A 205,000-nucleotide genomic window follows, 5' to 3' on the forward strand; every position below is an offset into this window, starting at 1 on the left:
TTCCGCTTTTAAATTCAATAGGGAAAATTTTATAAAATGAGATGAACTTAATTCCTGACAAGAAATTGTCAGGATTTTTTTATTTGAAATGTTACTAATCCTTCGATTATATCTAATCCTCGCTTTTGAATCTCAAAATAATGATATGTAAGAGCATTCTCCTTTTTAGTCCCATAACAGCCTTTTAAATTTGGATATACCATTGAAGGCGAATTGTATTTTTCCTTTTAGTATTGGTAATGCGGTTGTTCCGAAATGGAACCATGACCTAAATGATTTTTTGGTTGATTTTAAAAATTAGTCTCTTTTCCAGAAGATTGTTGCTGTAGAGGATGATTTGTGTAAAACATTTTGCATACAATGACTGCCCAGCAAAGGTTTTTACGGGTGTTGTGACGAAGTATATCGACAAACTTCTGTCTTGTTTCATTTTTTGAAATAGCACAGATCCGGATGAGGACGAATAAATTTCGACACCATTTATAAATTCAAATGGCTTAAAGGGGGTGTGATTCGATGCCTTTTATCAACGTAAAGCTGGCTAAAGGAAGAACCGCAGAACAGAAACAGCAGTTTACTGAGGCAATAACAAAAGCAGCAGCGCAAATACTAAACGTGAAAGAAGAATGGGTTACAGTAGTTTTCGATGAATATGAAAGAGATAATTGGGCTTCCGGCGGAACACTTCACTCGATAAAATTTGGGGAAGGTTTCGGGAAAATGGGAGCTGAATGAATATCCATCATCCTCTAATTCAAAGATAAAAAATGACCTCCCCAATTGGAAAAGGGGAGGTGGAGTTTTTTTATTTGCTAAAGTCGGTCAATATTTTCATCTTGGAGAAGCCCAGCTTTCATCGCATAATGTTCCATCACTTGCTGAAGCCACTCCTCTTCCTCCTGTGTAAATGGAGATGGCAATTTATTTTCAATAGTTTTAATTTCAGCTTCATCTAAATTCCCGATAGCACTAATTAATTCTTTTCCGATAAATTCTAATATTGTTTTCATATATTTTTCGACTAACGCTTCTACCTCAGGATCATCGACAGGTCTTCCTGCCAATCTTTTTGTTTCTTGGGATAATTGGATGTATTCTTTGTCAAGGGAGATCATTACCTCTTCAGGCTGATCAAAAAGCTTTTCAGCTACTTCTTTTGACGTATAATGTTCTAACCATTTGCGCTGTTCTTTTTCTGTTTGTATGCTCTGAATAAGACTCATTAAAACATTGCTATCCACTTCTTTTTCTTCTTCTAAAATCGTGAGAATTCGTTTAATGGCTTTGAGCACTTCTTCAATATGTTCCTTTCGTTCTTCAAGCGCTTCTTTTTGGAACTGTAAAGTTTCCTTTAAGTTTAAATCGAAGTTGGTTTCATTAATTAACTCTTTGATTTGTTCTAAACTGTATCCTAAAAATTTAAGACTGACTATTTTTTGAAGTGTCAATACATCATGAGCAGAGTATAATCGGTGTCCAGAACGAGGATTTTTTTTCGGTTTGAGCAGTCCAATTTGATCATAATAATGCAATGTTCGGATTGTTGTTCCCGTCTTTTTAGAAAATTCGCCAATCGTAAAGTAAGACTCTTCCTTCACTTTAACATCGCCCCCAAATTACTTATCTTTATAAACCTATTGTGATCATAATACCTAACGCGGCGTGAGGTGCAACCCCTCTGAAAAAATTTGTAATGTCATATTTCATTATGACAAGTTGGACGTTTCTTTATAAAAAGCCCAGAAATGGGAATAAGAAAGGTTTTTGCTACAAAAGGAAAAAATTTTTCTTGCAGATGAAAACATAAATTCCTAAAATTTGCTAGAATAGATTTATAAAAAAATGAAACCTTTGGGGAACGAATTCGTATCATGATGTACCCGCAACTGCGGAGGTAGAAAAATGGAAGAATTTATAAATAAAAAGATCAAACAAATTAAAAAAGGCGACCAAAATGCATTTGCAGAAGTTGTTGAATTATATAAAGATAAAATTTTTCAGCTTTGTTATCGAATGCTGGGAAACGTCCATGAAGCTGAGGACATAGCACAGGAAGCATTTATAAGAGTGTATATGAACATCCATTCATTTGATATGAACAAAAAATTTTCTACATGGATTTATCGGATTGCAACCAATTTATCGATTGATCGTATTCGGAAAAAGAAGCCGGACTATTATTTAGATGCAGAAGTTGCGGGGACTGATGGCTTAACAATGTACTCCCAAGTATCATCTGATATTGCAATGCCTGAAAAAGAAGTTGAAGCAATTGAACTGCAAGAAACGATTCAAAAAGAAATTTTAAAACTGCCGGATAAATATCGATCAGTCATCGTATTGAGATATATTGAGGAGCTATCCTTGCAAGAAATCGCAGAGATATTGGAACTTCCAGTCGGAACAGTTAAAACAAGAATACACCGGGGACGGGAGGCTTTACGCAAACAATTAAGGCATTTGTGATTGGGGTGAGTAAGATGAAATGTCCTAAGCATGTAGTGGAGATGATCCATAAGTATTTGGACGGGGATTTGCATGAGGATGAAGGCCGTGAGTTAAAAAAACACTTGCAATCTTGTGAGGATTGCAAGGCACATTATCAAGAATTGGAAAAAGCTGTAGCGTTTGTCAAGAGTATCTCACATGTTGAAGCACCGGCAGATTTTACGCAAAAGGTGTTAGAAAAACTGCCAAAAGAAAAGCGTACGGTCTCAACTAGACGCTGGTTCCGAAATCATCCTTTCTTTTCAGCCGCTGCACTATTTGTTATTCTAATGACTGGAAGTTTATTTGCTTCTTATGAAGAAAGCCAATTCAGCGTAACAAAGTATGATAATTTGGTTGTTGACAACCGTACTGTTATTGTGCCTGAAGGAGAAACGGTGAAAGGTGATATTACTGTTAAAAACGGTGATATTAAAATAGAAGGAAAAGTTGAAGGAAATGTAACGGTGATTAACGGAGACCAATATTTGGCTTCTGCCGGTCAAGTTACCGGAGAGGTTGAGGAAATAAACGAATTGTTTGAGTGGCTGTGGTATGAAGTAAAATCGACTCTGTCAGAGGTTTTTAAACAATAGGCCATCTTTAGTAGGATGGTCTATTTTTATGTTTAAGTGCATTTAGGAAAAGTTATGATATAATAAAGTGGAATTTTGATTAGAGAGATTTTCAAACCTAGAAGTTTGATTAGAATAGATCAATCGCGATTTGATGAACTATTGGAGGAAAACAATATGACCTTAGGGGATTTTTCTCTTTTGCATTACCTCATAGATGTCATTGATATTCTCCTCGTTTGGTTCGTTATCTATAAATTGATTATGGTGATTCGTGGAACGAAAGCTGTTCAGCTTTTAAAAGGAATTATCGTAATCATTATCGTTAGAGTGTTAAGCCAATATTTAGGCTTGAATACTTTGCAATGGTTAATGGACCAAGTGTTGATTTGGGGTTTTTTGGCTATCATCATTATTTTCCAGCCGGAGTTTCGCAGAGCCCTTGAGCAATTAGGAAGGGGGCGTCTATTTGCAAGGGCAGCTAGCCAGGAAGATGATGGGCAAACAAACATGACCGAAGCAATAGCAAAAGCTGTTGAGTATATGGCGAAAAGGAGAATCGGTGCTCTCATTTCGATTGAACGAAAAATAGGAATGGAGGATTATGTTGAGACCGGTATACCGCTAAATGCCCATATTTCTGCTGAACTATTAATTAATATTTTTATCCCCAATACCCCTTTACATGATGGTGCAGTTATTATACAAAAAGATCAAGTGTCCGCTGCTGCCTGTTATTTGCCGCTTTCCGAAAGCCCGTTTATATCAAAGGAGCTGGGCACACGCCATCGCGCTGCAGTGGGAATTAGTGAAGTAACCGATAGTATAACTATCATTGTTTCTGAAGAAACAGGAGGTATATCGATTGCCAAGGATGGTGAGCTGCATAGACATTTAACTCCAGAAACGTTAAAGGAGATGCTCTTTGCTGAGTTTAACCGTACGAAAGCTGCTTCCTCTAGCCGCTGGCAATGGAGGGTGAAAAAGAATGGATAAATTAATGAATAGCAACTGGTTTATGCGCATCATTGCATTGTTGCTAGCGCTCATGCTATATGCTTCAGTGAATATAGAATCGCCTGCTTCGAATAATGAAGAAAAATACAATATATTTCAGTCGCCATCCACAACCGAAACAGCTACAATTACAGATGTGCCCGTAAACGTATACTATGACGACCGTGCATTTGTTGTCACCGGTATTCCCCAAACCGTCACCGTTACGATTGAAGGGCCCAAAAGTATTGTCACTACGACAAAACAAGTCAAGGACTTTGAAATTTTTGCAGATTTAACGGATTTATCCGTTGGCACACACAGTGTCCGTTTGAAACATAAAAACTTGTCTGACCAATTGGAGGTTGACATTGATCCGGCTGTCATTACAGTAGGTATTCATGAAAAGGTATCTGAAAATTTTCCGGTTGAAGTGGATGTTATTAATAAAAACAAAATGAAGGAAGGCTACATTGCGGAGCGTCCGATTGTTAAACCGGACAGTGTAAAAATTACAGGCGCAAAAGAGCATATTGATGCTGTAGCTGTTGTGAAAGCAACAGTAAGTTTGGAAGGTGCTGATGGAACAGTTGTACAGAAGTCAAAAGTGGCAGTATACGATGCAAATGGGAACATCCTGCCTGTTACAATCGAACCGTCAGCGGTTACCGTAACAGTGCCGGTAGAAAGCCCAACGAAATCGAAATCTGTACCCTTAAAAATCAAAACAACAGGAAAGCTTTCTGATGGACTGAGCATATCATCGATTCAATCGATCCCTAGCCAAGTGACAATTTATGGTCCAAAGGATGTGCTAGAGCAAATAGAGTCTATTGATGATGTATCTGTCGACTTAAGCAAAATCAAAGAAAATGCGACAGTTGAAGCTGATGTTCCTGCTCCGGATGGAGTGACAAACGTTGTCCCGAATAAAGTTCAAATTAAAATAGATATTGAAAAACGAGAAGAAAAGACGTTTAAACAGGTGCCGATCAAAGTCATCGGTTTAGGAAACGATCAGGAAATTGAATTTATTGATCCGGACACAGGAAAGCTGGATGTTGTTGTGCGAGGAAAAGACAGTGTTTTGAAAAACGTAAAAGAATCTGATATCGAATTGTATGTGAATGTTGCGGGGTTAGATGAAGGAGAACATGAAGTAAATGTGGAGGCCAAAAACCGTTACAACCTCTCGACAGTTTTATCGAGTGAAAAAGTGAAGATTCGCTTATCCAATAAAGAAAACTCGTTGGAAGAAGCAGATAATGAAAGAAGAAATCAAATAGAAGAAAATAACGATTCAGTTGAACCATCTGAACAGAAAAAGTCTGCTGAAGAAGCTTCAAATTAAGTGATATTTTTTAAAAGGAGCGATGATTCATGGGAAAATATTTCGGTACAGACGGAGTAAGAGGAGTTGCCAACAGTGAACTCACTCCTGAATTAGCGTTTAAAATAGGACGCTTTGGCGGGTACGTGTTAACAAAAGATAAAAATAGACCAAAAGTGTTGATTGGCCGGGATACCCGCATTTCAGGTCATATGCTTGAGGGTGCTTTAGTTGCCGGGCTTCTTTCCATTGGCGCCGAGGTAATGAGGCTTGGAGTCATTAGCACACCAGGTGTTGCTTATTTGACAAAGGCATTAGGAGCCGAAGCAGGCATCATGATCTCCGCTTCGCATAATCCTGTTCAAGATAACGGAATAAAATTTTTTGGCCCTGATGGTTTTAAGCTTTCCGATGAACAAGAAGAAGAAATTGAAGCGCTGCTCGATCAAGAAGAAGATAACCTTCCTAGACCGACCGGCTCTGATCTGGGGCAAGTGAGCGATTATTTTGAAGGCGTACAAAAATACTTGCAATATTTAAAACAGACGGTTGACGAAGAGTTCACTGGTTTACATATCGCTTTGGACTGTGCGCACGGAGCCACATCATCACTAGCTACACATCTTTTTGCCGACTTGGATGCAGATGTTTCGACAATCGGTGCATCTCCAAATGGTCTGAATATTAACGATGGGGTTGGGTCTACTCATCCAGAAACGTTAGCGGAATTTGTGAAAGAAAAAGAAGCAGATATAGGTTTAGCGTTTGACGGTGATGGGGACCGTTTGATTGCCATTGATGAGAACGGAAAAATTGTTGATGGGGATCAAATTATGTTTATTTGCGCCAAATATTTAAAAGAGCAGGGAATGCTGAACGGGGACACTGTTGTATCGACAGTTATGAGCAACCTAGGCTTTTATAAAGCTTTGGAGGCAAATGGACTAAAAAGCGTTCAAACCGCTGTCGGCGATCGCTATGTTGTCGAAGCGATGAAGAAAAACAACTACAATTTAGGTGGAGAGCAATCCGGACATATTATTTTTCTTGACTACAATACGACGGGTGACGGTCTTTTAACAGCGATTCAGCTTGTCAACATAATGAAGACAAAAGGCAAAAAGCTTTCTGAACTTGCGAGTGAAATGAAAAAATTCCCGCAGCTTTTGATCAATGTAAAGGTGCAGGACAAGCAGGCTGTCATGGAAAATGAAAAAGTAAAAGCTGTTATAGAAGAAGTAGAAAAAGAAATGAACGGAAATGGAAGAATTCTCGTACGTCCTTCCGGAACAGAACCGCTCGTTCGTGTAATGGCCGAAGCGCCGACGGAAGATGAATGCCAGCGGTACGTGAAAAAAATTGTGGAAGTCATCAAAGCGGAAATGGGCGTTGAATGATGAAGAGACGGGGGCTGTCCGGTAAGTCTCTAAAATAAATAAGTGGAGAAAAACGCATTGTTTTTCTCCACTTGCTTTTATTTTTCGATTTTTATCTGAAAGTAGCTGGCGGATGCCGGCTACTTTCAGGAGGTTGTGGGGAGGCAAGCTCCCTTTCTTTATTGAATATTCATTGTATCGAGAAAACGCTTGAAATCATATAATACAATATGGAAAGACAGAAATGAATTGACGAACTGCTTTTCCATATTGTAATATATAAATTGTTTTAGCACATTCTAGAATAGAAAGGTGGGCAGTTAGAAAATTTTTTATTGTAAAGCGCCTGGACTAAGCAGGAGCGGACATCTGCTTAGTTGACGAGGAGGAGGTTTATCGAAGTTTCGGCGGATGCCTCCCGGTTGCCTTCCCGTACAGCCGTAAAGTCACGTCTTAAAACAAAGAGGCGACTCTTTGCACAAAAAGACTGTGACATAACGGGATACATTTTACAAAACATGTGTGAGGGGACAGAGAAGCTTTGATGGCTGGAAAGAGATCTGTCCCCAGTTGTTCAGGCTTCTTTTGTCCCCTTTAAATGGGGAGGAAACTAAAGACTATGTGCGGAATTGTAGGATATATCGGACAACAAGACTGCAAGGAAATTTTATTGCGCGGTTTGGAAAAATTAGAATACAGAGGCTACGACTCTGCAGGTATTGCAGTATTAAACGGAGAAGGAACATATGTATTTAAAGAAAAAGGACGCATTGCGGAGCTTCGTGAAGGTGTGGACAGAAGTGTTTCAGCTTCCATCGGAATTGGCCACACACGGTGGGCTACTCATGGAGCGCCTAGCAAAGAAAATGCGCATCCTCACCAAAGTGCATCCAAACGCTTTACACTTGTGCATAACGGTGTCATTGAAAACTATTTGCAAGTAAAGCGTGAGTATTTACAAAATGTTGAATTAAAAAGTGAAACGGATACGGAAGTTATTGTTCAAACAATTGAACAATTTGTCAACAAAGGTTTAAGTGTCGAAGAAGCATTTCGCCAAACATTATCCTTGTTGAAGGGATCTTATGCGATCGCTCTATTAGATGAAAATGACCGAGACGTGATCTATGTTGCGAAAAACAAAAGCCCTCTTCTTGTGGGACTTGGCGGAGACTTTAATGTTGTTGCTTCAGACGCCATGGCAATGCTGCAAGTAACAAATCAATTTGTCGAATTAATGGATAAAGAAATCGTTATTGTCACTCGTGATCAAGTGACAATCAAAAATTTAAACGGGGACGTAATAGAACGCGCTCCATATACTGCTGAACTTGATGCAAGCGACATTGAAAAAGGAACATACCCTCACTACATGTTGAAAGAAATTGATGAACAACCGCTTGTTATACGTAAAATTATTCAAAAATATCAAGACGAACACGATCAATTAAAAATTGATCAAGAAATTGTTCAAGCTGTTCATGAAGCGGACCGCATTTATATTATAGCGTGCGGAACGAGCTATCACGCAGGGCTTGTAGGAAAGCAATTAATCGAAAAATGGGCAAAAGTGCCGACAGAAGTGCACGTTGCCAGTGAATTTTCATACAATATGCCGCTTTTATCAAATAATCCGCTGTTTATTTTCATTTCACAAAGCGGAGAAACGGCAGACAGCCGTGCGGTGCTTGTTCAAGTGAAGGAGCTTGGACACAAAGCATTAACTATAACGAATGTTCCGGGTTCAACTCTTTCCCGTGAGGCGGACTATACGCTGCTGCTTCATGCCGGACCTGAAATTGCGGTTGCGTCTACAAAAGCATATACAGCACAAATTGCGGTTCTTGCCATTTTAGCAGCTGTTGCAGCTGAAACAAAAGGAATCAAGCTTGATTTTAACCTATTGCAAGAACTTGCCATTATTTCGAATGCAATGGAAACACTATGCGGCCAAAAGGATGAAATGGAACAAATTGCTCGAGACTATCTTTTGACAGCTCGAAACTGCTTCTTTATCGGCCGTGCCGTTGACTATTACGTCTGCTTGGAAGGCGCGCTCAAATTAAAAGAAATTTCCTACATTCAAGCGGAAGGATTTGCCGGCGGCGAGTTAAAGCATGGAACCATTGCGTTAATTGAGAACGGAACACCGGTCATTGCTTTATCAACCCAAGAGCATGTAAACTTAAGCATTCGCGGAAATGTAAAAGAAGTTGTTGCCCGCGGTGCATATCCATGCGTTATTTCCATGAAAGGACTTGAAGAAGATGATGACCGTTTCATCTTGCCAAAAGTTCATGAAGATCTAACTCCGCTTGTTGCCGTCATTCCAATGCAGCTCATTGCATACTACGCTGCCCTTCACCGCGGCTGCGACGTCGACAAACCACGCAACCTAGCCAAAAGCGTAACAGTCGAATAAAGCAATTGGGCAGTGGATATGTGGCTTTGAATAAAGTCATACCGTTTATAAAAAATTGCACAGTTTTACCCCTTTAGATTATGATTGTCTAAAGGGGTGTTTTTATGTCCAAAAGAAGAACATCTAAAGCTGATTAAAGTAGATCGTGGCTCAGGTATAGGTTTTGATATTGGCACTGGTTAAACATTCAAGAGATCGCTCTGCTCGTTTAAAGGGAATTAAAACGAATAACAGCACAGATTTAGAACGAAACCACTTTTATTTAACTGAATATTCTGATTTTCATCATTGATATTGGAGAACAGTTTCCTTTATTACCGTTGGAAGAAACAATTGTCATTTCCAATTGTAGTGCCCGGATTAAGCGATAAACCGTTTCCCATCCAGTAATTCCGTCTTCAGTCACTTCATTAAAACCAGCTCTACCGCCATAGGTTTTATTCAGTCATCTTTGAACCTCTAAAACTCTTTCATCCATTCTCCTTTTCTCCTTTCTTTTCTATTAACTTACAATTCAATCTTATTTTGTTTAGAAAAGAGAAAAATATAGTAAAAATCTTTAAAAAGTCAGGAAAAAGTAAACAATTCATTAAATCTTTTTTACGGTGATTTATAAAATTTTTGTAAAGTTATTACTAGCTCAAAAAGTTTAGTTTGTTTTCTGCAAGAAAAAAATACAGAGTGTTGCAGTATATCTTTATCAAAATTTTGAATAAATATACATATATGTATGTGATCTATCCATCAAGGGCTTGACATGGATTCTCTAACGAGAAGCGTGCTTAAATGAAATGTCAGAGAAACAACGTGAAATGTTGATTTATAGGGTGATAACTTCAAAGAAGGATTTTGAATAGTGGAACATATAAAAGATTGATCAAAGATGCAAATATCGAATATAAGTAAGCAATCCGAAGATTTTTCCGAGGCTCTTCCGTCAGACTTTCTTTTTCTTCTGCCTAAAATCTCTATAATCCCTTTATCGATGAGATCTCAGACTTTGTTGGTCTTTTTCCTGTGGTGTTTCTCACGGTATAGAATCGACATTTGAAAATAAGTATTGCAAAAGAATGTTGAGACTTAAGGATCTAAATGTAACTAACGTTTAAATCCCTCATTTCAAAAGTGGAACGAATACTTCTTCTATTAATTATTCATGTAAGGTTTCAATTCCTCATAGTTAAGATAAAAACACTAACCATACAAGCTGACCAAATTGCGACGAAGGTGTTTCAATTCCTCATAGTTAAGATAAAAACTAAATTGACCGGAGATCAAGCGCGCAAGGTTGCTCGGTTTCAATTCCTCATAGTTAAGATAAAAACGGACGCTTGCCGTTTTTCAAACAGCCTCCTCCTTTTCAAGTTTCAATTCCTCATAGTTAAGATAAAAACCGTATATGTTGCCGATGACTTCTGTTTCAACATCTGATGTTTCAATTCCTCATAGTTAAGATAAAAACCTAGGAACAGCCCTAGCGCCGGCGTGGTGAGAACTCGGTGTTTCAATTCCTCATAGTTAAGATAAAAACCCCAAAAAACGTTGTTAAATAAGCATTTCATTTTTAATGCTTGACTGGTTATTTTTATTTTAACGAAAAGGGGAATTTTTATCAAACCTTTGATTTGCTTGGGCTCAATAAAGATTTGAAAGAGTCGTCGATCCCCGGGGATTTTTGCACGATTGGGGGTCGACGACTCTTTTTTATTTCCGTTTAAAACAGATTTCAAAGTTTGCCTGCCGACAATGAAATCCATGTTGTATCAACCATTTTACCTGACCCATCTGTTTTAATAAAGTAAACATCCGGCTCATTCCCTTCTCATTCAATTGAAGGAAGAGTGAGACCATATTTAACATTTCATTCTGGGAAAATTGGTTTAGGTCTATTCGATCGGTTCCTACGATCTAAAATAAGAACATGATCTGAAAAACGAATGGTATTTTTTACTTAAAATTCCCTTTTTTTCTTTCAATTTACCAAAACTTCCATTATTCTCTTATATAATGAAACAGACAGCTATTCCACATATTGGAATCCATTTCGTTTCAATCGGAGGCATGAAGGCAGTGGATGTCAAGTATATCCCTTCTGAATGGGAAAAGACGAAGAAAGGTATTGGCGATCTGGTCGGTCTCGGTGTATGGGGCAAAGGCATGATTGATAAATTAAAAGATCTAAACGATCTTCTCGAAGACGTTCAAGCAGACATCGCCAAATATGACACAGACGGTGTCATCTCTTTCACCCACACAGACCGAAAAAAACAATATCAACTATTATATGAAGATTATCTCGTCTTGCACCGCTTTAGCAGCCGTGTCGGAGAGATTGTTGACCGCACCATCGATGATCCGTTTTATCAAGAGATCGATGCTTTTGTGGAAGCGATGCACAACTTATCCATATCAAAGATCAAAACGAAAAATCACATTGGCGCCAAAAAAACGGTCGTCACTCCCGGAGCATACGGCACACAACAAACAATCGATGTGCCGAAAGCGGAAGTTGGACTGGAAGATCTGTTCAGCGAAAGGAACTACTATGCCAGGCTGATGGAACAGGAATACGCTTCATGGAAAGAACCGAGACCTAAAGCAAATTTTTCGAAACAGGAATATATACAGAAAGCATTGAATTCCCAAGCTTTCCAGTATGAATCGATCAAAGACGGGCAGATGAACAAAGAGTTTTGGGGGCAAATAACGGCACTGGCTGTCATAGTAGGCACTTCTTTCATTTGTCCGCCAGCAGGGATGGCATTTGGGGCAGCTTATGGTACACTAGAATTAAGTTCAGCCGTTTCCGGAAAAGACTGGATTTCAGGGAGAGAGTTGAAAACAGACGAACGAGTATTTCGTGGTGTCCTTTCTCCACTGGATATCGTCCCTGGTGTAAAGGGGCTTTCTAAATTCAGCAGCGTCGCCCGGTTCGCACCTCTTCTAGAAGCAATGGATCCCAAGCTATTTACAAGCTTGAAAGCTGGCTTGCACCAGAAATCACAACGTGCCTGCGACCTGGTTGTCCATGCGGAAAACAGCATATTGGCCCGCATCAGGAGTGCCAAGGCATGGACGAAAGAAATGCCGCAGCATTTAAAAACCGGTGCGAGAAAAGGTTCGTTGCAAGTCGGTCGGTTCGTAGACAACGCCGCAACAAACTTAAGACACCTCCTGCCAAGCCGGCAAATGGGATTGGCCATAGAAGGGGTTGGGAATGTTAAGGTTCCGGTGGAGAATAAGATTCAAGCTTGGTTAAGTAAGATGGATGGGATAAATGTAGGCGGAAGTAAAGCAGGCAACGATGGCGTTGAACTTGGCACTAAGGGTACGGGTAATGTTAGACCGTATGATGTCGTACCGTATCGTCCAAGCAATGCACCACTAGAAAATCACCATGGTATATTAGATGTCTGGGCTAAGCATAATGTACCAAACTATGTAAGTAGAGGTGCTGATACCCCTACAGTTGCTTTGACAAAAGCACAACATGATGTCACAAAAGCAGTATATAGACAATGGTTATACGAAAAAACCGGTAAAAACGTTGGAGGAAAAGTAGATTGGAAAACAGTTTCGCCGAGAGAAATGCAACAATTAACAGAGAGAATGTTCGATGCTGCTGGTGTTCCCCAGTCTGCTAGAAGAGGGTATTATCGTGCATTTCATCAATATATTTATCGGGAGTAGTGAAGAAAAATGAGGATTGAGAATTTAATTAATAAAATAAAAAGTTTAGGGGATTGTGTAGTTTATCCTCCAGCTGGTATTCCAAATGTGAGTACATCGCATATTTTACCTGATGATGTGTATAAGTTTTATGAGTTATGTGGGGGGGCGCTTTTATTTGAAAAGGCTGATTATTCCATTTTAATAGTCCCTCCTCAGGATTTTCAGTTAGCTAACCCTATTATTGTAGGGGAGTTATGTGAAGAAGATATTTCATCCGATTGGTATATCTGTGCAACGGATAGAAATGGAGAGTACATTACGATTGATTTGAATCCGGGTAGGCTCGGTAGGTGCTATGACAGCTTTTATGATAGGCATGGGGTGGTAGGAGAGTGTTCTATTATAGCGACTTCTTTTACCGATTTATTAGAACGATTGATAGAAAATAGAGGTAGACATTGGTACTGGCTACAAGAAGATTTTATACCGTTAGGTGATGCTTACGATGATTTTTAAAGCCATTTTTGAGAAAGGATGCTTCTCAGGATTCCTCCCCGGATTTAAAAAATTATATAAGGTATTTAACAATAAATTGAAAACCTTGACTGGCTATATGCCTTTCAAGGTTCTTTTTATTATTAATGGTTTCACTTAACAAGCAGGAAATGGCATTGGTCGAAGGAGAACTAAGAAAATTAATGAAATTACTCGATTACCAACTGGAGACAATGCCGGGGATTGATGTAGTGACAGCATCCGCCTTGGTTGCCGAGATTGGAGATATTCAGCGTTTTCCAAATGCCAATAAACTTGCTCGTTATGCGGGAATTGCGCCTGTGCATTTTGGCTCTGGAGGAAAAGGAAAAGACCACAAAAGCAAACAAGGCAATCGAACGTTACATGCGTTATTTTATCAATTAGCGATACAACAAATACAAGTGGCAAAAGAAAGTAAAAAGCCAAGAAATCCTATATTTTATGAATACTACCAACGCAAGCGAAAGGAAGGCAAAACAAAAGGACAAGCGTTGGTTTGTATCATGAGAATGCTGGTAAATATTATTTATGGCATGATGAAGAATAAAACCGCTTATCAATTGCCGAATATAACAGAGCGAAAGGTAATTTAATAGGTGGTCTTTTTTTATAATAGCTTTTAAGATTACTACATAGGGTACGGGTAAAGTTAAGCTATTGCCTTCTTCTAAAGTACATGATGCAATAGGGAAACTTAACAGTAATCAGATAAAGCATATTATAAATGGAAGTAAAAAATCTAATCATCAATGGGAAAAACTTGTGCCTGATAAGAATTGGGGGAAAATAAAAGAAATTATCATCGATGTAATACATAATGGTGCAGATATACCTTATAAATCTGTTTCTTCTAGAGTTAAAATGGTTAATGGACAATTGGTACAGGTGACATACAAAAAACTACCTGATGGAACAATAAGAATATCTGATGCGTGGGTGAAATAACTATGAAGGAAAAGATAAAGCAATTAATAACATCGGGTGATTTTCAAAAAGCAAAAGAATATATTGAGAATGAAGATAGAAATACTTTAGAGCAAGTTGTTCTTGAATTAGGATTTGATGAAGAGAGTATAAGTGCTTATTCATTTGTCTGTTATTTGATAAATAATAATGAGACTGCATATTATCATTACTTAGCTTCAGAGTTATTAAGTACTGCATTGTGCCATTTACCAGACGCTTACGCAAGTGCATTATACCATGCTAAAAGAGCAGTTGAATTAAGCCCTGAAGATGTTAGCTTGAAAGAACATTTGTTGTTATTCCATGACATTCCAGAAAAGTTAATTAGTAAAGAAGAAGCTAAAGCAATTGCTCAAGAAATATTAAAGATAATGCCAAATAGCGAAGCTGCAAAAAAAGTGTTACACAATGCATAAATTTAAAGGGGCTGTCCAAAAAGTCAGGGTAACTGACTTTTTGGAGCCCCTCATTTTTTCACTTTTTAAAAAAAATGCACAAAAAAATCGTCCTTTCTAGTAAAATGAAGTTACCACACAACATTACAGAAAGGACGATTTTTTATGAGCAATCAAATGATTACTCGTGAAAATTATAACACACAAATGACACTTCCTCTAGATGGAAAAGAAGAAAAAACTCCTGCCAAAAGAAATTTAGCCCCTACTTTCAAACCATATGACAACCGTCAAGTTCAAATGATTTATGATATTGAATCTCTTATACCCGAACATCACGTGGCACGTGTCGTGGACGAAATGGTGGAGGCGATACCAGATAAACAATTGTTTTCTCATTATAAAGGCGGCGGCAGAAGTTCCTATCATCCCAAAATGATGCTGAAAATCATTCTGTATGCTTATTCTCAAAAGGTTTATTCCTGCCGAGGAATCGAAAAACTCGTTAAAGAAAATATTCCTGCCATGTGGCTTTCAGCGATGCAACAACCAGATTTTCGCACCATTAATGAGTTCCGAGGGGAACGGATGAAAGCTTTCATGGATGAGCTCTTTGAAGTCATGATTCTCAAATTGATAAAAGAACATTACATCACGATGGAAAACTACTTTTTGGATGGCACTAAGATCGAAGCCAATGCCAATAAGTATTCTTTTGTGTGGAAAAAATCCACTTTGAAATTCGAAGAGAAATTAAAAGAAAAAATCCAAGAAACACTAAAGCACATTCATGAATTAACCCAATTAGAAGCCGGAACAGGGCAAAAGGAAAGCGATCAACATACAGAGATCACCGAACAAAACATGGAGGAAATCGCAAAAGAAATAGAAGAAAAAGTTGAAACGCTAACGGAAGAAATCGAAAAGGAGACCGATACATCCATTCGGAAAGAGAAGCGAAAAAAACGCAGTCAATTAAAGAAATCGGTGAAACAAATTCGTGAAGATTTCCTGCCCCGAATGGCAAGATACAAGGAACAAAAGGAAATGTTCGGTGACCGTAACAGCTACTCGAAAACAGACAAAGACGCAACCTTCATGCGCATGAAAGAAGACCATATGAAAAACGGTCAGCTCAAGCCCGGATACAACGTGCAAATGGGGACAGAGAATCAGTTTATCTTGTTTTATACCATTCATCAACGACCGACCGATACACGTTGCTTTATCCCACATATGGAGAAGCTAGCCTCCAGTTCATTACCGATGCCCAAAACGGTCATTGCGGATGCAGGCTATGGTAGTGAAGAAAACTATGTATATGCAGTTGGTGATGAGAAAGAGCCCCGTTTTGAGTTTCTAATTCCTTATGGGAGCTATGTAAAAGAACAAACACGTACATACAAAAAAGACATTAAAAATGCCAAAAACTGGACCTATTGTGAAGAGGATGATTGTTTTATTTGCCCGAATGGAAGGAGAGTAACGTTTAAAAAATACCAAAACAAAAAGAATCCATCTGGCTATGAACAAAGCTTCAAAATATACGAATGTGAAGATTGTACCGATTGCCCATTGAAAGCGAAATGCACAAAAGCGAAGGGAAATCGTCAAGTTCACTGGAATCCCATCTTCGAAGAAATGAAAGCAAAGGCCAAAACAGCCCTTGAATGTGAAGAGAAAGCCGCCATCTACGCTCGACGCAAAGTCGAGGCAGAAAGTGTGTTCGGTCACATCAAGGGCAATCGGTCGTTCCGCAGATTTTCTTTGCGGGGCCTCGACAAGGTACATGTTGAGTTTGGGATTGTGGCATTAGCCCACAACATACTGAAAGTAGCCGGCATCCGCCAGCTACTTTCAGATAAAAATCGAAAAAATATAAAAGCAAGTGGAGAGAAACGAATTGTTTTTCTCCACTTGCTTCATTTTAGGGACTTATCGGACAGCCCCTTTTTTATAGGGTGTGTAGTGCCGAATAACTCCCTTTGTAGTACAACATATACAAATAACCCTTGAAACTCCTGCATGATAATTTTTAGAATTGCCTTGTACGCACAGGATGAGTTTGAAAAAGATGTCCAATTTTATAATTTTCATCAACAATAAACAGCTGAAAAATCATCAGTTACTACCGTTTTTATCTCCCAAAAGCTTACCTTCGCTTTCTCCTTGCCTTTTGAAATTTTTTTTCGCAACTTTTCCTCCCTTTATTCCGATTACTATAGCGAGAGCAGCTATGCCATGACCCAAAAGCATGACAGTTGGGATGCCCAATGTGTAGCGAATGTGTTAATCCGTCAATTCCCATATTTGCCTGATGTCATATATTTGTAAAGGCAGTAAAACTCCTCGAAATCCTGTGTTTTACGAGTATTATCAGAAAAAGCTAGCAGAAGGTAAAACCAAACAACAAGCGCTTATTTGCATTATGAGAGGACTTGTCAATATTATCTATGGTATGATGAAACACAAGACCGCTAATATCATGCCTGAACGGAAAGTCAGTTGATATAATGGGTGGTGGTTAGTGAAACTGCCACCCGTTTATAAAGTACATTTTTATAATTTCCTAAGGGTACTGTTAATCTTAATTCAGTTCCATCTGTAAAGAATGGTGAATTTAATAGATGGTTTAATTCACTAGCTCCTGATGAGTTTGATAAAGTATGGTCTGACCCTAGGTTAAGAAAAGCCATTGAAAGTAGACTTAGACATCCAGGTGGATTTCATGAGTGGCATTTAGTATCTCGAGCTCCTACTTTTAAACGGTGGGGTGTAACAGCAGAACAAATTAAGGAATTAAGAACTGCTATAGAAGATGTGAAGTTTGTTAATCCAAAAGGAGTTCATGGCGGGAAGGGTTCTACGAAAGCCCATAATGAATTGTTAGAGATTATTGATTCTTCACCAGATTATGCAACATTTAAGAGACGACTCCAAAGTTGGGCTAATTATAGACTAGAAGGTGGAGTGGAATCTTTACCGGAAGGTCTTAGACCGTAAAAAAGCTAAGGAGGAGTATGAAGTATATGGAAAAGGAAGGATTTGTATCATTATTTATTGGCAACTCTAAGTCATATAAGGATCTTCAAAACTATATTTTGAATAGTTATATAGAAGATGGAGATTTACTACCTTCCGAATTTGAAAAAGACTTTAACATTGATTACTATAATGAAGATTTTAGAGAAGTAGAATTCTATGATGAACCATCGAATGATTTACGTGTTCTACTTGAAGGTTTTTCTTATGATGAGGAGATAATTCCAAAATTTATAGAGCTTTGCGGTGAGCGTTTAAATCAAGAAGCGAACTCAGTTATTTTACTTTATAACTTTCAATATAATGGAAATGTCAATGAAAAAAATCAGTTTAGATTTTTAGGAACCGTACAATATAAGTAATTATAAACACCTTGAATGAGTGTTCGACACTCTTTCAAGGTTTCTTTTTTTATTTTATAAGAGGGGTGAGTGCCAAATAAACCACCATTGATACAGCCTATACTCATAACCTACGGAACTTTGAAAGAAGCATTGATGTTTTATTCAGTAAATTTAATCAAAATTTTTTACAAAACTAGATAATTTTGTACACGAATAATAAAACTGTTTAAAAATATATAATAATTGTTTAAAAATCAGGGCGATATAAAAGTTTTAACGCCTTACCCATTTACATGGCAACGATTATTTGTCTCTTTACAACTTTTCATAAACTGAGTAAGATAATTTCTGTAAAATTGAATATGATTAAATCGCTGAATCCTTTTAAGGAGCGGGGGAACCATTTTGTAACGTTTTGTTACTTGGGGTGAATCCTTGAAAAAGGAGGGGCTACTCTCATAGTCCTAATCCGACAGCTAACCTCGTAAGCGTTTTGGGAGGGATGTAAGTTGAATGATGTCTTTTTGGCCACTGAGTACATCCTCAGTGGTTTTTTATGTTTATGAAGATGCACATAAAAGTCCATACAGTTCATCAAGCTATAAGAGAGGAGAAAGCCTAATACTTTTAAGAAAGAAGGAGTCTTGAAAATGGCTTATTTGAAACGGTTATTCATCGGTTCGCCAATGGAAACGAAACGATTGAAACATGAAAAATTACCAAAATGGAAAGCATTGGCAGTATTTTCTTCGGATGCATTGTCTTCCGTAGCGTATGCAACAGAAGAAATATTATTAGTATTGATGATATTAGGAACCAGTGTGTTTTTTTATTCCTTACCCATAGCTTTGGCGATTGTAGGGCTTTTAGTCATTGTGACTTTATCCTATAGACAAATCATTTATGCCTTCCCATCAGGAGGCGGAGCTTATGTAGTGGCAAGAGACCACATCAATACCACCACAAGCCTAGTAGCAGGCGCAGCATTAATGATTGATTATGTTCTTACGGTTGCGGTTAGTATTAGCTCAGCCGTTGCGGCTCTTACTTCTGCTTTTCCAGCATTGCTTACTTGGAAAGTGGAAATAGCCGTCGCTCTTGTATTATTGCTCATGATTTTAAATTTGCGGGGAATTACCGAATCAGCCACTGTATTTGCCTATCCAACCTATTTATTTATTATTTCAGTACTAGTTCTCATTATTGCAGGAGGATGGAAATTATATAATGAAGGATGGCATGGTTTTAATTATGCAAATCACGCTACACCTGAACATTTCTTCGCTAGTGGATACGGAGTGTTTATTTTATTAAGGGCTTTTTCATCCGGTTGTTCAGCAATGACAGGAGTGGAAGCCATTAGCAACGGTGTGCCATCGTTTAGACCTAACAGTTCCAAAAATGCTGCAATTACAATGGGATGGATGTCTTTACTGTTAGGCATCATGTTTCTAGGTATTACAATTTTAAGTGCAGGCTTCGGAGTGACTCCAGCCGAACATAAGACTGTCATTTCTCAAATTGGAAGTCACGTCTTTGGCAATAGCATATTATTTTATATTTTTCAGATGATCACCATGTTAATTTTAGTATTAGCTGCGAATACAAGTTTTGCCGGATTTCCGCAGCTTGTTTCGATTATAGCTACTGACCGTTATTTGCCGAGAAGTTTAGCAGCGCGCGGAGATCGTTTGGTGTTTTCCAATGGAATTATTCTCTTGAGTATTTTAGCGATCATTTTAATTATCATATTCCATGGTAAAACACATTCTCTGATCCCGCTGTATGCAGTCGGAGTATTTCTTTCCTTTACGATCGGTCAATACGGTATGATTAAAAAAATATGGAAAGAAAAATCGAAAAGCAATATGGCCACATTGTCGATCATTATCACTGGAACAATTGCTACAGGATTAGTAACGATCATTACCGTTATAGCGAAATTTACACACGGTGCATGGTTAGTGATTGTAGCCATTCCATTGATCGTTGTCTTGTTTAACAAAATTCATGCTCATTATGAAACATTAGCTCAGCAATTAAAATTGGATAAAAGTGATCGGACTGAAACAAAAGAAATTGTGACTCCGAAGGTGATCATCCCGATTTCAGGCATTAGTAAAGTCGTTGATCAATCTGTACAATATGCAAAAAGTATTTCAGACGATATTACAGCCATTACAATTGTTTTTGCCGAAGAAGAAGAACAGAAAATACGCGACAAATGGTATAAGTTGTATCCAGATATCGAGCTGAAAATTATTTATTCACCTTATCGGACAATCCTTTCTCCATTATTGGATTACATTAATAAAGTAGAAAAAGAAACAAAAGGAGCAACCATAACTATTTTAATGCCGCAATTTATTGTGAAAAAATGGTGGCATACTTTACTTCATAACCAAACAGCGATCTTTTTAAGATTCTTTTTGATCCTGAAAAAAGACATCGTCATTGCAACGCTTCCGTACCATTTAAAAGAATAACATCTGGCTTTTGGCACTTGCTTAGGCGTTGTAAGTGTATATGAATCCGAGGATATATGTTCGAATTTCAAGAGCATATATCCTCTTTTTTTCATACGTACATCTATCCGAATCGATTCTGTATGCGGATATTAATAATGCGGCTCTTAATAACAGTTTTGATCATTAATTAAATGAAAACCATACGCACAGCGGTGTATGGTTTTCGGAAAGCTTTAAGCGAGGTATAAAAAAGCCCCTCCTAGTATTTTGGCTCGCCAACCAAATTTTATCTAGCTAGAAGGGAACTTTTTATGTCTTCTGACTTAAATAGTTAGTCACATACAAAATGTAATTGTAAGTAATCATATCATCTTTGCTGATGAGTTATAATAAATTGAAGAAGATAGAACAGCCAAAGCCGAAATCACAACTGAAACATGATGGAAAGCCCTTTTAAAAAGTTTAAGTTGGTGTATTTTTCGGATCCCAAAAATGCTGAACGATTAGCCCAAGAACCTTATCTTTCCATGACATGATCGTTAACCATATTTTCTTTTTCGATACAATAAAGTCTATTGATTCTCTTCGTTTCCGTAAAAGATAGGACTCTTTATTTCTTCTGCTTTTATCAAAGTCTGTAATTGTTCATCTGTAATTTTATTTTCGTCATTATTTTTTTCAATAAACCCCAATATATCCAAGTATCGGGTTCTCCAATTTACAAAGGTAATGAAGTGATGAAGCCAAAGAACATTGAAATAACCCATTAAAATTGGTTTTTAGTCCTGGGAAAGATATTTAAATTTTGAAATATCAGCTCTATCAATCCCATATGTTTCTAATACCTCTCGAATATAATCATCTGGATTCATGTTAAATAAAAAATCTAAGTTCCAACTACAATATGCTTGTGCTACATGACCTAATAAATTTTCGGTTAACGCTGCTATTTCACTATGTTCTATGTTTAATTCCTCTATATTTTTATTTGAAATAAATTGAACCTTTATATAGTTTTCTCTCGGCTCAAAAAATTGCTTATCTGTTTCACTAAGCCAAGAATAGTCCTTCAATGTACTTGGCCTCTTTTTATCTTCAATAATCAAAAAATTTGGACTTTCTATGTCGGGTATTTCAATTTTCCAAATTTCAAGTGAATTAGATTTTAGTTCTCTACTAATTATCATTTTTTTGATTCTACTCCTTTATATTATTTCATAGTAATTGTCAATCTAGTAAATTTTAAAAATATATATCCCGAAGATAAGTATAATTCATCACCACTTTTTGTGATTTTGGCAAAAAAGAAGAAAACACTTACGAAAACCTGGCAATAATGTTAGCTACCACACAAACATAAGGAGGTTTCGTAAGTGCTTTCTATATCACTAGAATTTCCAGAATTTGAAGTGATTAAACAACTTTCTTTCTCCAATCAATATTTTGTTCATGTTCAAAAAAAGTCATGAGGAATTGACAAGGGAAATTCGCTTATGGCTGCGAACTGCACCGACTCTCTCTGCTGGATAATAATCAAAATACCCGGCCATTTCAATTCCGGGGCGAGAAATATTACTCGTCGTGATCGGGCGGTTAATCACCTCTTCTCCGCTGATGAGCTCTAATTGAAACTTTTCAATTATGTCTCTCGTTCGTACCTTTGGCAACCTTTTAACCTCCTTTATCACAGCAATCCAATATATCATTTTTTATTTTAGCATTTTTCACTCTGAACCAAATTTTCATCAAAACACAGTGCCTTTTCGTTTTTACTGCTCATTGCGTTATATACAGTATCCAATTGTTAGAATGCTTTTTGCTCTAGTTTGATAGATAAATATTTTTGGAATGGTCTAGACAACTATACTAATAGCTGATAACATGAAATTGTAAACGGATTCATATTGTTTAAATGATTATCCTTACAATAAGGGGGAAAAGCTGTGCATAAAGAAGAGCGTTTGGCCAAAGAAATTATAGAACAGTTAGGTGGAACGGAAAATATTGCTGATCTTGCTTCCTGCATGACTCGTCTCCGAGTTAAACCTATTGATTACGAAAAGGTAAACCTCAATGGGTTAAAAAATGTTGATGGTGTCATGGGCGTAGTTGAAGCAGAAACATTACAAATTATTCTTGGACCCGGAATTGTCACTAAGGTTGCGAATGAGGTTTCAGACTTAACAGGTCAAAATATAAGGAACATTGACGATGAAAACAATAATCCCTTTGAAGGATTGGCAGCCAAAACAAAAGCTGAATTGAAAGAGAAAAACGCAACTCCTTTCAAGTTATTTTTACGAAGAATTGCCAGTATTTTTATTCCATTAATTCCTGCAATTGTTGCTTCTGGTCTTATTGCTGGAATAACAAATGTAATTGTCCGTTCAGGTGCAGATCCTGAATCAATCCTTATTCAGATACTAAACTTTATCGGATGGGGATTATTTAATTACCTCGGTGTCTTTGTGGGAATTAATACTGCAAAAGAATTTGGAGGATCTCCTGCTCTTGGCGGTGCGGCAGGTATTTTAATCATTAACCCTGGACTTGCCAACATTACATTATTCGGAGAAGAACTGGTGCCGGGAAGAGGCGGTTTAATTGGAGTCATGCTTGCAGCTGCATTTATCGCGTTTCTCGAAAAGCGGATCCGCAAATTTGTCCCTTCAGCTGTAGATATCATTGTCACGCCGACTCTAGCTTTACTCATTACCGGTATCGTAACACTGATCGTCCTGCAGCCTATCGGCGGCTTTATATCTGACTTGATTACAAAAGGGCTTTTAGGGCTTATTGATATGGGAGGAATAATTGCAGGGCTTATTCTCGCCGGAACATTCCTTCCTCTTGTTGTAACAGGTTTGCATCAGGGTCTAACTCCAGTTCATATGGAATTGATCAATACAATCGGAGATGACCCTCTACTCCCGATACTTGCCATGGGCGGAGCCGGCCAAGTTGGTGCCGCATTTGCAATTTACTTTAAAACGAAAAATGAACGTTTGAAAAAAGTAATTAAAGGGGGTCTTCCAGTTGGAATTCTTGGAATCGGCGAACCTTTAATTTTCGGTGTAACCCTGCCTCTCGGACGCCCATTCTTAACAGCTTGTCTCGGGGCAGCCGTCGGCGGGGCATTTCAGGCATTCTTTAAAATTGCCACCATCGCAATTGGAGTCTCGGGAATTCCGTTAGCTTTCCTTGTACACACGGATCAAATTATTCTTTATCTGTTAGGATTACTCGTTGCTTATTTCTTCGGATTTATTTTTACCTGGATATTTGGATTTAAAGAAGAAATGGCGAAAAATATCTAGCTGATAAACTTATTTTTTGAAGGAGGATACATAATTCCTCCTTCTTTCCGTATTGATTCATTTTCGTAAAATTCTGACTATAATGAGGTGATCATATGATCGGAATCTCCATTTATTTAAGTGAAGAACGGACAATACAGAACGTTCAATGGATTGAAAAAGCAGCATCTCTGGGATTGCGTTCTATTTTTACATCCCTTCATATTCCTGAGGATGATCCAAACACTTACCTATATCTTCTCAAAGATTTAGGAAGCTTGGCGAAAAAGTTTAACATGGAGCTTTTCGCAGACGTTTCCCCGAAATCTCTAGGCTATCTCGGTCTGGATTTTCAGTCGTTGGATGAATTGGTTCAATGGGGACTGACGGGAATCCGTGTTGATTATGGATTTACATCCGAGGAGATTGTTGAGCTTTCGAAAAAAATGAAAGTCGGTATTAATGCAAGCACCGTATCAGAGACGGAAATTGACATCTTGATAAACAAAGGGCTTATCGTTAAGAATGTCGAAGCGTGGCACAATTTTTACCCCCGTCCAGAAACTGGATTAGACACTAACTTTCTCATGAACAGAAACCGGTTTTTAAAATCGAAAGGTTTCACAACAGTAGCCTTTATCCCGGGAGATAAAGAGATGCGGGGACCTGTCTATGCCGGATTGCCGACCTTGGAAAAGCACAGGACCGCATCACCTGTTACTGCTGCAGCTGAATTATTCCATTCATACGATACAGACAAGGTTCTAATTGGCGATCTTTCTGTTACAAATGATACTCTAAATCGCTTATCAATTATCGGAAACGGTATGATTCCATTAAGAATGAAGCCTATTAATGACCGAATCGAGAAGCAATTATTTAACCAGATCCATACAAATCGAATGGATCCAGCCAGGGATGTAATTCGTTCAGTTGAATCCCGTTCCTATGCTCAAAAAGGTACTGTACTTATTGCACCATCAAATCAGATGGAGCGGAAGAGAGGAACGATTACCATTGATAATCAATTATATGGACGCTATGCAGGAGAACTGCAAATTACCATTCATGATTTGCCAAAAGATGATCGTGTAAATGTAATTGGACATGTTATCGAAGAGGATCTCCCCCTTCTATCATTCATAAAAGCCGGAGGAAAATTTCAATTTATGGTGAGGGATTGAATATGAATATTTCAAAATTAAACACGGAACAACGTAATCCGAAAACAATGGATATTGACTTGATGTCTACCGAAGAAATCATTTCTGTAATTAACCAGGAAGACACACTTGTTCCAAATGCCATCGCAAGAGAAATTCCAGTCATTGCGAAAGTCGTTGATCTGATTATTGATTCCTTTAAAAAAGGAGGACGGTTAATTTATGTTGGGGCCGGAACCTCAGGTAGAATTGGAATCCTTGATGCATCTGAGTGCCCTCCTACTTATGGAACGGATCCGAATATGGTCATCGCAATGATTGCCGGAGGGAAAAAAGCAATAACCGAAGCCATCGAAGGAGCGGAAGATGATTTGGAGCAAGGTAGTAATGACTTAAGGAATTTACATTTAACTCAAAAAGATGTAGTTGTTGGAATTGCTGCAAGCGGCCGCACCCCATATACAATAGGAGCATTGCAATATGCAAATGAAGTAGGAGCCTTAACTGTTTCTGTTGTTTGTACAAGGGACTCAAAAATGGAAAAAATCTCAAAATATACGATTGCCCCGATTGTTGGTCCTGAAGTCATAACAGGCTCTACAAGAATGAAAGCCGGAACAGCACAAAAACTTGTTCTTAATATGCTTTCAACAGCTTCTATGATTAAGATGGGAAAAGTATACAGTAATTTAATGGTTGATGTCCAAATGAAGAATGAAAAGTTGTTTAAAAGGGCTGAAAATATTGTTAAAATGGCTACCGGTGCGGATTCAGAGGAAGTTAAAAAGGCTCTAGCTGAACAAAACTACAATACAAAAGCAGCTATTTTACAAATTGTAACTGGCTTAAAAGGAAACGATGTCATAAACCTATTAGAAAAGCATTCCGGTTATTTGCGGAATGCAATTGAGGGATTTTATTCTTTAAAATAAATTCATTACTAACCATCTATAGATCTGCAAAAGAATGGAGATGAAGTCTATGAACCGACTTCTTTTAAAAAACGGAAAAGTGGCACTAGAAAAAGAGATCATAAATAAAGGCTTTATCTATATAGAAGGTAACAAAATTATTGATATTGGTAATTTAGACAGCCTTCCCAGTCTGAGCAAAGATATACAGGTTATTGAATTGCCAGAAGAATACATTTCAGTTCCCGGTTTTATCGATCTTCATATTCACGGAGCGGGTGGAGCAGATACGATGGACGCAACGACAGAAGCATTATCAACGATGTCGGGCATTCTTCCGGCTGAAGGAACGACAAGCTTTTTAGCAACAACCATTACACAGGAAATAAAGAGCATTGAAGATGCCTTAAAAAACGTTGCAAATTACCGGAAACATCATAATGAAGCCGGAGAAGCTGAAATTCTCGGCATTCATCTTGAAGGGCCGTTTATCAATGAAAAACGGGCCGGAGCTCAGCCTGTCGAGCATATACTCGCGCCGGATATTGACCTTTTTAAACGATGGCAAGAGTTGGCTGAAAACGGGATAAAACTTGTAACGATGGCACCTGAACAAGAAAACGGCTTGGAGTTTGTCCGTTATCTGGATCAATCCGGAGTCGTTGCCTCAATCGGCCATTCGGATGCGACATACGAAGAAACAGTAAAGGCTGTGGATGCCGGCGCGAAACATGTCACCCATTTATTTAACGGAATGAGAGGACTGCATCATCGCGAGCCCGGAATCGCAGGAGCAGCTCTTCTACTGAAACAATTGATGGTCGAAATCATTGCAGACGGAATTCATGTCTGTCCTGAAATGATTCAACTTTCTTTGCAGACAAAAGGAACAGACCGAATGATTTTAATTACAGATTCTATGAGGGCGAAGTGTTTAAAAAATGGAACATATGACCTCGGAGGCCAGGATGTGACCGTAAAAGATGGGAAAGCACTGTTAGAAAACGGAACCCTCGCCGGAAGCATTTTAAAAATGAAAGATTCGATTCAAAATATGATACAATTCACAGGGATTTCACTTTTAGAAGCTATTCAGCTGGCAAGCGTAAACCCGGCGAAACAAATGGGTGTCTATGACCGTAAAGGAAGCTTGGCACCCGGAAAAGACGCTGATATCGTCATTCTTGATGAAAACAATGAAGTGTTTACGACTTTCTGCCGCGGAAAATTAGCATATAAAAAGGGAGGAGAGAACTGAGTAAAATGAATATTATAAAAGCTGAAAATTATGATGAAATGAGCCATATGGCTGCAAGAAAAATCATTGAAAAGGTAAGGATCAATCCAAAAATAACACTTGGACTTGCGACCGGGAGCACTCCTATAGGCGTTTATAAAAAATTAATTGAAGACCACAAAACGAACGGAACAACTTATAAACAAGTCACAACCGTCAATCTTGATGAATACAGCGGAATCGACCGAAACGATCCAAACAGCTATCATTATTTCATGTGTGAACAATTGTTCAACCATATTGATATCCCGCATGAACAGACTTACATTCCGGACGGGATGGCGAAAGATCTTCAACTCGAATGTTCACGATTTGAGAGCGTCGTTCAAAAACTTGGCGGTGTGGACGTTCAGCTTTTGGGAATCGGCCATAACGGTCACATCGGCTTCAATGAACCGGGGACTTCGTTTAAAAGCCGCACTCATGTCGTAGCACTAACTGAAAGTACACGAAAAGCAAATGCTCGATTTTTTCCTTCTATAGAAGACGTGCCTGCTCATGCGATCACAATGGGAATTGCAACGATCATGGAAAGCAAGGAAATTATTTTACTAGCATCAGGCACATCAAAAGCAGAAGCAATTGCAAGACTAGTAAATGGCGAAGTAAATGAAGATTTCCCGGCATCCTTACTAAAGCTTCATAACAATGTGACAATCATTGCGGACAAAGATGCATTGCAATTGGTTTAGCTTCACAACAAGGAGAGTTTTCAATGATTGATAAATCATCACCAATTCCGATATATTATCAGCTGGAAGAATTTATAAAAAAACAGATTGAAAATGGTGAACTGCAGCCGGATCAAGCAATTCCTTCAGAACGGGAATACGCGGAGCGCTATCAAATCAGCCGGATGACAGTCCGCCAGGCCATCAACAATCTTGTAAACGAAGGGTATTTGTACAGACAAAAAGGCCGTGGAACATTCGTTAGCAAACAAAAGGTGGAACAGCGGCTCCATGGTCTGACCAGTTTTACAGAAGATATGCTCGAACGTGGAATGAAACCAAGCAGCAAGTTATTATCCTTTGAAGTGATTCCGGCCGGCTTGGAAACAGCCAGCCATTTAAAGCTAAAGAAAAACGCTCCCGTATATGAAATCAAACGGGTCCGTCTTGCGGATGACGTTCCGATGGCCTTAGAAACTACTTATGTTCCGGCCAATCTAGTAAAAGGGCTTACGGAAGAAATTATCCATCAATCCCTTTACAGTTATATCGAAGAAAAATTAAACCTGGTGATCAGCGAGGCATTCCAGCAAATTGAAGCATCAATTGCCAAGGAGTCAGAGATAAAGCATTTGCAAATCGAAAAAGGATCGCCGATATTGTTAATATTACGAACCTCTTATCTTCATGACGGGACGCCATTCGAATTTGTAAAATCAGCATACCGGGCGGATCGGTATAAATTTGTGCATACTTTAAAAAGGCAAAGGTTTTAATATCAAAATCAAAATTTTCTCAATGATTAAGGGGCTGTCCAGAATGTCAAAATCCACTGAAAGAAACATCATAAGTATTGATATATCAGCGTTTCTAAAACATTAAAGGGGCGTCTATAAGCCGGAAAATCGACTTATTAGACACCCCCTTCTTACGATTAGTCAAGAGGTTTATCAATAGTTATTTGAGATAATGAATCTTTTTTTGGTGGAAGGGGTACCCCCTCCGCCAAAAAAAGATTTTCGCATACCAAATAGACCTAGCGATTTTTGCCTTTTTTCGCTAGGCCCATTATGTTATACTTTTCCTACACAATTACGAAGATACTGAAGCGATTTCGTAATTGTACGTTAAATTGTGTGTAATAAGGTGGAAGAGGCACTTCAATAACTTATTCACACATGCGATGGACGCAACTTTATGACTTTTGTTATAGGGTTGCGTTTTTAATTTGTCGTAGTATTCTACAAAATGATTGTGTCCAAAGCGTCGTTGGCGGATCATATTTTGAATCGTAAAATAAAGGATTTTGCGCAGATGACTGTTGCCACGCTTATTGATTTTATCTTTGTAAAACAATGTGCCTGATTGAAAACGCCTTATATCAATTCCTGCATGGGCATTGAGTTGCTTATGATTTTCGAAGCGTGTCATGTCGCCTATTTCTCCAATTAAACGAACGGCTGTATTTTTCCCTATACCAGGAATACTGATTAAGATTTGATATTCATTTCGTTCTTCTGAAAGAACAACCATCTGCTGAATCAGTTCCTCACGTTTTCTCAAAATAGCTAAAGTATGTAGAAGTCTTCACTTCACCTTATCGATTCCCTTTTCTTATACACGATCTCTAGGATCCAACATACTGAAACTGATTCTTATAAGGGCAGTGAAGTAGGCCAGTTTTTCACTACGAACTCAAGGTTCTGGGGCTGTCACGCCCTATTCTCCACTTCTACTATAAAAAAATAGTAGCACAGACCACGGCCATGGTCTGTGCTACTAATCTTAGTATGTTTCGTTTTAATTTCCCGCTTACCAATTCATGCGTAAAGTAATCCCCACCTGTATTCAGATGGGGATTTCATGTATGCTTTATTTAGATTTTTTAGGAACACGGCATTCCTGCGGAAGCGTCGGTGACCATGGCAGGAATTCAGCTAATTTTGTTTTATCTGTCGTATCTATATTGGTAAGCTCTTGAAACAGGTAGCAAGGTAGTTGAATGAATCCAACTCGCTCCAATTTTCCTTGGCTGTCTCCACAACACTATATAGATGATCGTACTGGACCTTGCTCCTTTTGACGTATTACTGAAGAGCCAGTTTTTGCGACCGATCACAAAAGGTTTAATTGACCGTTCCCCGCGATTATTATCGATCTCCAAATGGCCGTCCTCTAAAAATGTCTCCAACCGCTCCCATTGGGTACGACAATACTTGATCGCTTTGCCAAGTGCGCTTTTTGGCAGTACGCGCGGCATTTGCTCTTTAAGCCATGACAAAAAAGCCTCAAGCACGAGTTTGCTGTGCTCCAGCCGTGCTTGATAGCGCTCCTCTGGACTTGCATCTTTTAAGCTTGCGCTCAATTTCAAAAAGTTTATTGCAATAGGCCAGACCTTCCTTTGCTTTGACGGTGGAAGTGCTCGCCGATTCAGGCAGTACCTGCAGGGCTTCTGTGAATTTGCGGCGGGCATGGGCCCAGCACCCGACCAATTTCACATCGGGGAGGACGTTATAACCCGCATACCCGTCCACATGCAAATATCCCCGGAAGCCGTCAAAAAAAATGCGTGGGTGCTTGCCTGAACGGGTTTGCTGGTAATCGTATAAGACGATAGGTGTATCCCCGCGACCGGTACGATAAAGCTATATGTAGGAAGTCGACGTTGCTGGCCGATCCGGTTCAGACAGGACCTGCAAGGTTGTCTCATCCTCTGGAAAGGTGGGATATTTGATTGGAGAGAGATCATTATTAGAAAAAAGTTGGACAAAATGCCAAAAACAAAGGCATTTATTGAGGAAGTCGTTGAGTCTGCCCAAGATTTCCGCTTACGTAGGGTTAAGCAAATGCTAAATGAAATAAATGAGGTGGGAGAAGTAATCAAAGAGTGGAAAGTATTAAGGGAGTCTGGGGATTAAAAAACAATTTTATGGTGAGGTAAAGGATATAATCCAAAAATATAGGATCAATTAAATTTTTAATCTTGTTTTTCGCATCTTGTTCTATTTCATTTATGGAAGATCTTATTGCTAAGTCAGCATTTTCTTTTACTTCTGTTTTGGTTTGACCAAAAATCCAGTACAGGACTATTTAATTCTTCTAAGCAATAAAAGAGAAAACTAAAGATTAGATATTTCTTTCACTATTGAGAACAATGGATCAAGAATAAAAACAACAGAAAAGAGAATAGACGCTTTCCAGGGTACCTTCAAGAATTTTGTGTAATGTAAGTCTGATCAGAAGAATAATTGTATAAAAATTTACAATTTTGTGAAGGTCAAAGTATAACGTTTGACTGTACAGTTTGATTATAATATGATCTTATTAGAAGGGTAAAAAGGGGGTATAGATGGATGGGGTCGTCTATAAAATTGGTGAACTAGCAAGTATAGCAAATGTTTCTAAAAGAACAATCGATTATTATACAAAACTAGGCTTGCTTAAAGCAGAACGGTCCAAATCGAATTATCGATATTATGATTCATCTGCTCTTGAGGATTTAAAATTAATTGACCATTACAAAAAACTGAATTATTCATTAGACATGATAAAAGAGAGGCTAGAGTTGCATAGAAAAAAAACAGCAGCAGAGGAAGAACTTATTCTTAAACAAGCCAAAACAATTGCTGAACATATGAAATTATTGGAGGATGAAATTAAAGAAATTCATGATCTTTTAGGCAAATTGGATGATGAATGTAAGAAAAAGATTTCGAATCAATTGTCTCCACAGACGATGGCATTATTACAATCATTAATCATGTTTTTAGGATGATAAAGAGAGATCTATACAAGGGAATAGTGAAAAAAGCATAATTACTGTTGACATTTCGTTATTAGGAGGTGTAAGTCGTTCCTTTTTCTAGGGGAACGGCCGTAGTTTGGAAATATTTAATTTATTTATGGTTGCTGTATTAATTGGTTTCACAGCATTTTTCGTCGCTTCTGAATTCGCCATTGTAAAAGTCCGATCTTCAAGAATTGATCAGCTTATCTCGGAAGGAAATAAAAATGCTGTTGTAGCTAAAAAAATCATTTCCAATTTGGACGAATATTTATCAGCGTGCCAGCTTGGAATCACCATAACAGCATTAGGTTTAGGCTGGCTAGGAGAACCGACTGTTGAGCATCTTCTTCACCCCGTTTTTGAAAAAATGGATTTTTCCCCATATGTGTCTAATATACTGTCATTTGGAATTGCTTTCGCTGCGATTACATTTTTACATGTCGTGATTGGAGAATTGGCTCCGAAAACGGTAGCCATTCAAAAGGCAGAAGCTATTACATTATTAACAGCAAGACCCTTAGTTTTGTTTTATAAAATCATGTATCCATTTATTTGGGCATTAAACGGTTCTGCAAGGGGCATTATCCGTTTATTTGGCTTAAAACCAGCTTCCGAACATGAGCTTGCACACTCAGAGGAAGAACTGCGGCTTATTTTATCTGAAAGCTACAAAAGCGGCGAGATTAACCAAACGGAATACAAATATGTGAATAACATCTTCACTTTTGATGACCGGATCGCAAAAGAAATCATGGTTCCCCGAACAGAAATTGTTGCACTTGATAAAAATAAAACCATTAAAGAAAACTTGGAAATCGTCAAAAAAGAAAAATTTACAAGATATCCGGTAATTGACGGAGATAAAGATCATGTTATTGGCCTTATCAACATCAAAGAGGTATTTACAGAAATCTCCTCTTACGATAGCTTAAATACCGAAAAATCCATAGATGATTTTGTCCGTCCAATTATTCAAGTCATTGAATCCATTCCAATCCATGATCTGTTGCTGAAAATGCAAAAAGAACGAATACACATGGCGATTTTATATGATGAATATGGCGGTACATCCGGTTTGGTCACAGTTGAAGATATTCTTGAAGAAATTGTCGGTGAGATTCAAGATGAATTTGATGAAGATAAAAAACCCATCATCCAACAAATAAATCATGATCGAGCCTTAGTTGATGGCCGCATCTTAATTAGCGAGATAAATGATTGGTTAGGGTTGAAAATTGAAGAAACGGATGTAGATACACTTGGCGGATGGATGTTAACTGAGCGTTATGATATTAAACAAGGGGAAAGTATTGAATTTGGACCGTACACCTTTCACGTAGTGGAAATGGCCGGGAACCATATTAAAACGATTGAGATTACTAAAATTGATAAAGGCTCGCCAGTTCTAGTAGAAGATTAATCATAATAAGAATTGGCGACAAGATCCCCCGCTAGTAGAATACAAAAAAGTCTGCCAAAAGGTTTCGATATTTCAACCCACAGGGGAATACTGTAATCCCCAAAACGTGCTTATAGTTGCGGCGAAAATAAAAATCTGTCATCCGCCAAACTCATTTAAACGAAGCTCTCTAAATTGAGTTCACTCCTTCTAATGGTCGCATATCTCAAGCGAATCAGTATCATTAAAATTTAAAATAAGTGGAATGGGATGTCGTTCCTTAGAAAGAAAAATTTTTAAATAAATGGAGGGAGAATTTCAAAAATGCTTAAAAAATTTTTAGCGAAATTCGGCAAGGGAGCAGCGACAGTAGATTTACAATTCGAAAATCGTCCTTATCAGATTGGTGAAGTAGTACAAGGAGAAGTTGTCATTAAGGGAGGCGAAGTAGATCAACAGATCAACCAGTTGGCAGTTCAATTCATGATGACTGTTAGAGCAAAGAATGGCCAGTCTGTTTCACGGGAGGTTGAGAGGATTCCTTTAAACGGATCATTTGTAATTTCAAAAAAAGAAGAAAAACGCATCCCATTTAATTATCGAATTCCGCAAGCCTTGCCTTTATCTAGAGGCCCTGTATCTTATTATTTTGATACCCATCTTGATATTGAGGGAGGCGTAGATCGGACAGATATTGATTATATCACCATTGGAGCATCGAAAGAGATCCAATCCATTTTTCATGCTCTTTCCCGTTTAGGCTTCCGAGAAAAATCTACTTCAGGAAAGCTCGATCAATATGGCCAAGAATTTGAATTTTTTCCGACACAGTTATTCGCAGACAAAGTTCATGAATTAGAAATTCGTTTTGCTTATGTAGAAGAAGGAGTCAAAGTTTGGATGGAAGTGGAATGTCGATCTGGCTATGGAAAAATCGAAGCGAAACGAGAATTTGTTTTGACTAAAGAAATAGTAGAGAACGAAGACAAGCTGGTGTCCTCGTTCGAAAAATATATTGCAGAAGCAGTCCAGCAACCGGAATTGTATAAACAACCTTTTACCTATCCTACCTATCAGCCTCATCATAAAGGCAGTATGGCAAGCGGCATTGGAAGCATGGTTGGAGGATTGGCGATGGGTGTTTTAGGTGGTATGGTATTAAATGAACTAATGGATAACCTCGGTGTAGATGAAATGTTAGAAGATGCGGCAGAGGCCATAGGTTTGGACGAAGAGAATTTTGATTTAGCTGGCATGGATTTTGGTGATTTTTTTGATGAAAACTAATAAAAAAGCGTATTAACGGTCAGAAGAATGATTATTCTTTTAAAAAAAAACAATTTTATGTTTGATGGAAGAATCCATTTGATCAAGCTTTTTTCCAAATGGATTCTTTTTTATTTACGGTTCAATATTTGTTTGATATTTATAAACAAACTTAATTTTCATTAAGAACATAAATAACAACATTAACATGAATTTTATTAGTATCTAAACTTTTGTTTAAAAAACATATGTCATGGAGTAAAATGGAAATAACTCTAAAAGACTGTGTTTTATTTTAATGAGATAATCATAGCAAAGCATGAAATGCAAATAAAAATGATAAAAATTTAGGAAAGTTTTGAATAAACGTTATCAGTAAAACATCGAATGTTATACTCCCTTATAAAAATTACGAAACGATATGCTTCTTCTTCGAGGATACAATGGATTTTTACTAAGACATAGGTGCTGACGACAATTTATAGTTGAGCTCTATTGTTCAACTAGAACAAGGGGCATTAAACATTTTGTTTTTTAATTTTTAGCATTTTATCAATTAGCTAAGGGAAAATGACTACATAAAACTAAAAAGGAATGTTCATTTTGGATAATAAGAATAAAAAACTTAAAATTATTATTGTAAGCGCAATTTCAGCAACCATTCTTTGTTCAATCATTGTATTGGCTTCACTTTCTCCAATATCTAATTCAGGACCTAATGTCAATCAATTTGGAGACATCGGTATGTGGATGTCTATAGTTCTCATTCTTATATCTTATGCAATCCCTTTAATTATTTACAGTTTAGGGGTTGATGCATTTAAGTATGTAATGGCTGCACTCTGTGGCTTAGGTCTTCTAATAGGGATGGCTGTTATATTTACTACTATTTTATTTATATTTACTTCTACAACTAGTATGATATTATATGCTTTATTATGTCTTTCCGTTTTATATATTATGTCAAGTATAATTTGGATTTTTATTACCTTTTCAACTAGTAATAAAAGCAAAAACACAATTCTTCAATAGGCCTTATTATGCAAATGAGAAGTACAGGAACGGTCCGATAAATTCTAAAATGAAGCCAGTAGAGAAAAATAGTTGTTTTTCTCCGCTGGCTTTTGTAATTTTTCGATTCTTGTCTGAGTTGAAAATGCGGACCCATATTTTCAGGATGCTGTGAACTATTGCCACAATTCCAAACTCGCCCTCCTGCAAGGATCATCTGCAGATCACCCTTGATGTGTCTGAACATTTTTTTACTTCGACTTTGAGTCGAATGTAAAAAAATCACATCTTTCTTCCTACGTTTTAGGAACTGCTATTTCTTTCATTTTTCTTTGAACCAACTGGTCAAGTAAGTTCCCGAGAAAGGTGCAATCGTGGAACGACTTGAATATTATGGACTTTTCAAGCAGGGGTCGGAATGTGCATTATACGACCAATGCGATCGAAAGAAATTCGGAAATAGTTGAAATCGATGGGCATTTGAGCAGTTTAGAAATCGTGGGGAAAAGTTGTATATTTGATGATATAAGACTTTCATGAAAAATGGGCAGAGCAAAAGTAGAGAGGAGTACCGAAGCAAAGGAAGTCTTTCAGCAAATGTTTGGTAAATGTTGCAATGAACCATTATTGCAAAAAGGCCATACAGGAGACTTAAAATTTAGCCGCATTGTGTGAAGAAAACAGCCCTCTATTCTAAATTTCCATCAGAGGTACTTTATTTATCTTGCATTATACAAAATTATTGACGTTACCGAGTCAGTATCATTACAATAAAAAGGTTAACTTTTCCATTTGTCCTGCCTGACATATTTATTTTTTAAAAACTGTTCCTTATAAACAAAAAATTATTTTCAAAATAAGTTAGGAGGCTATATAAATGGAAATATATTTGAAATACTTTTTAATGGGGTTAACGATTGCTTTACCGATAGGAACCATCACAATTGAAATGACTAAACAAGGGATTAAACATGGTTTTTTACATGGTTGGGCGGTGGGGTTAGGCGGGATGACAGTTGATTTTCTTTTAATTATTGCCATTTATTTAGGGTTGGCTCCCCTATTATCGGCCCCTTTAATACAAATTCCATTATGGCTGCTGGGCGCTGTTTTTTTATTTTATTTAGCCTATGATTCGATAAAAAATGCAAATCACGATATGACAATGATTGGCGAACCAACTTATAAATCGATTGGAAAAACATATCGAAATGGTATATTTGTTGCAATCTCGCCAAGTAATTTAATTTTTTGGATATCAATTTTTGGTGTAGTGTTGACAGATTCATTTTCTCAAGCGAATACAGCTGATTTTTTTATTACTGCATTAGGAATCTTATCAGGAATATTGGTACATGACATTATACTTCTTACTATCATTTCGGTTACACGAAAAGCAATGAATAAAAAAGCAATAATGACTGTTTCGATTATTGCCGGAATTTTGTTGTTTGGTTTCGGTTGTACTTTTCTCTATAAATTTCTCATAACATTACAAGCGAACTATCCGTTTTGGTAGGTGCAAATAAATAATGACATTAGTGTAACAGGTTCGAATTGGATCGAAATTGAAAAAACTGCATCTTCAATTTTAGTCCTTCCTTCTATCACGGAACGATATTTTTATTTGAAAAATACGCTTTCCTCGTGGTAATGAAACGGTGAATCATAAAGGAATTTCAGTTTCATTCGATAAAACATCATTAACACTTGAATCTAAAAAATCGGTGATACGGCAGTAGCTCTATTTCCCATTAGCTCAAGGAAGAGCAATAGAAACACAGGAGAATCTCCTGAAGCGATGAAAGGATCAAGTTGAACAATTGAGAAAGAGTCATAAGTGTTTAACTCTTTGAGTCTCATACATTGCTTCCGGCAAAACAAACTTTAATACGATTCGCCAAGTATTTTTGGAGAAGTGCATTTTCTCCCTTAAAAAACACGTATTGATTATTCGGCTTGTTGCGTTTTGCTTGTGCAACATTAAAAAAACACGTATTGGTTATTGACAAAACAAAAATCCAAGCTATATAATATCTAGTAATCAACTAGGAATACTATGTTTCGGTTGCGTAATTTTCGGAAATACATTCAGACGTTCCGCTCCCTTTGAAATGGAATATCTCATTCATGTCGAACAGCGAATTTACAAAGCTATCTGGATTTATTTGTTTATCAATTGGGCGATTCTTTAACCTTAGAGCATACCAGCAAAAGAAGCAAAATAATCACTGATTGGAAATCTGAGCATATCTTGCATGGATACATGATAAAGTCCAATAGCAAGCTGATGAAGTGATGACAATCATTAGTCCACCAGACCACTGGAGACTTCCTTTCATTTTTAAGGGAGTCTCCTTTTTTATTTTAAGCACCTCAAGACATATTTAATCGTCCATATTCAAGGAGGAATTATAAATGGAAATCTTTTGGTTTATTCCCACAAATGGCGACTTTCGTCAATTAAATTATCAAGAAGGTTCACGTCCTGCAACCTATAACTATTGCAGACAAATTGCACAGGCTGTCGATGATTTAGGCTATAGCGGCGTGTTAATTCCAACAGGAAAAACATGTGAAGAAGGCTTTATTGTCGCTTCAACGCTTGCACCCGTAACAAAAAATTTAAAGTATCTTGTAGCGGTGCGGCCAGGATTAATGTCACCGAGCTTTGCAGCACGCATGTCGGCGACATTGGATCGATTTTCTGACGGTCGGTTATTAATTAATGTGGTGGCTGGCGGAGATCCGGTCGAGCTTGCAGGAGAAGGTGTGTTTTTAGATCACGATGAACGATATGAGTTAACAGATGAATTTTTAACCATTTGGCGTCAATTATTTACAGAAGAAGAAGTTGATTTAGAAGGAGACTATTTACAAATTCGAGGTGGGCAATTGCCATACCCGACAGTTCAAAAACCATATCCGCCGCTATATTTTGGAGGATCTTCACCTGCTGCGATGAAGGTGGCGGCAAAGCATATCGATGTCTATTTAACATGGGGAGAACCACCGGCACAAGTGGAGAAAAAAATCAATAAAATGCGGGCATACGCTGCTGCCCAAGGAAGAACAGTAAAATTCGGCATCCGGCTGCACGTCATTGTCCGTCCAACAGAAGAGGAAGCATGGGAAGCTGCCAATAAGCTCATTGAACATGTGGATGAGGAAACTATTGCGCAGGCGTTGAAAGTATTTAAGCGGATGGATTCTGAAGGCCAGCGCTTAATGACGAGTTTGCATGAAGGTGATTGTACAAGATTAGAAGTGAGTCCAAATCTTTGGGCCGGTGTTGGATTGGTACGGACCGGTGCAGGCACGGCGCTAGTAGGAGATCCTGATACGGTTGCTGCCCGTATGAAAGAATACGCTGATTTAGGCATTGAGACCTTTATTCTTTCAGGCTATCCGCATTTAGAAGAAGCCTATAGAACAGCGGAATTATTATTCCCGAAACTTCCAATTGATAAAAAGGATACTTCTCATCAGAAGACATTCCTTAGCCCATTCGGAGGAGATATCAAATCGGCTGTTGCGAAATAACAGGTTCATTAAACAATTTGAGGTGACAACAAGAGGATTGTGAAAATGCTTGATTTTAATTGGTGATAACCATCATGTCTCTTATAGGATGATGCAGAAAGATTTTCATCTGTCACATAGAGGACAGCGGCTCTTTTTGGTTAAAACCAAAGTAAATAAATATGTTTAATTTGAAATAAGACAGTATGAAAGCGGGCAGCTCATCAGCAAGGAAAGGTTTGGCTTTACAGAAAACAGCAGCTCCAAAGTGGATCAATTAGTGAAAATTACGGGATTTAGTATGAGTTGACCAGACGACTGGAGACTTCCTTCATTTTATGGAAGTCTCTTTTCATTTTTTATGGGAATTTCAGTTTAAAAAAGTAAAAACGATTTTAAATGATGAAAAGGGGATGGATAAAATGGCATTCAATCATTCTGAAAAATTAATCAATCAAATATATGATGTAAGTTTTAAAGCAGATGTTCTTGTTATAGGCGGAGGGCCTGCCGGCGCTTGGGCTGCATTATCAGCCAAAAAGAACGGGGCAACGGTTATCTTGGTGGATAAAGGTTATTGCGGCACTAGCGGGGCGACGGCTCCTTCAGGCAATGGAGTATGGTATATACCGCCTGATAAAGAGAAAAGAGAAGAAGCGATGAGAAGCCGTGAAGCCTTAGGAGGGTTTCTTTCTGAACGGAAATGGATGAAAAGGGTACTACAACAAACATATGAAAGTGTCAATCAGCTTGCTGAGTGGGGATATCCTTTTCCAGTAGATGAAAATGGCGTAGTACATAAGAGAAGCCTTCAAGGACCTGAATATATGAGATTGATGAGAAGAAAATTGGTGAAATCGAAGGTAAAAATTTTAGATCACAGCCCTGCGCTGGAGCTTTTGTATGACAGCAATGGAGTAGCCGGAGCTGCGGGCGTCAATACACAAACTGGAGAAACCTGGTCTGTTCAAGCCAGTTCTATCGTTATCGCATCAGGCGGATGCGCCTTTTTAAGCAAGGCGTTAGGATGCAATGTATTAACTGGTGATGGGTACTTATTGGCCTCAGAAGCTGGTGCTGAGTTTTCAGGCATGGAATTTTCCAATGCATATGCCATTACTCCAAAATTTTCTTCCATTACAAAAACGGCTTTTTATCAATGGGCTTCTTTCACTTATGAAGATGGAACCATTATTGAAGGGGCGGGTTCACATAAAGGGCGTTCGATCATTGCCAAAACATTGCAGCAAGGAAAAAAAGTGTTTGCACAGCTGGATAAGGCGAAGGATAACCGTGAGCTACAAAAGTGGATGAGAATTGCCCAACCGAATTTCTTCCTTCAATTCGATCGAATGGGCATTAATCCTTTTGAGGATCGCTTTGAAGTGACATTACGGTTAGAAGGGACAGTAAGGGGCACCGGCGGCATCCGGATTATTGATGAAACTTGTGCAACATCAGTTCCCGGATTATTTGCCGCAGGTGATGCTGCGACTAGAGAGTTGATTTGCGGCGGATTTACAGGAGGGGGAAGCTACAATGCGGCATGGGCCATTTCCTCTGGCTATTGGTCCGGGGAAGCAGCAGCGAAGTATGCCCTTTCCTTTAATCGAAATAATCTGGATAGAACCTTGTCAAGAAAACATGTCATTGGAATAAACGAACAGCGCACAAGTCATAATGGCCTTGATGCAAATGAGGTGATTCGGCATGTTCAAGCGGAAGTGATGCCTTTTGATATTAATTTGTTTAGAACAGAAGAAAAGTTATCCGCCTCCTTGCAGCGGCTTCATTCAATATGGCATGAAGCAAAAACAAGTCTGAAGGAAAATAAAGGAAACATCGTAAGGGTTCGGGAAGCAGCCGCAATGTTAGCCACCTCCCGTTGGATGTACACAGCAGCACTAGAGCGAAAAGAAACTCGAGGCATGCATAAACGGCTTGATTTTCCTAAAATTGATGAAAACCAGCAGCATCGTCTGATCACGAGCGGTTTAGACGAAATAAAAGTGACTGCTGATACTCATAATTTCCAGACTGTATAAGGAGGAAGAAAATTGATACAGGTTCTGCTTGAGGAACGATGTGTAAAATGCAATCTTTGTGTCAATATTTGCCCCACTAACGTGTTTGAAAAAAGAAAGGGAGAGGTACCCGTTATATCAAGGCAGGATGATTGCCAAACGTGTTATATGTGTGAATTGTATTGCCCTGTTGATGCACTTTATGTAGCTCCAAACGCTGATGAGGCCGTAGAAATTTCTGAGCAGGAATTATTAACAACAGGTTTAGTAGGAAGTTATCGAACAAACATGGGATGGCAGAAGGGACAAAAACCGGTCGCTGCCCAAGACCCAGCTTATAAATTTTATTTGCCTAGCGGAGTGTGACTAGAATGGGAAAATCATCAAAGAAAAAATCCTTCATATTCTTTATAGCAATTTTTGCACTTTTAACAGCGTGCAGTTCCAATAATACTTCTACAAACAAAAATGCGGAAACGGAGAATCATTCTAATGCAGGGGTTGAGGAGAAAGGAAAAACATTAAGGCTCGGATATATTAACTCAACCGGAAACAAAGACAAGGACAAACCTGCCGTTTCAGGAGCTGAAGGGTGGGCGCTTAATAAAGGATTTTTGCAGGAAGAATTAAAGAAAATTGGAATTACAAATATTGAATATTTTTCTTTTCCTAACGGCCCTAACCTAAACGAAGCAATGGCTTCAGGAGAAATTGATGTAGGAATTTTAGGTGATACACCTGCTTTATTGGCGAGAAGCTCAGGACAAAAAACAAGATTAATAGGATTTGCTAATATTTTTCAAGATATTTGGTTAGTTACTAATAAGAAAAATGGAGTATCTTCCTTGGAGGAATTAAAAGGAAAAACAGTTGCAACATCAAATGGATCTTATATGTTTCGCTATTTAACAGGTCTATTGGAAGAAAATAATCTGCTTGAAGATGTAAAAATTGTTCATTTACTTCCGCCAGAAGCAGCTGCTGCTTTGGAGCGCGGCGATATTCAAGCATATGCATTTCCAACATATATGGGTCCAAAACATGTAAAACTTGGTTTTCCTTTGCTTCACCAAGCAAGTAAAACGACACCGCATTTAACCGGAACATCTGTCACCATTGCGTCAGAAAAATTTTTAGAACAGAATCCGGAGTTTTTATCAGTATGGACAGATACCCGTGAAAGGGCAGTAAAAGATTTAAAAGAACATCAAGAAGAATTTTATCAATATGTGGCTGAAGTGACCAAACAGGACTTAGATGTTGTGAAGGAAAGCCTCCCTCTTAACAATATTCGAGAAGAGAACTTCCCGAAAGAGGGGTTGGAATTATTGGAAGGAACGAAAAAGTTTTTAGTAAAACAAGGATTGATTAAAAATGATTTTGCCATAAAAGATTGGATGCTAAAAGATCAGTAGCTTTTGTAGAAGGCTTTGTCTTAAAAGCCTTCTATCCTGTTTATGCAACTGAGGTGGTTAGATATGAAAAAAACGTATGATCATTATATTTTGCCGGTTGTTTTGCCGCTCCTGCTTGTTTTTCTTTGGATTTATTTGACGGAACGTGAATTGATTGCCCCATACCTAATTCCAGCTCCGAAAACGGTTATCCACACAATCGTTCAATTTATAGAGGATGGAACCCTTTTGCAGGATTCATGGGCAAGTGTCAAAAGAATGCTGCAAGGCTTTTCCTTAGCGGTTTTCTTTGGTCTGCTATTCGGGGTATTAATGGGTTTATTTGCTAGAGTCGATCAATTTTTTGCTGGAATTCTGAATGCGATCAGAGTAATTCCGCCATTAGCCTGGATCCCGATCATTATTCTTTGGTTTGGTATCGGTGAAACTTCTAAAGTCATTATTATTTTTAAAAGCGCCTTTTTCCCCATCCTGTTAAATACAATTCAAGGAATCGAAGGAGTGCCTAAAGGATTTCTGGAAGTGTCAAAACTGATGGGAGTAAGCAAAAGAAGAACGTTATTTAACGTGATTTTTCCTGCTGCATTGCCTTCTATATTTGTTGGGCTTAGATTGGGATTAGGAGCGGCTTGGATGGCTGTGGTCGCTGCGGAATTGATTGCTTCCGATTCAGGACTCGGTTACCGAATCACACAAGGCCGGGAGCTTTCCCAGCCCGATGCCATGATCATTGGAATGATCATGATTGGGATAATTGGAGTCGCAATGGATGCTGTTGTTAAGTTTATCCAGCAGCGCATCCTGTCTTGGCAAGCAGGCATTAAATCTTAGGAGGTTGCTTACATGCCAATAAAGGAAAACGTTCAGTTTCAGGTAGCGAAACCGAAAATAAAGATTACTAATTTGTCAAAATCATTTAATCAAGGAAAGAATACGTTAAACGTATTAGATGATATCAATTTAGAGGTTCAAGAAGGCGAATTTTTGACCATTGTTGGATCCAGCGGATGCGGAAAAAGTACGTTATTGCGAATAATTGCTGGTCTTGACAGCTCTTTTGAAGGAACGATTGCCATTGATAATCAAAATATAAAAGGTATAAGAGCCGACATAGGCATGGTTTTTCAGGATCATCGGCTGTTTCCTTGGATGACTGTTAAGCAAAATATAGCCTTTGGTCTTGAAAAAGTGCCTGCATCTGAACGTGAAAAACTAGTGAATGAATATATTGAATTAGTCGGATTAAAGGGATTCGAAAAAGCAAGGCCCGGAGAGCTTTCAGGCGGTATGTCTCAGCGGGTTGCATTGGCGCGTACATTAGTAAAAAAGCCCAGCATTATTTTGCTCGATGAACCTTTTGGGGCGCTGGATGCACTGACCCGGATTCAAATGCAATATGAAATTTTAAGAATACGAGAACAGGCCAATGTTACTATGATTTTAGTGACTCATGATATTGATGAAGCTGTGTTATTAGGTGACAGGGTGATTGTCATGTCCAAAAAACCAGGCCGCATCCAAAAGACGATTCCAGTTTATTTATCAAGACCGCGAGACAGAAATAGCCGTGATTTTGTAAAAATACGTGAAAAGATTTTAAATTTATTTTTTGACACAAATGTTTCGTTGAATAAATCACAAGAAAAAATTTCATTAGAGGGATAGGTTCCTTCTGCAAAAAGCTTATTGCTTTTGCATGAAAATAGAAATCCTCTATCGTCTTATGCAGATACAACGACATATTAAACTATAAAAATATAATAATCTTGACAACAAAAAGTTGGCATGTTAATTTATTCGCATATGAATAATTAGATTTCCGACCAGAACACTGGAGGCACTTGGTTTACATACTAAGTGCCTTTTTTACATATCTTAAAAGGTGAATATACAGTGTCTTCGTTCAAGTTGGATTGAAACATTCATTCCTAATCTATCTTTATTTATTATTATTTGTACAAAGACTATAAAAAGTTGATGCTGATGAAAAATCGGATCAATAAAAGCAATTATGATAGAAATACAAGAAAAAAATTTCATAAAAGTAACTTGACAGATAGGTTTAATTGGTTTTAAAATCTCATTAAAGATTTTGAAAATTTAAATAAGCTGACTGGAAAACCGGAGGCTCTCAATTCAAGTTGAAACTTATCTTGAAATGGGGTGCCTCCTTCTTTTACATCAAATTATTCTAAAATAGAATAAACATTGAAAAATAAATGATAGTTGACTGGACAACCAGAGACTCTTTTTCAAGTTTAATTTAGCTTGGAAATGGGTCTCTGTTTTGTTTAACAGCAACTTTTTAACACCAATAAAAAATGAGAGTTTGAGGTAAGTAACATGAAGAAAAAACGAATCTATTTAAATGCGTTTGATATGAATTGTGTGGCCCATCAATCACCAGGCTTATGGGTACATCCTGAAGATCAGTCGTATCGTTATAAGAATATAGATTATTGGGTTGAATTGGCTCAAACTTTGGAAAGAGGTCGGTTTGACGGCCTGTTTATTGCTGATGTAATCGGGATCTATGATGTGTACGGGGGAGATAAAACTACAACAGTACGTGAAGCGACACAGGTGCCCGTAAATGATCCGATGATGCTTGTCTCGGCGATGGCGAACGCAACGCAACACTTAGGCTTTGGAATTACATGCTCGACAACATTTGAACATCCTTACACGTTTGCACGCAGGATGTCCACATTGGATCATTTAACAAAAGGAAGGATTGCTTGGAACATTGTGACTTCGTACTTAGAAAGCGGGACAAGAAATATTGATATTGGAGATCGATTTATCCATTCGGAAAGATACAATGTTGCGGAAGAGTATATCGAAGTTTGTTATAAATTATGGGAAGGCAGCTGGGAAGATGATGCGGTCATAAAAGATAAAGAAAAAAGAATTTTTACAGATCCGACAAAGGTTCATGAAATTCACCATCACGGTAAATATTTTCATGTGCCTGGTATACATTTATGTGAACCGTCGCCGCAAAGAACTCCTGTCTTGTATCAGGCTGGAGGTTCAACTAGAGGCCGTCAGTTTGCTGCTAAACATGCAGAATGCACCTTTATTTCTGCTCCTGGAAAGGAAGCGATCACTTTATATGTCAAGGATTTAAGAGCTCAGGCAGCTTCATTGGGAAGAAACCCTCAAAGCATTAAAGTGTTTGCATTAATGACGGTAATTGTTGGCCGGACGGAGGAAGAGGCGCGGGCTAAATATGAGGATTTATCCCAATATATCAGTTATGAAGGAGCACTTTCCTTGCTGAGCGGCTGGTCGGGAGTGGATTTCTCTAAATATGAACCTGATCAAGAAATTGAATACATTGAGACAAATGCCGTTAGATCCATGCTTGAATCACTAACAAAGGCAAGCCCAAATAAGAAATGGACCGTTCGCGAGCTGGCAAATTTCGCAGGCATTGGCGGCATGGGACCAGTGATAGTTGGAACACCTGAACAAATTGTTGATACGTTTGAAGAATGGATTGATGAAACTGATATTGATGGATTTAACTTGGCTTATGCAATTACACCAGGAACATTTAAGGATATTGTGGATCTCGTAGTGCCTGAACTTCAGAAACGAGGTTTGTTGAAAAAAGATTATGAAGAAGGAACTCTTCGAGAGAAATTATTTGGAAAAGGAAATTCTCGTTTATCAGAAAATCATATAGGTGCAAAATATCGAAACCTCGGGTGCCTGTTGCAGAAAAAATAATTACACTGAGAAGTATAGATTTTACCGAGATTTTTACTCAAAAATTCGACTAAATATATATGAATAATTATATTTCAGGAAGGAGAAATGAATAAAATGCTTCATCAAGTCAAACTTCATTCAAGTAAGCTTGGAACAACGCATCTCTGCTGCTAGAAAAGATGCTGAAATGAAAGATATGCTGGTTAAGAAGCCCAGCGATTTTATGCAATGGAGATGCAAGCTCTGAGAAGAAGCTCGGAAAACGATCTTGGATAAAATTGAAAGCCAATTTAACGGCGCTTATAGGTACACAAAAGCAAGTGTCCGATCGAATTTTACATTATTTCGACGGAAGGGGGATTCCATTTCCCTTTCGTACGGGATAAGGAAAAAATGACGCAGCCTATTGAGGCGCAAGTTTGAAACCCTATTAAAAACTACTTTTGAATAAAAACTATGAGGAGGTGGAGAAATGGAAGAAAATTTAAAAATCCAGCTGAAACCAAAGAAAAAACTAACTGCTTTTGATGCCATAAGTTCTACGCTGGCGCAAATGGCTCCAGCAGCAGCAATATATTATGGATTCCCAGTTATATTTGCGGCTTCGGGAATTGGATCTCCGTTAACACTCTTACTTGCTACAGTAGCGATCACAATGGTTGGGCTCAGCTTAACAAATTTTTCAAAAATTCATCCTAGCAGCGGATCGCTCATCAAGTATATTAGTATGACTTTTGGTGATATTGTCGGCACTACAGCTTCACTTGTTTTTTTAATCGGTACTATCTTTTTAGCCGGCTCAGCTTTTATTGAGCTTGGGGGATGGACATCTGATTCACTAGCCTTATATAACATTCACATTCATTGGATCGTCCCTACTATTATTTTAGGTTTAATCGTTTGGGCCATTACAGTGGTGGGAATTTATAGTTCGACTAAAATTGCTGCGGTGGCATTATTCATTGAGGTTGCAGTCCTTGTTTTCGTTTCAGTGTTAGTTTTATTGCATCCGCCAGCGCCGTTATCTTTAAAGCCTTTTGCATTTTCTTCAATTCAGAATGGCATAGCAGGACTTAGCTTAGCCTTTCCGCTTGCGATCTATTTGTTTATTGGCTTTGAAAACTCAGCTGCTTTGGCAGAAGAAACGGATAATCCAAAACGAAATACTGCTCGTGCAGTTCTCGTAAGCATTGCGATCATGTCGGTCTTCTATATATTTGTCAATTATAGTATTATTCAAGGATTTTCGAATCATATTGACGATTTAGTTAAAAGTACTAATCCGTTTATTGATCTTTCTAATCAGTATTTAGGCAGCTTTTCTGTATTAGCTATTATTGCAGGATTCACTAGCATACTTGGAATGACCATCGCCTGCTTGAACGGCTTCTCCCGAATTGCGTTTAACTCAGCTCGAGAAGGATTAATTTATAGAAAATTATCAAGGGTTTCAAAATGGGGGACGCCTATCGGCACACTGACACTTCTTTTTATCTTAGGAATGTTGGCTGCGATTTTAATTGGTTTGCTTAGTAAAGGATGGGTAACTGCATTCGGTTATCTCAGTACAATTGGCACGATCCCGCTCTTGCTCATTTATTCTTTATTAAATCTTGCAGTTATATTTTATAAAAAAGAAAAATGGCCTTTTCATAAAAAATATTTGTTTCCATCATTAGGCTTGCTCAGTATTCTTATCCCTATTTGGGCGATGGTGCAGCCCGGTCAGCCGGAACCGGTAAGCTATTTTCCTTGGATTGTTCTTGCTTTATGTGTGGTCAGTTTCATTTACTCATGGTTTACTGTGAAAAAGAAGTCGCCAATTTCGGCAAACTTCAGACCGTTGTTAAAAAAAGAAGAATTATAGGAAAAAGGAGGACAGGGTTGGAAACGAAATCGTGAAAATGAAGTGCGGTTTGGCGGGGCAAACTGACTGCGGAATTCAAAGGCCGAAAACGAAATTGTGAAAGTGAAGTTGTTTGTAAAATTGGTTAGTTAGCAGTTAAAGGAAGGGATCACAGAACAATCAGTAATTTTAAAATTTAAAATCAACTGAGGGAGTGGATCAAAAATGGCAATGGTTCTTAATCGTAGCGCAGAGCAAAAGGAAATCGCAGACCAAAATAAAATTGAAGTTAAATCCATTTATTTTGAGTACGACGGCTTAGAAATCCTGCAAGATATTAATTTAACGATAAAAGAAGGAGAATTTATCGTCTTTATGGGACCGAGCGGCTCGGGAAAAAGTACACTTCTACGATTGCTAATCGGATTATCCCGGCCTAATAAAGGAGAAATTTTCGTCAATAATCAATTACTTACTGACTCTATACCAGATTGCTCTGTTGTTTTTCAGGACTACTCGCTATTTCCTTGGCTGACAGCGAAAGAAAATGTCATTCTGGCATTAAGGCAAAAGCTGAAAAAATCAAAAACAAAAAAGGAATTAGAACACTTGGCCCAAAGTTATTTGGAATTAGTTCAGCTTAGTCATGCTGTTGATAAATATCCAGGGGAAATGTCCGGCGGGATGCGCCAGCGTGCGGCGATTGCGAGAGCATTATCAATAGGGTCAGATTTGATGTTCATGGATGAACCATTCGGGGCACTTGACCCGTTGACAAGAATACATTTGCAAAATTTAATCCTTCAAGTGAATAGGGAACAGCAGAGAACCATTGTGTTTGTCACACATGATGCAGAAGAAGCGATTTTCTTAGCGGACCGCATTGTCATGTTTACCCCGGGGCCGCCAGGGAGAATTGCGGAAGTGATTGACGTTCCTTTTCCTAAGCCGAGAAATCGGAAACAGCTATATCAAAGCTTAGAATTTGTAAAATTCAGAGATTATGTTTTAGGTGTCATGAACCAAGGCATTTTCGACAAATTAGAGGAAAGTAAGGAAGCTCTTGTGGATGGTTCAGGAATTTAAACAAATAATGTCTTAAAATCTGTAAAAAAAATATACCGTATTCCTTACAAAGACACATGAATTTTTAGAGTATATAGTTGGAGTGTATTAGAGGAGGAAAAAAATGAAAAAGAGAAATTGGCTAATCGGGATTGGTTTATCAGCTATTTTAGTTTTATCCGCTTGCGGCGGTAAAGAAACTGCAAATGAAGCAGCATCAAAACAAAATGCATCGTCAAGTGAAAAAGCTGAAGAGAAGGATAACGAAAAAACATATGAGTTAAAAGTTGGTTATGGTTCAATATATGGTGCACCTCTTGCGGATATTGCCATCGATCAAGGATTTTTTGAAGAAGAGAATTTAAAAGTGGAAATGGTGCCATTTCAAAGTTCAGCAGACGGATTAAATGCATTGCAGGCAGGAAAAATTGATATCGGCTTAACTTTCGGTTCAACTGCTCCGCTGAATTTTATTGCCCAAGGTTCAAATTTTGAGCTGATTGGCGGTCATATGGAAGGTGGACATCCGATTGTTGTAAAAGAAGAACATAAGGACGAATATAAAACGTTACAAGATTTTAAAGGAAAAACAATAGGTTCTATACCTTTGCATACGAATGATGTTTACTTTAAATCGGAGCTTCAGAAAGCAGGCATTGATATCCATAAGGATGTAAAATTTGTAGAATTTAAAACGTTGTCTGCCATACTTGAGGCTGTAAAAACAGGGAAAATTGATGTCGGGGTATCGGGTACAGCTCATTTAACAAAAACATTGAAATTAGGTTTAGCTCCTATTCTATGGATTAATGATCTGGATAAAAATGCTGCTTGCTGCCGTGTGACGGTAAGAGGCGAGATTTCAGATGATCAAGCAATTGCTTATAAAAAATTTATGAAGGCCCTCATTAAAGCTGAACGTGTGAAATTGGAAAGCCCTGAAAAAAATCTAGAAGCTTCATTAGACAGATTTAAAAATTTACCTAAAGAGCAGATTAATGAAATTGTTAATGAGCCGCATTTAATTAACTCAGCTGATCCGAATAAAAAAGAAACTTTAGAAGTGTGGGAAAGAATGATAAAAATTGGATATGTGAAAGAAGAGGATGCAAAGAAAATCGATGTTAATTCTCATTTGAATCTGACTTTTTATGAACAGGCATTAGACGAACTAATTAAAGAAAATCCAAATGATGAATATTACAAAAAGGTATTAGAAAGATTTAAAAAACAAAATTTATAGGGGAGGAGAGATACTGTGAAAAAGTTTTTACATGTTTATATTTATTCAACTCTGATCGCCGTAGCCCTTCTTGGGCTATGGATTTACATTACAAATTTCACTGAATTGCTTGATCCAGTTATTTTTCCATCTCCTGAAATTGTTGTCATGGCGTTTGTGAAAGCCATTAAGGAATTGTTGCAAGGGTTTGTCAGTTCAATGGGGTTATTAGTTCCTGGTTTTGTGTTATCGCTCGTATTAGGGATTGGCGGCGGTTTATACTTTGGTTTGCATCATCGATTCCGTGCCATTTTAGAGCCGTTTTTCCAGACTTTCAGCCCGCTTCCGCCGACATTGTTTGTTCCGTATGCAATTGCATTGTTTCCATCTTTTAAATCGGCTTCGATTTTTATCTTATTCATTGCAACGTTTTGGCCTATTTTTCTCGGCACGATTCAAGGGGTGCTTTTAATAGACAAACCATACTGGGACAATGCAAAAACAATCGGATTGAAGGGAAAAGACTTGTTTTTGAAAATGATTCTTCCAGCAAGCTCGCCGTTAATTTTGAATGGAGTCGGGACATCTCTCGCATTCGCGTTTATTGTCTTAATAATGGTAGAGATGTTTGGTGCTGAATCAGGAATGGGTCGCTTTATACAGTATTACACCGATTTTACTCAATATGATTTAGTTCTGGCAGGAATTATTTTTAATAGTATTGTCATTCTGATTACCATGATCGTTTTTGAAAAAATCAAAAAGCGTCTGTTGTTCTGGACAAATTTAAAAAATGAAGCCAATTAAAAAAATATAATAATTGTAAGACTCTTCTTTTTCCCGGCAATGCGCTGATGAGAAAAGGAAGAGTCTTCGTTCCATAAAGGAGTAGTATGATGCGAATAATAGTTACGGTTCTTGTTCTGTTCATGCTATTGCTGGCTGGATGTTCCAATTCAGCTAATCAACAAAAAAATAGTGAAGAGCCACAATTAAAAGTGACATTAGAAAGTGATCCAAAACAGATTCAGCTGAATGAAAAAGTGACATTTACTTCAAAAGTGACATACGGGACTGAAAATGTGAGCAAAGAAGCCAAAGTTACGTTTGAAGTGATCGAAAATGGAGTATCTTTCGGCAGATTGCCTGTTGAGCCAAACGAAGATGGAATCTATCAATTAGATGTGAAATTTGTTGAGCCAGGTGAACATCAAGTGATTGCTCATGTCGATTATCAAGGCCTTCATGAAATGCCCATTCTCTCATTTCATTTAACGGAGTGAAAGGAGTCAGACTATTTAAATGAATAATAAAAGAAAACAGGTGGTGCTATTCATACGGGGGGTCATCGCTTCCATATTAGTTTTAGGAATTGGTTACGCAATTTATAGTAATTTTATTAAGGACAAAGGAGCAACTGCTTCAACTGGAACAACCCTTGCTCCTAATTTTATTTTAATTGATTTAAAAGGGAATGAAGTCAATTTAGAAGATTATCGAGGAAAAGGGGTTCTGCTTAACTTTTGGGCAACCTATTGTCCTCCTTGTGAAAAAGAAATGCCGTATTTGGAATCGGCTTATAAAGAATATAAAGATAAAGGAATTGAAATTCTGGCCGTTGATGTAGGTGAACCAAGAATATTAGTGGATCAATTCGTATCTAAAAAAGGATTGAGTTTTCCCGTTTTGTTGGATTGGAAAGGAGATACAGCCGATCTATACAAAGTTCAAACCCTTCCGATTACTTTTCTCATTAATGAAAAGGGAGAAATCGTGGATAAAATTACCGGCGAAATGACCGAAGAGGCTGTTCGTCAACATTTAGACAGTATCGTTCCGAAATGATGGAATTAAGTGTTGCAGGTATTGAATAATTTGTTCCAAGTGTCATCGCTTCCTCGGCTTTATTATGGCTAATAGCCTGTAAACCTAATAAATGTAATTGAACTATTCAAAAATTTGCAGTCCCCCTTAAAAAGTTTTAAATGCAGCTTGAAAGATCGTTTGAAAATATAGACTCCTTTTCGAAAGATACCAGATCAAAACGAAAAGAGAACCCCTATCAGAGATGGGGGCCTCTTAACGATTGATCAGGCGGTTAGAAAATTGTAAACCGCATTTTTAAAAGTAAGACATTCGATAGCGAACCGCTGTCCAAAACGATCAAGTCTCTTTCACTTCAGCTTCGTTTTGTCTTTTATTCAAGTTGGCAGCGTAATATGCAATGACTAAAATGGCAACCCAAAGCGGACCGACTATTAAGGCGATTCTTGTGTCTGGATAGTAGCCGAGCAGAATTGCGACAAATATGAGAAACGCCCCTGCAATGAAAGTGGATAACGGGTATAGCGGGGTTTTAAATTTGATATTTTTTTGTTGTTCAGGTGTAATCGATTTTCGGAATCGCCATTGTGCTAATAAAATAATAAACCAAGTCAATAAAGCGCCAAATGTTGAGATAGATGCAATCCAAGTAAATACTTTAGCCGGTACTAAATAGTTGAGCAGAACTCCGAATAATAAAACGGCTGATGTAACCATAACCCCTCTAAAAGGAACGCCTTTTTTGTTTAATGTGCCAAATGCCTTCGGAGCTTGTCCATTATGGGAAAGGTTGTATAACATACGTCCCGAACTGAAAATTCCTGTATTACAGGAGGAAAGGGCAGCGGTTAAAACGACAAAGTTGATAATGCCTGCTGCGGCCGGGATACCGATTTTGTCAAAGGTTAAAACGAAGGGGCTTCCACTTGTCCCGATTTCATTCCACGGATAAATGGACAAAATGACAAACAACGCACCCACATAAAAAATTAATATACGAAGTAAAGTAGAATTAATGGCTCTAGGCAGCGTTTTTTCCGGATCTTTTGCTTCACCGGCTGTTACGCCGATCATTTCGATTCCTAGAAAGGCAAACATAACCATTTGAAATGACATTAAGACACCTTCAAGACCGTTAGGAAGAAAGCCGCCGTGCTCCCACAAATTGCTGATTCCTGTAGGAACTCCGTTATTGCCGAATCCGAACAAAATCATGGCTAAGCCAATAATAATCATAAAGATAATCGCAATAATTTTGATTAGGGCAAACCAGAATTCCAACTCACCGTAAGCACTGACTTGAAGAAAGTTAAAGCTCATCATGATGATTAATGCTGCCAGAATCCAAATCCATCGCGGAACCTCCGGAAACCAAAATTCCATATAGATTCCAACGGCTGTCAGCTCGGTCATACAAGTAATGACCCATACAAACCAATAATTCCACCCTGTAATATATCCTGCCAGATTACCAAGATAATCATTGGCGTATTGGCTGAATGAACCGGCAACGGGATGATGGACAGCCATTTCTCCTAACGCTCTTAAAATGAAAAATAAAATGATTCCGCAGAAAAGGTAGGATAACATTATACCGGGACCTGCCAGCTTGATTGAGCTTGAAGATCCTAAAAACAGCCCGACTCCGATTGCAGAACCTAATGCAATCAGTGTAATATGTCTTTCTTTTAAACCTCTTTGCAGCTGATTTTCCATGATCGTTCCTCCTTAAGTTTATAAATGAAATCCCTTTCAATGTTCTGTTGCGAAGGTCATCATATGTCAGATTTCATGATCGAAAAATTTAAGTTATTATTCCCCGCAACTCCTCTTGATAATCAAATTGTGACGCTTACATTTAGATTTGAATAAATTTTATCATACTATATTTCAATTTCTTTTTGTATAAAACGACAAATTTAGACGTTCAATTTGTTGAATGATACAAAGGAAAAATGTTCAAATCATTTTCCTTACTTCCGTTATTATGATCAAATAAACCTATAGATAAACTATTTAATTCAAGTTTTCCTGCCCTACTGGTTACAAACATGTAAGGCAAAATCGCGAATAAATACTCCGAGAAATCAGCCAATTTCTATTACAACCGGCTGGGAAATTGACAGATGTAATGAAGGCACGGTTTGTTTAAGAACAGAAAAAATAACAAAGTTCAAGTATTACAAGCAAGGCACAGTTGAAAAAGTGTAAAAAATATAAGTGAAACCTTGCTTCAAAAATTAATGTAACAAGTCAAACTGAATTTATTTGTGAAAATGTGCACAAAAAAAACGAGACAAGCACCTCAATTTTTGATAATACAAAAATAGCGGCAAGTCTAGACTTCAACCGCTTGCCATCCATCGAGAAAAATGCCAAAGATTCATGGACAAGGTGTTATATAGAGTACAAGCCATGTTTTTAAAATGTTTCGCTATTGGATGAGCATCACGATTTTGCTGTGACTATGAGAAAAGTGAAACAAACCTTTTATTGTCTATTTATTGCTTCTTGACTTTCGTTTACTCTATTAGAGTGGCAGTATCCTGCCTCTTATTGCGATAAATAGTGCAGTAGCTAAAATGTAAAATAAACATGCTGCAATATTCAATATATTACCATAAATTTTGTTCAGAGTGGTGATTATATTTGGAAAATAGGAAATTTGTGGCAGTTTCCTTTCAAGATTAGAAAATGAAGTGCATTTCACAAATACTGATTTAGGTAAAAATTGGTACAAAAGGAGAGGCAAAATTAAAGTTGTGTTGATCACACTGTAAAATATGAACAGCTGATCCAATTAATTAAAAATTCGAATTAAAAGATGTTAATACAATCTCTAAAAGGTTTTGCAAGGTTTGTAAATTTCATCCATCTAAAATTTTTTGCTTACTTCAATAGGCTGATAAGCTATAGATATTTAAGAGATGTTCCCTCTCCCGCATGATGTGGCCTTTTTACCGCTGTGAAGAAAAACAGAAACCCCATTGATTCTGAAACACGGTCCTCGACAGTTTTTCAAATAACAATTAGCACGAAAAAATTATTGGATCTGACAAAAAGAAAAAATACCGAAAAATTTGAAATCGAAAGAGGAAAGGAGTCACTTATCAAAAGAAAAGAAAGCTATTTTATGAATTCAATCATTCATGATTTTCTTGAAAAAACTTGTTGCTTCATTTTTATAGAGTTAAAAGTTCAACAAATTTGTTAAAAGCTAATGTTTTGGCAAGTGACTTACGAGTGATAAACACAGTATCTACGTTTACGTAGTCCTTATCAATGGGATATGTGTATAGACTTTTTGTTAATTTTGACATAGACTCGGGAATCAAAGAAATTCCAACTCCTGCACGAACACAATTTAAAATAGCTTGTGCGGCGTCTACCTCTATTACATTTTGAATCGTTATATGATAGTCGTTCATGATTCTGGTAAACACTTCTCGATAGTAACACCCTTCTTTAAATACAACTAAAGTGCATTTCTTGTTTTTAAGAGGATTGTCAGGAGTATTGGTGATAAGTACCAGTCTTTCTTTAAAAATAACGTTTTCGATAAGATCCGGATGATTAACAGGTCCAGCAACAAATGCACCCTCTATATCATGATGTAAGACCTTATCTATTAATTCTTTTGTGGTACCGGTTTGCAATTTAATTTTTACGTTAGGATAATTAGCTGAATATTGTTTTAATATGTGGGGAAGACGTACATAGGAGGTTGTTTCCATGGAGCCTATGTTTAATTCTCCATCGGGGATTGCCAGTTTATTCATTGCTTTTTCAGCTTCGCGACACAAATTTAAAATCAAATTAGCATAGTTAAGAAAGACTTTGCCGTTCGGTGTGAGAATAACCTCTTTTTTGGTTCTTATAAATAATGGAAAACCTAAACAGCTTTCTAATTTATTTAGTCTAGCCGTAACATTGGGCTGTACATATCCAAGCTCTTTTGCAGCCTTCGTAATCCCCTTATTTTTTGCTATTGCTGCAATGATTCTTAAATCTTGTAGCTCAAACATTATTTCTCCCCCATCACTCAAATTGATTCATAACAACAATTATCATTTTTTTCTATTTTACACCATCAAAATGGGGTCATAAACTATTTATAGAAGACAATTTGCGAAATATTAAAAAAATAAATTTTCATCTTTATACAAGTCAATTTCAGATGAATGTAGAAGCAGCTTGAATGAACAACATGATTTCAGTCCAATAATGTGAATTTTAGGATGGAAGGATGGGAACAAGAGAAATAAAAAAGCCGGACAACTGATGTTTCACTAAGTTTTGGGTGATCGTTTTTTCTGCTGCTGACCAAATCGTATGAATGGCATTATTAATTGAATGCCAACAGCTGTGATTATTGTATTGTTAACCTATAGATTTGACGTATATAAGGCAAGGAGGAACATGGCATGTGGAATCATACAAAAATAACAGACAAACTATCAATTAAAATTCCGATTATACAAGCGGGAATGGCGGGAGGGATCACGACTCCCGAGCTTGTTGCTGCTGTATCCAATGCAGGTGGTCTAGGGATGATAGGGGCGGGTTATATGACGCCGGAAAAATTGGAGTCGGATATTCAAAAAATAAAGGAATTGACTTCAAAACCATTTGGTGTCAATCTGTTTGTTCCTGAACATCCGGCAGTCATTCAAGAAGAAATTGAAAGAGCGAATCAACTGCTGGAACCTATCCGCCAAATGTTAGGGATCGAAAAAAAGAATGATGTTCCGCAAATCAACACTTCTGTTTTTGATGAACAAATTCAAATCGTTTTAAAATATGAAGTACCCGTTTGCAGCTTCACATTTGGCATTCCTCAGAGAGAAATTATTCATCAATTAAAGAATAATGGTATTGTCACAATTGGAACAGCCACAACAGTAAAAGAAGCCATATTGAATGAAGAGGCTGGGATGGATATGATTGTCGTTCAAGGCAGTGACGCTGGGGGGCATAGGGGCAGTTTTGCAGGATCCTTTGATGATTCAATGATCGGAACAATGGCCCTTATTCCGCAAGTAGCGGATCATGTTTCAATTCCTATTATTGCAGCTGGCGGTATCATGGACGGCAGAGGAGTTTTAGCTTCTCTTGTATTGGGAGCGCAAGCGGTTCAAATGGGAACAGCCTTTCTTACCTGTATAGAAAGCGGAGCAAATGAACTCCATAAAGAAGCAATATTAAACGGTACCGAAGAACAGGCAGTAATCACTTCAGCATTCAGCGGCAAGCCAGCAAGGGGATTAAAAAATGAATTTATCATCAAAATGAAAGAGCATGAAGATGCTTTGCCAGCTTATCCGATTCAAAATATGCTCACCCAAGATATCCGGTCAGAAGCTGCAAAACAGAAAAATAAAGAGTGGATGTCGCTTTGGTGCGGGCAAAATCCTCGACTAAGCAAAAATTTGCATGCCGCCGAACTGATCGAAACAATCATCAATCAAATAGAAGAAATTATAAGTAACTTCCCATTAATAAAAGGATGACTATGAAACCGCGGCTTACTTTATGCGGCGGTATTATTGCATTGATTATTGTAATGGGGATCAGAAGATTTGCTTATACCCCTATCCTCCCCTACTTGAATATAACTAAATCGATGGCTGGAAATTTGGCTGGAACTTTATTTGTTAGCTTTTTTAATTTGAGAAGATATGAATCAATTTATTTAAAGATATTTTTAGCTTTGAACATTTTTACGACTCTGCTCATGGGAATGGTCAGTAAATAATATATTTTGGTACCTTTTCAGGTTTTTTTCAGGCCTTAGCAGCGGTGTAGTCTTTGTCTTAGTTTCTAGTATAGTGCTTCAAGTATTGAAAAAGCATAATATGCAAATATTTAACGGTTTGTTTTATAGTGGTGTAGGGATTGGGATTTTCTTGTGTAGTATTCTAGTTCCTTTCTTCATTAGTATAAACGGGTGGAAACCATAAACAGCTGTTAAATATCCAATTAATTTGCTGCTGTTGTTCGTTGACATATATTGTACTTTTGAAACAGCTAACGTTTGAACTTCCAGGCATGCGTGTTTAAGTGTTGTTTTAAGCGCTATTCTACCCAAGAACTGGATTTCTTTTCCGAGGGCTATCATTTCGGACTATTCTGAATAATAAGATTTTTCGATGTCGCTTGTACCATATTTCTTCCAGATACAAAATAATTTTTGTTCAAAAGAGGCTGTTTGGAAAGGACCATAAAAAATTCTTTTTCAATTCAGTCTCTTTTTTCGTTGATAGGATATTGGCAGGGAGAAAAAAGATAGGGGGCTATACATCAGATCATCTTGACGTACGGCAAGTTTAATAGAATTTCATTTTTCTTATTTTTTTGTAAATTCAAAAAATTCGTTGAAAAATCTTCATAAGAGTGTTTTAATAATTGTAAACATATAACATATCAAATATGTGTAATAAGAGAAGTGTTGCAGTCGATTGAAAGAAAATGATTTAAAACGCTTGTTCTTTTGCGAATTTATAGAAACGGTGTTTCTTATTACAAAACATAGGAGGTGCTTGATTTGCTCCAAGGAGAGTTGTACACAGAATTAAAAGATGTTTTCCCCGAAAGTCAAATGGAAGTAAAGGAAAATGAAGGTCATCCACTTGGAAATGGCGGAAAAGTCGCAGTCTATCCAAAAACTGAAAACGAAATTTCACACATCTTGCAATATGCAAACAAAAATGGGAAAACCGTTTCCATTGTGGGCGGAGGAACAAAGCGGGGGTTTGGCGGTCTAATTGATTCGGCTGATATTTTGCTTTCCTTAGCAAATCTAAAAGGAATCGTGGAGCATACAGTGGGAGATATGACATTAACAGTGAAAGCAGGTACACCATTTCAAGAATTGCAGCAGTACTTAGAAGAACATAACCAAAAAATATCTCTAGATCCTGCTTGGCCGGATTATGCGACCATCGGAGGTATTATCGCCGCGAATGAAAGCGGTCCCAAACGTTTGGCATATGGATCCGCCAGAGATGCAGTCATCGGGCTTCGAGTTGTTTATCCAAATGGCAAGGTCATCCGAACAGGCGGAAAGGTCGTGAAAAATGTCGCCGGATATGATATGAACAAACTTTTTGTCGGTTCCATGGGCACTTTGGGGGTTTTGACGGAAATCACTTTAAAACTCCGTCCTTTGCCAAAATATGAAAGCAATGTTCTTTTATCATTTACAGAAGGAGATTTTGCTGAAATGCGATCATTTGCCGCGGCGTTTTTAGATTCGCAGATGGAACCTGTCTCACTGGAACTGATAAGTCCGTCTTTGGCTGAAAAGCTAACGGGTGAAAAATTTTATACATTGGCCATTAGTTTTGAAGATAATGAAAGTTCGGTTCATTACCAAGAATCTTTTCTAAAAAGCATTCAGCCTCCTAAAACGAAAATGACCATTCTTGCTCAAGAGAAAGCGCGCAAGTTTTGGCAATCTTTTTATACAATCAGCCCGAATGGCAGGGTGTCTAATCAGACAGGGGAGACTGAAGCAGTATTGAAAATCGGAGTTGTCAATTTAGATGTCCTAAAAGTTATTAGGGAAAGCCATTTATTACAGGATACGCACAATTTGCTTATCGAAGCCCACGGTGGATTAGGCCACGGATTGTGTCAAATCATTTTAAGAGGCGGCAGCGAAAACGTCATTTCAGCAATTCAGCATTTAAGGAATTTTGTCAAAGAGCTCAATGGGTATGCAGTCATTAAACATTTGCCGTTTATTTTACGCCAGAAAATAGAGGTTTGGGGGGAAAATCCGCCATATTTCTTTCTTTTCAAAGGAATCAAAACAAAGATTGATCCGAACAACATTCTCAATCCGAAGCGATTTGTGGGAGGGATTTAAATATGGGATTAAATGAAAGTGATCTTATCAAAGAACCAGCCTGTCAAACCAACAGCTTCAGCAATTACCTTTGGAGTGATCCGCCTGATGAAAACAAATGGGCGGATTGTGTCCATTGCGGTATGTGTTTAGAATCGTGCCCAACTTATGAGATCACGGGTCAGGAACAGCATTCTCCCCGCGGACGCGTCCATTTGATTAAATCAGTCGCAGAAGGAAAGCTTGAAGTGAACGAACATTTTATGGATCCTGTCTTTGCTTGTCTTGATTGCCGCGCTTGTACTACCGCTTGTCCTGCGGACGTTGATGTAGGGGGATTGATAGAAGAAGCGCGCGGTCAAATTCGCCAAGCCATGCCGTTAAAAGGCTGGAAAAAGGCGGTCAGCCATCTGTTTTTGCATAGTTTGTTTCCGCACCACAATCGCTTGTACACGTTAGGAAATGTGTTGAAATTGTATCAAAAAAGCGGCATGCAAACGTTTGTCCGTAAAACAGGGCTGATCAATATCATACCGCAACACTTAGCCGAAATGGAAGCGATCATGCCGGAAGTGAAAAAGCCTGTGCGGAAAAAGTACAAACATGAAAAAGTCATTAAAGCAAAAGGAGAAACGAAGAGTACGGTTGCGTTTTTAACTGGCTGCGTAATGGATGTCATGTTCAGCGAAATTAATGAAGCAACAATTAACGTGTTAACTCGAAATGGAAATGACGTTATGATTCCGCAAAATCAAACTTGCTGCGGGGCTCTTCATGTTCATGCAGGCGACCGGGAAATGGGGAGAAAATTAGCGAAACAAAATATTGAAGCATTCCAACATGCTGAAAAAGTAATTGTAAATTCTGCCGGTTGCGGATGTATGTTAAAAGAATATCCGGAGCTGTTCCGTGAAGACCCCGTTTGGCGCCAAAAAGCTGAAACATTTTCAAAAAAGGTGGAAGACATTTCAAAATACCTTTATGACACTGGTTATAAAAGGCCCATCGCCGAAATCAAGGCTCGTGTTGTCTATCATGATGCATGCCATTTAGCTCATGGGCAGGGCATTCGTGACGAACCTCGCAGCCTTCTTCTTGATATACCTGGGGTCGAAATGGTTGAAATGGCGAATGCTGACCGATGCTGCGGCAGTGCTGGCATTTACAATATAACAAATCCGGAGATGGCTAAAGAAGTGCTTGATAGCAAAATGAAGAATGTCCCTAAAGAAGCAGAAATGATTGTAATGGGAAACCCCGGCTGTATGCTGCAGATGGCGATGGGTGTTCAAAAAAACGGAAGAAATCAAAAAATTGTTCATACCGTACAGCTGCTGGATTGGGCGTACCAAAAAGAAGATCGGCTAAAGGAGGGGGAGGAATGTCTCTAAAAGGGATAAGAACAAATGACAAACATATAAAAAACCTTGCAAACATTGTTGAAGGAAACCGTTCCATCTTGTATAAAAAAGAAGATTTATTAGCTTATGATTGCGATGGCTTTACCATTCATCGTCGTTTGCCGAGGGCAGTCGTTTTCCCGAATAATACAGAAGAAGTCGCAAAAATTGTGAAATATTGCCACGAACATGATTTGCCGTTCCTTGCCCGCGGTGCCGGAACTGGTCTCAGCGGCGGGGCGATCCCGTTGAATGGGGAAGTAATCATTAGTCTTGTAAAAATGAAACGCCTTATAAGCGTTGATTTTGAAAACAGGCGTGCAGTAGTGGAACCTGGATTTGTCAACTTAAAACTGACGAACTCCATTTCGGACAAAGGATATTATTATGCGCCTGATCCATCAAGCCAATATTGCTGCACCATCGGCGGAAATGTCGGTGAAAATGCGGGCGGTGCACATTGTCTAAAATATGGTGTGACGACAAATCACATTTTAGGGCTTGAAGTGGTATTGCCAAATGGCGAAGTCATTGAAATAGGCAAGGATGGAATACCTGATGCACCGGGCTATGATTTATTAGGACTTTTAACAGGATCAGAAGGAACTTTAGGAATTGTGACGAAAATAACGGTTCGTATTTTAAAAAACCCGGAAGCAAAGCAAACGGTGCTCGCTTATTTTGACAACGTTGCGGATGGCAGTCAAGCCGTATCGGACATTATTTCTGCCGGAATTGTACCAGCAGCCCTTGAAATGATGGATCAAATAGCAATAGAAGCGGTTGAAGCGGCAGCGTTTCCTGTCGGCCATCCAAAAGACATTGAAGCGCTTTTGCTCATTGAAGTGGATGGAATATCCGCAGGTATAGACGAGCAAATCCATCAAATTTTAGAAGTTTGCAAGAGAAATCATGTTCGAGAAGTAAAAGTGGCACAAAGTGAAGAGGAAAGAGCTAGATGGTGGGCAAACCGCAAAACTGGATTTGGCGCAATGGGGGCGATCTCTCCTGATTATTTAGTTCAGGATGGTGTGATTCCCCGCAGCAAATTACCCGAAGTGTTAAACAGAATTCACGAAATCAGTCGAGAGTATGGTCTGCGCATCGCAAATATCTTTCATGCTGGCGATGGCAATCTGCACCCGCTTGTACTTTTTGATGCCAGAAAACCGGGCGAAACAGAAAAGGCTTTAAAAGCTGGCAGCGCCTGTTTGCAAGCATGTGCAGATGCCGGCGGATCGATTACAGGTGAACATGGAGTAGGGATCGAGAAAAGAGAAGAGATGCGCTTCATTTTTAGCGACGAAGAAATAGCGGCGCAAACGGATATTCGGGAAGTATTTAATCCGAAAAATTTATTAAATGCCGGGAAGCTCTTCCCAACTCCGGGACGTTGTTTGGAAGTGAAAAAAGAGGGGAAATCTGTTACAGCATCATAAAAAAGAATTTTAAGAAAATTATTGAAATGATTCCATCATCATGTTATCCTTTTTTAAACAATTACGAAACAGTGTTTCGTAATAACAAACAACAATTATAACATTTAAAGGAGGAATTGTGCCCATGAAAACAAACTATGTAAAAGTCGGCAATTTGCAAGTAGCTGAAAATTTGTATGATTTTATCAACAATGAAGCATTGCCGGGAAGCGGTGTGGAAAAAGATGAATTCTGGCTTCAGTTTGAGAACCTTGTTTATGAACTGACACCTATTAATAAAAATTTGCTTAAGCGTCGTGATGAAATCCAGCAAAAAATCAACGAATGGCACAAAGAACATCGCAACAAATTCAACTTTGAAGCCTATAAATCATTTTTGCAGGAAATCGGCTATTTAGAACAAGAAGTGGGAGACTTTAAGATTACAACAGAAAATGTCGATGACGAACTTGCTCTACAAGCCGGGCCGCAGTTAGTAGTGCCGATTAATAACGCACGGTACGCTCTTAACGCCGCCAATGCCCGATGGGGAAGCCTTTATGACGCTCTTTATGGAACGGATGTCATCAGCGAAGAAGATGGGGCTGAACGAAAAGGAGAGTATAATCCGATTCGCGGGGAAAAAGTCATTGCCTTTTCGAAAAACTTCCTTGATGAAGTAGTGCCGTTGCAAGAACATTTCCACCGAGACGCTGTTCAATACGCAGTTGAAGACGGGAATTTGCTTGTCACTTTAATGAATGGCAAGACAACCGCTCTTAAAGAAAGAGAAAAGTTCGTAGGCTACAGAGGAGAGTCGGATAAACCATCTGCCATTTTATTGAAGAACAACGGTCTTCATATTGAAATCCAGATCGATCGAAGCCATCCAATTGGAAAACATGACGATGCGGGAATTAAAGATATTCTATTGGAAGCGGCTGTTACAACGATTATGGATTGCGAAGATTCTGTGGCGGCAGTGGATGCGGAAGACAAAGTGCTTGTTTATCGCAATTGGCTTGGCCTCATAAAAGGAGATTTGACAGCTACTTTTACAAAAAACGATAAAACGATTACACGTACGCTTAATGCTGACAGAACATACACATCCAAATCAGGAGAAAAGTTTACTCTCCCAGGTCGTTCACTTATGCTCATTCGTAACGTTGGGCATTTGATGACAAATAGTGCAGTGCTCATTGGAGAGGGAGAAGAGATCCCAGAAGGAATATTGGATACGGTTGTAACAAGTTTGATTGCTAAACATTCCCTTTTAGGAAATGGCAAATTTGAAAACTCCAGGAAAGGTTCGATCTACATTGTAAAACCTAAAATGCACGGGTCTGAGGAAGTGGCGTTTGCCAACCTGCTATTTAACTGCGTCGAAGATTTGCTGGGATTAAAACGGAATACGCTGAAAATTGGTGTGATGGATGAGGAACGGCGCACAACTTTGAATTTGAAAGCTTGTATTTGGGAAGTAAAAGATCGTGTTGTATTTATTAACACAGGGTTTTTGGACCGAACTGGCGATGAAATCCATACATCAATGGAAGCAGGTCCGATGATTCGGAAAAATGATATGAAAACATCTCAATGGCTGCAAGCCTATGAACGCTCAAACGTCTATATCGGTTTACAAAGCGGCTTCCAAGGCCGTGCGCAAATTGGAAAAGGCATGTGGGCAATGCCGGACATGATGGCGGAAATGCTCAAGCAAAAGATTGGCCATCTAAAAGCAGGCGGCAATACTGCGTGGGTGCCATCACCAACAGCGGCTACATTGCATGCTCTCCATTATCACCAAGTAAATGTAACAGATGTCCAAAACAAATTGGCTGAAACGATTGAAGATCTCCGTGATGAAATTTTACAAATTCCGGTTGCAGAAAACCCGAATTGGACCCCTGAAGAAATACAAGAAGAGTTAGATAATAATGCACAAGGAATTTTAGGATATGTTGTTCGTTGGGTGGAGTTAGGAATCGGCTGTTCAAAAGTTCCGGATATTAATAATATTGCTTTGATGGAAGACCGGGCAACGTTGCGGATTTCAAGCCAGCATATCGCAAACTGGCTGCATCACGGCATTGTTACGAAAGAACAAGTTCTTGAAACACTTAAGCGGATGGCGAAAATAGTCGACAAGCAAAATGAAAATGAACCTGGCTACCGCCCGATGTCAAAAGATTATGACCGTTCCGTCGCATTTCAAGCTGCGTGTGACCTCGTATTTAAAGGTTATGATCAACCTAACGGCTACACAGAACCGATTTTGCATCGCCGCCGTCTTGAAGCAAAAGCAAAATATGCTGTAAAACAATAACTTCTCATCATGAAGGCATCCTACCAAAGGGTGCCTTCTATTTAAAAGCTACATCTTCCATGCACAAAAACCGATCAAAATCTTTAGTTGCGCGGCTTTGGTTATGAATGAAAAGTTTTATTATGAAGGAGTTGAATGTATGAAAAACCTTCGGGAAAAGGCGCTGGAAGTTCATAAAAATCCGTTATTTGTCCTGAAGAACAGATTGTTATTCCAGAGGGAATAGACAGGGTAAAGTTTGAATCTAAGCTGGCAATTGTAATCGGTAAACAAACGAAAATGGTGCCGGAATCAGAAGCATTGAATTATGTATTTGGGTACACGGTGGGCAACGACGTAACGGCGCCGCAGTTTTCCATGAAGATGGCCATTGGACAATCGGTAAATCGTTTGACACATTTCCCCCCCTTGGCCCTGTCATTGAAACAGAACTTGATACATTTCGCATTCATGTTGAAGCAAAGTTGAACGGTGTTAAAAAACAAGATAGTTCAACGGAATTAATGATTATTTCCATTCGGAAAATGATTTCCTATTTATCATCTGTCATGACACTTAAACCCGGTGATGTCCTTTTAACAGGAAGTCCGGTTGGAGCCGATTTTGTTTAAGCAGGAGATGTAATTGAATGTGAAATGAAAGGAATCGGCACATTAAAAAATACCGTTGTTGCTGCAAAAAAACGTGTTAACACGTTATGAAGGAAACAATCTTAGTATTCAAATGATAAAGTGAATAATGGAACAGAAAGAACTTGGCAGTTTTTGTTCTTCCTGTCATAATATAAGGGAATCAAGAAAATTTATATGGCGGAATTTGCACTCTAGCAAATTCCGCCAAGATTTTAGAAGGTGAACGGCTGTGGAAAGGGACAATATGGTCAAGTCTGTAAGCAGGGCGTTGGACATTATTCAACTTGTCAGCTTAAAAAAAGAAGGTTTAGGCGTCACAGAGATTGCCAATCAGATTGATATCAACAAAAGCTCCGTGTATCGAATCTTATCTACACTTGCCCGGTACGGCTATATTGAACAAGATTCCGAAACAGGACGATATAAACTGGGGTATAAATTTTTGGAAATCAGTTCGAAGCTATTAGAATCGATTGATCTTCGCAAAGAAGCAAAACCTTTCCTGCAAAAATTAGAAAATGAGACGAACGAAGTCATCCATCTGGTTGTTTATGACCAAGGAGAAGTCGTTTATATTGAAAAATTGGAAGGAAATGAAACGCTGCGCATGCATTCAAAAGTCGGAAAGCGTGCCCCAATGCATTGCACCTCTGTAGGAAAGGCCATTCTCGCCAATTTGCCGTCAAGTGTCGTTTTAGACATCCTTGACAGAAAAGGGTTGCCGATGCATACGAAAAATACGATTACGAATAAGGATGCATTTTTGAAAGAGCTCATTCGAGTTAAACAACAAGGATATGCACTAGATTTAGAAGAAAACGAATATGGGATTCGTTGTATTGCCGCCCCAATTTTTGATCATTTGGGGAAGGTCATTGCTGCCGTGAGCGTATCAGGACCAACCATTCGAATGACAGATGAGAGGCTCAAACAACTTCAGCCGCGGATGATTGAAATAGGAAAGCAAATTTCTGCTCGGCTTGGTTTTGTTGAATATGCTTGAGTAATACCTTCGCCTTATTTGAATTGATTTCGCTCCAACTTTTCAAATAGGGCAAGGGTTTGATTATTGCATAACAAAGGAATTAGTTAATGATAAAAAATTCAGAAAATATTGATAATTAAAAAAATAAAAGATATAATGAGTGTACTATGATTTTCCATTCATGTGGGTGAATTACATTTTGAATAAGAGAGGGGAAAATCTCTTGTGAGTACTGGATTGTTGGCTTTTTTATCGCTTCTTCCAATTTTAATCGTCGGAATTTTCTTGGTTGGGTTTCGATGGTCAGCTAGCAAAGCGATGCCGATTTCATATGTTGTGGCCGTCATACTTGCGCTCTTTGTTTGGAAAGTATCAGCAGCCAATGTAATAGCTGCCTCCATAAATGGTTTGGTTGTAGCTGCTACACTATTGTACATCATTTTTGGCGCCATTTTGCTTTTAAATACTTTGCAAGAAAGTGGGGGAATTAAAACAATCCGGCAAGGGTTCACCGATATTTCTCCAGACCGGCGCATTCAAGTAATTATTGTCGCATGGTTATTTGGTTCGTTTATTGAAGGATCCGCAGGCTTTGGTACGCCAGCTGCAGTTGCTGTTCCATTATTAGTAGGATTGGGATTCCCAGCGATGGCAGCCGTTGTGGCGGGCATGGTCATTCAAAGCACACCCGTTTCATTCGGTGCTGTCGGCACACCGATTCTTGTCGGCGTACAATCAGGATTATCCGCTGATGCAACGATTACTGATAACTTGCTGTCGTTGGTCACTTTGATTGGAGCGAAAGTTGCTATTCTTCATATGATAACGGGCACTCTTGTTCCATTATTTGTTGTAGCCCTAATGACCAAATTTTTTGGAAAAAACAAGTCGTTTTCTGAAGGAATTAAAGTTTGGAAATTTGCCTTGTTTGCGGCTTTTACAATGACGATACCATATCTCATCGTTGCCAATGTCCTTGGCCCTGAATTTCCTTCCATGGTTGGCGGCTTGGTCGGATTAGCAATCGTTATTGCCGCTGCGAAAAAAGGTTTTTTAATTCCATCTCAAGAAGAAGTATGGGATTTTGAAGAAAAGTCTAAATGGGATCCGGATTGGATAGGAAAAATTGAGATTAAAGATATCGCACACAAGAACGGCAAGATGAGCATGATTCGCGCTTGGACTCCGTATATTTTAGTTGGCCTGTTTTTAGTGGCGACCAGGTTGAAATCGCTTCCGATCGGCGGATGGCTGCAAGCGTGGACGATTGAGATTCGGAATATGTTTGGAACAAATATTACGGCTAGCTTTCAACCGCTTTATTCACCAGGAACAATTTTTATTGTTGTGTCACTGATTACCTTTTTTATTCACGGTATGAATGGAAGCGCATACAAACGTGCTTGGATGCATTCAGGGAAAACGATGATCTCAGCTTCAACCGCGCTAATTTTTACCGTTCCAATGGTTCAAGTGTTTTTAAATTCAGGCGGCGGTGCTGCAGGTTATGATCAAATGCCAATTGAATTGGCGAACGGAGTAGCAGCGCTGGCGGGCAATTATTGGCCCTTTTTCTCCACATTTATTGGTGGAGTGGGCGCTTTTATAGCTGGCAGCAACACGGTCAGTAATATGATGTTTTCTTTATTTCAATATAATGTAGGTTCCCAAATTGGTGTTGATCCCACTTGGATTGTTGCCCTTCAGGCGGTAGGTGGTGCGGCTGGGAATATGATTTGTGTACACAATGTCGTCGCTGCTTCGGCAGTAGTCGGGTTGGTAGGAAAAGAAGGAGAAGTTATTAGAAAAACATTGCTCCCATTTACGTATTATGCTTTAATGGCTGGTTCGATTGGATACTCGATTGCATGGTACTCCGAAAAGGGAATATTTAATCTCGGTTCCTTGATTGCAGTCTTGATCGCAGTTGCCGCCGTTTACATCATTGCAACAAATAAAAAACGGGCAACATGGCCCGCTCATAATAAGTCATCATTTGGCGCAAAACAATAATCCTAACAAAAAGAATGGATATAATAATTTTTTAAGAAAAAGTAAAGGCTGTCTTAAAATATATGCTCCCCTTCACTAGGGGAGTTTTTCTATGACAAAAAAACATACTAATCTTAGTATGTTTTGTGAAGAGTGATAATAGGACTTGTATACTTTACAAAGTTGCTCTCACAATATCGCCCTATATTAAAATCCAGCTTTTTCTATGCAGATATAAGATGTGCTTGGTTGCACGTAAATATCAACGAAGTTTACATCAATAAGAAACCACTTGTAGCCTAAAGGGGTTTTTGTGACTATTATGTTAACTATGATTGAACAGCATATTTATATTTTGAAAAGGTGAAAAAATTTTAAAATGACATATCCCCCCTAGGGGGATATTATTATAATAAGGAGGAATGAAATATGTGTCAAAACCACCATCATCAAAATCATGAACATAAATATCGCAAGCAGGTCATTAATCGATTAGCGCGAATTGAGGGACATGTTCGTTCCATTAAAGAAATGGCGATAGAAGGAAGAGACTGTCCTGAAATTCTTCTGCAAATTGCGGCTGTAAGGAAAGCGTTAGATAATGCAGCAAAAGTAATTTTTGTTGATCATATGGAGAATTGTCTAGTAAATGCTGTTCATCAAGGAAATGAGGAACAAGTATTAAACGATTTAAAAAAAGCATTAGAGAATTTCATTCGATAAGGGGATTAAATTTTTTGATGATTCCAGAGGGTATCAGTCAGGAGCGATCAACAAAACAAAAAATAAAGATCATCCTAGCATTAGCTGTTCCTGCCATGATCGAAAATATTTTGCAAACAGTGGTAGGATTTGTAGACACACTTTTTGTATCAAAATTAGGATTAAACGAAGTCACAGCAGTAGGCGTGGCAAATGCTGTTCTAGCCGTATATATCGCCATTTTCATGGCAGTTGGAGTAGGGGCTTCTTCTTTGATCGCACGTCATGTCGGTGCTGGTAATATTGGCCAAGCAAAAGCCGTTGCTAAGCAGTCAACCATTCTTTCTTTTTTTATAGGTTTATTTTTTGGTTTTATCACCTTATTTTTCACAGAACCTTTACTTCGTCTTATGGGAGCAGAACCAAGCGTTTTAGTAGACGCCTCTGTTTATTTTCGGATTGTAGCTGTCCCGTCTGTTTTTATTTCTTTAATGTTTATCTTTGGAAGTATTTTACGAGCTGCTGGCGATACAAAAACACCGATGAAAGTAAGCTGGTGGATTAATATCATCCATATCGTTTTGGACTACTTTTTCATTTTTGGTTTATTGGGATTTCACGGGTTGGGCTTAGCAGGAGCAGCCTGGGCGACAGTCATTGTAAGAGTGCTGGGAGCCATCGCTCTTTATTATTACATTCAAAAATCGTCTATATCATTTTCTTTATTTCAGAAATCTTCTTTGGATATAAAGAAATTCACATTGCCTATTTTGAGGCTGTCTGCTCCTGCAGCAATTGAACGCTTAATTATGCGTTTAGGGCAAGTGCTTTACTTTGGATTAATTGTTCGAATTGGAACGGAAACGTATGCAGCTCATACAATTGCCGGGAATATCGAAACATTTTCCTATATGCTAGGATATGGCTTAGCTGCGGCAGCATCAACACTTGTAGGGCAGCATATTGGGGCAAAGCTTGAAAAAGAGGCTTATACATATGGGATGCTGACGACTTATATCGCCATGTTATTTATGTCTATAATAGGTGTTCTGTTGTTTTTCCTTTCTCCTTGGCTTGCGACTTGGTTTACAACAGATAAACAGGCTATTGAGATGGTTACTACGGCATTAAGAATTGATGCTTTTGCCCAACCAGCATTAGCTATGGGATTGGTGTTGACTGGAGCTTTACAAGGAGCAGGAGATACAAAAAGCCCCATGTACAGTACAGCGGTCGGCATGTGGGTCATTCGTATTGTAGGTGTATATGTATTGGGCATCCAATTAAATTTAGGAATAGCAGGAGTATGGCTATCCATTGTAATCGATCAAGTCATTCGAGCCCTGATTTTATGGTGGAGATTTAAAAAGCAAATCAAACATTGAACATACAATTATATGTATAGAAAACTATGATTCTCAAATACTTTAGTATGCTAATGAACTAAAAATATCCATTGACATTCATTTTTATGTTGTGTTATTTTTATTTTATGTTAATTTATTACTCTAATATATTATCGAATTAAAGTACACTCGCAGATATCTTCATAGATGCGTTTTTATAGCAATTATCGTTATTGCTTTTTTGAGCTTATTTGATGCAAATGTTGTCCGAACTATTGCAGATACATTTACGGATGGTTTAATTGTGATTAGTAGCGGGGGACATTTAAATTTTTTGGACATGCAATAGGTTAAAAACAAAATGAAAATAAATTAAAGGTGGTTATCTACAGTATGAAACGATTAGCAATGTTTATTCTAACTATGGCAGCGTTATTCTCGCTCCTGATAGGATGCTCCAAATCGGAGGAAAAAGACAAAACGCTAGTAATTGGAATAGATGATAAATTTGCACCTATGGGGTTCCGGGATGAGAATAATGAAATTGTAGGGTTTGACATTGACTACGCCAAGGCAGCTGCCGAAAAAATGGGAACAAAGGTAAAATTTCAGCCGATCGATTGGAAAACAAAAGAATCTGAATTAAGCAGCGGACGGATCGATCTCATTTGGAACGGGTATACCATTACGGAGGAGCGCAAAAAGAAGGTTCTTTTTACAAAGCCTTATATGAAAAATGCACAAGTTGTGGTCACACTTGCTGATTCAAACATTTCTAAACTTGATGATCTAGAAGGCAAAGTGGTTGGTCTTCAATCTCTATCTTCTGCAGCCGATGCGTTGGATAAAAATCCGATTAAATCGAAAATCAAGACGGTTACGGAGTATGCCGACAATGTTCTGGCATTGAAGGATCTAAAGCTAAAACGTGTTGATGCAGTAGTGATTGATGAAGTTGTCATTAAATATTACATGTCGAAAGAAAAAGATACTTATAAACTGCTCGATGAATCCCTTGCACAAGAAGAATATGGAATTGGTGTTAAAAAGGGTAATGAGGAACTGCTGAATAAACTGCAAAAAGCTCTCGATGAGCTGAATGAGGACGGCACTGCCGCCGAAATCTCGCAAAAGTGGTTTGGTGAAAATAAGGTATTAAAGTAAAATAGACCAAACTTGGATTTCCTTGAGAAACCCTGTTTTGCTGTTGGAGGAATTCTTTCATGTCCGTAGATTATTTCAACTCAATCATTAAGCCGATGCTGCTAGGCGCACAGATGACGGTTCTCCTGTTTTTGATCGTCATTGTGTTGTCAATTCCGCTCGGCTTCATACTAACACTTGCTGTAAGAAGCAGGTTTAAGCCTTTATCGTGGCTTACACAGATTTATATATATGTGATGCGGGGCACCCCATTGCTGCTTCAGCTGCTTTTTATATGTTTTGGACTGCCGATGATCCCTGTGATCGGAGATTATTTGGTATTAGACCGCTTTGTCGCAGCTTGTTTGGGTTTTATATTGAACTATGCTGCATATTTTGCCGAGATTTTCCGCGGCGGTTTGCTGGCTATTGATAAAGGTCAGTATGAGGCATCACAAGTCCTAGGCTTGAATAAATGGCAGACGATGACGCGAATCATACTTCCACAAATGTTCCGCATCGCACTTCCTGCCGTCGCTAACGAATCGGTTACACTAGTTAAGGATACCGCACTGCTCTATGCTGTTGCCGTACCAGAATTATTACACTATGCACAGACTGCTGTGAACCGTGATTTTACAATCGTGCCTTTCTTCATCGCAGGTATTATTTATCTGATCATGACGCTCTTATTAACTGTTCTCTTTAAGTGGCTCGAACGACGGTTCAAATTTGATTAAAAAGGAGTAGTGAGTGTGGTTCTCATTGAAGTATCCAACCTCAAAAAATCATATGGCAAGTTGGATGTATTAAAACAGATAACATTTGATGTTAACAAGAACGACGTAATTGCTGTGATCGGACCATCTGGCTCTGGTAAAAGTACAATGCTCCGTAGCCTGGTCCATCTTGAGGAAATTGACGGAGGCAGCATTTGTATATCCGGGGATTATTTGGTGAAGGACGGGATTTACTCAAAACCGCAGGAGATTAAGCGGATCACCTCTAAGATGGGAATGGTTTTCCAACATTTTAATCTTTTTCCTCACCTCACGGTTAAAGAAAATTTGGAACTTGCTCCTAAGCTAGTAAAGAAGGAGTTAAATGCGGAAATTGAACGACGCAGCACAGAACTTCTGAAGAAAATCGGGCTCTCCGATCGGGCATCAGCTTATCCTGCAAAACTTTCGGGCGGTCAAAAACAAAGAGTCGCCATTGCTCGTGCGCTTATGATGAACCCTGAAATCCTGCTGTTTGATGAACCTACTTCCGCCTTGGACCCGGAGTTAACCGGCGAAGTACTGCAAGTAATGAAGCAGCTGGCTGAAGAGCACATGACGATGATTGTGGTGACACATGAGATGGGGTTCGCCAAGGAGGTTGCAAACCGAGTCATTTTCATGGACAACGGGGAAATCATCGAATCCGGACTTCCGACTGAGATTTTTACAAACCCGAAGTTTGAACGAACGAAAGCTTTCTTGAACCGCAGTTTGAAATAATCCGGGACGCTGTCTATTAGTAGATTACTTGACACTTGCTACTTAAAATAAATAGTAACTGATCAACAAATAAAACGTACTTTTAGCACACCCCAAATCTGTTTTAAATAAAACATATTAAGATTAGCAGCACAGACTACGGCCAAGTCTGTGCTGCTATTTTTGTACGCCCGGCAGAGTGTAATAATCTCTAGGGTGAAAGCCCCGAGCCGTGAAGGCAGAAGTAATGGTACGTACGGTGGTGTGAGAGGTCGGGGGTTAGTCACCCCCTCCTACTCGATTAGTAGAAGCGGTGAAAAGGTCATGAGCCCCGGAACCATAAGTTTGTTGTACAAATTCATTCGATGGGGTATGGAGCAGGATCATTTAGAAAGAGCCTTGCCTTTTTAGCATTCGTTCCTAAGTGCTTTTTCTCAGTTTATTGATGAATTGCTCAGACAAAATGTTGAAGGAAAGAATATGGTCCATATACACTTCACCGATTAGTTGTATCTCTTCATTTTCATGCTGTAAAGAATATGGGAGAGTTTTTTCTATTAATGGTATATGTTTTTCTGGTTCTTGAACAATGGTGTTCCATGCACGTATGATCAGCTCTAAGTCTTCACTGAACAGTGCGCTTTCCAATTCTTCCGTCGGTAACGGCTCTGATAATAGGGGCATTTCATCCACGAATTGTTTTGAATAAAGTCCTTCTAAAAATTTTTCAAAGCTTTCAGCTAGCTCCTCTGTATTTGCACCAAGATAAAATATTTTCTGAGTTTCAAGGTGAAGGACAATATTTCCATTGGTACAAACTGCAATCGGGATGACGCTGCCTTCTAATTTCAATTCCTCAAGAGATAAAAAGCGGTCGATTTCTATAGCTTCCTTTTCCGTTAAAAAATACATTTTCTCCGCTTCTCCTTCGTGTAAAGCGGTCACGAAAGACGCATACTGATCCGGCAGTTTGTAAGGAAGACTATGTCTCTCTTTTTTTGCTTTATGGCGGCTATGATTTTCCTTCTCAAATTCCTGATCGTGGTGAAAAATTTGTGTTTTATAAAAATGGGTAATGGAAAATTGTTTTGCAGCTACCTTCCATTCCGTCATCGGATTGTCAAATAAAACACTTAAGATGAAGCTTTTGTTATTAAGATCCCCTTCTTCATAAAGCCAAAACATACCTGGTGTTAAAGGTATTTCGGATTGTTCCTCCTTGATTCCAGTAATCTCAATAACGATGGCATCCCCCTTGCTGAAACTGCCTTCCCCATTTAACGTTAATCTGAGTGCATCGTAATCGCGATGGATATATTGTAATTCTGCGTCATGTAATCCATCTTCCAAAATGCTGATCAGCTCTTCCGGCAGATTTTCGCGAATATGTTCAAAATGATTATTCGCTTCATCTAACACTTTTTCGCATTCCTCAATTTTAGCCTTCAACCAAATGATGAGTTCGTCCCGCACTTCCTTTGGCAGTGTCGGCTGATTAATGGTGCCGTTCAGAATATAGGGATGAAATGTTTCCGGCAATGTTTGCAATAATTCGTCTTTAATAGATTCAAGATCTTGCCGCAAATAGTCGTAAACATCCTCGTCGTCTTCTTCAAAGCTTTTGATAAAATCCATCCATTCTTCATCAGACTCGGGAATTGTAAGCAGGTGCGCCTTCTGCATTTTGTCATACCATTCTTTTGTAAAAAATTTCATTATATCTCTCCTTATATGCTATCTGCCATTTTTTCTCATATAATGAATTCACTTCTTATAAGCGTTTCACCTGCTAAAAAGGAGAAATTTAACAAAATAGGTGATGGGGGTGTCTAATAATTCGTTTTTACGGCTTATTGACGCCCCCATTAATGTTTTAGAAACGTTGATATATCGGTGTTTATGATTTTTTGTTTTCAATGGGGATCTGACTTTCTGGACAGCCCCATGATTGTACAGAAAAATATCCGGTTTTAACGGGCAGGATATAAAAAAGAATTACTATCATGCATCTGAACTTAAAAGTAATTACTGTACAGAAATAGTTAAACTAATAGTTGAATAAATTCAAGTTCTATACTTACTAGACAACATCTTTCAAGCCTAACTGATCTGACGCGAAGAGAAATAATTCGTCTACTTGCCTCTCATGACCGAACAGTATGGGAATTGGCGGAACCTTTTTGATATGTCTTTAGCAGCTTTGCTAAGCATATCAAAACATTAGAACGGTCAGCCCTGCTTGAAAGGACTGTGCAAGGACGAACGCATATTTGTCGTCTTACCTCCAAATCGTTTTCTACTTCTACAGATGGCTTCGATTTTATGAATGTTTTTGGAACAGACAGTTTGACGTTCTTGAACATGAGCTGAATAAAGCAAAAAAGGAGAAAAAATAAAGTATTTGCAACAAATTCATTATTTTGTAAAGGGTGATGAGAATGGTTAGTACATCTACAATAACCTTAACGATGAAACGTTCTTTTGATGCCTCTGCAGATAGAGTATTTGACGCTCCACTTTGCATTACCCCTGTTAATCCGAAATAAGAACGGGCTGGTCGTTGAGATAACGGATGGCACGGCAGAATACAACGAGAAAAACTACCGTTTATCACTGTTCTACGATCTAGCCAAGATGTCTGTCATCGTATGGCAAAGTCTTTAGTCCATAAGCTTTTACCATATCAATGCACCGCCGTAGCAGACTCCGGGTTGGATGCGTTCTGAAATTATGCTTGATCACTATGGTATGACAGAAGAAAACTGGCGTGATGCCCTTGTAAAGGAACCCCAATTCATCATCTCGGAAACGCCGCGTTTTGTCGGCCGCTTTAGCCGGTGATCCGAAGGTTGCTCGCTGGAACGGTCAATCTGTGTCAAGCGGTCAGCTCGCGCAAGTGTATAGTTTTTATGATCTTGATGGCTCACAGCCAGATGCCTAGCGATATATCGGAGAAGTACAGGATGCTGGAAAGCCAGCGAATGCTTCCGAGTACCACTAACGGGAAGCGATAGCTCGATATGCATCGCAGTGCGGATCTTTATTTTCATGTTTAAAAAAGTGTCCAAGAAGTCGAACTTGATCACCAGGCGCATGTTCGGCTTCTTCTTTTGTGGAAAATTGATGATATCTTCTATTCTCTCGAAGCCTTGTAGCTGTATGGGAGTCGAAGGGTGAGGGGGGGAGAAGGTGGATAGATAAGAGGAAGAAAGAATGATGAAAACCTGTGATAAAATATGCGTAGAAGGAAATTCTTTTTCAATTAATGGGAAGCAGTATAAAGGATTTGACAAAGATGGAGAGAAAAAATGACTTATTCGTTTATTTTTAAAGATTCATTTATGGATTTAACGAAAACTCGTATCCGTGAAATACAGACTGATGAAGAAGTGTTGCTTCATCCTAAATGGAGCTTTCCAATTGGAAAGTATTCGTTTTTTTCTGGAAAAGAAGAATATAAGGCAATATCTACAAAAGAACATTTCATACATAACGCCTTTGTTGTGCTTCAACCAGACGGAAAAGAAATTGTACGAATTAAAAATTTGTCACTTCATAAGAAAAAATCTATTTTTAAAGAGCTTCGAATGATTTATAGCTAGAACAGCTTTCATATAAACTCTACTCTTGCATTTAAAACGATAACGATTAGTAATGGAAAAGAGGTCATTCTGACAGCGAACAAAATTTCTTCGATATTTAAAAATCTTTTAGAAATGTATGATTACGAAGTTCAAGTTCATCAAACGATGAACTTACCATTTATAGTGTGGGTGGCCATTTTCAAGGGGATCCATTTATTGATTAGACGTTAGATCCATTGTAAAAATCTCCTTGGACCTTTCTGGAATTCCTTTTTTTCTAACTCTTCTCCACGTAATGTTGCGGACATGATTTTTCCTAGTATTTTGTACTAGTTGCTGGTGAAAAGACGAGAGTCTGCGTGCATGACTGTGAGTAAGCGATGGATTGGATTTTATCAGGTCAGTCAAAACGTATTTTTCGAAGACTATCAAATTGTTATATCAAAGGACAAAAGTGCGAAGGACCGTTAAGTTTTAGGAGGATTCACATGAAGGAATATGTAATTTTGGCAGTAGCCATCATAAGTGAAGTATTTGCAAGTTCAATGCTGAAAGTATCAAATGGATTTAAAAAGTTGTTTCCTTCCATCGGAGTCGTAATGGGGTATGGCGCAGCTTTTTATCTCTTATCTTTATCTCTAAAAGCAATACCGCTTGGTACGGCTTATGCGATATGGTCAGGCTTCGGTACGGCTTTAACTGCATTAGTCGGTGTTATCTTTTATAAAGAAAGTATTGATCTTAAAAAATGTTTAGGCTTAGTTCTAATCATTTGTGGAGTGGTTGTTTTGAAACTCAGCAGTTCTCATTAACGATGAGAGAGGAGGCAATTGTATGAAAGGTTTTATCGCATTAGGAATTTCTATTATCAGCGAAGTATTTGGTACGACAATGCTTAAATTGTCAGATGGATTTACAAGTTTTTTCCCTTCCATTGGTGTTATAGTTGGTTATGGATTATCTTTTTATTGTTTGTCGTTATGTCTTAAGACAGTTCCGCTAAGCTTGGCCTACGCGATTTGGTCGGGGCTGGGGACAGCTTTTACAGCGTTAATTGGTGTTCTAGTATGGCGGGACCCATTTAATATTATTACATTAGTTGGTCTAGTATTGATCATTGGCGGGGTGATTTTATTAAATGCTCCAAAAAGTCCAGATAAAGTTTTATAAAAACTGACCCCCTGTCTGAAGGGCGCAAGGAGTCAGCTATAGGTCTAAACGTTTGTATTTCGTTTATAGGCTGACTGCCGGTTCGTATTCTTTAATTCGCTGACGGACGAAATCAGGAATCGCTCTCGATTTTCCAGCGGCGGCATCATAATTGACATAGATCACTTCAGCCTGAACCAGCGGGTCTTTTTCTCCCGCTTTTGTGATGATAAACTCCATTGTCAGGCTAGAGCCGCCAATTCGTGATGTTCGGCACCAGATCTCAAGCGTATCTTTAAAACGGGCTGGCTTTTTATATTCCAGCGTTGATTTGACCATTGCAATATCAAATATATTTTCTTGGGCAAGCTCCTCGAGATCCCGCCCAAACACTTCCTCAAAATAGTCAATAACCGCAACGTCAATATATGTCAAGTAATGGGCGTTAAAGACAATTTTTTGTCCGTCAATTTCTGAGTAGCGCACCCGCAGGCGGTGTGAAAAACGGAATCCTTCCATTATGTACCCTCCTGAAAAAATGTTATTTTCATTATATAATGAAAATTCTAGCAATTAAAGCGGGAAATAAGATTTGTAAAGAAGTTCGAAATAAGCTGAGCGTCTGTCAAAAATTCAAAAATTGATGCTAAAGTTGCGTTCACCTCTTTGATTAGGACAGAGGTAGGAAATAACATAAAGAACAAAAATAAAAAAATATATTCAATAACAAACAAAAGTATTATATAATTGAAATTACAGTAAAAACCAACTAGTATGTTTGGAATATTTTTATATTTATGCAAAAAGCGAAAATAAAAGATGTCATGAACTCTTCCCCCTTTCCTTGGCGCCGACGCTGGCATTTATCAAGCTAAAGAATTTAATTTGTCCAAAGGTGAAGGAATGTACGACAGTTAGTGAAGAAAATTGAAACCGTTTACTTTAAAATTTCTAAATTTTCATAACAGTTCATAAAAACAGCATAAGGTACATTCATAATGTATTAGAAAAAAGTACTAGTTTACTAAAGGAGATGGATAATTTATGGTTATAAAAGAATCTTTTGAGATAGCAAGGCAAGTCTATGAAAAATGGGGAATAAATATTGAAGAAGTATTAGAAAACTTGCAGCAAGCGTCAATCTCTATCCATTGCTGGCAAGGTGATGACGTAAAAGGATTTGAAGCAGATGCAAGCGAGCTTTCAGGGGGGATTGATGTAACAGGAAATTATCCGGGAAAGGCAAGAAATGCTGAAGAATTAAGGCAGGATTTAGAGAAAGCGCTGTCATTAATTCCAGGAAAACATCGTGTCAACCTACACGCCATTTATGCAGAAACAAATGGTGAAAAAGTGGAAAGAGATCAGTTAGAACCGAAACATTTTGAAAACTGGGTTAATTGGGCGAAAAAAATTGGTATAGGGCTGGATTTTAATCCTACCTTATTTTCGCATGAAAAAGCAGCAGATGGACTGACGTTGTCTCATCCTGATCCGGGAATTAGAGAATTTTGGATCAACCACTGTATTAGGAGCCGAAAAATCGGTGAGTACTTTGGCAAGGAGCTTGGAACACCATGCTTAACAAATATATGGATTCCGGACGGCTATAAGGACATTCCAAGCGACCGATTGACTCCAAGGAAGCGATTAAAAGAATCATTGGATAAAATTTTTAGTGTAGAGATCAATGAGAAATATAATTTGGATGCAGTCGAAAGCAAATTGTTTGGAATAGGATCTGAGTCTTTTGTTGTCGGCTCGCATGAATTTTATCTAGGGTACGCCTTACAAAATAATAAAATATATTTATTAGATACAGGTCATTTTCATCCTACTGAAACAGTCTCAAATAAAATTTCATCGATTTTGCTTTATAGCGACAGGCTTGCTTTACACGTATCGAGACCGGTTCGGTGGGACAGCGACCATGTCGTGATTTTGGATGATGAATTGCGTGAAATAGCGCTTGAAATCGTGCGCAATGATGCGCTGCATAAGGTTTTAATCGGACTTGATTTCTTTGATGCCAGCATCAATCGTCTTGCTGCATGGGTCATTGGAACGCGTAATATGATTAAAGCTTTATTATATGCAATGCTTATGCCGCATGAATATTTAAAGCAATTGCAAGAAAAGGGAAACTTTACGGAAAGATTGGCGGTTATGGAGGAATTTAAAACTTATCCTTTCGGTGCAATTTGGGATTATTATTGTGAGAAAATGAATGTTCCTGTAAGAGAAGAATGGTTAAAAGAAATTCAAAAATATGAGGAGGAAGTATTAACTAAGAGACAGTAGTCGTAAATATGGCAAGAGTATGAATTCCCTTGCTGCTCAAATTAGCCGATCAGTGAATTAAAAGAGCTGAAAAATTATAAAGACTTCGTGGATTAAGGAAAGCTTCACTCCTAATGGAGAAAATAAAGTAAATATAGGAAGTGCTAGATTCGGCAATTTCACTTAATAGCTTTAGCATCCGAAGCATCAGTAGATAATAGAAAGAGAAAAAAATGTGTGGCAGAGGTTGATGAAATGAACAAATCGCAGCCAATTTTTATAGGAATTGATATTGGAACACAGGGCATTCGCACAATTGCAATCGGTTATAACGGAACTATTTATGCAGCCAGTACTGTAACTTTTAACTTGGCGAAAGGAAACGAGTTAAGAATGGAGCAATCGCCGTTTATGTGGTGGCAGCATACCGGTGAATCTATTCGACAAGTAGCAAATAGTTTGAAGGAGCAAAAAATTCTTAATCAAGTTGTTTCCTTGTCTGTCACTTCCACATCAGGTACTGTAATTCCCCTTGATAAACAATATGAACCGCTATACAATGCCTTAATGTACAGCGACAGCAGGTCAGAATCTGAGGCAGCGCTTTGCAGAGAGGCTGCCTTTGCAGCAGGGCATTATACGGCATTTTCCAGCTCGTATGGTTTGCCGAAAATTGTTTGGTTCCATAAACATTTTCCGCAAATAGCAAAGGATGTATGTTTATGGGCGCATCCTACTGACTATATTATCGGGAAATTAACGGGAAAATGGGGAATAACCGATTATACGAGTGCATTTAAAAGCGGCTATGATTTAAATAATGAAAAATGGCCGGAATATATTGAAAAAACTTTAAAAATACCTGTTAAATCACTTCCAATCGTATTGCCTTCAGGGACTTTTGCCGGGAATGTGTCAAAGGAATGTATGGAGGAAACAGGGTTGCCGGAAAATGTAAGCGTTACACTCGGACTGACTGACGGTTGTGCGTCGCAGTTCGCATCCGGTTCATTATCACCTGGAAACTGGAACACGACAATTGGCACAACTTTAGTAATAAAAGGGATTACATACGAGCCAATAATAGATGAGAAGGGAATACTTTATAACCATCGCCATCCAGATGGATATTGGATGCCGGGCGGTGCGAGCAACACAGGGGGAGATTGGATTTCAATTGATTATTCAAAAGATGAATTAGCTTATTTAAATAGTAAAGCATATGAATATTTCCCAAGCCGGTGGATTTCGTATCCGCTCCGGCAAAAGGGAGAGCGTTTTCCTTTTGCATTTCCTGACATACAAGGCTTTGACGAACCAGGTTTGACAAAAGAACAGCTCTTTATTTCCCGTTTAGAAGGTGTTGCCTATCTTGAAAGAATGGCTTACGAGATGATTGAAAAGCTGTCAAGCGAGAAAGTGAGGGCTGTCTTTACAGCAGGCGGAGGAAGCAGCAGTGATGTATGGCTGACTATACGGAGCAATGTCTTAAAGAAGCCTATTATTAAAATGAAGCATAGCGACGGTGCTATTGGGGCTGCGATTGTTGCGGCATCTTCATATTTTGGAAGTATTCAAGATGCCGGGGAGAACATGCTGAAAAGAGAAAAAGAGGTGATGTTTGAAGAACATATAAGTGAACAATATGAAGAAGGATATGAACGCTTTATTCAAGCACTTAAAAAGAGAGGAGTTGTGCTGTGACAAGATTTTTCCTTTTACGCCATGGAGAAACGGAATGGAATCGGGATGGCAACAAATATTGCGGAAGGACGGATGTTTCACTGTCAGAGCAAGGGATTAAGCAGGCGGAAGCATCAGCTAAAGCGCTGAAGCACGTAAAGTTTCACGCGGTCTTTTCTTCAACTCTAGTAAGAGCATCGGCAACAGCTGCAATTATAAGCAAAGAGTTTGGTTTGCCAGTTATTGAAGATCAGCGTCTTGTAGAAATTGACTTCGGGAAATGGGAAGGAAAAACGGTACAAATGATTGAGAGAGAACATAAGGATTCATGGACAGATTGGTTAACGAATCCGGCAGAGTGTTTTGCCGGGGAAACGGGAGAATCTGCAAGTCAAGTTTATAATCGGATCCAATCTTTTTTTGAAGAGGTATCGAAAACATATCCAGATAAAAATGCGCTTGTTGTAGCTCATAACACAGTAAACCGTATTGCTGCAACGCAATGGTTTGGATTACCTTTTTCGCATTACCGCAAAATAAAAATGGACAATACAGGGGTTTCTATTATTGAATATCACGGTAAAGGAAAGGCATCCATTATTCAATGGAACAGTATTTTGCATCTTCTTTGAAGCAGGAAGTTTCCGATAAGCATCAAATCGATCTTAAAAAAATTTCCTTTTCGGAAAGGTATGGAGAAAATTGAACAAAACGTTTAAGTTTTTCGCCCTTGCTTTTTTCCTGTTCCTTTTGGCATCCTGCTCTTTATCAAAAGAATATGAGGTTATTTATGTAGATAAACCAACTGAACAAATGAATCATGAAAGCAACAGGAATCATGAACATGAGATTGTCATTGGACTTGTTCCTAAAATCGCTAATATTCCTTATTTTTTAGCAGCAAAGGAAGGAGCCTTAGAAGCAGCGAAGGATTTGAATGTTACAGTCATCTATAAAGGGCCTTCTGCGGCAACCGCAGAGGAACAAATTGCCGTTATTCATAAGCTGATAGAGCAGAAAGTAGATGTGATTGCTGTTTCAGCAAATGACCCGAAAAAATTGGGTACGGTTCTGCAGCAGGCCCGTGAAAAAGGGATAAAAGTCATCACTTGGGATGCAGACACAGACGCAAAATATCGTGACTTCTTTGTCAATATGGTCGATGCCGAGCAAATGGGAAGACATATTATGGATCTTTTAGCATTAGAAATGGGAGAAAGGGGGAAATACGTTATTTTGACCGGCTCGCCGACTGCTGCGAATTTAAACAATTGGATTAGGTGGTTAAAGGTGCAGCAAGAAGAATATTATCCAGAATTAGAGCTGCTCGATGTGGAGTATGCGAATGAAGATATTCACAAAGCTTACAATTTAACAGTTAACCTATTAAAAAAATACGATGATCTAAAAGGGATCATTGGTATATCGACAGTGAACCCGCCTGCTATTGCGCAGGCGTTAAAGGATTACGGAAAATCTGGAGACATTAAAGTTGTTGGAACATCGACTCCGAACATGACAAGACCATATTTGAAAGAGGATGTGCTGCAAACCATCACATTATGGAGTCCGCAAAAGCTCGGTTATTTAACCATTGCGTTAGCCAAAAACTTAGTGTTGGAGGATTTGCCGTATGATGGACAGTTTGTGGAGAATATAGGGAATATTAGTTTTGACGGCGACATGGTGATTATGGGACAGCCAATCGATTTTACAAAAGAGAATGTGGATCAATATGATTTTTAAGAGAAGAAACGATTCAAGCCGAAAATCTTTGTCTTTAACACATAAACTAATTATTTCCTATGTTCTGCTGACTGTTATTCCAATGGCTTTGCTTGGTCTTTTAGCGTATTCGCAGTATACATCCTCTATCGAGAAAGAAGTCGGAAAATACACTCCGCGATTATTAAAGCAAGTGAATAATAATATCGAAAATGAAATCAGGAAATTGGAAGCGCTTCCAAACCTAGTGTATAATTCGAGCGATGTGATGACAATATTACGGGAATCGGAAGAAACTACTCAATCTAAAAGACTCCGAGATAAGTATATTGTTGAAAGCTATTTAACAAGAACATACTTGCGAAACCACACAGACAATATTTTAGGAGTGTTCCTTATATCGAAGAACCGTGTTTTTTCAAGCACTACTTTACCTTATGAGAATTTTGGCTTTCATGACGGTTCGTTGCCATATTTGAATTCTTTAAGCAAAGTTGGAAGTATGGAAGTAGTGTTATCAAGTCAAATTAACTTAACTTTTGAAGGGTCTCCTTCCTATTTTATGCTAATAAAAGAAATCACCGACTTCGATAATAGAAAAAAGCTGGGAACAATATATATTGTGGTAGATGTAACATTCATAGAGCAGTTCGCTAAGGATTTGCTGCATGAAAAAGATGCGGAAGTATGGATGATGACGAAGGACGGAATGATTATATATCATTCAGATCGCTCCAAAATCGGCACAGTCGATAGGAGAATTGACAAATATCCAATTTTAAACGGCAGCTTTACTATAAAAAAGCACGGCGAGCGCCTGCTGGTTAGCTTAAATGAGTCGAGTGTATTGCCGTGGGTGATGGCTCATAGCATGCCAATAAAAAATTTAACAGAAACAACGGATTTAGTAAGAAACGTGACAATCCTCATTTTCATAGCGTTTGCCTTAATAACGACCGCCATTTCCATATTTTTTGCAATGAATGTAACCCGTCCTTTAAATAATTTAAGCAAAATGATGAAGGAAGTTGAAAAAGGAGATTTAAGCATTAATATACCTGTTCATTCAAATGATGAAGTCGGGCAGCTGGCTAAAAGCTTTAATTCAATGCTGATGGAAATTCGAGAGCTGATTAAGCAGAAATATAATGTAGAGCTTAAACAAAAAACAGCTGAATTATATGCATTGCAATCTCAAATTAATCCTCATTTTATGTATAACACATTAGAAACAATCAGCATGTCGGTCGAAGAAGAAAAAACAGAAGATGTTGTAACAATGCTGACTTTGCTTGGAAGAATGCTTCGGTATTCTTTAAATAACAAAGATAAATTAGTCACGATACGGAATGAACTGCAGCATATTGAAGATTATTTACGCATACAGAAGTTCCGGTTTGAAGAACGACTGCACTTTGAAATTGAAAAAGAAGAGAAATTACTAGAATACTATATTCCTAAATTTGTGCTGCAGCCAATCATTGAAAACTCAATCAAATACGGACTTGAAAAACAGAGAGAACTAAAAGTGAAAATTTCAGTTTGTGAAGAGCATCCGGACCTCATTTTAACTGTTTTGGACAGCGGTCCTGGAATCGCCAAGGAAAAGCTGGAAGAGTTAAATGAAAGATTGATGGCTGATCCAATGTTAGGAAGGGATTCCGGCATAGGAATTATCAATGTAAATGCCAGAATTACAATGATTTTTGGGGATCATTACAGATTATCGATTACTAGTCACGTAAATAAAGGTACTATGATTAAAATTCGAATACCAAAAATAAACGCCTATCAAGCAAACCAGCTTCTTTTGAAAGGAGGAGGTGATTAATGATCACGGATCAGATAAAGGTTGTAATTGTCGATGACGAGCCGCGGATTAGACAGGGGCTGGAAAGACTAATTAAAAAGTTTAGGCCAAACTGGCACATTTGCGGGGTATTCTCAGACGGAGATGAAGCTTTTAGAGAAATTCATGAAAAAATTGGCGCCTTCGATCTTATATTTACCGATGTGCAAATGCCGGTTATAAACGGATTGGAATTAATTAGTCTACTGAAAGAAAAAGGGTATAACTTTTATTCCATTATTATCAGCGGGTATGATGATTTTAAATATGTCCAGACAGCGCTGCGGGAAGGGGCAATTGATTACATTTTAAAACCGATAGATCGAGAGAATTTTGAATCCCACTTACAAAAAGCAGAGGAGCTTATAGTAACTGACAAGAAAAACAAAAGATTAATCGAAGAGGCTGAAGAAATTCAAACAAAATTGACGTATGAAAAGCAAATCCAATTATTAAGCGATACAACGGCAGTTGAAAATATGGATGTGTCGTATTTGGACTGGACACGTGATTTTCCAGATGGAAAGTATAATTTGCTTTATATCGGTATAGATAATGCGTTTTCTAGAAACGGCTTCGAAAATAAGGATGAATGGAAGAAATGGGATGTCACCATCAAAGAATCGATTCGAAAATCGTTTATAAAGGAACGCAATTGGATTTGGAAAAACAACCAATATTCGTATTGGGTGCTTATTTATAACGGGGAAGAAGCGAAAATTGAACAAAGCTGTTTGTCGCTCAAAACAACCATTCAGAGGACAACGCCTTTTACGGCATCGATTGTTTTAGGACAGTCATTTGTGGATTTATCAATGTTAGTGGATGTGAAGAACGAGCTGCGAGAGGCAATGAAATATAGGATGATTCAAGGGGGGAATAAGCTTTTTAAAACGGAATCTTTAAAGCACCTTACCTATAATAAGATTATGGATGTTCCGCCGGCAGTGTACAAATGGGCTGAACAAACGGTTGAAGCAATGAAATATGAAGAGCAAAATGTTTTAACAGCAATCAACTCATTTTTTGACGAGCTTAAAAAAATGACCTCTCCTTTTTTGCTTCAAGAATCTGTTCGTTATTTGTGCATCCGGGTCATAAACCAATGGATACAGGATGATGGGATTAGCGAGCTTCCTACACTGCTTAGCGAGGCGTTTTCGATTACGGATGAACCGGCTTCCTTTTCTGTTTTGAGACAGGAAATGATTAACTGGATCATGAAAATTAGAAAAATGAGAGAATATTATCGGAAAAATACAATTGACCCAATTGTTAAAGCAAAAGAATGGATTCATTCTAATCTTGGCGAAAATATTACCATTAAACGTATTGCGGACCATGTTCATTTAAACCCAACCTACTTTTGCGAATACTTTAAAAATCAGACAGGAGAAACAGTTCTGGATTATGTAACGAATGCGAGAATTCAAAAGGCGAAACAATTATTGGCTGCTACGGAAATGAAAATTTATGATATAGCTGTTCATGTCGGATATCAAGATGCAAAATATTTCAGCAGATTATTCAAACAATGGACCGGCTTATTACCGTCGCAATACAGGGAAAAACGGGGGAGCTTTTAAAAGGACGCACTGAAGGCGTTGAAAACTGATCGTTGAAATACAAAAATACTTGAAACCTTTTTAAAAGAACGTACTGAAGACGGTTGGCACATACCGAACTTTGTATCGGCAGCTGTGCTGAATTTGTTTCCAGTACGTTTTTTATTTTTTTAAAATTTACTGAATATTGTCACACCAATCCGAATTTTACCCCCTATCCATAAGTAAGTGATTTCATTAATATGTTTATAAAAAGATAACACTTGAATTTATCTGTGAAAACGGGGGAATTTTCAGTGACGATGATAGGACCGTCGCTAATGTGTGCAGACATGGGAAATTTAAAAAGGGATGTGCAAGAACTTGATCAGGCCGGGGTCGATTTTTTTCACATTGACATTATGGACGGTTCGTTTGTTCCGAATTTTACGATGGGGCCGGATATGGTCAACGTCATCCGTGCGGCAACGGATAAGCCGTTAGATATTCATCTCATGATTATGAGGCCGGAGGAGCATATAAATTTATTCGCTGATGCCGGTGCGGATATGATTTCGGTTCATATTGAATCAACTATTCACTTGCAGCGCGTTTTGCAAACGATCAAATCTAAAGGCATAAAAGCGGGAGTGGCCTTAAACCCCTCCACTCCAATTGAATCGATTGAATATGTGATGGATGTGATTGATTATGTCACATTGATGACAGTGAACCCCGGTTTTGCCGGTCAAAAATTCATACCGACGATGTATAACAAAATCAAGAAACTTCATCAATTGATTGAAAAAGAAAGCTACAATATTTTGATTCAAGTTGACGGCAATATAGGTTATGAAACGATCCCAAAAGTTTTGGAAAATGGAGCAAAAATGCTCGTTTGCGGCACATCCAGCTTGTTTAAATCCAAAGGGTCTCTTCATGATGCTGTTATTCATCTTCGTCAATTTATTGAAGGAACAGCCAAGGTAAAAACGGGGGATTAATATGTCTTCAATTACAGTAGTTGGCAGCATTAATATGGACATTGTTGCGATGACAGACAAATATCCGAGCCATGGTGAGACAGTTTTCGGGAACAGCATGGTTTTGTTTAGTGGAGGAAAAGGCGCCAACCAAGCAACAGCTTGTGCAAAGCTTGGAAAAAAAGTTTATTTGATTGGTGCGATCGGAGAAGATGCTTTTGGTGCCGAACTAACAAAAAGACTAGTACAAAACCGTGTCGACACGACATTAATCAAAATAGTGCCGAACGTTCCTACAGGCAGCGCCTTAATTACAGTTGATTCATCAGCTGAAAACACAATGCTCGTGATAAAAGGCGCAAATGATTCATTAACCGCTGAAGATATATTGGAAAGGATCCATACAATTGAGGACAGCAAGGTGCTTCTCATTCAGATGGAAATACCTGTTGAAGCCGTTATCCAGGCGATGAAAGCAGCAAAACGAAAAGGGATGTTTGTTATATTAGATCCGGCTCCTGCAGAAGGCATAGTACTCGAGGCTCTCCAGTATGCCGACATTATAACGCCGAATTTACAGGAAACCTATACATTGACAGGCATTAAAGCTGATTCAGAAGAAAGCGCAATCAAAGCAGCAGAGCATTTCCACCTTCATTTTGGAATGAAAAAGAGCATTATTAAAATGGGCGGAAGCGGTTTCGTGCTTTATGATGAAGGCAAGACTTTATTCATACCGCCGTTAAAGGTAAAAGCTATTGATACGGTTGGAGCTGGAGATTCCTTTGCCGGGGCTCTTGCATGCGCAATTGCTGATGGAAAAACATTAGAGGAAGCTGCCAAATTTGCTGTTATTGTCTCCGGCATCAAAGTAACTAGAAAGGGTGCGCAAGACGGCATTCCGACACTTGAGGAAGTAAAGCAATATTGTAAAGAAAATGGAATAACAACTGGTTAGAAATAAGGTGATAGCATGAGTGAATACTTGCTTCAAATGTTAAATATCAGCAAAACATTTCCTGGTGTAAAAGCATTAGATGACGTGAAGCTTGAAGTAAAGAAAGGGGAAGTTCATGCCCTTATTGGAGAAAACGGCGCCGGTAAATCCACACTCATTAAAATACTAGCTGGAGTTTATCAGCCTGATCCAGGAGCCCAGTTTTTCTTTGAAGGAAAGGAAGCAAAAATACGAAGACCAATTGATGCCACTATGCGCGGCATATCAATTATTTACCAGGACTTAAGCTTATTTCCGAATTTATCGGTAGCAGAAAACATTTATATAGGAAGAGACAGCGATAAGCATTCTTGGAAAAAAGTTGATTGGGCTCTTATGGAAAAAACGGCCAAAAAGGCTTTAAAAGAGCTTGATTTTGAGATTGATGTTTCAACACCGGTAGAAAAACTGAGCATAGCCCAGCAGCAGATGGTCGAAATAGCGAGGGCGCTTGCGTTTGATGCGAAATTAATCGTCATGGATGAGCCGACATCATCACTTTCCGCCGGTGAAGTAGAGAAGCTGTACGAAGTTATATTTTCTTTGAAAAAAAGAGGGATTTCAATTATTTTTGTAAGCCATAAATTAAAAGAACTGTTTACAGTTTCTGATCGATTCACCGTTCTAAGAGATGGCAAATATGTCGGTACGTATCATGCAAATGAATTAACAGAAGAAAAACTAATTACGTTAATGGTTGGCCGGAAAATTTTATATGAAAAAAATAAAGAAAAGGCAGCCTCAGGCAAAACATTGCTTGAAGTAAGAAACCTTGCGAAAGAAGGAAATTTCAAAGATATTTCATTTGAACTGAGGGAAGGGGAGGTTCTTGGAATTACAGGGCTAGTAGGCTCTGGTCGCACCGAGCTGGCGCAAGCTATTTTTGGCATTAATCGTCCTTACAAAGGGGACATCATCATTAACGGTCAAAAGACTGTGATCAAGTCTTCAGAAGAGGCAGTAAAAAAAGGAATTGCTTATATTCCTGAAAGCCGGAAGACGCAAGGGCTTATTTTAAGACAATCAATCATTAACAATATTTCGCTTCCTGTGTTGAAAAAATTAAAAAATAAATTTTTGCTGATTAATCGAAGAAAAGAAATAGAATTAGCTGAGCATTATATACAATCATTAGATGTCAGACCGCCGCTGCCATACAGGGCTGCCGGCGATTTGTCAGGCGGAAATCAACAAAAGGTAGTCATAGGAAAGTGGCTGTCAACAAATCCTAAAATTTTGATTATCGATGAGCCGACTAACGGAATTGACATCGGTGCCAAGTCAGAAATCCATAAGCTTTTAAGAGGATTAGCGGCAAATGGAATGGGAATCATTGTGATTTCTTCTGAACTTCCTGAGGTGCTTGCTGTTAGCGATCGCATTATCGTTATGCGCCATGGACGAATTGCAGGCGAACTCGGGATTCATGAAGCGACACAGGAAAGCATCATGAACCTTGCATTGCTTGGGCAAAAGGGTAAGATCCGCGAGGAGGCACAATTATGAAAGCGTTTTTAAAATCAAAAGAAATGAGCGTTGCTGTCATTATTTTACTTCTATGCATCATATTGGCCTTCATTAGCCCGGTATTTTTAACAGCAGATAATTTGTTGGATGTTGTGAAAGGAAATGCAGTATTAGGCATTTTGGCTATTGGAATGACGCTTGTCATCATTACAGGGGGGATTGATGTATCTGTTGCAGCAGTGACAAGCGCGGTATGTGTCGTTTTGGGCAAGACGATGATGTTTTTGCCTGATAGCCCACTGACCATTGTGTTAATTTTTGTCATTGCTCCGCTTTTCGGAGTGCTGTTAGGCTCTATCAATGGAATTTTAGTTGCAAAAATTCAAATTCCGGCGATTGTCGTTACTTTAGGGATGATGAGTATTATTAACGGACTTGTTCTGTATATTACAAACGGCCAATACTTGAACAGCAGCAACTTCCCAACTGTTTTCTTGAAATTTTCGAATTTCTCTGTTTTTGGAATATCCATTATTATTTGGCTTTTTATCATTACAGCAGCTTTGACATGGTACATTCTTAAATACACATTAATCGGCCGCGAAGTAATGGCTATTGGCGGAAACAAAGAATCGGCTGTCCGAGTCGGAATTAACTACAGCAAAGTTCAAATATTTGTTTTTTCTTATATGGGCTTTTTAGCAGGGATTGCTGCGATTGCTCAAACTTCTTATACAAAAGCGGTAGATCCGAACGGAATGCTTGGCTTGGAATTAATGGTTATTGCTGCAGTGGTGCTGGGAGGAGCCAATATAATGGGAGGACGCGGAACAATATTTGGAACGATATTAGGTGTTCTTCTGCTAGGAATTATACAAAATGGATTAATATTAGCGAAAATTGATACTTTCTGGCAAAAGGTTTTTACAGGGGCAATTATTTTAATCGCTGTATCGTATGACCATATTCAATATAAACGCTCGCAAAAGCAGCTTTCAAAAATTGAAGTGGAAGCATAAGGGGGGAGAGGATGAAACAGGTTACGCTTTCAAAAGAAAATATACTCGGACTCATTGCCATCGGTCTATTTGTTTTGATGAGCATAAGTGTTCCGGGATTTTTATCAAGCAATAACTTGACAAATATGATGTTTCAGCTGCCTGAGTTCGGTTTGTTTGCTTTAGCCATGATGGTGGTGATCGTAACAGGCGGAATCGATTTGTCGATCACGTATACGGCAGCGCTGGCAGGGGTAGCAATTGCGATATTATCAAGCAATGGATATCCGATGATCATTGCGATTTTAGGAGGCATTGCAGTTGGACTTCTTTGCGGTTTTATGAATGGATTTATTATAGCCAAGATCGGAGTATCACCGATTCTTGTAACCCTTGGGACAATGGTATTGTTTGAAGGGCTTATTCTCAGCATTACAAAAGGAAATTCAATATCCGGATTCAGCCCTGAGTACACGCTGATTGGAAATGGTTATTATCTGGGGCTCATTCCGCTTTCGATTATAATCTTTCTCTTTGTCGCTATTTTGACTTCCGTACTGCTGAATAAAACAGTATGGGGAAGATCAGTTTATATGGTTGGAAGCAATCCGGTTGCATCCTTGTTTTCAGGGGTTAATAACAGCAAGGTTTTAATGAAGGTGTATTTATATAGTGCTTTGTTAGCAGCAATTGCTTCTATCATCATGACATCAAGATATAACACAGTAAAAGTTGATCTTGGATCATCCTATTTATTGCAAAGCGTTGCAGCAGCCGTTCTTGGCGGTACTGAAATCCAAGGAGGCTATGGGAAAGTGATCGGCACGTTATATGCAGTTATGATTTTTCAAATGATATCCAGCGGCTTAAATCTAATGGGAGTGCCGAGACCGATTGTGACAGTGATTATGGGGGTTATTTTAATCGCGGTGTTAATTATTAACTTTATTAAAGTAAAGGCTGATGAAAACAAGCAAAAAAAGCTTGCAGAAACAGCATAATGACTTTTCTTTAATTGGTTAAAAGATTTATAAACTATAAATTTACAAGGAGGAACAGTATGAAAAAAATTGCAGGTTTATTTGTCGCTTTATTGCTTGTATTTGGTCTTCTTGCAGGATGTGTTTCTCAGCAGGGTGCAGGGGGGAATTCAAATTCATCTAAAGATGGAAAAGATGAGGCTGGCGGGGGCGATGGAAAAATCAAAATTGCCGTTGTTCCTAAACTAATTGGCATTCCTTATTTCAATGCATCTGAAAAAGGAGCAATTCAAGCGGGAAAAGATCTTGGAGTCGAAGTGATTTATACAGGTCCAACAGAGGCAGATGCTGCCCAGCAGGTTAAGGTGATTGAAGATTTAATTAGTCAAGATGTGGATGTAATTGCTGTTGCACCGAATGATGCAGCTGCATTATCGCCTGTATTACAAAAAGCGAAGGATAAAGGAATTATCGTGATGGACTGGGATACACCAGCAGATCAATCTTTAGTTGAACTTTCTGTCCACCAAATTGATGACGAAGCTTATGGCCGTCATATCGCGAAATCATTAATTGAACAAATGGGGACTGAAGAAGGGGAAATCGCCATTCTCACAGGTGGTCTTGCGGCAGCAAACTTAAATTCATGGATCGATGCAGCGAAGAAGGAGCTTGAAGAAAATTATCCAGGAATAAAGCTAGTAACAGATAAAATTGCGACTGATGAAAAGCAGCAAGTGGCATACCAAAAAACGCTTGATTTAATTAAATCATATCCGAACCTTAAAGGGATTATGGCATTTTCAACTCCTGCTCCTCTTGGCGCAGCTCAAGCTATTCAAGAGAAAGGTCTTCAAGACAAAATCGCTGTTGTCGGAACAGCACTTCCGAAGGATTCAGCTCCATTTTTAGAGGATGGCTCATTAGATGTAGCAATCCTTTGGGAGCCTGACAAATTAGGATATTTGACAGTCGCTTTAGCTAAAGATCTTGTTGATGGCAAAAAGCCTGAAAACGGCCAAAATATAGATGGTGTAGGAGAAGTGGAAGTTTGGGAGGATGGTAAAACGGTCATTATGGGACCGCCTACAGACTTTACAAAGGATAATGCTAAAGACTATGACTTTTAATTTTCGTTAAAGAGATTACCCCTCTCACATTTTTGCAATTGGAGAGGGGTTTCGTTATTTTAGAAAGTATTGCTATTTTTGCAGATCCGGTAAGTTCTTTGCCTTGCAATAAAAAAGTGAAGGCTAAAATATCAAAATTTTTATTGGCAGGAAACGTAAAGAGATTTTTCTTGCTTTGTGGAAAGGGAAAACTTTTTTAATGGTTACTGCCAATGAATTTTTTGAAGAATGGAAGAAAAGTTGTTTGCAAATGTTTACTCAGATTTTGACCTGCTGCATGAGCAGCAAGAAAATGTCTAGTTATGGAACGCTATCCTAATTTTTAAGCGAAACATTTAGCAGCTTCATAGATTGTGTGAATTTTAGGAGGGATAAAATGACACATATCGCAGTTGACATCGGTGCATCAAGCGGACGGCTTGTCATAGGGGATATAAAAAATGGAAAATTGACAATTGAAGAAATACACCGATTTGCCAATGGTTTTACGGAACGAAATGGAACGTATTATTGGGATATTGATCATTTGCTGACGGAAATTGTAAAGGGATTGGCATATGCCAAAACATTGGGAGTGAAAAGGTGTACACTTGGAATCGATACTTGGGCTACAGATTATGTGCTGGTCGATCAAGAAGGAAAAAGGGTGCAAGAGGTCATAGCATACAGAGATAAAAGAACAGAACGGACGATTGAGAAAATTACGAAGCATATTTCCAAAAAAGATATATATGAAAAAACAGGCATTCAGTTTTTATCCTTCAACACCTTATACCAGTTATATGAAGAAAAAAAAGAAAATCTTGAAAAAACGAAAATGATTATGACAGTTCCTGATTACTTAGGATACAAACTGACTGGATGTGCAGTGACGGAAGTGACAAGCGCATCTTGTACTCAGCTTTTAAACGTGAAAGAAAAAGATTTTGATCAAGATTTGCTTCAGCTGCTGTCAATTGAGCGTGAGCAGTTTCCGCCGTTTTCTTACCCCGGGGACATGCTCGGATATGTCAGAAACGAATATTTTCCTGATTACGATCTGCCCGAAACAAAAGTGATTATAGTTGGTTCTCATGATACAGCTTCCGCAGTTGCAGGAGTACCTGCTGCTGAAAAAAATTGGGCGTATTTAAGCAGCGGAACTTGGTCTTTGATTGGGATTGAATCGGATGCGCCAATCATTACGGAAAAATCATTATTTTACAATTATACAAATGAGTGGGGAGTGTTTGGGACATACCGTTTTTTAAAAAATATTATGGGCATGTGGATTATTCAAGAAGTGAGAAGACATTTAACGAAAGATTACAATTTTGTCCAAATGGTTGATGAGGCAAGAAAGGCGCCTCCGTGCAAACAATTTATCAATTTTAACGATCAGCGATTTTTTAATCCGGACAATATGGTAGAAGAAATTCAGAAATATTGCAGGGAAACGCTTCAGCCTGTGCCGCAATCAGCAGGAGAAATTGCGAGATGTGTATTTACAAATCTGGCTATACTATATTCCTTGTCAATGGATGAAATTGAAAGTATATCGGGCAGAACAATCGATTCATTATATATTGTCGGAGGCGGCTCGCAAAATGATTTCATAAACGAAATGACCGCTGCTGTAAGCGGAAAAACGGTTTTTGCCGGTCCCTCTGAAGCAACGGCTGTAGGAAATATTTTAATTCAGCTAATAGCGGAGAAAAAGCTTGCAAATTTACAGGAAGGACGGAATCTAGTCTTGAACTCTTTTTCTATTAAGCGTTTTGATCCAAGAGAAAGCGGAAACGATGCATTAAAAGAACAATTTAAACAAGCTGTTTTCTCCTGGATATGTACAGAGTACCGGCTCCATAAGAAAAATTGATCATAACACAATAACTCATAGTGCCTATGTTACATCAGGAATGAGCGGCGCTCCAATTTGTGTTCACCAGCAATTGGAATGCATTATCATTAAAAAGTACATCGAGTTGGGGAATAGCATTTCCAACAGCCTCAAAAAATTTCATTTAAACTTAGGGGCGCAAAATGAAACAGAATATGGAAAGGTTCCTTTTGATGGTCTTAATAGATTAGCTGCTGTTTTATCGGATCATGTACAATAAAAGAGATTTTAGAATAAAGACACTATTCCAAAAGGCAAATAAATGAACTTCAAAAGGAACCAAAAAAATTTTTCTCTCAATTTATTGCTCCAAGAAAAATGTTAACGGAATGTTGAACATAAATTTTAATAGAGAAATATTTAAAAAGGTAAACCGATTCTTTTTACAGTGAAAAAGTCAAGAAAAAAGCGGTAAGACTTTACTTTAGCTGTTTAATTTTTTTCATCATTTTGTGAAAACCTTCCTCTCCCATTGTTAATAATTCTTTCTTCATTTGTTGATTGACTAGGCAAAAAGCAGGGATTCCTTGAATACCAAAAGATTGTGCGATTGCATAGTTTTGATCTAAAACTACAGGAATTGTAATCTTTTTTTCCTCTACTCGTGTTTTCACAAGCTCCAACGCTTTCTCTTCAGCTGTATAAGGTACATGAACGGCAATGACATGAAAGGTTTCAAGATTAACTGTTTCTTCTAATAACTGATCCGTTAATTCACTGCAATACGGGCAGCTAATTGACCAAAAATAAAACAAAAGCCGATTGGATGATGGGAAATCATGGCCGTTTTTTGGAACGTTCAGCCACGGCAAGTCTTTTGTCATTGTTTGTATTAAATCCATGTGCTGTTCCTCCTCATTGATCCTTTAGTTGCATAGCGATAATTTTACCAATTGCTTCCTCCGCGGCAAAAGGACTGACCATTCCGGACGGCTTATCCAGTTCTTCTTTTAGACACTTCAACATAAGAGGTTCAATTTTAGACGGATCGATCAAGGAGATTGCCCATGATGCCCAAAAACGCGGTTTTCCTTCTGTATTTCGTGCAACTTCAACGAGGGCGTTCAGACTGTGATGTCCGATTCTCATTAAGGATAAAGCAGCTGACATTCTTATATCTTCGTCGTCATCTTTTAAAAGCGAAGCGAGTTCGGGAACTGCTTCCTTTGCATCTGCACCAAATTCCCCCAGCACAACGGATGAAATCATTCGGAGGGATTTCTCATCTTTTAAGGCTTTTATGAGTATTGGGACAGCGGCTTTTCCCGTTTTTTTTAGCTCTTTCACTCCTTGAAATACCGTTGCTTCATCGCTGCTTTTTAGTTTCGTTAAGGCTTGAGAGATTATTTCATTTGAACTCATGAAAATTCATCTCCTTAAGAAAAAGTATTAAATCCCTTCTGATTCAACGTTCATATTGATAGAAAGATAAGAATAAAATCGTGCTTAACACGATCATGAAAAGAGGCAGCCAATAGAAAAGAAGGTTTTTGAAAAGAAAAAACAAAAGGATGTAACAAAGGGTGCTCCCCATACAAATGAAAGCAAAATTTTTATAGTATGAAATCAGGCTGAGAGAGGGGTCTTTTTTATATGTTCTAACAAATGCCGCCCAGCGGATGGAAAGCATGAGCATGTATCCTCCAAACCCGTACAAACTAAATGAAAGGAAATCTGTAAAAGCAGTGTTGAAATGGAAATGCCACATACCCACGCAATAAAGATAAAATAGAAAGATCCAAGCGGTATTCGATCCTTCCAGCAGCAATGCTTTTTTCCATAGTTTTCCCGGCAGCAAAAAAAGATCTCCAGACTTTGCATGTCTAATTAATCCTGAATAGTAGGAACTGCTGAAAAAAGCTCCGATTGTAAAAACGACCAAAATATAAAACCAATAAATGTTTTTTGCAATGAAAACGGGAACTAAGATGAGAAGAACAAACAAATGAGTAGCATGAAAAAAAATGTATTTCTTGGCAAGCAATATTTCGAGCCAAAGGAAAGAAAAAATACCGTTTAATCCTTTCAGCCCCCACCATGTGTGCATCTCTTTCAGGCTGTTTTTAAAAAAATCGGTTTGATGATCTTGAAACTCCGCCCAAAAATCAGCTTCTTTTACCAATTTTTCTTTGCATTCCGATTTTTTCGTTGTTATTCGAATAATCATGAACGAAAGGGCGATCATGATTAGAAAGGCAAGAAACCCTTGCAGCAAAAAGCTGTTTGTAAATAAATAGCCGATAAAGCCGATATGGTAGCTAATATACTTCTGCCAAATCAATTCATTGGCTTGAAAAAAAGAACCATAGAGAGCAATACCATATATAACGGTGAGAATGAAGGCAACAAAGGAGAAAGCAATTTTTGTTCCTTTTACAGTTCTGGCACAGGACATAGCCATTATCCATGATTCTAATAAAACAATGAGACAAAGTAATCGGATTGATTGTGCTGTTAACCGGCCAAATGGATTTCCTGCCAAAAAATAAACGGCATCAGCTGTGATTCCTGAGAGAAGACAGAGCAACCCTTTCCAAGACAATCGCCATAATAATATGGAATAAACGATTTTAGTGAAAGAATAAGGGGCGGTATAAAGCCATATGACGTCTTGCATGAGCCCAGGTATGCGGTTGGAAAGCAGCCCAAAAATGGTCATGACAATAAAAATTCCTGAGCAAATCCATCCTGTATAGGCAATGTCCCAACTTCTGGAATTAGCCCCCCATTCAAGTTGAAACAGAAAAAACCATATAAATAAAACAAAAATGAACAGAAAGAATTTTATCCCGTGTTTTTGGCTATCGATTTCTCTTTTCGCTTGAAGGAACAAAAATGACCAAATATTAATCATTTGACCAATCCCCTAAACTGCGTATGACTTCTTGCTTCCAGGCTGGATATTCTTCGTTGTTTTTTGGTACGGCCATTTCTTTTACAATACGGCCTTCTCGAATTAATAACACTCTGTTAGCCGTTTCCAATACAAATTCGAGGCTGTGGGTGGATATGAGAATGGCGCTATGATGTTTTGATTTACGGACAAGCCAGTTGGCAAGCCATTGTTTGGAAGAAATATCCAAACCGATTGTTGGTTCATCCAATATATATATAGAAGCGTTTTGTATAATGGCGCCAGCCAAAATAACCCTTTGCTTTTGTCCCCTTGACAATTGCCCGCTTAATCGATCCGCCAACGATTCAATATTTACCGCTTTTAAAGCTTCATAAACTTTTTTTTGAAGGTCTTTTTTTTCAACTTTGAAGGCTCTGGCGCGAAATTGCAAATGTTCCGCTACGGTTAAGGTAGGGTACAAATATGGGTGATCCGGAATTAGCGAAGCGGATTGCTGCGCTTCAACCGTACCAGGGGAATGCCCCGCAATTTTGATCGTCCCATCATCAGGGGTGTATAATCCAGCGAGACACCTAATGGTTGTTGTTTTACCTGCCCCGTTTGGCCCTAATAAGGCTACGATTTCTCCTGAATGAACGGAAAAAGTTATATCTTCTACACCATCGCCGTTACGATATTTTTTCTTCAAATTGGTTACTTGGATGATCTTCATGCCTCTCCTCCATTGTTATACTGAGGGTTGTTTGAAGGTTTCACTGGCCTTCAATTTTTTCTGGAAAGTGTAATCCCAAAGCGGCTTCATGACAAGAATAAAATTATAAATAAAATGAATGGTTAAGGAGGACAGAAAACCGAACTGGATGAAAAAGAATCCCAGTATAATGCCAAAGATCACTAATTGGATCCATCTGATCCATCTGGGATGAAATCCTGTTCCTTGGTGCATAATGGCCCATAGAATGGAGGAAATGATGATCGCCAAAGCCCAATTGCCGCTCAACCACCATATCGTCGGAATGATCAACAAACGGTAGACTGTTTCCTCTGCAATGGAGCTTTGCAGGCCGATGCTTAATCCTTGTTTAAATGTAAAGCCTGACAAGTAAATGGTACGATTGGACAACTCGGGAGAAATTCGCAGCCAATTTTTCTCTTCCAGCCATGAAAAAATTGCTGAAAAAAAACCTAAGCAGCCGATGCCGACACTTAAGCCGACGAAAAACTGCCATACAGCATTATCAAAAAAAGCTATTTGGAGAACATTACTCAAAGAGTGCCCTGCCAATGAACATATATATACGACGAAACCTGTGGCCAATCCTGCTAAAATTGCCGATAAGATTCCAAGAGCATAAACCGTTTTTATGCTGAGGCGGGAATCATAAGTATTGACGATGCTCAGTTGAATGTCTTCTTTTATTGTTATGATGTTACAAAAGAATAGAACCGCCCCCAGCAAGATGCTTGCAGTGATGCCGGCATTTTGGCGAAGGTTGATAAGGATGATGATCGCTGCAATAACGGCCAGGCATGACGCTAATACTCCAGTCATATTTAAGGTAGATTCCATTTGCTCTTTCTTAACCGCTGTTTCGATGTCTTCTGTCAATATCTCTTGTTCTGAACCGATATAGAATATTTGCCCGTTATGGATTTCAACCGTTATTTTCATTCTTACTGGTTGAGATTCGGCAATATACCAGTACGTTTCAATATTTTCCAAGTCTTCTTCTTTTCTGCCTGCACCTGTGAATTGAGATGCAGCCCATAATCCATTATTTGAGACGGCAAGCTCTTTTTTTAATTGTTCCGGAGAGGAAAAAGCGCCTTTATGTTTCGCCATTTCTTTCTTTGACAGGTTCGCGGTGTAAAACGTAATTTCTCCATTTGAATTGATGCCAATGATGACTGATCGGTTTTCTCGAACGAATCTAATTCTCCATGATTCGACTAAACCCCAATGATATAAAATATGGCGAACTTTGCTTAACAATCCTAGGTGATGCAGCATATTGACGGTATTTCGGTCGTACCAATACATCGCATAAAAATCCCAATCTGATACATCAATGCCGGAATACCGTTTAATGAATTGCACTGCCAATTCCCGAGCTTCTTTTTTATGTAATAATAGCGATTCGTACGTTTTTGGTTTGAATTTGTAAAACAGAAAGGTTCCTGCAATAGGAAGGATGATCCATAATAAATGGATGATGGTCGTCATCATGGTTTAACCTCAGCTTCTTTTTGAATGGTAAAAGGCAAATCGGCTTCAGGTAATTCTATCTTTCCTATACATCTACATTGTTTAGCAAGTCGCTTCGCTTGCATTAGCCTTTCCGGTGAACCGATCTCCTGCATGCTGTTTTTTAAGACGTTTCCAAGGGATGTATCTTCAATTTGACAAGGTGTAACTTGTCCATCCGCACGAATATACCATGACAAAAATCCCGGCGTGCAGAAATCTGTAAGACTATCATTTTGATGGTGGTCTTCCCAATCCATAATAATGATTTGATCACTCCATCTTTTTTTGGCGTCTGCCAACTGCTGCTTTACTTTCTCCTTCATTTCGCTTGTCATGTCTTGATATTCAGATGCTCTGCCTACGGGAATAGTTTGACCCGCACGAAATACAACTGCGCCAACTTCCACCGATTTTTCGATTACTTCATAAACTTCTTTGTAGTTGAGTTGGTTAACAGTCATAGCAATGAGGACGGGAACCGATGATTGAGCAAAACGTTCGGCATTTTTCAAGCTTTCGGAAAATCCTCCTTCTCTCCCTCTTAACTTGTCATGGGTGCTGCTGTTTCCATCTATACTTATTTGGACACTGACATTTCCCAAGTGGCTGATCAGTTCAATCTCATCGTCGCGCCAATTTAGGCCATTGCTAAAAAGGTTGACGTTCGTAAATAAAGAACTGGCTGTGGCAATGATTTTCAAGAAATTTTTTGTTAGCTTTGCTTCTCCGCCTGTAATGGTGATGTCAGCTACACCGTGAGATGCGAGTTTTTGCAACACTTTTATCCATTGGGAAGATGATAGTTCATCTGGATACGGTTTTCCTGAGCTTGCATAACAGAAAGGACACTTCAAATTGCACATATTTGTTAATTGAAGGGTGCAGCTGATTGGCAAATAGTACTCTGTAGATCCGGTGATCATCAAAGGGTGATTTAGCAGGCCTTTTTTCCACGCTGATGTAAATGGATGTGAATCTAGCTCGTTATTTAATTCTTCCTCACTTACCTTTTCTTTTGAAAGAATCTCCCAAATTCTTGCCGTTTTTTGAACACTGTTATTTTTGGCAAGCATTAAAGCTAATTCTGTTCCCCTGCCGCTAAGTCTAAAATAGAACATGCTTTTTCTGTCAAGCAAAATGGCCCCATGAGGTTGGAAGTGGATCGCAAATTCTGGTGAAGTGTTAGTTGCCGTTTCTAACAATTTTGACATAAAATCCTCCCTCTATAAATGTTGATATATCAATGGTTGTAGCCATTTTCAGGGGTGTCAAAAAATTTTTTTTCGACACGTTTTCTAACTTTGTTTCTCAAATCTGTATATATATGACATTGGATGGGTGCGCTTCACTGCCACTACTCCTTTACTTTAGGGAGCAGTTAAAAAACTGCTCCATTGCAATCCTTTTGAATATAATGGTTATAGCAGGCGCATTGCCGGATGTGGGAGCCAGCAGACTCTAGTCATCGAGATACTTTTTGAGGCCCAGCAGCTCATACATCCAGCCGCTTTCACAATCGAGGTGCCTGCTGGCTTTTTCAGTTCCTTGATAGCTGTTGGCTCCCACTGTTTTTTTTGCTTCTCCATAATCCCATCTCCTTCCAATTAAAAATGGTCATTATTGGAATAAAATATAACTGTTTAAAATTTAGCATAGCGATAATGTCGAAGTAAGAAATAAATTGTCATTTTGTTATAATTTTTTGAAAATTTAATATAAAGATTTCATAACAGCTTGTATAGGTGCAAGAGCTGTTTATTATTGATACAAGTTTCATGCTTATTAGCCTTTTGATACAGGATGTCCGTTTCAGCAACCGGTAAGCCTTATCATCCATCCAGCGATTAGCGATTTACGCTACGGTTTTTGTATAAACTCAAATCCATATGAAGAGCTTGCCACTTCCTTCACCTCAGCCCTTTCAGTTATAAAGCGTTTCATTGATGAAAGGCATTTAGAGCGCCACATCAGGAAAATGAAAAAAATATATAAAGCGCGGCGTGACTATGTAAAAAAATGTTTGACTGAACAATTTGGCGACACAGTTAAAATTTTTGGCGATTCCACCGGTTTGCATTTAGTCGCAATTTCAAAACATCGTGTTTTCAATCAAGTAGTAAATGAAATAATGAAGAAGCATAAAGTGAAAATTTATCCTGTAGAAGTTCATGCTATTCAAAAAGGAATCCATCAAAACAAAATTATTTTAGGATATGGAAATTTAACAAAAGAAGAAATTGCGGAAGGCATTTTTAGATTAAGGCAGGCTCTAAATTAGGAGGTGTTCATCGGGGCATCTAAACGTTTGATGAAGATGAAAACATGTAGGATATTCATTTTAAGTGTCGATAATAAAATTGTCCAAACATGCCCATGAAACGATAATATTGACCAAATACAAAATTTGATGAGAACGCTGTTTATGGAGGTAAGTTTGCTGGGACTTTAAGTCATGCAGGGTTTTAATCAAACGTTTGTTTAAGGGGTTAAACTCTCTCACAACTTTGAGGGGGTTTTTTTATGTGCTAAAAATTCGTTTCAAATGAATCAATTTCAGAGGATTTTATTTCATCAAATGAATTATCATAGACAGCCCCCGAACAAAACGGGGAAAAAGTTGGTATCATGCAAAACCACATGTATTTTGCCCTTTTGAGTTTTCGCTGGATCTTCAAATTCTAAGCGAATACATTTTACTTCAAGTAGAATGAAAGACAGCGGATCTTAAAGCATGCCGGATAGTGCGTCTGCTAAGTTTAAATGCCTGTATTGATTATAATATACGTTAGTTTTTATGTTGATGGCACATCATTTTGCTTTCATTCGTACCGTCTATGCCGAGTTTCTTTTTCAACGCTCGGATTTTTTCCTCAGGCTCTCGGTCGGGATTTCTGTTTTTTCCCTTTTCAGCATTATGTTGCCTGCATTGAATTTAAATTTTTATTTGATTTGTTTGATGTTATAAGATATTATAAATCTGTAAAAAAGCGGAAGGATGATGGTTTGGATATGACTAACTAATTCTATCTTTAAGCTGCATTTTTAAGGAAGCGAATATATTTTCTGGATAGGATTAGTATGTGTTTGAAAATGCTAAATACAAATCACCGCAGTATGCCTGTAGAATAAACCTGCTGTCCAGAAAACGGAATAGCAGGTTTTCTATGTGCTTGAAATAGACCGGAAGAAAGCGTAGGTACTCACTATGTCAATGTCTCAGTGGAGAAAAATGATTATTTTAATGATTAACATGTTTATAACTATTGGAAGCTTCGGCATTATTATCCCCATATTGCCTGCTTATTTGGAGTCCATTGGTCAAGGCGGTACGGCAGCTGGTTTAATGGTCGCAATATTTGCAGGAGCCCAGCTTGTGTTTTCTCCAATTGCAGGGAAATGGACAGATCAGTATGGCCGGAAAAAAATGATTGTTTTAGGATTAATCGGTTTAACTGTTTCTATGTTTATCTTTTACGCATTTGATTCCATTTGGTGGCTGTACGCTTCGCGTGTAGTCGGAGGGATAGGCTCCGCGCTTCTGGTACCCGCTATTTTTGCTTATATTGCCGATATTACGACAATTGAGCAGCGGGCTAAAGGCAATAGTTTCATATCAGCAGCCATGTCGCTTGGGATTGTAATAGGACCAGGGGTTGGCGGTTTCTTTGCTGATTTTGGGTTGAAAATGCCTTTTCTTGTTGCAACGATCGTCTCTTTAGCTGCTGTTATTTTTTCATTAACAGTTTTAAAAGAAAGTGTTGAACAACAACATACCCCGGAACAAAAAACGCAAATCAATGATGAGCCGATGTTAAAAAAATTGGTTTCGTCCGCTCATAAGCCGTATTTTATGCTGTTGATTATTACTCTTGTTATGAGCTTTGGTTTAATGGCTTATGAATCTGTCATCGGGTTATATATGGATGATCAGTTTGGGGCAACACCGCAAGAAATTGCTTGGATGGTTACATTAACTGGACTGATAAGTGTGATTGTGCAGTTGTTTGTGGTCGATAAGCTTGTCGGCCGCTTTGGGGAAGGAGCCGTTTTAAATTTCTTTTTAGGCGTAGTTGCAATTGGATTTTTCCTTTCATTGTTTGCCGACAGCTATTCTCTGTTTTTTGTCATCACCCTCTTGATTTTTCTTGCAACATCCATCTTACGTCCTGTTTTGAACACTCTTATTTCAAAGATGGCTGGAAATGAACAAGGCTTTGCCATGGGGTTAAACAACGCCTATATGAGTATAGGAAATATATTGGGGCCGATGTTGGCGGGAATATTATATGATATTCAAATTTTGTATCCTTTCATTTTAGGATGCATTTTATTAGTGTTTACACTTTTTATTACTGTCTTTTGGCAAAACAAGTCATTGAAAAATACGAAACTGGCCAAATCCAAGTCGTCTAGTTAACGCTAAGAACTGTTGTTATTTCTCACCTTTTTTAGACCGAAGTGACAAGATGAATAGGCTTGTAAAAATCTATTCTCGTTGGGAAAATTGATTCCAACCCGTAACTTTTTTAAACAGTGCGGGAATGGATCATTTGCTGGCGCCGAAGTTCAATTGAAGCAGTCGTACAAGGAAAATAAAGCGCGATCGCTTGGGCGTTTACGGATTTTTGGACAGCCTCTTTAATCAAAGGCTGTCCTTTTTTTGTATTTTGGCATGCCATTCGCATGAAACGTATTCGACCAGCTTGAAATAATTGGTATTAGAAATTAGTTAGATAGCTTAAACTGTTGAACGAACCCGTTGAGCTCTTCTGACAGATTTGCCAACTTCATGGAATTTACTGAAATATCCTCCATCGAGCTGTTCGTCTGTTCGGATGCGGCAGATGTTTGTTCAATTCCTGCTGCAGACTGTTCAGCTAAAGAAATCCGCACAACATTTTTGCTTTCACCTCTGTTTTGATCTTTATTTTTGCATATGCCCATAAAGCAGGGGAGAAAATGAACTAAATGAAATGATAAAGATGAATAATTTTTATTCATATTAGATTATAACCAAATATGTTAATTATTGTAAATTTTAGCAGTACCTTTCCTTCTTCTAGACTAAAAAGAATTTGTCATATTTGGATGAAGAAATCATATACATTTAGTGAATTTTTTCACCTTGTTTTAAAAGAAAAATAAAAAGGTGCGGGGGGATATTGTGGATCATTATGTACAGGTGGAAAAAAGAATAGATGTGAGACGAGACCAATTTGCGCTTTCTGAAGGTTATATCCATTCTTCTTTAGAAACTTCGCCATGGGTCCCGTTTGTAGAAAACGTCTGGATACGCCATTTGTCTTTTGATATTCGCAGCAATACTTCCGTCAATGTTCTTCGGGTTGGATCTGGCGGCACGCTTGGCAGGCATCGCCACCGCGGTCCTGTCACTGGTTATGTGATTAAAGGAAGCTGGTATTACAAAGAATACGACTGGATCGCAAAACCGGGAGATTTTATTCGCGAAAGTCCGGGCAGGACACATACACTCGTTTCCGACGAAGGGATGGAAACTGTGTTTCATTTAAACGGACCGCTTGAATTTCTCGATGATCAAGACCGTATCATTGAAACGGTAGATGTATTTTGGTTTATCGATCATTACTTAACTTATTGCGAGAAAAATAATTTGCCCATTAATAAAGATTTGTTTTTATGATCCTTTGAAACTGATGTAAAAAATGACAGCGTTTACAAAGGTACAGAACCGTTCTAGTTCGGAACGGTTTTTTTCATTTATATCTAAGAATTTCTATTTCATGAGTCAGTGCATTTGACATAATACCTTGTGGTTTCATATAATTTGAAACTAAATGATGTAAAAAGGAGCAAGACTATGGAAAAAAATCATCAAAATCCATTACAAGACATTCATCAATCAATTGTATTAGAAGCCTTAATTGAAAAAGTTTGGGAGGCGGCGGCTACGTCAGAGGGGATTGCGTCATGGTTCATGCCAAATGATTTTCAGCCAAAGCTGGGACATGAATTCCATCTGCAATCTCCTTTCGGGCCGTCTCCATGTAAAGTGGTAGAACTTGAACCGCCTTACCGCCTCTCTTTCACATGGGATACAGAAGGCTGGGTTGTTTCATTTATTTTGAAGGATTTAGGGGATAAAACTGAATTTACTCTTATTCACAGCGGATGGAAGCATCCTGACGATGTGCTGCCTAAAGTAAATGAAAAAAGCTCTGTTGTTCGTGAACGGATGAATCATGGCTGGATGAACATTTTAAAAAAATTGCAAAAGGTTGTGGAATAACAAAAAATTCATTTACGTTTTCAGATCCAGCTCGAGGAAATAACTTGGAGGAAAAGAAAACAGCAAAAAAATTAGGGAGATGATGATCTCCCCAATGCAATCGCCATATCGTCCGAAGAATAGAGGAAAAGGCGGCTGCACTTTTTTGAACAACTGAAAAAAAGATTTTTTATTAAATCTTTTCGAATACTTCCAATTTTAGCGGATGTGCTAAAGCTTCAGTCATTAAATAGGAAAGAGTTGATTCTGCGCCCCGATTTTGATTAGGGCCATCGGAGTTCAGACCGTCACAGCAGCTGCCATCGCTAGGATCGACTAAAGGAATGTGATGGTCATTCCCGCCATAAAACCAGTCTCGGCAGCGCAGTACAACTTGTAAGTAAGCAGAATCATCCAAAATATGATAAGCTTCGTTTGCAGCTAAAGCTAGTTTCATAACATCGATGGGCTGCTGATCCCAGTCGGCGCGATTGTGGCGACTGCACCAACCCCGGTTGCCGATTGGACGAATGGAGGAGCTGTTGAATCCGCCCATCTTTTCGATGAGAAAATCAAGACTCTCTTTGGCAATTCGCAATGTTTCATTGCGACGGTTGTATCGATAGGATAAAAATAATCCCCAAGGCAAAATTCCATTGGCATATGTCATTTGTTTTTCGAACCAATGCCAATCTTCCGTTCGGTGCTCTTTGTATGCTGTTAATAAACTATGTTCGCATGTTTCTGCCAATTGTTTAAGTTCATCTTCTGCTATTTCAAGAGAGGAAATGCTGTTTTTCTTTTCCATGAGCAGTTTGCTGCAACTGGCCAGCACCCATGCTTGGCTGCGGGCAAAACGAAGCTTGCGGCATGCAGAAAGGGCATTGCGCAAAATTTCTGCTGCCACATAGCGGCGGGCATTGTCATTAAGTTTTAAATAGGCCATTGTCACTGCCCAAACTGATCGACCAAGACAATCTTCAGAACGAGTTTCCGATTCAGGTGTTCGGTCATAATAAAAGTTATTATGAAACCATCCATCATCCCTTTGAGCCCAAAGCAAAAAGGCTAAATACCGATCAAGCATTCCGTAGAGTCTCTTCAATTCAGACGGTTCATCTTGAAGAAGCTCTATCCATTCAATACATAGCCAAAGGGCGCGCGCATTGTCGTCTGTTGAATATCCTTCTTTACGGCGCGGAATCCGGCCGAGGCAATGCTCGATCAACCCTGTATCGTCAGTTAAACGTTCCAAATGATCAAAATTAATATTTGGTTGGGGCAACGTGTTTCACCACGCTTTCGTTCGGCTCTTTCACACCCTTCTCATCCAAGTCCATTTCGCCGATTTTGGCAAACAGCTTCAAATATTGCATCCCGACAGTTGGCCAATAGGTTGCCTTTCCAATCTGCCGAATTCGATTTTCCCATTGGTGTAATGCATTGTCATCCATTAATAGCTCTTTTAATCGCTGTTCCCATGCTTTGATGTCGCCATACGGAAGAAGCAGTTCTTCACAGCCTTTTAATAAATCTTGCGCATGCTCGTATGGCGTGGAGAGGATCGGACGGCCTATTCCAACGGCATAAGCCAGCGTTCCGCTTGTGATTTGCTGCAAGCCCGGATAAGGAGTTACATATAGGTCACACGCTGTTAAGTAGGAGACGAGCTCCTCTTCATTAAAGTAACGGTCAATCATTCGGACATTCTCTTCTAATCCGAGCTGACGAATCATGTTTTGCAGCTCTTCACGGTATGATTCTCCTTCCCGCTTTTTCACTTCAGGATGCGTTTGTCCCGCGATAATATATAACGTTTCCGGTACTTCACGGACAACTTCTGGGAGGGCTGAAATTAGAGACTCGATTCCTTTGCCGCGATTCAGTAATCCAAATGTAAGCAATACTTTTCTGCCTTCAAATCCCAGCTGGCGGCGAAGCTGAACCCGCTCGTTATCTCGAGGTTTAGGCGATCCATGTGGAATGTAGATAATTTTATTTTCGGGCAAATTATACGCTCGGACTAAATAAGAGACAGCCTTGCGGTTCATGACGACTATAGCGTCGCTTAAATCAGCGATTTCCTGCTGGACTTGCCGATATGGCGGCTTAGGATCAGAGAAAATCGTGTGAAACGTCGTGACGAGCGGTTTATTTAATGCGCGTACAAAGTCGACTATGTACTCTCCCGCTTCACCGCCGAAAATGCCGAATTCATGCTGCAAAACTACAACAGAAATATCGCTTCGATTGACCCGTTTGGCCATCTTCACATAAGCTGAACGATCTTGCATTGGCAAAGGCCAAAATCTCGGATTATTTTCATATACATTTCTGTCATCATTTTCATTATAAAGTACAATGATTGGATCACGATTACCGCGTTTGCCAGCAGCGCTTACGTTTGTAAATACATGTTCAGTGAAGGTAGCAATACCGCAGCGGCGCGGAGGATATGTGCTGACATATGCAATTCGACTCATGCTTGCATCACCCTCTCATATTGGTTCAAGATCAAGTTGTCGTACACTTTACCTTCATTTAAGAATGTCTTGTAAGCCATAATACTGTTGTTGACACGAATATTATCGCTTATGCTTGATTGATCCCATAGAATAGAGTTTGAAAAATGCACTTTGGAGCCAATGCGGCAATGATCACCAATCACTGCAAACGGGCCAATTACTGACTGATCGCCTACCTCGACATTATCCCCGATTAAAACAGGAGGGATAAAGCGGACGCCAGATCCGATTTTGGTGTCTTTTCCTAACCAAACGCCCGGTTGAACTTGATTTCCGCGAGTAGGCAACGGGTTCCGATTTTCAAGAACGTCCCAATGAATTTTCCGGTAACGTTCTGGTGTTCCCATATCAAACCAGTAACCGCTGCTTATTTTTCCGTATACACTTTTGCTTTTTTGAATAAGGGTGGGAAATGTTTCACGTTCGATAGAAACTTCACGTCCTGCTGGAATGTAGCGCATTACTTCTGGTTCAAGAATGTACAAACCAGCATTGATCAAATTTGATGGTGCTTCTTCACGACGAGGCTTTTCAACAAAACGCAAAATCCGGCTGGAATCGTCCAGTTGAACGACACCGTAAGAAGAAGGGTCATCTACTTCCGTCAGTGCAATTGTGGCGATCCCGCCGCTTTGTTCATGAAATTCAAGAAGAGGAATCAAGTTTGGTAAGTGAACAATGTCGGCATTTACAACAAGAAATCTTTCCTTCAAAAATCTTTCAGCATTTTTGATAGCTCCTGCTGTTCCCATTTGATGTGTTTCATCAGAGTACTCAATGTCTACACCGAAACGTTTGCCGTCTCCGAAGTAATTTTTTATGACATCTGAACAGTGATGTGAGGCTATTACGAATTGGTTGATTCCTTGATCGCGAAGATAAGTGATGAGGTGTTCGAGCCATGGCCGGTTAGCAATGGGTGCCATCGGTTTCGGCAAATTTTCAGTTAATGGGCGTAAACGTGTTCCTAAACCACCAGCTAACAGTAATGTTTTCATTTGTCATCCCTCCATTAGTCTATGATTATGAAGTTCATAACAGATGGATGAATGAAAAATGAAAGTGGCGTATATTGTTAGCACTCAAACCTACTGGTTGCTAATAAATATTATAACAAAATTTCTTATATAAGTAAAATGTATGAATTTCAACTCAGTCGGGGGTTTTCCTATACTTAATGAAAAAAGGAGCAAATATAACACCTTTTGTTTAAAGTCTCTACTCCGATTGATAGAAGCTTAAAAAATGTTTGAAAAACCTCTAAGAAGAGTGCTGTTTGTTTTAATGTCTAATTATTCAGAAAATCTATCAAAAGCCTTATGAAATGATATAATCTCCTTGAATTTTATGAAGAAAGCAGGTGATATCGTTGAACTATTGTCAACAATGCGGACACCGATTAGAAGAAAATCAAACATTTTGTACGAATTGCGGCGCGAAAGTCGTAGAATCACAAAACGCCGTACAATCGCAAAATGTAATGAAGGCAGGGGAGGGATCAGGATCAAGAAGACCGGTGCTGGCAACGAAAAAATCTAAGATTTTTGCAAGTATTGGAGTTCTATTAATTTTAGTAATTGCAAGTTCATTTTTTATTGTAAAATCGGTCTATAAACCGACAAAACTGGCGGAAAATTTTATTCTAGCGATCAACAATCATGATGCAAAAAAAGTGGCTCATTTACTAAACTCGAAGCAATCGGATATAAAAATAGATGAAAAAGTGGCCAAACAATTAATTGACCATTATCAAATGAACCCATCGGAATTTTCTGAACTGAAAAATAGCTTGCATAAAGAAGCCGTTATTTATGAAAAAGGGGCATTTCCTGAGCATACAGATGCAGATATTTCGATCAATAAATTAGGAAAAAAAATGGTTATTTTTTGACTATTATGCACTCATACCTAAAAATTTATATATTGTCGTAACGGCAAATCATGATAGCCATATTTACATAGATGGAAAAAAATATGAACCTATAAAAAAAGACGAAGAACGGACTTACGGGCCGTTTTTGCCAATCAATCATAAAGTGCAAGCAGTATACAAAGGAGAATACGCAGACGTAAAGCAAGTGGAAGAAGTTTCGCCAAGTGATGCAGAAGAAAATAAAGTGTACATAAATTTTGATTTAACTGGAGATTATGTATATTTATATTCAAATATTGAAGATGCCATTTTATTCGTCAATGGAAAGAGCACAGGTTTAAAAATTTCTGATGTAGAAGAGTTTGGACCAGTTGTAACAGACGGTTCGATGACGCTTCATGCCGAAATAAAAACTGCTGATGGTACGTTGAAAAGCAATAAAAAGACAATTAAAGAAGCCGGGGAAACGATTGATCTATTATTTGAACAAGAAATTCCAATGGAAGATTTCGAAGATGTTGGAGATTCATTAAAAGACTATCATGATGAACAATCGGAGATCGAAAATGTGATTATGAGCCATTATACTAGTATCTCAAGCGGTGACTACGAAACTGCATATGCAATGTTTTCCTCAAGCCGTCGCAGTAAAATTAGCTATGAAAAATGGTCTAAAGGGCTAAAAAACAATTTTAAAAATGAAGTTACGAATGTAAGTGTGGAAAGTATAGAAAATGATCAAGCGACAGTGAGTTTTCAATTAACTTCTTATGACAAACAGGACGACGGCTCCACATTAGTACAAGAATGGGGAGGGAAATGGTATTTAGTGAAGGAATCAGACGGCTGGAAATTAGCAACGCCTGAAATTAAAAAGCTAAATACTAGAACGGAATGAAATGGAAATCTTTTCTTCTCATTTTCGCCATATTTATTTTGAGTATTTTTGCCATTATATCAATCCCGAAATTGCCGCTCTTTCAGGAAAATCAAAAAACAAAGATTCAAGACCAGCATGAAGAACCGGAAGTAAAAGAAGCGGGTAATGTTGCAGCTTTGCAAGAAGAAAAAAACGATAAGAAAGAAGAAACGGTCGAAGAAAAAGCAGCTAGAATAGTGGATGATATGTCTTTGGGCGAGAAGGTCGGCCAGCTTTTGATGGTGGGCTTTAAAAGCACGGAAAAAGACGAGGAAATAACCGATTTAATCGTAAACAAACATATCGGTTCTGTCATTTTGTTTGACCGCAACATGGAGACTCCGGAACAAGTTGCGCAATTAAATAATTCTTTGCAAAGGCTTGCGCTGAAAAAGCGGTTTGGAGTGCCGCTTATGATCGGAGTGGACCAAGAAGGGGGAGACATTTTGCGGATGAGAGAAAAAGTGTCTCCTATCCCATCCCAACAGAAGCTAGGGCAAGCTGCAAATGAAAAAGCGGTGTACGATATTGCTCTTCTGAACGGAAGGGAATTGGCTGCCATGGGATTTCATCTAAATTTTGCACCCGTTTTGGATTTGTCAGAGACTGACAGCCGATCTTTTGGTACAAATCCGGAAGCGGTCTATACGTATGGTGCAAAAGTGGTTCAAGGATTGCATGAAGCGAAGATTACAGCAACGCTCAAGCATTTTCCCGGCAACGGAAGAAGCAGTGTTGATCCGCATATTGACACTTCTTCTGTAAAAGCGGACAAATTGGATTTGGAGAATTCCGATATTTATCCATTTAAAAAGCTCATTGAAAATACAGATCACAATCAATTCTTCATTATGATGACTCACATTAAATATCCAAGTTATGATCCTAGCAAACCAGCAAGTTTATCTTCTGTTATGATTCAAAAGCTGCTTCGGGAAAAGCTGGGGTATAAAGGAATTGTTGTCACGGATGATCTTGAAATGGGCGCAGTAAATAAATATTATTCATATGAAGATATGGCAATCGAAGCGATTAATGCCGGAGCGGATTTGCTGCTTGTTTGCCATGAATATGAGCATCAAGTGGAGGTTTATAATGGCTTAGTGAAAGCAGTGAAAGACGGAAAAATTCAAGAAAAGCGCATCAACGAAGCGGTGACAAGAGTGCTAATCCATAAATTATCCACTATTCAAAATCCGATCGTTGATCCGCAATATGCGAAAGAAACAGTTGGAAGCAAGGAGCATAAAACACTGATCGAAAATTGGATGAATACAAAGGAACAGTGATTCAATTAAATTCGTAGAAGATCTTCATTCAATGTTTGGGCAAGCCGATTGTAGGCGGCTGCCCATGATATACCAATCAATAGAGGAGGACCAATAGAGGAAAATGATTTGTCATCAATGTGGAAATGAACAAGAAAAAGGAAATTTTTGTGGGAAATGCGGGGCAAAATTGAATAATGATCCAAATCTACAAGAAACAGCAGGAGGCGGCGGGGATCAGGCTTCAATTAACAGAAATCCCCAACCGTCTTATGGCCAAGCAGCTTCCACGCAAATGAATGAACATGTAGAAAAGGTTAAAAAGCAGTCGAAAGTGTATGGAAGCTATTTCGTTCATTTTTTGAAACATCCGTCATCCATTTTCGGCAAAGAAAAAAATGAATGGGTGAATGGCTTTATCAGCATTATTTTATTTGTGTTCATTGTCACACTAACGGTTAGCGTTTTTGTCCGCAATCTATTTAAATCGGCAATTCATGGTACTCAAGGACTGATAAATGAGTTTTATGATGGACCTTCGTATATTTCGGTATTTTTTCATGTTTTTATATTTGTTTTTCTTATTGTTGCGCTCGTGTTATTGTGTATGTTCATTGTTAATAAATTGTTTGGATCAAGTGCATCTTTTCAAGAGGTAACAGCTATATATGGAGCACATCTTACCACTGCGATCATTGTTTCGCTTATCGCGTTATTGCTAGTTTTGTTAAAATCCCATGTTTATGGAAACATTGTGCTGATCATTTCACTTTTGCTTGCGATCGTTTTAATTCCATATTATTTGATAAGTGTACTGCTAACGAAATATTCAAAAGGAATAGATCCTTTATACTCATTTTTTATCTATGTTGCTATATTTTCCATCGTGTTTGCGATTTTTATCGGTATATTGGCTGATTCGGCAATGGGGAGAATTGTTGATCAATGGAGATATTTTTGGTGATGGAGTGACATTAAACATTTTGAACGAATCTAAATATTAGCTGCTTTAATTTTCATACAATATAGACTTACACAATGAGTACCGTTAAGCCTTAAAAGCATCAGATCACCTTCTGCGCTGGTATGCCCGCCGCATACCAGCGTTTCATATGTTAATAGGCTGATTTTCATTCTATTGTATAATATGACACTTTAAGTTAAGCCGTTATGAGAAAATTGGAAGCAGTATGGAACAATTGGCCGATATTCTAGGCAAACTATAAGCTGAAACTGGACATATTTTAATCGTTTGCCTAAAATGAAGCTAAAGGAAATACCAAAACAATCCAAAAAATTGTTTTCAAAGGAAGGTGATGCTCAACATGGATGCAAAGGCGAAAAAAACGGCTTTACGTGGAATTACATATGGCTTGTACATTGTCGGAACGAAAGATGAAAACGGTGCCAATGGATTTGCTGGAAATTGGTTGACGCAAACCTCTTTTGAACCGCCTTTAGTTGCAGTTGCCGCAAAAGCGGGTACACGTTCACAACAACAAATTGCCAAAAGCGGAGTATTTAGCGTCAATATTTTGGAGACGGGTCAGAAGGACATGGTTACTGCCTTTTTCCGATCCATTGAACCGGAAGGAAACAAGCTGGCTGGATACGAATTTTATACGGAAGAAACAGGATGCCCGATTTTTAAAGATGCGTTGAGCTTTTTTGAGTGTAAAGTGGTGGAAAAAATAGAAAAAGGTGACCACTATATTTACGTCGGTGAAGTGATCAATGCCGGCGTGCATCGGGAAGGCGATCCGCTAACATTGAAAGAAACCGGTTTCTATTATGGAGGCTAAACTTTTTATAAGAATAATGTTCCGGTTAAAAAGACCTGCAAATTTTATTATTTGAGACGAAAAATAAGAATATAGTTTTGTTCGGCTAAAGATTGAAGCAAGATTTTAAAGAATAAGCGATGATGACTTACGATTATTTGAAGCGGGCGTTCATTTTCGCCTGCTTCAAGCGTTTTTTTCAAGTGAATGTACGTAGTTATAAGTATATGAATTCATTGAAATTTTCATAAAAAAATAGTATAATACGACTTATTGTACGAATCATGTAAATTATTTTAATAAATTAATTTTAAAAAATTTCTCATGGTGGGATCAATAATTATGGATAAGGATAACAAGCTATCATTTTCATCACTTACTGTTATTGGTGTTATGTTGTTTGCCCTATTTTTTGGGGCGGGGAATTTAATATTTCCAGCTCAGCTTGGACAAAATGCCGGGGAGAATCTGTGGTTTGCTGTGACTGGATTTATTATTACTGGAGTCGGATTGCCGTTCCTCGGGATTATTGCGATGAGTTTTTCTGGAAGCAGTGATTTACAAGAGCTTTCTAGTAGAGTTCATCCGACTTATGCCGTCTTTCTCACATCATTGCTCTATTTAACAATTGGTCCTTTTTTTGCAGCACCGCGGACTGGAACTGTTGCGTATGAAGTCGGTATTGCGCCGTTTGTTGCAGAGGAATTTCATCAGGTTGGATTGCTTATTTATACACTGCTATTTTTTGCTGTGACTTTTTGGTTTTCTTTATATCCGGCTAAAATTGTTGATAATGTTGGAAAACTTCTAGCGCCTGGAATTGTGATTCTTCTTGCCATACTTTTATTTATGGTAGTTGTGAATCCTATTGGGGATATTGGTTCAGCGCAAGGAGTGTATAAAACTCATGCGTTCGCTCAAGGCTTTATAGATGGCTATAATACAATGGACGCCCTTGCATCACTTGTATTTGGCATTATTGTGATCAATGCCATTCGCAAATTAGGTGTAACATCAAAAAAAGATATTATGAAAGCTACAGCAAAATCAGGAACTGTTGCCATTTCACTGCTTGCACTGATTTATATAGGAATTGCTTATTTAGGAGCAACAAGTACAGAAGCTTTCGGAATTTTTGAAACAGGCGGACCAGTTCTCAGCAAAGCGGCTTCACACTATTTTGGCACATTCGGCTTAATTATGCTGGCTATTATTATCATTCTTGCATGTTTAACGACTGCCATTGGTTTAATAACGGCGAATGCTGAATATTTTCATAAGTTGGTTCCGAAAATCGGCTATAAAACGTGGGTTGTCTTCTTTAGCTTACTTACTTTTGTAATAGCAAACTTTGGATTAACGAACATTATTTCATTTTCTATCCCTGTCTTAATGTTCATCTATCCGCTTGCGATTGTTTTGATGTTATTAACGTTCTTGTCGCCGTTTTTCAATCATGCTCGTATTGTATATGCTTCAACGACTGGAGTTACATTTTTAATTAGTATTTTTGATGGTTTGAAATCATTATGTAATTCACTTGGAATTGATTATTTCGGATGGATGGTACCGATTGTTTCGTTCTATGAACAAGTATTGCCATTTTATAATCAAGGACTCGGCTGGTTTATTCCAGCGATCATTGTCATTATTATTACAGGTATTGTCGGAAGGGTTCAGGCCAAATCAACTGTTAGAGCGTAAAATGTTCTATTATAATAATAGAAAGAATAGTTTGAATTTTTGCAAGCTATAAAAAAGGAACTTTCTTAAGGAAGGTTCCTTTTTTTGATCAAACTTGACCATTGACAATTTTTTATAAAGTAAAGGAAGATTCTTTTTATTATTTAGTGATTATGGTATTTTTCTTGTAGAGGTTAAAGTCTATCCACCCTTCGCAAGTTCGGATTTAAAAATAAAGGATATTTTAGCAGCTGCTAGAAGTATCCCCTTTACAATATAATGGAATGATATCAGAAGCTTTGAAGATGTATGCCGTTCATTAGACTTTATTAATTGAGAGAAAAACTTTAAGGAAGGGAAATAGGAATTATATTGTAAGGGTAACATCGGCCGCTAGATGGTTCTATGTTCGGCAGCTGAATGCAATTTGTGATTAGTTGATGAACAGAAAAGAAGGATTTCATTACACTTTATAAAAGGAAGTGTGACGTTGTGAAAGCCAAACAATTATTGGTATTACTATTTATTACAATAATCATTTCTGCTTGCAGTTCAAATAAAGAACAATCAACCATGGAGCACGCGCCGAATGGCGACTTGTGGGAAACAACTGCTTCAAGGGATGAACTGCCGACCTTTTTAAATGAATATAGCGAAAACATTCAAATCATCTATCAAGCAGCCGGAAAATCAATGGAACTGCTGCAATGGATTCCTTGTTATTGTGGCTGCGGCGACCATGCCGGACATCGGAGCAGTCTAAATTGTTTTGTTAAGCAAGTAAATCAAAATAGTTCTGTTGTATGGGATGACCATGGAACACGCTGCAACGTCTGCTTAGAAATTGCAGCAGAAGCAATCAAAATGAAGCAAGATGGAAAAACGGTAAAAGAAATTCGCCAATATATAGATGAAAAATACAAAGAAGGCTATGCGAACCCGACAGACACACCAATGCCGTTATAAAGAAAAGGATGAGACCAATTATTGGTTTCATCTTTTCTATGTTTTATGCTTTGTCGAAACTGTTTTTGTCCTCAGGACTTGATCATGATGGAAAAAGGCTTGTGATTAGACATTTAATCTTGAATATCCATCAATACTGTTTTTTTGTTATTTTTACATAATAAAATTGTCGGAGAAAGCTCCTTCGGCTTTTTTTTTTGACCGATCCTCCACGCTTTCCAAGAAAGAATTATTTATTTCCCTGCTCCATTATATATAATCATATTCCCTTTCGCTCCATGACCCATTTTCCATTCTGCCTTTCCCTCATGTCTAATTCTAAGGACTGATCTAATAAAACTAGCAAGAAAAGTCGAAATTTTTAAAAACATACTTGACAAATAGGAATAATGGAATTAATATCATACTTAAATCTTTTACTTTTATCCGGTTGCCCACTGGACCGCCAGAGGCTCATATCAGTTCCTAATATTAGGGATCTGATATGAGCCTTTTTTATTAAAATTTAAGGAGGGAAAATCAATGGGTTTACAATTTGCTTATTGGGCGCCAAACGTTAGTGGAGGGCTTGTGATCTCTAATCTGCCACAGAAAACAGGCTGGTCATTTGAGGATAACAAACGTTATGCACAAATAGCTGAAGAAAATGGTTTTGATTACGTCCTGCTGCAAACAAGATTTTTCGCCAGCTACGGAGCTGAAAAACAATTAGAAGCCGCTGCGCTTGCTTCTGCACTTGCCGCTAGTACCAAAAAATTAAACATTATTACAGCTGTGCTGCCCGGTCTATGGCATCCAGGTGTCATAGCAAAAATTATTTCAACGATTGATCATATCAGTAATGGTCGTGCTTCAATTAATATTGTCAGCGGATGGTTTAAAAATGAATTTATCGGTTATGGGGAACCGTGGTTAGACCATGATGAACGTTATCGACGGTCTGAAGAATTTATACAGGTTCTACGAGATTTGTGGACAAAGGAAACCACTACTTTTAAAGGAGATTTTTATCGTATAAATGAAGCGCCATTAAAGCCTAAACCTATTAATATCCCGAAAATTTTCCAAGGCGGAAACTCGAAAGCAGCAAGAGAAATGGCTGGACGAGTTTCAGATGTTTATTTCATGAATGGAAACTCGCTGGAAAATCTGAAAAAGCAAATTAATCATGTGAAATCATTGGCTGAATCGAACGGAAGAAACATCCAATTCGGTGTTAATGGCTTCGTGATTGTTCGTGATACAGAAGAAGAAGCAAAACAAGTTTTAAAAGATATTGTTTTACATGCAGATAAAGAAGCTGTGGAAGGCTTTGAAAGTCAAGTGAAATTCGCAGGGAAAGCCTCTCCTGAAGGTGAAGGAATGTGGGCGGAATCCACCTTCGAAGATCTTGTGCAATATAATGACGGTTTCAAAACAGGTTTGATTGGGACGGCAGAACAAGTGGCAGATCGCATCATTGAGCTGAAAAAAATAGGAGTCGATATTGTTTTGACAGGATTTTTACATTACGATGAAGACTTAAAAGCCTTTGGTGAAAAAGTCATTCCGCTCGTAAGAGAAAAAGAAGCAAAATTGGAGGGAATCCTAGCCAACTAATATAAAGAAGCATAAGACTCGAAATGAGTAAGCTTTCGGAACAACTAACAAATGAATACGAATGATGTTGGGCATTCAACATCAAGAAATGAGGAGTCTCTTTCTTTAAATAATACTTGACATATAGGAATAATATGTATTAATTTAGTTATAAACAAAATAGTTTGATGAATGCTGACTGGACAACTAGAGGCTCTCAATTCAAGATCATATTTCTTGAAATGAGAGTCTCTTTCCTTTTTTTACAAACATGGAAAGGTGGATTAGCGGTGGCAAATAGTTATGTGAACATATTGGATTATAAAGCGGAAAAACAAAAATCTTTGCGAGAAAATGAATATTTGAATTTGCCGGATTTACAATTTTTCCTTTGGTGCCAAAAGAATTATCGGATAAATAAAGGTGTTTTCAATACGATTGACAATTGGTTTTATACAAATGGAGTCGTTTCTATTATTCATCGTCGAATTTATATTTTAGCTTTTCTGGAATTTGTCAAAAGAGAAGATGCGGATTTTAAAAAACGCAAATATATCCGTTTTGGAAACGGAGGTCTTTCAAAGAAGCTTCATCAATTTATGAATGAAATAATGGAACAATAGAACGATTATGTCAGTAAACTATTAATCACAAACATTATTTAGATAAAGAAGACAAAGGGGTAACTAATGATGAGTGTTGCAGAAGGAACAGATCATTACCTTGACACAGCTTTGCAGTTAGCAAAGGAGTTTGCTAAAACTGCAATTGAAAGGGATGAACGAGGAGGAACAGCAAAAGCAGAACGTGATCTGCTTAGAAAAAGCGGATTACTTTCACTTATCATCCCGAAGTCTTTAGGCGGACTGGGGAAGGATTGGAAAGCTGTGCTGCAAATTACACGTGAGCTGGCAAAAGTAGACGGGTCATTGGCTCACTTATTCGGCTATCATTTCTTATGCTTGACATCCGTACATCTATTCGGTTCCCCTCAGCAGAAAGAGAAGTATTATAAGGAAACGGCTGAAAATAATTTGTTTTGGGGAAATACCTATAATCCTCTTGATGAAAGCTTGCTCGTAAAGCGAGAAGGGGATCAGTTAAAGCTAATTGGGAAAAAAAGCTTTTGCTCGGGTGCTAAAGATTCAGACCGGCTGCTTATATCAGCTAAAAGTCCAAATCAAGATCGCCCTGTTATTGCCGTTATTCCTACTAATCGGACAGGAATAATCATTAATGATGATTGGGATAGCTTCGGCCAACGGCAAACGGATAGCGGCACTGTTGTTTTTCAAGATGTACTGCTGAAGGAAGAAGAGATATTAACTTTCTATGAACAAGAACCTGAAAGCTTTTTCCCTACTATAAGGACGCATACTGCTCAAACCATTTTAGTTCATGTTCTTCTTGGAATTGCGGAGGGAGCATTTGAAGAAGCGAAAAACTATACGAAAAATATCACTCGTCCTTGGCTGACCTCTAAAGTAGATCAGGCGACGAGCGATCCATATACGATTCGCCAGTATGGAGATTTATATGTGCAGTTAAAAGCTGCAGCTGCATTGGCCCAAGACGCTTCAAATGCTCTGCAAGAAGCATGGGATAAAGAAAGGGCATTAACAGAACAGGAACGTGGAGAGTGTGGAATTATCATTGCGACTGCAAAGGTTGCAACAGCAAAAGCAGCTTTAGAGGTTACCAGCCGTATGTTTGAAGTAATGGGGGCAAGGGCAACTTTAGGAAAATATCGGTTTGACCGCTTTTGGCGAAATGTAAGGACTCACACGTTGCATGATCCCATTGAATATAAAATCCGTGATATCGGAGAATGGGCTCTTAACGGTAAATTACCTGAGATTACACCGTATTCTTAATGTTAAAACGATCGAATTTAATTGAAGAAAGGTGATGACATTATGTCAAATATCGTGATTATTTCCGGAAGTCCATCTAAACCATCAAGAAGCTTAGCTATCTCAGCTTATTTAGAAAAAAGGATCAAGGCTGAAGGGCTGAATGCGTCTACCATTTCAGTTCGTGACCTGCCGGCAGAAGATCTTTTATTTGCCAACTTCAACAGCCCAAAAATTCAAGAGGTTTTAGCACAGATTGAACAAGCACAGGCAGTTATTATTGTAAGTCCTGTATATAAAGCAAGCTATCCAGGGGTGTTAAAAGCCCTGTTAGATTTCATTCCTGAAAAAGGATTCGTTGATAAAGTTGTTCTCCCAGTGGTTACCGGCGGAACAGCAGCTCATCTTTTAACATTGGAATATGCTATTAAGCCGATTGCTTCTGTGTTAGGCAGCCAGGAGATTTTAAAAGGAGTGTATTTCGTAGATTCTCAAATTGGCTATCACGAAGATCAGGTTACTTTTATTGATGCGGAAATAGAATCGAGATTACAAACATCATTGAATGATCTATTAAGCCGGTTAAAAGTTGAACAATTAAAATAGTGATTTATATATTGTTTGCACCGAACAGAAAGGATGTTTCATCCTGCTCACGGAGATGGAAAATAATGGTGACAGAACTGTCACCAATAAATTGCTTAAGCTGCCGTTGATTCCAACCAAAAAATTCTTACCTTTGTATAGGGAAATATATTACTTTAGCAAAAATTTCATACGATCAAATGTATCATGTTGACTGGACAACCAGAGACATATCATCGCAAGTTTCGTACTTGCAAAGATAGTCTCTGTTTTTTTCGTTATAAACCTTTAAATAAAACGAAGAAAAAGATGTAACAACAAGTATTTGAGAAAGAGACACGTACCTTTCAAAAATGATCCCACTCCATTTCAGTTTTGATATATAGAATCACAGACATTATCGGTCCATGGAATGATAACTAAACGACAATGTCAAATATACGGTTAGTCGGGAGGAAATCATATGAAGAAAAAGCGAATTTATTTAAACGCTTTTGATATGAATTGTGTGGCGCATCAATCTCCGGGATTATGGGTGCATCCTGAAGATCAGTCATACCGATATAAAGATATTGAATATTGGGTTGAGCTGGCGCAATTACTGGAAAAAGGGCGGTTCGATGGATTATTTATTGCAGATGTAATCGGCATTTATGATGTGTATGGAAATGATAAAACAACAGCAGTACGTGAAGCAACCCAAGTTCCAGTCAATGACCCTATTTTACTTGTTTCTGCAATGGCGCATGCAACGGAGCATTTAGGCTTTGGGATCACATGCTCTACAACATTTGAGCATCCATATACATTTGCACGCAGAATGTCGACTTTAGACCATTTAACAAAGGGCCGAGTAGGCTGGAATATTGTTACTTCCTATTTGGAAAGCGGAACGAAAAACATCGATATTGGCGATCGGTTCCTCCATTCAGAACGATATAATATTGCGGAAGAATATTTGGAAGTTTGCTATAAATTATGGGAAGGCAGCTGGGAAGACGATGCTGTTATAAAAGATAGAGATAGAAAAATTTTCACAGACCCAGCGAAAGTTCATGAAATAAATCATCACGGCAAATATTTTAATGTGCCAGGCATTCATTTGTGCGAGCCGTCGCCGCAAAGAACACCTGTTTTATATCAAGCAGGCGCTTCAGCGAGAGGGCGTCAATTTGCAGCAAAACATGCTGAGTGCACATTTGTTTCGATGCCAGGAAAAGAGCCTATCGCTTCATATGTTAAAAATTTAAGAGCCCAGGCTGCTGAATTTGGCAGGGATCCGCAAAGCATAAAAGTATTCGCTTTGTTCACACCGATTGTTGGGCGGACGGAGGAGGAAGCGTGGGCGAAATATGAAGAATTATCGCAATATATCAGCTATGAAGGGGCCCTTTCTTTATTAGGCGGCTGGTCAGGTGTTGATTTTTCAAAATATGATCCTGATCAAGAAATTGAATACATTGATACTAACGCCATCAAATCAGTGCTCGAATCATTAACGAAAGCAAGTCCAAATAAAAAATGGACTGTCCGCGAGCTGGCGAATTTTGCTGGAATAGGCGGAATGGGTCCTGTAGTAGTCGGAACACCAAAGCAAATAGCTGATACGTTTGAGGAATGGATTGAAGATACGGATATCGATGGATTTAATCTCGCCTATGCAATAACGCCGGGAACTTTTAAAGATTTTGTTGATCTTGTCATTCCGGAGCTTCAACAACGTGGAGTCGTGAAAAAAGAATATGAAGAAGGAACTTTGCGGGAAAAATTGTTTGGCAAAGGCCAGTCCCGTTTACCGGAAGACCATATTGGAGCTAAATATAGAAATTTAAGCTATCAACTGCAGGATTAACCTTACTTTTTTGTATCAAAAGAAGCTTTGAACTTCATATGATCAGCCTTGAAAAAAAGAAACTGTAGGTTAGTCGTTAGTCAGTATTACTTTTGCATCATCTTTATTTGACTTGTTGCCAATTTTGCTGCGGATTCATAAGTCCTTTAAGTCGTTTATGAAATGAATTCTTTTTTTGGTTAAACAAATTTTTAGGATAAATGGAGATATAGGGAATATGACAAAGCCATTATCATTTTCTGCTTTTGTTATGAATACACCTTCTCACATTCTTCACGGGATGTGGCGTGATCAAGAAGGTCATCAGCTTAACTTTAATGACGTAAATCTTTGGGTTTCTTTAGCGAAACGGCTGGATGAGGGAGGTTTTGACGTCATCTTTTTCGCCGACGTCGTCGGGCTGTACAATGACTTTCGAGGAGGATGGGATTTCCATATTGAAAATGGCTTGCAAGTACCTAGTAATGACCCAATGGTACTGCTTTCAGCACTTGCAGTAAATACAAAACATTTGGGCTTAGCTTTTACGGCGGCTCCGGTTCAAGAACCTCCCTTTAACTTTGCACGCCGTGTATCAACATTAGATCACATCACCAAAGGACGAATTGCCTGGAACATGGTTACCAGCTACTCAGCAAATGCCTTTCGCAACTTTGGCTATGACGGCTTAGTTCCGCATGATGAACGATATGAGTGGCTGGATGAATATGTTGATGTTTTATATAAGCTTTGGGAAGGTTCATGGGATGAAGGAGCGCTTTTGCAGGACCGTGAAAGCGGAATTCATGCGGATCCGGCGAAAGTCCATAAAATTCATCATGTCGGCAAGCGCTACAAGGTGGAAGGACCGCACTTAGTGGCTCCATCACCGCAGCGCACACCGTTGCTTTTTCAAGCTGGTTCGTCCCCTACTGGCAGAGATTTTTCGGCTCGCAATGCTGAAGCGATCTTCATTGGAGCACCTGATCCTGAAAATGCCCGCAAGCTGATCGATGAAACACGAAGGTTGGCGGTTGAAAATGGCAGAAAGAGTGAGGATATCCACTTTTATCAGGGATTGTACTTTGTGGTCGGAAAGACGGAGGAAGAAGCTCGGCAAAAAGAATATGAACTTGAAAATAAGATTGATTTCGATATGATGATCGCTCATTCCGCTGGGGGGATGGGAATTGATTTAGGGAATGCTACTTTAGATACTCCATTGGAAGATATCAAAACTGAAGGGATCAGAAGCACATATGAATGGCTAAAGCAAAGCACGCCGGGAAGGACTCCTACAGTTAGAGATCTTGCTAGGCTCAGGAGCAAAACAAACCGTATTGTCGGCACTCCTGAAATGATTGCAGACCAGCTTGAGCTTTGGAGGGATGCAGGTGTTGACGGCATCAATGTCATCAATGCGACGATTCCCGGTTCCTATGAAGAATTTATTGATCAAGTCATGCCTGTGCTTCGAAAGCGCGGTTTAGCGCGCAATGGATATGGAAAGCCAGGAACATTGCGGCGCAAATTGTTTGGGACAGATCGTCTCAATGAGCGTCATCCTGCTGCAAAATACCGAGGTGCATTTGCAGAGAAAAGCCCTGTAAATTGATCTGAGGTGCTTGTAATTGCTGTTTGGCTCTTTTTTTTACAAATAAATATTACTAAAAAGATGTGAATAGTGAAATTTAAAATACGATTAAAGGAGTGCATAAAAGATGTCAATTCAAAATCAATTAAATGAAGCAAGCTCTTTGACTTTTAACGGTCCGGTAAAAGTTGATTCGCCTGAATTAGATCAATTGATTGATGTAATTGCTAAAGACGCTGAGGAACGAAGAAATGCCGGCAGTGAAGAACTGCCTTATCATGCCTTCGATTTAATTCGGCAATCTCGATTGGGTGCTTTACGTCTGCCTGTTGAACTAGGCGGTGGAGGAGCTAGTATTCGTGATCTTTTCTATGTCCTAATCCGTTTAGCTGAAGCCGATCCGGATGTGGCGCACAGCCTTCGTGCCCATTATTGGCAAGTAGAAGAAATACTTCGAAATCCGGATAAAGAACGACGTGAGCAATTGTTGGGAATCGTGGCAAAAGGAGATATTATTGGGAATGCCTTTACGGAAATTTCATCAAAAAATGTTGGTCATTTGATTTTTGAAACAACTTTGACTCAAGATGGCGAAGGGTACCGATTAAGCGGTACGAAATATTTTAGCACCGGTACCATATATTCCGACTGGGTAATCGTTATGGCATCAACCCCTGAAGGAAAACCTGTTTCCGCGTTTATTCCGACAAATCGTGATGGCGTCATCATTGAAGATGACTGGGATGGTATCGGACAAAAATTAACAGGAAGCGGTACAACACGCTTAAACAATGTATATGTCAATCGAGAAGAAGTAACATTTATTGATGAGACGAAGACGCCTTTCAATTCATTTTTACAGCTCTATCTGCAAGGAGTGATAGCGGGTATTTTGCGGAATGTGGTGACAGACGCTAAAGCTTTAGTTCAAGGAAGATCCAGAACCTTTACTTTTGCATCGGCAGATACGCCAGCGGCTGATCCGCTGCTTCAGCAAATTATTGGGCAGCTTTCAAGCAGCGCGTTTGCCGCAGAAGCACTTGTGCTGGCTGCCGCAGATACATTAGACATAGCAGTGAATGAGGCGGTTAATGGAGAAATAGACTTTGATTTAAGTCATGAGGCTTCCCTGCGAGCTGCTCAGGCGAAAGTTATTATCGATCACCTTGCATTACAAGCAGCTACACTTCTCTTTGAGGTTGGCGGCGCTTCAGCTACGAGACAATCCAAGCATTTTGACCGCCACTGGCGCAATATTCGCACACTTGCTTCCCATAATCCGATAGCCTACAAAGCAAGAGCTATTGGCGATTATGTTGTGAATGGTACGAAGCTTCCGATAAGAGAGGTTTACTTCTAAGGATTTTATTGGAGGATGCACAATGGATTTTAACGCAAGCAATCAGACGATTCGAAATGAACGAGATGCAAGGCTCGTAGAATATGCGGAGCGCATTGCAGAGAAAATTCGACAGACAGCTGATAAATATGATGAAACAGGAGAATTTCCGTTTGAGCATATCGAAATCCTGAAAAAAGAGGGTTATCATAAGCTAACAATCCCTAAAGAATATGGCGGTGAAGAACTTTCATTATATGAAATTTTGCTTGTACAAGAACGATTAGCGAAAGCCTGTGGTTCTACGGCACTGGCGATAGGATGGCACTTAATGGCATTCTTTAGCCTTAGGGATTTCCGGCCTTGGAAAGAAGAAATTTTTGCGAAAATATGCAGAGAGGCCGTTGAGGAAGGTTCATTATTAAATGTTTTTGTCACGGAGCGGACATCAGGCAATATTGTAAGAGGCGGAACCCCATCAACAATTGCGAGAAAAACGAAAGACGGATATATCATTTCAGGAAGAAAGGCATTTGCAACATTGGCGCCAATTGTGTCGCATTTTACGATTTTGGCATATGTCGAAGAAGAAGATAAAACGGCCGAATTTTTAATTAAAAAAAATGATTCGGTACAATTGATAGATACATGGAATGTTTTGGGAATGAGAGCAACAGGCAGCCATGATATCGAACTGCATGATGTGTTTGTGCCGGAAGAGGCGTTATTGTCTTACATTGACAAGGGGAAGAACAACCGCTTTAAGGGCAACAGCAGTGCCTACACGCTGCAGTTGACAGCCATTTATTTAGGGATTGCGATTGCTGCCAGAGATTTTATTTTAAAGTATGCGGCTGAGAAATTTTCACCAAGTCTAGGAGATGTTATTCTAGAGGCGCCGCATGTTCAGGATAAAATTGGAGAAATCGAAATTTTAATCGCTGTATCAAGATACCTGTTATACGGTTTAGCTGAAAAATGGGACCGAAATTTACATGTTCGAGATAAGTTAAGCAATGAAGTCTCTATTACAAAATATACAGTATGTAATAATGCGATCAAAATAGTAGAGCTGGCTATGAGAATCGCAGGCGGTCATTCGTTATCGAAAGATTTGCCATTAGAAAGACATTTTAGGGATGTTCAGTGTGGTTTATATAATCCTCCTTTAAATGACATGGTCGTGAGTCAAATTTCGAAATCCGTGATTGAAGAATATCGAAATAGTTTGAAAGAAGTGCAATTTAAATAGGAGGATGCTGGAGACTGTGGGAGCATTTTCTGCTGCTGAGCAGAAAAGTGCATAATATTTGCTGACTGGAACACCAGAGGCCTTAATTTCATGAAAAATGAAATTAAGGCCTTTCTTTTTCACAATATGACAAGGAAAAAAATTTTTTGCATTGCACAAATGTGTCAAAGTATTATGGTTCATCGCCATTTTTCCAAGTTAAACAAATTAAATTAAACATAAAGAGTTAAGATGGGAGAAGCACCATCCCCAAACGCTCGAGTAGTTCCCGCATTAAACGTTTTGAACAAAGGGGATATTGTATATAGATTTGGATAAATTTTCGGTTGGTGGAGGAAATTGATGATTAGGCTAGAGAGAGTTAGCAAAATATACGAGTCCGGTGGGAAAAAAGTAGAAGCTGTAAAAGATGTTTCGCTTCACATTAAAAAAGGCGACATTTTTGGAATCATCGGCTTTAGCGGAGCCGGAAAAAGTACACTGCTTAGGTTAGTGAATTTACTCGAACGTCCGACAAAAGGAAATATTATAGTCGATAATTATGATTTGAATTCCATATCTTCGAAAGATCTGCGGCAATTAAGAAGAAAAATTGGAATGATTTTTCAAACATTTAATCTATTTAATTCTCGCACGGTATATGGCAATATTGCTTACCCTTTAAAATTGGAGAATAAATCGAAGGAGGAAATCCATCAACGAGTTACAGAGCTATTACAATTTGTTGGTCTTGAAGACAAAGCTGACAAATTTCCAGAACAGTTGTCTGGAGGTCAAAAACAAAGAGTAGGGATTGCACGAGCGCTTGCAACTTCACCAGACATTCTGTTATGTGATGAGGCTACCTCGGCTTTAGATCCAGAAACCACTAATGAAATATTAAATCTATTGAAAAAAGTGAATGAAGAATTCAATATTACGATTTTATTAATAACACATGAAATGAACGTGATTCGAAAAATTTGCAATCGCGTAGCGGTTATGGAAAACGGGAGAATCATTGAAGAGGGTGAGGTTTTTAATATATTTTCAAATCCTCAAGAAAAAACGACGAAAAATTTTATCAGTTCGGTTGTAAATGAAAAATTATCTTCGAGCTTGCTTGAAAAGTTAAGGAAGGATCATGAAAGAAAGCTTTATCGAATTGTATTTTCAGGAGACACTGCGAGTCAACCTATATTATCGACATTAACAGCTAAACATAATATTCACTTTAATATCATTTACGGAAGCATCAATGAACTTCAAAATCAATTGTTTGGCAATTTAATCGTGGAATTCATTGGAGCTGATTCTCAAATTGAAGAAGTATTAAAAGAGTTGACAGAGATAGTTGAAGTAAGGGAGGTCACAAACGGTGAAAGTTGATTGGACGACGTTTTGGCCTAGAATACTTCAAGCAACAGGTGAAACGATTACAATGGTCATTTTCACATTGATTTTTGCTAGTATTTTAGGAATTATCATGGGACTACTGCTATTTGTCACCCGTAAAGGCAATATTTTAGAAAATAGATTCATCTTTTCATTTTTGAATTTATTAATCAATATTATTCGACCTATACCGTTCATCATATTTTTAGTTGCCATCAGTCCGCTTACGCGATTCGTTGTGGGAACTACAATTGGAACGACAGCGGCTATTTTTCCGATGACCATTGCTGCAGCTTTTGCCATTGCCAGGGTGGTAGAAAATAATTTAGTCTCAATTGATCCAGGTATTATCGAGGCTGCAAAGGCGATGGGGGCATCACCCATTCAAATAATATTTGGGGTACTAATCCCCGAAGCATTAGGGCCTTTAATTTTAGGAATTACATTTATCACCGTAGGACTTATTGATTTTTCCGCCATGGCTGGAACGGTCGGCGGAGGGGGCCTTGGGGATCTTGCGATGACATATGGTTATCAGCGGTTTGATACATCCGTCATGATTGTTACGGTTGTCATATTAATTATTCTTGTTCAAATTGCTCAATTTATTGGCAACATGCTTTCACGTTTCTTTTTACGCAGATAGATCAATCATATATTAGGGGGATTATTATTTTATGAAAATCAAACTATTCCATTTACTAGTAACAATTTTGGTGATTGGCCTCTTGGCAGGCTGCAACAGCAATTCAGCATCTGGTGATAAAAAAGAAAAAGTCGTTACTGTTAAGGTGGGGATTACCGGATCAGATGGACAGTATTGGGACATCATTAAGAAAAAAGCGTTAGAAAAAAATATTAAGGTAGAATATGTCGAATTTTCCGATTATGTGCTGCCAAATACTGCACTTGTCAATGGCGAGGTAGATGTGAACGCCTTCCAGCATCTTGCATTTTTAAGTCAATTTATCGCGGAAAATAATGTGAATATTGTGCCGATTGGCTCAACTGTTGTTGCTCCTTTAGGATTGTATTCGGAAAAATATAAAGATGTATCCGAGATCCCAAATGGTTCAAAAATTGCGGTTCCAAATGATCCGGCTAATTTAGGCAGAGGGCTAAAGGTTCTGCAGCAAGCTGGATTAATTGAGTTAAGGGAAGATGTCGGTCTTTATCCAACAGTAAAAGATATCGTTAAAAATCCAAAAAATATTGAAATAGTAGAAGTCGTTGCCCAACAGACTCCTAGAGTGCTGCCTGATGTAGCCGCATCTATTATCAATGGCGGAATAGCTGGTCAAGCCGGTTACACTTTAGCAGATGCCATTTTTCATGATGATCCAAACAGCAAAGATACACTGCCGTATGTTAACGTTTTTGCCACTTTAGAAAAGAATAAAGACAATGAGGCATATAAGACCATTGCGGAAATTTATCAGACAGAAGAAGTAGCTAAAGCAGTAGAAGAAGATACGAAGGGTGCAAGCATTGTCACAAAGGTGCCAGTACCAGAACTGCAAAAAGAATTAGATCGCTTAGTTGAAAATATAAAACAAGGAAAAGAATAACATAAGAAAGGAATTGTTTATTTGCGAGCAAGGCTGCATTTGAATTTGATGACAATCGACTGATAGAATCGGAATTTGTACTTTTGAAAAGATGCTGGAGTGAGAAATATGGCAAAGCAGATAATATTAAATCTTTTTGATATGGCAGGAGCTATGCATAATTCTCACGGATTATGGAAGCATCCTCAAAATAAACGTCATCTTTATTATAATGATCTACATTATTGGATTGAGTTAGGGAAATTGTTGGAAAAAGGGAAGTTTGACACCATTTTCTTTGCAGATGTAGCAGGAGTGTATGATGTCTATCAAAATAGTAAAGATGCTGCGATTCGAGACGGCGTTCAAGTTCCGCTAAATGATCCGGCCTTTATTGTACCAGCGGTGGCAGCTGTTACAGAGCATTTGTCATTTGTAGTAACGGTCAGCACAACGTATGAACATCCGTTTTCAAATGCACGTCGTTTTTCCACATTAGATCACTTTACAAACGGCAGAATTGGCTGGAATGTTGTCACCTCATATTTGCCAAATGCTGCGCAAAACTACGGCCATAAAGAAATTGTTAAACATGACGAGCGTTATGATATTGCCGATGAATTTATGGAGGTTTCCTATAAGCTTTGGGAAGGCAGCTGGGAGGAGCATGCGTTTGTTGGCGATGCGGAAAATGAAATTTTATTTGATCCCGAAAAGGTTCATGAAATAAACCATAAAGGGCGGTATTTCAGCGTAAAAGGCCCGCATTTAACATATCCTTCTGCACAGCGGACACCTGTTATTTTTCAGGCAGGTTCTTCTGAACGCGGCAGAGATTTCGCCGCCAAGCATGCAGAGTGTGTGTTTGTTGGCGGGTCGACGCCCGAAAAATTAAGATTTTATATTCAAGATATTAAAGAACGGGCTGAAAAATACGGACGGAATCCTGATAATATTAAAGCATTTACGTTTTTAAATGTCATTGTGGCAGAAACGACAGAAGAAGCTGAATTAAAATATGAGGAATACAATCGATTGTGGAGTGCTGAAGCGGCAAAAGCTCAATATAGCGGTTCAACAGGCTATGATTTATCTAAATATGAAGATAAAGACGCTTTTTTTGAATATAAGCATACGGAACATGGTCAGTCTCGAGCTGCTTCATTAACGAAAGATGCGCCAAGAAAATTAACTGTTCGAGAAGTGTTAAACAAGTTTGAAACGATCGGAAGGAGTAATGTATTAGTCGGCAATCCCGTTGAAATAGCTGACAGCATTCAATTCCAGATCGAACAAACTGGAATCGACGGGTATAATCTTGCACATCTTATAACGCCTGGAAGCATTGAAGAGTTCATTCATTTCGTTGTTCCGGAGCTGCAAAAACGTGGAATCTATAAAAAAGAATACGAGAAAGGAACACTGAGGGAGAAACTGTTTGGTACAGGGAAAAAGCTGCTGCCAGATGATCATACAGGCGCAAAATATCGGAATTTTTAACAATTTTAAAGTTTGCTTCTCCTTCAGCTCATAATGTTGGAGGTAATAATGGAATTTCGTACAGTTGGAAGGACAGGCATTCATGTTTCAAATTTATGCTTTGGAACAATGTCATTCGGCGGCATTGCAGATGAAGAAACTTCCATTATGATGTATAAGCAATGTCGAGAAGCCGGGATAAACTTTTTTGATACAGCGAATGTTTATAATGATGGACGTGCTGAAGAAATTCTTGGAAAGTGTATTGCCGGTCATCGAGATGAGATTGTTTTAACCTCTAAAGCAGGCTTGCCTACAGGCAAAGATTTAAATAGCGGAGGTTTATCGAGAAGAAATCTTTTTTTATCAGTTGAACAAAGTTTAAAAAGATTGGGCACTGATCGGATTGAATTTTATTTTGTTCATCTGTTTGACGAGTATACAGATATTGAAGAAGTCGTTAGAGCTTTAGATGATTTACAAAAACAAGGGAAGATTTTATTCCCCGCTGTAAGTAACTGGGCTGCCTGGCAAATTGCAAAAGCTCTAGGAATATCTGAAAGAAAACAGCTAGCACGATTTGAGTTAATTCAACCGATGTATAATCTCGTAAAACGGCAAGCGGAGGTAGAAATTTTTCCGTTAGCTCAATCAGAGCAATTAGGTGCCATAACTTACAGTCCGCTCGGCGGAGGCTTATTAACCGGAAAATATAACAGTACAAACAAGCCGGAGCAAGGAAGATTAGTAGAACAAAAGAATTATGAGAAAAGATATAGTCATCAGTATTATTTTACTGTTGCACATCAATTTACGGAGCTGGCGAAACAATTTGGATATCATCCTGCTTCTTTAGCAGTTTCATGGGTATTACATCATCCTGCTGTAACTGCTCCAATTATAGGAGCGCGTAATCCGGAACAACTGGCCCTATCGATTGCTGGGGCAGAAATCCCTTTAACTGCCAGTGAAAGAGAACAGATATCCGCATTGTCAGATGAGCCTCCATTACCAACGGATCATAGTCCAGATGAGGATTTATTTAGCAAATATAGAAAGTAATCCAGAGGAAACGGTGCTAGTGTTTTAAAAATCTAGCATAAGAATCGATTTCACACTTTGACAAATTTGAAATCAGAGAATGGTTATGCTGTCTTTTCCTTTAATGGCAATTTGTGAAAAGCTGTTGGAGCAATCTTTTCTTACGGGATGGTGGACTTAAGTATTCTAATGATGAACATCAGAGCTTGGTAAATGGACATCCATTTCCTGAATCAAAACAATCGTGGTGTAAGCTGCGGTGTAAAACAAACGGATTGATGAAACAGTTGAACGTTTGAACTTTCACATTATTTTTTGCGGTAATACAGCGAAAAAGATGTGGTTGGTAAATTTAAAAAACAAAACAGGAGTGTTTGATGAATGTCAAGCCAAAAACCATTAAATCAAAGGATTAACTTCAAAAATAAAGATGAATCAAATTCTCTAACTTTTACCAGCCCAGTAAAAGTTGATTCACCAGAATTAGAATACTTAATTGCTGCAATTGCAGAAGATGCTGAAAAACGCAGAAGTACTGGGAGTAAAGATCATCCATATTATGCCTTTGATTTAATCCGAAAATCTCGATTGGGTGCATTGCGATTACCTGTTGAACTTGGCGGCAGCGGTGCAAATATTCGTGATCTTTTTCAAATTTTAATACGTTTAGCGGAAGCTGATCCAGATGTCGCACACAGCCTTCGTTCACACTTTTCCCAAGTGGAGAAATTTTTGCTGCTTACGGATGAAAAACTCCGTGAAAAGTGGCTGCAAAGAGTAGCCAATGGAGAAATCATCGGCAATGCTTCTGCTGAAATTTCATCAAATAATGCTGGAAATTTGGTTTTTGAAACAACTTTATCACCGGATGGTGAAGGCTTCCTATTGAATGGCAAAAAATACTTTAGTACCGGCACACTGTATGCAGACTGGGTAGTTGTTACGGCATCAACTCATGAAGGAAGGCCTGCATCGGTAATAATTCCGACAAATCGTGAAGGTGTCATCATTGAAGATGACTGGGACGGCATCGGACAAAAATGGACAGGAAGCGGTACTACACGTCTTCACAATGTGTATGTCAATCAAGATGAAATAACATATATTGATGGCTCCAAAACGCCTTTCAACTCTTTTCTGCAGCTCTATTTGCATGGAGTGATAGCGGGCATCTTGCGGAATGTGGTGACAGACGCTAAAACTTTAGTTCATGGAAGATCACGGACATTCAGTTTTGCTGCTGCGGATACACCTCGACAAGATCCGCAACTTCAGCATGTCATTGGACAGCTCTCAAGCAGCGCGTTTACCGCAGAAACTATTGTCCTAGCTGCCGCAGATGCAATTGATGCTGCTTTGAAAACAGCAGTTAATGGAGTGATCGATTATTCTCTGAGCCATGAAGCTTCCCTGCGAGCTGCACAGGCCAAGGTTATAATAGATCAACTTGCCTTACAGGCCTCGACGCTTCTTTTCGAGGTTGGAGGGGCATCCGCAACGAGACAATCAAAACATCTTGACCGTCACTGGCGTAATATTCGCACTCTTGCTTCGCATAATCCAACAGTTTACAAAGCTAGAGCTATTGGCGACTACGTCGTGAACGGTACAGATCTTCCAATAAGAGAGGTTTACTTTTAAGGATGTTTTAAAAATTTTATATATAAAAAGGAGCGTTTAAAAATGAGTAACTATGAAACAATTAACAAAAAGTATTCAAGAGCATTTATTGAGGAAATTAGGGAGAAAGTTAAGCCAATTATTGAAGAAGTCATTAAACCAAGCGCTGAACGAATTGACAAGAGTGGGGAGTTCCCGCGTGAAAGTTTGTTAGCCCTTGCGAAAGAAGGATGGAATTCAGTAACATTTTCTGAAAAATGGGGAGGATTAGATTTAGGATATTTAGGATTTTCCATCGTGGCTGAAGAAATCGGGAAAGTTGATGCGTCAACAGCTTTAGTATATGCCATGCATGTTGGAGCAGCACAAGTAATTGTTTTATATGGAAACGATGATCAAAAGAAACGGTGGCTGCTCCCTATCAGAGATGGTGCGATCGGAACCTTTGCTGTTAGTGAAAAAGCTACAAGAGGTCATGTATGGTTTAGCTTAAGCCAGGCTGAGCGCGATGGCAGCGATTATATCATTAATGCTGAAAAATCCTTTACGACAAGCGGAGGCCAAGCAGATTTTTATATTTTGCAAACGAGAACACCTGATTCTGACGACCCTAGTAACATTAGCTTCTTTATCGTTGACGGCCATAATGACGGTATAGTTGCAAAGCCATGGAATGCATTAGGTGTAAGAGGAAGCCACAGTGGTCCAATTACGTTTAACAATATAAAAGTAAGCGGCCGCGATCTAGTGGGATACGAAGGGTTAGGAAGAGAAATCATGGATGAAGGCGCAAACCCTATTTATATACTGGGTATTGCATCTGTTTGGCTCGGTGTTGCCCAAGGTGGACTAGAACTGGCTGTTAAACATGTTAAGAACGCAGTTAACAAAGGATTTAATAATAGTTTGGCTGACCATCAAGTCATTCGTGAAAAATTGGCAGAAGTGAAAATAAGAATTGCAGGTTTAAAAGCATGGCAGATAGATTTAGCAAGACATTATGATGAATTGCTGGCAGAAGGGCAACCTATAAGCTCATTGGCATCCGAAGTCATAGAATTTAAAGTGAAAGCATCCGAAACAGCAGATTTTGCTGCACGAATTGCGATGGATGTAGCGGGCGGTTATGGCTATATTGAAGGACCTTTTGAACGGCTTTACCGCGATGCCCGGGCAGGAATCCCAATGGCTCCATCTAATAATATCGCCCGCGACCAAGTGGCAAAAATTTTATTAGAATTGCCGTTGAATCTTTGGAATGAGAATGAAAGAAAATAAATCAAACCAGCAATGCATTTTTATTTGGAGTCTGAAATCTGTAAGAACTTTACTGCCTATTTAGGATAATGATGAATGGATGAGTCGGTAGGTCAATTGTCTGTAACGCTGTTAGAATAATTATGAATTAATGAATAAATGACCAATTACTCAAAAAATCTGTTGTTTTTTACAATGTTTTAAAGACTTATTCTGCCAAACTTTAAAAACTCTAGATATAACCATTTCGATGAACTATATGAATAAGCCTCACACTTCTTTTTTATAGTAGGTGTGAGGTTTTATTTTGTAAAAGAGGACATTCGCAATTTTAAGTGGCTGATCATTTACAAGGAGAGTTTTGCTTGTCAGGGAAGCGTATAACAAACAACATTTCAACTTTAAAACAGAAGAAGCATTGGAAAACTGAAAGCGCGAGACTTAAAAGTGTTTTTTCAACGTTTATGGGAAAAGACAGATTTTCACGTTAGACTTCAATGAACCAAAAAAAATCACAAAGCATTTTTCACCGTGAGAAGTTGTGCGGCAGGCAAATTCCTTGTAATACCATTGAACAGTTTTTTACAATCCTTATAAGGAGAGTTTAAAAGGAGTTGAAAAAATGACGAATTCTCAGAAAAAAAGACTGGAAGAGATTGAATTCTCAGTTTTGGATTTGGCTCCTGTTTTATTAGGGAAAACGCCGGCTGACACATTCAAAAACAGTTTAGACCTTGCGCAAAATGTTGAACGATTTGGATATAAACGTTATTGGCTTGCAGAGCACCATAATATGGAGGGCATCGCAAGCTCAGCTACTTCTGTATTAATAGGTTATATTGCAGGAGGTACGAAAACGATTCGTGTAGGATCTGGAGGCGTCATGCTTCCGAACCATGCTCCTCTTGTGATTGCTGAACAATTCGGGACATTAGAGTCGTTGTATCCAGGTCGAATTGATTTAGGGATAGGACGTGCTCCTGGAACAGATCAGGTGACATCCATGGCATTGCGAAGAAATTTACATGGGTCAGTATCAGAATTTCCAAACGACGTCCAAGAACTCATCAATTATTTTGCTCCGAAAGAGAAGCGGAAAGGATATGTACGCGCAGTTCCTGGTGAGGGATTAAATGTTCCTGTTTGGCTGCTTGGATCAAGTACGTATAGCGCTCAGCTTGCAGCAAAGCTTGGACTTCCTTTTGGGTTTGCAAGTCATTTTGCACCGAATCACTTATATGAAGCACTGAAAATATATCGTGACCAGTTCCAGCCGTCAGAACATTTGAAGGAGCCGTATGCGTTGGCGTGTGTGAATGTCGTGGCAGCAGATACCGATGAAGAGGCGAAGTATCTTGCAACCAGCTTGTATCAAATGTTTTTGGGCGTGATCCGAGGAACTTCTAGATTGTTGCAGCCTCCTGTTGAAAGCATGGATGGAGAGTGGAATGAATTTGAAAAAGAAGCGGTACGCCATCAGCTTTATTTTTCGTTTGTTGGATCTAAGCAAACAATAAAAGAGAAGCTTCAAAAATTTTTGGATGACACTCAGGTAGACGAAATAATGGTTGTTTCATATATATACGACCATTCGGCTCGCGTGCATTCGTACCGTATTTTATCTGAGATAAAGAATGAAATGTAGTTCTTTTATTTTAAATATGTTATTTTCGGCAACTATCATTACTGTTTAACTTTTTCAGTTCGGGAAGAGATCTGAGAGCGGCAGACTCCTTTTTCAGAAATGTTATTTATGCTGTCATAAAAGCAACGATGTTTATGAATTGCGGATTCTCGAAACAGGCTATCAGCTTTGCTGACAGCTTGCTATTTTTCTCTGATAGCAGATATTTGATGTAGTTATAACTTTTCTGAAATGGGCTGCCCGATGAGTTCCTAAAATGAAGGATTTTGGAGCAATACTACTGTGAAGGACAAAAAAATCCTGTCCTTCATAGAGGCATGAAGGCAACTAGAAGCAATTGTATGTGCTGAATGTCTGTCATAAAACTTTTGAAGAACCGAATTCAGAAAGAGAGCATAAGAAAAGTCCTTCATAGACTTCTGAAGGATATAACAAGATAGAAAAAATGACCTGTCCGATAAGTTCCTAAAATGAAGGGGCTCCAAAAAGTCAGTTAATCCTGACTTTTTGGACAGCCCCGCAACATTTTTTATATGATGCGATTTTAAGAGAATTGCTGAAACTAGGCAAAAAAAGATGCCATTTCAGGGAATATTCCAATTCTAATAGCCTTATAAAATAACAGTAAACGCTTACAAAACAGGAGGTTCAAAATATTTTTTTTCAAAACGTTGTTGTTTTTTAAACGACGGCATGTTTCTTTATTATTGATTGAATGTTAGTTCTTAACTTTTGGGGCTGCCGGCTGACTTACTTTCTCAAATGTGATCAGTGCGTTCCAGCTGCCGGAAGATTGGCCGTCTGCCCAATATTTCGGTTGGTCATCGTCTTCAAGCATGCTTAATAGCATGGCGAGATGTCTTCCTCCTGATTCTACCTTTGCCAGACGGGCGTATTGAGGAAGCATTTGATAGGCTGCATCATATTCTTTGTTTAATATATAACTAATGAATTGTTTATCTAGTGCATGTTCTGAAGCGGTCGGTTTATTGTGTCTGCCGCGGACTAAATTGTGGGAAAGTGCGCCGCTTGAAACAAATACAATTTTCTTTTCGCTTTCTTTTAATACTTTTGCAATCAGCTGTCCCCATTTATACGTTTCATCTAAAGTGGCAGCCATCGTCACGGACAAATTCACAACAGGTATGTCTTCATTCGGCACAAGGTATCTAAGAGGCACAACCGTTCCGTAATCCCAAACATAGTAAGGGTCGTCTATTCCTACAACTTGCAGTCCAGCATCTTGACCGATTTTTACTAGTTCATCACCAAGCTGTTTATCTCCGGGATATTCATATGGAACATCACGAATTAAATCAGGACATTCAAAAGCGGTTAAAATGCCCTTATGGACAGGAGTGCAATCAACATAATGGAAAAAAGTCGACGGCCAATGGCAGGAAACAAGAACGATGGCATCCGGTTTTAAATCATAAATTGTCTTTGACATCTTTTGCATCTCAATGGCCATATCCTTTTGAAAGTCGGGGACTTGGTCAAAATGGCACATGCTTGGCACATGAGGCGCTAACAAAGCCAGCTCAATCGTCATAGCTACTTCTCCTCCTTTAAAATTATTTTCTTACTTCAGATGCGGGTTTGCCCGCAATTCCCCAATGGGTTTTTGGCACCTCTGTCACTAAAACGCGGATGTTTTCTTTTGGTGAATCGAGCGTTTCCGATACAGTATTTGTTATATTTTGAATTAACTCCTTTATTTTCTCTGGCGGCCTGCCCTCCATGATTTGAATAGTAACAAAAGGCATGTCATCCCTCCTATCAGGTAAGAAATTTTTTTCTTCCGCTATTTAAACAACATGGAAGCTTGCTTCGCCCAATCCGTCAAATTTTCCTGTGACATAGTCGCCTTTGTTTATCAAGACGGCGCTCGTGATTCCTCCTGTTAGAATAACATCACCTGCACGCAGCTTTTGTCCTTTTCGTGATAACATATTGGCAAGCAGAGCGACGGAATGGGCAGGATGGCCAAGCACAGCGGCTCCGGCTCCTAACTCTTTTATTTCGCCGTTTATGGAAAGAGTCGATCCAACTAAATCAAGTTCTAATCCTTCCGGCTTTTTCAAAGACGTTCCGAATACAACCCGGGATGTTGACGCATTGTCAGCGATTACATCAGGAAGCGTAAAATCAAAATTTTCATATCGGCTGTCGATGATCTCAAGAGCCGGCATCACGTAATCTGTTTTCGCAAGCACCTGTGCACCATTGACACCAGGTCCTTCAATATCTTCTTTTAATACAAAAGCGATTTCCGCCTCCACTTTTGGGTGGATTAAGTCATGAAAAGGCAATGCTCCGCCGTTATTGATCACCATATAATCGAATACATAGCCGTAAATAGGCTCATTGACCTTCATTTGCTTCATCTTAGCAAAACTTGTCAAACCCATTTTTGGACCGATGATACGGTGACCTTCATTTATTTTCATATTGACAATCTCTTGTTGAATGGCGTAGGCTTCTTCGACGGACAAATCCGGTTTTAATGAGGCCGTTACCTTTTTTACTTCACGTTTTTCCTTTTCCGCTGTTACTAAGTAGTCAGCAATTTTTTTTATATCTGCGCCAGCCATTTGCTGCATCCTCCTTAAGTATGTGCCGTTTGTTTTTGTTTTGAAATTTCAGCAGCTACATCAATAATCATATCCTCTTGACCGCCAACAACCTTTCTTTTGCCAAGCTCAACTAATATGTCGCGCGAATCAATTCCGAATTTTTTGCTGGCAGCTTGCGCATGCAACAGGAAGCTTGAATATACTCCAGCATATCCGAGTATTAGTCCATCTTTTGTAATTTCTTGCGGCTTTTCCAAAATGGGGGCTACTATGTTTTCGGCTACGTCCATAATTTTGTATAAATCGATTCCGGTGTTGATTCCTAAACGGTTGAGCACCGCGATTAATACTTCCGTTTGAGTGTTGCCTGCACCGGCGCCTAAGCAGCGGATGCTTCCGTCAATCCGCGTCGCTCCTTCTTCAATGGCTGCTAATGTATTGGCCATTGCTAGGGAAAGATTGTTATGGCCATGGAATCCGATTTCAATTGACAAGCTGTTTTTTAAAGCTTGAATCCTTTCTTTTACTTCATGCGGCAGAAAGGCGCCAGCTGAATCGACAACGTATACAACATCAGCTCCATAGCTCTCCATAAGCTTTGCTTGCTCAACCAGTTTTTCTGTTGGGACCATATGGGCCATCATCAAAAAACCGACAGTTTCCAATCCTAATTCTTTTGCGAAAGCAATATGCTGTGCTGAAATATCCGCTTCTGTTACATGAGTGGCGATTCTCGCCATTTTTACCCCCAGCTGTGCAGCTTGTTTTAATTCTTTCATTGTCCCGATTCCCGGCAAAAGCAAAACAGCAATTTTGGCATTTGTGACAGTAGATACAGCGGCTTCGATCAATTCCATTTCATTTGTTAAAGAAAGTCCGTATTGCAGAGATGAGCCACCTAAACCGTCTCCGTGCGAAACTTCAATATAAGGTACATTGGCATCATCCAACCCTTTTGCGACGGCTACGACTTGATCCACAGTATATTGATGTCGAATCGCGTGGCTGCCGTCTCTTAAAGCGACTTCAGTAATCAGTATGTTACGTTTTCCCACGATATTCACTCCTTCCTTAAACATTCACTTTAGAAGTAATATTTTTCGCCCATTCCTCCGCCACTTTCACTGCTGCGGCTGTCATGATATCCAAATTGCCTGAATAAGTCGGCAAATAGTCTCCAGCGCCTTCCACTTCGATAAAAACTGTTATTTTATTTCCGTCAAAGAGAGGTTCTTGTCTTAAGCGATAGCCCGGTACATAAGATTGGACTACTTCCACCATATCTTTGACGGATTGAGTAATCCTTTTTTGATCGACAAAATCATTTTCTACAAGGCAATATATCGTATCTCTCATCATAATCGGCGGTTCAGCAGGGTTTAAAATAATGATAGCCTTCCCTTTTTTAGCGCCGCCGATTTCCTCGATTCCGCGCGCTGTCGTTTCGGTAAACTCGTCAATATTTGCTCTAGTTCCGGGACCGGCGCTTTTGCTTGAAATCGTTGCCACAATTTCTGCATATTTGACAGGCTGAACTTTGTTGATGGCATGAACGATCGGAATCGTCGCTTGGCCTCCGCATGTAATTAAATTAATGTTGTCGGCATCCAAATGTTTATCAATATTTACAGGAGGTATGACAGACGGACCGACGGCAGCAGGTGTTAAGTCAAGAACTTTTTTCCCTGCTTGCTTCAGCAATTTTGCATGGCGTATATGAGCTTTTGCGGAGGTGGCATCAAATAGAATATCCGCTAGATCGGGATTTTCTAAAAAACCTTTAATGCCGGTATCAATCGTGTAATATCCGAAATCTTTTGCTTTTTTTAATCCGTCCGATGAGGGGTCAATTCCGATGACCGTTGTAAGCTCCAACACATCTGATCGACGGATTTTGTACATTAAATCTGTTCCGATGTTGCCGGACCCTAAAATTCCAACCTTTACTTTATTCATAAAATTCTCCTTTCAATCTATTATTCTGTAAATGATACAGTTACATGCCCGAGATGAGCGAACCGCGCCGTAAAGACGTCTCCAGCTTGTGCATCAGCGGCTCTGGATAGAGCGCCTGATAAAATGATTTCTCCGGGACGTAATGAAATATCAAAATCAGCCAGCCTGTTGGCGAGCCATGCGACACAGTTTGCCGGATTGCCTAATGCTGCTGCGCCGACACCGGTATTGACTAGTTCCCCGTTTTTTGTCAAGCTCATTCCAATTAATTCGAGATCAACATTTTCTATTTTTTCCGGTTTTCCTCCCAATAAGAAATATCCGGATGAAGCGTTGTCGGCAATGGTGTCAGCCAGTTTGATTTTCCAATCTTTAATGCGGCTGTCGACAATTTCTAATGCCGGAACAATATAGTCAGTTGCTAAGATCACGTCTAAAGCGGTTACGTTTGGACCTTTAAGCTCCTTTTTTAAAATGAAGGCAATTTCAGCTTCTACTCGCGGCTGCAAAACTTTTTTCATGGAAATGCTTCCGCCGTTTTCAACGACCATGTAATCTAATAAATGTCCATAGTCCGGTTCATCGACTCCAAGCAGCTTTTGCATTGCTAAAGATGTTAAGCCGATTTTTTTTCCGACAATTTTTTGACCTTGATCGACCTTTCTTTTTATATTTTCCAGTTGTATAAGATAAGCTTCTTCGGCAGTCAGATTCGGATCAACGGAAGTAAGAGGATCTGTCGCCTTGTTTAAAGCTTCAGCTTCCTGCAGTTGATTGGCAAAGTTGGCAATTTTCGTTGTTAACATTTTTTCCTTCCTTTCTCATTCAGACAGAATGATTTGGTAAGCAGGCTATTTTAACATACTCCTTATGTTTCAACGGCACCTGAAATTATAGCTTTATCGTTATGTTTGAAAGCTCTGTATAAAAATCTAAGCTGTGCATGCCGCCCGTTCTGCCAATTCCGCTGTGCTTCATTCCTCCAAACGGCGTTCGTAAATCACGCAGGAACCAGGTGTTGACCCAAATGATGCCTGCTTCAATTTGATGTGCCACCCTGTGTGCACGCCGTAAATTATTTGTCCAAATAGTTGCGCTTAATCCGTAATGTGTATCATTGGCTTGGGCTATAACTTCCTCCTCCATGTCAAACGGAGAGACAGTTACAACTGGGCCGAATATTTCTTCCCGTACGCAGCGGGAATTTCGATCCAAACCAGTTATGATTGTAGGTTCGAGATAATAACCCTTATCTAATCCATCTGGACGCTTTCCGCCTGTTAAAATTTCTGCCCCATCTTGCTTGGCTATGTCGATGTAGCTGTTGACGCGTTCGTAATGTTCCTTGCTTACGAGTGCGCCGACATCTGTGCCATTTTCAAATGGATCGCCAATCTTTAATTCTTTTGTTTTCTTTACAAATTTTTCTAAAAACTCTTCATAAGCTGGGCGCTCTACATAAATTCTTGAACCGCAAAGACAAACTTCGCCTTGGTTAATAAAGCTTGATTTGATGGTAGTTTCAATGACTTCATCTAAATCTGAATCGGCAAAAATAATGTTTGGATTCTTGCCGCCCAATTCATATGAAAGTTTTTTCAAGGAATTAGATGCTGCTTTCATAATGGCTGCTCCTGTACCCGGTTCACCGATAAAGGAAATGGCGTCAATGTCAGGATGTTCGGCAATTGCTGCCCCAGCGGAGTTTGGACCGAAGCCATGAACAAGGTTGACAACTCCGTCCGGAACACCGGCCTCTTTGCAAATTTCCATTAATGCAGTAGCGGTTAAAGGAGTCCACTCTGCAGGTTTAATAACAGCTGTGTTGCCCATTCCTAAACATGGAGCCAGCTTCCAAGTCAATAATAAAAGAGGTAAATTCCAAGGCTTGATAATTCCCACTACTCCGACTGGGCGTCTGTGTGCATAATGAATGGCCTGATCATCTTGCTGATAAGCTTCATTCGTAATCGAAATGATGTAGTCAGCGAAGAAGTGGAAGTTATAGGCAGCACGGGGAATGTCAATTTTTTTTGCAAGAGATAGCGGTTTTCCTGTATCCAATGATTCCAATCGTGCCAGCTCATCCTGTCTTTCTTGGATTAAATCGCCAATGCGCCGCAAAATTTTTGAACGCTCCGTTAATGTTATGTTTTTCCAAGGGCCGTTCAAAGCCCTTTTGGCAGCGGAAACGGCATAGTCGACCTCTTTTTTTCCTCCTTCAGCGACTGTTCCGATTACTTCCTCAGTTGCAGGATTAATATTGTCAAAGGTCCTTTTGTTATCGGATTCAACAAATTGTCCGTTAATAAAATGCAAGCAGTTAATCGTTCCGTTTGAGTTGATTGGCATGATTCACCCTCCCGAATATCATCATAAATTTCAACTGTGACTTTAATGGTAGTTGCCCTATGTTGCACTTTCAACTTCTAAATTGCTATATATGCAACAAATATAAAAATTTTTAAAAATATCGAAATATTTAATTTTTTACTTTTCAGTTGTTCATATATTTGATATATTCTCGTATAAAGAAAATTGATGTAGAGGGGGAGGGTGTACATTGAATGGAAAAGACGAGAAAAATCAGCTTTCTTCCATCAAAAATGCGCTGAAAATATTGAAAAGCTTTACAATGGAAGAGCCAGAAAAAAAAATAAGCGATTTATCCAATTCTCTAGGATTAAATAAAAGCACAGTCAGCAGGACAATGAAGACGTTGGCAAGTGAAGGATTTGTTTATAAAGATTCAGAAACGAAGAAATACAGATTGGGATTATCCATTTTATCTTTAAGCGGCGTGCTATTCAGCAATATGGATATTTACAGAGAATCGCAGCCTGTACTAAATAAACTGGTCGAAACAACCGGTGAAACTGCCCATATTTCTGTATTGGACAATTTAGAAGTTGTTTATTTGCAAAAAGTAGAGTGCAATCACCCCGTAAGATTTTTAACCCATATCGGGAGACGCAATCCGCCTTATTGCACGAGCTCTGGAAAAGTTTTAATTGCATTTTCGGAAAATGAAACGGTCGAAAAAATTATATCTAAAGGGTTAAAGCGTTTTGCAAAAAATACGATTACGGATCCTGAGAAGCTGAGAGATCATTTAAAAAAAGTAAGGGAGAATGGGTATGCCGTCAGCATTGAAGAATTGTCCGAGGGAGTTAATTCCATTGCCGCCCCGATTTATGATTATACCGGAAAGGTTATTGCAGCACTTTCTGTAGTCGGTCCAAAACAACGAATCAATTCTTACAAGCTTAAGGCGATGGCGAAACAAGTGATCGCAGCAAGCAAGGAAATTTCTGAAAGAATGGGGTATTTGAATTTTTCATAATTTGGTGGGAGAGTGGAGAGATGTATGATTTTCATACACATTTCATCCCTGAAGGCGTGATGGAATGGGTAAAAGAACATAAAGAAACTATTCATGCTGAATGGGTGAAAAAAGAAAAGGATAAGGAAGAGTTTTTGATTGTTAATCAAAAATGGGGATTTGAATTAAAAAAATCTTTTTTAGATTTAACCCTTTTTTTAAACGAACAATTGAAAGCGGGAGTTCATCATTCCGTCATTTCGCCGATACCGCAGCTTTTTATGTACGAGTTTCCGGAAGAAATTACTGCTGAACTATCCGGCGTGTATAATGATTCATTAGCGCGGCTTGTGCAATCGTTCCCGGAAAAATTGTCTGCGCTGGCAACGGTTCCGTTAAATAACCCGGATAAAGCTGCACAAATCTTGACAGATGCGATGGGAAAAGGGTTAAAAGGAGCCATTATCGGTCCTGGGGCAGCTAATCATATGCTGTCAGATGAATTTTTTATCCCATTTTTTGAAGCAGCCGATCGGTTGAAAGCGATTGTTTTCATTCATCCGTTATTGAGCGAAGATCCTCGCTTGAAAAGAAGAATGATGCCAAATTTAATCGGTGTTCCGTGGGAAACAACGATTTGTGCTACAGACCTTTTATTAAGCGGATTGATTGATCGATTTCCAAATGTGAAAATATTATTTGCCCATGGCGGAGGATTTTTGCCTTACCAAATCGGCAGAATAGAAAAAGGATACGAAGAATGGGAAACGGTTTCAAAAAATTTAACATCCTCTCCGAAAGAATACTTAAAGCGTTTTTGGTATGACAATGTTTTGTGGGAGCAAGCAAGCATTGACTATTTAGTGCGAATAGTGGGAGAAGATCGAGTAGTGCCTGGCTCCGATTTTCCGTTCGACCTTTCTGTCTGGCCTCCAAATGAAAAGCATTGCAAAGGGGCAAGTTCATTAATAGATTTTTAATAGCTTTTCGTCTTTTAAGCCAGCAGGCTGGACAATCAATCGCTAAATGATTTATCTTTTGAATCATCGTTCCGGTTTTTGTTAGCAAAACGTTATTTCACGAACGGGCTCAGCATCATGAAAACGGAAATGTCGTTGTATTATATGGCAGCAGAAAAGCATAAAAGCAGTCTAGACTTGCGGACTGCTTTTATGCCGTTGTGTGCTGAACAGGCAGTAAAGGTGCTATCTCGTCTATTATTTTTTGATCAGCAATGACAGTATAATTTCCGATCGTTTGTATAGCTCCGCCCGCTTCGCACACAAGCAGCTGTCCAGCAGCAATATCATAAAAATTAGGCTTATAGTAGACTGCGATATCAAGTTTGCCGCAAGCAATGTAGGCTAAAGTGACAGCAGCTGTTCCGATCATTCTGACTCGGTAAACGTCGTTTACAATGTTTTCAAGCAATGAAATGCGCTCTTTATTCGTTTGTTTATTGGCGTCCTTTGCAAAATCGCCAATGGAAATAAAAGCTTCCGCCAGGCTGGCATTTCGAATGTTTATAGCATTTCCATTTAAATAGGCTCCTTCTCCCTTTGCTGCCCAATACGTTTCCCCAAAAGCAGGCAATGATATAGCAGAGACGACTGGATCATTTTGATAGGTTAGGGCGATGGAAACTCCGTAAAGCGGAACGCCGAAACTGTAGTTGATGGTCCCGTCAATAGGGTCAATCACCCATTCAAATTCATCCTTTCCCCCAATGCTGCCGGCTTCCTCACTGAATATGCGGTGATCAGGATATGTCTCCTGAATGCGATCAATGATCAGCTTTTCAGCTTTCAAATCCATTTCAGTCACAAAATCTTTTGCAGACTTTAATGTTTGCTGCCCAGCTTTTCCTGCATACGGCCGAATCAATTCACCGGCCTCTTTAGCTAACTTTATCGCAAAAGGCAAATATTGCTTATACATTGCGTTCCTCCTTCGGAAAAGTGAATCAATGATTGATTGCTATTAATTAATCATAATATATTTCAAGAAATTTAGGAATAGATGGAATGTTAACACACACTTGCTTTAGAAGTGTAATGAAAGGTTTCCACATGAGAAATGAAATGCCCTGGATAAGAAAGATCATCTTACATCTTGCATTGAACGCTTTTCTCTTCATATCTTCCGGTGTTTTACATGTTCGATGGTGCAGCGGCTTGACGATTTAATGACAGAATATTATAATTTTAATAAAATTGGACTGCCCAACAGTCCAAAAAAATGAAAGGAACATGTTTATGAAATCCAATATATTTAATGAACTCACCAATACGAGAGTTTACGAAAAAATTGTTGATCAAATTAAGCAGCTGATAGAAGAAGGAAAACTAAAACCAAATGACCGCCTGCCTCCGGAGCGTGAATTGGCGAAAATTCTCGGGTGCAGCAGGACTTCTTTGCGGGAAGCATGCAGAGTTTTAGAATCGGAAGGAATCATTATTTCAAAACCAGGCGGCGGACGGTTCGTTCAAAAAGTCGATCAAAGCTTGATTCTGAAATATCAGATCAACCCTATTGATGTACTCGAAAAAACAACAGTGATTCAATTTTTGGAGGCCCGGGAAGCATTGGAGCCAAAAATTGCTGAAATAGCATGCGAAAGGGCAACGAAAGAAGATATAGAAAAGATGGAAAAGGCATTGAAATTAATGGAAGTAAAGTTAAAAAATCCGGAAGAGGAAATAGATGCAGACAGCAACTTTCATTTATCTCTCGCCCAAGCGACACATAATTTTGTGTTCATCTCATTTATGGATACGAATTTGAATTTATACCGCCAAGTGCGAAAGCAAACGTTGCAGTCGCAAGCGCGTTATTCTGAATCTTTTTTTGAACATGAAGCGATTTTGGAAGCCGTGAAACAGAAAGATAAAGCAAAAGCATCGGAAACGATGAAAGTCCATTTAAGCAATTTGCGAAGCAATGTATTAGGCATGCTGCCAGAGAAAAATTAATGTTTTGGAGGGGGATACGATGGAAAAAGGAAAATATGGTCCGTTAACAGGAGTAAATATTTTGGATATATCGACTATGATCGCTGCTCCTTTTGGGGCAACACTGTTAGCTGACCTTGGCGCCGAAGTGACGAAAATTGAATTGCCCAATAAAGGTGATACTTTGCGGACTGTAGGCCCTTGGAAGGGGAATGAGCCGCTCAGATGGCCAGGGCTTGCCCGCAACAAAAAATCAGTTACTTTAGATATACGGAAAGAAGAAGGAAAAGAAATTTTAAAAAAACTTATAAAAAATACGGATATTTTAATTGAAAACTTTCGCCCCGGTACTCTTGAAAAGTGGGGGCTAGGGTATGAAGAATTGAAAAAAGCAAATCCTAAATTGATTATGGTTCGAATCTCCGGCTACGGTCAAACAGGACCGTATCGCGAAAAAGCCGGGTTCGGAACTCCGTGCACCGCTTTCAGCGGCCATACTTATATCCAAGGGTATCCGGACAGACCGCCTGTCAGTCCATCTTATTCATTGCTTGATTATATCACTGGTGTATATACTGCATTTGCTGCGGTCAGTGCATTATATTACCGTGATAAAACTGATGATCCAGAAGGGCAAGTAGTCGAAATGGGATTATATGAATCGATTTTCCGAATGCTCGAATTTTTAGTAGCTGAATATGACCAAAACGGTATAGTAAGAGAAAGAACACCCGGGTTGGCCGGACATTCAAGTCCAGCAGGAACATATGAAACGAAGGATGGAAAATATGTTGTTCTTGTTTGCAGTACTGATTCAACTTTTAATCGGCTTGCAGAAGCAATGGAACGAACAGATATGCTTGAGGATGAACGTTATTATACAAATTCACAACGTTTAAAACATGACGATGAAGTACAAAAGATTGTCTCTGACTGGATACGCCAGTTTACGCTGAAGGAGCTGCAGGAAAAATTGGATTTGTACGGTGTGCCTGTCAGTCCGATTTTAAGTATTAAAGATATTTTTGAAAATGAACATTATCAAGCTAGGAAAAACATAGTAGAAGTTGAGCATCCTCGGCTTGGAAAAGTAAAAGTGCCGGGCGTCGTTCCTAATTTTTCAAAAACTCCTGGAACCATTCGTTACCGCGCTCCTGAGCTTGGAGAGCATAATGAAGAAATATTAGGCGGAAAATTAGGGTTATCAAAACAGGAGCTTGCCGAGTTAAAAGAGAAAGGAGTCATTTAAATGAGTGATGCCATGTTTCCTGCAAGGGTCATCATTTGCGAAGTTGCGCCGCGCGACGGGTTTCAATCAGAGGATCAATGGATTCCGACTGAACAAAAAATAAAAATTATCCGTGCGCTTGCAAACACAGGAGTTCAATCGATAGAAGTGACATCGTTCGTTCATCCGAAAGCAATTCCGCAGTTGAAAGACGCCGAGGAAGTTGTGAAAGGGATAGAAGATTTAACGCATATTAAATTTCGGGCTTTAGTGCCAAATGTAAAAGGGGCCCAAAGAGCAATTGCGGCTGGAATAAAGAAATTGAAGCTTATGCTCTCGGCAACAGATTCGCATAGTTTATCAAATGCAAACTGCCTTGTGGAAGAAGCGCAAAGAGGATTTGAACCTATTGTCGATTTGGCGCAAAAACATAATGTTGAAGTAGGAGGATCAATTTCCGTTGCATTTGGATGTCCATACGAAGGAAAAGTGCCTTTAGAAAAAATAGTAACAATTGTAGATCGATATAAGAAAATGGGGATAACTGAAGTTTCGCTTGCTGACACGACAGGAATGGCCAATCCAAAACAAGTCTATCAATATCTTGGCGTATTAAAAAAGGAATTTCCTCACATGACTTTCTCCATGCACTTCCATAATACGCGCGGAATGGCGTTGGCGAATGTGGTTGCCGCTTTGCAGCAAGGTGTCATCCATTTTGACAGTTCTGTCGCAGGTCTCGGCGGATGCCCATATGCACCAGGAGCAACGGGTAACATTGCAACAGAGGATTTAGTTCATTCACTAGAAGAGATGGGGATTGAGACTGGAATTCATTTAGATCGCATAATTGACGTTGCAAAAGATGTAAGAAACATGCTCGGTCATGATGGAGGAAGCTACATGCTTCAGGCAGGACCTTGTTCGAAATTGAGTCCAAAACCAACTGCTCAGGAAAAATTAGAAAAGTAAAATGATTGATATGGAAAATAAATAAAAAATTATCATTCATATTTTTAGATCGATCTAATATGGTCGATCTATTTTTTGCCGTCAAAAAAAGAGCCAGTTGAAATGCGTAAACCCAATCTGTTAGGCATTGAATAAAGAGTCGTAGCAGGGCTGAAAAGTGACAGGGGCTAAAGACGGTTGTTGAAAACGAAAGAGCAAGAAACTCGAATGGTGAATTCGAAAAAAACTCTGGCGATGAAAAGAGTAGGATAACTCATTTGCTGTATCAAGGAGAACGTGGAATTCTGGGCAAGATCCCTGCCGCAACGTTCCTTGACAACATGATCATTTGTCCGGGAAGACGACCGACAGGAAGACTTGCCGGATTTACCTGCCACGTCAAGCCATCAGGTCCATGTTTCTATCAAAGAGGGAAATTTACAACAAAAATTTGGACTTAACCGATTGTTACATTATATGTTATCGAAGGCTTTCCACATAAAAATCCCTTCCATGAGCTTTCTTTTTTCGGTCTACTATAAAGGGGATCATATCATTCGTGCGATGGTTAAGTTTTTTATTGTGCAGTAGACATAGTATGATGATCATTGCTTCCTTACAACTTTATATTCGGCGGATCATTTCCCTTATAATAGAAAGGATTAAGATATAACATGTGTCAACAGATTGCCGGGAATAGATTCCAATTCATCGGTGGAGGTGGACAAGAGATGCTGATGAAAAATAATTTTTACTATATATGTAAGAAACTAGTGAAAATTCATTTCTTCTTTTGTCTCTAAATAAAGTGCAGTTATAAATTTTTTTATGCTCAATCGGCATTTTGTTGTCTTTTCTCCATTTTTTAGTTCCTCCATTCGTTGGCGGATTTCTTCAAAATCAAATAAACGAGGGGCGTAATGTTCGAAATTAGGATTTGTATAATCAGTTAATCCAATTGAAGCTAAATTGGTGAATGTTTGTAAAACTATTCGGCGAATACGCTGTTCCATGGCACGCAATTCCTTTTGTAGAGATTCTTCATCAAAATGATTTCCAGATTGCAGCAAAATTTGTTTGTATAAGTCTTTTAATTGAGGAAGGTCGTGTATATTTTTTCCATTCTGTTCTCGAGCCTCTAGCCATTTTATCACTGCTAATATGTCAGAAGTTCCCGTCTCGCCAGCAATGCCTAAAGTGAGAAGGAGATGGCAAGCTTTTTCCTCAATCGAATGCTTTGCAGAATATGTAGAAGCTTTTAAAAATGTTTGCTGATCTTTATCTTTATCATCCATTACTTCTAATAAATTGCGAATAGATATAAGTGAAGAAGATAAGGCAAGATGGTTGGCAACTCTTTTTAAAACGGAAACGACTTCGTATTTGTTAATAGGTTTTTGAATGTATGTGTCGACACCCTGCAAGTATGCTTCACCGACCATTTCTTTATTTTCAACTTGAGAAATCATAATAAAGGGACCGGTGAATCCTTCGCTTCTCAATTTTTTCATTGTTTGAATGCCGTCTAGTCGAGGCATCAATAGATCAATTAGAATAACATCCACATTTTTGAGTTGATCGATTGAAACATTAATCCCATCATCTGCTTGTCCGATAACTTTTCCAAGCCCGCTGTCTGTTATTATTTTTTCCAACATTCTTCTAACAACAGGATCGTCTTCAATTAGGAAGAAGCGAAGGTACATCACGTGCCCCCCTTTCTTTATTATGAAATACCTATGTAAACGTTTTAAACAGCTGATCTTTTGGTATCGCTACCATAAATTGAGTAGGTTGTCCTTTTTCATTTGATAATTGTATTGAACCATTTAAATTTTGTACAATTTTTTGGGCATGTGTCAATCCGATTCCTGTTGATGGATTCCCGTTTTTGTCAAATTTTGTTGTAAATCCGGGTTCAAAAATCCAGTCTTGATCTTCCTCGGATATACCAATACCGGAGTCGGTTACGAAAAATTTTATGCTGTGATTATCTTCCACTACACGCAGTTCAACCCAACCTGAATGATGTATTGCTTCGACTGCGTTTGAAACAAGGTTGTTTAATACAGATAGAAGAGCATATACATGGTTAGTACATAAGTCAATATCACATTTTTTTTGGAATTGAATTGGCTTTTCTAAAACTTCTGCATATTTTTGATTTGTTTTAATAACTAAATCGCAAATATCTGTAATGGAAATATGAAGGTTTAGTTGCTCTTGACTCATTAGTTTAGATAATCCTGCCAAAATCTTTTGTGAATCTTTTTTCACTTCATGAACATGTTCAGCAATATAAAGGGCTGTACTTGCCTCTTTATTTTCTAATTCCATTAAACGCATATATAGTTGATAGCTTTTTCTAGTTATATCTTCTAGATGGCTCATTGATTTCCGCAAAAAAAATGTTTCTTCATAAAGGCTTGTATTGATCATAACGAGACGTTCGAGTTCATGTTGTCGCGCTTCGCTTATGGCTTTTAATTGAGAAAAATTTAAAATATTGTAAAGCCCTACTGCGCAAAAACTTCTTAAAATCCCAAATAAAAGTAGCATCCAAATAGTTTCTAACGTGAGGGTAAATTGTTCTTGTATTAGTATGCGAAAAGATAATTCCACCATATTAGATGAAAAATCAATGCATGCTCCAATGATTCCTACACGAATGGGAGTTTTTAAATATTTTTGAATTTTTGTAACATAAACGAGTAAAGTAAAATTAAAATAGTAAAAGGCAGCGGGTAAATGGATAAAGAAACTGTCGATCCAAAAGACTCGCCCTAATATAAGATCGATCATCATCCGAAACAGCAAAACAAAAATGCCAGTACTAAATCCAGTTACAAGGATAGGAGCAGATCGAAAAAATAGTAATCCAAAGAAGAAAATTGCACTTCCTAATGAAAATCGAAAAAAATTATCAAAAGGATTGATTTTCATTTCTCCCAGAAGTGCAGTAGTGAAAACAAGGACAACAAGTGTCCAAAGGCGGTTATTCATCGCATTCTCCTTCATAGACAATTATAATACCATTATGGCCAGAAACCTACGAAACGTCTATTTAGATATATTTGTTTTCCAACCGTCTTGAAACTAATGATAATAAATAATTTACAGTAAAATACATGAGAGCAACTAAAATAAAGATCGGAATGACATAGTTGATATTTTTGCCATTAATGATTTGTGCATGATTCATTAATTCTGGTAAAGAGATCACGACAGCAAAAGAAGTATCCTTTAGTAGTGAAATGAATTGACTGACAATTGGCGGAACCATCCGGCGTAAAGCTTGCGGCAGTATAATATACCATAAAGTTTGCAAATAATTTAATCCAGAAGAACGAGCAGCTTCTATTTGACCTTTTTCAATGGAATTTAATCCACCTCGAACAATTTCTGACAACATAGTAGATTCAAAAACTACTAATGCTAAAATGGCAGCGGCCATTTTATCTAATTTTAATCCTATTTCTGGAAGAGCAAAAAACGTAAAGAAAATAATTAATAATAACGGTAAGTTTCGAATCGTTTCCACCCAAACGGCCAGTAGGTGACTAATGACCGGAACTTTTGTGTAACGCAATACACCGATCATGATGCCGAATATAAAACTAAGGGTAATGGATATAAAAGCAACAAGTAGGGTGACAGAAAATCCTTTCAAAAGAAATATGATATGACTGGGTGAATAAGCACCAATAAAATCCATTTTGTTTTCCCCTCCCTCTATAAATTCTCCCAATTCTTTAACACCTATAGATTCTTAACCTCATGTTAGTGGATACAAATTAAATTTATTCAATATATTTACATGGTAGAGGGCTATCCTCTTTATCTATTTTTTGCTAGTCTGCGTTCAAGAAAACTGACACTTAAGCTTAAAGGAATAGTTAACAGCAAGTAAAACATAGCAACAAAAATATATACATCAAATGTTACGAATGTTTCAGAAGATATTAAATCACCGAAATACATGAGATCTAAGCCAGCAATTACACCGAGTACAGACGAGTTTTTCACAAGATTAAGAAATTGATTTCCTAATGGAGGGATAACAATTTTAATTGCTTGTGGCAAAATAATATACCACATCGTTTGTACGTATGTTAAACCGGAAGAACGGGCAGCTTCCATTTGACCTTTCGGTACTGCTTGAATACCTGCACGTATCGACTCGGCGATAAATGCGGCTGTATAAGTTGTAAGACCTAGTGTTCCTGCCAAAAAAGAATTAATGCGTAACCCCAAAGCGGAAGGAGCGAAAAAGAATACAAATACTATTAACATCAACGGGATGTTTCGGATAAATTCCACATACATCGTGCCAAGCCAATTGAGTGGTCGAAAGGGAGCTATACGGAAAATAGCGATAATTGTTCCTACAACTAAGCTTGCAATCATAGCGAATACACTAGCTTTTATTGTATTAAAAAAGCCTTCTATATACATATCCCAATGATCAATGAGTATGGAAAAATTCAACAAATATAATCACTCCTTTCAGGAAGAAACAGATGAGGGTGAAAAACCGCTCATCTGTTTATTAAATTATTTTTCATTTTTTGGTACGTCTCCGATCCATTTCTCATAAATTTTGTCATATTCACCGTTTTCTTTAATTTCTTTTAAATATTCATTAATTGTATTTACAAATTCTGTATCACCTTTGCGGACAGCAATTCCATAAGGTTCTTCTGTAAATGTTTCATCAACGACTCGGAAATTAGGATCTTGCTTTGCCATTCCTAGTAATAAAGCATTATCTGTTGTCAAAGCATCTCCTTGACCAGCTTTTAAAGCAGTAAAGGCTTCAGCATAATTTTCAAATTCTAATACAGTTGCTTCTGGTGCTTTTTCACGAATATTTTGAGCGGAAGTAGATCCTTTTGCCGTTAAAACGGTTACACCTTTTTTGACGTCAGAAATACCGTTGATTTTGCTGTCTTTCTTCACAAGTAAAGATTGTCCGGCCATAAAATAAACATCTGAAAAATCTACTTCTTTTTTGCGCTCTTCCGATATAGTCATTGTGGCAATGATACAGTCGATATCGCCATTGTTTAAAAGAGGAATTCGGGTTTTAGAAGTTACTTCTTTCAGTTCGATTTTATTTTCATCTCCTAATATTTTTTTAGCTAAACCTTTAGCAATATCGATATCAAACCCTTCCACCTTTCCGGTTTTAGGATCCTTAAGTCCGAAAAGATTTAAATCATATTTTACGCCGACAATCAATTTGTCCCTTTCTTTTATTTTTTCTAACGTATTTTGATTGTCGGAAGAATTTTCTGTTTTTTCTTGTTCTGCAGTAGTATTAGTAGTAGTTTTTCCGCCGCAGGCTGACAAAATAGATATACATAAAATAGAAATTAAAGAAATGGAAAGTATTTTCTTACAGAATGATCGAAAGCTCATATATAACATCCCCCTTCATATTTAATGATTTAATATTCTGTTTAGGAAATTTTTTGCTCTCTCTTCTTTTGGATTGGAGAAAAATTCTTCAGGTGTTGAAACCTCCAATATTTTCCCTTGATCAATAAACACAATTCGGTCTGCAACTTCTCGGGCAAAACCCATTTCGTGTGTTACAACCACCATGGTCATCCCTTCTTTCGCCAGCTTTTTCATGACGTCTAACACTTCTCCGATTGTTTCTGGATCCAGTGCAGAAGTTGGTTCATCAAACAACATGATTTTTGGTTTCATTGCAAGACCACGGGCAATTGCAACACGCTGTTGTTGTCCTCCGGATAGAGAGGATGGATAGGAATTTGCCTTATCAGGTATTCCTACTTTTTCTAAATAGTACATTGCAGTTCTTTCAGCCTCTTCTTTTGCAATTCCTAACACTTTTATAGGAGCCAACGTAATGTTTTGTAGGACGGTTTTGTGAGGATAAAGATGAAAATGTTGAAATACCATCCCGATGTTGCGGCGTAATTTATTTATATCTGTTTTTTTGTCATGAACTTTTACATTATCTACTATTAATTCTCCACTAGAAATTGTTTCAAGCCTGTTAATACAACGAACGAGTGTACTTTTCCCGGATCCTGAAGGACCGATAATGACGACAACTTCCCCTTGTTTAATATGCAGATTGATATTTTGCAGAACATGGAATTTTCCGTAATGTTTATTTACTTCATGGAAAATGATCATTAATCAACCCCCTCCTTTCTATATGTAAATAATTTTTAAAATATTTAACAAATTCTAAATTAATATTAAATTAAATCTACGAAAATCTACAAAAAATTACAAAAACCAAATAAAAAACCTTGTCATATTTTTTTACAAAAGTAGAGAATGGTATAAATGAGTATACTGTTAAAAAATTTTATGTAATGCGGGGCAGATACAATATTTCTGAATGAATTTGGAATTGATAGGGAACCGATTTCCTTTGCGGGAGACTGTCTAGGGGGTCAAATTCTAAAAATATTAACGTTTTTAAACCATAAAAAAGAGGCATCAATAAGCAGTAAACGCAATGAATCTGCCATATATGATTAATTGTTACGTTCTTCGAATTTTCGCTGGAGGGCTTCCTGCGCTTCTGCAAATCTTCACAACTTTTCGTTCTGCCTATTTCTCGCTAAAAGTTTGAAAGGTCAAATATACTGCTTTTTCAGCGGATTCTTAACTGCTTAAACTGTTCATCGGCTTTAGACGTTTCCGAATCTCCTTGATCGCTCGTTGGATGGTATTTATCGTGTACATCACACTTCGATTACTGCTTAGGTTCATGAAGGCGAGACTCAAGATCGGGCTTCTCTTTTAAAATTTACTCAATTATTCCGATGAAAACTGCCGAAACGACTTCCATGCGTTTTCTTTACCCGGAGATCGATTAGACTGATGCCCTTTTGGTGCTAAGATCGAAACTCGGAATTTCAAACGCGAATTTCCCTTTTATAAACATTATACGGGCTCGCTTTAGGAAGCGATCATCAAGACACGGGAAATTAGCATGTGGATGGAAAGTCCCTATTCTCCTGACGATCAGTTGTATGACCAGAAAGAGAAGACATCAAAAATGGCGCAACTGTCCACTATCCAAGCGTTATGCTGTTTTATATTTGGACTACGACGGTTGAAAAAAAGTCATTTATGTAGTGTTAGGAGTAAACGAAAAAGGATATCGCAAAATTTTGGATTTTTTCGTAGGTGGACAAAATTCTGTAAAACCTTTACACAAGAGGTGTCAAGAAGTGCTTTAAGCGTATTCGATGATTGCCAGGACTGGAGGAGCGCTTTATCCGCAAGGCGACGTACAGCGTTGTGTCGTTCACATTGTCTGTCATACTCTTAGCCGTGTAAATTAGAAATAAAAAAGGATCTGGAAATGAAAGCATATGGATTTCGTTTCATATTGGGATGTGTCCACCTGTTCGATTTGATCTCATCCAGCAATCAGTTCTAATTTTTTTTGATTTATCATCATCATTGTGATTTAGAAAAAATGAAAGCATTTACGAAATCCTAAAAAATGATCGCAACAAACATAAATGCTTTATCAATAATATGAAATCGATCGGCTTTTAGGGCCACTTCTTCCCGTATAGATTTGGACGGCGCTTTTTAAGCAAATCGACTTGTGCTTTCTTCTTCTAAACTTTTAAATTGCATGTGTTTTCATACTTCCCGCTGATCGTAAAAACGCATCAAAAAGCCTCTACATTTTGACATTTCTTAAATTTTGCGTATGCCGCTTAATTCCAAAATGTTCATGAAGTTGCCGATAAGGGAGCCTCCTTTCATTTCAAACGAACGATTCACGCTTCAGATCTTCTGAATATGAGTTACATGTTTGATTTTTCACCATAAAAAATCCCCTCTCCGGCAGACTCCTAAGAACACTTTTTTTACTTTCCACCTGGAGGGGATAAAACCACACAGAACCTTCTTTTTTCCCATCCAATGGATCAATGAAAATGATTATGAAAGGAAACGGACAGCGGAATTTGATCTTGGTGTTAACGCTGCTTGTTCAGCGCCGTTCTAAGATTGGCCAACTCGTTTTCAATTTCCGTAAGCTGCTGTTCCGCTTTTTCTATATTTCCTCCGACTGATTCAAGCTTTTCGATGTCCCCTTGAATGCGGATATAGTCAGATTTTAATTCGGCGATTCTTTGTTCAATTTCTTGTTTTGTCATCAATATTCACTCCAATGTATCTGATTTCCTTTTTACCATTTTATCATGAATGTCGGAATGACACCTTACACGATATGAGTGATTCCAACTAAAAATGTATGAGAAGTAACTATTATTTATGAAAGAGTCGAAAATATAATTATTTTTTCCGAAATAAAATAAGGAGAATTTTTGCGCCGTCTCTTTTAAGGGGTTTTTGGAAAAGGAGTAGGAAAAGGAGAATGAAAAATGTTTTGGTGCTGATGGAAAAAAATTTTGACCGAATCTACAAAAACTTTAACGATTTGTGCACAATGTTTGAAGAAAATCATCATTTAGACTACCAATCTTTTGAAACATATCAACAATTACGGAGAAAATTAATAGAAGATGTAAAAGCTCTTGAATATTTTATTGTTGGAACAATGAAATCTAAAGAAAAATAACTTTTCAATTAATAAAGGCTGCTTTGTTGATTTCGTTGCAAAAGATATATGATTTATGAAAAGATAAGTACAAAAAAGAAAAAGAGGAGGCAGGATGAAAAAAATTATAGCGGAAGCATTAAGGGCTGCTGGAGATTTTGGAGTAATCGAAAACATTCGGAAAGTAAGCGGAGGTGATATTAACGAAAGCTATTTTGTACAGACAGAAAACCAAACGTATTTTTTAAAGTACAATTTAGAAGCTCCCGAAGATTTTTTCCGTCTGGAAGCGGAAGGGCTTCAACTGATTAGGGATACTAACACCGTGCGCGTACCGAAGGTGTTTGCTTACTCCGAGAATTCCAACGAGGGATTTTTGATCATGGAATGGGTGAACGGTAAAAAAGATGATAATACAGAAAAGCTGTTAGGCCAAAAGCTGGCAGCTTTACACAAAAGCCATTTTGTATATCACGGATATTCGAAAAACACATATATTGGAACGCTGCCTCAAAGAAACCGCCTTATGTCATCTTGGCTTGAATACTATCGGGACTACCGTTTAAGCGGACAAATGGAAATAGGAATCAAGAAAAATTATATACGTGGTGAACGTGGAAAAAGTTTGGAAACTCTCCTTAATCGCTTGCATGAATGGATTCCAGCAAACGTGGAGGCTTCTCTTTTACACGGCGATTTATGGGGAGGGAATTGGATAGTTGGACCGAATGGGGAACCATTTTTAATTGATCCGTCCGTAATGTATGGAGATCGCCATTTTGAAATTGCCTTTACCGAATTATTTGGCGGCTTTTCCCAAGATTTTTACCGCTCATATGAAGAATATTACCCTCTTTCCGAAAGATATGAGGAAATCAAGCCTTTGTACCAGCTTTATTATTTGCTTGTCCATCTGAATTTGTTTGGGGAATCATATGGTGGAGCAGTAGACCGCATATTAAAAATGTATGTTTAAAAAAGATGAGGACTGAGAACCGTTAGTTTTTTCGGTTTAGACAACTGTTTCCTTTCGTTTTAAGAGCTTGCAGCTCCCTAATTGTGCAAACGATCAAATATTTTCTTCCAGAAAGAAAAGGATAGTTGTCGTCCCTCCCGAAACTCTTATTTAAAAGCCCGCTCTTCTCAAATAAATTTATAAACGAACGTTTTCATTTTCTAATTCAACGGTAATGTCAAAGCTTCGCTGCCCGGCGTATGCGGTTTATTAGCTGAAAGAGGTTGGAATGCTGAACTCAGCATCAAAATGCAAGGACTTGAAGCTGACAGCATTTCTATATTGAAGACAAATGAAACAGGCTTAATAGCTTGCTTGGTCCATTTTGTCTCGGTTGATTCGATTTATCTGAAAAATTCCGCCTCTAAACGCGGATGAAGGCAACCGCATTGCGAGACTGCTGATTTTGGCAATCATATTTATTGTTAAACAAACGTTTGATTAGTAATATAGGTAATTGATAATAATATATGAAGCAAATAAATGTTTCCACAAAATTTTTTATGATAATCTAAAATAAAGGAGTTGATCACATGGCAAAAGTAGCTACTCTTATTACAGACTTGTTCGAAGACAGTGAGTTCACAAGTCCTGCAGAAGCATTTCAATCAGCAGGTCATGAAGTGGTCACAATTGAAAAAGAAGCTGGCAAAAAAGTTAAAGGAAAAAAAGGTGAAGCGGAAGTTAAAATTGACTATTCGATTGATGATGTAAAACCGGACGATTTTGATGCACTTCTTTTGCCGGGAGGTTTCTCGCCGGACATTTTGCGTGCGGATGACCGTTTTGTTTCTTTTGTAAAAGCTATGATGGATGCGAAAAAACCGGTATTTGCTATTTGTCATGGACCTCAGCTGCTAATTTCGGCAAAAGCATTGGAAGGTCGGGATGCAACTGGCTATAAATCAATTCGCGTAGATATGGAGTATGCAGGCGCCAACTATCATGACGAAGAAGTTGTCGTGTGCCAAAACCAATTGGTTACAAGCCGCACACCTGCTGACTTAGAAGCATTTAATAGAGAATCATTGAAGCTTTTGGATAAAGTATCAAAGTAAGCGGAGAGAAATTCAAAATTTTTTGCTGAGTGATTTTGACAAAAACAAACTTCATATATGGCAAAAAGGGGCTGTCCAAAAAGTCAGGGTAACTGACTTTTTGGAGCCCCTCATTTTTTCACTTTTTAAAAAAAATGCACAAAAAAATCGTCCTTTCTAGTAAAATGAAGTTACCACACAACATTACAGAAAGGACGATTTTTTATGAGCAATCAAATGATTACTCGTGAAAATTATAACACACAAATGACACTTCCTCTAGATGGAAAAGAAGAAAAAACTCCTGCCAAAAGAAATTTAGCCCCTACTTTCAAACCATATGACAACCGTCAAGTTCAAATGATTTATGATATTGAATCTCTTATACCCGAACATCACGTGGCACGTGTCGTGGACGAAATGGTGGAGGCGATACCAGATAAACAATTGTTTTCTCATTATAAAGGCGGCGGCAGAAGTTCCTATCATCCCAAAATGATGCTGAAAATCATTCTGTATGCTTATTCTCAAAAGGTTTATTCCTGCCGAGGAATCGAAAAACTCGTTAAAGAAAATATTCCTGCCATGTGGCTTTCAGCGATGCAACAACCAGATTTTCGCACCATTAATGAGTTCCGAGGGGAACGGATGAAAGCTTTCATGGATGAGCTCTTTGAAGTCATGATTCTCAAATTGATAAAAGAACATTACATCACGATGGAAAACTACTTTTTGGATGGCACTAAGATCGAAGCCAATGCCAATAAGTATTCTTTTGTGTGGAAAAAATCCACTTTGAAATTCGAAGAGAAATTAAAAGAAAAAATCCAAGAAACACTAAAGCACATTCATGAATTAACCCAATTAGAAGCCGGAACAGGGCAAAAGGAAAGCGATCAACATACAGAGATCACCGAACAAAACATGGAGGAAATCGCAAAAGAAATAGAAGAAAAAGTTGAAACGCTAACGGAAGAAATCGAAAAGGAGACCGATACATCCATTCGGAAAGAGAAGCGAAAAAAACGCAGTCAATTAAAGAAATCGGTGAAACAAATTCGTGAAGATTTCCTGCCCCGAATGGCAAGATACAAGGAACAAAAGGAAATGTTCGGTGACCGTAACAGCTACTCGAAAACAGACAAAGACGCAACCTTCATGCGCATGAAAGAAGACCATATGAAAAACGGTCAGCTCAAGCCCGGATACAACGTGCAAATGGGGACAGAGAATCAGTTTATCTTGTTTTATACCATTCATCAACGACCGACCGATACACGTTGCTTTATCCCACATATGGAGAAGCTAGCCTCCAGTTCATTACCGATGCCCAAAACGGTCATTGCGGATGCAGGCTATGGTAGTGAAGAAAACTATGTATATGCAGTTGGTGATGAGAAAGAGCCCCGTTTTGAGTTTCTAATTCCTTATGGGAGCTATGTAAAAGAACAAACACGTACATACAAAAAAGACATTAAAAATGCCAAAAACTGGACCTATTGTGAAGAGGATGATTGTTTTATTTGCCCGAATGGAAGGAGAGTAACGTTTAAAAAATACCAAAACAAAAAGAATCCATCTGGCTATGAACAAAGCTTCAAAATATACGAATGTGAAGATTGTACCGATTGCCCATTGAAAGCGAAATGCACAAAAGCGAAGGGAAATCGTCAAGTTCACTGGAATCCCATCTTCGAAGAAATGAAAGCAAAGGCCAAAACAGCCCTTGAATGTGAAGAGAAAGCCGCCATCTACGCTCGACGCAAAGTCGAGGCAGAAAGTGTGTTCGGTCACATCAAGGGCAATCGGTCGTTCCGCAGATTTTCTTTGCGGGGCCTCGACAAGGTACATGTTGAGTTTGGGATTGTGGCATTAGCCCACAACATACTGAAAGTAGCCGGCATCCGCCAGCTACTTTCAGATAAAAATCGAAAAAATATAAAAGCAAGTGGAGAGAAACGAATTGTTTTTCTCCACTTGCTTCATTTTAGGGACTTATCGGACAGCCCCTTTTTATCATGCAGCAAGACTTTATTATAGAACATCTTTCATCAAACGTTTAATCATAGGTGCCATGAAGAATAAAATAAGGCCAAGAATAATTGAAACCATGCCGATAATGCCAAAATAAACAATTTCTGTTTCAACTGTGTAGTATTTTACAAGCTGGGCATTAATGGCTTGAGCGGCTGCACTAGTTAAAAACCATAGGCTCATTGTTTGCGCTGAAAAAGCCGCTGGAGCAAGCTTTGTAGTTGCTGAAAGTCCTACTGGGGACAAGCACAGCTCTCCGATTACAACAAGGAAGAAGCTTAGTACGAGCCATAAAGGGCTAACTAATGACTCAGTACCGTTTACATAAGCAGGAATGATCATAACTAGAAAAGATAGACCGCCAAAAATAAGTCCGAATGCAAACTTGCTCGGTGTTGATGGCTGACGCTTTCCAAGCTTCACCCAAAACCATGCAAAAATCGGCGCCAAAAAGATGATAAATAAAGGGTTCAACGATTGAAACCATGATGATTGCAGTTCAAGTCCTGCATAGGATAATTGGGTGCGCTTATCTGCATAAGTGGCTAAAATAATAGCTCCCTGTTCTTGAATAGCCCAAAAAACTACTGCGGCAATAAAGAGCGGAATGTAAGCAATTACACGCGAACACTCCACTTCTGTTGTTTTAGGACTCCGGTACATAAATATAAAATAACATGCAGGTATTACAATTCCGAGGATGCTGACAATCATAGTAAAGCTATTTATAGTCAAAAGTCCTGCAGGGATGGTGACAGCTAAAAAGGCGATAATTACTAAAGCGCCGATGCCGAAAATAGTGAATACTTTTTTTCGTTCTTCTGGTTGTAACGGGTTAGGCACCTGTGTTCCGGCGAGACCAAGGTTTTTCTTTTTTGTTAGGACAAACGTCAAAAGTCCGAAAAACATACCAATAGCAGCAAGAGCAAAACCAAGATGGAAATTATATCCTTGTCCTAAAGTTCCAACAATAATGGGAGCTAAAAATCCACCTAAATTAATACCCATGTAAAAAATACTAAACCCTGAATCGCGGCGGGCATCGTTATCTGCATAAAGATCGCCGACAACACTTGATACATTCGGCTTTAAAAGTCCAGTACCAAGAACAATCAGCGTCATGGAAATGAATAAAGCTTCAATATTTCCAGGGAAGGATAAGACGATATGACCGAGCATGATTAAAATTCCGCCGTAAAAAACAGTTTTGCTTGTCCCTAACAGGCGGTCTGCAATCCATCCTCCAATTGTTCCCGACATATACACGAGAGAACCGTAGATCGCCATAATCGATGCAGCGGTAGCTTCATCTATTCCCAAACCGCCTTTAGAAACTTCATAATACATATAATAAAGAAGTATTGCTCTCATTCCGTAATAGGAAAAACGTTCCCAAAACTCCGTAAAAAACAGCGTAAATAATCCTTTTGGATGTCCAAAAAAACCTTTTTGCGGAAGGCTTTGGACAATCTGCTCCTTTGTTATCATAAAAAATAAACCTCCATTATTTTTATATAATTTTTAAGATGTTTTGAATTGTCCGAAAATAAAAAAATAACCGTCCTACCGCTCTTTAAATAATATTTTAATATAATTAAAACGTCAACTGTTAAATGCATAAAATTATATACATATAATATTTGGAACAGTTGTAAGTTAGGGAATTTTTAAAAAAAGGGGAGGATACAATATGAAATGGGGGATTGGAAAAAGAAAAAATCGGTTCCCATATAGGTTAAACCGATTTTATCCATGGTCATATTGATTATATTAACGATAAGATTTCTTTCTATTTATTTCCTCTGCTATCAATTGATACGATTTTGTGCGTTCTTCATAGCTTCCAGTTATTGTTATGATCATCATTTCATCTGCTTCATACCAATTTTTTAATTCATATAAACGGTGAACGACAAATGTTGGATCGCCAATGATCATATTCTTTTGAAACTGTTGAAATTCATCTGAATTCAGCAATTGCTGCTTTGCTTCTTCTTTTAATGGAAAATCAAGTGTTTTTCCTTTATGATGCTGAAGATTCCATAAAAAGCTGCTGAAGGCAATTTGCTCCGCTTTTTCGCTAGTTTCAGCGCATATTGCCGAGACTGTGACAATTGTCTTTGGCTGCTGTTTTCTTTTTTTCTGGAACTGATTTTTATATGTTTGAATAATTTGCCGCCCGTCTTCATTGCTCATAAATTGGCCAAATGCATAGGAAATGCCGTTTTCAGCTGCTAAAAAGGCGCTCTTTATGCTTGTGCCAAGGATCCAAGGTTCAGGAGGAATATTTGGCAAAGGAGAGGCTGAGATGCTCGAAAATAATTCATTTTTTGGATAGTCATTATATAAAAAATGAAGCAGCTCTTGAACGGTTTTCGGCATGTTTTTTACATTTTCGAGATAATTGCCGGATAACGCAATGCTTGATTGAGCGTCTCCTCCGGGAGCCCGCCCGATCCCAAGATCAATGCGGTTAGGAAATAATGTTGCCAGCATATTAAACATTTCCGCAACTTTATACGGCTTATAGTGGGGGAGAAGCGTTGCGCCTGACCCGATGCGAATCGATTTTGTTTTTGCCCCTATAACTGGGAGCATAATTTCTGGAGCGGAGCAGGCAAGTCCAGAAAGATTGTGATGCTCCGCAATCCAGTAGCGGGTATAGCCTAGTTTTTCCGCCAATACGGCCAGTTGAATGGATTGCTCCAACGCCTCTTTTGCTGTTGAGTTGTTCAAAATCGGTGCTTGGTCTAAAATGCTAACCTGCATTATTCGCCAACCTTTCTTCGTATATTAAAAATTTTTTAATGCTTCGCGAATCGGGGTGTTTCCTGAGACTAGGTCAAATGAGCGGCGAAAAGTGTTTTTCTCCGTTATTGATGCAAAAATAACCGAAGCCACATCTTCTCTTGGAATGGCGGCTCTTTCAAGATTTTCGGCAATTTTTATTTCTCCGGTTCCTTTCTCATCCAATAGCGCCCCCGGCCGGACAATTGTATAGTTTAAACGGCTTTGGACAAGGAAACGGTCGGCATAATGCTTGGCAACATAATAATGTTTAATCTTTTCGTTCCAATTTTGTCTATTATGGGCTTGCAAAGCGCTGACCATTATAAACCGTTGAACGCCTGTCTTTTCTGCTGCTTCAATTGTTTTTACGGCACCGTCTAGATCTACTAAAAGAGTTTTATCTGCACCTGTATGTCCGCCTGAACCTGCGGTAAAGACGATCCCTTCCGCACCTTTGATCGCCTCTGCAATCTGATCGACTGTGCCTTCCAAATCAGCTAAAACCGTCTTGACTCCGATCGAGTCAAAATATTCTTTTTGGTTTTCGTTGCGGATCATTGCTTTCACTGTGTGCTCGTTGCTTTCTTTTAATAACTGAACAAGAATTTTTCCGATTTTTCCATTGGCGCCAACTACAACAATTTCCATAAACGGACTCTCCTTTCAAACATCGTTTATTAACATTATTCCAGAAGCTGGCTGTTTTCTCAAATGATCGATACATGGTATGTGGTTGATTTTCCCATCGATGGGGATTAGTATATTAATAATTGACTTTTAAGATGTTCAAGGGGGTAAAGGAGGGGTGAGTATGGAACGCTATACGGTAAGGGCAGAAAAAGAAATTTCTATTAAAAAAATGCTCTTGATAGTTGGAATAATCTTTGCTGCTTTTAATTTGCGTCCTGCTATTACTTCGGTCGGACCGCTCATCGGTTATATTCGTGAAGATCTCGGAATCTCCAACGGGGTTGCGGGTTTACTAACGACTATCCCGTTAATCGTTTTTGCGGTTCTTTCGCCATTAGCTCCGAAATTTGCAAGCCGATACGGAAATGAAACGGCGATTTTTGCCGGGTTAGTCGTGCTTCTTGCAGGAATGATTATTCGAACATTCGGAGCGATGATCGGTCTGCTTTTAGGAACTGTATTGATTGGAGTAGGCATTGCCATTGGAAATGTGCTTCTTCCGGGTATTGTAAAAGAACGGTTCCCGGATAAAATCGGACTGATGACAAGCGTTTATTCAACAGCTATGGGTATGCTTGCAGGGATCGCTTCCGGTTTAGCAATTCCGTTGTCGGAAGGATTAAAATTTGGATGGAAAAATGCCTTATTATTTTGGGCAATTTTAGCAATTGTGGCGATATGTTTATGGTTTCCATTAATTAGTGGAAAACAGAGATCCGCAAAACCGCCAATTGAACATATTTCAAATGGTTTTTTGCTCCGGTCGCCGCTGGCATGGCAAGTCACATTTTTTATGGGTCTTCAATCGTTCTTATTTTATAGTATGGTTGCATGGCTTCCTGAAATTTTGCAGGCGGACGGATTAAGTGCTTCAACAGCTGGTTGGATGCTGTTTCTTGTGCAAATTGCTGGCTTGCCGGCAACATTTGTCGCTCCGGCACTGTCGGACAAATATGCAGATCAAAGGCGAATTGTAGCGGTTTTAGGAGCTATTTATTTAGCAGGTCTCGTTGGATTATTGTATGGCGGGCCTCTTTTACTGATTGTCTTTTGGATTATTTTAATCGGTATTGGACAAGGGGCAAGCATTGGGCTCGTATTAGCGCTATTTGGTTTAAGAACAAGAAGCTCCGAGCAAGCTTCCGCTTTATCGGGAATGGCGCAATCAATTGGTTATTTGCTTGCTGCTTTTGGGCCCATTTTAATTGGCGTTTTGTATGACAAAACTCATTCGTGGGTGGCGCCCATTTTATTGTTTATTGCTGTCTGTGTTTTGATGATCATTGCTGGTTTGAATGCCGGACGAAATAAGTATGTGTAAAAAAAACTAAATAAAAAGACGGGGCAGTTCAAAGTCGTTTTTCCGGCTTATTGACTGCCCCTTTTAATGTTTTAGAAACGTTGATATATCGGTGTTTATGATTGTTTGTTTTCAATGGGGATTTGACTTTTTGGACAACCCCAAGCTTTTTATTGTATTTGGAAGGTTCCATTTGATAAATGAATGTTCACATCGGCGATGGATGCAATTGTTAAATCGTGCGTCACCATGATGACGCATTTTCCCTCTTGATGTGCTAAATCTTGAAAAATGCGGACGATTTCTTTAGATGTTTGCTCATCCAAGTTTCCTGTTGGTTCATCCGCGACAATTAACTGCGATTCGCAGCAAAGAGCGCGGGCAATGGAAACTCTTTGCTGTTGTCCTCCGCTTAGTGTCAGTACTTTTTGCTTTGCTTGGTCCTGCGAAATCCCCATTTGTTCTAATGTTTTTAGTGCAATTTGTTTATATGGCTTTTTAGAGGATTTCGTTATTTCCATTGCCGCAACGACGTTTTGCAATGCTGTCATATAAGGAAGCAGGTTGTATGATTGAAAGACGATTGAGACGTATTGATTGCGAAATTTGGAATAGCCGATTTTTTTTAAATCCTTGCCCTCGTATAAAATAGACCCTTCTTTTGGAGAATCAAGAGCACCGGCAAGAGCTAAAAATGTGGATTTTCCCGCACCGCTTGGACCAGTAATTGTGTAAAATGTACCTTTTTCAAAATCAATATTGATCTTTTTTAAGATTTCTACTTTTTTCTGATCTCTGCTATACCAATAGCTAACATCTTGAAATTTCAACAATGCACTCATTTGATCCCCTTCTTTTCTTAGTCTTGTTTAGTTAAAATCACCTTCGGATGCAGCCGCAAAACGGACAGCGATGGAATAAATGATGATAAAACGGCAATTAACATTCCGATAGACGACAGCATGCCTAAATCTTTCGGTGTTATTGCGATTTCTAAGTCATCAATTGTTTCCACGTTAGCTGCTTGCCCTCTCATTCCTACACTGCCTCCCATACCTGGTCGAAAGGATGGAGGTGTATTCATCTGCTCTTGCTGGGCCAGCTCTTGCGCTAATAATTGATCGCTGATCTTGCCGGCCACCACATTTCCGCATGCGCTTGAAATTCCGATGGCGAGAACGGCTACAATCAATATTTCTGCGACAAATTGACCGATGAGCTTCCATCTTTTCTCCCCAAGAGAAAGAAGAACACCCATCTCGTATTTCCGTTCGCGGATTGACAGCATGACAATCAGTCCAAGAATGACAGCCCCTGAAATCGTCACTAAGTAAACGACATTTTTTGAAAATGACGCGACATTGTTGATTGGTCCGACCATTTGATTGTATAGCTGATCATTTGCATCAAGCTTGAATGTATCGAAGTCTATGCTCGAATTTTTCTTCGCTTTTTGAATAAACGAGTCTATTTCCGCGGGATCTTTCATGTAAAAAACAGCGCGGTCAATGGTATTTTCATAGTCTTCACCTTTCAGTGTGTTCGCGACAGTATATGGAACGTACAATTTGTTGTAAGGGTTCATAAAAGAAAAATTCATTCCTTGATCTTGTTCGTTTGTGGTTGTCTCATAAATGCCAATGATTTTTAATTCAATCGTTTTTTCCTCTTCATTGGCACCTTTTACCGTAATCGTATCACCGACAGTTAAGTCGTTTTCATCCGCCAATGTTTTTTCGATGACCACAACATTTTTTCCTAATGATTGATCGGTAATATGTTCACCTTCTACCAATGTAGAATCTCCGTTCATAAATTCTTCGACAGCATCAGTAAAAACGACGCCTTGCAGACTGACATCAGATTGAAACATTGGATTTCCATTTTCCCCAAAGGGACCTCTGTTTTCTGTTTCCTCATCCGAATCACTTGTGTCTTCATTTTCAATTGGATCAAAGTCTTCAGCAATTCCGTTTGTCGACGAATATAAGTTATAACCTTTTACTTCTGAGTATGTAGATAATTCTTCTGCCGATTTTACCGGAATGGGTTCAAGCTGAAACCTCGTCCGTTCACCTTCCGATTGCTGCTGATTCCGCATTTTTTCCATATCCATCTGCAAGGTCACTTCTCCTCCCAGCTTTTCCTTCGCTAAATCACTGGCTTTCTTTGCTGCACTTTCGATCGCCAGACCGGAAAGGACAAGTAAGCAAATGATGGTGAAAATAAACAGTTGTAAAAGGCTCTTTCCTTTTCTAGCCCATACGCTTAACAACGACCTTTTAAAAAAATTCATCTAATCTTACCTCCTTCGTGATTGTCAACGATAAGCATATTGGAAACATATGAACAATTTATGAAAAATCTATGTTCGAAAGTTTAATTTTTTAAAAGAGAAGTTGAAGTAGTTGCTTCCCTTTCTTTACTCGTTTATCTTGAAAATAAGAGTTGTTTTAGCGGGAGGAAGAGAAATGAAAATTTTAGTGATCGAAGATAATGAAAGCGTCTGTTCGATGCTAAATATGTTTTTTATAAAGGAAGGGATTGAAGGGGAATTTGTCCATGATGGACTTGAAGGCTACCAATCCGCTAAGAGTGGCAATTGGGACTTGCTCATCATCGATTGGATGCTTCCCGGAATGGATGGAGTCACGCTTTGCAGAAAATTAAGAGAAGAAGAACACTCCGTTCCGATCATCATGCTGACCGCTAAAGACAGTGAATCCGATCAAGTGATCGGACTTGAAATGGGAGCCGATGATTATGTCACGAAACCGTTTAGCCCGATTGCACTAATGGCGAGAATAAAGGCAGTGGCGAGAAGATATAACAAGCAAGAACCTCGTCAAAAAAACATTGTGACAACCAAACACTTTAAAGTGGACAAAGATGCAAGAGAAGCGTATTTTAAAGGACAATCGATTAATAACCTAACTCCAAAAGAGTTTGACCTCCTTTATCATTTTCTCACACATCCGCGCCAAGTATTTACGAGAGAGCAGTTGCTGGAAAGTATATGGGGGTATCAATTTTACGGAGATGAAAGAACGGTTGATGTCCACATGAAAAGGCTGAGAAAGAAGCTCGGGCCTGAAGCGCAAAACTTCCTTCACACGGTTTGGGGGGTGGGATATAAATTCGACGAATCGGTGAAGCACGATGAAACTTAAATATATGTATCAGCTGCTTATTAGCCATATAGGAGTTTTAGTCATTGCATTCTTGATTTTGAGCTTTTCCTTTGCAAAATATGTTGAAAACTATGTTTATCAAAATAAAGTAGAAGAATTGATTGCCTACGGCCAAAACATTTTACATGATTATAGCCGCGATAATTGGGGCGGAAACCGGATTTTGGATCAATACCGGCAGGTGCTGAGGACACGAAATATTATGTTCAGTGTGTTTAATCAACAAGGCGAAATTTTTTATCCGGAAGCTGGCTTTTTCCCGCGGTTCACAATGTCAGAAAAAGAATGGGAGAGTTTGGAGGATGGCAAAATTGTCGTGGTCAAGCAAGATTTAAAACGGTTTGATCAGGCGGTATCCTTCGTTTCTTTGCCATTCATCGTGAACGGGGAGCTGATGGGAGGAGTTCTCCTAGTTTCGCCGATAAGCGGTTCAAGAGAGACCATCAGCGACATTAATCAGTTTTTATTTTATACAATTTTAATTTCGTTGACGGTTTCATTTTTGCTAAGCGGTCTTTTATCGAAGCTGCATGTTCGGAGAATTCAGAGGATTCGTGAAGCAACGTCAATGGTGTCATCTGGAAACTATGACGTCCAGGTGAATGCCTCCAAAATCGATGAAATTGGTGAGCTGGCAAGCGACTTTAATGAAATGGTAAAAAAGCTTAAAGCTTCTCAGGAGGAAATAAGCAGGCTTGAAAAAAGAAGGAGACAGTTTATTGCAGATGTTTCTCATGAGTTGAAAACTCCTCTTACAACGATCAGCGGTGTCATTGAAGGATTAAAAAGCGATATGATTCCTGAAGAAGAAAAAGAAAGAGGCATTCAATTAGTAAGCCAAGAGGCAAAAAGGCTGATTCGGCTAGTTAATGAAAATTTGGACTATGAAAAAATTCGGTCGAATCAAGTAAAGCTAAATATAGAACCTATACAGTTAATTGATGTGTTTGAAATTGTGAAGGAACAGCTTCTTTCACAAACGGAGGAGAAAAATAACATTATGATCATTGAAGCGGATGAAAATGAAATCATTTATGCTGATTATGATCGCCTCATTCAAATTTTGATCAATATTGTTAAAAATAGCATTCAGTTTACACAAAACGGAAAAATATTTTTGCGGGGGAAACCTGGATATAAGGAAACAATCATTGAAATCGAAGATACCGGGATCGGAATGGACGAAAAAGAAATTGAAAACATTTGGCAGAGATTTTACAAAGCAGATCTGTCAAGAACAAACAATAAATACGGGGAATTCGGGTTAGGACTCTCAATTGTGAAGCAGTTAGTGATCCTGCATCAAGGAGAAATCAACGTGACAAGTAAAAAAGGCAAAGGAACGAAATTTGAGATTAAACTGCCTGTCAAAAGCTAAAGAATCTTGTAGAAGGGATTGGATAATACATGGAGCTTGCATTTCATCGTTCGCCCAATAAATATATCGGGGGAGTATCGATCAAAGTGGAGGATCTTAAGAGATCTATTGCGTTTTACCACAATTTATTGGGTTTTAAAATATTAGAGCAAAAGGAAAATAAAGTCGTTTTTTCTGCTGATGGAAAGAAGCCGCTATTGATTGTCGAACAACCGGATAATGTCATAAGAAAACAAGTCCGGACGACAGGGTTATATCATTTTGCCATTTTATTGCCGGAAAGGAAAGATTTAGCTAATGCCCTTTATCATCTCATTCAAATGAACTATCCGCTGCAGGGTGCTTCCGATCATTTGGTCAGTGAAGCGGTCTATTTGGCAGACCCGGATGGAAACGGCATTGAAATTTATGCTGATCGAAAGTCGGCGAATTGGGAATGGAATCAAAATCAAGTTGTGATGGACACGATTCCGTTAGATATAAACGATTTATTTTCTGAAAGAGATCCAGAGGGCTGGCAAGGGATGCCTGAAGCAACCATTATTGGTCATGTTCATTTGCATGTTGCCTATTTAGATGAAGCAGAACAATTTTATTGTAAAGGCCTCGGTTTTCAAATGACATCAAAATATGGATCTCATGCATTATTTATTTCTAGCGGCAAATACCATCACCATATTGCGTTAAATACTTGGAATGGTATAGGGGCTCCAAAGCCTCCTGAGAATAGTGTCGGGCTTAAATGGTTCACAATCATTTTGCCGAATAAGGAAGAAAAAGATCAGGTGATCAAGAGATTAAAAGAAATAAATGCACGTATAACTGAAAAAGATGGAAAAATATACACGATCGATCCTTCCGGAAATCAAATTGAAATAACGACAGCTCATTAAAAATCGATCATGAACATGGACGCATTGGCGTCTTTTTTTTTGTGCAAATTTTTCTTGCATTAAGAATAAAAAAACGAAAAATGCAAATATTAACAAGAAATAAAAATGCTGGAGTTAAGCAAAAATGAAATTCAAAAAGATGCTTTTATTTGCTGTTGTTTTGTTGTTGTTATCCGGCTGCTGGAACCGAAGAGAATTAAACACGATTGCCATTCAAGTGGGTTTAGGGATCGATAAAGAAGGAGACCAGTATGTGGTGACCTCGCAAATAGTAAACCCTAGTCAAATTGCCATGTTGATGAGTAAAGGGGATAAAACTCCTGTTATGACTTATCAAGAGAAAGGTCACACCATCATTGAAGCTATACGGCGAATGACCACTGCTGTTCCAAGGAGAATTTACTCGTCTCATTTGCGGATTTTAGTAATCGGTGAGGAATTAGCAAAAGAGGGAATTGGGGAGGTGCTTGATCTTTTGTCACGCGATCATGAAATGAGAACAGATTTTTATATAACTGTTGCAAAGGATGCCAAGGCAGGGGATATTTTAAAAGTTTTAACAGCGTTAGAAGATATCCCGGCGAACCAGCTTTTTAATTCTCTTGAATTATCAGATAAGCAATGGGCGCCGACAATATCTGTAACTCTTGATCAATTGTTATCGGATTTAAGCAGCGAAGGGATCGAAGTGAAACTGACAGGAATATCAGTAGAAGGCAATCAGCAAGTCGGTGAAACGAAAGCCAATTATGAACAAATTGACCCTGAAGCAAAATTAAAATTTAAAGGAATCGCTTTGTTTCACCAAGACCGATTAATAGGCTGGCTGGATGAACAACAGAGCAGAGGACTTCATTATATTATCGGCAAAGTACATCGGACGATCGAAGAAATTTCATGCAAGAATGACGGAAAGATAAGCATTGACATTTTTTCTGCAAAAAGCCAGCTAAAAACAAAAATGCATAAAGGCAATCCCGTTGGTGAAGTTCATATAGAGGCTCAAGGAAATGTAGCGGATGTACAATGCAAGCATCTCACAATAACAAATACAAAAACGATAAGAAAGATAGAAAAAAAGACGGAAGAAGAAATAAAACAAGAAGTTGAAAAAGTTCTTTCGAATGTTCAGCAAGATTACCGAGTCGATGCTTTCGGTTTTGGAAAAGCGTTGTATCGGGACGATTATGAAAATTGGAAAAAAATAAAAAAACATTGGAAGGAAACGTTCACTGAACTTCCAATAAAAACTACTGTTGATGTCAAAATACGAAGAACAGGCACGATCAACAATCCTCCGCTTAACAAGCTGGAGGATTGAGAGCAGGGAAATGGAAGGAATTTTATATGGAAAAAGCAAAAATCGATGGGTTACAGATGTTTTCATTTATATTTTTGTTTCAATTTGGAAGTCTGATTGTCACAGGGCTAGGATTGGAAGTAAAGCAAAATAATTGGATCGCCGTGTTAGTTGTTTCCGGAATTAACATTCTCCTTATTTTAATGATTTACGGTCCAATTTATAATCGTTTTCCAAACCTAACCTTGACAGGAATATTTTTGGAAAACACAGGGAAAATTGTTGGTACAGTGCTTTCAATCATATATAATTTTTATTTTATCTTAATCGCCGGCTTTATATTGCGGGATACTGGGGATAACATCATTAAATATCTTTTGCCTGAAACGCCTCTTGAAGTGGTTTTATTGATGGGAGTTTTACTTATTTCTTATTCATGCTTTTTAGGAATTGAAGTGTTCGCAAGAGTTGCCCAGCTGCTTTTCTTTATCATGATCACTCTAGGGATAATGGGAAATTTTTTAGTGTTTGCCTCCGGAATTGTTGATCCGATACATCTTTTGCCAATTTTAGAAGATGGCTTATTTCCTTTAATCAAAGCGGTGTTTCCGTCTATCATTTCTTATAGCGAAATGGTTGTCTTTTTCATGATACTTCCATACTTAAACAAACCTCAGAACGGTGTGCGAATTGGAACGTTATCGGTTTTATTCAGCGGTTTGGCCGTCTCATGGACTTTTGCATTAACTATTGCAGTGCTTGGGGTGTACGGAACGGAATTAGCCGATCTCCCTTTGCTTAATACAGCCCAAAAAATCAATGTCGGCGACTTTTTTCAGAGAATGGATCCGATTGTCATTTTAACTTTATTTATCGGCCTTTTCGTAAAATTAAATATTTTTTTTTATGCAGGAGTTGTAGGAATGGCGGAGCTGTTTAAAAAACAAAAGCACCAGCCTTTTATACTGCCTGCAGCGATCATGATTTTTGTCATTGCAATTGTAAGTGTGGAAAATGAGATTGAAAAAAAAGAGCTTTTTAAGGAAAAGCTTCCATTGTTCATTGAGCTGCCGATTTTAATTATTATTCCTTGTATATTGCTGGTGATCATAGCCATTCGCGGCAAATGGCAAAAAAGAAAGCATCTACAACCTTATTCAAAAGGATCGATGAAGGATGAATGAATTTTTGGTAATAGGTGCATTATTATTAAGTCCCCTTCTGACATATGTGATCGTGTTATTAACTATTCGCCCTCTTATTAAAAAGGCTGTTTCATCATTTACAAAAATTCTCATGGGTGATCCCTATATGGAAAATGTATGGGAAATGGTCAGTGCCTTTACGCGGATAAGTCCAAGGATTGTCGTTGAGAACAGCTTGAGGGCTGCAGAAGGGAAAATTATTGACCGCCCGTTTGGTAGCCCGCGAAAATTTCTTAATTTTGACGGACTCGTCTTTTCACCCGCTCAACTTGCAATTTTTCCTGCAAAAGATGACGCAAAAGTGGAAATGAAAACGGTTATTGGTCCCTTGGCCAAAAAACCTCTCACAATTGATATGCCTGTTTTGCTTGGCGGGATGGCATACGGTCTTGGCGTAAGCGAACAAGTTCGAATTGCCCAAGCCTGGGGAACGGCCGTTGTCGGAACAGCCTGTAACATTGGTGAAGGGGGATTTTTGCAAGAGGAACGTGAACGGGCAAAGCATTTGATCGTTCAATACCACACTGCGAATTGGGGGAAAAATGCAGATGTATTAAAACAGGCAGATGCTGTGGAAATCCATATTGGACAAGGAGCTTCAGCTGCTGTCCCGGCAAGAATTTCACCTGAATTTTTGCAAGGAAAAGCCCGTGATATATTAGGTTTAAAACCGGATGAGACCGCAGTTATTCCAAGAAGATTCAATGAATGGAACAGTCCGAACGATTTAAGAAAGGTTGTAAAAGAATTAAAACAACTCACTGGAGGAGTCCCGATCGGAATCAAAATTTGTGCAAGCAACAGGCTTGAAGAAGATATTGAATACGGACTTTTGGCAGGTGTGGATTTTATTTCGATTGATGGCGGTCAGGCAGGTACAAAAGGATCGGCGCCGATCATACAAGATGATTTCGGATTGCCGACGATTTATGCATTGACTAGGGCTGTCCACTATATAACAAAAAGAGAAATGAAAGGAAAAGTGAGCTTATTGATTGGCGGCGGAATCAATACACCCGGGGATGCATTGAAGGCTTTGGCGCTTGGAGCAGACGCTGTTTATATAGGAACTGCTGCTTTATGGGCAATGACGCATACACAGGTCGTAAAAACAATACCATTTGAGCCACCGACGGTATTGGCCTTTTATAGCGGAAGAATGGCGGATCAATTTAATAAAGAGGAGGCAGCATATTATTTATCTAATTTTTTAACGTCATTTTCGGAAGAAATACAGGTCGCTGTCAAAGGTTTAGGGAAAACAAATGTTCATGATGTGAACAAAAGTGATCTTGTCGCACTTGATGAAACAACAAGTAAAATTACAAAAGTCCCTTTAGCATTTGACCCAAATGAGACCGCTCATATGACTGGAAGCAAAAATTGATTTCGACTATTTCTTGTTTAGTACGTGGCTAAATCTTAACGCATGTTCAATTTCATCAGTCATGGCTCTAAAGAAAGCATCTCGAATCATTGGATCTTGTGTAGATAAATAATTATCGCGGTATGTCTCATATGCTTCCAATTCTTGTTCATAAGCGATCCGCAGACCTTCTTGGAAATTTCGGAATCGAGTTATTTTTGTTTGATAAACCGGTTTTTTTCCTGTTAATGTTTGATAAAGCTGCGTGAATGTTCGTAAATGTATTTTTTCGTCTTCTAGCGCATGTTCAATTGCCTGTCTCTGTTCAGAAGTTTCCGCCGCCTTTGCCAATCTTGTGTAAAAATCAATAGCACTTGCTTCAGAAGAAATTCCGTTTAAGATAGCCTTCAGTATATTGTCAATGGAGCTGTTGTTTCTATTTTGTCTAATGAAGCTGTGGTCGTAAACTGGATAATAGTAGTTTACATAATGTGTATTAGCATACATGCAAATATCCCACCTTTCATTTTTCTTATGACAGTTTATTCAGATATAGAGAAAAAGTGATGAATTGGGTGAAATCGAGACGTGTCGGAAACAAATTTTTGTTAATAACTAAATTCTTATTGACTTAAAACGAAAGAGGTTATATAATCATTTTCAAAATTATTTACTAAATAAATTATTTTCAGATAAGAAAAGCAAAGAAAAGGAGCAGTAAAAGAGGTCGGTGGCGCATAGAGAGCTGACCCGCAGGCTGAAAGGTCAGTCGTTCACCACTCTTTGAAGGTCACCTTGGAGCTTTGTTTTAGAAATAGCGCAAGCTAAAGTATAAAGCAACGGTTCTTCCGTTATCAAGAAAAGTCATGTACGTGACTTGCTGAGTCTGTATTTCGCGAGGAATACAGAAAAGTTGAGTGGTACCGCGAAAAACTCGCCTCAACAATCCAATATTTCTTTTTGGATTGGGGCGAGTTTTTATTTTGATAATTTCATATGAAAAAGGTGAGGAAAAGGAGCAGTAGAAGAGAGCGATGACGTATTAGAGAGCTGACCCATAGGCTGAAAGGCCAGCCGTTATCTCTCTTTGAAGATCGCCTTGGAGCCTTGTTTTAGAAATGGCTTTTGGCCAAAGTATAAAACAACGGATCTTCCGTTACGAAGAAAGTCATCTATGTGTGACTTGCTGAGTCTGTATTCTGTGAGGAATACAGAGAAGCTGGGTGGTACCGCGAAGCATCTCGCCCCAGCAATCAACCGATGTTTTATGCGTTGGTGATTGCTGGGGCATGTTTTTTTAATTGGCTATTTCGCCATGCTGCCCGCTAAAAGAAAAGCCCGATTTAGCCAATCAAGCATTCAATAAAAATTGGCAACCAAATAGGTCTAGTCAGCAGCGCACAATAAAATTAAAATAATGAGAAAGGATGGATGAACATGAATCAAGTTATTGAATTTATTAAATCGGACCGGTTAAAAGAAAAGCCTGATCTTGAATCGTTAGGATTTGGAAAACATTTTACAGACCATATGTTTATATTGGATTATAATAAGGTGCAAGGGTGGCATTCCCCTCGTATAGTGCCGTTTGAACCGTTGGTGCTGTCCCCGTCAGCAATGGTATTTCATTACGGGCAAGCAATTTTTGAAGGGCTGAAAGCTTATAAAACGAATGACGGCCGCACATTGTTATTCAGACCGGATAAAAATATAGAGCGATTGAACCGCTCTTGCGAACGAATGTGTATCCCGCCCATTGACCCTGATCTAGTATTGGAAGCAATTGTGCGGCTTGTTGAAGTGGAAAGAGATTGGATTCCAAATAAAGAAGGTACTTCTTTATATATCAGACCGTTCATCATTGCAACGGAACCATATTTAGGAGTTAGACCAGCAAGCGAATACAAGTTTATGATTATCCTGTCGCCAGTTGGAGCTTACTATTCAGGCCGTCAGCTCGTTCCTGTAAAAATTTATGTTGAAGATGAATATGTACGCGCTGTACCGGGAGGAGTTGGTCATGTTAAAACTTCCGGAAACTATGCAGCTAGCTTATACGCCCAAAAAAAAGCGGAAGAATTAGGATACGATCAGGTGCTCTGGCTCGATGGAAAAGAAAATAAATATGTTGAAGAAGTTGGAAGTATGAACATTTTCTTTAAAATCAACGGTGAAGTGTACACGCCAAAATTAAACGGAAGCATTTTGAGCGGTATAACAAGAGACTCCGTTATCCAGCTAGTGAAAGATTGGGGAGTACCGGTGCATGAAGAACGCATTTCAATAGAAGATATCTTCAATGCCTACAAAAACGGGGAATTGGAAGAAGTTTTCGGAACAGGAACAGCAGCGGTAATTTCGCCGGTCGGAGAGCTGAAATGGAATGAGCATAAAATGCTATTGAATAATTCTGAAACAGGCGAGTTTTCTAAAAAGCTTTATGAAACGATCACGAACATTCAATACGGAAAAGCGGAAGACAAGTTCGGCTGGACGAAAGAGGTATAATTCAATTTTATATTGATTTCAAATAAAATATATTAAGGTGCCATCCATCTTTATTTGCTTTCGAATCAGAAATATTGGCAGTGACAAAAAATTGTTTTTAGGTAAGAATGGAACAGAAAATGGAGAGGAGATAGATGATTGATTAAAGCTGTTTTTTTTGACTTAGATGATACACTTCTTTGGGATGAAAAAAGCGTCAGCGACACATTCCAATATGTTTGCACCACAGCAGAAGAACAATACGGGGTTGATTCAAAACAGCTTGAGGAAGCGGTTCGTCAAGAAGCGAGAAAATTGTATGAATCTTATGAAACATATCCATTTACAAAAATGATTGGCATCAATCCGTTTGAAGGCCTTTGGGCAAATTTTAGCGAAATCGTGCACGAACAGTTTGGGAAGCTTAATCAATTGGCGCCTGTTTACAGAAAAGATGCTTGGACGAACGGTTTGAAGGCGGTCGGTATAGATGATGCTGAATTCGGGGAAAAGCTGGCTGAGCTTTTTCATGCAGAACGGCGCAAAAGACCGCTCGTATATGAAGATACATTTGAAGTATTAGAACGGCTGAAACAAAACTATCGTTTGCTTCTTTTAACAAACGGGGATCCAAGCCTGCAAAAAGAAAAGATTGCTAGTGTTTCTGCTCTCTCATCGTATTTTGAGCATATTGTCATTTCAGGTGAGTTCGGCAAAGGTAAGCCTGATCCGTCAATTTTTGAACACGCACTAAACTTAATGGGTGTTCAAAGCAATGAAGTGGTAATGGTTGGAGACAAACTGAGCACTGACATACTTGGGGCATCACGGACAAATATCCGGTCTGTTTGGATTAATCGAAAGCAGTTGGAGCTTAGCGGAGAAGTCACTCCAGACTATGAAATCAGCCAATTAAGAGATTTATTGACGGTTTTAGAGGATTTAAAAAAGGAATAGAAATATTTTGATAGGAAAAGAATTGAGGCTGGACTGGATGAAAATACATCCGAAGTCCAGTTTTTTTAGATTCGTGCTTTTTATGAAAGGGCTGTCCAGAAAATCAAATCGCCATTGAAAACAAAAAATCATAAACACCGATATATCAACGTTTCTAAAACATTCATGGGGGCGTCTATAAGCCGTAAAAACGACTTATTAGACACCCCCAGCGGCTTTTTCTTTATTTAAGATGCGAGCCTAAAAATTCTTTCACTTCCTCAGGTGTTTTTGCGTATGCGCTGTGCAGATGAGCGATTTTTTCGTTGTTTTTAAAAATTAAAATGCTTGGAATTCCCATTACTTGATATTTTTCAGCTAGGTCGGGGAATTGATCTTTATTGATCTCATACCATTCATATTGACCGTATTCTTCTAAAATGTCGCCGATAAACATGTCCATTCTTTTGCAATCAGGGCACCAATCGGCAAAAAACTTGATGATGGTTTCTTGATTGCTCTGAATCACTTGTTCAAACTGTTCTGCTGTCTCTATTGGCTTCATTGGATAACCCCTCCTTCCTTCGTATTTATTTTAATTCATGGTAAAGAAGAAGTGAATTTTTTTCTCCCGCAAATAAATTGTTCGGCAATGATAACAAAAACAACCTATATAATGATAAAATAAAACAGATGATTTTTTTCAAAACGGGAGGAAAAAATAAATGGCAATCAAACTGGCGCTTGTATATGGGGGCAAATCTGCCGAGCATCAAGTATCATTACAAACAGCTCGGGCAGTAATAAACGCTCTCGATAAAAATAAATTTGACATATATCCAATTTACATTACGGAGCAAGGGCAATGGGTAAAAGGAAAGCAATTGAACGGTCCAGTTGAAAGAGTAGAAGACTTGAAGTTTCTAGCGGGAAATTCCGAAGCTGGAGAAAAAGGTGAACATTTGCCGGTACCTTTCAGTCAAGAGCTATTTAACGCTCCAGGAAGCGCTGATCCAGTCCATGTCGTATTTCCGCTATTGCATGGACCGAATGGTGAAGATGGAACGATACAAGGAATGCTGGAATTGCTGAATATACCTTATGTTGGGAATGGAGTTTTGGCTTCAGCAGCAGGAATGGATAAAATCATTATGAAAAATTTATTTGCCCAAGCAGGACTTGCTCAGGCAAAGTACGTTTGGTTTACGAACAAAGACTGGGAAAAAGATAAAGAGAAGGTTTTTCAAAAAGTCGAGGAGCAGCTCGGATATCCTTGCTTTGTAAAGCCAGCCAACCTCGGCTCAAGCGTAGGTATCAGCAAGGCAAAAGATCGGCAATCGCTCATTCAATCTATTGAAGAAGCGTTTCTGTATGATCGGAAGCTGATTATTGAAGAAAGTATTGATGGAAGGGAAGTTGAAATCGGAGTAATTGGAAATGACGAACCGATCTGTTCTGTTGTTGGGGAAATTGCTCCGAAAAAAGAGTTTTACGATTATAAAGCGAAATATGAAGACGGAGATACGGAGCTCATTATTCCAGCTGACATAACGGAAGAGCAATATGAACAAATCAAGAAAATGGCGCTGAAAGCATTTAAAGCTATCGATGGTTCTGGACTTGTTCGGGCAGACTTTTTCTTGAGAAAAGACGGGACACCGTTGATCAATGAAGTGAACACAATGCCTGGATTTACGCCGTTTAGCATGTTCCCTCTTTTATGGAAGCACAGCGGCATCGATTATCCGGCGTTGATTGAAAAATTGGTTCAGCTTGGAATCGAGCGATATGAACTAAAACAGAGAATCAAGTATACTATTTAAAGATCGTTCTTAGGGCGGCTGTGTAAAGCCGCCTTTTGAAAGGAGAACAAAATAGCATGATAAAACGGCAATTATCAGCAATTAAGCAGATGGCAAACAACGCAGAATTAAAAGAGGAATTTGAGAAGATTACCATCGAAGGAGTAACGACTGATTCGCGGAATGTCCGTAAAGGAAACTTATTTGTACCCATTATTGGCGAAAAGTTTAATGGACATGACTTTGTCGAGAAAGCGTTCGAAAATGGTGCTCATGCCTCCTTATGGTCTAGATCAGTCCCGAATCCACCGCAAGACAAACCATTGATCATTGTCGACGACACCTTGGCAGCATTGCAGCAGATTGCTTCTCACTATTTGTTGGCAGTAAACCCAAAAGTAGTAGGGATTACAGGCTCTAATGGCAAAACAACGACAAAAGATATGATCGCATCGGTTGTGGGCACTCGGTATCGCGTGCATAAAACGAAAGGGAATTTCAATAACCATATCGGTCTGCCTTTAACAATATTAGATATGCCTGAAGATACAGAGGTGGCCGTATTAGAAATGGGCATGAACGCTAAGGGAGAAATTGAATTATTATCATCAATTGCACGTCCTGATATAGCCGTCATTACCAATATCGGCGATGCTCATTTACAAGATTTAGGCTCTCGTGAAGGGATTGCGGAAGCAAAGCTTGAAATTATAAAGGGTTTAAAAGAGAATGGAACGCTCATTTATCATGGTGATGAGCCTTTGTTAAAAAAAGATTATTCATGTCAAACCGTAACGTTTGGAGAAAAGAAAAACAATAATCTTTTTCCGACATCAATGGAGCTGTTGGGTGAAGGAACACGGTTTCGCGCCAATATAGCTGAACAGCCTTTTTTTATCCCTGTTTTAGGCCGTCACAATGTTTTAAACGCATTGGCAGCGATCGCTGTTGGAGAACTCCTAAAGATCGGACTGAATCGTATTGAAAAAGGGCTTCGCGATTTGAAAATAACAAACATGAGACTTGAATTGATTCAAACGAAGAACGGTCTGTCCATCATAAATGATGCATATAACGCGAATCCTACAGCGATGAAAGCAGCCATTGATCTAGTCCATGGTCTAAAAGGATATTCGCAAAAAATTCTTGTCTTAGGGGATATGCTGGAGCTTGGCGAAAGAGAAGTTGAACTTCATCAAGAAGTAGGAATGATGCTGTCTGATCAAGAAATTGATCACCTCTTTACATTTGGAAAACTCGGAAAAGAAATTGCCGTTGGTGCAAAGAAAGTTATAGATGAAAGAAAAATTCATGTGTTTTTTGACAAAGATGAACTAATTCATGAATTAAAGAAAGCTGCAGGCTCAAAAGATCTTGTGTTAGTGAAAGCGTCCAGAGGAATGAAGCTGGAAGATGTTGTTCATGCATTAATGGAAGAATAAAATAAAACATCATTTTGCTTGTGCTTTTGTTTTTATGCTTTTTTAGCTATAGTGCGGTAAGTTGAAATAGATTGATGGAAATGGTATGATAACACCTGCGGTGAATGGATAAAAATCCCTATGCGTACTTTCCAGCAAAAATCGGAGTTTACACTGATTCTCACGACTATGATAAGCTTACAGTTTCTAGAAAATACGCACAAGAGCCTTTTTATCCAGCAGCGCTTAATAAAAGTCTTAAAGGAGTTTGGAAAAATTGACAAATTTGTTTCACCAGTTCGGGTTGAGTCCGGAGCTGTTAAAATCAATAAAAAGAATGGGCTTTGAAGAAGCGACTCCCATTCAAATGCAGGCGATCCCTTTAGGCTTGAACAATAAAGACATCATTGGACAAGCGCAAACAGGGACAGGAAAAACAGCAGCTTTTGGCATCCCTTTAGTAGAAAAAATTAATGTTCATGATTCAGCTGTTCAAGCGATTGTGATAGCCCCAACACGGGAACTTGCTATACAAGTATCAGAAGAGTTATATAAAATCGGCTATGATAAACGGACAAGAGTATTGCCGATTTACGGAGGCCAGGACATTTCCAGGCAGATTCGGGCTTTGAAGAAGCCTCCCCACATCATTGTTGGAACACCTGGAAGGTTATTGGATCACATACGGCGCAATACGCTGCGGCTTGATTCTGTGCACACTGTCGTTTTAGATGAAGCGGATGAAATGCTCAACATGGGGTTTATTGATGATATTGAGCACATTCTTTCAAATATTCCTAGGGAGCGTCAAACCCTTCTATTTTCGGCAACAATGCCTGGTCCAATTAAATCAATTGCAGAACGTTTTATGAAAAATCCGACTCATGTCCGTGTAAAAGCGAAAGAAGTAACGGTTCCAAATGTGCAGCAATATTATTTAGAAGTGCCTGAAAAACAAAAATTTGACGTTTTGACAAGACTTCTTGATCTGCAATCACCGGAGCTTGCGATTGTGTTTGGCAGGACAAAGCGCCGAGTGGACGAACTTTCTGAAGCATTAAATGTCCGCGGCTATTCAGCAGAAGGAATTCATGGCGATTTAAGCCAAGCGAAACGCTTATCTGTTTTGAACAAATTTAAAAATGGAGCCATTGATGTACTTGTTGCAACAGACGTAGCAGCCAGAGGGCTTGATATATCTGGTATCACCCATATATATAATTTTGATGTACCTCAAGACCCTGAAAGCTATGTGCATAGAATTGGAAGAACAGGACGGGCTGGGAAGTCAGGAAAAGCGATGACGTTTATAACCGCAAGGGAACGCGGTATTTTGGAAACCATTGAGCATACAACAAAAAGAAAAATGGATCGAATGCGTCCTCCTACTTTAGATGAAGCACTAGTAGGAAAACAAAAAATGACGGTCGAAAAAATTTGCTCTGTAGTGGAAACTGAAAATTTAGATCAGTATAAAAATTTTGCTGCGGAGCTATTGGAAAAATATGATTCCGTCCCATTGCTTGCAGCAGCTATTAAAATGTTAACGAAGGAGCCGGATACGACACCTGTAAAATTGACGGAAGAACCTCCTCTCCCTATGAAGAAAGAAAAAAGCAGAAATAAACGAAAGCTTGATTTAAAAAACAAACGGGTTGGACGGAAACGCTCCTTTCATTCAGCAAGATCGACAAAAGGATCGGCTAGCCCAAAATAATTGGAATGAAAAAGAATAATCAGACATGGAAAAAGAGGCATTCCAAAACTTGGAGCTGCCTCCTTTTTATATATTTGAAACTTTTTGCCTAAATGAAACGTAATTTTTTACAGAAGGAGACAAGGGAGGGAAAAACTTGCGGCGCGAACCACAAAATCGCATTAGTCCTAAAGCTGTTACTGTATGGAAGATCACTGCGGCTATTTGGAGCATTGTTGAGTTGCTGGTGATCATAGGCATATCTTTATTGATATTTTTTTTCAACTGGCCGAAATGGATTATTCCTATATTGGCAATTATTTGGTTGGTGTCTTCTATTTGTTCCATTTTCATTTTTCCAAATATTCGGTTGAAAATATGGCGATATGAAGTTCATGAGAATGAACTGGATTTGCAGCATGGATTGTTTACAGTTACCCGTGTGCTTGTTCCAATGGTGAGAGTTCAGCATGTAGATACCTCACAAGGACCGATTTTAAGAAAATATAACTTGGCGACTGTAACTATTTCCACTGCAGCAACGGTTCACGAGATTCCTGCCCTGGAAATGGAAGAAGCGGATCAGCTTCGCGATTATATCTCGAAATTGGCACGGGAGGCGAAGGATGATGTATGATCAGAAAAGATTGCATCCCGTAGCTGTTTTAGTGAAAATTGCGAAGGCGATTAAAGAAATTATAGTAACGAATATTTTCTTGTTTGTCACAAACATAGGAAACATCCGGTCGTTTTTATTGATCGGAACGATTCTAGCACTTGTACTCACGATCATTTCCAGTGTGTTAAATTGGTTGAAATTTACTTATCGCATTGAAGAAAATGAATTTCGTGTTGAGCAGGGCGTTTTTTTAAAAAAAAATCGATATATACCGATTGAAAGAATTCAATCCATCAATGTAACCGCCGGTTTCATCCAGCGCCTCTTCGGTGTAGTGAAGCTTGAAATCGAAACAGCGGGCGGCATGGGCGAAGCAGAGGTTGAACTTAGCGCCATACGGAAAGAAGAGGCAGAACAGATTCGGACAATCATCAAGGAGCAAAAAAGACAAATAGCACAAGGAGAAGCAGAGCAAGACAAACTGGAAGAAGGAAGGGTTCTTTACAAAATAAGCTTTAACGAACTGCTTATTACTGCAGCAACTTCAAGCGGCTTAGGGGTTGCTCTGTCAATCGTAGCCTTTTTAAGCCAATTTGATGAAATTATTCCGTACGAAAAAATATTTGACAAGCTGGAATGGATTGTCCATGCAAGTGTGACGATGATTGTCATCTTATGTTTGATTGGTTTGATCATTGCGTGGATTATAAGCTTTATCGGGGTTTTACTCCAGTACGGAGATTTTACAGTTCGAGAAGAAGCCGGACAGATTATTATTTCAAGTGGCATTTTTGAAAAAAAACAGATTTCTATACCAATAGATCGTATTCAAGCAATTAAAGTAACAGAAAATTGGCTGCGCCAGCCTTTTGGATATGCAACTGTACATATTGAATCGGCGGGAGGCGGAAGTGACAAGGATGTCGAGACCATTTTGTTTCCGTTAATTCGGAAGAAACAAGTTAAAGAAAAGGTTGAAAGCTTTTTTCATTTGACGATAAACGAGACACTGCACCCGGTTCCGCGGCGTGCGCTGTCCAGATTTTTGCTCCGTATGCTGATTGTATCACTTCTCATAGCCATCCCTTTATGCTTGTTTTTTAAACCATGGGGCTACTTATCACTTATTCTTATTCCTTTTGCACTGGTGCTCGGATTTTTTCAATATAAAGATACAGGTTGGTATTTAAATGGAAAAGAATTGACGCTGTCTTTCCGCGTGTTGAATAAGACAACCGTCTTTTTCGAAAAAAAGCGGATTCAATCATTGGAATTGAAACAATCCTATTTTCAGAGACAAAAAGATCTGACTTCTGTTCAGTGCAGTATTATTTCCAAGTCTACTGGAAGCTTTTTTGCTGTTAAAAACCTCGAGGAAAAGGACGGAATGGAAATTTATAAATGGTTTTCAAGAAGAAGTGAAGGACAAGTTTAGAAGCTCCCATCTCTCATGTGGATGGGAGTGATTTAAATTTTTACAACACATATAAAATAGCCGCAAGTATAAAAACGAAAACAAAAATCCATATCGACCATTTTTTGAAAAATAATTTCATTCCTTCCTGCCGAACCGGTTGATGATAATACGTATAATGAATGAAGCTTGGTTTTTTGCGGACAAACACTTTACCTAGCAAAAATCCAGCCAGAAGTCCTGTTACATGTGCAACTACATTGACATGGGCATCAATAAAGGACAGTACGAGAGCTATGGCTGTAACCGTTAAGATCATTTGAGAGTTTTTTTGATCCATATATTCCTTTCGGAAAAAACAGATGAACATGTACGTGCCCAAAATGCCAAAAATCGCCCCTGAAGCTCCTGCATGAGAATAATCCATTGGCATGATCAAATAGGTTACAATGTTGGCTATAATGCCTGATGCACTGTAAATGACCAGAAAATAAATTGACTTTACCATTCGTTCCAGCGGCGGGGCAAAAATAATAAGTGTGATTGTATTAAACAAAAGATGGGAAAAGCTAGTATGCAAAAAAATTGGTGTAATGAGCCGCCACCATTCCCCTGAATGAACCCCTGCATTGTATCCGGTTAAAAAAGAAAATAGAAGCGTAAATATTGGGAAAGAAAGTTTCATCATAATCCATAACACAACATGTATGCAGCTTATGATCGTGACAGCAGGATAAAGGCGAATAAAAGTGTGAAGGCTTTCTGTTCTGCGAAACATGTGAATTCTCCTTTTCAACAGGACAAGTATTCTATAATCATTTGTATGATTTTCAATTTATAAATAGTACAGTAGAAAATTAAAGGGATGTGATGGTGTGATCGTTGGGATTGGACTTGATATCGTTGAAATGGACAGGATGAAAGATATTATGGAGCGGAGATCCAACATTATTGACAGAATCTTAACGTTTCGTGAAAAGGAAATCTTTAACAAATTGCGGGATTCAAGACAATTGGAGTTTTTGGCAGGCAGATTTGCCGCTAAAGAAGCATTTAGCAAAGCATTAGGGACAGGAATCGGAAAGACAGTGGGCTTTTTAGATATTGAAATTTTACATGATGAAAAAGGGAAACCGATCATTGTGCAAAATATTACATCAGACCGGGTGTTTGTGACAATCACTCATTCAAAAAATTTTGCTGCTGCACAAGTAATCATTGAAAGCCTGTCAAGCTAGTCTGCATATTTGCTGACCTTGCCTCATATAGTTGTAATGCGGTAGGGGAGACAAGTCAGAAATTGTTCACTGACTCTTCAAAACTTCCTAGTGACGCTAATTGAGGCAAAGGGGTTGAAAAATTTGACGAGAGGCGTAAAGCTCGTGATTGTCTGTTTGCTTTTTGTGGGATTAATATCTGCATGTGGCGTAAAATCAAAAGAAGACGTTTCAAGTGCATTGAACAAAAAAATTGAAGAATTAAAAGGCTATAAGGTGAACGCCAAAATGACGATCAAAACAGCGGAAGAGCCGCATGTGTATGAAGTGGAAATTTGGCACAAAAAGCCCCATTATTATCGAGTGCTATTAAAAAATGATGACAGGGATCAAAGCCAGATTATTTTAAGAAATGATGATGGGGTATTTGTTCTGACTCCTGCTTTGAACAAAAGCTTCCGTTTCCAAAGCAATTGGCCGCAAAATTCGAGTCAAGCTTACCTGTATGAATCGCTTGTCCAAGATATATTGAAGGATAAAGAAGCGAAATTCGAAGTCGGGGAAAAGAACTATGTATTTGAAACAAAAACCAATTATCAAAACAATCAAATGCTCCCATACCAAAAAATTGCATTTCATAAGAAAAATTTGACACCTTCATATGTGAAAGTGATGGATGTTGATCGGAATGCGCTTGTTTCTGTTGAATTTTCCAATTTTGAATCGAATCCAAAATTTGATAAAAATGCCTTTGAAATAGAAAAAACGATGTCCAATGCCCAAGTGGATATTCCTGTTTTGGCTCAATCAGCGAACAAACAATTTGCTGTTCTTTATCCGCTTAAGGAAGACTTGCCGGAAGGTGTCGATCTCGTCCAAGAAAAAGAGCTGAATACAGATAGCGGAAAACGAGTAGTATTAACTTACGGAGGCGAAAAATCATTTACTCTTATTGAGGAGCTTGCGGAAGTTTCACCAGTTACCTCTTCAGAATTTGTCAGCGGAGAGCTGGTCGACTTAGGGTTTGCAGTTGGAGCGCTGACCGACAATTCTTTAACATGGACATATAATGGTGTGGATTATATGCTCGCTTCAAACGAACTGACGCAAGAAGAAATGATTGCAGTTGCTCGTTCTGTACAAAGCCAATCAGGGAAGTAGTAAAATTGAGCGGCAAAAGAAACGATCTTCTGCCGCCTTTTTTATGTACTATTGTTTAAAAAGAAACAGTGATATAAAATAAACAAAACGATATCGTTGGAGATGAAATTAAGATGCAGAACTATTTCCGAGATACATGGGCAGAAATTAATTTAGATCATATTGAAACGAACATTCATGGATTAAAGGAACATTTGCCGAATGAAACTGAAATTATTGCTGTTGTGAAAGCTAATGCTTATGGTCATGGAGATGTGGAAGTTGCCCAAGCAGCATTGTCAGCAGGTGCTGCTAAATTAGCAGTCGCTTTTCTAGATGAAGCATTGAAATTGAGACAAGCAGGAATAAAGGCCCCTATCCTCGTTTTAGGAGCGGTAAGACCAGAAGATGTTACAGTTGCAGGAGAAAATGGGATAAGTGTGACTGCCTATTCAGCTGAATGGCTGGAAAGTGCGGGAAAATATTTAGGGAAAACATCAGTCAACATCCACTTGAAATTAGACACAGGTATGGGACGGATCGGAATAAGAGATAAAAAAGAACTCGAACAAGCCATTTCGCTCATAAAGGGACAGCAGTTATTTCGATTAGAAGGTATATTCACTCATTTTGCCACAGCAGACGAACACGATACAGCATATTTTGAACAGCAATATGAACGTTTCCTGGAATTATTGCAAATCGTGGATACAGACGGTTTGATTATTCATTGTGCAAACAGTGCTGCGACTCTTCGCTTTCCAACAAAAACTTTTAATGCGGTTCGCTTTGGCATTTCCATGTATGGTTTGGCGCCATCGGAATTTATCAAAAGCACGCTGCCTTTTCCGTTATATGAAGCCTTTTCTTTACACTCAAAGATTGTTCATATTAAAAAAATAAAAAAAGGGGAAAAAGTAAGTTACGGAGCAACATACGCAGCGAAAGAGGAGGAATGGATTGGTACGGTTCCAATCGGTTATGCTGATGGATGGATTCGAAAATTGACTGGTTCGGAAGTTCTTGTCGATGGAAGGCGCGTTCCTATTATCGGGCGCATTTGCATGGATCAACTGATGATTAAGCTTCCGGAAAAAAAACCTGTCGGGACAAAAGTGACACTTATCGGTTCACAAGGCAATGACATGATTTCAGTTGATGAAGTGGCCAAACGGCTGGAAACGATTAATTATGAAATTCCATGCATGATCAATTGGCGGGTTCCTCGGATTTATATAAGAAATGGAGGCAAAACAAACGTAAGAAATCCTCTGCTTACTGAAAAATGAAGAAACTTGAATAAAATATTCATCTCAATGCCGATAATATTGAAGAAATTATTTGAAAAATGGCTTTGCTTCAACGAATATAAATGTTAATATTAATATTGGAATAAAATGATTTCGGCTTTGTAGGAACGGTGGAGGTGTATTTTGGTGTCTGAATCCAGCTCAACAACGGAAATTATTGTTCGATTGCCACAAGCACTTGTTTCTGAATTAGATGGAATCGTGAAACAGGAAAACGGAAACAGAAGTGAATTTATTTATCAAGCAATGAAAATGTATTTGAGAGAGCGTAAAAAACGCCAAATTCGCGAGTCAATGAGACGCGGTTATATGGAAATGGCGAAGATCAATCTAAATATTGCATCGGAGGCTTTTCTGGCAGAGTATGAGGCTGAACACACCGTTGAACGCTTAGTTAGCGGGGGGTAATCTTTTGATTGTTAAACGCGGCGACGTTTATTTTGCTGATTTATCCCCTGTAGTTGGTTCAGAGCAAGGCGGCGTTCGTCCAGTTTTAATTATCCAAAATGATATAGGGAATCGTTTTAGTCCAACGGTGATCGTAGCCGCTATTACAGCACAAATTCAAAAAGCAAAATTGCCGACTCATGTTGAAATTGATGCGAAAAAATATGGATTTGAACGGGATTCGGTCATTTTGCTTGAGCAGATTAGAACGATTGATAAACAACGGTTAACGGATAAAATTACCCATCTTGATGATGAAATGATGGATAAAGTGGACGATGCCTTACAAATCAGTTTAGGGCTGATCGATTTCTAATATTTTTTACGTATATTTCAACGATCTTTTCAAAAGGACTGCCTGCAGGTAGAATGTTTAAAATAAATAAGATTGAAAAAATGTCCACAGTTGCGAAACTGTGGTATTTTTGATTTTTGCGCAAAAATGAACAGACGTGCTGACAAGCTGCATTCGCTTTTTTAAACGACGAAGCATTTAAAAACAGCATCTTCCATAGTCGAGAAATGAAAGGAAGATTTGCCGCATTCCCTTTATAAAATAGCTGTAAGCAATGCATGCGACAGCATTAGCAGATATTGTGGAAGAAAAATGATAAAAACGGGAACATATCTATAATTTTTTTTATTTTTCTATAAAAGTTGAAAAGGCAAAGTTTTTGAAAGGAGACATGCAACATGTCACTGAAAATTTCTGAAATAGTTGAATTTATCCGAATGCATCGAGACGAGATTATGAAGGATTGGATTGATCGCTTCAACAAGGCTGATGCCCAATCAATTTCCGCTGAGTCTGATCAAATTAATCAAGCAATTGCTGCAGAATATGTGAATATTCTCATCGAATGGAGCAAAAACAAAGAAGATGAATTTTCCAGAAAAATTCATGAATTTTCAAAACGGATTGTCCAGCTTGACTGGCCAATGGACAAAATTGCTCAATGCTTACATACTTTTGAAAAAATATTATTTGCTAAATTGCTTGAGAAACAAATACCGGGTGATCCGCTTGAATTATTATCGGAGATAGAGAAAGTTACCTCACCGGTTAATCGGGAAGTATTTCTGCAATATACCTCTTCATATGAAAGAACCATTAATCTCCAAAAAATGGCTCTGCAAGAATTGTCTGCGCCGTTGATTCCGGTTTTTGATAGCATCACTGTTATGCCATTGATTGGAACGATTGATACGGACCGTGCCAAAAGAATTATGGAAAATTTATTAAAAGGGGTCGTTAAATATCGTTCTGAAGTGGTGCTGATTGATATAACCGGTGTGCCTGTTGTGGATACGATGGTAGCCCATCACATTATACAAGCTGCAGAAGCAGTTCGTCTTGTAGGAGCAAAAAGCTTGCTTGTCGGCATTCGCCCTGAAATTGCGCAAACGATAGTGAATCTAGGCATTGATTTAAGTCAAATTACGACGAAAAATACCCTTCAAAAAGGTATCGAAGCTGCGCTTGAAATGACCAATCGAAAAATTGTTTCAATGGGTGAACGCAGATGATGAAAACGTCAAAAATACCTATTTTAAAACTGTATAATAATCTATTAATTTCAATACAGTGGGAGCTGGACGACAAAACAGCGATGCAATTTCAGGAAGATTTATTAAAGAAAATTCATGAAACAGGAGCAACAGGTGTTGTCATTGATTTAACTTCGGTTGATGTCATTGATTCATTTATCGCCAAGATTTTAGGGGACTGTGTCAACATGTCTAAGTTAATGGGGGCGACGGTCGTGTTGACAGGTATTCAGCCTGCTGTGGCTATTACGCTGATCGAATTAGGCATTGAACTGGAAGATATTCATACTGCGCTTGACTTGGAAAAAGGGCTGGAATTGCTTAAGGAGCTGGAGGATTAGAATGGATGGCCAATCCTGTGTAATGATTATGAACGAATGGGATATTGTGGCTGCCCGCCAATTGGGTCGTCATGCTGCGAAAGAACTTGGATTCGGCGCAGTGGACCAAGCCCGGATTACCACCGCAATATCAGAATTAGCAAGGAACATTTATCATTATGCAAATGGTGGGAAAATTTACATCGATAAAATTGAAGAAAAAGAAAAAAAAGGAATTAAAATTACTGCCTCTGATCATGGGCCGGGAATTCCTGATATTCGCAAGGCAATGGAGGATGGATTTACGACGTCAGGAGGACTTGGGGCTGGATTGCCCGGTGTTAAGCGCTTAATGGACGAATTTTATATCGACTCAAAGACAGGCGAAGGGACCGTTGTACAAGTGGTGAAATGGCTTCGTTAGGAGGATTTTATGGCGTTTGATGATGATATTCAAATGAAATATAAAGAGATGTTAGCAAATTACATTCAAGAACTGACCGAACAAGCTTTATATGAAGGGCAGCGCTTCAGTTGGAAAGCAATTGAACATAAAATACCGCCTGAGGAAATCATCAACATCCATTTAAAAGTTTTAAAAGAATTATTTCCAGACATACCAAAAAAGATTTTAGATTCCTTTGACTTTTTATTGGAGGTAATGGTTGGTTATGGTCTGGCTTATCAAGAACATCAATTTTTGAGGGGCAGGCAGCTTGAGCTGAAATCCGAAATTGAAATTGCAGCAAACGTACAGCAGGCACTGCTGCAAACAAATATTCCAAAAGTCGAAGAATTGGACATAGGGGTCATCAGCGTTCCTGCCAAAATTATGAACGGAGATTATTACCAGTTTGCAGAACATGAAAACACAATGAGCGTTGCGATTGCGGATGTCATAGGCAAAGGCATACCTGCAGCATTGTGTATATCAATGATTAAATATGCGATGGACAGCCTCCTGGAATCAAGGCAAAATCCGAGTTACATATTAGAAAATTTAAATAGAGTTGTTGAACAAAACATCGATGTCAATATGTTTATTACCATGTTTTTTGGTAAGTACGATTTTCGGACGAATAAGATTACATATGCATCTGCAGGACATGAACCGGGCTTTTATTATTGCGCCAGCGAGGATCACTTTTATGACCTTCAATCAAAAGGGCTTGTTTTAGGTGTTGACCGGCAAGTGAAATATGAGCAATATGAATTAAATCTTTTCCAAAACGATATGATTATTCTTTTGTCAGATGGAGTAACTGAAACAAGAACGAAGGAAGGATTTATTGATAGAGCTGCAGTGACGAGCGCCATCCGAGCTCATTTACATTTGCCTGCTCAGCAAATAGTAGAAAATATTTATAAAGATTTTGAGAAAATGCAAGGTTTTCAATTGCGGGATGATTTCACCTTAATCATTATGAAAAAAAATGTTTAAACGGCTTCGAAAAAGGGTATAAGTGAATGGATGATTTTGTCTTTTATGAGGGGGATCAGAATGAATCTTGAAATTGATATTAAAAGGGAAAAAAAGGTTTCGTATGTGCATCTAAAAGGAGAGATTGATGCCTATACTGCGCCAGCGCTAAAAAATAAACTTGCGCCCATTTCTGAGGAAAGCGAACCTTTTATTGAAGTCAACCTAAAAGATGTTGAATATATGGACTCAACCGGATTAGGAGTTTTTGTCGGATTGTTGAAAACGGTCAGAAAACAAGGCGGAAAGCTGAAATTGACAAATTTGTCGCCGCGGCTGGAGCGCTTATTTCATATTACCGGTTTGGACAGCATCATCGAGATTTCAAGAAAAGGTGAGGATTAATGGATAAATGTATTGATTACATTGAAATGAAAATACCTGCGAAAACTGAGTATATAGGGATTGTCAGATTGACTCTATCCGGTATCGCCAATAGAATGGGGTACACATATGATGACATTGAAGATTTAAAGATTGCCGTCAGTGAAGCGTGTACAAATGCGGTGCAGCATGCCTACGGTCATGATGAAAACGGTGAAGTGAGAATCGGCTTCAGCTTGTTTGAAAATCGATTAGAGATCACTGTTTCAGACGATGGGAAAAATTTCGATTTATCAAAAATGAAAGAAAACACCGGGCCTTATTCTCCTTCCATGCCGATTGAAAAATTGAGCGAGGGCGGTTTAGGTTTGTTTCTAATTAAAACGCTCATGGATGAAGTGACAATCGATATGAACTCAGGAGTAACTGTCAAGATGTCCAAGCTTTTAAATGAGGAGCGAATGAGAAATGAACAAACCTCATGGTCAAAAACGAAGCAATAACGAAATCCATGAACTCATTCGTCAAGTTCAGGAAAATAAAGATGAAAAAGCACAAGAACAAATTATTGAACTTTATCAGCCAATTGTTGTTGCACTGGCAAAAAAGTACTCAAGTTCGAAAATGTATCAGGAGGATTTGGTACAGGTCGGGATGATCGGTTTATTGGGAGCGATTGATCGCTTCGACCCAACAGTTGGGAAATCATTTGATGCGTTTGTTGTTCCAACGATTATTGGAGAAATCAAACGCTATCTTCGGGATAAAACGTGGAGCGTCCATGTGCCCCGCAGAATGAAAGAACTTGGACCAAAAATAAATGCAGCGGTGGAGCAGTTGACGAGTCAGCTGGAGCGCTCTCCGAAGGTCAAGGAAATAGCAGAATATTTAGGAGCAGCTGAGGAAGAAGTTTTGGAAGCTATGGAAATGGTCAAAAACTATCATACGCTTTCTGTTGATCACTCAATAGAAGCTGGACCGGATGGAACCGCGGTCACCATTTTAGATCTTGTCGGACAAAAAGACGAGGGCTTTGAACGCATTCTTCAAAAACTGACTATTGAAAACATTATGCACGTTTTAACTGAGAGAGAAAAAGAAATTATTCTACATTCTTTTTATCATAACCGCAGTCAAAAAGAAATAGGTGAAATTTTAGGTATCTCCCAAATGCATGTTTCCAGACTATTGCGCCAAGCATTAAAAAAATTAAAAAAAGCTGTTCACGCTGATCCAATGGAGATAGGGCAATGATTCAATATCAAGAAACTGAACATATTCAATTTTTGACATGTCAGGTTGGAAAAGTAGGCAGTGCTTATTGTGGAGACAGTTTTTTCACCTGTACGGACGAGCATAGATTTGTTTGTGTTGTCGCAGATGGGTTGGGAAGTGGACAAGCTGCGCGTGAATCATCTGAAATCATATGCCAAACGGTGAAGCAATACCAGCAGGAAACTGTACATGAGATTTTTAAACAGTGCCATAAGAAATTAAAAGGTAAAAGAGGCGCGACAGTCGGAATATTAAAAGTGGATTTCGTAGACAAAACTATTACATACGGCTCGGTAGGAAACGTTCGTTTCATCTTATATTTGCCTTCTGGGGAATACATTTATCCAATTCCAACCGCTGGATATTTACCTGGTAAAATGAAGAAATATCGCATCCGCACTTTTTCATATGAAAAAGGGTCAAAATTTATTATTCACACTGATGGCCTTTATGCTTCAAACATTAAAACGGCGTTAAAAGATCATTCTTCTATTCACGAGATTGCGAAAGGCTTCAATAAATTTCTTTCCGATCGGACAGATGATTTAACTTATATAATCGGACAGCTTTTTTAATTGTTGGGACAATCGGATGGATAACGGTTGTCTTTTTATGTTGAAAAAATTTTTGATAAAATGTTTATGTAGATGGAAATAGTAGTGGAGGCTAAAGAATGTTAAATAATGAGAAAATTTTTCAAATGTTAAGCAGCGAATTATCAATATCCACCAAACAAATTCAAAATGTCATTGCATTACTTGAAGACGGCAACACCGTTCCTTTTATTGCGCGGTACAGAAAAGAACAAACAGGCGCTTTAAATGAAGTGGAAATACGAAACATTAGTGAGCGCTGGCAATACATACAAAACCTTGAAAAAAGAAAAGAAGAAGTTATTCGGTTAATTGAGGAACAAGGAAAACTAACAGAATCTTTGCGAAATGAAATACTGGCGGCTGAAAAATTGCAGCAAGTTGAAGACTTGTATCGGCCATACCGGCAAAAAAGAAGAACGAAAGCAACGATTGCAAAAGAAAGAGGGCTTGAGCCTTTAGCCAAATGGATATATTCCTTGCCGCTAGCGGGATCGATTGAAGAAGAAGCCGAAAAATACATCAATGAAGAGAAAGAAATCCATACGGTTGAAGATGCTCTCTCTGGTGCAAAAGATATTATTGCAGAATGGATTTCAGACGATCCGAATTATCGGCAATGGATAAGGGAGCAAACGTTGAAAGAAGGTATGGTCGTCTCAACGTGTAAAGACGAAGAAAAAGATGAGAAAAAAGTATTCGAAATGTATTACCAATATGAAGAACCGATCAAAAAAATCGTTCCCCATCGTGTTTTGGCGTTAAACAGAGGGGAGAAGGAAGGGATTTTAAGGGTGGCAATCGAGCCGCCGACAGAACAAATAGTAGCCTATTTGAAGAAAAAAGTTGTTTCGGATCAAAGGACAATTGCTGCTGATATTTTAATTGAAACGTTGGAGGATGCGTATAGACGGCTCATACAGCCTTCGATTGAGCGGGAGATTAGAAAAGAATTGACTGAAAAAGCTGAAGATCAGGCCATTCGTGTTTTTTCCGAAAATTTAAGAAAACTGCTCCTTCAACCTCCATTAAAAGGAACGATCGTTTTAGGAATCGACCCGGCTTACCGTACAGGATGCAAGCTTGCGGCAGTCGATGAAACTGGAAAAGTTCTTTATATTGATGTGATTTATCCTCATCCGCCAAAAAATGAAATAGAAAAATCAAAACAAAAGCTGATCGATATTATTCAACGCTTCCAAATTGAAGTAATCGCTATCGGCAATGGAACAGCTTCAAGAGAAACAGAACAATTTGTTGCAGATGTAATAAAAGAATTAAAAGAAGATATTTATTATTTAATTGTTAACGAGGCGGGAGCAAGTGTTTATTCAGCTTCTGATTTAGCCCGGGAAGAGTTCCCAGATCTTGAAGTCGAAGAACGCAGCGCAGTATCCATTGCTAGAAGGCTTCAAGATCCGCTTGCTGAATTGGTGAAAATTGATCCTAAATCAATCGGTGTTGGTCAATACCAGCATGATGTATCCCAAAAGAAATTGCATGACTCTTTAACGTTTGTTGTGGAAACAGTTGTCAACCAAGTCGGTGTCAACGTAAATACTGCTTCGCCGTCTCTGTTGCAATACGTATCTGGATTATCAAAAACAGTGGCTCATAATATTGTGAAACGAAGAGAAGAAATTGGAAAATTTGTGAATCGCAACGATTTAAAATCCATCCCACGGCTTGGGGAGAAAACGTATGAGCAATGTATCGGCTTTTTAAGAATATTGGACGGCGACGATCCGCTTGACAGGACGAGCATTCATCCTGAAAGCTATGAAGACGCTAGAAAACTGCTGTCAAGCCTTTCATTGACAGTCGATGATATCGGTACAGAACTGTTGAAAGATAAAATCAGATCGCTGAATATTCAAGAAACTTCAAAAGCCTTGCATATTGGCGAATATACATTGAAGGATATATGCGATGCTTTAATGAGACCGGAGCGCGATCCTCGTGATGAAGTTCCAAAACCTCTTTTGAAAAAAGATGTGCTGCAGCTTGAAGACTTGAAAGAAGGAATGGAGCTGCAAGGAACGGTTCGAAACGTAGTAGACTTTGGTGTATTTGTTGATATCGGCGTTAAACAGGATGGACTTGTGCACATTTCAAAATTAAGCAAACAATATGTAAAGCATCCTTTGGACGTTGTTTCGGTTGGGGACATCGTGACAGTCTGGGTGGAAAAAGTTGATGTTGATAAAGGAAGAGTCGCTTTAACAATGGTTAAATAAATAACAACAGAAATCACGGCTGTCGGCAAAGTCGACAGCTGATTTTTTTATCAACCTTATATTGCATGCTGATGGAAGCAAACAACGATCTATCAACCAAAAATTTTGAAAAAAGTTAGTCTGTTCTTTGAGAGCTGTTGAATTATGAGCAATGCTTTTTTCTATAGAAATACCAGCATTGATTTAATAACTTGATTTGATAAACGTTTTTTTCATAATATGCTTTCTTCATTTGATTTATAAGCCAATTCGGCATTGGTTAATACCTCCTTGGATGTATTGTTCTTTTTGGCTTGCCATTTTATGGTCAAGAAAAAAAGCATATGCTAAAATAAAATATGTGAGTCCGATTAGATGTAGTAATATTTATTGTATGCGTTAAGTTGTTGTCCTGTTCAACATGTTTTTAAAGTAGGTGCAGTACATTGAATGATGACCAGCTTCAAAAACTTGTGGAGCAAATTTCACTATCCTTTTTTGGGAAAAAATTTGTTCACAAAGCGTATTTTAATCACCGTCTTCGAACAACAGGCGGAAGATATTTATTAAACAGCCATGATATTGAAGTGAATAAAAAATATTATGAACAATACGGAATGGACGAATTAATAGGGATTATTAAGCATGAACTTTGCCACTACCATCTTCATATCGAAGGAAAAGGTTTTCGGCATCGGGACTCTGACTTTAAAATGCTTTTAAAAAAAGTAGGTGCACCTAGATTTTGCACACCATTAAGAGAAAAAAATAAAAATAATATTATTTATATTTATAAATGCCTATCATGTATGAGCACTTTTATTCGCCGTAGAAAAATGAACCCAGAACGATATTTATGCGGAAAGTGCGGAGGAAAAATTCAATTTTATAAAAATAATGGTTGACGAAAAGGAGAAAGATATGATAAAGTATAAAAGCCGTCGCTAATTGGATGGCAGCGAAAAACAATATATAACGAACTGTTGACAAAATTATAAATGCTCATTACAATGGTTACAGTCGTCAATTTTTTCTTCATTCCGCAGTAGCTCAGTGGTAGAGCATTCGGCTGTTAACCGAACGGTCGCAGGTTCGAATCCTGCCTGCGGAGCCAATTTGGAGAAGTACCCAAGTGGCTGAAGGGGCTCCCCTGCTAAGGGAGTAGGTCGTGTAAGCGGCGCGAGGGTTCAAATCCCTCCTTCTCCGCCATGAAAAATGGCCCGTTGGTCAAGTGGTTAAGACACCGCCCTTTCACGGCGGTAACACGGGTTCGAATCCCGTACGGGTCATTCATATTCGCTGAAATAGGAAGTTGAAAAACTTCCTATTTCTAACTTTAAAAAATCCAAAACAAAAAGTCTTTACATAGCGTTCAAAAAATGTTACAATAAATTTTGTGACTTTTTGATGGGCTATAGCCAAGCGGTAAGGCAACGGACTTTGACTCCGTGATGCGCTGGTTCGAATCCAGCTAGCCCAGCCACTTATTATAAAAATAATAAGAGCCATTAGCTCAGTCGGTAGAGCATCTGACTTTTAATCAGAGGGTCGGAGGTTCGAATCCTCCATGGCTCACCATTTAATGCGGGTGTGGCGGAATTGGCAGACGCACTAGACTTAGGATCTAGCGCCTTACGGCGTGGGGGTTCAAGTCCCTCCACCCGCATATTCGCGGTAGTGGCGGAATGGCAGACGCGCTAGGTTGAGGGCCTAGTGGGGGCGACCCCGTGGAGGTTCGAGTCCTCTCTACCGCACCAAAAAAGTGTTGACATCATATTTTAAGTGAGTTACAATAAAAAACCTGTGGAATGCGCCCGTAGCTCAATTGGATAGAGCGTTTGACTACGGATCAAAAGGTTAGGGGTTCGACTCCTCTCGGGCGCGCCATATACGGGAAGTAGCTCAGCTTGGTAGAGCACATGGTTTGGGACCATGGGGTCGCAGGTTCGAATCCTGTCTTCCCGATTTTGATCAATAAAGGCTTAAAAGCAAAATTGCATGAATAAATTAAGATATGCGGGTGTAGTTTAGTGGTAAAACCTCAGCCACGAGCGACACTTCAATGAATAATCTGCGAGTTGCCTCGACGCATTTACATCCTCGAACAATGCTGGAAGAGGAAGAGGCATGGAAAATGCGTGTTTATCATCTAAATAGAAAAACAAATATTTTCGCGCGGGTGTAGTTTAGTGGTAAAACCTCAGCCTTCCAAGCTGATGTCGTGGGTTCGATTCCCATCACCCGCTCCAAAATGATCTTTGAAAACTGAACAAAACGAAAAGCGTGCCTGTTGATTCTAAAAGAGCATTTGGTGACAAACTTTTTTTGGAGAGTTTGATCCTGGCTCAGGACGAACGCTGGCGGCGTGCCTAATACATGCAAGTCGAGCGGACCGAAGGGAGCTTGCTCCTTTAGGTTAGCGGCGGACGGGTGAGTAACACGTGGGCAACCTGCCCTGCAGACTGGGATAACTTCGGGAAACCGGAGCTAATACCGGATAACACCGAAAACCGCATGGTTTTCGGTTGAAAGGCGGCTTTTAGCTGTCACTGCAGGATGGGCCCGCGGCGCATTAGCTAGTTGGTGAGGTAACGGCTCACCAAGGCGACGATGCGTAGCCGACCTGAGAGGGTGACCGGCCACACTGGGACTGAGACACGGCCCAGACTCCTACGGGAGGCAGCAGTAGGGAATCTTCCGCAATGGACGAAAGTCTGACGGAGCAACGCCGCGTGAGCGAAGAAGGTCTTCGGATCGTAAAGCTCTGTTGTCAGGGAAGAACAAGTACCGTTCGAACAGGGCGGTACCTTGACGGTACCTGACGAGGAAGCCACGGCTAACTACGTGCCAGCAGCCGCGGTAATACGTAGGTGGCAAGCGTTGTCCGGAATTATTGGGCGTAAAGCGCGCGCAGGCGGTTCCTTAAGTCTGATGTGAAATCTCGCGGCTCAACCGCGAGCGGCCATTGGAAACTGGGGAACTTGAGTGCAGGAGAGGGGAGCGGAATTCCACGTGTAGCGGTGAAATGCGTAGAGATGTGGAGGAACACCAGTGGCGAAGGCGGCTCTCTGGCCTGTAACTGACGCTGAGGCGCGAAAGCGTGGGGAGCGAACAGGATTAGATACCCTGGTAGTCCACGCCGTAAACGATGAGTGCTAAGTGTTAGAGGGTATCCACCCTTTAGTGCTGCAGCAAACGCATTAAGCACTCCGCCTGGGGAGTACGGCCGCAAGGCTGAAACTCAAAGGAATTGACGGGGACCCGCACAAGCGGTGGAGCATGTGGTTTAATTCGAAGCAACGCGAAGAACCTTACCAGGTCTTGACATCCCCTGACAACCCTAGAGATAGGGCGTTCCCCTTTCGGGGACAGGGTGACAGGTGGTGCATGGTTGTCGTCAGCTCGTGTCGTGAGATGTTGGGTTAAGTCCCGCAACGAGCGCAACCCTTGACCTTAGTTGCCAGCATTCAGTTGGGCACTCTAAGGTGACTGCCGGCTAAAAGTCGGAGGAAGGTGGGGATGACGTCAAATCATCATGCCCCTTATGACCTGGGCTACACACGTGCTACAATGGGTGGTACAAAGGGCAGCGAAACCGCGAGGTGGAGCGAATCCCAAAAAACCACTCTCAGTTCGGATTGCAGGCTGCAACTCGCCTGCATGAAGCCGGAATCGCTAGTAATCGCGGATCAGCATGCCGCGGTGAATACGTTCCCGGGTCTTGTACACACCGCCCGTCACACCACGAGAGTTTGTAACACCCGAAGTCGGTGGGGTAACCCTTACGGGAGCCAGCCGCCGAAGGTGGGACAAATGATTGGGGTGAAGTCGTAACAAGGTAGCCGTATCGGAAGGTGCGGCTGGATCACCTCCTTTCTAAGGATATATACATTGAAATAGGGTGCGCTTTTCCGTTTTGTTTAGTTTTGAAGGATCATATCCTTCTTGATTGTTCTTTGAAAACTGGATAACGGAAAGACATTCACGAATAGATCGCTCATGTTAGGAAGAAACGGTTAAGTTAGAAAGGGCGCACGGTGGATGCCTTGGCACTAGGAGCCGATGAAGGACGGGACAAACACCGAAATGCTTCGGGGAGCTGTAAGTAAGCGTCGATCCGGAGATGTCCGAATGGGGGAACCCACTGCCCGTAATGGGGCAGTATCCATACCTGAATCCATAGGGTATGGAGGGCAACCCGGGGAACTGAAACATCTAAGTACCCGGAGGAAGAGAAAGCAACAGCGATTCCCTGAGTAGCGGCGAGCGAAACGGGAACAGCCCAAACCAAGAGGCGTGCCTCTTGGGGTTGTAGGACACTCGATTAAGGAGTGACAAAGGAACGGGGTAGACGAAGAGGTCTGGAAAGGCCCGTCAGAGAAGGTAACAACCCTGTAGTCGAAACTCCGTTCCCTCCCGAGTGGATCCTGAGTACGGCGGGACACGTGAAATCCCGTCGGAAGCAGGGAGGACCATCTCCCAAGGCTAAATACTCCCTAGTGACCGATAGTGAACCAGTACCGTGAGGGAAAGGTGAAAAGCACCCCGGGAGGGGAGTGAAAGAGAACCTGAAACCGTGTGCCTACAAGTAGTCAGAGCCCATTAACGGGTGATGGCGTGCCTTTTGTAGAATGAACCGGCGAGTTGCGATTTCGTGCAAGGTTAAGCCGAAAGGCGGAGCCGCAGCGAAAGCGAGTCTGAAGAGGGCGAAATAGTACGAGGTCGCAGACCCGAAACCAGGTGATCTACCCATGTCCAGGGTGAAGGCAAGGTAACACTTGCTGGAGGCCCGAACCCACGCACGTTGAAAAGTGCGGGGATGAGGTGTGGGTAGGGGTGAAATGCCAATCGAACTTGGAGATAGCTGGTTCTCTCCGAAATAGCTTTAGGGCTAGCCTCAAGGGAAGAGTCTTGGAGGTAGAGCACTGATTGGACGAGGGGCCCCCATCGGGTTACCGAATTCAGTCAAACTCCGAATGCCAATGACTTATCCTTGGGAGTCAGACTGCGAGTGATAAGATCCGTGGTCAAAAGGGAAACAGCCCAGACCGCCAGCTAAGGTCCCAA

General features: G+C 38.9%; 173 protein-coding genes, 11 tRNA genes, 2 rRNA genes, 8 pseudogenes, 1 CRISPR repeat array, 1 riboswitch and 2 other annotated features (2 of these 198 cut by a window edge). Of the genes and pseudogenes, 148 read left to right on the forward strand and 46 right to left on the reverse strand.

All coding sequences use genetic code 11. The annotated features are described in order from the left end of the window. Together NSQ84_RS01035 and NSQ84_RS01040 are read left to right on the forward strand one after the other, a co-directional pair. Nucleotides 1-7: transfer RNA gene (locus NSQ84_RS01035), tRNA-Gly, on the forward strand; it begins 65 nt to the left of the window's first position. A 509-nt stretch (nt 8-516) separates the two neighbouring features. Beyond that, a complete protein-coding gene (locus NSQ84_RS01040; protein ID WP_066251730.1) occupies nt 517-735 on the forward strand; it encodes a 2-hydroxymuconate tautomerase family protein in 219 nt (72 codons plus the stop codon). 77 nt (nt 736-812) lie between these two features. Here the strand turns inward: NSQ84_RS01040 and NSQ84_RS01045 are convergent, their stop codons facing one another. Continuing rightward, the gene (locus NSQ84_RS01045; RefSeq protein WP_130158666.1) at nt 813-1,598 is read right to left on the reverse strand and encodes a MerR family transcriptional regulator; all 786 of its coding nucleotides are present in this window, start codon (nt 1,596-1,598) and stop codon (nt 813-815) included. A 304-nt stretch (nt 1,599-1,902) separates the two neighbouring features. On the opposite strand from NSQ84_RS01045, the gene sigW reads away from it, so the two are divergent. The 15 genes and pseudogenes from sigW to NSQ84_RS01120 all read left to right on the forward strand — a co-directional run bounded on the left by sigW (nt 1,903) and on the right by NSQ84_RS01120 (nt 20,628). Next, on the forward strand, nt 1,903-2,466 hold the full coding sequence (gene sigW, locus NSQ84_RS01050) for an RNA polymerase sigma factor SigW (protein ID WP_063388712.1): 564 nt from the start codon (nt 1,903-1,905) through the stop codon (nt 2,464-2,466). Between the two features lie 14 nt (nt 2,467-2,480). Continuing rightward, nucleotides 2,481-3,083, forward strand: a complete 603-nt coding sequence (locus NSQ84_RS01055; protein ID WP_063388713.1) for an anti-sigma factor — start codon at nt 2,481-2,483, stop codon at nt 3,081-3,083. A gap of 156 nt (nt 3,084-3,239) precedes the next feature. Then, nucleotides 3,240-4,058 carry a diadenylate cyclase CdaA gene (gene cdaA / locus NSQ84_RS01060; RefSeq protein WP_327856367.1) on the forward strand — a complete coding sequence of 273 codons (819 nt, stop codon included), beginning with the start codon at nt 3,240-3,242 and terminating at the stop codon, nt 4,056-4,058. After that, on the forward strand, nt 4,051-5,409 hold the full coding sequence (locus tag NSQ84_RS01065) for a CdaR family protein (protein WP_130158665.1): 1,359 nt from the start codon (nt 4,051-4,053) through the stop codon (nt 5,407-5,409). The genes cdaA and NSQ84_RS01065 overlap by 8 nt, the downstream gene beginning before the upstream one ends. A gap of 29 nt (nt 5,410-5,438) precedes the next feature. Then, nucleotides 5,439-6,785 carry a phosphoglucosamine mutase gene (gene glmM, locus NSQ84_RS01070; RefSeq protein WP_063388716.1) on the forward strand — a complete coding sequence of 449 codons (1,347 nt, stop codon included), beginning with the start codon at nt 5,439-5,441 and terminating at the stop codon, nt 6,783-6,785. 598 nt (nt 6,786-7,383) lie between these two features. Beyond that, on the forward strand, nt 7,384-9,186 hold the full coding sequence (gene glmS / locus NSQ84_RS01075) for a glutamine--fructose-6-phosphate transaminase (isomerizing) (RefSeq protein ID WP_327848513.1): 1,803 nt from the start codon (nt 7,384-7,386) through the stop codon (nt 9,184-9,186). A gap of 1,163 nt (nt 9,187-10,349) precedes the next feature. Then, nucleotides 10,350-10,717: a CRISPR direct-repeat array (repeat unit 30 nt; unit sequence GTTTCAATTCCTCATAGTTAAGATAAAAAC). 539 nt (nt 10,718-11,256) lie between these two features. Continuing rightward, a complete protein-coding gene (locus tag NSQ84_RS01080) occupies nt 11,257-12,876 on the forward strand; it encodes a hypothetical protein (RefSeq protein WP_339212164.1) in 1,620 nt (539 codons plus the stop codon). Between the two features lie 9 nt (nt 12,877-12,885). Continuing rightward, nucleotides 12,886-13,374: an SMI1/KNR4 family protein gene (locus tag NSQ84_RS01085; protein WP_144598439.1), complete on the forward strand. Its 489-nt coding sequence runs from the start codon at nt 12,886-12,888 to the stop codon at nt 13,372-13,374. A 158-nt stretch (nt 13,375-13,532) separates the two neighbouring features. Further along, a pseudogene (locus NSQ84_RS01090) lies at nt 13,533-13,988 on the forward strand (transposase); the annotation flags it as partial. 64 nt (nt 13,989-14,052) lie between these two features. Next, nucleotides 14,053-14,340 carry a polymorphic toxin type 35 domain-containing protein gene (locus NSQ84_RS01095; protein WP_144598438.1) on the forward strand — a complete coding sequence of 96 codons (288 nt, stop codon included), beginning with the start codon at nt 14,053-14,055 and terminating at the stop codon, nt 14,338-14,340. Nucleotides 14,341-14,342: 2 nt separating this feature from the next. Continuing rightward, nucleotides 14,343-14,777, forward strand: a complete 435-nt coding sequence (locus NSQ84_RS01100) for a hypothetical protein (RefSeq protein ID WP_339198336.1) — start codon at nt 14,343-14,345, stop codon at nt 14,775-14,777. Between the two features lie 144 nt (nt 14,778-14,921). Further along, nucleotides 14,922-16,772 (forward strand): IS1182 family transposase, encoded by a 1,851-nt coding sequence (locus NSQ84_RS01105; protein WP_339212165.1) that lies wholly within the window; start codon nt 14,922-14,924, stop codon nt 16,770-16,772. 331 nt (nt 16,773-17,103) lie between these two features. Continuing rightward, nucleotides 17,104-17,265: pseudogene (locus tag NSQ84_RS01110) on the forward strand (IS110 family transposase); the annotation flags it as partial. Nucleotides 17,266-17,785: 520 nt separating this feature from the next. Then, nucleotides 17,786-18,160, forward strand: coding sequence for an immunity 22 family protein (locus NSQ84_RS01115; RefSeq protein ID WP_339212166.1), 375 nt, complete (start codon nt 17,786-17,788; stop codon nt 18,158-18,160). Between the two features lie 344 nt (nt 18,161-18,504). Continuing rightward, nucleotides 18,505-18,648: riboswitch (cyclic di-AMP (ydaO/yuaA leader) on the forward strand. 144 nt (nt 18,649-18,792) lie between these two features. Next, on the forward strand, nt 18,793-20,628 hold the full coding sequence (locus tag NSQ84_RS01120; protein WP_063386470.1) for an APC family permease: 1,836 nt from the start codon (nt 18,793-18,795) through the stop codon (nt 20,626-20,628). A 761-nt stretch (nt 20,629-21,389) separates the two neighbouring features. On the opposite strand, the gene NSQ84_RS01125 is transcribed toward NSQ84_RS01120, so the two are convergent. Further along, complete coding sequence (locus NSQ84_RS01125) at nt 21,390-21,797, reverse strand: hypothetical protein (protein ID WP_339212167.1); 408 nt, start codon at nt 21,795-21,797, stop codon at nt 21,390-21,392. Nucleotides 21,798-22,121: 324 nt separating this feature from the next. After that, nucleotides 22,122-22,277: pseudogene (locus NSQ84_RS01130) on the reverse strand (HPr kinase/phosphorylase); the annotation flags it as partial. A gap of 276 nt (nt 22,278-22,553) precedes the next feature. Here NSQ84_RS01130 and NSQ84_RS01135 point away from each other — a divergent pair. The 6 genes from NSQ84_RS01135 (at nt 22,554) to NSQ84_RS01160 (ending at nt 28,724) form a co-directional block, all read left to right on the forward strand. Continuing rightward, a complete protein-coding gene (locus tag NSQ84_RS01135; protein ID WP_327847850.1) occupies nt 22,554-23,927 on the forward strand; it encodes a PTS transporter subunit EIIC in 1,374 nt (457 codons plus the stop codon). Between the two features lie 95 nt (nt 23,928-24,022). Next, the gene (locus tag NSQ84_RS01140) at nt 24,023-25,090 is read left to right on the forward strand and encodes a MupG family TIM beta-alpha barrel fold protein (RefSeq protein WP_327847849.1); all 1,068 of its coding nucleotides are present in this window, start codon (nt 24,023-24,025) and stop codon (nt 25,088-25,090) included. Nucleotides 25,091-25,092: 2 nt separating this feature from the next. Beyond that, nucleotides 25,093-26,001, forward strand: a complete 909-nt coding sequence (gene murQ, locus NSQ84_RS01145; RefSeq protein WP_327847848.1) for an N-acetylmuramic acid 6-phosphate etherase — start codon at nt 25,093-25,095, stop codon at nt 25,999-26,001. A gap of 49 nt (nt 26,002-26,050) precedes the next feature. Next, on the forward strand, nt 26,051-27,238 hold the full coding sequence (nagA, locus tag NSQ84_RS01150) for an N-acetylglucosamine-6-phosphate deacetylase (RefSeq protein WP_339193877.1): 1,188 nt from the start codon (nt 26,051-26,053) through the stop codon (nt 27,236-27,238). Nucleotides 27,239-27,243: 5 nt separating this feature from the next. Continuing rightward, on the forward strand, nt 27,244-27,969 hold the full coding sequence (gene nagB / locus NSQ84_RS01155; protein WP_311066756.1) for a glucosamine-6-phosphate deaminase: 726 nt from the start codon (nt 27,244-27,246) through the stop codon (nt 27,967-27,969). Between the two features lie 23 nt (nt 27,970-27,992). Further along, nucleotides 27,993-28,724: a GntR family transcriptional regulator gene (locus tag NSQ84_RS01160; RefSeq protein ID WP_311066757.1), complete on the forward strand. Its 732-nt coding sequence runs from the start codon at nt 27,993-27,995 to the stop codon at nt 28,722-28,724. Between the two features lie 316 nt (nt 28,725-29,040). Here the strand turns inward: NSQ84_RS01160 and NSQ84_RS01165 are convergent. Beyond that, nucleotides 29,041-29,514, reverse strand: a pseudogene (locus NSQ84_RS01165) (transposase); the annotation flags it as partial. A 306-nt stretch (nt 29,515-29,820) separates the two neighbouring features. Next, nucleotides 29,821-30,659: pseudogene (locus NSQ84_RS01170) on the reverse strand (IS66 family transposase); the annotation flags it as partial. 638 nt (nt 30,660-31,297) lie between these two features. Between NSQ84_RS01170 and NSQ84_RS01175 the strand changes: the two are divergent. The 18 genes from NSQ84_RS01175 (at nt 31,298) to resA (ending at nt 52,067) form a co-directional block, all read left to right on the forward strand. After that, entirely contained in the window at nt 31,298-31,723 is a 426-nt protein-coding gene (locus NSQ84_RS01175) for a MerR family transcriptional regulator (RefSeq protein ID WP_063386472.1), read from the forward strand. A 106-nt stretch (nt 31,724-31,829) separates the two neighbouring features. Further along, nucleotides 31,830-33,155, forward strand: a complete 1,326-nt coding sequence (locus tag NSQ84_RS01180; protein ID WP_063386473.1) for a hemolysin family protein — start codon at nt 31,830-31,832, stop codon at nt 33,153-33,155. 303 nt (nt 33,156-33,458) lie between these two features. After that, complete coding sequence (locus NSQ84_RS01185) at nt 33,459-34,421, forward strand: sporulation protein (RefSeq protein ID WP_063386548.1); 963 nt, start codon at nt 33,459-33,461, stop codon at nt 34,419-34,421. A 582-nt stretch (nt 34,422-35,003) separates the two neighbouring features. After that, nucleotides 35,004-35,432, forward strand: a complete 429-nt coding sequence (locus tag NSQ84_RS01190) for a DUF5391 family protein (RefSeq protein ID WP_339212168.1) — start codon at nt 35,004-35,006, stop codon at nt 35,430-35,432. Between the two features lie 856 nt (nt 35,433-36,288). Beyond that, nucleotides 36,289-36,930 carry a LysE family transporter gene (locus tag NSQ84_RS01195; RefSeq protein ID WP_094244904.1) on the forward strand — a complete coding sequence of 214 codons (642 nt, stop codon included), beginning with the start codon at nt 36,289-36,291 and terminating at the stop codon, nt 36,928-36,930. A gap of 899 nt (nt 36,931-37,829) precedes the next feature. Further along, entirely contained in the window at nt 37,830-38,954 is a 1,125-nt protein-coding gene (gene ssuD / locus NSQ84_RS01200) for an FMNH2-dependent alkanesulfonate monooxygenase (RefSeq protein ID WP_339212169.1), read from the forward strand. Nucleotides 38,955-39,355: 401 nt separating this feature from the next. Continuing rightward, on the forward strand, nt 39,356-40,978 hold the full coding sequence (locus NSQ84_RS01205; RefSeq protein WP_339212717.1) for an FAD-binding protein: 1,623 nt from the start codon (nt 39,356-39,358) through the stop codon (nt 40,976-40,978). A gap of 12 nt (nt 40,979-40,990) precedes the next feature. Beyond that, entirely contained in the window at nt 40,991-41,323 is a 333-nt protein-coding gene (locus tag NSQ84_RS01210) for a 4Fe-4S binding protein (RefSeq protein WP_063386477.1), read from the forward strand. Nucleotides 41,324-41,328: 5 nt separating this feature from the next. Next, complete coding sequence (locus tag NSQ84_RS01215; RefSeq protein WP_339212170.1) at nt 41,329-42,372, forward strand: ABC transporter substrate-binding protein; 1,044 nt, start codon at nt 41,329-41,331, stop codon at nt 42,370-42,372. Between the two features lie 63 nt (nt 42,373-42,435). Continuing rightward, on the forward strand, nt 42,436-43,203 hold the full coding sequence (locus tag NSQ84_RS01220; RefSeq protein ID WP_339212171.1) for an ABC transporter permease: 768 nt from the start codon (nt 42,436-42,438) through the stop codon (nt 43,201-43,203). Nucleotides 43,204-43,215: 12 nt separating this feature from the next. Further along, nucleotides 43,216-44,037: an ABC transporter ATP-binding protein gene (locus NSQ84_RS01225; protein WP_130157017.1), complete on the forward strand. Its 822-nt coding sequence runs from the start codon at nt 43,216-43,218 to the stop codon at nt 44,035-44,037. Nucleotides 44,038-44,715: 678 nt separating this feature from the next. Further along, nucleotides 44,716-46,107, forward strand: a complete 1,392-nt coding sequence (locus NSQ84_RS01230) for an LLM class flavin-dependent oxidoreductase (protein ID WP_327856019.1) — start codon at nt 44,716-44,718, stop codon at nt 46,105-46,107. Nucleotides 46,108-46,561: 454 nt separating this feature from the next. Beyond that, nucleotides 46,562-47,956 (forward strand): APC family permease, encoded by a 1,395-nt coding sequence (locus NSQ84_RS01235; protein ID WP_063386482.1) that lies wholly within the window; start codon nt 46,562-46,564, stop codon nt 47,954-47,956. A 204-nt stretch (nt 47,957-48,160) separates the two neighbouring features. Then, nucleotides 48,161-49,021 (forward strand): ABC transporter ATP-binding protein, encoded by an 861-nt coding sequence (locus tag NSQ84_RS01240; protein ID WP_063386483.1) that lies wholly within the window; start codon nt 48,161-48,163, stop codon nt 49,019-49,021. 103 nt (nt 49,022-49,124) lie between these two features. Beyond that, nucleotides 49,125-50,243, forward strand: coding sequence for an ABC transporter substrate-binding protein (locus tag NSQ84_RS01245; protein ID WP_063386484.1), 1,119 nt, complete (start codon nt 49,125-49,127; stop codon nt 50,241-50,243). A gap of 15 nt (nt 50,244-50,258) precedes the next feature. Further along, nucleotides 50,259-51,029, forward strand: coding sequence for an ABC transporter permease subunit (locus tag NSQ84_RS01250; RefSeq protein ID WP_327856021.1), 771 nt, complete (start codon nt 50,259-50,261; stop codon nt 51,027-51,029). Between the two features lie 89 nt (nt 51,030-51,118). After that, nucleotides 51,119-51,505 carry a FixH family protein gene (locus NSQ84_RS01255; protein WP_327856022.1) on the forward strand — a complete coding sequence of 129 codons (387 nt, stop codon included), beginning with the start codon at nt 51,119-51,121 and terminating at the stop codon, nt 51,503-51,505. A 19-nt stretch (nt 51,506-51,524) separates the two neighbouring features. Continuing rightward, entirely contained in the window at nt 51,525-52,067 is a 543-nt protein-coding gene (resA, locus tag NSQ84_RS01260) for a thiol-disulfide oxidoreductase ResA (RefSeq protein WP_327856023.1), read from the forward strand. A gap of 318 nt (nt 52,068-52,385) precedes the next feature. Here the strand turns inward: resA and NSQ84_RS01265 are convergent, their stop codons facing one another. Together NSQ84_RS01265 and NSQ84_RS01270 are read right to left on the reverse strand one after the other, a co-directional pair. Beyond that, entirely contained in the window at nt 52,386-53,762 is a 1,377-nt protein-coding gene (locus NSQ84_RS01265) for an amino acid permease (protein WP_327856024.1), read from the reverse strand. Nucleotides 53,763-55,228: 1,466 nt separating this feature from the next. Further along, on the reverse strand, nt 55,229-56,071 hold the full coding sequence (locus NSQ84_RS01270) for a LysR family transcriptional regulator (protein WP_339212172.1): 843 nt from the start codon (nt 56,069-56,071) through the stop codon (nt 55,229-55,231). Nucleotides 56,072-56,470: 399 nt separating this feature from the next. On the opposite strand from NSQ84_RS01270, the gene NSQ84_RS01275 reads away from it, so the two are divergent. From NSQ84_RS01275 to NSQ84_RS01335, 13 genes and pseudogenes are all read left to right on the forward strand, one after another. Next, on the forward strand, nt 56,471-57,556 hold the full coding sequence (locus NSQ84_RS01275) for a nitronate monooxygenase (RefSeq protein WP_063386490.1): 1,086 nt from the start codon (nt 56,471-56,473) through the stop codon (nt 57,554-57,556). Between the two features lie 1,088 nt (nt 57,557-58,644). After that, on the forward strand, nt 58,645-59,916 hold the full coding sequence (locus NSQ84_RS01280) for an FAD-binding oxidoreductase (RefSeq protein WP_130157041.1): 1,272 nt from the start codon (nt 58,645-58,647) through the stop codon (nt 59,914-59,916). A gap of 2 nt (nt 59,917-59,918) precedes the next feature. Next, entirely contained in the window at nt 59,919-61,286 is a 1,368-nt protein-coding gene (locus tag NSQ84_RS01285) for a (Fe-S)-binding protein (protein ID WP_063386492.1), read from the forward strand. Next, nucleotides 61,277-62,734: an FAD-linked oxidase C-terminal domain-containing protein gene (locus NSQ84_RS01290; RefSeq protein ID WP_311066762.1), complete on the forward strand. Its 1,458-nt coding sequence runs from the start codon at nt 61,277-61,279 to the stop codon at nt 62,732-62,734. The genes NSQ84_RS01285 and NSQ84_RS01290 overlap by 10 nt, the downstream gene beginning before the upstream one ends. A gap of 124 nt (nt 62,735-62,858) precedes the next feature. Then, on the forward strand, nt 62,859-65,042 hold the full coding sequence (locus NSQ84_RS01295; protein ID WP_063386494.1) for a malate synthase G: 2,184 nt from the start codon (nt 62,859-62,861) through the stop codon (nt 65,040-65,042). A 180-nt stretch (nt 65,043-65,222) separates the two neighbouring features. Continuing rightward, a pseudogene (locus NSQ84_RS01300) lies at nt 65,223-65,743 on the forward strand (fumarylacetoacetate hydrolase family protein); the annotation flags it as partial. Between the two features lie 160 nt (nt 65,744-65,903). Then, complete coding sequence (locus tag NSQ84_RS01305) at nt 65,904-66,677, forward strand: IclR family transcriptional regulator (protein ID WP_063386495.1); 774 nt, start codon at nt 65,904-65,906, stop codon at nt 66,675-66,677. A 207-nt stretch (nt 66,678-66,884) separates the two neighbouring features. After that, complete coding sequence (locus tag NSQ84_RS01310; RefSeq protein ID WP_063386496.1) at nt 66,885-68,672, forward strand: L-lactate permease; 1,788 nt, start codon at nt 66,885-66,887, stop codon at nt 68,670-68,672. Nucleotides 68,673-69,080: 408 nt separating this feature from the next. Further along, a complete protein-coding gene (locus tag NSQ84_RS01315; protein ID WP_063386497.1) occupies nt 69,081-69,374 on the forward strand; it encodes a metal-sensing transcriptional repressor in 294 nt (97 codons plus the stop codon). A gap of 17 nt (nt 69,375-69,391) precedes the next feature. Beyond that, the gene (locus tag NSQ84_RS01320) at nt 69,392-70,738 is read left to right on the forward strand and encodes an MATE family efflux transporter (protein WP_063386551.1); all 1,347 of its coding nucleotides are present in this window, start codon (nt 69,392-69,394) and stop codon (nt 70,736-70,738) included. 354 nt (nt 70,739-71,092) lie between these two features. Then, nucleotides 71,093-71,863, forward strand: coding sequence for an amino acid ABC transporter substrate-binding protein (locus NSQ84_RS01325; RefSeq protein ID WP_063386498.1), 771 nt, complete (start codon nt 71,093-71,095; stop codon nt 71,861-71,863). 59 nt (nt 71,864-71,922) lie between these two features. Then, nucleotides 71,923-72,582, forward strand: coding sequence for an amino acid ABC transporter permease (locus NSQ84_RS01330; RefSeq protein WP_063386499.1), 660 nt, complete (start codon nt 71,923-71,925; stop codon nt 72,580-72,582). Between the two features lie 15 nt (nt 72,583-72,597). Next, nucleotides 72,598-73,344 carry an amino acid ABC transporter ATP-binding protein gene (locus NSQ84_RS01335; RefSeq protein ID WP_063386500.1) on the forward strand — a complete coding sequence of 249 codons (747 nt, stop codon included), beginning with the start codon at nt 72,598-72,600 and terminating at the stop codon, nt 73,342-73,344. A 399-nt stretch (nt 73,345-73,743) separates the two neighbouring features. Here NSQ84_RS01335 and NSQ84_RS01340 read toward each other — a convergent pair whose 3' ends face one another. Continuing rightward, the gene (locus tag NSQ84_RS01340) at nt 73,744-75,039 is read right to left on the reverse strand and encodes a DUF4085 family protein (protein WP_063386501.1); all 1,296 of its coding nucleotides are present in this window, start codon (nt 75,037-75,039) and stop codon (nt 73,744-73,746) included. A 789-nt stretch (nt 75,040-75,828) separates the two neighbouring features. On the opposite strand from NSQ84_RS01340, the pseudogene NSQ84_RS01345 reads away from it, so the two are divergent. The 4 genes and pseudogenes from NSQ84_RS01345 to NSQ84_RS01360 all read left to right on the forward strand — a co-directional run. Next, nucleotides 75,829-76,264, forward strand: a pseudogene (locus tag NSQ84_RS01345) (short-chain dehydrogenase); the annotation flags it as partial. Between the two features lie 367 nt (nt 76,265-76,631). Then, nucleotides 76,632-76,925 carry a hypothetical protein gene (locus tag NSQ84_RS01350; protein ID WP_311066766.1) on the forward strand — a complete coding sequence of 98 codons (294 nt, stop codon included), beginning with the start codon at nt 76,632-76,634 and terminating at the stop codon, nt 76,923-76,925. Between the two features lie 470 nt (nt 76,926-77,395). Then, nucleotides 77,396-77,719 carry a multidrug efflux SMR transporter gene (locus tag NSQ84_RS01355; RefSeq protein WP_130158505.1) on the forward strand — a complete coding sequence of 108 codons (324 nt, stop codon included), beginning with the start codon at nt 77,396-77,398 and terminating at the stop codon, nt 77,717-77,719. Between the two features lie 22 nt (nt 77,720-77,741). Continuing rightward, nucleotides 77,742-78,077 carry a multidrug efflux SMR transporter gene (locus NSQ84_RS01360; protein ID WP_311066767.1) on the forward strand — a complete coding sequence of 112 codons (336 nt, stop codon included), beginning with the start codon at nt 77,742-77,744 and terminating at the stop codon, nt 78,075-78,077. 63 nt (nt 78,078-78,140) lie between these two features. Here the strand turns inward: NSQ84_RS01360 and NSQ84_RS01365 are convergent, their stop codons facing one another. Then, the gene (locus NSQ84_RS01365) at nt 78,141-78,575 is read right to left on the reverse strand and encodes a thioesterase family protein (RefSeq protein ID WP_311066768.1); all 435 of its coding nucleotides are present in this window, start codon (nt 78,573-78,575) and stop codon (nt 78,141-78,143) included. A gap of 525 nt (nt 78,576-79,100) precedes the next feature. Between NSQ84_RS01365 and rhaA the strand changes: the two genes are divergently transcribed. The 13 genes from rhaA (at nt 79,101) to rhaB (ending at nt 95,550) form a co-directional block, all read left to right on the forward strand. Beyond that, nucleotides 79,101-80,357, forward strand: coding sequence for an L-rhamnose isomerase (gene rhaA, locus NSQ84_RS01370; RefSeq protein ID WP_094244941.1), 1,257 nt, complete (start codon nt 79,101-79,103; stop codon nt 80,355-80,357). Nucleotides 80,358-80,573: 216 nt separating this feature from the next. Continuing rightward, complete coding sequence (locus NSQ84_RS01375; protein ID WP_311066769.1) at nt 80,574-82,040, forward strand: FGGY-family carbohydrate kinase; 1,467 nt, start codon at nt 80,574-80,576, stop codon at nt 82,038-82,040. After that, nucleotides 82,037-82,651, forward strand: a complete 615-nt coding sequence (locus NSQ84_RS01380; RefSeq protein WP_339212173.1) for a histidine phosphatase family protein — start codon at nt 82,037-82,039, stop codon at nt 82,649-82,651. The genes NSQ84_RS01375 and NSQ84_RS01380 overlap by 4 nt, the downstream gene beginning before the upstream one ends. Before the next feature lie 70 nt (nt 82,652-82,721). Next, nucleotides 82,722-83,765, forward strand: coding sequence for an autoinducer 2 ABC transporter substrate-binding protein (locus tag NSQ84_RS01385; protein ID WP_311066771.1), 1,044 nt, complete (start codon nt 82,722-82,724; stop codon nt 83,763-83,765). Then, nucleotides 83,755-85,575 carry a sensor histidine kinase gene (locus tag NSQ84_RS01390; protein WP_311066772.1) on the forward strand — a complete coding sequence of 607 codons (1,821 nt, stop codon included), beginning with the start codon at nt 83,755-83,757 and terminating at the stop codon, nt 85,573-85,575. The genes NSQ84_RS01385 and NSQ84_RS01390 overlap by 11 nt, the downstream gene beginning before the upstream one ends. Beyond that, the gene (locus NSQ84_RS01395; protein ID WP_311066773.1) at nt 85,575-87,179 is read left to right on the forward strand and encodes a response regulator; all 1,605 of its coding nucleotides are present in this window, start codon (nt 85,575-85,577) and stop codon (nt 87,177-87,179) included. Before NSQ84_RS01390 ends, NSQ84_RS01395 begins: the two co-directional genes overlap by 1 nt. Before the next feature lie 281 nt (nt 87,180-87,460). Next, nucleotides 87,461-88,141 carry a ribulose-phosphate 3-epimerase gene (rpe, locus tag NSQ84_RS01400; protein ID WP_311067313.1) on the forward strand — a complete coding sequence of 227 codons (681 nt, stop codon included), beginning with the start codon at nt 87,461-87,463 and terminating at the stop codon, nt 88,139-88,141. 1 nt (nt 88,142) lies between these two features. After that, nucleotides 88,143-89,078: a ribokinase gene (rbsK, locus tag NSQ84_RS01405; RefSeq protein WP_339212174.1), complete on the forward strand. Its 936-nt coding sequence runs from the start codon at nt 88,143-88,145 to the stop codon at nt 89,076-89,078. Between the two features lie 15 nt (nt 89,079-89,093). Continuing rightward, the gene (locus NSQ84_RS01410) at nt 89,094-90,623 is read left to right on the forward strand and encodes a sugar ABC transporter ATP-binding protein (RefSeq protein WP_144596907.1); all 1,530 of its coding nucleotides are present in this window, start codon (nt 89,094-89,096) and stop codon (nt 90,621-90,623) included. Next, nucleotides 90,620-91,603 (forward strand): ABC transporter permease, encoded by a 984-nt coding sequence (locus NSQ84_RS01415; RefSeq protein WP_063386514.1) that lies wholly within the window; start codon nt 90,620-90,622, stop codon nt 91,601-91,603. The genes NSQ84_RS01410 and NSQ84_RS01415 overlap by 4 nt, the downstream gene beginning before the upstream one ends. Before the next feature lie 11 nt (nt 91,604-91,614). Continuing rightward, nucleotides 91,615-92,583, forward strand: coding sequence for an ABC transporter permease (locus tag NSQ84_RS01420; protein ID WP_117017010.1), 969 nt, complete (start codon nt 91,615-91,617; stop codon nt 92,581-92,583). A 59-nt stretch (nt 92,584-92,642) separates the two neighbouring features. Further along, the gene (locus NSQ84_RS01425; protein WP_094244946.1) at nt 92,643-93,692 is read left to right on the forward strand and encodes an autoinducer 2 ABC transporter substrate-binding protein; all 1,050 of its coding nucleotides are present in this window, start codon (nt 92,643-92,645) and stop codon (nt 93,690-93,692) included. Nucleotides 93,693-94,068: 376 nt separating this feature from the next. Then, on the forward strand, nt 94,069-95,550 hold the full coding sequence (gene rhaB, locus NSQ84_RS01430; protein ID WP_339212175.1) for a rhamnulokinase: 1,482 nt from the start codon (nt 94,069-94,071) through the stop codon (nt 95,548-95,550). Nucleotides 95,551-95,990: 440 nt separating this feature from the next. Here rhaB and NSQ84_RS01435 read toward each other — a convergent pair whose 3' ends face one another. From NSQ84_RS01435 to skfA, 7 genes are all read right to left on the reverse strand, one after another. Continuing rightward, entirely contained in the window at nt 95,991-96,413 is a 423-nt protein-coding gene (locus NSQ84_RS01435; protein WP_094244947.1) for a TlpA disulfide reductase family protein, read from the reverse strand. Nucleotides 96,414-96,426: 13 nt separating this feature from the next. Further along, on the reverse strand, nt 96,427-96,933 hold the full coding sequence (locus NSQ84_RS01440; RefSeq protein WP_063386519.1) for a HEAT repeat domain-containing protein: 507 nt from the start codon (nt 96,931-96,933) through the stop codon (nt 96,427-96,429). Nucleotides 96,934-96,976: 43 nt separating this feature from the next. Beyond that, the gene (skfF, locus tag NSQ84_RS01445; RefSeq protein ID WP_339212176.1) at nt 96,977-98,425 is read right to left on the reverse strand and encodes a sporulation killing factor system integral membrane protein; all 1,449 of its coding nucleotides are present in this window, start codon (nt 98,423-98,425) and stop codon (nt 96,977-96,979) included. Further along, entirely contained in the window at nt 98,418-99,140 is a 723-nt protein-coding gene (locus NSQ84_RS01450; RefSeq protein WP_117017012.1) for an ABC transporter ATP-binding protein, read from the reverse strand. The genes skfF and NSQ84_RS01450 overlap by 8 nt, the downstream gene beginning before the upstream one ends. A 15-nt stretch (nt 99,141-99,155) precedes the next feature. After that, nucleotides 99,156-100,652 carry a type II CAAX endopeptidase family protein gene (locus NSQ84_RS01455; protein ID WP_339212177.1) on the reverse strand — a complete coding sequence of 499 codons (1,497 nt, stop codon included), beginning with the start codon at nt 100,650-100,652 and terminating at the stop codon, nt 99,156-99,158. After that, complete coding sequence (skfB, locus tag NSQ84_RS01460) at nt 100,652-101,887, reverse strand: sporulation killing factor system radical SAM maturase (RefSeq protein ID WP_117017014.1); 1,236 nt, start codon at nt 101,885-101,887, stop codon at nt 100,652-100,654. Before skfB ends, NSQ84_RS01455 begins: the two co-directional genes overlap by 1 nt. 207 nt (nt 101,888-102,094) lie before the next feature. Next, nucleotides 102,095-102,262, reverse strand: coding sequence for a sporulation killing factor (gene skfA / locus NSQ84_RS01465; RefSeq protein WP_063386524.1), 168 nt, complete (start codon nt 102,260-102,262; stop codon nt 102,095-102,097). A 389-nt stretch (nt 102,263-102,651) separates the two neighbouring features. Between skfA and NSQ84_RS01470 the strand changes: the two genes are divergently transcribed. Further along, entirely contained in the window at nt 102,652-102,954 is a 303-nt protein-coding gene (locus NSQ84_RS01470; protein WP_327856051.1) for a hypothetical protein, read from the forward strand. 927 nt (nt 102,955-103,881) lie between these two features. Then, nucleotides 103,882-105,093 carry an MFS transporter gene (locus NSQ84_RS01475; protein WP_066250471.1) on the forward strand — a complete coding sequence of 404 codons (1,212 nt, stop codon included), beginning with the start codon at nt 103,882-103,884 and terminating at the stop codon, nt 105,091-105,093. 109 nt (nt 105,094-105,202) lie between these two features. On the opposite strand, the gene NSQ84_RS01480 is transcribed toward NSQ84_RS01475, so the two are convergent. Continuing rightward, complete coding sequence (locus tag NSQ84_RS01480) at nt 105,203-105,361, reverse strand: hypothetical protein (RefSeq protein WP_201108560.1); 159 nt, start codon at nt 105,359-105,361, stop codon at nt 105,203-105,205. A gap of 40 nt (nt 105,362-105,401) precedes the next feature. Continuing rightward, nucleotides 105,402-105,569 carry a hypothetical protein gene (locus NSQ84_RS01485; RefSeq protein ID WP_327856052.1) on the reverse strand — a complete coding sequence of 56 codons (168 nt, stop codon included), beginning with the start codon at nt 105,567-105,569 and terminating at the stop codon, nt 105,402-105,404. 271 nt (nt 105,570-105,840) lie between these two features. Between NSQ84_RS01485 and NSQ84_RS01490 the strand changes: the two genes are divergently transcribed. Together NSQ84_RS01490 and NSQ84_RS01495 are read left to right on the forward strand one after the other, a co-directional pair. Then, nucleotides 105,841-106,338, forward strand: a complete 498-nt coding sequence (locus tag NSQ84_RS01490) for a 2,4'-dihydroxyacetophenone dioxygenase family protein (RefSeq protein ID WP_201108562.1) — start codon at nt 105,841-105,843, stop codon at nt 106,336-106,338. A gap of 177 nt (nt 106,339-106,515) precedes the next feature. Further along, the gene (locus tag NSQ84_RS01495) at nt 106,516-106,944 is read left to right on the forward strand and encodes an SRPBCC domain-containing protein (RefSeq protein WP_066250478.1); all 429 of its coding nucleotides are present in this window, start codon (nt 106,516-106,518) and stop codon (nt 106,942-106,944) included. Nucleotides 106,945-107,116: 172 nt separating this feature from the next. Here NSQ84_RS01495 and NSQ84_RS01500 read toward each other — a convergent pair whose 3' ends face one another. From NSQ84_RS01500 to NSQ84_RS01510, 3 genes are read right to left on the reverse strand one after another with little or no spacing between them, the layout of a single operon-like run. After that, a complete protein-coding gene (locus NSQ84_RS01500) occupies nt 107,117-108,208 on the reverse strand; it encodes a hypothetical protein (RefSeq protein ID WP_063386529.1) in 1,092 nt (363 codons plus the stop codon). Further along, the gene (locus NSQ84_RS01505) at nt 108,189-109,406 is read right to left on the reverse strand and encodes a glycosyltransferase family 4 protein (protein ID WP_339212178.1); all 1,218 of its coding nucleotides are present in this window, start codon (nt 109,404-109,406) and stop codon (nt 108,189-108,191) included. Before NSQ84_RS01505 ends, NSQ84_RS01500 begins: the two co-directional genes overlap by 20 nt. Beyond that, nucleotides 109,403-110,446, reverse strand: a complete 1,044-nt coding sequence (locus NSQ84_RS01510; protein ID WP_063386531.1) for an NDP-sugar synthase — start codon at nt 110,444-110,446, stop codon at nt 109,403-109,405. Before NSQ84_RS01510 ends, NSQ84_RS01505 begins: the two co-directional genes overlap by 4 nt. Before the next feature lie 371 nt (nt 110,447-110,817). Between NSQ84_RS01510 and NSQ84_RS01515 the strand changes: the two genes are divergently transcribed. From NSQ84_RS01515 to NSQ84_RS01625, 23 genes are all read left to right on the forward strand, one after another. Next, on the forward strand, nt 110,818-111,339 hold the full coding sequence (locus NSQ84_RS01515) for a zinc-ribbon domain-containing protein (protein WP_339212179.1): 522 nt from the start codon (nt 110,818-110,820) through the stop codon (nt 111,337-111,339). 127 nt (nt 111,340-111,466) lie between these two features. Beyond that, nucleotides 111,467-112,219 carry a hypothetical protein gene (locus NSQ84_RS01520; protein WP_339212180.1) on the forward strand — a complete coding sequence of 251 codons (753 nt, stop codon included), beginning with the start codon at nt 111,467-111,469 and terminating at the stop codon, nt 112,217-112,219. Continuing rightward, nucleotides 112,216-113,529 carry a beta-N-acetylhexosaminidase gene (gene nagZ / locus NSQ84_RS01525; RefSeq protein WP_339212181.1) on the forward strand — a complete coding sequence of 438 codons (1,314 nt, stop codon included), beginning with the start codon at nt 112,216-112,218 and terminating at the stop codon, nt 113,527-113,529. The genes NSQ84_RS01520 and nagZ overlap by 4 nt, the downstream gene beginning before the upstream one ends. Before the next feature lie 103 nt (nt 113,530-113,632). Beyond that, a complete protein-coding gene (locus tag NSQ84_RS01530; RefSeq protein WP_311066780.1) occupies nt 113,633-114,472 on the forward strand; it encodes a zinc ribbon domain-containing protein in 840 nt (279 codons plus the stop codon). A 361-nt stretch (nt 114,473-114,833) separates the two neighbouring features. Further along, a complete protein-coding gene (locus NSQ84_RS01535) occupies nt 114,834-115,310 on the forward strand; it encodes a flavin reductase family protein (protein WP_063386534.1) in 477 nt (158 codons plus the stop codon). 321 nt (nt 115,311-115,631) lie between these two features. After that, entirely contained in the window at nt 115,632-116,993 is a 1,362-nt protein-coding gene (gene brnQ, locus NSQ84_RS01540) for a branched-chain amino acid transport system II carrier protein (protein ID WP_063386535.1), read from the forward strand. A gap of 471 nt (nt 116,994-117,464) precedes the next feature. Beyond that, nucleotides 117,465-117,938: a PCYCGC motif-containing (lipo)protein gene (locus NSQ84_RS01545; RefSeq protein ID WP_130157505.1), complete on the forward strand. Its 474-nt coding sequence runs from the start codon at nt 117,465-117,467 to the stop codon at nt 117,936-117,938. Between the two features lie 522 nt (nt 117,939-118,460). Continuing rightward, nucleotides 118,461-119,537 (forward strand): dimethylsulfone monooxygenase SfnG, encoded by a 1,077-nt coding sequence (gene sfnG, locus NSQ84_RS01550; protein ID WP_066247181.1) that lies wholly within the window; start codon nt 118,461-118,463, stop codon nt 119,535-119,537. A 269-nt stretch (nt 119,538-119,806) separates the two neighbouring features. Further along, nucleotides 119,807-120,139, forward strand: coding sequence for a hypothetical protein (locus NSQ84_RS01555; RefSeq protein ID WP_235600401.1), 333 nt, complete (start codon nt 119,807-119,809; stop codon nt 120,137-120,139). Nucleotides 120,140-120,208: 69 nt separating this feature from the next. Beyond that, a complete protein-coding gene (locus NSQ84_RS01560; protein ID WP_133309089.1) occupies nt 120,209-121,390 on the forward strand; it encodes an acyl-CoA dehydrogenase family protein in 1,182 nt (393 codons plus the stop codon). A 42-nt stretch (nt 121,391-121,432) separates the two neighbouring features. Continuing rightward, entirely contained in the window at nt 121,433-121,975 is a 543-nt protein-coding gene (ssuE, locus tag NSQ84_RS01565; RefSeq protein WP_063386539.1) for an NADPH-dependent FMN reductase, read from the forward strand. A gap of 442 nt (nt 121,976-122,417) precedes the next feature. Beyond that, nucleotides 122,418-123,806, forward strand: a complete 1,389-nt coding sequence (locus tag NSQ84_RS01570) for an LLM class flavin-dependent oxidoreductase (RefSeq protein WP_066247175.1) — start codon at nt 122,418-122,420, stop codon at nt 123,804-123,806. Nucleotides 123,807-124,023: 217 nt separating this feature from the next. Next, nucleotides 124,024-125,400: an LLM class flavin-dependent oxidoreductase gene (locus NSQ84_RS01575; RefSeq protein ID WP_066247172.1), complete on the forward strand. Its 1,377-nt coding sequence runs from the start codon at nt 124,024-124,026 to the stop codon at nt 125,398-125,400. 106 nt (nt 125,401-125,506) lie between these two features. Beyond that, nucleotides 125,507-126,739 carry an acyl-CoA dehydrogenase family protein gene (locus NSQ84_RS01580; RefSeq protein WP_066247169.1) on the forward strand — a complete coding sequence of 411 codons (1,233 nt, stop codon included), beginning with the start codon at nt 125,507-125,509 and terminating at the stop codon, nt 126,737-126,739. Nucleotides 126,740-126,761: 22 nt separating this feature from the next. Beyond that, entirely contained in the window at nt 126,762-127,970 is a 1,209-nt protein-coding gene (locus NSQ84_RS01585; RefSeq protein WP_339212182.1) for an acyl-CoA dehydrogenase family protein, read from the forward strand. Nucleotides 127,971-128,312: 342 nt separating this feature from the next. Next, on the forward strand, nt 128,313-129,338 hold the full coding sequence (locus NSQ84_RS01590) for a methionine ABC transporter ATP-binding protein (protein ID WP_066247164.1): 1,026 nt from the start codon (nt 128,313-128,315) through the stop codon (nt 129,336-129,338). Continuing rightward, entirely contained in the window at nt 129,328-129,990 is a 663-nt protein-coding gene (locus NSQ84_RS01595) for a methionine ABC transporter permease (RefSeq protein ID WP_066247161.1), read from the forward strand. The genes NSQ84_RS01590 and NSQ84_RS01595 overlap by 11 nt, the downstream gene beginning before the upstream one ends. 31 nt (nt 129,991-130,021) lie before the next feature. Further along, nucleotides 130,022-130,912: a MetQ/NlpA family ABC transporter substrate-binding protein gene (locus tag NSQ84_RS01600; RefSeq protein WP_063386546.1), complete on the forward strand. Its 891-nt coding sequence runs from the start codon at nt 130,022-130,024 to the stop codon at nt 130,910-130,912. A gap of 108 nt (nt 130,913-131,020) precedes the next feature. Then, nucleotides 131,021-132,391: an LLM class flavin-dependent oxidoreductase gene (locus NSQ84_RS01605; protein ID WP_066247158.1), complete on the forward strand. Its 1,371-nt coding sequence runs from the start codon at nt 131,021-131,023 to the stop codon at nt 132,389-132,391. 48 nt (nt 132,392-132,439) lie between these two features. Continuing rightward, nucleotides 132,440-133,432 carry an aldo/keto reductase gene (locus tag NSQ84_RS01610; protein WP_063386547.1) on the forward strand — a complete coding sequence of 331 codons (993 nt, stop codon included), beginning with the start codon at nt 132,440-132,442 and terminating at the stop codon, nt 133,430-133,432. 360 nt (nt 133,433-133,792) lie between these two features. Then, nucleotides 133,793-135,052, forward strand: a complete 1,260-nt coding sequence (locus NSQ84_RS01615) for an acyl-CoA dehydrogenase family protein (RefSeq protein WP_082829366.1) — start codon at nt 133,793-133,795, stop codon at nt 135,050-135,052. A gap of 42 nt (nt 135,053-135,094) precedes the next feature. After that, nucleotides 135,095-136,309, forward strand: coding sequence for an acyl-CoA dehydrogenase family protein (locus NSQ84_RS01620; RefSeq protein WP_066247155.1), 1,215 nt, complete (start codon nt 135,095-135,097; stop codon nt 136,307-136,309). Nucleotides 136,310-136,910: 601 nt separating this feature from the next. After that, the gene (locus tag NSQ84_RS01625) at nt 136,911-137,933 is read left to right on the forward strand and encodes an LLM class flavin-dependent oxidoreductase (protein ID WP_063388387.1); all 1,023 of its coding nucleotides are present in this window, start codon (nt 136,911-136,913) and stop codon (nt 137,931-137,933) included. 718 nt (nt 137,934-138,651) lie between these two features. Here NSQ84_RS01625 and NSQ84_RS01630 read toward each other — a convergent pair. From NSQ84_RS01630 to NSQ84_RS01660, 7 genes are all read right to left on the reverse strand, one after another. Next, on the reverse strand, nt 138,652-139,485 hold the full coding sequence (locus tag NSQ84_RS01630) for an MEMO1 family protein (protein ID WP_066247153.1): 834 nt from the start codon (nt 139,483-139,485) through the stop codon (nt 138,652-138,654). Between the two features lie 22 nt (nt 139,486-139,507). Beyond that, nucleotides 139,508-139,699, reverse strand: coding sequence for a 4-oxalocrotonate tautomerase (locus NSQ84_RS01635; RefSeq protein ID WP_066247150.1), 192 nt, complete (start codon nt 139,697-139,699; stop codon nt 139,508-139,510). Between the two features lie 42 nt (nt 139,700-139,741). Then, a complete protein-coding gene (locus tag NSQ84_RS01640; RefSeq protein WP_066247147.1) occupies nt 139,742-140,527 on the reverse strand; it encodes a fumarylacetoacetate hydrolase family protein in 786 nt (261 codons plus the stop codon). A 14-nt stretch (nt 140,528-140,541) separates the two neighbouring features. Continuing rightward, a complete protein-coding gene (gene dmpG, locus NSQ84_RS01645) occupies nt 140,542-141,567 on the reverse strand; it encodes a 4-hydroxy-2-oxovalerate aldolase (RefSeq protein ID WP_339212720.1) in 1,026 nt (341 codons plus the stop codon). Nucleotides 141,568-141,580: 13 nt separating this feature from the next. Next, the gene (locus NSQ84_RS01650) at nt 141,581-142,465 is read right to left on the reverse strand and encodes an acetaldehyde dehydrogenase (acetylating) (protein ID WP_066247144.1); all 885 of its coding nucleotides are present in this window, start codon (nt 142,463-142,465) and stop codon (nt 141,581-141,583) included. Between the two features lie 20 nt (nt 142,466-142,485). Further along, the gene (locus NSQ84_RS01655) at nt 142,486-143,271 is read right to left on the reverse strand and encodes a 2-keto-4-pentenoate hydratase (protein ID WP_066247143.1); all 786 of its coding nucleotides are present in this window, start codon (nt 143,269-143,271) and stop codon (nt 142,486-142,488) included. An 85-nt stretch (nt 143,272-143,356) separates the two neighbouring features. Next, nucleotides 143,357-144,817 carry an aldehyde dehydrogenase gene (locus NSQ84_RS01660; RefSeq protein WP_063388380.1) on the reverse strand — a complete coding sequence of 487 codons (1,461 nt, stop codon included), beginning with the start codon at nt 144,815-144,817 and terminating at the stop codon, nt 143,357-143,359. A 211-nt stretch (nt 144,818-145,028) separates the two neighbouring features. On the opposite strand from NSQ84_RS01660, the gene NSQ84_RS01665 reads away from it, so the two are divergent. Together NSQ84_RS01665 and NSQ84_RS01670 are read left to right on the forward strand one after the other, a co-directional pair. Beyond that, nucleotides 145,029-145,808 carry an IclR family transcriptional regulator gene (locus tag NSQ84_RS01665; protein ID WP_063388379.1) on the forward strand — a complete coding sequence of 260 codons (780 nt, stop codon included), beginning with the start codon at nt 145,029-145,031 and terminating at the stop codon, nt 145,806-145,808. Between the two features lie 20 nt (nt 145,809-145,828). Beyond that, complete coding sequence (locus NSQ84_RS01670; protein ID WP_066247139.1) at nt 145,829-146,767, forward strand: amidohydrolase family protein; 939 nt, start codon at nt 145,829-145,831, stop codon at nt 146,765-146,767. A gap of 190 nt (nt 146,768-146,957) precedes the next feature. Here NSQ84_RS01670 and NSQ84_RS01675 read toward each other — a convergent pair whose 3' ends face one another. After that, on the reverse strand, nt 146,958-147,725 hold the full coding sequence (locus NSQ84_RS01675; protein WP_066247136.1) for an inositol monophosphatase: 768 nt from the start codon (nt 147,723-147,725) through the stop codon (nt 146,958-146,960). 317 nt (nt 147,726-148,042) lie between these two features. On the opposite strand from NSQ84_RS01675, the gene NSQ84_RS01680 reads away from it, so the two are divergent. Genes NSQ84_RS01680 through NSQ84_RS01690 form a run of 3 tightly spaced genes read left to right on the forward strand, consistent with a single transcriptional unit; the run spans nt 148,043 to nt 150,938 of the window. Next, a complete protein-coding gene (locus tag NSQ84_RS01680; protein WP_066247134.1) occupies nt 148,043-148,759 on the forward strand; it encodes a FadR/GntR family transcriptional regulator in 717 nt (238 codons plus the stop codon). A 19-nt stretch (nt 148,760-148,778) separates the two neighbouring features. After that, a complete protein-coding gene (locus NSQ84_RS01685; RefSeq protein WP_066247132.1) occupies nt 148,779-149,987 on the forward strand; it encodes a CoA transferase in 1,209 nt (402 codons plus the stop codon). Next, nucleotides 149,988-150,938, forward strand: coding sequence for a hydroxymethylglutaryl-CoA lyase (locus NSQ84_RS01690; protein ID WP_066247129.1), 951 nt, complete (start codon nt 149,988-149,990; stop codon nt 150,936-150,938). A gap of 749 nt (nt 150,939-151,687) precedes the next feature. On the opposite strand, the gene NSQ84_RS01695 is transcribed toward NSQ84_RS01690, so the two are convergent. From NSQ84_RS01695 to NSQ84_RS01730, 8 genes and pseudogenes are all read right to left on the reverse strand, one after another. Continuing rightward, nucleotides 151,688-152,623, reverse strand: a complete 936-nt coding sequence (locus NSQ84_RS01695; protein ID WP_066247125.1) for a response regulator — start codon at nt 152,621-152,623, stop codon at nt 151,688-151,690. Nucleotides 152,624-152,654: 31 nt separating this feature from the next. Next, on the reverse strand, nt 152,655-153,920 hold the full coding sequence (locus NSQ84_RS01700) for an ATP-binding protein (RefSeq protein ID WP_339212183.1): 1,266 nt from the start codon (nt 153,918-153,920) through the stop codon (nt 152,655-152,657). A gap of 61 nt (nt 153,921-153,981) precedes the next feature. Next, complete coding sequence (locus NSQ84_RS01705) at nt 153,982-154,632, reverse strand: amino acid ABC transporter permease (RefSeq protein ID WP_066247189.1); 651 nt, start codon at nt 154,630-154,632, stop codon at nt 153,982-153,984. Nucleotides 154,633-154,754: 122 nt separating this feature from the next. Next, entirely contained in the window at nt 154,755-155,408 is a 654-nt protein-coding gene (locus tag NSQ84_RS01710) for an amino acid ABC transporter permease (protein ID WP_066247119.1), read from the reverse strand. 63 nt (nt 155,409-155,471) lie between these two features. Beyond that, nucleotides 155,472-156,338, reverse strand: a complete 867-nt coding sequence (locus NSQ84_RS01715; protein ID WP_066247116.1) for a glutamate ABC transporter substrate-binding protein — start codon at nt 156,336-156,338, stop codon at nt 155,472-155,474. A gap of 21 nt (nt 156,339-156,359) precedes the next feature. After that, nucleotides 156,360-157,088 carry an amino acid ABC transporter ATP-binding protein gene (locus tag NSQ84_RS01720; RefSeq protein ID WP_066247113.1) on the reverse strand — a complete coding sequence of 243 codons (729 nt, stop codon included), beginning with the start codon at nt 157,086-157,088 and terminating at the stop codon, nt 156,360-156,362. A 407-nt stretch (nt 157,089-157,495) separates the two neighbouring features. Then, nucleotides 157,496-157,778: pseudogene (locus NSQ84_RS01725) on the reverse strand (IS256 family transposase); the annotation flags it as partial. Between the two features lie 1,127 nt (nt 157,779-158,905). Then, on the reverse strand, nt 158,906-159,085 hold the full coding sequence (locus NSQ84_RS01730; RefSeq protein ID WP_063388738.1) for an SE1832 family protein: 180 nt from the start codon (nt 159,083-159,085) through the stop codon (nt 158,906-158,908). Nucleotides 159,086-159,306: 221 nt separating this feature from the next. On the opposite strand from NSQ84_RS01730, the gene NSQ84_RS01735 reads away from it, so the two are divergent. The 4 genes from NSQ84_RS01735 to NSQ84_RS01750 all read left to right on the forward strand — a co-directional run bounded on the left by NSQ84_RS01735 (nt 159,307) and on the right by NSQ84_RS01750 (nt 163,581). Then, on the forward strand, nt 159,307-159,510 hold the full coding sequence (locus tag NSQ84_RS01735) for a hypothetical protein (RefSeq protein ID WP_063388739.1): 204 nt from the start codon (nt 159,307-159,309) through the stop codon (nt 159,508-159,510). A gap of 94 nt (nt 159,511-159,604) precedes the next feature. Next, on the forward strand, nt 159,605-160,465 hold the full coding sequence (locus tag NSQ84_RS01740) for a fructosamine kinase family protein (RefSeq protein ID WP_066247112.1): 861 nt from the start codon (nt 159,605-159,607) through the stop codon (nt 160,463-160,465). A gap of 572 nt (nt 160,466-161,037) precedes the next feature. Continuing rightward, nucleotides 161,038-161,562 (forward strand): type 1 glutamine amidotransferase domain-containing protein, encoded by a 525-nt coding sequence (locus NSQ84_RS01745; protein ID WP_066247109.1) that lies wholly within the window; start codon nt 161,038-161,040, stop codon nt 161,560-161,562. Nucleotides 161,563-161,766: 204 nt separating this feature from the next. After that, on the forward strand, nt 161,767-163,581 hold the full coding sequence (locus tag NSQ84_RS01750; RefSeq protein WP_339212184.1) for an IS1182 family transposase: 1,815 nt from the start codon (nt 161,767-161,769) through the stop codon (nt 163,579-163,581). Here the strand turns inward: NSQ84_RS01750 and NSQ84_RS01755 are convergent. The 3 genes from NSQ84_RS01755 to NSQ84_RS01765 form a co-directional block, all read right to left on the reverse strand. Beyond that, complete coding sequence (locus NSQ84_RS01755; RefSeq protein ID WP_066247108.1) at nt 163,576-165,063, reverse strand: peptide MFS transporter; 1,488 nt, start codon at nt 165,061-165,063, stop codon at nt 163,576-163,578. The two genes, NSQ84_RS01750 and NSQ84_RS01755, sit on opposite strands and share 6 nt — an antisense overlap. 282 nt (nt 165,064-165,345) lie before the next feature. After that, nucleotides 165,346-166,344, reverse strand: coding sequence for an LLM class flavin-dependent oxidoreductase (locus tag NSQ84_RS01760; RefSeq protein ID WP_063388743.1), 999 nt, complete (start codon nt 166,342-166,344; stop codon nt 165,346-165,348). A 24-nt stretch (nt 166,345-166,368) separates the two neighbouring features. Then, complete coding sequence (locus NSQ84_RS01765) at nt 166,369-167,013, reverse strand: SDR family oxidoreductase (protein ID WP_063388744.1); 645 nt, start codon at nt 167,011-167,013, stop codon at nt 166,369-166,371. Nucleotides 167,014-167,176: 163 nt separating this feature from the next. Here NSQ84_RS01765 and NSQ84_RS01770 point away from each other — a divergent pair, with 163 nt between their 5' ends. After that, nucleotides 167,177-168,376, forward strand: coding sequence for an MFS transporter (locus tag NSQ84_RS01770; protein WP_063388745.1), 1,200 nt, complete (start codon nt 167,177-167,179; stop codon nt 168,374-168,376). Nucleotides 168,377-168,525: 149 nt separating this feature from the next. Here the strand turns inward: NSQ84_RS01770 and NSQ84_RS01775 are convergent, their stop codons facing one another. Then, nucleotides 168,526-169,197: an ABC transporter ATP-binding protein gene (locus NSQ84_RS01775; RefSeq protein WP_066247100.1), complete on the reverse strand. Its 672-nt coding sequence runs from the start codon at nt 169,195-169,197 to the stop codon at nt 168,526-168,528. Nucleotides 169,198-169,214: 17 nt separating this feature from the next. Continuing rightward, nucleotides 169,215-170,651 carry an ABC transporter permease gene (locus NSQ84_RS01780; RefSeq protein ID WP_130158680.1) on the reverse strand — a complete coding sequence of 479 codons (1,437 nt, stop codon included), beginning with the start codon at nt 170,649-170,651 and terminating at the stop codon, nt 169,215-169,217. 175 nt (nt 170,652-170,826) lie between these two features. Here NSQ84_RS01780 and NSQ84_RS01785 point away from each other — a divergent pair, with 175 nt between their 5' ends. The 6 genes from NSQ84_RS01785 to NSQ84_RS01810 all read left to right on the forward strand — a co-directional run bounded on the left by NSQ84_RS01785 (nt 170,827) and on the right by NSQ84_RS01810 (nt 177,709). After that, a complete protein-coding gene (locus NSQ84_RS01785) occupies nt 170,827-171,525 on the forward strand; it encodes a response regulator transcription factor (protein WP_063388212.1) in 699 nt (232 codons plus the stop codon). Further along, on the forward strand, nt 171,515-172,924 hold the full coding sequence (locus NSQ84_RS01790; RefSeq protein WP_339212185.1) for a HAMP domain-containing sensor histidine kinase: 1,410 nt from the start codon (nt 171,515-171,517) through the stop codon (nt 172,922-172,924). The genes NSQ84_RS01785 and NSQ84_RS01790 overlap by 11 nt, the downstream gene beginning before the upstream one ends. 29 nt (nt 172,925-172,953) lie before the next feature. Beyond that, on the forward strand, nt 172,954-173,817 hold the full coding sequence (locus NSQ84_RS01795) for a VOC family protein (RefSeq protein ID WP_063388214.1): 864 nt from the start codon (nt 172,954-172,956) through the stop codon (nt 173,815-173,817). A gap of 124 nt (nt 173,818-173,941) precedes the next feature. Then, nucleotides 173,942-175,138, forward strand: coding sequence for a Ger(x)C family spore germination protein (locus NSQ84_RS01800; RefSeq protein WP_339212186.1), 1,197 nt, complete (start codon nt 173,942-173,944; stop codon nt 175,136-175,138). Nucleotides 175,139-175,164: 26 nt separating this feature from the next. Continuing rightward, on the forward strand, nt 175,165-176,301 hold the full coding sequence (locus tag NSQ84_RS01805; protein WP_339212187.1) for a GerAB/ArcD/ProY family transporter: 1,137 nt from the start codon (nt 175,165-175,167) through the stop codon (nt 176,299-176,301). Beyond that, nucleotides 176,294-177,709 (forward strand): FMN-binding glutamate synthase family protein, encoded by a 1,416-nt coding sequence (locus NSQ84_RS01810; RefSeq protein ID WP_339212188.1) that lies wholly within the window; start codon nt 176,294-176,296, stop codon nt 177,707-177,709. The genes NSQ84_RS01805 and NSQ84_RS01810 overlap by 8 nt, the downstream gene beginning before the upstream one ends. 6 nt (nt 177,710-177,715) lie before the next feature. Here the strand turns inward: NSQ84_RS01810 and NSQ84_RS01815 are convergent, their stop codons facing one another. Then, nucleotides 177,716-178,195 (reverse strand): ferritin-like domain-containing protein, encoded by a 480-nt coding sequence (locus NSQ84_RS01815; RefSeq protein ID WP_066247086.1) that lies wholly within the window; start codon nt 178,193-178,195, stop codon nt 177,716-177,718. Between the two features lie 188 nt (nt 178,196-178,383). Beyond that, nucleotides 178,384-178,633: a binding site (T-box leader), on the forward strand. 54 nt (nt 178,634-178,687) lie between these two features. Then, nucleotides 178,688-178,940, forward strand: a binding site (T-box leader). A 185-nt stretch (nt 178,941-179,125) separates the two neighbouring features. Between NSQ84_RS01815 and NSQ84_RS01820 the strand changes: the two genes are divergently transcribed. Then, the gene (locus NSQ84_RS01820; protein WP_063388219.1) at nt 179,126-180,196 is read left to right on the forward strand and encodes a branched-chain amino acid aminotransferase; all 1,071 of its coding nucleotides are present in this window, start codon (nt 179,126-179,128) and stop codon (nt 180,194-180,196) included. A 141-nt stretch (nt 180,197-180,337) separates the two neighbouring features. Next, entirely contained in the window at nt 180,338-181,132 is a 795-nt protein-coding gene (locus NSQ84_RS01825; RefSeq protein WP_327873207.1) for an HAD-IA family hydrolase, read from the forward strand. Between the two features lie 223 nt (nt 181,133-181,355). On the opposite strand, the gene NSQ84_RS01830 is transcribed toward NSQ84_RS01825, so the two are convergent. Next, nucleotides 181,356-181,676, reverse strand: coding sequence for a thioredoxin family protein (locus tag NSQ84_RS01830; RefSeq protein ID WP_063388220.1), 321 nt, complete (start codon nt 181,674-181,676; stop codon nt 181,356-181,358). Nucleotides 181,677-181,836: 160 nt separating this feature from the next. Here NSQ84_RS01830 and NSQ84_RS01835 point away from each other — a divergent pair, with 160 nt between their 5' ends. The 5 genes from NSQ84_RS01835 (at nt 181,837) to NSQ84_RS01855 (ending at nt 188,084) form a co-directional block, all read left to right on the forward strand. Beyond that, on the forward strand, nt 181,837-182,934 hold the full coding sequence (locus tag NSQ84_RS01835) for a D-alanine--D-alanine ligase (protein WP_066247084.1): 1,098 nt from the start codon (nt 181,837-181,839) through the stop codon (nt 182,932-182,934). A 56-nt stretch (nt 182,935-182,990) separates the two neighbouring features. Then, entirely contained in the window at nt 182,991-184,355 is a 1,365-nt protein-coding gene (gene murF / locus NSQ84_RS01840; RefSeq protein WP_327873187.1) for a UDP-N-acetylmuramoyl-tripeptide--D-alanyl-D-alanine ligase, read from the forward strand. Between the two features lie 316 nt (nt 184,356-184,671). Next, a complete protein-coding gene (locus NSQ84_RS01845) occupies nt 184,672-186,051 on the forward strand; it encodes a DEAD/DEAH box helicase (protein ID WP_063388241.1) in 1,380 nt (459 codons plus the stop codon). 136 nt (nt 186,052-186,187) lie between these two features. Further along, a complete protein-coding gene (locus NSQ84_RS01850) occupies nt 186,188-186,667 on the forward strand; it encodes a PH domain-containing protein (protein ID WP_063388223.1) in 480 nt (159 codons plus the stop codon). Beyond that, nucleotides 186,657-188,084: a PH domain-containing protein gene (locus tag NSQ84_RS01855; protein ID WP_327873186.1), complete on the forward strand. Its 1,428-nt coding sequence runs from the start codon at nt 186,657-186,659 to the stop codon at nt 188,082-188,084. Before NSQ84_RS01850 ends, NSQ84_RS01855 begins: the two co-directional genes overlap by 11 nt. 40 nt (nt 188,085-188,124) lie before the next feature. Here NSQ84_RS01855 and NSQ84_RS01860 read toward each other — a convergent pair whose 3' ends face one another. Next, on the reverse strand, nt 188,125-188,841 hold the full coding sequence (locus NSQ84_RS01860; RefSeq protein ID WP_327873185.1) for a rhomboid family intramembrane serine protease: 717 nt from the start codon (nt 188,839-188,841) through the stop codon (nt 188,125-188,127). Between the two features lie 97 nt (nt 188,842-188,938). On the opposite strand from NSQ84_RS01860, the gene acpS reads away from it, so the two are divergent. The 14 genes from acpS to NSQ84_RS01930 all read left to right on the forward strand — a co-directional run bounded on the left by acpS (nt 188,939) and on the right by NSQ84_RS01930 (nt 199,954). Further along, nucleotides 188,939-189,301: a holo-ACP synthase gene (acpS, locus tag NSQ84_RS01865; RefSeq protein WP_327873184.1), complete on the forward strand. Its 363-nt coding sequence runs from the start codon at nt 188,939-188,941 to the stop codon at nt 189,299-189,301. Nucleotides 189,302-189,424: 123 nt separating this feature from the next. Beyond that, a complete protein-coding gene (locus tag NSQ84_RS01870; protein ID WP_165381955.1) occupies nt 189,425-190,441 on the forward strand; it encodes an outer membrane lipoprotein carrier protein LolA in 1,017 nt (338 codons plus the stop codon). A 113-nt stretch (nt 190,442-190,554) separates the two neighbouring features. Beyond that, entirely contained in the window at nt 190,555-191,709 is a 1,155-nt protein-coding gene (gene alr / locus NSQ84_RS01875; RefSeq protein WP_327873183.1) for an alanine racemase, read from the forward strand. A gap of 147 nt (nt 191,710-191,856) precedes the next feature. After that, on the forward strand, nt 191,857-192,138 hold the full coding sequence (locus tag NSQ84_RS01880) for a hypothetical protein (protein WP_063388229.1): 282 nt from the start codon (nt 191,857-191,859) through the stop codon (nt 192,136-192,138). Nucleotides 192,139-192,142: 4 nt separating this feature from the next. Continuing rightward, complete coding sequence (gene ndoA / locus NSQ84_RS01885) at nt 192,143-192,493, forward strand: type II toxin-antitoxin system endoribonuclease NdoA (RefSeq protein WP_063388230.1); 351 nt, start codon at nt 192,143-192,145, stop codon at nt 192,491-192,493. A 434-nt stretch (nt 192,494-192,927) separates the two neighbouring features. Further along, nucleotides 192,928-193,704: an STAS domain-containing protein gene (locus NSQ84_RS01890; RefSeq protein ID WP_339212722.1), complete on the forward strand. Its 777-nt coding sequence runs from the start codon at nt 192,928-192,930 to the stop codon at nt 193,702-193,704. Continuing rightward, on the forward strand, nt 193,704-194,066 hold the full coding sequence (locus NSQ84_RS01895) for an STAS domain-containing protein (protein ID WP_063388242.1): 363 nt from the start codon (nt 193,704-193,706) through the stop codon (nt 194,064-194,066). The genes NSQ84_RS01890 and NSQ84_RS01895 overlap by 1 nt, the downstream gene beginning before the upstream one ends. A 1-nt stretch (nt 194,067) precedes the next feature. Next, nucleotides 194,068-194,469 (forward strand): anti-sigma regulatory factor, encoded by a 402-nt coding sequence (locus NSQ84_RS01900; protein ID WP_063388232.1) that lies wholly within the window; start codon nt 194,068-194,070, stop codon nt 194,467-194,469. 9 nt (nt 194,470-194,478) lie between these two features. Beyond that, nucleotides 194,479-195,486, forward strand: a complete 1,008-nt coding sequence (locus tag NSQ84_RS01905; protein ID WP_066247065.1) for a PP2C family protein-serine/threonine phosphatase — start codon at nt 194,479-194,481, stop codon at nt 195,484-195,486. 60 nt (nt 195,487-195,546) lie between these two features. After that, nucleotides 195,547-195,870: an anti-sigma factor antagonist gene (locus NSQ84_RS01910; RefSeq protein WP_063388234.1), complete on the forward strand. Its 324-nt coding sequence runs from the start codon at nt 195,547-195,549 to the stop codon at nt 195,868-195,870. Next, a complete protein-coding gene (gene rsbW / locus NSQ84_RS01915; protein ID WP_278342289.1) occupies nt 195,870-196,352 on the forward strand; it encodes an anti-sigma B factor RsbW in 483 nt (160 codons plus the stop codon). Before NSQ84_RS01910 ends, rsbW begins: the two co-directional genes overlap by 1 nt. Further along, nucleotides 196,318-197,103: an RNA polymerase sigma factor SigB gene (sigB, locus tag NSQ84_RS01920; protein ID WP_063388236.1), complete on the forward strand. Its 786-nt coding sequence runs from the start codon at nt 196,318-196,320 to the stop codon at nt 197,101-197,103. Before rsbW ends, sigB begins: the two co-directional genes overlap by 35 nt. Next, nucleotides 197,100-197,699, forward strand: coding sequence for a PP2C family serine/threonine-protein phosphatase (locus NSQ84_RS01925; protein ID WP_063388237.1), 600 nt, complete (start codon nt 197,100-197,102; stop codon nt 197,697-197,699). The genes sigB and NSQ84_RS01925 overlap by 4 nt, the downstream gene beginning before the upstream one ends. A 98-nt stretch (nt 197,700-197,797) precedes the next feature. Continuing rightward, a complete protein-coding gene (locus NSQ84_RS01930; protein WP_066247056.1) occupies nt 197,798-199,954 on the forward strand; it encodes a Tex family protein in 2,157 nt (718 codons plus the stop codon). A gap of 142 nt (nt 199,955-200,096) precedes the next feature. Here NSQ84_RS01930 and cmpA read toward each other — a convergent pair whose 3' ends face one another. Beyond that, nucleotides 200,097-200,210, reverse strand: coding sequence for a cortex morphogenetic protein CmpA (gene cmpA, locus NSQ84_RS01935; protein ID WP_094245000.1), 114 nt, complete (start codon nt 200,208-200,210; stop codon nt 200,097-200,099). Nucleotides 200,211-200,379: 169 nt separating this feature from the next. Between cmpA and NSQ84_RS01940 the strand changes: the two genes are divergently transcribed. From NSQ84_RS01940 to NSQ84_RS02000, 13 genes are all read left to right on the forward strand, one after another. Beyond that, nucleotides 200,380-200,838, forward strand: coding sequence for a SprT family protein (locus NSQ84_RS01940; protein ID WP_063388239.1), 459 nt, complete (start codon nt 200,380-200,382; stop codon nt 200,836-200,838). Between the two features lie 134 nt (nt 200,839-200,972). Then, nucleotides 200,973-201,047, forward strand: a tRNA-Asn gene (locus NSQ84_RS01945). Nucleotides 201,048-201,051: 4 nt separating this feature from the next. Continuing rightward, a tRNA-Ser gene (locus NSQ84_RS01950) sits at nt 201,052-201,142 on the forward strand. Between the two features lie 8 nt (nt 201,143-201,150). Continuing rightward, nucleotides 201,151-201,222: transfer RNA gene (locus NSQ84_RS01955), tRNA-Glu, on the forward strand. Nucleotides 201,223-201,341: 119 nt separating this feature from the next. Beyond that, a tRNA-Gln gene (locus NSQ84_RS01960) sits at nt 201,342-201,416 on the forward strand. A 19-nt stretch (nt 201,417-201,435) separates the two neighbouring features. Next, nucleotides 201,436-201,511, forward strand: a tRNA-Lys gene (locus tag NSQ84_RS01965). 6 nt (nt 201,512-201,517) lie between these two features. Next, nucleotides 201,518-201,599: transfer RNA gene (locus NSQ84_RS01970), tRNA-Leu, on the forward strand. A 5-nt stretch (nt 201,600-201,604) separates the two neighbouring features. Further along, a tRNA-Leu gene (locus NSQ84_RS01975) sits at nt 201,605-201,690 on the forward strand. Nucleotides 201,691-201,743: 53 nt separating this feature from the next. Beyond that, a tRNA-Arg gene (locus tag NSQ84_RS01980) sits at nt 201,744-201,820 on the forward strand. 4 nt (nt 201,821-201,824) lie between these two features. Next, nucleotides 201,825-201,898 (forward strand) — tRNA-Pro (locus tag NSQ84_RS01985). A 210-nt stretch (nt 201,899-202,108) separates the two neighbouring features. Beyond that, a tRNA-Gly gene (locus NSQ84_RS01990) sits at nt 202,109-202,182 on the forward strand. A gap of 73 nt (nt 202,183-202,255) precedes the next feature. Next, nucleotides 202,256-203,809 (forward strand): 16S ribosomal RNA (locus tag NSQ84_RS01995). A gap of 138 nt (nt 203,810-203,947) precedes the next feature. Beyond that, a 23S ribosomal RNA gene (locus NSQ84_RS02000) occupies nt 203,948-205,000 on the forward strand (it continues 1,879 nt past the right edge of the window). The 16S and 23S rRNA genes sit together here with 10 tRNA genes alongside, the layout of an rRNA operon.

It is taken from the genome of Aeribacillus sp. FSL K6-3256 (assembly GCF_037965805.1).
Lineage (GTDB): Bacteria > Bacillota > Bacilli > Bacillales > Aeribacillaceae > Aeribacillus > Aeribacillus composti.

Excerpts from the sequence above, each read along its gene's own strand:
- NSQ84_RS01125 (WP_339212167.1), bottom strand. The coding sequence starts at position 21,797 with ATGATAATTAGTAGAGAACTAAAATCTAATTCACTTGAAATTTGGAAA.
- NSQ84_RS01810 (WP_339212188.1), top strand. The coding sequence starts at position 176,294 with ATGAATGAATTTTTGGTAATAGGTGCATTATTATTAAGTCCCCTTCTG.
- NSQ84_RS01650 (WP_066247144.1), bottom strand. The coding sequence starts at position 142,465 with ATGAATAAAGTAAAGGTTGGAATTTTAGGGTCCGGCAACATCGGAACA.
- nagZ (WP_339212181.1), top strand. The coding sequence starts at position 112,216 with ATGAAATGGAAATCTTTTCTTCTCATTTTCGCCATATTTATTTTGAGT.
- NSQ84_RS01115 (WP_339212166.1), top strand. The coding sequence starts at position 17,786 with ATGGAAAAGGAAGGATTTGTATCATTATTTATTGGCAACTCTAAGTCA.
- NSQ84_RS01470 (WP_327856051.1), top strand. The coding sequence starts at position 102,652 with ATGAAAAAAATATATAAAGCGCGGCGTGACTATGTAAAAAAATGTTTG.
- NSQ84_RS01255 (WP_327856022.1), top strand. The coding sequence starts at position 51,119 with ATGCGAATAATAGTTACGGTTCTTGTTCTGTTCATGCTATTGCTGGCT.
- NSQ84_RS01900 (WP_063388232.1), top strand. The coding sequence starts at position 194,068 with ATGGATGGCCAATCCTGTGTAATGATTATGAACGAATGGGATATTGTG.
- NSQ84_RS01790 (WP_339212185.1), top strand. The coding sequence starts at position 171,515 with ATGAAACTTAAATATATGTATCAGCTGCTTATTAGCCATATAGGAGTT.
- NSQ84_RS01105 (WP_339212165.1), top strand. The coding sequence starts at position 14,922 with ATGAGCAATCAAATGATTACTCGTGAAAATTATAACACACAAATGACA.
- NSQ84_RS01640 (WP_066247147.1), bottom strand. The coding sequence starts at position 140,527 with ATGGCTGGCGCAGATATAAAAAAAATTGCTGACTACTTAGTAACAGCG.
- NSQ84_RS01185 (WP_063386548.1), top strand. The coding sequence starts at position 33,459 with ATGCTTAAAAAATTTTTAGCGAAATTCGGCAAGGGAGCAGCGACAGTA.
- brnQ (WP_063386535.1), top strand. The coding sequence starts at position 115,632 with ATGGATAAGGATAACAAGCTATCATTTTCATCACTTACTGTTATTGGT.
- glmS (WP_327848513.1), top strand. The coding sequence starts at position 7,384 with ATGTGCGGAATTGTAGGATATATCGGACAACAAGACTGCAAGGAAATT.
- NSQ84_RS01805 (WP_339212187.1), top strand. The coding sequence starts at position 175,165 with ATGGAAAAAGCAAAAATCGATGGGTTACAGATGTTTTCATTTATATTT.
- NSQ84_RS01705 (WP_066247189.1), bottom strand. The coding sequence starts at position 154,632 with ATGGATTTTATTGGTGCTTATTCACCCAGTCATATCATATTTCTTTTG.
- NSQ84_RS01240 (WP_063386483.1), top strand. The coding sequence starts at position 48,161 with ATGGCAATGGTTCTTAATCGTAGCGCAGAGCAAAAGGAAATCGCAGAC.
- cdaA (WP_327856367.1), top strand. The coding sequence starts at position 3,240 with ATGACCTTAGGGGATTTTTCTCTTTTGCATTACCTCATAGATGTCATT.
- NSQ84_RS01800 (WP_339212186.1), top strand. The coding sequence starts at position 173,942 with ATGAAATTCAAAAAGATGCTTTTATTTGCTGTTGTTTTGTTGTTGTTA.
- NSQ84_RS01715 (WP_066247116.1), bottom strand. The coding sequence starts at position 156,338 with ATGAGCTTTCGATCATTCTGTAAGAAAATACTTTCCATTTCTTTAATT.
- NSQ84_RS01670 (WP_066247139.1), top strand. The coding sequence starts at position 145,829 with ATGTATGATTTTCATACACATTTCATCCCTGAAGGCGTGATGGAATGG.
- NSQ84_RS01785 (WP_063388212.1), top strand. The coding sequence starts at position 170,827 with ATGAAAATTTTAGTGATCGAAGATAATGAAAGCGTCTGTTCGATGCTA.
- NSQ84_RS01225 (WP_130157017.1), top strand. The coding sequence starts at position 43,216 with ATGCCAATAAAGGAAAACGTTCAGTTTCAGGTAGCGAAACCGAAAATA.
- ssuD (WP_339212169.1), top strand. The coding sequence starts at position 37,830 with ATGGAAATCTTTTGGTTTATTCCCACAAATGGCGACTTTCGTCAATTA.
- skfF (WP_339212176.1), bottom strand. The coding sequence starts at position 98,425 with ATGATTAATATTTGGTCATTTTTGTTCCTTCAAGCGAAAAGAGAAATC.
- NSQ84_RS01320 (WP_063386551.1), top strand. The coding sequence starts at position 69,392 with ATGATTCCAGAGGGTATCAGTCAGGAGCGATCAACAAAACAAAAAATA.
- NSQ84_RS01755 (WP_066247108.1), bottom strand. The coding sequence starts at position 165,063 with ATGATAACAAAGGAGCAGATTGTCCAAAGCCTTCCGCAAAAAGGTTTT.
- NSQ84_RS01450 (WP_117017012.1), bottom strand. The coding sequence starts at position 99,140 with ATGAAGATCATCCAAGTAACCAATTTGAAGAAAAAATATCGTAACGGC.
- skfB (WP_117017014.1), bottom strand. The coding sequence starts at position 101,887 with ATGTCAAAATTGTTAGAAACGGCAACTAACACTTCACCAGAATTTGCG.
- NSQ84_RS01570 (WP_066247175.1), top strand. The coding sequence starts at position 122,418 with ATGAAGAAAAAGCGAATTTATTTAAACGCTTTTGATATGAATTGTGTG.
- NSQ84_RS01270 (WP_339212172.1), bottom strand. The coding sequence starts at position 56,071 with ATGTTTGAGCTACAAGATTTAAGAATCATTGCAGCAATAGCAAAAAAT.
- NSQ84_RS01930 (WP_066247056.1), top strand. The coding sequence starts at position 197,798 with ATGTTAAATAATGAGAAAATTTTTCAAATGTTAAGCAGCGAATTATCA.
- murQ (WP_327847848.1), top strand. The coding sequence starts at position 25,093 with ATGAATATTTCAAAATTAAACACGGAACAACGTAATCCGAAAACAATG.
- NSQ84_RS01845 (WP_063388241.1), top strand. The coding sequence starts at position 184,672 with ATGGGCTTTGAAGAAGCGACTCCCATTCAAATGCAGGCGATCCCTTTA.
- NSQ84_RS01615 (WP_082829366.1), top strand. The coding sequence starts at position 133,793 with ATGTCAAGCCAAAAACCATTAAATCAAAGGATTAACTTCAAAAATAAA.
- NSQ84_RS01605 (WP_066247158.1), top strand. The coding sequence starts at position 131,021 with ATGGCAAAGCAGATAATATTAAATCTTTTTGATATGGCAGGAGCTATG.
- NSQ84_RS01160 (WP_311066757.1), top strand. The coding sequence starts at position 27,993 with ATGATTGATAAATCATCACCAATTCCGATATATTATCAGCTGGAAGAA.
- NSQ84_RS01395 (WP_311066773.1), top strand. The coding sequence starts at position 85,575 with ATGATCACGGATCAGATAAAGGTTGTAATTGTCGATGACGAGCCGCGG.
- NSQ84_RS01265 (WP_327856024.1), bottom strand. The coding sequence starts at position 53,762 with ATGGAAAATCAGCTGCAAAGAGGTTTAAAAGAAAGACATATTACACTG.
- NSQ84_RS01495 (WP_066250478.1), top strand. The coding sequence starts at position 106,516 with ATGGAAAAAAATCATCAAAATCCATTACAAGACATTCATCAATCAATT.
- NSQ84_RS01055 (WP_063388713.1), top strand. The coding sequence starts at position 2,481 with ATGAAATGTCCTAAGCATGTAGTGGAGATGATCCATAAGTATTTGGAC.
- NSQ84_RS01735 (WP_063388739.1), top strand. The coding sequence starts at position 159,307 with ATGAAAAATGTTTTGGTGCTGATGGAAAAAAATTTTGACCGAATCTAC.
- NSQ84_RS01675 (WP_066247136.1), bottom strand. The coding sequence starts at position 147,725 with ATGTATAAGCAATATTTGCCTTTTGCGATAAAGTTAGCTAAAGAGGCC.
- NSQ84_RS01120 (WP_063386470.1), top strand. The coding sequence starts at position 18,793 with ATGGCTTATTTGAAACGGTTATTCATCGGTTCGCCAATGGAAACGAAA.
- glmM (WP_063388716.1), top strand. The coding sequence starts at position 5,439 with ATGGGAAAATATTTCGGTACAGACGGAGTAAGAGGAGTTGCCAACAGT.
- sigW (WP_063388712.1), top strand. The coding sequence starts at position 1,903 with ATGGAAGAATTTATAAATAAAAAGATCAAACAAATTAAAAAAGGCGAC.
- NSQ84_RS01745 (WP_066247109.1), top strand. The coding sequence starts at position 161,038 with ATGGCAAAAGTAGCTACTCTTATTACAGACTTGTTCGAAGACAGTGAG.
- NSQ84_RS01835 (WP_066247084.1), top strand. The coding sequence starts at position 181,837 with ATGGCAATCAAACTGGCGCTTGTATATGGGGGCAAATCTGCCGAGCAT.
- NSQ84_RS01510 (WP_063386531.1), bottom strand. The coding sequence starts at position 110,446 with ATGAAAACATTACTGTTAGCTGGTGGTTTAGGAACACGTTTACGCCCA.
- NSQ84_RS01435 (WP_094244947.1), bottom strand. The coding sequence starts at position 96,413 with ATGGATTTAATACAAACAATGACAAAAGACTTGCCGTGGCTGAACGTT.
- NSQ84_RS01620 (WP_066247155.1), top strand. The coding sequence starts at position 135,095 with ATGAGTAACTATGAAACAATTAACAAAAAGTATTCAAGAGCATTTATT.
- NSQ84_RS01040 (WP_066251730.1), top strand. The coding sequence starts at position 517 with ATGCCTTTTATCAACGTAAAGCTGGCTAAAGGAAGAACCGCAGAACAG.
- NSQ84_RS01695 (WP_066247125.1), bottom strand. The coding sequence starts at position 152,623 with ATGTACCTTCGCTTCTTCCTAATTGAAGACGATCCTGTTGTTAGAAGA.
- NSQ84_RS01830 (WP_063388220.1), bottom strand. The coding sequence starts at position 181,676 with ATGAAGCCAATAGAGACAGCAGAACAGTTTGAACAAGTGATTCAGAGC.
- NSQ84_RS01685 (WP_066247132.1), top strand. The coding sequence starts at position 148,779 with ATGGAAAAAGGAAAATATGGTCCGTTAACAGGAGTAAATATTTTGGAT.
- nagB (WP_311066756.1), top strand. The coding sequence starts at position 27,244 with ATGAATATTATAAAAGCTGAAAATTATGATGAAATGAGCCATATGGCT.
- NSQ84_RS01590 (WP_066247164.1), top strand. The coding sequence starts at position 128,313 with ATGATTAGGCTAGAGAGAGTTAGCAAAATATACGAGTCCGGTGGGAAA.
- NSQ84_RS01795 (WP_063388214.1), top strand. The coding sequence starts at position 172,954 with ATGGAGCTTGCATTTCATCGTTCGCCCAATAAATATATCGGGGGAGTA.
- NSQ84_RS01420 (WP_117017010.1), top strand. The coding sequence starts at position 91,615 with ATGAAACAGGTTACGCTTTCAAAAGAAAATATACTCGGACTCATTGCC.
- NSQ84_RS01780 (WP_130158680.1), bottom strand. The coding sequence starts at position 170,651 with ATGAATTTTTTTAAAAGGTCGTTGTTAAGCGTATGGGCTAGAAAAGGA.
- NSQ84_RS01730 (WP_063388738.1), bottom strand. The coding sequence starts at position 159,085 with ATGACAAAACAAGAAATTGAACAAAGAATCGCCGAATTAAAATCTGAC.
- rhaB (WP_339212175.1), top strand. The coding sequence starts at position 94,069 with ATGACACATATCGCAGTTGACATCGGTGCATCAAGCGGACGGCTTGTC.
- NSQ84_RS01315 (WP_063386497.1), top strand. The coding sequence starts at position 69,081 with ATGTGTCAAAACCACCATCATCAAAATCATGAACATAAATATCGCAAG.
- NSQ84_RS01600 (WP_063386546.1), top strand. The coding sequence starts at position 130,022 with ATGAAAATCAAACTATTCCATTTACTAGTAACAATTTTGGTGATTGGC.
- murF (WP_327873187.1), top strand. The coding sequence starts at position 182,991 with ATGATAAAACGGCAATTATCAGCAATTAAGCAGATGGCAAACAACGCA.
- NSQ84_RS01815 (WP_066247086.1), bottom strand. The coding sequence starts at position 178,195 with ATGTATGCTAATACACATTATGTAAACTACTATTATCCAGTTTACGAC.
- ssuE (WP_063386539.1), top strand. The coding sequence starts at position 121,433 with ATGTCAAATATCGTGATTATTTCCGGAAGTCCATCTAAACCATCAAGA.
- NSQ84_RS01065 (WP_130158665.1), top strand. The coding sequence starts at position 4,051 with ATGGATAAATTAATGAATAGCAACTGGTTTATGCGCATCATTGCATTG.
- NSQ84_RS01480 (WP_201108560.1), bottom strand. The coding sequence starts at position 105,361 with ATGCGAATGGCATGCCAAAATACAAAAAAAGGACAGCCTTTGATTAAA.
- NSQ84_RS01505 (WP_339212178.1), bottom strand. The coding sequence starts at position 109,406 with ATGAGTCGAATTGCATATGTCAGCACATATCCTCCGCGCCGCTGCGGT.
- NSQ84_RS01295 (WP_063386494.1), top strand. The coding sequence starts at position 62,859 with ATGAAAACAAACTATGTAAAAGTCGGCAATTTGCAAGTAGCTGAAAAT.
- sfnG (WP_066247181.1), top strand. The coding sequence starts at position 118,461 with ATGGGTTTACAATTTGCTTATTGGGCGCCAAACGTTAGTGGAGGGCTT.
- NSQ84_RS01580 (WP_066247169.1), top strand. The coding sequence starts at position 125,507 with ATGTCAATTCAAAATCAATTAAATGAAGCAAGCTCTTTGACTTTTAAC.
- NSQ84_RS01330 (WP_063386499.1), top strand. The coding sequence starts at position 71,923 with ATGTCCGTAGATTATTTCAACTCAATCATTAAGCCGATGCTGCTAGGC.
- rhaA (WP_094244941.1), top strand. The coding sequence starts at position 79,101 with ATGGTTATAAAAGAATCTTTTGAGATAGCAAGGCAAGTCTATGAAAAA.
- NSQ84_RS01325 (WP_063386498.1), top strand. The coding sequence starts at position 71,093 with ATGAAACGATTAGCAATGTTTATTCTAACTATGGCAGCGTTATTCTCG.
- NSQ84_RS01750 (WP_339212184.1), top strand. The coding sequence starts at position 161,767 with ATGAGCAATCAAATGATTACTCGTGAAAATTATAACACACAAATGACA.
- alr (WP_327873183.1), top strand. The coding sequence starts at position 190,555 with ATGCAGAACTATTTCCGAGATACATGGGCAGAAATTAATTTAGATCAT.
- NSQ84_RS01425 (WP_094244946.1), top strand. The coding sequence starts at position 92,643 with ATGAAAAAAATTGCAGGTTTATTTGTCGCTTTATTGCTTGTATTTGGT.
- NSQ84_RS01245 (WP_063386484.1), top strand. The coding sequence starts at position 49,125 with ATGAAAAAGAGAAATTGGCTAATCGGGATTGGTTTATCAGCTATTTTA.
- NSQ84_RS01215 (WP_339212170.1), top strand. The coding sequence starts at position 41,329 with ATGGGAAAATCATCAAAGAAAAAATCCTTCATATTCTTTATAGCAATT.
- NSQ84_RS01560 (WP_133309089.1), top strand. The coding sequence starts at position 120,209 with ATGAGTGTTGCAGAAGGAACAGATCATTACCTTGACACAGCTTTGCAG.
- NSQ84_RS01365 (WP_311066768.1), bottom strand. The coding sequence starts at position 78,575 with ATGGAAGGATTCCGTTTTTCACACCGCCTGCGGGTGCGCTACTCAGAA.
- NSQ84_RS01355 (WP_130158505.1), top strand. The coding sequence starts at position 77,396 with ATGAAGGAATATGTAATTTTGGCAGTAGCCATCATAAGTGAAGTATTT.
- NSQ84_RS01235 (WP_063386482.1), top strand. The coding sequence starts at position 46,562 with ATGGAAGAAAATTTAAAAATCCAGCTGAAACCAAAGAAAAAACTAACT.
- NSQ84_RS01535 (WP_063386534.1), top strand. The coding sequence starts at position 114,834 with ATGGATGCAAAGGCGAAAAAAACGGCTTTACGTGGAATTACATATGGC.
- NSQ84_RS01860 (WP_327873185.1), bottom strand. The coding sequence starts at position 188,841 with ATGTTTCGCAGAACAGAAAGCCTTCACACTTTTATTCGCCTTTATCCT.
- NSQ84_RS01775 (WP_066247100.1), bottom strand. The coding sequence starts at position 169,197 with ATGAGTGCATTGTTGAAATTTCAAGATGTTAGCTATTGGTATAGCAGA.
- NSQ84_RS01740 (WP_066247112.1), top strand. The coding sequence starts at position 159,605 with ATGAAAAAAATTATAGCGGAAGCATTAAGGGCTGCTGGAGATTTTGGA.
- NSQ84_RS01415 (WP_063386514.1), top strand. The coding sequence starts at position 90,620 with ATGAAAGCGTTTTTAAAATCAAAAGAAATGAGCGTTGCTGTCATTATT.
- NSQ84_RS01910 (WP_063388234.1), top strand. The coding sequence starts at position 195,547 with ATGAATCTTGAAATTGATATTAAAAGGGAAAAAAAGGTTTCGTATGTG.
- NSQ84_RS01280 (WP_130157041.1), top strand. The coding sequence starts at position 58,645 with ATGGAAGTAAAGGAAAATGAAGGTCATCCACTTGGAAATGGCGGAAAA.
- NSQ84_RS01630 (WP_066247153.1), bottom strand. The coding sequence starts at position 139,485 with ATGACGATTGAGCTGGCTTTGTTAGCGCCTCATGTGCCAAGCATGTGC.
- NSQ84_RS01770 (WP_063388745.1), top strand. The coding sequence starts at position 167,177 with ATGGAACGCTATACGGTAAGGGCAGAAAAAGAAATTTCTATTAAAAAA.
- NSQ84_RS01690 (WP_066247129.1), top strand. The coding sequence starts at position 149,988 with ATGAGTGATGCCATGTTTCCTGCAAGGGTCATCATTTGCGAAGTTGCG.
- NSQ84_RS01680 (WP_066247134.1), top strand. The coding sequence starts at position 148,043 with ATGAAATCCAATATATTTAATGAACTCACCAATACGAGAGTTTACGAA.
- NSQ84_RS01660 (WP_063388380.1), bottom strand. The coding sequence starts at position 144,817 with ATGCCAATCAACTCAAACGGAACGATTAACTGCTTGCATTTTATTAAC.
- NSQ84_RS01925 (WP_063388237.1), top strand. The coding sequence starts at position 197,100 with ATGATTCAATATCAAGAAACTGAACATATTCAATTTTTGACATGTCAG.
- NSQ84_RS01720 (WP_066247113.1), bottom strand. The coding sequence starts at position 157,088 with ATGATCATTTTCCATGAAGTAAATAAACATTACGGAAAATTCCATGTT.
- NSQ84_RS01350 (WP_311066766.1), top strand. The coding sequence starts at position 76,632 with ATGACTTATTCGTTTATTTTTAAAGATTCATTTATGGATTTAACGAAA.
- NSQ84_RS01275 (WP_063386490.1), top strand. The coding sequence starts at position 56,471 with ATGTGGAATCATACAAAAATAACAGACAAACTATCAATTAAAATTCCG.
- NSQ84_RS01895 (WP_063388242.1), top strand. The coding sequence starts at position 193,704 with ATGAAAACGTCAAAAATACCTATTTTAAAACTGTATAATAATCTATTA.
- NSQ84_RS01195 (WP_094244904.1), top strand. The coding sequence starts at position 36,289 with ATGGAAATATATTTGAAATACTTTTTAATGGGGTTAACGATTGCTTTA.
- NSQ84_RS01585 (WP_339212182.1), top strand. The coding sequence starts at position 126,762 with ATGGATTTTAACGCAAGCAATCAGACGATTCGAAATGAACGAGATGCA.
- NSQ84_RS01625 (WP_063388387.1), top strand. The coding sequence starts at position 136,911 with ATGACGAATTCTCAGAAAAAAAGACTGGAAGAGATTGAATTCTCAGTT.
- NSQ84_RS01455 (WP_339212177.1), bottom strand. The coding sequence starts at position 100,652 with ATGACGACCATCATCCATTTATTATGGATCATCCTTCCTATTGCAGGA.
- NSQ84_RS01635 (WP_066247150.1), bottom strand. The coding sequence starts at position 139,699 with ATGCCTTTTGTTACTATTCAAATCATGGAGGGCAGGCCGCCAGAGAAA.
- NSQ84_RS01475 (WP_066250471.1), top strand. The coding sequence starts at position 103,882 with ATGTCAATGTCTCAGTGGAGAAAAATGATTATTTTAATGATTAACATG.
- NSQ84_RS01220 (WP_339212171.1), top strand. The coding sequence starts at position 42,436 with ATGAAAAAAACGTATGATCATTATATTTTGCCGGTTGTTTTGCCGCTC.
- NSQ84_RS01175 (WP_063386472.1), top strand. The coding sequence starts at position 31,298 with ATGGATGGGGTCGTCTATAAAATTGGTGAACTAGCAAGTATAGCAAAT.
- nagA (WP_339193877.1), top strand. The coding sequence starts at position 26,051 with ATGAACCGACTTCTTTTAAAAAACGGAAAAGTGGCACTAGAAAAAGAG.
- NSQ84_RS01820 (WP_063388219.1), top strand. The coding sequence starts at position 179,126 with ATGAATCAAGTTATTGAATTTATTAAATCGGACCGGTTAAAAGAAAAG.
- rbsK (WP_339212174.1), top strand. The coding sequence starts at position 88,143 with ATGTCTTCAATTACAGTAGTTGGCAGCATTAATATGGACATTGTTGCG.
- NSQ84_RS01230 (WP_327856019.1), top strand. The coding sequence starts at position 44,716 with ATGAAGAAAAAACGAATCTATTTAAATGCGTTTGATATGAATTGTGTG.
- NSQ84_RS01085 (WP_144598439.1), top strand. The coding sequence starts at position 12,886 with ATGAGGATTGAGAATTTAATTAATAAAATAAAAAGTTTAGGGGATTGT.
- sigB (WP_063388236.1), top strand. The coding sequence starts at position 196,318 with ATGAACAAACCTCATGGTCAAAAACGAAGCAATAACGAAATCCATGAA.
- NSQ84_RS01890 (WP_339212722.1), top strand. The coding sequence starts at position 192,928 with ATGAAGGATTGGATTGATCGCTTCAACAAGGCTGATGCCCAATCAATT.
- NSQ84_RS01140 (WP_327847849.1), top strand. The coding sequence starts at position 24,023 with ATGATCGGAATCTCCATTTATTTAAGTGAAGAACGGACAATACAGAAC.
- skfA (WP_063386524.1), bottom strand. The coding sequence starts at position 102,262 with ATGGAGAAGCAAAAAAAACAGTGGGAGCCAACAGCTATCAAGGAACTG.
- resA (WP_327856023.1), top strand. The coding sequence starts at position 51,525 with ATGAATAATAAAAGAAAACAGGTGGTGCTATTCATACGGGGGGTCATC.
- NSQ84_RS01390 (WP_311066772.1), top strand. The coding sequence starts at position 83,755 with ATGATTTTTAAGAGAAGAAACGATTCAAGCCGAAAATCTTTGTCTTTA.
- NSQ84_RS01655 (WP_066247143.1), bottom strand. The coding sequence starts at position 143,271 with ATGTTAACAACGAAAATTGCCAACTTTGCCAATCAACTGCAGGAAGCT.
- NSQ84_RS01575 (WP_066247172.1), top strand. The coding sequence starts at position 124,024 with ATGACAAAGCCATTATCATTTTCTGCTTTTGTTATGAATACACCTTCT.
- NSQ84_RS01410 (WP_144596907.1), top strand. The coding sequence starts at position 89,094 with ATGAGTGAATACTTGCTTCAAATGTTAAATATCAGCAAAACATTTCCT.
- NSQ84_RS01290 (WP_311066762.1), top strand. The coding sequence starts at position 61,277 with ATGTCTCTAAAAGGGATAAGAACAAATGACAAACATATAAAAAACCTT.
- NSQ84_RS01610 (WP_063386547.1), top strand. The coding sequence starts at position 132,440 with ATGGAATTTCGTACAGTTGGAAGGACAGGCATTCATGTTTCAAATTTA.
- cmpA (WP_094245000.1), bottom strand. The coding sequence starts at position 200,210 with ATGCCGAATTGGCTTATAAATCAAATGAAGAAAGCATATTATGAAAAA.
- NSQ84_RS01205 (WP_339212717.1), top strand. The coding sequence starts at position 39,356 with ATGGCATTCAATCATTCTGAAAAATTAATCAATCAAATATATGATGTA.
- NSQ84_RS01760 (WP_063388743.1), bottom strand. The coding sequence starts at position 166,344 with ATGCAGGTTAGCATTTTAGACCAAGCACCGATTTTGAACAACTCAACA.
- NSQ84_RS01285 (WP_063386492.1), top strand. The coding sequence starts at position 59,919 with ATGGGATTAAATGAAAGTGATCTTATCAAAGAACCAGCCTGTCAAACC.
- NSQ84_RS01855 (WP_327873186.1), top strand. The coding sequence starts at position 186,657 with ATGATGTATGATCAGAAAAGATTGCATCCCGTAGCTGTTTTAGTGAAA.
- NSQ84_RS01360 (WP_311066767.1), top strand. The coding sequence starts at position 77,742 with ATGAAAGGTTTTATCGCATTAGGAATTTCTATTATCAGCGAAGTATTT.
- NSQ84_RS01340 (WP_063386501.1), bottom strand. The coding sequence starts at position 75,039 with ATGAAATTTTTTACAAAAGAATGGTATGACAAAATGCAGAAGGCGCAC.
- NSQ84_RS01530 (WP_311066780.1), top strand. The coding sequence starts at position 113,633 with ATGATTTGTCATCAATGTGGAAATGAACAAGAAAAAGGAAATTTTTGT.
- NSQ84_RS01700 (WP_339212183.1), bottom strand. The coding sequence starts at position 153,920 with ATGAATAACCGCCTTTGGACACTTGTTGTCCTTGTTTTCACTACTGCA.
- NSQ84_RS01905 (WP_066247065.1), top strand. The coding sequence starts at position 194,479 with ATGGCGTTTGATGATGATATTCAAATGAAATATAAAGAGATGTTAGCA.
- rsbW (WP_278342289.1), top strand. The coding sequence starts at position 195,870 with ATGGATAAATGTATTGATTACATTGAAATGAAAATACCTGCGAAAACT.
- NSQ84_RS01765 (WP_063388744.1), bottom strand. The coding sequence starts at position 167,013 with ATGGAAATTGTTGTAGTTGGCGCCAATGGAAAAATCGGAAAAATTCTT.
- NSQ84_RS01440 (WP_063386519.1), bottom strand. The coding sequence starts at position 96,933 with ATGAGTTCAAATGAAATAATCTCTCAAGCCTTAACGAAACTAAAAAGC.
- NSQ84_RS01100 (WP_339198336.1), top strand. The coding sequence starts at position 14,343 with ATGAAGGAAAAGATAAAGCAATTAATAACATCGGGTGATTTTCAAAAA.
- rpe (WP_311067313.1), top strand. The coding sequence starts at position 87,461 with ATGATAGGACCGTCGCTAATGTGTGCAGACATGGGAAATTTAAAAAGG.